Origin of the sequence: Laceyella sediminis, assembly GCF_003003125.1 — a bacterium.
Lineage (GTDB): Bacteria > Bacillota > Bacilli > Thermoactinomycetales > Thermoactinomycetaceae > Laceyella > Laceyella tengchongensis.
In genome coordinates this window covers 169,667-400,352 of sequence record NZ_PVTZ01000001.1, presented here as the reverse complement: position 1 = coordinate 400,352, position 230,686 = coordinate 169,667, and the positions used below count along the sequence as shown (strand labels likewise).

229 protein-coding genes, 2 other RNA genes, 9 pseudogenes, 4 riboswitches and 2 other annotated features (2 of these 246 cut by a window edge) are annotated in these 230,686 nt (G+C 49.3%); of the genes and pseudogenes, 182 read left to right on the top strand and 58 right to left on the bottom strand.

Annotation, left to right across the window (positions count from 1 at the left end; translation table 11 throughout):
- Positions 1-943, bottom strand: partial view of a hemolysin family protein gene (locus CLV36_RS02065; protein ID WP_106341677.1) — the 5' portion only. Its footprint begins 359 nt before the window's first position; the window shows 943 of its 1,302 coding nt (coding positions 1-943); the start codon lies at positions 941-943; its stop codon lies off the left edge, out of view.
- Between the two features lie 48 nt (positions 944-991).
- Entirely contained in the window at positions 992-2,350 is a 1,359-nt protein-coding gene (mgtE, locus tag CLV36_RS02060; protein ID WP_181352774.1) for a magnesium transporter, read from the bottom strand.
- 89 nt (positions 2,351-2,439) lie between these two features.
- On the opposite strand from mgtE, the gene CLV36_RS17130 reads away from it, so the two are divergent.
- Both CLV36_RS17130 and CLV36_RS17125 read left to right on the top strand, forming a co-directional pair.
- A complete protein-coding gene (locus CLV36_RS17130) occupies positions 2,440-2,802 on the top strand; it encodes a hypothetical protein (protein WP_181352773.1) in 363 nt (120 codons plus the stop codon).
- A 125-nt stretch (positions 2,803-2,927) separates the two neighbouring features.
- On the top strand, positions 2,928-3,065 hold the full coding sequence (locus CLV36_RS17125; RefSeq protein ID WP_022736828.1) for a hypothetical protein: 138 nt from the start codon (positions 2,928-2,930) through the stop codon (positions 3,063-3,065).
- Positions 3,066-3,111: 46 nt separating this feature from the next.
- On the opposite strand, the gene CLV36_RS02055 is transcribed toward CLV36_RS17125, so the two are convergent.
- Positions 3,112-3,453: a protease complex subunit PrcB family protein gene (locus CLV36_RS02055; RefSeq protein WP_181352772.1), complete on the bottom strand. Its 342-nt coding sequence runs from the start codon at positions 3,451-3,453 to the stop codon at positions 3,112-3,114.
- 238 nt (positions 3,454-3,691) lie between these two features.
- Between CLV36_RS02055 and CLV36_RS02050 the strand changes: the two genes are divergently transcribed.
- The 3 genes from CLV36_RS02050 (at position 3,692) to CLV36_RS02040 (ending at position 7,547) form a co-directional block, all read left to right on the top strand.
- Positions 3,692-5,179, top strand: a complete 1,488-nt coding sequence (locus CLV36_RS02050; RefSeq protein WP_106341574.1) for a DEAD/DEAH box helicase family protein — start codon at positions 3,692-3,694, stop codon at positions 5,177-5,179.
- The gene (locus CLV36_RS02045; RefSeq protein ID WP_106341573.1) at positions 5,163-7,025 is read left to right on the top strand and encodes a helicase-associated domain-containing protein; all 1,863 of its coding nucleotides are present in this window, start codon (positions 5,163-5,165) and stop codon (positions 7,023-7,025) included. The genes CLV36_RS02050 and CLV36_RS02045 overlap by 17 nt, the downstream gene beginning before the upstream one ends.
- A 99-nt stretch (positions 7,026-7,124) precedes the next feature.
- A complete protein-coding gene (locus CLV36_RS02040) occupies positions 7,125-7,547 on the top strand; it encodes a YlbF/YmcA family competence regulator (protein WP_106341572.1) in 423 nt (140 codons plus the stop codon).
- On the opposite strand, the gene CLV36_RS02035 is transcribed toward CLV36_RS02040, so the two are convergent.
- Positions 7,544-7,870 carry a hypothetical protein gene (locus tag CLV36_RS02035; RefSeq protein WP_106341571.1) on the bottom strand — a complete coding sequence of 109 codons (327 nt, stop codon included), beginning with the start codon at positions 7,868-7,870 and terminating at the stop codon, positions 7,544-7,546. The genes CLV36_RS02040 and CLV36_RS02035 overlap by 4 nt on opposite strands.
- 222 nt (positions 7,871-8,092) lie before the next feature.
- Here CLV36_RS02035 and CLV36_RS02030 point away from each other — a divergent pair, with 222 nt between their 5' ends.
- The 6 genes from CLV36_RS02030 to CLV36_RS02005 all read left to right on the top strand — a co-directional run bounded on the left by CLV36_RS02030 (position 8,093) and on the right by CLV36_RS02005 (position 12,243).
- Positions 8,093-8,347, top strand: coding sequence for a YlbG family protein (locus tag CLV36_RS02030; protein ID WP_022736822.1), 255 nt, complete (start codon positions 8,093-8,095; stop codon positions 8,345-8,347).
- A gap of 224 nt (positions 8,348-8,571) precedes the next feature.
- Positions 8,572-9,786: an MFS transporter gene (locus tag CLV36_RS02025; protein ID WP_106341570.1), complete on the top strand. Its 1,215-nt coding sequence runs from the start codon at positions 8,572-8,574 to the stop codon at positions 9,784-9,786.
- A gap of 235 nt (positions 9,787-10,021) precedes the next feature.
- Positions 10,022-10,531: a hypothetical protein gene (locus CLV36_RS02020; RefSeq protein WP_106341569.1), complete on the top strand. Its 510-nt coding sequence runs from the start codon at positions 10,022-10,024 to the stop codon at positions 10,529-10,531.
- A 56-nt stretch (positions 10,532-10,587) separates the two neighbouring features.
- A complete protein-coding gene (locus CLV36_RS02015; RefSeq protein ID WP_102993118.1) occupies positions 10,588-10,947 on the top strand; it encodes a YkvA family protein in 360 nt (119 codons plus the stop codon).
- Between the two features lie 212 nt (positions 10,948-11,159).
- On the top strand, positions 11,160-11,960 hold the full coding sequence (gene minD / locus CLV36_RS02010; protein ID WP_022736818.1) for a septum site-determining protein MinD: 801 nt from the start codon (positions 11,160-11,162) through the stop codon (positions 11,958-11,960).
- Positions 11,961-11,982: 22 nt separating this feature from the next.
- The gene (locus tag CLV36_RS02005) at positions 11,983-12,243 is read left to right on the top strand and encodes a hypothetical protein (RefSeq protein ID WP_054095945.1); all 261 of its coding nucleotides are present in this window, start codon (positions 11,983-11,985) and stop codon (positions 12,241-12,243) included.
- 53 nt (positions 12,244-12,296) lie between these two features.
- Here the strand turns inward: CLV36_RS02005 and CLV36_RS02000 are convergent, their stop codons facing one another.
- Positions 12,297-13,145: a hypothetical protein gene (locus tag CLV36_RS02000; protein WP_102993117.1), complete on the bottom strand. Its 849-nt coding sequence runs from the start codon at positions 13,143-13,145 to the stop codon at positions 12,297-12,299.
- Between the two features lie 301 nt (positions 13,146-13,446).
- On the opposite strand from CLV36_RS02000, the gene CLV36_RS01995 reads away from it, so the two are divergent.
- The gene (locus CLV36_RS01995) at positions 13,447-13,869 is read left to right on the top strand and encodes a hypothetical protein (protein ID WP_102993116.1); all 423 of its coding nucleotides are present in this window, start codon (positions 13,447-13,449) and stop codon (positions 13,867-13,869) included.
- Between the two features lie 37 nt (positions 13,870-13,906).
- Here the strand turns inward: CLV36_RS01995 and CLV36_RS01990 are convergent, their stop codons facing one another.
- Positions 13,907-14,125: a hypothetical protein gene (locus tag CLV36_RS01990; protein ID WP_022736814.1), complete on the bottom strand. Its 219-nt coding sequence runs from the start codon at positions 14,123-14,125 to the stop codon at positions 13,907-13,909.
- A gap of 425 nt (positions 14,126-14,550) precedes the next feature.
- Here CLV36_RS01990 and CLV36_RS17120 point away from each other — a divergent pair, with 425 nt between their 5' ends.
- Positions 14,551-14,718, top strand: a complete 168-nt coding sequence (locus tag CLV36_RS17120; RefSeq protein WP_022736812.1) for a hypothetical protein — start codon at positions 14,551-14,553, stop codon at positions 14,716-14,718.
- A gap of 278 nt (positions 14,719-14,996) precedes the next feature.
- On the top strand, positions 14,997-18,581 hold the full coding sequence (locus CLV36_RS01985) for a bifunctional 2',3'-cyclic-nucleotide 2'-phosphodiesterase/3'-nucleotidase (RefSeq protein ID WP_106341568.1): 3,585 nt from the start codon (positions 14,997-14,999) through the stop codon (positions 18,579-18,581).
- 75 nt (positions 18,582-18,656) lie between these two features.
- Here the strand turns inward: CLV36_RS01985 and CLV36_RS01980 are convergent, their stop codons facing one another.
- Positions 18,657-19,322 carry an SOS response-associated peptidase gene (locus tag CLV36_RS01980; RefSeq protein ID WP_106341567.1) on the bottom strand — a complete coding sequence of 222 codons (666 nt, stop codon included), beginning with the start codon at positions 19,320-19,322 and terminating at the stop codon, positions 18,657-18,659.
- A gap of 189 nt (positions 19,323-19,511) precedes the next feature.
- Between CLV36_RS01980 and CLV36_RS01975 the strand changes: the two genes are divergently transcribed.
- A complete protein-coding gene (locus tag CLV36_RS01975; RefSeq protein WP_106341566.1) occupies positions 19,512-19,841 on the top strand; it encodes a hypothetical protein in 330 nt (109 codons plus the stop codon).
- A 144-nt stretch (positions 19,842-19,985) separates the two neighbouring features.
- Here CLV36_RS01975 and CLV36_RS01970 read toward each other — a convergent pair.
- Positions 19,986-20,336 (bottom strand): annotated as a pseudogene (locus CLV36_RS01970) (manganese catalase family protein); the annotation flags it as partial.
- A 27-nt stretch (positions 20,337-20,363) separates the two neighbouring features.
- Positions 20,364-21,341 (bottom strand): 3'-5' exoribonuclease YhaM family protein, encoded by a 978-nt coding sequence (locus CLV36_RS01965; RefSeq protein WP_106341565.1) that lies wholly within the window; start codon positions 21,339-21,341, stop codon positions 20,364-20,366.
- Positions 21,342-21,625: 284 nt separating this feature from the next.
- On the opposite strand from CLV36_RS01965, the gene CLV36_RS01960 reads away from it, so the two are divergent.
- Positions 21,626-21,925 carry a hypothetical protein gene (locus tag CLV36_RS01960; RefSeq protein ID WP_146130573.1) on the top strand — a complete coding sequence of 100 codons (300 nt, stop codon included), beginning with the start codon at positions 21,626-21,628 and terminating at the stop codon, positions 21,923-21,925.
- 131 nt (positions 21,926-22,056) lie between these two features.
- Here CLV36_RS01960 and CLV36_RS01955 read toward each other — a convergent pair whose 3' ends face one another.
- Together CLV36_RS01955 and CLV36_RS01950 are read right to left on the bottom strand one after the other, a co-directional pair.
- Positions 22,057-23,610 carry a recombinase family protein gene (locus CLV36_RS01955; RefSeq protein WP_106341563.1) on the bottom strand — a complete coding sequence of 518 codons (1,554 nt, stop codon included), beginning with the start codon at positions 23,608-23,610 and terminating at the stop codon, positions 22,057-22,059.
- Between the two features lie 343 nt (positions 23,611-23,953).
- Positions 23,954-25,129 carry a C39 family peptidase gene (locus tag CLV36_RS01950; RefSeq protein WP_106341562.1) on the bottom strand — a complete coding sequence of 392 codons (1,176 nt, stop codon included), beginning with the start codon at positions 25,127-25,129 and terminating at the stop codon, positions 23,954-23,956.
- Between the two features lie 749 nt (positions 25,130-25,878).
- On the opposite strand from CLV36_RS01950, the gene CLV36_RS01940 reads away from it, so the two are divergent.
- Positions 25,879-26,244, top strand: a complete 366-nt coding sequence (locus tag CLV36_RS01940) for a hypothetical protein (RefSeq protein WP_106341560.1) — start codon at positions 25,879-25,881, stop codon at positions 26,242-26,244.
- Between the two features lie 55 nt (positions 26,245-26,299).
- Complete coding sequence (locus CLV36_RS17115) at positions 26,300-26,443, top strand: hypothetical protein (protein WP_154988071.1); 144 nt, start codon at positions 26,300-26,302, stop codon at positions 26,441-26,443.
- A 128-nt stretch (positions 26,444-26,571) separates the two neighbouring features.
- On the opposite strand, the pseudogene CLV36_RS01935 reads toward CLV36_RS17115, so the two are convergent.
- Positions 26,572-27,517: pseudogene (locus tag CLV36_RS01935) on the bottom strand (alpha/beta hydrolase).
- A 216-nt stretch (positions 27,518-27,733) separates the two neighbouring features.
- Between CLV36_RS01935 and CLV36_RS01930 the strand changes: the two are divergent.
- The 4 genes from CLV36_RS01930 to CLV36_RS01915 all read left to right on the top strand — a co-directional run bounded on the left by CLV36_RS01930 (position 27,734) and on the right by CLV36_RS01915 (position 30,840).
- Positions 27,734-28,159: an Rrf2 family transcriptional regulator gene (locus CLV36_RS01930; RefSeq protein ID WP_181352771.1), complete on the top strand. Its 426-nt coding sequence runs from the start codon at positions 27,734-27,736 to the stop codon at positions 28,157-28,159.
- A 558-nt stretch (positions 28,160-28,717) separates the two neighbouring features.
- Entirely contained in the window at positions 28,718-29,302 is a 585-nt protein-coding gene (locus CLV36_RS01925; protein WP_106341558.1) for a hypothetical protein, read from the top strand.
- Between the two features lie 16 nt (positions 29,303-29,318).
- Positions 29,319-30,197 carry a nucleotidyl transferase AbiEii/AbiGii toxin family protein gene (locus tag CLV36_RS01920; RefSeq protein ID WP_106341676.1) on the top strand — a complete coding sequence of 293 codons (879 nt, stop codon included), beginning with the start codon at positions 29,319-29,321 and terminating at the stop codon, positions 30,195-30,197.
- 28 nt (positions 30,198-30,225) lie between these two features.
- Positions 30,226-30,840 (top strand): CHAT domain-containing protein, encoded by a 615-nt coding sequence (locus CLV36_RS01915; protein ID WP_106341557.1) that lies wholly within the window; start codon positions 30,226-30,228, stop codon positions 30,838-30,840.
- Between the two features lie 146 nt (positions 30,841-30,986).
- On the opposite strand, the pseudogene CLV36_RS01910 reads toward CLV36_RS01915, so the two are convergent.
- From CLV36_RS01910 to CLV36_RS01900, 3 genes and pseudogenes are all read right to left on the bottom strand, one after another.
- A pseudogene (locus CLV36_RS01910) lies at positions 30,987-31,217 on the bottom strand (manganese catalase family protein); the annotation flags it as partial.
- A 12-nt stretch (positions 31,218-31,229) separates the two neighbouring features.
- Positions 31,230-31,484, bottom strand: a complete 255-nt coding sequence (locus CLV36_RS01905; protein ID WP_102993105.1) for a spore coat protein CotJB — start codon at positions 31,482-31,484, stop codon at positions 31,230-31,232.
- Entirely contained in the window at positions 31,484-31,741 is a 258-nt protein-coding gene (locus CLV36_RS01900; RefSeq protein ID WP_022736797.1) for a spore coat associated protein CotJA, read from the bottom strand. Before CLV36_RS01900 ends, CLV36_RS01905 begins: the two co-directional genes overlap by 1 nt.
- A gap of 384 nt (positions 31,742-32,125) precedes the next feature.
- On the opposite strand from CLV36_RS01900, the gene CLV36_RS01895 reads away from it, so the two are divergent.
- From CLV36_RS01895 to CLV36_RS01855, 9 genes are all read left to right on the top strand, one after another.
- The gene (locus tag CLV36_RS01895; protein ID WP_102993104.1) at positions 32,126-33,067 is read left to right on the top strand and encodes a DNA-binding transcriptional repressor DeoR; all 942 of its coding nucleotides are present in this window, start codon (positions 32,126-32,128) and stop codon (positions 33,065-33,067) included.
- A gap of 311 nt (positions 33,068-33,378) precedes the next feature.
- Positions 33,379-34,044 carry a deoxyribose-phosphate aldolase gene (deoC, locus tag CLV36_RS01890; RefSeq protein WP_106341556.1) on the top strand — a complete coding sequence of 222 codons (666 nt, stop codon included), beginning with the start codon at positions 33,379-33,381 and terminating at the stop codon, positions 34,042-34,044.
- A gap of 29 nt (positions 34,045-34,073) precedes the next feature.
- A complete protein-coding gene (locus CLV36_RS01885) occupies positions 34,074-34,469 on the top strand; it encodes a cytidine deaminase (protein ID WP_181352792.1) in 396 nt (131 codons plus the stop codon).
- 78 nt (positions 34,470-34,547) lie between these two features.
- Positions 34,548-35,726, top strand: coding sequence for a NupC/NupG family nucleoside CNT transporter (locus CLV36_RS01880; protein WP_106341554.1), 1,179 nt, complete (start codon positions 34,548-34,550; stop codon positions 35,724-35,726).
- Positions 35,727-35,888: 162 nt separating this feature from the next.
- Complete coding sequence (locus CLV36_RS01875; RefSeq protein ID WP_106341553.1) at positions 35,889-37,190, top strand: pyrimidine-nucleoside phosphorylase; 1,302 nt, start codon at positions 35,889-35,891, stop codon at positions 37,188-37,190.
- Positions 37,191-37,367: 177 nt separating this feature from the next.
- Positions 37,368-37,583 carry an alpha/beta-type small acid-soluble spore protein gene (locus CLV36_RS01870; protein WP_022736790.1) on the top strand — a complete coding sequence of 72 codons (216 nt, stop codon included), beginning with the start codon at positions 37,368-37,370 and terminating at the stop codon, positions 37,581-37,583.
- 136 nt (positions 37,584-37,719) lie between these two features.
- Entirely contained in the window at positions 37,720-39,285 is a 1,566-nt protein-coding gene (locus CLV36_RS01865; protein ID WP_106341552.1) for an acetate--CoA ligase, read from the top strand.
- A gap of 68 nt (positions 39,286-39,353) precedes the next feature.
- On the top strand, positions 39,354-39,890 hold the full coding sequence (locus CLV36_RS01860) for a hypothetical protein (RefSeq protein ID WP_106341551.1): 537 nt from the start codon (positions 39,354-39,356) through the stop codon (positions 39,888-39,890).
- 126 nt (positions 39,891-40,016) lie between these two features.
- The gene (locus tag CLV36_RS01855; RefSeq protein WP_102993097.1) at positions 40,017-40,343 is read left to right on the top strand and encodes a hypothetical protein; all 327 of its coding nucleotides are present in this window, start codon (positions 40,017-40,019) and stop codon (positions 40,341-40,343) included.
- Here the strand turns inward: CLV36_RS01855 and CLV36_RS01850 are convergent, their stop codons facing one another.
- Positions 40,344-40,718, bottom strand: a complete 375-nt coding sequence (locus CLV36_RS01850; protein ID WP_146130572.1) for a hypothetical protein — start codon at positions 40,716-40,718, stop codon at positions 40,344-40,346.
- A 77-nt stretch (positions 40,719-40,795) separates the two neighbouring features.
- On the opposite strand from CLV36_RS01850, the gene CLV36_RS01845 reads away from it, so the two are divergent.
- The 3 genes from CLV36_RS01845 (at position 40,796) to CLV36_RS01835 (ending at position 44,707) form a co-directional block, all read left to right on the top strand.
- On the top strand, positions 40,796-41,923 hold the full coding sequence (locus CLV36_RS01845; RefSeq protein ID WP_181352770.1) for a S8 family peptidase: 1,128 nt from the start codon (positions 40,796-40,798) through the stop codon (positions 41,921-41,923).
- Positions 41,924-42,122: 199 nt separating this feature from the next.
- Positions 42,123-44,096 carry a peptidoglycan D,D-transpeptidase FtsI family protein gene (locus CLV36_RS01840; RefSeq protein ID WP_106341548.1) on the top strand — a complete coding sequence of 658 codons (1,974 nt, stop codon included), beginning with the start codon at positions 42,123-42,125 and terminating at the stop codon, positions 44,094-44,096.
- A gap of 11 nt (positions 44,097-44,107) precedes the next feature.
- The gene (locus tag CLV36_RS01835) at positions 44,108-44,707 is read left to right on the top strand and encodes a DUF502 domain-containing protein (protein ID WP_022736783.1); all 600 of its coding nucleotides are present in this window, start codon (positions 44,108-44,110) and stop codon (positions 44,705-44,707) included.
- Positions 44,708-44,750: 43 nt separating this feature from the next.
- Here the strand turns inward: CLV36_RS01835 and CLV36_RS01830 are convergent, their stop codons facing one another.
- Positions 44,751-45,041, bottom strand: coding sequence for a gamma-type small acid-soluble spore protein (locus tag CLV36_RS01830; RefSeq protein ID WP_102993092.1), 291 nt, complete (start codon positions 45,039-45,041; stop codon positions 44,751-44,753).
- 82 nt (positions 45,042-45,123) lie between these two features.
- Here CLV36_RS01830 and asd point away from each other — a divergent pair, with 82 nt between their 5' ends.
- The 5 genes from asd to CLV36_RS01805 all read left to right on the top strand — a co-directional run bounded on the left by asd (position 45,124) and on the right by CLV36_RS01805 (position 49,982).
- Positions 45,124-46,002: an archaetidylserine decarboxylase gene (gene asd / locus CLV36_RS01825; protein WP_106341547.1), complete on the top strand. Its 879-nt coding sequence runs from the start codon at positions 45,124-45,126 to the stop codon at positions 46,000-46,002.
- Positions 45,984-46,598 (top strand): rhomboid family intramembrane serine protease, encoded by a 615-nt coding sequence (locus CLV36_RS01820; protein ID WP_106341546.1) that lies wholly within the window; start codon positions 45,984-45,986, stop codon positions 46,596-46,598. The genes asd and CLV36_RS01820 overlap by 19 nt, the downstream gene beginning before the upstream one ends.
- Positions 46,599-46,668: 70 nt before the next feature.
- Positions 46,669-47,928, top strand: coding sequence for an MFS transporter (locus CLV36_RS01815; protein WP_102993089.1), 1,260 nt, complete (start codon positions 46,669-46,671; stop codon positions 47,926-47,928).
- 133 nt (positions 47,929-48,061) lie between these two features.
- Positions 48,062-48,538: a gamma-glutamylcyclotransferase family protein gene (locus CLV36_RS01810; RefSeq protein ID WP_181352769.1), complete on the top strand. Its 477-nt coding sequence runs from the start codon at positions 48,062-48,064 to the stop codon at positions 48,536-48,538.
- A gap of 76 nt (positions 48,539-48,614) precedes the next feature.
- A complete protein-coding gene (locus tag CLV36_RS01805) occupies positions 48,615-49,982 on the top strand; it encodes an aldehyde dehydrogenase (protein WP_106341545.1) in 1,368 nt (455 codons plus the stop codon).
- Between the two features lie 47 nt (positions 49,983-50,029).
- Here the strand turns inward: CLV36_RS01805 and CLV36_RS01800 are convergent, their stop codons facing one another.
- From CLV36_RS01800 to CLV36_RS01785, 4 genes are all read right to left on the bottom strand, one after another.
- The gene (locus tag CLV36_RS01800) at positions 50,030-50,866 is read right to left on the bottom strand and encodes a sulfurtransferase (RefSeq protein WP_106341544.1); all 837 of its coding nucleotides are present in this window, start codon (positions 50,864-50,866) and stop codon (positions 50,030-50,032) included.
- A 161-nt stretch (positions 50,867-51,027) separates the two neighbouring features.
- Positions 51,028-51,900 (bottom strand): metal-dependent hydrolase, encoded by an 873-nt coding sequence (locus tag CLV36_RS01795; protein ID WP_106341543.1) that lies wholly within the window; start codon positions 51,898-51,900, stop codon positions 51,028-51,030.
- 162 nt (positions 51,901-52,062) lie between these two features.
- The gene (locus CLV36_RS01790; RefSeq protein WP_106341542.1) at positions 52,063-52,449 is read right to left on the bottom strand and encodes a DoxX family protein; all 387 of its coding nucleotides are present in this window, start codon (positions 52,447-52,449) and stop codon (positions 52,063-52,065) included.
- Between the two features lie 166 nt (positions 52,450-52,615).
- On the bottom strand, positions 52,616-53,659 hold the full coding sequence (locus CLV36_RS01785) for an oxidoreductase (RefSeq protein WP_219904884.1): 1,044 nt from the start codon (positions 53,657-53,659) through the stop codon (positions 52,616-52,618).
- Positions 53,660-54,089: 430 nt separating this feature from the next.
- On the opposite strand from CLV36_RS01785, the gene CLV36_RS01780 reads away from it, so the two are divergent.
- On the top strand, positions 54,090-55,043 hold the full coding sequence (locus CLV36_RS01780) for a 2-hydroxyacid dehydrogenase (protein WP_106341540.1): 954 nt from the start codon (positions 54,090-54,092) through the stop codon (positions 55,041-55,043).
- Between the two features lie 243 nt (positions 55,044-55,286).
- Entirely contained in the window at positions 55,287-55,763 is a 477-nt protein-coding gene (gene greA / locus CLV36_RS01775) for a transcription elongation factor GreA (RefSeq protein WP_022736771.1), read from the top strand.
- Between the two features lie 288 nt (positions 55,764-56,051).
- Here greA and CLV36_RS01770 read toward each other — a convergent pair whose 3' ends face one another.
- Together CLV36_RS01770 and CLV36_RS17110 are read right to left on the bottom strand one after the other, a co-directional pair.
- Positions 56,052-56,426, bottom strand: coding sequence for a group I truncated hemoglobin (locus tag CLV36_RS01770; protein WP_102993081.1), 375 nt, complete (start codon positions 56,424-56,426; stop codon positions 56,052-56,054).
- 367 nt (positions 56,427-56,793) lie between these two features.
- Positions 56,794-56,949, bottom strand: a complete 156-nt coding sequence (locus tag CLV36_RS17110) for a hypothetical protein (RefSeq protein WP_181352768.1) — start codon at positions 56,947-56,949, stop codon at positions 56,794-56,796.
- A gap of 179 nt (positions 56,950-57,128) precedes the next feature.
- Between CLV36_RS17110 and CLV36_RS01765 the strand changes: the two genes are divergently transcribed.
- From CLV36_RS01765 to CLV36_RS17105, 5 genes are all read left to right on the top strand, one after another.
- On the top strand, positions 57,129-57,485 hold the full coding sequence (locus CLV36_RS01765; RefSeq protein ID WP_106341539.1) for a hypothetical protein: 357 nt from the start codon (positions 57,129-57,131) through the stop codon (positions 57,483-57,485).
- A 169-nt stretch (positions 57,486-57,654) separates the two neighbouring features.
- Positions 57,655-59,811, top strand: coding sequence for a RelA/SpoT family protein (locus tag CLV36_RS01760; protein WP_106341538.1), 2,157 nt, complete (start codon positions 57,655-57,657; stop codon positions 59,809-59,811).
- Between the two features lie 12 nt (positions 59,812-59,823).
- Positions 59,824-60,267 (top strand): D-aminoacyl-tRNA deacylase, encoded by a 444-nt coding sequence (gene dtd, locus CLV36_RS01755; RefSeq protein WP_022736766.1) that lies wholly within the window; start codon positions 59,824-59,826, stop codon positions 60,265-60,267.
- Between the two features lie 68 nt (positions 60,268-60,335).
- The gene (tkt, locus tag CLV36_RS01750) at positions 60,336-62,342 is read left to right on the top strand and encodes a transketolase (RefSeq protein WP_106341537.1); all 2,007 of its coding nucleotides are present in this window, start codon (positions 60,336-60,338) and stop codon (positions 62,340-62,342) included.
- A gap of 106 nt (positions 62,343-62,448) precedes the next feature.
- Positions 62,449-62,613, top strand: a complete 165-nt coding sequence (locus CLV36_RS17105; protein WP_181352767.1) for a hypothetical protein — start codon at positions 62,449-62,451, stop codon at positions 62,611-62,613.
- A 43-nt stretch (positions 62,614-62,656) separates the two neighbouring features.
- On the opposite strand, the gene CLV36_RS01745 is transcribed toward CLV36_RS17105, so the two are convergent.
- Positions 62,657-63,031, bottom strand: a complete 375-nt coding sequence (locus CLV36_RS01745; RefSeq protein ID WP_106341536.1) for a DUF423 domain-containing protein — start codon at positions 63,029-63,031, stop codon at positions 62,657-62,659.
- 476 nt (positions 63,032-63,507) lie between these two features.
- On the opposite strand from CLV36_RS01745, the gene hisS reads away from it, so the two are divergent.
- The 4 genes from hisS (at position 63,508) to CLV36_RS01725 (ending at position 67,516) form a co-directional block, all read left to right on the top strand.
- Positions 63,508-64,821: a histidine--tRNA ligase gene (gene hisS, locus CLV36_RS01740; RefSeq protein ID WP_022736763.1), complete on the top strand. Its 1,314-nt coding sequence runs from the start codon at positions 63,508-63,510 to the stop codon at positions 64,819-64,821.
- A 13-nt stretch (positions 64,822-64,834) separates the two neighbouring features.
- Positions 64,835-66,607, top strand: coding sequence for an aspartate--tRNA ligase (gene aspS / locus CLV36_RS01735; RefSeq protein WP_102993076.1), 1,773 nt, complete (start codon positions 64,835-64,837; stop codon positions 66,605-66,607).
- Between the two features lie 71 nt (positions 66,608-66,678).
- Positions 66,679-66,859, top strand: a non-coding RNA gene (ssrS, locus tag CLV36_RS01730) — 6S RNA.
- A gap of 78 nt (positions 66,860-66,937) precedes the next feature.
- Positions 66,938-67,516: a 5' nucleotidase, NT5C type gene (locus CLV36_RS01725; protein WP_102993075.1), complete on the top strand. Its 579-nt coding sequence runs from the start codon at positions 66,938-66,940 to the stop codon at positions 67,514-67,516.
- A gap of 109 nt (positions 67,517-67,625) precedes the next feature.
- Here the strand turns inward: CLV36_RS01725 and CLV36_RS01720 are convergent, their stop codons facing one another.
- Positions 67,626-68,255: a spore coat protein gene (locus CLV36_RS01720; RefSeq protein WP_375163205.1), complete on the bottom strand. Its 630-nt coding sequence runs from the start codon at positions 68,253-68,255 to the stop codon at positions 67,626-67,628.
- A gap of 109 nt (positions 68,256-68,364) precedes the next feature.
- Positions 68,365-69,699 carry an AAA family ATPase gene (locus CLV36_RS01715; RefSeq protein ID WP_102993074.1) on the bottom strand — a complete coding sequence of 445 codons (1,335 nt, stop codon included), beginning with the start codon at positions 69,697-69,699 and terminating at the stop codon, positions 68,365-68,367.
- Between the two features lie 184 nt (positions 69,700-69,883).
- Between CLV36_RS01715 and CLV36_RS01710 the strand changes: the two genes are divergently transcribed.
- The 17 genes from CLV36_RS01710 to mltG (CLV36_RS01630) all read left to right on the top strand — a co-directional run bounded on the left by CLV36_RS01710 (position 69,884) and on the right by mltG (CLV36_RS01630) (position 84,392).
- Entirely contained in the window at positions 69,884-70,576 is a 693-nt protein-coding gene (locus tag CLV36_RS01710) for a YczE/YyaS/YitT family protein (protein WP_146130571.1), read from the top strand.
- Positions 70,518-70,937, top strand: a complete 420-nt coding sequence (gene cymR, locus CLV36_RS01705; protein ID WP_102993072.1) for a cysteine metabolism transcriptional regulator CymR — start codon at positions 70,518-70,520, stop codon at positions 70,935-70,937. The genes CLV36_RS01710 and cymR overlap by 59 nt, the downstream gene beginning before the upstream one ends.
- A gap of 10 nt (positions 70,938-70,947) precedes the next feature.
- Positions 70,948-72,102, top strand: coding sequence for a cysteine desulfurase family protein (locus tag CLV36_RS01700; protein ID WP_102993071.1), 1,155 nt, complete (start codon positions 70,948-70,950; stop codon positions 72,100-72,102).
- A gap of 13 nt (positions 72,103-72,115) precedes the next feature.
- Positions 72,116-72,622 carry a hypothetical protein gene (locus tag CLV36_RS01695; protein WP_102993070.1) on the top strand — a complete coding sequence of 169 codons (507 nt, stop codon included), beginning with the start codon at positions 72,116-72,118 and terminating at the stop codon, positions 72,620-72,622.
- A 398-nt stretch (positions 72,623-73,020) separates the two neighbouring features.
- Positions 73,021-75,279, top strand: a complete 2,259-nt coding sequence (gene recD2 / locus CLV36_RS01690) for an SF1B family DNA helicase RecD2 (protein WP_245888262.1) — start codon at positions 73,021-73,023, stop codon at positions 75,277-75,279.
- A gap of 132 nt (positions 75,280-75,411) precedes the next feature.
- On the top strand, positions 75,412-75,912 hold the full coding sequence (locus CLV36_RS01685; RefSeq protein ID WP_181352766.1) for a PRC-barrel domain-containing protein: 501 nt from the start codon (positions 75,412-75,414) through the stop codon (positions 75,910-75,912).
- A 20-nt stretch (positions 75,913-75,932) separates the two neighbouring features.
- Entirely contained in the window at positions 75,933-76,133 is a 201-nt protein-coding gene (locus CLV36_RS01680) for a hypothetical protein (RefSeq protein WP_022736753.1), read from the top strand.
- Between the two features lie 35 nt (positions 76,134-76,168).
- Entirely contained in the window at positions 76,169-76,351 is a 183-nt protein-coding gene (locus CLV36_RS01675; RefSeq protein ID WP_106341532.1) for a hypothetical protein, read from the top strand.
- Between the two features lie 143 nt (positions 76,352-76,494).
- Positions 76,495-77,568, top strand: a complete 1,074-nt coding sequence (locus CLV36_RS01670; RefSeq protein WP_106341531.1) for an AI-2E family transporter — start codon at positions 76,495-76,497, stop codon at positions 77,566-77,568.
- Positions 77,569-77,591: 23 nt separating this feature from the next.
- Complete coding sequence (locus CLV36_RS17100) at positions 77,592-77,768, top strand: hypothetical protein (RefSeq protein WP_181352765.1); 177 nt, start codon at positions 77,592-77,594, stop codon at positions 77,766-77,768.
- Between the two features lie 133 nt (positions 77,769-77,901).
- The gene (gene alaS / locus CLV36_RS01660; protein ID WP_106341529.1) at positions 77,902-80,526 is read left to right on the top strand and encodes an alanine--tRNA ligase; all 2,625 of its coding nucleotides are present in this window, start codon (positions 77,902-77,904) and stop codon (positions 80,524-80,526) included.
- Positions 80,527-80,604: 78 nt separating this feature from the next.
- The gene (locus tag CLV36_RS01655) at positions 80,605-80,856 is read left to right on the top strand and encodes an IreB family regulatory phosphoprotein (protein WP_022736749.1); all 252 of its coding nucleotides are present in this window, start codon (positions 80,605-80,607) and stop codon (positions 80,854-80,856) included.
- Between the two features lie 42 nt (positions 80,857-80,898).
- The gene (gene ruvX / locus CLV36_RS01650; protein WP_223247962.1) at positions 80,899-81,327 is read left to right on the top strand and encodes a Holliday junction resolvase RuvX; all 429 of its coding nucleotides are present in this window, start codon (positions 80,899-80,901) and stop codon (positions 81,325-81,327) included.
- 2 nt (positions 81,328-81,329) lie between these two features.
- On the top strand, positions 81,330-81,647 hold the full coding sequence (locus CLV36_RS01645) for a DUF1292 domain-containing protein (protein WP_022736747.1): 318 nt from the start codon (positions 81,330-81,332) through the stop codon (positions 81,645-81,647).
- 16 nt (positions 81,648-81,663) lie between these two features.
- Positions 81,664-81,936 carry a DUF1292 domain-containing protein gene (locus CLV36_RS01640; protein WP_102993063.1) on the top strand — a complete coding sequence of 91 codons (273 nt, stop codon included), beginning with the start codon at positions 81,664-81,666 and terminating at the stop codon, positions 81,934-81,936.
- Positions 81,937-82,047: 111 nt separating this feature from the next.
- Positions 82,048-83,124, top strand: a complete 1,077-nt coding sequence (mltG, locus tag CLV36_RS01635; protein ID WP_106341528.1) for an endolytic transglycosylase MltG — start codon at positions 82,048-82,050, stop codon at positions 83,122-83,124.
- A gap of 197 nt (positions 83,125-83,321) precedes the next feature.
- Positions 83,322-84,392 (top strand): endolytic transglycosylase MltG, encoded by a 1,071-nt coding sequence (gene mltG, locus CLV36_RS01630; RefSeq protein ID WP_106341527.1) that lies wholly within the window; start codon positions 83,322-83,324, stop codon positions 84,390-84,392.
- Between the two features lie 58 nt (positions 84,393-84,450).
- Here the strand turns inward: mltG (CLV36_RS01630) and CLV36_RS01625 are convergent, their stop codons facing one another.
- Both CLV36_RS01625 and CLV36_RS01620 read right to left on the bottom strand, forming a co-directional pair.
- Positions 84,451-85,008 (bottom strand): hypothetical protein, encoded by a 558-nt coding sequence (locus tag CLV36_RS01625; RefSeq protein WP_106341526.1) that lies wholly within the window; start codon positions 85,006-85,008, stop codon positions 84,451-84,453.
- A 53-nt stretch (positions 85,009-85,061) separates the two neighbouring features.
- A complete protein-coding gene (locus CLV36_RS01620; protein WP_102993059.1) occupies positions 85,062-85,568 on the bottom strand; it encodes a M57 family metalloprotease in 507 nt (168 codons plus the stop codon).
- A gap of 475 nt (positions 85,569-86,043) precedes the next feature.
- Between CLV36_RS01620 and CLV36_RS01615 the strand changes: the two genes are divergently transcribed.
- From CLV36_RS01615 to CLV36_RS01580, 7 genes are all read left to right on the top strand, one after another.
- The gene (locus tag CLV36_RS01615) at positions 86,044-87,630 is read left to right on the top strand and encodes a PhoX family protein (RefSeq protein ID WP_106341525.1); all 1,587 of its coding nucleotides are present in this window, start codon (positions 86,044-86,046) and stop codon (positions 87,628-87,630) included.
- A 99-nt stretch (positions 87,631-87,729) separates the two neighbouring features.
- On the top strand, positions 87,730-89,559 hold the full coding sequence (locus CLV36_RS01610) for a peptidoglycan D,D-transpeptidase FtsI family protein (protein WP_181352764.1): 1,830 nt from the start codon (positions 87,730-87,732) through the stop codon (positions 89,557-89,559).
- A 108-nt stretch (positions 89,560-89,667) separates the two neighbouring features.
- Positions 89,668-90,003: a hypothetical protein gene (locus CLV36_RS01605; protein WP_102993056.1), complete on the top strand. Its 336-nt coding sequence runs from the start codon at positions 89,668-89,670 to the stop codon at positions 90,001-90,003.
- A gap of 321 nt (positions 90,004-90,324) precedes the next feature.
- A complete protein-coding gene (locus CLV36_RS01600; protein ID WP_102993055.1) occupies positions 90,325-91,155 on the top strand; it encodes a hypothetical protein in 831 nt (276 codons plus the stop codon).
- 328 nt (positions 91,156-91,483) lie between these two features.
- Positions 91,484-92,305, top strand: a complete 822-nt coding sequence (locus CLV36_RS01590) for a MerR family transcriptional regulator (RefSeq protein WP_106341522.1) — start codon at positions 91,484-91,486, stop codon at positions 92,303-92,305.
- A 138-nt stretch (positions 92,306-92,443) separates the two neighbouring features.
- Positions 92,444-93,661 carry a CocE/NonD family hydrolase gene (locus CLV36_RS01585; protein WP_106341521.1) on the top strand — a complete coding sequence of 406 codons (1,218 nt, stop codon included), beginning with the start codon at positions 92,444-92,446 and terminating at the stop codon, positions 93,659-93,661.
- A 67-nt stretch (positions 93,662-93,728) separates the two neighbouring features.
- The gene (locus tag CLV36_RS01580) at positions 93,729-94,181 is read left to right on the top strand and encodes a hypothetical protein (RefSeq protein WP_106341520.1); all 453 of its coding nucleotides are present in this window, start codon (positions 93,729-93,731) and stop codon (positions 94,179-94,181) included.
- 109 nt (positions 94,182-94,290) lie between these two features.
- On the opposite strand, the gene CLV36_RS01575 is transcribed toward CLV36_RS01580, so the two are convergent.
- From CLV36_RS01575 to CLV36_RS01565, 3 genes are all read right to left on the bottom strand, one after another.
- Complete coding sequence (locus CLV36_RS01575; protein ID WP_102993051.1) at positions 94,291-94,584, bottom strand: YhjD family protein; 294 nt, start codon at positions 94,582-94,584, stop codon at positions 94,291-94,293.
- A 40-nt stretch (positions 94,585-94,624) separates the two neighbouring features.
- A complete protein-coding gene (locus tag CLV36_RS16915) occupies positions 94,625-94,954 on the bottom strand; it encodes a hypothetical protein (RefSeq protein WP_146130570.1) in 330 nt (109 codons plus the stop codon).
- A gap of 644 nt (positions 94,955-95,598) precedes the next feature.
- Complete coding sequence (locus CLV36_RS01565; RefSeq protein WP_106341518.1) at positions 95,599-96,216, bottom strand: TetR/AcrR family transcriptional regulator; 618 nt, start codon at positions 96,214-96,216, stop codon at positions 95,599-95,601.
- Positions 96,217-96,378: 162 nt separating this feature from the next.
- On the opposite strand from CLV36_RS01565, the gene CLV36_RS01560 reads away from it, so the two are divergent.
- Positions 96,379-96,774, top strand: coding sequence for a hypothetical protein (locus CLV36_RS01560; RefSeq protein WP_102993048.1), 396 nt, complete (start codon positions 96,379-96,381; stop codon positions 96,772-96,774).
- 260 nt (positions 96,775-97,034) lie between these two features.
- Here CLV36_RS01560 and CLV36_RS01555 read toward each other — a convergent pair whose 3' ends face one another.
- Positions 97,035-97,868 carry an ATP-dependent DNA ligase gene (locus CLV36_RS01555; protein ID WP_245888261.1) on the bottom strand — a complete coding sequence of 278 codons (834 nt, stop codon included), beginning with the start codon at positions 97,866-97,868 and terminating at the stop codon, positions 97,035-97,037.
- Positions 97,869-97,966: 98 nt separating this feature from the next.
- On the opposite strand from CLV36_RS01555, the gene CLV36_RS01550 reads away from it, so the two are divergent.
- Positions 97,967-98,281, top strand: coding sequence for a CocE/NonD family hydrolase (locus CLV36_RS01550; RefSeq protein WP_102993046.1), 315 nt, complete (start codon positions 97,967-97,969; stop codon positions 98,279-98,281).
- A 188-nt stretch (positions 98,282-98,469) separates the two neighbouring features.
- On the opposite strand, the gene CLV36_RS01545 is transcribed toward CLV36_RS01550, so the two are convergent.
- The gene (locus CLV36_RS01545; RefSeq protein WP_102993045.1) at positions 98,470-98,769 is read right to left on the bottom strand and encodes a MerR family transcriptional regulator; all 300 of its coding nucleotides are present in this window, start codon (positions 98,767-98,769) and stop codon (positions 98,470-98,472) included.
- A 249-nt stretch (positions 98,770-99,018) separates the two neighbouring features.
- Here CLV36_RS01545 and CLV36_RS01540 point away from each other — a divergent pair, with 249 nt between their 5' ends.
- From CLV36_RS01540 to sigK, 4 genes and pseudogenes are all read left to right on the top strand, one after another.
- Positions 99,019-99,327, top strand: coding sequence for an HPr family phosphocarrier protein (locus CLV36_RS01540; RefSeq protein ID WP_106341516.1), 309 nt, complete (start codon positions 99,019-99,021; stop codon positions 99,325-99,327).
- 100 nt (positions 99,328-99,427) lie between these two features.
- Positions 99,428-99,559, top strand: coding sequence for a hypothetical protein (locus CLV36_RS17795; protein ID WP_262983039.1), 132 nt, complete (start codon positions 99,428-99,430; stop codon positions 99,557-99,559).
- Positions 99,560-99,853: 294 nt separating this feature from the next.
- A complete protein-coding gene (locus CLV36_RS01535; protein ID WP_106341515.1) occupies positions 99,854-100,162 on the top strand; it encodes a hypothetical protein in 309 nt (102 codons plus the stop codon).
- A 353-nt stretch (positions 100,163-100,515) separates the two neighbouring features.
- Positions 100,516-100,950: pseudogene (gene sigK, locus CLV36_RS01530) on the top strand (RNA polymerase sporulation sigma factor SigK); the annotation flags it as partial.
- A 25-nt stretch (positions 100,951-100,975) separates the two neighbouring features.
- Here sigK and CLV36_RS01525 read toward each other — a convergent pair.
- Entirely contained in the window at positions 100,976-102,517 is a 1,542-nt protein-coding gene (locus CLV36_RS01525; protein WP_106341513.1) for a recombinase family protein, read from the bottom strand.
- A 69-nt stretch (positions 102,518-102,586) separates the two neighbouring features.
- Here CLV36_RS01525 and CLV36_RS17095 point away from each other — a divergent pair, with 69 nt between their 5' ends.
- Positions 102,587-102,751 (top strand): hypothetical protein, encoded by a 165-nt coding sequence (locus tag CLV36_RS17095; RefSeq protein ID WP_181352763.1) that lies wholly within the window; start codon positions 102,587-102,589, stop codon positions 102,749-102,751.
- A gap of 205 nt (positions 102,752-102,956) precedes the next feature.
- On the opposite strand, the gene CLV36_RS01520 is transcribed toward CLV36_RS17095, so the two are convergent.
- From CLV36_RS01520 to lepB, 4 genes are all read right to left on the bottom strand, one after another.
- Positions 102,957-103,406 carry an SMI1/KNR4 family protein gene (locus CLV36_RS01520; protein ID WP_106341512.1) on the bottom strand — a complete coding sequence of 150 codons (450 nt, stop codon included), beginning with the start codon at positions 103,404-103,406 and terminating at the stop codon, positions 102,957-102,959.
- Between the two features lie 354 nt (positions 103,407-103,760).
- The gene (locus CLV36_RS01515) at positions 103,761-105,212 is read right to left on the bottom strand and encodes a DUF4244 domain-containing protein (RefSeq protein WP_106341511.1); all 1,452 of its coding nucleotides are present in this window, start codon (positions 105,210-105,212) and stop codon (positions 103,761-103,763) included.
- Between the two features lie 13 nt (positions 105,213-105,225).
- On the bottom strand, positions 105,226-105,837 hold the full coding sequence (locus CLV36_RS01510; protein ID WP_181352762.1) for a YIP1 family protein: 612 nt from the start codon (positions 105,835-105,837) through the stop codon (positions 105,226-105,228).
- 28 nt (positions 105,838-105,865) lie between these two features.
- Positions 105,866-106,339, bottom strand: a complete 474-nt coding sequence (gene lepB / locus CLV36_RS01505; RefSeq protein ID WP_106341509.1) for a signal peptidase I — start codon at positions 106,337-106,339, stop codon at positions 105,866-105,868.
- 464 nt (positions 106,340-106,803) lie between these two features.
- Between lepB and CLV36_RS01500 the strand changes: the two are divergent.
- Positions 106,804-107,094: pseudogene (locus CLV36_RS01500) on the top strand (sigma-70 family RNA polymerase sigma factor); the annotation flags it as partial.
- A gap of 228 nt (positions 107,095-107,322) precedes the next feature.
- On the opposite strand, the gene CLV36_RS01495 reads toward CLV36_RS01500, so the two are convergent.
- Entirely contained in the window at positions 107,323-108,825 is a 1,503-nt protein-coding gene (locus CLV36_RS01495) for a malate:quinone oxidoreductase (RefSeq protein ID WP_106341507.1), read from the bottom strand.
- Between the two features lie 655 nt (positions 108,826-109,480).
- Here CLV36_RS01495 and CLV36_RS01490 point away from each other — a divergent pair.
- Together CLV36_RS01490 and CLV36_RS01485 are read left to right on the top strand one after the other, a co-directional pair.
- Positions 109,481-109,674: pseudogene (locus tag CLV36_RS01490) on the top strand (helix-turn-helix domain-containing protein).
- Between the two features lie 109 nt (positions 109,675-109,783).
- Positions 109,784-110,962 carry a NupC/NupG family nucleoside CNT transporter gene (locus CLV36_RS01485; protein WP_106341506.1) on the top strand — a complete coding sequence of 393 codons (1,179 nt, stop codon included), beginning with the start codon at positions 109,784-109,786 and terminating at the stop codon, positions 110,960-110,962.
- 222 nt (positions 110,963-111,184) lie between these two features.
- On the opposite strand, the gene CLV36_RS01480 is transcribed toward CLV36_RS01485, so the two are convergent.
- The 5 genes from CLV36_RS01480 to CLV36_RS01460 form a co-directional block, all read right to left on the bottom strand.
- On the bottom strand, positions 111,185-112,576 hold the full coding sequence (locus tag CLV36_RS01480) for a peptide MFS transporter (RefSeq protein WP_106341505.1): 1,392 nt from the start codon (positions 112,574-112,576) through the stop codon (positions 111,185-111,187).
- A 668-nt stretch (positions 112,577-113,244) separates the two neighbouring features.
- Positions 113,245-113,541, bottom strand: coding sequence for a hypothetical protein (locus CLV36_RS01475; protein ID WP_102993035.1), 297 nt, complete (start codon positions 113,539-113,541; stop codon positions 113,245-113,247).
- 89 nt (positions 113,542-113,630) lie between these two features.
- On the bottom strand, positions 113,631-115,124 hold the full coding sequence (locus tag CLV36_RS01470; protein ID WP_181352761.1) for a protein kinase domain-containing protein: 1,494 nt from the start codon (positions 115,122-115,124) through the stop codon (positions 113,631-113,633).
- Positions 115,125-115,460: 336 nt separating this feature from the next.
- The gene (locus tag CLV36_RS01465; protein WP_106341504.1) at positions 115,461-116,948 is read right to left on the bottom strand and encodes a hypothetical protein; all 1,488 of its coding nucleotides are present in this window, start codon (positions 116,946-116,948) and stop codon (positions 115,461-115,463) included.
- 113 nt (positions 116,949-117,061) lie between these two features.
- Complete coding sequence (locus tag CLV36_RS01460; protein WP_106341503.1) at positions 117,062-118,786, bottom strand: aromatic amino acid hydroxylase; 1,725 nt, start codon at positions 118,784-118,786, stop codon at positions 117,062-117,064.
- Between the two features lie 226 nt (positions 118,787-119,012).
- On the opposite strand from CLV36_RS01460, the gene CLV36_RS01455 reads away from it, so the two are divergent.
- A complete protein-coding gene (locus tag CLV36_RS01455) occupies positions 119,013-119,840 on the top strand; it encodes an aldo/keto reductase (RefSeq protein WP_106341502.1) in 828 nt (275 codons plus the stop codon).
- A gap of 87 nt (positions 119,841-119,927) precedes the next feature.
- Positions 119,928-120,698 carry a TatD family hydrolase gene (locus tag CLV36_RS01450; RefSeq protein WP_106341501.1) on the top strand — a complete coding sequence of 257 codons (771 nt, stop codon included), beginning with the start codon at positions 119,928-119,930 and terminating at the stop codon, positions 120,696-120,698.
- Between the two features lie 56 nt (positions 120,699-120,754).
- Here the strand turns inward: CLV36_RS01450 and mtnA are convergent, their stop codons facing one another.
- From mtnA to CLV36_RS01435, 3 genes are all read right to left on the bottom strand, one after another.
- Positions 120,755-121,801, bottom strand: a complete 1,047-nt coding sequence (gene mtnA / locus CLV36_RS01445) for an S-methyl-5-thioribose-1-phosphate isomerase (RefSeq protein WP_106341500.1) — start codon at positions 121,799-121,801, stop codon at positions 120,755-120,757.
- Entirely contained in the window at positions 121,794-123,014 is a 1,221-nt protein-coding gene (gene mtnK / locus CLV36_RS01440; protein WP_106341499.1) for an S-methyl-5-thioribose kinase, read from the bottom strand. Before mtnK ends, mtnA begins: the two co-directional genes overlap by 8 nt.
- A 69-nt stretch (positions 123,015-123,083) precedes the next feature.
- Positions 123,084-123,246: riboswitch (SAM riboswitch) on the bottom strand.
- Positions 123,247-123,402: 156 nt separating this feature from the next.
- Positions 123,403-124,185 (bottom strand): carbon-nitrogen family hydrolase, encoded by a 783-nt coding sequence (locus CLV36_RS01435; protein WP_106341498.1) that lies wholly within the window; start codon positions 124,183-124,185, stop codon positions 123,403-123,405.
- Positions 124,186-124,290: 105 nt separating this feature from the next.
- Between CLV36_RS01435 and CLV36_RS01430 the strand changes: the two genes are divergently transcribed.
- The 5 genes from CLV36_RS01430 to CLV36_RS01410 all read left to right on the top strand — a co-directional run bounded on the left by CLV36_RS01430 (position 124,291) and on the right by CLV36_RS01410 (position 128,811).
- Positions 124,291-125,478, top strand: a complete 1,188-nt coding sequence (locus CLV36_RS01430) for a pyridoxal phosphate-dependent aminotransferase (protein ID WP_106341497.1) — start codon at positions 124,291-124,293, stop codon at positions 125,476-125,478.
- A gap of 60 nt (positions 125,479-125,538) precedes the next feature.
- Positions 125,539-125,697, top strand: a riboswitch (SAM riboswitch).
- Between the two features lie 65 nt (positions 125,698-125,762).
- A complete protein-coding gene (locus tag CLV36_RS01425) occupies positions 125,763-126,980 on the top strand; it encodes a 2,3-diketo-5-methylthiopentyl-1-phosphate enolase (RefSeq protein ID WP_106341496.1) in 1,218 nt (405 codons plus the stop codon).
- Positions 126,977-127,639: a 2-hydroxy-3-keto-5-methylthiopentenyl-1-phosphate phosphatase gene (locus tag CLV36_RS01420; RefSeq protein WP_106341495.1), complete on the top strand. Its 663-nt coding sequence runs from the start codon at positions 126,977-126,979 to the stop codon at positions 127,637-127,639. Before CLV36_RS01425 ends, CLV36_RS01420 begins: the two co-directional genes overlap by 4 nt.
- On the top strand, positions 127,636-128,286 hold the full coding sequence (locus tag CLV36_RS01415; RefSeq protein WP_106341494.1) for a methylthioribulose 1-phosphate dehydratase: 651 nt from the start codon (positions 127,636-127,638) through the stop codon (positions 128,284-128,286). Before CLV36_RS01420 ends, CLV36_RS01415 begins: the two co-directional genes overlap by 4 nt.
- Positions 128,287-128,298: 12 nt before the next feature.
- A complete protein-coding gene (locus tag CLV36_RS01410) occupies positions 128,299-128,811 on the top strand; it encodes a 1,2-dihydroxy-3-keto-5-methylthiopentene dioxygenase (RefSeq protein WP_106341493.1) in 513 nt (170 codons plus the stop codon).
- A 47-nt stretch (positions 128,812-128,858) separates the two neighbouring features.
- Here CLV36_RS01410 and CLV36_RS01405 read toward each other — a convergent pair whose 3' ends face one another.
- Positions 128,859-129,047 carry a hypothetical protein gene (locus CLV36_RS01405; RefSeq protein ID WP_106341492.1) on the bottom strand — a complete coding sequence of 63 codons (189 nt, stop codon included), beginning with the start codon at positions 129,045-129,047 and terminating at the stop codon, positions 128,859-128,861.
- Positions 129,048-129,308: 261 nt separating this feature from the next.
- Here CLV36_RS01405 and CLV36_RS01400 point away from each other — a divergent pair, with 261 nt between their 5' ends.
- The 12 genes from CLV36_RS01400 to CLV36_RS01345 all read left to right on the top strand — a co-directional run bounded on the left by CLV36_RS01400 (position 129,309) and on the right by CLV36_RS01345 (position 140,254).
- Complete coding sequence (locus CLV36_RS01400; protein WP_106341675.1) at positions 129,309-130,409, top strand: M24 family metallopeptidase; 1,101 nt, start codon at positions 129,309-129,311, stop codon at positions 130,407-130,409.
- Positions 130,410-130,579: 170 nt separating this feature from the next.
- Positions 130,580-131,029, top strand: coding sequence for a riboflavin biosynthesis intermediates N-glycosidase (locus CLV36_RS01395; protein WP_106341491.1), 450 nt, complete (start codon positions 130,580-130,582; stop codon positions 131,027-131,029).
- A 374-nt stretch (positions 131,030-131,403) separates the two neighbouring features.
- On the top strand, positions 131,404-131,994 hold the full coding sequence (locus CLV36_RS01390) for a DedA family protein (RefSeq protein WP_106341490.1): 591 nt from the start codon (positions 131,404-131,406) through the stop codon (positions 131,992-131,994).
- A 212-nt stretch (positions 131,995-132,206) separates the two neighbouring features.
- Positions 132,207-132,407 (top strand): hypothetical protein, encoded by a 201-nt coding sequence (locus CLV36_RS01385; protein ID WP_146130568.1) that lies wholly within the window; start codon positions 132,207-132,209, stop codon positions 132,405-132,407.
- A 160-nt stretch (positions 132,408-132,567) separates the two neighbouring features.
- Complete coding sequence (locus CLV36_RS01380) at positions 132,568-133,092, top strand: YqeG family HAD IIIA-type phosphatase (protein ID WP_106341674.1); 525 nt, start codon at positions 132,568-132,570, stop codon at positions 133,090-133,092.
- A 29-nt stretch (positions 133,093-133,121) separates the two neighbouring features.
- A complete protein-coding gene (yqeH, locus tag CLV36_RS01375) occupies positions 133,122-134,222 on the top strand; it encodes a ribosome biogenesis GTPase YqeH (protein ID WP_181352791.1) in 1,101 nt (366 codons plus the stop codon).
- Positions 134,223-134,275: 53 nt separating this feature from the next.
- The gene (locus CLV36_RS01370) at positions 134,276-135,145 is read left to right on the top strand and encodes a shikimate dehydrogenase (protein ID WP_106341487.1); all 870 of its coding nucleotides are present in this window, start codon (positions 134,276-134,278) and stop codon (positions 135,143-135,145) included.
- Positions 135,146-135,151: 6 nt separating this feature from the next.
- Positions 135,152-135,736, top strand: coding sequence for a nicotinate-nucleotide adenylyltransferase (locus tag CLV36_RS01365; RefSeq protein WP_106341486.1), 585 nt, complete (start codon positions 135,152-135,154; stop codon positions 135,734-135,736).
- On the top strand, positions 135,726-136,295 hold the full coding sequence (gene yqeK, locus CLV36_RS01360) for a bis(5'-nucleosyl)-tetraphosphatase (symmetrical) YqeK (protein WP_106341485.1): 570 nt from the start codon (positions 135,726-135,728) through the stop codon (positions 136,293-136,295). The genes CLV36_RS01365 and yqeK overlap by 11 nt, the downstream gene beginning before the upstream one ends.
- A gap of 23 nt (positions 136,296-136,318) precedes the next feature.
- Positions 136,319-136,660 (top strand): ribosome silencing factor, encoded by a 342-nt coding sequence (gene rsfS, locus CLV36_RS01355; protein WP_022736699.1) that lies wholly within the window; start codon positions 136,319-136,321, stop codon positions 136,658-136,660.
- Between the two features lie 51 nt (positions 136,661-136,711).
- Positions 136,712-136,941, top strand: a binding site (T-box leader).
- Between the two features lie 52 nt (positions 136,942-136,993).
- The gene (gene leuS / locus CLV36_RS01350; protein ID WP_106341484.1) at positions 136,994-139,462 is read left to right on the top strand and encodes a leucine--tRNA ligase; all 2,469 of its coding nucleotides are present in this window, start codon (positions 136,994-136,996) and stop codon (positions 139,460-139,462) included.
- 159 nt (positions 139,463-139,621) lie between these two features.
- The gene (locus CLV36_RS01345; protein ID WP_146130567.1) at positions 139,622-140,254 is read left to right on the top strand and encodes a helix-hairpin-helix domain-containing protein; all 633 of its coding nucleotides are present in this window, start codon (positions 139,622-139,624) and stop codon (positions 140,252-140,254) included.
- Between the two features lie 48 nt (positions 140,255-140,302).
- Here CLV36_RS01345 and CLV36_RS01340 read toward each other — a convergent pair whose 3' ends face one another.
- Positions 140,303-141,496 carry an ornithine--oxo-acid transaminase gene (locus tag CLV36_RS01340; RefSeq protein ID WP_106341482.1) on the bottom strand — a complete coding sequence of 398 codons (1,194 nt, stop codon included), beginning with the start codon at positions 141,494-141,496 and terminating at the stop codon, positions 140,303-140,305.
- A gap of 184 nt (positions 141,497-141,680) precedes the next feature.
- Positions 141,681-141,793: riboswitch (SAM riboswitch) on the top strand.
- Positions 141,794-141,885: 92 nt separating this feature from the next.
- Here CLV36_RS01340 and CLV36_RS01335 point away from each other — a divergent pair.
- From CLV36_RS01335 to CLV36_RS01300, 8 genes are all read left to right on the top strand, one after another.
- The gene (locus tag CLV36_RS01335) at positions 141,886-143,019 is read left to right on the top strand and encodes a PLP-dependent transferase (RefSeq protein ID WP_106341481.1); all 1,134 of its coding nucleotides are present in this window, start codon (positions 141,886-141,888) and stop codon (positions 143,017-143,019) included.
- Positions 143,020-143,098: 79 nt separating this feature from the next.
- Positions 143,099-144,259 (top strand): aminotransferase class I/II-fold pyridoxal phosphate-dependent enzyme, encoded by a 1,161-nt coding sequence (locus CLV36_RS01330; protein WP_106341480.1) that lies wholly within the window; start codon positions 143,099-143,101, stop codon positions 144,257-144,259.
- Between the two features lie 185 nt (positions 144,260-144,444).
- On the top strand, positions 144,445-145,002 hold the full coding sequence (dcd, locus tag CLV36_RS01325) for a dCTP deaminase (RefSeq protein ID WP_022736693.1): 558 nt from the start codon (positions 144,445-144,447) through the stop codon (positions 145,000-145,002).
- Between the two features lie 151 nt (positions 145,003-145,153).
- On the top strand, positions 145,154-147,559 hold the full coding sequence (locus tag CLV36_RS01320; protein ID WP_181352760.1) for a DNA internalization-related competence protein ComEC/Rec2: 2,406 nt from the start codon (positions 145,154-145,156) through the stop codon (positions 147,557-147,559).
- A gap of 115 nt (positions 147,560-147,674) precedes the next feature.
- Positions 147,675-148,226, top strand: a complete 552-nt coding sequence (locus CLV36_RS01315; RefSeq protein ID WP_022736691.1) for an RNA polymerase sigma factor — start codon at positions 147,675-147,677, stop codon at positions 148,224-148,226.
- A complete protein-coding gene (locus tag CLV36_RS01310; protein WP_106341478.1) occupies positions 148,216-148,920 on the top strand; it encodes an anti-sigma factor family protein in 705 nt (234 codons plus the stop codon). Before CLV36_RS01315 ends, CLV36_RS01310 begins: the two co-directional genes overlap by 11 nt.
- Positions 148,921-148,938: 18 nt before the next feature.
- Positions 148,939-149,961: a DNA polymerase III subunit delta gene (gene holA / locus CLV36_RS01305; RefSeq protein WP_181352759.1), complete on the top strand. Its 1,023-nt coding sequence runs from the start codon at positions 148,939-148,941 to the stop codon at positions 149,959-149,961.
- A 15-nt stretch (positions 149,962-149,976) separates the two neighbouring features.
- Positions 149,977-150,549, top strand: a complete 573-nt coding sequence (locus CLV36_RS01300; RefSeq protein WP_106341476.1) for a hypothetical protein — start codon at positions 149,977-149,979, stop codon at positions 150,547-150,549.
- Between the two features lie 52 nt (positions 150,550-150,601).
- Here CLV36_RS01300 and CLV36_RS01295 read toward each other — a convergent pair whose 3' ends face one another.
- Positions 150,602-151,903 (bottom strand): phytoene desaturase family protein, encoded by a 1,302-nt coding sequence (locus tag CLV36_RS01295; RefSeq protein WP_106341475.1) that lies wholly within the window; start codon positions 151,901-151,903, stop codon positions 150,602-150,604.
- A 240-nt stretch (positions 151,904-152,143) separates the two neighbouring features.
- Here CLV36_RS01295 and CLV36_RS01290 point away from each other — a divergent pair, with 240 nt between their 5' ends.
- Positions 152,144-152,605, top strand: a complete 462-nt coding sequence (locus CLV36_RS01290) for a 2-thiouracil desulfurase family protein (RefSeq protein ID WP_102993886.1) — start codon at positions 152,144-152,146, stop codon at positions 152,603-152,605.
- An 83-nt stretch (positions 152,606-152,688) separates the two neighbouring features.
- Here CLV36_RS01290 and CLV36_RS01285 read toward each other — a convergent pair whose 3' ends face one another.
- Entirely contained in the window at positions 152,689-153,201 is a 513-nt protein-coding gene (locus CLV36_RS01285; protein ID WP_102993003.1) for a CcdC family protein, read from the bottom strand.
- Positions 153,202-153,341: 140 nt separating this feature from the next.
- Positions 153,342-153,586, top strand: a binding site (T-box leader).
- A 43-nt stretch (positions 153,587-153,629) separates the two neighbouring features.
- On the opposite strand from CLV36_RS01285, the gene trpS reads away from it, so the two are divergent.
- Entirely contained in the window at positions 153,630-154,607 is a 978-nt protein-coding gene (gene trpS, locus CLV36_RS01280; protein ID WP_102993002.1) for a tryptophan--tRNA ligase, read from the top strand.
- Between the two features lie 83 nt (positions 154,608-154,690).
- Here trpS and rpsT read toward each other — a convergent pair whose 3' ends face one another.
- A complete protein-coding gene (rpsT, locus tag CLV36_RS01275; RefSeq protein ID WP_022736683.1) occupies positions 154,691-154,957 on the bottom strand; it encodes a 30S ribosomal protein S20 in 267 nt (88 codons plus the stop codon).
- Positions 154,958-155,162: 205 nt separating this feature from the next.
- Here rpsT and gpr point away from each other — a divergent pair.
- The 5 genes and pseudogenes from gpr to CLV36_RS01250 form a co-directional block, all read left to right on the top strand.
- Positions 155,163-155,906, top strand: a pseudogene (gpr, locus tag CLV36_RS01270) (GPR endopeptidase); the annotation flags it as partial.
- Between the two features lie 446 nt (positions 155,907-156,352).
- Positions 156,353-162,076: a DNRLRE domain-containing protein gene (locus CLV36_RS01265; RefSeq protein WP_181352758.1), complete on the top strand. Its 5,724-nt coding sequence runs from the start codon at positions 156,353-156,355 to the stop codon at positions 162,074-162,076.
- A gap of 70 nt (positions 162,077-162,146) precedes the next feature.
- Positions 162,147-162,617 (top strand): tol-pal system YbgF family protein, encoded by a 471-nt coding sequence (locus tag CLV36_RS01260; RefSeq protein ID WP_102992999.1) that lies wholly within the window; start codon positions 162,147-162,149, stop codon positions 162,615-162,617.
- A gap of 460 nt (positions 162,618-163,077) precedes the next feature.
- Entirely contained in the window at positions 163,078-163,362 is a 285-nt protein-coding gene (locus tag CLV36_RS01255) for a hypothetical protein (RefSeq protein ID WP_106341472.1), read from the top strand.
- Positions 163,363-163,421: 59 nt separating this feature from the next.
- Entirely contained in the window at positions 163,422-163,739 is a 318-nt protein-coding gene (locus CLV36_RS01250) for a hypothetical protein (RefSeq protein ID WP_146130565.1), read from the top strand.
- Positions 163,740-164,447: 708 nt separating this feature from the next.
- On the opposite strand, the gene CLV36_RS01245 is transcribed toward CLV36_RS01250, so the two are convergent.
- On the bottom strand, positions 164,448-164,774 hold the full coding sequence (locus CLV36_RS01245) for a hypothetical protein (protein ID WP_022736676.1): 327 nt from the start codon (positions 164,772-164,774) through the stop codon (positions 164,448-164,450).
- A gap of 433 nt (positions 164,775-165,207) precedes the next feature.
- On the opposite strand from CLV36_RS01245, the gene CLV36_RS01240 reads away from it, so the two are divergent.
- The 16 genes and pseudogenes from CLV36_RS01240 to deoC (CLV36_RS01165) all read left to right on the top strand — a co-directional run bounded on the left by CLV36_RS01240 (position 165,208) and on the right by deoC (CLV36_RS01165) (position 183,110).
- The gene (locus CLV36_RS01240) at positions 165,208-166,983 is read left to right on the top strand and encodes a recombinase family protein (protein ID WP_106341470.1); all 1,776 of its coding nucleotides are present in this window, start codon (positions 165,208-165,210) and stop codon (positions 166,981-166,983) included.
- A pseudogene (locus tag CLV36_RS01235) lies at positions 166,952-167,344 on the top strand (GPR endopeptidase); the annotation flags it as partial. The gene CLV36_RS01240 and the pseudogene CLV36_RS01235, both read left to right, overlap by 32 nt.
- A 181-nt stretch (positions 167,345-167,525) precedes the next feature.
- On the top strand, positions 167,526-168,659 hold the full coding sequence (gene spoIIP / locus CLV36_RS01230) for a stage II sporulation protein P (protein WP_106341469.1): 1,134 nt from the start codon (positions 167,526-167,528) through the stop codon (positions 168,657-168,659).
- Positions 168,660-168,669: 10 nt separating this feature from the next.
- The gene (locus CLV36_RS01225) at positions 168,670-169,011 is read left to right on the top strand and encodes a DUF3679 domain-containing protein (RefSeq protein WP_106341468.1); all 342 of its coding nucleotides are present in this window, start codon (positions 168,670-168,672) and stop codon (positions 169,009-169,011) included.
- 130 nt (positions 169,012-169,141) lie between these two features.
- Positions 169,142-170,959 (top strand): translation elongation factor 4, encoded by a 1,818-nt coding sequence (gene lepA / locus CLV36_RS01220; protein ID WP_102992987.1) that lies wholly within the window; start codon positions 169,142-169,144, stop codon positions 170,957-170,959.
- 75 nt (positions 170,960-171,034) lie between these two features.
- A complete protein-coding gene (hemW, locus tag CLV36_RS01215; protein WP_106341467.1) occupies positions 171,035-172,186 on the top strand; it encodes a radical SAM family heme chaperone HemW in 1,152 nt (383 codons plus the stop codon).
- Between the two features lie 93 nt (positions 172,187-172,279).
- The gene (hrcA, locus tag CLV36_RS01210) at positions 172,280-173,311 is read left to right on the top strand and encodes a heat-inducible transcriptional repressor HrcA (protein WP_106341466.1); all 1,032 of its coding nucleotides are present in this window, start codon (positions 172,280-172,282) and stop codon (positions 173,309-173,311) included.
- An 86-nt stretch (positions 173,312-173,397) separates the two neighbouring features.
- Entirely contained in the window at positions 173,398-174,936 is a 1,539-nt protein-coding gene (locus CLV36_RS01205; protein WP_106341465.1) for a TCP-1/cpn60 chaperonin family protein, read from the top strand.
- A gap of 15 nt (positions 174,937-174,951) precedes the next feature.
- Positions 174,952-175,551 carry a nucleotide exchange factor GrpE gene (gene grpE, locus CLV36_RS01200; protein WP_022736666.1) on the top strand — a complete coding sequence of 200 codons (600 nt, stop codon included), beginning with the start codon at positions 174,952-174,954 and terminating at the stop codon, positions 175,549-175,551.
- 43 nt (positions 175,552-175,594) lie between these two features.
- Positions 175,595-177,430, top strand: a complete 1,836-nt coding sequence (gene dnaK, locus CLV36_RS01195) for a molecular chaperone DnaK (protein ID WP_106341464.1) — start codon at positions 175,595-175,597, stop codon at positions 177,428-177,430.
- Between the two features lie 124 nt (positions 177,431-177,554).
- Positions 177,555-178,685 carry a molecular chaperone DnaJ gene (gene dnaJ / locus CLV36_RS01190; RefSeq protein WP_106341463.1) on the top strand — a complete coding sequence of 377 codons (1,131 nt, stop codon included), beginning with the start codon at positions 177,555-177,557 and terminating at the stop codon, positions 178,683-178,685.
- Positions 178,686-178,739: 54 nt separating this feature from the next.
- The gene (gene prmA, locus CLV36_RS01185) at positions 178,740-179,684 is read left to right on the top strand and encodes a 50S ribosomal protein L11 methyltransferase (protein WP_106341462.1); all 945 of its coding nucleotides are present in this window, start codon (positions 178,740-178,742) and stop codon (positions 179,682-179,684) included.
- 17 nt (positions 179,685-179,701) lie between these two features.
- Positions 179,702-180,439, top strand: coding sequence for a 16S rRNA (uracil(1498)-N(3))-methyltransferase (locus CLV36_RS01180; protein ID WP_106341461.1), 738 nt, complete (start codon positions 179,702-179,704; stop codon positions 180,437-180,439).
- 1 nt (position 180,440) lies between these two features.
- The gene (gene mtaB, locus CLV36_RS01175; protein WP_022736661.1) at positions 180,441-181,790 is read left to right on the top strand and encodes a tRNA (N(6)-L-threonylcarbamoyladenosine(37)-C(2))-methylthiotransferase MtaB; all 1,350 of its coding nucleotides are present in this window, start codon (positions 180,441-180,443) and stop codon (positions 181,788-181,790) included.
- A gap of 208 nt (positions 181,791-181,998) precedes the next feature.
- Entirely contained in the window at positions 181,999-182,442 is a 444-nt protein-coding gene (locus CLV36_RS01170; protein WP_022736660.1) for an NUDIX hydrolase, read from the top strand.
- Positions 182,439-183,110, top strand: a complete 672-nt coding sequence (deoC, locus tag CLV36_RS01165; RefSeq protein WP_022736659.1) for a deoxyribose-phosphate aldolase — start codon at positions 182,439-182,441, stop codon at positions 183,108-183,110. Before CLV36_RS01170 ends, deoC (CLV36_RS01165) begins: the two co-directional genes overlap by 4 nt.
- On the opposite strand, the gene CLV36_RS01160 is transcribed toward deoC (CLV36_RS01165), so the two are convergent.
- Positions 183,104-184,084, bottom strand: a complete 981-nt coding sequence (locus CLV36_RS01160; RefSeq protein ID WP_022736658.1) for a Na/Pi cotransporter family protein — start codon at positions 184,082-184,084, stop codon at positions 183,104-183,106. The two genes, deoC (CLV36_RS01165) and CLV36_RS01160, sit on opposite strands and share 7 nt — an antisense overlap.
- Positions 184,085-184,425: 341 nt before the next feature.
- The gene (locus CLV36_RS01155) at positions 184,426-184,758 is read right to left on the bottom strand and encodes a hypothetical protein (protein WP_022736657.1); all 333 of its coding nucleotides are present in this window, start codon (positions 184,756-184,758) and stop codon (positions 184,426-184,428) included.
- Positions 184,759-184,854: 96 nt separating this feature from the next.
- Here CLV36_RS01155 and CLV36_RS01150 point away from each other — a divergent pair, with 96 nt between their 5' ends.
- The 22 genes and pseudogenes from CLV36_RS01150 (at position 184,855) to CLV36_RS01050 (ending at position 201,424) form a co-directional block, all read left to right on the top strand.
- The gene (locus tag CLV36_RS01150; RefSeq protein WP_022736656.1) at positions 184,855-185,199 is read left to right on the top strand and encodes a histidine triad nucleotide-binding protein; all 345 of its coding nucleotides are present in this window, start codon (positions 184,855-184,857) and stop codon (positions 185,197-185,199) included.
- Between the two features lie 240 nt (positions 185,200-185,439).
- A complete protein-coding gene (gene rpsU, locus CLV36_RS01145) occupies positions 185,440-185,625 on the top strand; it encodes a 30S ribosomal protein S21 (protein ID WP_102992974.1) in 186 nt (61 codons plus the stop codon).
- Positions 185,626-185,639: 14 nt separating this feature from the next.
- Complete coding sequence (locus CLV36_RS01140) at positions 185,640-186,086, top strand: GatB/YqeY domain-containing protein (RefSeq protein WP_022736654.1); 447 nt, start codon at positions 185,640-185,642, stop codon at positions 186,084-186,086.
- A gap of 56 nt (positions 186,087-186,142) precedes the next feature.
- Positions 186,143-186,784, top strand: a complete 642-nt coding sequence (locus CLV36_RS01135) for an NfeD family protein (RefSeq protein WP_022736653.1) — start codon at positions 186,143-186,145, stop codon at positions 186,782-186,784.
- 59 nt (positions 186,785-186,843) lie between these two features.
- Positions 186,844-187,827, top strand: a complete 984-nt coding sequence (floA, locus tag CLV36_RS01130) for a flotillin-like protein FloA (protein ID WP_022736652.1) — start codon at positions 186,844-186,846, stop codon at positions 187,825-187,827.
- Entirely contained in the window at positions 187,824-188,003 is a 180-nt protein-coding gene (locus CLV36_RS01125; protein ID WP_022736651.1) for a hypothetical protein, read from the top strand. The genes floA and CLV36_RS01125 overlap by 4 nt, the downstream gene beginning before the upstream one ends.
- 78 nt (positions 188,004-188,081) lie before the next feature.
- Complete coding sequence (locus tag CLV36_RS01120) at positions 188,082-188,273, top strand: alpha/beta-type small acid-soluble spore protein (RefSeq protein ID WP_022736650.1); 192 nt, start codon at positions 188,082-188,084, stop codon at positions 188,271-188,273.
- Between the two features lie 107 nt (positions 188,274-188,380).
- On the top strand, positions 188,381-188,638 hold the full coding sequence (gene yqfC, locus CLV36_RS01115; RefSeq protein ID WP_035951802.1) for a sporulation protein YqfC: 258 nt from the start codon (positions 188,381-188,383) through the stop codon (positions 188,636-188,638).
- Between the two features lie 13 nt (positions 188,639-188,651).
- Positions 188,652-189,845 (top strand): sporulation protein YqfD, encoded by a 1,194-nt coding sequence (gene yqfD / locus CLV36_RS01110; RefSeq protein WP_181352757.1) that lies wholly within the window; start codon positions 188,652-188,654, stop codon positions 189,843-189,845.
- Between the two features lie 4 nt (positions 189,846-189,849).
- A complete protein-coding gene (locus tag CLV36_RS01105) occupies positions 189,850-190,818 on the top strand; it encodes a PhoH family protein (RefSeq protein WP_106341459.1) in 969 nt (322 codons plus the stop codon).
- Positions 190,819-190,840: 22 nt separating this feature from the next.
- Positions 190,841-192,997, top strand: a complete 2,157-nt coding sequence (locus tag CLV36_RS01100) for an HD family phosphohydrolase (RefSeq protein WP_106341458.1) — start codon at positions 190,841-190,843, stop codon at positions 192,995-192,997.
- Complete coding sequence (gene ybeY, locus CLV36_RS01095) at positions 192,994-193,464, top strand: rRNA maturation RNase YbeY (RefSeq protein WP_106341457.1); 471 nt, start codon at positions 192,994-192,996, stop codon at positions 193,462-193,464. The genes CLV36_RS01100 and ybeY overlap by 4 nt, the downstream gene beginning before the upstream one ends.
- 11 nt (positions 193,465-193,475) lie before the next feature.
- A complete protein-coding gene (locus tag CLV36_RS01090) occupies positions 193,476-194,171 on the top strand; it encodes a diacylglycerol kinase (RefSeq protein WP_102992965.1) in 696 nt (231 codons plus the stop codon).
- Positions 194,172-194,240: 69 nt separating this feature from the next.
- Positions 194,241-194,648 (top strand): cytidine deaminase, encoded by a 408-nt coding sequence (locus CLV36_RS01085; protein ID WP_102992964.1) that lies wholly within the window; start codon positions 194,241-194,243, stop codon positions 194,646-194,648.
- Positions 194,638-195,540 carry a GTPase Era gene (gene era, locus CLV36_RS01080; RefSeq protein ID WP_054096030.1) on the top strand — a complete coding sequence of 301 codons (903 nt, stop codon included), beginning with the start codon at positions 194,638-194,640 and terminating at the stop codon, positions 195,538-195,540. The genes CLV36_RS01085 and era overlap by 11 nt, the downstream gene beginning before the upstream one ends.
- An 82-nt stretch (positions 195,541-195,622) precedes the next feature.
- Positions 195,623-195,754 (top strand): YqzL family protein, encoded by a 132-nt coding sequence (locus CLV36_RS01075; protein ID WP_022736641.1) that lies wholly within the window; start codon positions 195,623-195,625, stop codon positions 195,752-195,754.
- Positions 195,755-195,771: 17 nt separating this feature from the next.
- The gene (recO, locus tag CLV36_RS01070) at positions 195,772-196,524 is read left to right on the top strand and encodes a DNA repair protein RecO (RefSeq protein WP_181352756.1); all 753 of its coding nucleotides are present in this window, start codon (positions 195,772-195,774) and stop codon (positions 196,522-196,524) included.
- A 342-nt stretch (positions 196,525-196,866) separates the two neighbouring features.
- A complete protein-coding gene (glyQ, locus tag CLV36_RS01065; RefSeq protein ID WP_029071852.1) occupies positions 196,867-197,754 on the top strand; it encodes a glycine--tRNA ligase subunit alpha in 888 nt (295 codons plus the stop codon).
- Complete coding sequence (glyS, locus tag CLV36_RS01060) at positions 197,751-199,832, top strand: glycine--tRNA ligase subunit beta (RefSeq protein ID WP_106341455.1); 2,082 nt, start codon at positions 197,751-197,753, stop codon at positions 199,830-199,832. Before glyQ ends, glyS begins: the two co-directional genes overlap by 4 nt.
- An 88-nt stretch (positions 199,833-199,920) precedes the next feature.
- A complete protein-coding gene (locus CLV36_RS17580; protein WP_245888259.1) occupies positions 199,921-200,175 on the top strand; it encodes a GNAT family N-acetyltransferase in 255 nt (84 codons plus the stop codon).
- A 24-nt stretch (positions 200,176-200,199) separates the two neighbouring features.
- Positions 200,200-200,499 (top strand): annotated as a pseudogene (locus CLV36_RS17575) (GNAT family N-acetyltransferase); the annotation flags it as partial.
- 190 nt (positions 200,500-200,689) lie between these two features.
- The gene (locus tag CLV36_RS01050; protein ID WP_102992959.1) at positions 200,690-201,424 is read left to right on the top strand and encodes an Imm26 family immunity protein; all 735 of its coding nucleotides are present in this window, start codon (positions 200,690-200,692) and stop codon (positions 201,422-201,424) included.
- Positions 201,425-201,486: 62 nt separating this feature from the next.
- Here the strand turns inward: CLV36_RS01050 and CLV36_RS01045 are convergent, their stop codons facing one another.
- Positions 201,487-202,401 (bottom strand): apurinic/apyrimidinic endonuclease family protein, encoded by a 915-nt coding sequence (locus CLV36_RS01045; RefSeq protein WP_181352755.1) that lies wholly within the window; start codon positions 202,399-202,401, stop codon positions 201,487-201,489.
- 210 nt (positions 202,402-202,611) lie between these two features.
- On the opposite strand from CLV36_RS01045, the gene ccpN reads away from it, so the two are divergent.
- The 13 genes from ccpN (at position 202,612) to CLV36_RS00980 (ending at position 217,932) form a co-directional block, all read left to right on the top strand.
- Positions 202,612-203,235, top strand: coding sequence for a transcriptional regulator CcpN (gene ccpN / locus CLV36_RS01040; RefSeq protein ID WP_029071851.1), 624 nt, complete (start codon positions 202,612-202,614; stop codon positions 203,233-203,235).
- 27 nt (positions 203,236-203,262) lie between these two features.
- Complete coding sequence (locus CLV36_RS01035; protein ID WP_106341453.1) at positions 203,263-204,084, top strand: pyruvate, water dikinase regulatory protein; 822 nt, start codon at positions 203,263-203,265, stop codon at positions 204,082-204,084.
- The gene (ppdK, locus tag CLV36_RS01030) at positions 204,081-206,732 is read left to right on the top strand and encodes a pyruvate, phosphate dikinase (RefSeq protein ID WP_106341452.1); all 2,652 of its coding nucleotides are present in this window, start codon (positions 204,081-204,083) and stop codon (positions 206,730-206,732) included. Before CLV36_RS01035 ends, ppdK begins: the two co-directional genes overlap by 4 nt.
- Positions 206,733-207,136: 404 nt before the next feature.
- Complete coding sequence (gene dnaG, locus CLV36_RS01025) at positions 207,137-208,975, top strand: DNA primase (RefSeq protein WP_106341451.1); 1,839 nt, start codon at positions 207,137-207,139, stop codon at positions 208,973-208,975.
- Between the two features lie 58 nt (positions 208,976-209,033).
- Positions 209,034-210,128, top strand: a complete 1,095-nt coding sequence (gene rpoD / locus CLV36_RS01020) for an RNA polymerase sigma factor RpoD (protein ID WP_375163204.1) — start codon at positions 209,034-209,036, stop codon at positions 210,126-210,128.
- Positions 210,129-210,357: 229 nt separating this feature from the next.
- Positions 210,358-211,500, top strand: coding sequence for an acyl-CoA dehydrogenase (locus tag CLV36_RS01015; protein ID WP_106341450.1), 1,143 nt, complete (start codon positions 210,358-210,360; stop codon positions 211,498-211,500).
- 172 nt (positions 211,501-211,672) lie between these two features.
- Positions 211,673-212,278, top strand: a complete 606-nt coding sequence (locus CLV36_RS01010) for a GNAT family N-acetyltransferase (RefSeq protein WP_102993884.1) — start codon at positions 211,673-211,675, stop codon at positions 212,276-212,278.
- A 70-nt stretch (positions 212,279-212,348) separates the two neighbouring features.
- Positions 212,349-213,464 carry a 4-hydroxyphenylpyruvate dioxygenase gene (gene hppD / locus CLV36_RS01005; protein ID WP_106341449.1) on the top strand — a complete coding sequence of 372 codons (1,116 nt, stop codon included), beginning with the start codon at positions 212,349-212,351 and terminating at the stop codon, positions 213,462-213,464.
- 114 nt (positions 213,465-213,578) lie between these two features.
- On the top strand, positions 213,579-215,048 hold the full coding sequence (locus CLV36_RS01000; protein WP_106341448.1) for a M1 family metallopeptidase: 1,470 nt from the start codon (positions 213,579-213,581) through the stop codon (positions 215,046-215,048).
- A 100-nt stretch (positions 215,049-215,148) separates the two neighbouring features.
- Positions 215,149-215,892, top strand: coding sequence for a tRNA (adenine(22)-N(1))-methyltransferase (locus CLV36_RS00995; RefSeq protein ID WP_106341447.1), 744 nt, complete (start codon positions 215,149-215,151; stop codon positions 215,890-215,892).
- Positions 215,868-216,974 carry a Nif3-like dinuclear metal center hexameric protein gene (locus CLV36_RS00990; protein WP_106341446.1) on the top strand — a complete coding sequence of 369 codons (1,107 nt, stop codon included), beginning with the start codon at positions 215,868-215,870 and terminating at the stop codon, positions 216,972-216,974. The genes CLV36_RS00995 and CLV36_RS00990 overlap by 25 nt, the downstream gene beginning before the upstream one ends.
- Before the next feature lie 67 nt (positions 216,975-217,041).
- An RNA gene (gene rnpB / locus CLV36_RS00985) (RNase P RNA component class A) lies at positions 217,042-217,463 on the top strand.
- Between the two features lie 190 nt (positions 217,464-217,653).
- Positions 217,654-217,932 carry a hypothetical protein gene (locus CLV36_RS00980; protein ID WP_022736623.1) on the top strand — a complete coding sequence of 93 codons (279 nt, stop codon included), beginning with the start codon at positions 217,654-217,656 and terminating at the stop codon, positions 217,930-217,932.
- A 41-nt stretch (positions 217,933-217,973) separates the two neighbouring features.
- Here CLV36_RS00980 and CLV36_RS00975 read toward each other — a convergent pair whose 3' ends face one another.
- The gene (locus tag CLV36_RS00975) at positions 217,974-219,638 is read right to left on the bottom strand and encodes a hypothetical protein (protein ID WP_054095973.1); all 1,665 of its coding nucleotides are present in this window, start codon (positions 219,636-219,638) and stop codon (positions 217,974-217,976) included.
- Positions 219,639-219,792: 154 nt separating this feature from the next.
- Here CLV36_RS00975 and CLV36_RS00970 point away from each other — a divergent pair, with 154 nt between their 5' ends.
- The 9 genes from CLV36_RS00970 to CLV36_RS00930 all read left to right on the top strand — a co-directional run bounded on the left by CLV36_RS00970 (position 219,793) and on the right by CLV36_RS00930 (position 226,080).
- Positions 219,793-220,857, top strand: coding sequence for a M42 family metallopeptidase (locus CLV36_RS00970; RefSeq protein WP_106341445.1), 1,065 nt, complete (start codon positions 219,793-219,795; stop codon positions 220,855-220,857).
- Positions 220,858-220,932: 75 nt separating this feature from the next.
- On the top strand, positions 220,933-221,664 hold the full coding sequence (locus CLV36_RS00965) for an isochorismatase family protein (protein ID WP_022736620.1): 732 nt from the start codon (positions 220,933-220,935) through the stop codon (positions 221,662-221,664).
- An 86-nt stretch (positions 221,665-221,750) separates the two neighbouring features.
- Positions 221,751-222,368: a DedA family protein gene (locus tag CLV36_RS00960; protein ID WP_022736619.1), complete on the top strand. Its 618-nt coding sequence runs from the start codon at positions 221,751-221,753 to the stop codon at positions 222,366-222,368.
- A 63-nt stretch (positions 222,369-222,431) separates the two neighbouring features.
- Positions 222,432-222,716, top strand: a complete 285-nt coding sequence (locus tag CLV36_RS00955; RefSeq protein ID WP_022736618.1) for a 2Fe-2S iron-sulfur cluster-binding protein — start codon at positions 222,432-222,434, stop codon at positions 222,714-222,716.
- 15 nt (positions 222,717-222,731) lie between these two features.
- Positions 222,732-223,175 (top strand): GNAT family N-acetyltransferase, encoded by a 444-nt coding sequence (locus CLV36_RS00950; protein ID WP_022736617.1) that lies wholly within the window; start codon positions 222,732-222,734, stop codon positions 223,173-223,175.
- Between the two features lie 41 nt (positions 223,176-223,216).
- A riboswitch (TPP riboswitch) is annotated at positions 223,217-223,327 on the top strand.
- Between the two features lie 60 nt (positions 223,328-223,387).
- The gene (locus tag CLV36_RS00945) at positions 223,388-223,987 is read left to right on the top strand and encodes a thiamine phosphate synthase (RefSeq protein WP_245888268.1); all 600 of its coding nucleotides are present in this window, start codon (positions 223,388-223,390) and stop codon (positions 223,985-223,987) included.
- Positions 223,974-225,104 carry a glycine oxidase ThiO gene (gene thiO, locus CLV36_RS00940; protein ID WP_106341443.1) on the top strand — a complete coding sequence of 377 codons (1,131 nt, stop codon included), beginning with the start codon at positions 223,974-223,976 and terminating at the stop codon, positions 225,102-225,104. The genes CLV36_RS00945 and thiO overlap by 14 nt, the downstream gene beginning before the upstream one ends.
- A 2-nt stretch (positions 225,105-225,106) precedes the next feature.
- Positions 225,107-225,310 carry a sulfur carrier protein ThiS gene (thiS, locus tag CLV36_RS00935; RefSeq protein WP_146130564.1) on the top strand — a complete coding sequence of 68 codons (204 nt, stop codon included), beginning with the start codon at positions 225,107-225,109 and terminating at the stop codon, positions 225,308-225,310.
- A gap of 5 nt (positions 225,311-225,315) precedes the next feature.
- A complete protein-coding gene (locus CLV36_RS00930) occupies positions 225,316-226,080 on the top strand; it encodes a thiazole synthase (RefSeq protein WP_102992941.1) in 765 nt (254 codons plus the stop codon).
- 48 nt (positions 226,081-226,128) lie between these two features.
- Here CLV36_RS00930 and ftsW read toward each other — a convergent pair whose 3' ends face one another.
- A complete protein-coding gene (gene ftsW / locus CLV36_RS00925) occupies positions 226,129-227,265 on the bottom strand; it encodes a putative lipid II flippase FtsW (protein ID WP_106341442.1) in 1,137 nt (378 codons plus the stop codon).
- Between the two features lie 291 nt (positions 227,266-227,556).
- Here ftsW and rodA point away from each other — a divergent pair, with 291 nt between their 5' ends.
- The 4 genes from rodA to CLV36_RS00905 form a co-directional block, all read left to right on the top strand.
- A complete protein-coding gene (rodA, locus tag CLV36_RS00920) occupies positions 227,557-228,714 on the top strand; it encodes a rod shape-determining protein RodA (protein ID WP_106341441.1) in 1,158 nt (385 codons plus the stop codon).
- Between the two features lie 171 nt (positions 228,715-228,885).
- On the top strand, positions 228,886-229,578 hold the full coding sequence (locus CLV36_RS00915; protein ID WP_102992938.1) for a zinc metallopeptidase: 693 nt from the start codon (positions 228,886-228,888) through the stop codon (positions 229,576-229,578).
- A 149-nt stretch (positions 229,579-229,727) separates the two neighbouring features.
- Positions 229,728-230,285, top strand: coding sequence for a YhcN/YlaJ family sporulation lipoprotein (locus CLV36_RS00910; RefSeq protein WP_106341440.1), 558 nt, complete (start codon positions 229,728-229,730; stop codon positions 230,283-230,285).
- Between the two features lie 399 nt (positions 230,286-230,684).
- A protein-coding gene (locus tag CLV36_RS00905; protein ID WP_181352754.1) for a DivIVA domain-containing protein crosses the window boundary here: on the top strand, positions 230,685-230,686 show a 2-nt sliver of it. It continues 295 nt past the right edge of the window; a 2-nt sliver of its 297-nt coding sequence is all that appears in the window; its start codon straddles the right edge of the window (only 2 of its three bases are visible, at positions 230,685-230,686); the stop codon falls past the right edge of the window.

The following is a 230,686-nucleotide window of genomic DNA, read 5'->3' as shown; positions in this document are numbered from 1 at the left end:
CGCCGAATTCATCAATGATGATGGCGAGTTCAGTGTGATGTTTTTGCAGGGTGCGCAAGACATCTTTGATTTCCATCCCTTCTGGGACGTAAACGGGTGGACGCGCTACCTCAGTTAACACCGGAACCTTCTGGTTGACGATATCGTTGTACACATCGCGAATGTGAATGATACCCAGGATGTCGTCTTTGTCTTTGTGACACAGGGGATAACGGGTGAAGGGGCTTTTCTGGATGATGTCCAGGTTTTCTTCCAAAGAGCGATCCCGATACAGGCAAACCATGTTCACGCGGGGAACCATCACTTCCCTGGCGATCCGGTTGGTAAAATCAAAAATATTGTCAAACAGGGACAGCTCGGTTTGGTCGATGATTCCGCTTTTATGGCTTTGCTCTACTAACATCCGAATTTCTTCTTCTGTATGAGCTTGTTGCTGATCGGGCACCAATTCTACGCCAATCCATTTCAAAATAAGGTTGGCCGCACCGTTTAAGAGCCAGATGGTCGGTTTAAAAATGACGAAAAACCAGTGCAACGGCTTGGCCGTCCACAAGGCAGTGGCTTCTGCTCGGCGAATCGCCAATGACTTCGGTGCCATCTCCCCAAGGACGATATGTAGGAAAGTGATGATGGAAAAGGCGAGCACAAAGGAAACCACATGGATGAGCGGTTTGGTGATTCCCAGCCAAGCAAGCGCGGGAGTGAGTAAATGGGCCAAGTAAGGCTCACCAATCCAACCCAAACCGAGTGAAGCTAATGTGATTCCCAATTGGGTCGCGGACAGGTAGGCATCCAAATCAGCCAATATTTTTTGCGCCGTTTTCGCGCGGTGATGCCCTTCTTCGCTCAATTGTGCGATCCGGGTGTGTCTCACTTTGACAATGGCAAACTCGGATGCCACAAAAAAGCCGTTTAGCAAAACCAAAAATAGGATCATCGCCATTTGTGACAAAAACGTCAGAATATCGGTAGCCAAGGAAGATTCACCCCCTTACGGATGTGTAAGTTGATCGATGAATAGCGTGGCCAAGCCAAAGTAGATCAACAGAGACAAGATATCGTTTAACGTGGTGATCACTGGCCCGGAAGCAGCCGTGGGATCAATGTTCATACGGTTGAGCAACAACGGGATCAACGTCCCGATTAAGGTGCCCAATAACAGGGTGGCAAACATCGCGCCGCCGATGACCAGGCCCAGACGAGGTTGATGAAAGGCTAATGCAACCAAAAGAACGAACAGAAAACTGCAAACCATGCTTACGAGCAACCCCGCTAACCCTTCTTGCTTTAACATTTTTGCCACGAACGGAACACCAGTCCGTTCGTGAGGGAGTCGTTGGATTATCAAGGCCAAAGATTGCGTGGCAGCATTGCCGGTCATGCCCGCTACCATCGGCATGAAAGCGGTAAGCGCTGGTACCGCGGCGATTGTCGGCTGAAATAGATTGATTAAATTGGCGGTTGCCAAGCCGATGGCCAACAACAGCATCAGCCATGGAATTCGTTTTTGCGCCGAACGCCAAGAGGAGACGGCTTGTTCATCCAAGCCGGAAGTTAATCCCGACAGGTGCTGGATATCCTCCTCCGCTTCTTGAATCAGCACGTCGATGATGTCGTCGACCGTCACGATGCCGAGCAACCGCCGGGCCGGGTCAATTACTGGTAGAGCCAAGAAATGATAGCGGCTCATAATGCGGGCCACTTCTTCTTGATCCATGTTCACCGGAACAGATATCACCCGTTCCACCATGATTTCTTCAATGGACTGGTCTGGCTCAGCTAAAATCAATTCCCTCAGCGATAAAACCCCCACCAGCGTTCCATCTGCTTGCTGGACATAAAGATAATAAATCGTTTCCGACTCCTCTGCTTTGCGGCGCAACAAGCTGACTGCATCTTGTACACTCGCTTTGGGATGGATGCTGACGAATTCGTCTGTCATCAACCCGCCCGCACTGTCCTCCGGATAATCGAGCAAAGCGCGAACCTTGGCCGCTTCACGGTGTTCCATTTGCGTGAGCAAGTTTGTTCGCTCTGCGCTTTCCATGCTTCCCAACAGATCAACCACGTCATCCCGCGACATCAGTGCCAAAACGTCGGCGATTTGGTGTTTTCCAAGGCTGTTGATGATGTGGCGTTGCGTATGGAGATCGCATTCTTCCAACAGCGTGGCTACTTCTTCGGTTTCCAATAAGTACAAGAAACGGCGCCGTTCAAATTCGTTGAGGCGGAGAAAGAACTGTTCAAGGTCGTAGGGTTGCATTTCCTCCACCAGCAGACGGAAAGCGGCTTTGTCTTTGCGCCGCAGATGGTTGAGCAGGCGTTCCGATTCCTGGGCTCCCTTGTTCATTGACCTGCGCTCCTTCTCCGTTTGACATAAGACAAGCTTGATTCGGCATAGGGTGAACTGAGGAATGATTGGATAAAGGAGGATTTTTAATGCATAATCAAGCTGTTCCCCCCTATTTCCGGCCTTATTATGAGGGAGCGCATGTGCATGGCACGCCGCCTCATCATCACTACCATTATTCACCCATGCCGATGACGTCGGGGTGTTGCGGTGGCCCGATGGCCCATGTCGTCCCGCACCCGGTATCGCCAATGGTTCCCATGTGGCCATGGGGAATGCCATATGCGCCGAATCCGGTTTATCAACCGACTACTCCTATGATGCCACCAGGACAGGGAAGTTATAGGCCGCCGGGTTACTACTCTCCGGTGTGGGAATCTCCTGAATCTCCTGAATCTCCTTGGATTCGAGCCTACCGCAAGCAAGAGCAAAATCAGAAGGGGAAAGAATAGCGAAAATAATAGGAACGGTTATAGGTCGTCTTGCTTGCTGAGTAATTTGGAAAAAGATGCCTCGGTAAACGGCTTATGAGAGGGGAAACTACCGACAGAACTTTAAACGAGGAGGAGAACGCAACATGAGAATCCCCGATCTGACACCGCTTACCGAGCCGGAGATATATCAACCTCCGTTGCCGGAAATCATGACTCCCCAAGAGCCCGAGCCGCTCCGCCGCGAAGAACCTCACGCGCCAGAGCGGGTGAAGGAGGACTGAACACAAAAGGAACGGCCCTCGTGATGAGGGCCGTTCCTTTTGTGTGTCAGGATTTGCTCAGTCTGACTTCTACTTCGGCCGATCCGATGTTCTCCTGCAATTTGACTACTGCTTGCGGATAGCTGAAGGCTTGGGTAACCATCATGCCTTCTTTGGGCGGGATCTCTGTCGCGTTCACAATGATACGCGACCCTTGTTTGATGATACGATCCACCCGCACATTATAGCCGCCGGTCGGGCGCTCGCCGATGCTGACAATCACATGGTCACCAGAAACCACCTTGGCTGAGGCTTCTTGGGCGCGCCATTGTTCTCCTTCCCGTTTCACTTTCTCAGGGATTTGGTCTGGTTTCAACTGGGTGAAAGGCAACGATTTTTCTTTATCCATAGGTGATCCTCCTGAAGGTGGGGCATGGTTCGTGCAGCCAATGACAAACATCATGATAAGCAAGGGGAACCAAAACCAACGAAAAAAGGTTTTCAAGGGTATTCCTCCTTATATGCCAAGAGATTTATATATTATAAGACGGTTTTCCTGCATGGGATGTTGCGTAGTTCTCATGTCCACCCACCGCACATGGGTTTTAATGGAAACGGGCAAGCTATGAACGAGTGGAGGGAAGTAGATGAACCAAGAACAGCGACCATTTATCATCCATAGCGATGGAACGATCTTTGTGGAAAGGCGGCACCCGGACATCGTTCACCTGTGCCGCGAATTGCGGGCGCTGGCTTATCAGGTGAAAGAGACGGAGCAACTTCTCATGTTTCGACTGAGCATCGATCCGGCCAGGGTGCGCCATGCTGTAGAGGAACGGACAGCGGAAGCTTGGATTCATTGGCTCCGTCAACACAGCAAATTGCCTGTGCCATCGCAAATTGCGCAGCGGATCAAAGAGGGGTTCGCGTCAGCTCCATCGCAACCGTTGCCGGAGCCGAAGGAATTTCTCGATATAAACCTAGAGAGTTCGTCGCGCTTTGCCGAATTGCGCGATTATCAGCGACAGGCGGTGGAGTCTTACCTTGGATTGGCCCGTCAGGCGGGGGGGGGGATTATCCTGTTGCCTTGCGGTGCGGGCAAAACGGTGGTCGGCTTGGGAGTGATGGCCAAACTGCAAACGGAAACCCTGATTCTGGCCCCCAATGCAACTTCAGTCAAACAGTGGGAGCGGGAATTGCTGAACAAAACGACTTTGCGCGCGACTGAGGTGGGAACATATACCGCAGACCGGAAACAGATTCGCCCGGTCACCGTGACAACCTACCAGATGTTGACTCATCGTGACACGCAAGAAGACACTTATCCGCATTTACAGGCTTTGTGTCAACGAAATTGGGGGTTGGTGATATACGATGAAGTGCACATGTTACCCGCGCCCGTGTTTCGCCTGACTGCTGAATTACATGCGGCGCGCCGGTTGGGATTGACAGCAACACTGATTCGTGAAGATGGTAAGCAGAATGAAGTTTTTTCTTTGATCGGCCCTTTGGCCTACCAATGTTCGTGGAAAGACTTGGAGCGGCAAGGTTGGATTCGGGAGGCTGTATGCCGTGAGATGCGCATCCCCATGCCATCAGATGCCGAACGGGCTTACCGGATCGCAGATAAGAAACAACAGGTGCGGATCGCCGCCGAAAACCCAGCCAAACTGGAGGCCATCGCTCACTTGCTGGCGTTGCACGAAGGAGAGCAGATATTGATCATCGGCCATTACTTGCGGCAATTGGAAGAGATCGCCGGGAGGTTTGGCTTTCCGCTCATCACGGGGCGCATGCCGCAAGCGTTGCGGGAAGAATGGTATGAGAAGTTTCGTTCGCGGGAAATCCCCGTGCTGGTGGTGTCCAAAGTGGCAAATTTAGCGGTGGATCTTCCTTCTGCATCAGTCGGCATCCAAGTATCGGGCACGTATGGCTCTAGGCAGGAGGAAGCGCAACGGCTTGGTCGTGTTCTCCGAAGCTCGTCCCCTGGGGGCAAAGCCTATTTTTATCAACTTGTGACAGAGAATACGGTAGAGGAGGAATATGCATGGCGACGGCAGTGTTTTTTGGCGGAACAAGGATATCGCTATGAATTGGTTGAGTTGGAGGGATGGATGAATGGCACAGGAGCTTAGCCATTGTCTGAATCAGTTGTCAGATAGTGCGGTGGCCCAGATCGGTTCGCAATACGGGTGCCAAACGCGCAACGAGCTGTGCCGCGCGCTGCTCCAGGTGTCTCATTTTACTCAGGCGTGGGAGCAGTTGGACCAGGTGGAGCGGCAGGTGTTTCTCTCGTTTCTGTTTGCCGCACGTGCGGGCGCTGTTCCTGAAAGGGAAGGAGAAGTATGGGCACGGGAGCGACGCCTCTCCCACTCGGCATGGCAGAGAGCGGTGGCAGGTTTAGTACGCCGGGGCTGGATTTATGCCTTTCGGGACAAACATCGGCAACGCATCTATATGTGCCCTTTGGAAATCAGGCAATTGCTGAGTCGCGTTCTGTTTAAAAAGGATGTGGAGACATGGCATGGGCAAGGGGATGTGTCGGTTGAGGGAGAGCCCAGCTATGGATTGGGACAGGCGCTGTTTCATTTGTTAGCCCGATTGGAGCAGGAACCTTGGCGCCTGACGCGTACAGGAGGAATTCATAAGACAGATGCGCAAAAAATGGATGTGGAGCTGGGATTGGCTTCAGAAGCCCTGCGCCACACGCCTTGGTGGGGCACGGAGATGCCGCCCTGGGTAGCCTTTTTGCTCGATCTGGGTCGGCAGCTTGGATTGATCGCGGAGGACGGGCAGATCCTCACCGTTGACGCCAGTTGTTGGCAACAATGGACGGACCAAGATTGGGAAGAATGGATGAACGGATTGTATTGGGCTACACGAGAGTTGCTCTCGCGGCGGATTCCTGGCTTGGAGGCCGACTTTCTCCTAATGGAAGAGGTGGAGCCGCGCCAGTGGTTGCCATTGTCGCAATGGAAGGCGATAAAGCGGTGCTGGTACAGGGAAAAAGGGCGCAAGGCGCGGGAGTACGAAGAACGGTTGGACGCGTTTGTCGCCGTGATGACGGCCGCGGGATGGCTGGAGACGGGTTTGACGAAATCGGGGGAACGGTGTGTACGGCTGACGGAGATGCCGCCATGGCAACAAGCCCCGCTTCCGGAGATGCCAATTTATGTCCAACCGGATATGGAACTGATCGTACCCGGCCATTTTCCACCGTCACAGCGTAGGCAGTTGGAGCAATTGGCCGATTTTATGGGAGGCGAACAAGTGCTGTTTTACCTGATCACAGAAGAGTCTTTGCACAGGGCGCGACGGCGGGGCATGACCACCGAGCAGCAACTTGATTTTCTGACAGCCTGGAGCGGCCAACCGGTTCCCGACGGAGTGGCGAGAAAAATTCGGGACGAAGCCAAGCGATCCTCGCTTGTTTTTTGCGAAGTGTTGGTCCAGTATGCCTTACCCCTGTCTCTGCCGCATGAACGAATTACCCCGCATTTGTCCGCATGGCAAGCGGTGCTGATGGAGGACGGGCGGCTACTTGTTCCGCAAACGAAAAAAGAAGTGGTGGATCGTTGGCTGACTGAGGCCGGATTGGAAGTGGTTGAGCGGAAGCGGGAGAGCAGGAAGGCCCCCGAAAACGCCGCGCGTGTGACAGGGGGGCACGATCGCATGCATGATTGGCAAATGGAGGAGAACCTGCCTGATCCTGATGCCGTTTCCCGTGGGTTCGAACACCTACCTAAGCTCTGGTGGAGCGGGATGCGCGCCTACCGGTTGCCGATGAAGCGGGAATTATTGCAACACGGGATTCATAGCGGCTTGCGTGTCAAAGTGGAGTGTGGCGGAGAAAGACAAGTGTTATACCCGCTTCGCGTCGAGGAGCGTTCAGGAGATTGGTGGCTGACAGCGGAGCGTAGCGGGCGTGAAGTGCGGTTGCCGCTGGCACGGCTGGAGAAACTCCAACTCATCGACGAATGAGAGCGGGCGCAGAGGATGGGCGGTGCCATACGCTACCAGCTGGTTATAGATGCGAATGGGGCGCTGTTAAGGTAGAATGGGGAGAGGGAGGAAAGTGAAATGGAAACGTTAGATATGGCAGAAATACTCCTTGGCGCATATAAATTGGCCGATAAGATAAATGACTCAGAAGAAGTGGAAAGATATTTGGAGTGCAAACGGCGGTTGCAAGAAGATCCGGAAGCGCAACAGATCATTAAAGATTTTCAGCGGGTGAAAGAACGGTATGAGGAAGCGAAGCGGTTTGGCATTTTTCATCCGAATTACCATGAAGCGAAGGAAGAAGCCCTGCGCTTCCAAGAGAAGTTGCAAGCCCACCCCACCATTCAAGCCTTTCTGAAGGCTGAGGAAGAGTTGGACACGCTGTTGCACGATGTTTCGACGTTGATCGCCCAAGCGGTGTCGGATACGATCAAGGTGCCTTCTAACCATCGCAATCCAGTCGTCAAAGCGGGACGCCGACCATGCGGCGGAGGGGCTTAAAGGTTTCGGTATAGGATGCAGTGGGGGCATTGGTTTCCGCAACAAAAGCTTTTCTCATTGGGAACGGACAGCTGAAACCGGTAGATCAGTCCCCGCCGCTCTGAATGGCGTACAAACGAAAAGGACGCTTGCCAAGCAGTTCCTTCAGTGAAGCGGGCTGCTTCTTTTTCTATGAACGATTCCACTTGTTTTTGGTCAGATTGGTTTTCCACTTGAATGTAGAAAAAAGAGGCCCCAGCAAATGTCTTGTGCTCCAGCCGTTCAAACGGCAGGGAATCCAAGTGCATCAAATGCTCGACAAACAGATCCACAGGATGAATCATCGGCTCTCACTCCACAGATGGGATATGCATTCATTTTAACAAAGTCGTGTGCGGATGGAACAGCGCTGGAGCCAATCGGAAAACTGTGTAATGGTTTCCGTTGAATCTGGCCGGTTTCAATGGTACCATGAGATTAGACAGATTTGTTACAAATCGCACCGTGTATTGACAAGATGGCAGCGCCCTCCGGACATATGGTATTGGCAAAGGAGATAATCACATATGGATATTGTGGAACGGTTAGGTCTGGCTGTGTGGGTCAAAGACATTAAGGCAGCCCGTTCGTTGGGACGCATGGGAAATATCCATTACATTTCTAAACGGTTGAAATACGTTTACCTGTATGTGGACGGCAAAACCGCTGATCAGGTGATTCACCGGATTGAGCGTTTGCCCTATGTGCAACGAGTTGAAAGATCGCAACGCACGAATATATCGTTTGATTTTGCTAAAAACAAGAGAACACAACAAGCATGAGCTCGATCCTGCCACGATAGCGTGGCAGTTTTTTTGTGTTTGAAACGGAATGTCGGTCGCATGGACATAGTTTTTCGCGGCGCAAGGATGCAACAAAGTGCCATCTGTCTATGTTCCTGAGCCGACACACGGCATGACGGCCTTTTATCACGTGCAGGGAAAACGGATCCGGTTTGATGTTTCTGTATACGAAATTTAAAATGAACGTAAGGAGAGGATAACGAATGGAGCAGTGGAAAAGAAATTTATATATCTTGATGTTTTCCCAGTTTCTCGTGTTGGGGGCCATGTCCATGGTCATCCCGTTTCTGCCGTTGTATTTGAAAGAGATGGGCACCAAACCGTCCGACATCAACTTTTGGGCCGGGATTATTTTCGGCGCCAATTTTCTGTCGGCGTTTATCGTGGCACCCATCTGGGGTCGTCTAGCTGACCGGCATGGCAGGAAAATCATGATTTTGCGGTCGGGTTTTGGCATGGCTATCGTCATCTTTTTGACTGGCCTAGCCACATCGCCGTGGCAATTGTTGATCCTCCGCTTGTTGAACGGCACCATTTCCGGATTTATTCCCGCTTCGATTTCCCTTGTCGCTACCAACACCCCGAAAGAAAAGGCTGGTTACGCTTTAGGAATGTTGTCGTCGGGAGCTGTGGCTGGGTCGATCATGGGACCATTTGTCGGGGGAATGTTGGCTGAGGTCATCGGATACAGCGAAATCTTTTTCTGGACCTCCGCTTGCCTGATGACGGCCAGCTTCATCGTGTTGTTTGCGGTGAAAGAGGAATTTGTCCCAGTCAAACAGGAAAAGCGGGTGAGCTTTTGGTCGGAAGGGTCTATGATTTTGCACCAGCGCCCGTTGGTGATTATGTTTACCGTGGCCATCTTATTGCAGTTTGCGACGTTGGGCCCGGGGCCCCAAATGTCGTTGTTTGTGACGGAACTGGGCGTTCCGGGAGGGTATGTCGCTTTTTTTGCGGGGTTAGTCATTTCTATTACCAGTTTTTCAAACATGATTTTTGCCCCGATTCTGGGCAAATTGGGAGACCGATACGGTTCGGAGAAAGTTTTGTTCGGTTGTTTGATTGCCGCCGCGTTGTTTTTTATTCCGCATGTGTTTGTCCATTCTGTCTGGCAACTGCTGATTTGCCGATTTTTATTGGGGCTTTGCTTAGGGGGATTGATGCCTTCGGTAAGCACGCTGATTCGAAAGTTTGCGCCAGCCGGTAAGGAGAGCACGGTCTTCGGCTATCTGACGAGTGCCAACTGCATCGGAAATATGCTGGGGCCAGCCACGTATGGGGTGTTGTCTGGTCTCATCGGGATTCGCGGCATTTTCTTGATTACGTCAGTGATCCTCTTGGTGGCAGCCTTATGGTTAAAAGCAGGATTGAAAGGCGCTGGCAAGGAGTCGATGGCGACGATGAAAAGCTCAGCTTGACGATCTGCGAACTAATTTTGGATAAAACGGTGAAATCTCGTCCAATCGGATAGAAATGTCGAAAGAAGGGGTATATGATGAACGGAACCGCGTTTCTCCGGTGCGCTCCCGGGGAGATGAGAGGACGCGGCGTTTTTTGCGTGGCAGGGAACGATTCTGATCGAAATCATTCTTGTGCAAGGAAGAACGACTGGTTAATATTAATACCAGCAAGGTGCACTTAAGGAGCGATAGGATGAGTTTTTTACAAGAATTGAAACAGAAGCTGGAAAAAGGGGTAGAAACGGCGGGTCAAATGTCTCAACAGATGTTGGAAATCAGCCGTTTGACATTGCGGATAAAAGGAAAAAAAGATGATATCGATCGGCTCATCGCCAATTTGGGCCGGGAAGTTTATCAAACGTGGGAACAAAATCAGGATCTGTCTGAGTCGGAAGCGATCAATCAGCTCTTAAAAACGGTGCGTGATCAATATGAACAGTTGCATGCCTTGCAACAGGAATTGGAAGTGTTGAAGCGGTCTAACCAACAGGCCGATCACGCGGAAGAAGTCACTCCGACGCTGGTAGAGGATGATCTGGCCACCGTTGAAGCGCTCCCACAAGCGGAGGAGCACCAAGACGCGCCAGCCTCTATCGATATGGGCGGAACCCGCGTGGCTGTGTTATATCTTTGTCCTTTCTGCGCGCATCAGGTTGAGAGCGAAGCGACCAGTTGTTCGCATTGTCACAAGCGGTTTTATTGAGCTGAAGCCGCATTCGCCGTTTCATCCGCACGATCACGCTGGAGGAGGGTCTCTCGTTGGCTGAACATCCAGATCGACAACGCATTTGGAATAAGCTGATGGCATTTAAAAGTCGGGCCATGACCAAAGAAGGCTCGCAAACCATTGTTAATGAGTTTAACCACAAAGTGGAACGAGTCGGCGGGATCGATGCCATCATCGACAAATTGAAGATCATGTATCAATATTTTCGGGATCCAGAAGTACACGCAGCCAAAAAAGGGTTGATCGGGGCGGCGCTTCTGTACTTCATCATACCGACCGATGTTGTTCTGGACGTGTTGCCGGCGGTGGGGTATGTGGACGATATGACGGCCGTCCTCCTTGTTTGGCGCTTATTGTCGAGTGAACTGGAAACATATAAACGCACCCGCTGACAACCGGTCGCTCGGTTGCGGCGTGAAAGTCCGATGGGTAAGGAGTCGGCAAGCGAACCTGCAAGGGTTTGGGGCTGATTTCTTACTTTTTTTATTGTTGCGGGTTTGCTACAATAATGTTGAATCTTGTAGAAAAACGCGGGAAACAGCCAATGTGAAAAACGAGTGGCGCTTCAGATACATAAGAGGGTTAGGAAAGGGGTAATCGCGGAATGAACCACAGGTCAATGGCTATCACCGTGACAAGTGGCAAGGGCGGAGTGGGGAAGTCGACGACAGTCGCCTCGCTTGGTCTAGGCCTTGCCCAGCTTGGCTACAAAGTGTGCCTGGTGGATACCGATATCGGACTCCGCAAGTTGGATTTAATGCTGGGATTGGAAAACCGGATTGTGTATGACCTGGTTGACGTCATCGAAGGTGTGTGCCAATTGCGTCAGTCACTGGTCCGACACAAAGAGTTTCCGGAGCTGGCCCTATTGCCGGCAGCCCAGACGAGATACAAAGAAGAGGTCTCACCCGATCAACTAACGGCAGTCGTAGATGAACTGCGTAAGGAATTCGACTACATCTTGATTGATTCTCCTGCCGGAATCGAGGGTGGGTTTCGTAATGCCATAGCCCCTGCAGATCGTGCCATCCTCGTAGTGAACCCCGAGATCCCGTCGGTACGTGATTCAGACCGAGTAATCGGATTGTTGGAAGCGGCCAATGTCAAACATATTGATTTGGTGGTCAACCGGGTTCAACCCGGCATGGTGCGAGATGGGGACATGTTGAGTGTTGAGCGTGTGCAAAGCCATCTGGCGATCAGCCTGCTCGGGGTGGTGCCGGAAGACAAACGGATCATCCGTTCGTCCAATACGGGGGAACCGGTGATCTTGGATGCCAAATCCATGGCCGGCAAAGCTTTTTCCAATATCGCACGCAGAATTGCTGGTGAAGATGTGCCTTTTTTGGAATTGGAGGAAACCAACCTGATCACAAAAATCAAACGTCTATTCAGTATTGCTTGAGTAGGCCATTGGGGTGAGCATTGTGGCTTTTTTAAACATGTTCGGTCGCGATAAAGACGAGCCGACCGCAGTGACGGCTGATGACCGGTTGTCACTGGTGCTAAGCTTTCAACGTTCAGATATTGATGAGAAAAAAATCAAGATGTTTCGCACGCGCCTAATCGAGTTGTGCGATGAGTTCGGGTATGATGTGGTGGGGCATGTCGAAGTGATTCCACAGGCAAAAGAGAGAACCACCATCATCAACGCAAGCATCCCAGTCAGATTGAAAGAGCCGATTTAAAAGAGCACGGACCGTAATTGGTTCGTGCTTTTTTGTTGAATTCGTTTACTATTTCACAAAAACTTATGATTGCGTAACCGCCGCTCCAAGAACTCCAGAATGTAAACAGGAAAGGCTTTGTCTTCAGCAAGGGTGAAAATGGCGATGGAAACGCGGGTGCTGCCGTATGTACGCATCAGATCGATCATTTTGTTCCGCGATTCGGGATTGAGGTGTCCATAACGTTCCGTGAAGGCTTTGATTACCATTTCTTCCTCATTGGTCAAAGAGGTTGCTTGATCTTTGTTGTTAAACGCAATGGGTTTGAATAGGGATTTGTTGTATGTATGAAGGTGGTCGATAGCGGTGGCTAGCTGTTGCTCTGCAGTCGACGAGAAATGGTCAAAGCCCGATTGATTGCGTGCGCTGTATTCATCAAGTGAAGGAATCGAGGCATGTTGCGGTTCCCAATCATGCATTTTCCGCCGGCGTCGCGGTCGTCTTTCGGGGAGATGCGTAAATTTGTCGGGATGCTTCCGTCTGAGCGTATAAATGCGTTGATAGATGGCACCCTGGGTTCGGGAGAGCTGGCTTTCCAGTTCGGCAATGGCTTGGGACAACGGTTTTCCTTCCTCCAAGAATTGATTCACGGTCTTGATCACGAGCTCCTCTTCCTCTTCACTCCAGCTGTTCAAACGGTTTCCATCTCCTTGGTCATCATAAGAGTGGAAGCGGTCGGGATATTCCGATCTCAGCTTTCGAACATGGGACATGATGCCTGCATAGCCTCGTTTTAATTGTTGTGACAATTCCTTTAAAATCTCACGCTCCCGTTTTCCTTCTTTTAATCCTTGATTCATCGTATCAATGATAATTTGATTTTCCTCGTCAGTATATTTACCTTTTTTTGTATCAAAAATCATTGGGTTCGCCCCCTTTTGTCGATAATTATCGTCGAAATCTTTACTTATAAATATAACAGAAAAGACATAATCTTTTCTAGCACCCATTGTAAAAACTTTTTATACTCTGGTATTTTACAGTAAAACTGGAGGCGTCGCATATTATTTGGTAAGAAAATTTAAGTAAATGAACATGAAATTATATACATAGAAGATGTTTGAATGGACAGGTATATAATGGCGGACTTTTGACCATAACCCATATTAGGCGCTATAAATTGGTTTTTTTTGGTTTTGTTCACTGCGGAAAGGGGAGATTTCCATGAAACCGTTGTCAGTGAATGAGATGAGCGCATATTTGCGTTCGCGGCCTGTCCAGTCTGAACAGGAAGAAATGTATCCCCATCGGTTGTGGGAACCAACAAAAAGGGCGGCCCTTGTTATTTTATGGGGTTTATTGATTTATCCACAACTGGACCCGGATTTGCGCCAACAAAAGAGAACTTATTCCATCCATGTCAGCCAGCTGATCAACTTGTTTGGCGACGCGCTTGGGCCTGATGGCCAGGACGCGTGGCCGGCCACGTTACGACTGTTAGCGCGCCATGATTATATCCGCATCAAAGGAGAGACGATCACGCCGGGCACGGGCTTGTTTGTGGCTGTCGATGCGGCAAAAATGTATAAGATGTTCCGGTCTTCTGTCCTGTCGCGGGACATATTTCAGAGGCGGTTTGGTACATGACAAGCACCCCTACTTTCATTGTTGAAGGTAGGGGTGTTTAGTCGTGTTTGAGGGATTCGATGAAGAGTCTCAGGGTTTTGCGCTGCTCGGGTGATAATTCGAGGGCGATCTGAATAAGATGTTGAATATCTTCAGGGAGGTGATGGACGAATTGTTGCTGTTGTCCCAACTGATTAATCAGCTGCTCCAATAGATTACGCGATTCATTAATATGTTTGTAGGTTTGAATTAACAATTTTTCTGTCGGTTGAGTCATACGATTCATCCTACTCTTTTTCAGAATGAAGGAGTTCATCAATTTCCTTTTTGATTCGGATAAGCTCCTCATGGCTCAATTTGTGAAGATCGCGAATCATCATTTCCAGTTTCATTGTGCGAAATTCTTCCAGAAAAGAAGGCATATATTGTGGGTTTACGGACACGAGCCAATAACTCCTTTCATATAAACGCTAGTTTGCCAGAGTACTATTTTAACAGAGATTCGACGTGGGTCAATGTGAATATAGTGGGTTTTTTCCAGTTTTTTGTCGTGCTTTCGCCCTGTATTCAGTTTTTTCTCTCATTTAGGCGAAATTGTTTGAGAATGTGTCAAAAAATGTGGTTTAGCTTGTTTGCAATTGGGGTAAGTAAGCTTTAGTTCTGAAAAACTATCATTAAAAAGAATGAATCGAGGTGCTTGCGATGGTTGAACAATTGAAAGCACTGGAGGAGCGTCTCTTTTCCGTGAAGCAGGAGTACCTTCTGGCGAAAGAGCGCCATGAATTTTTGGCGCAATACGACTTATATGAAGAGTTGAAACAGTTGAAACAAAAACGGCGGGAACTGAAAACAAAATTGGGATTAATGTAATAGATAGACAACGCAAAAGGTTGGCTTTCCGAGTGGAAGCCAACCTTTTGTCATGTGCGGAACCAGCGGTTTTTTAGGTTTGAGAACGACCGAGCGCGGTCAAGCGCAAATGGGCAAAGCACCATTTGTAGTAAAAAGGGAATTTTAAGAAAATATTTTTTGTTTATGTATTAATTTATATTCATATTAATTGGTGTCGTTTATTTGCTATACTATTTATTGCGAGTTTTTAATATAGCATGTCAAAGTCTGCAAATTGTTAAAAGGGTGAATGATGGATGAAAATGCGAATGTCCAGCCATGCCAGAAAGGTTTTATCTGCTTCAATCGCCTTGAGCCTCATTGCGGCACCTTTGTTTTCAAATAAAGCTGAGGCTGCCAAATCGCCCAAATTTGACCAACACCATCTGCTGAAGTTGCGCATCATGGAAACAACTGATGTGCATACCAATCTCTTGAACTACGACTATTACAAAAACGCAGATTATGAGAAAGTGGGTTTGGCCAAAACGGCGACGCTGGTGAAAGAAGCGCGCAAAGAAGTGAAAAATACCGTACTCGTCGACAATGGGGATTTGATCCAAGGAACGCCGCTCGGAACGTACAAAGCGAAAATCAAGCCTTTGAAAAAAGGAGAAGTGCATCCCGTCTTCAAGGCCATGAACCTCATGGGTTATGATATCGCGACATTGGGCAACCATGAGTTCAACTACGGACTGGATTTCCTTGAGGAAGCTTATAACGACGCCAAATTTCCTTATGTGAACGCCAATGTTTATGTGGATGATCACGACAAGAATCCCAAGAATGACAAGAACCGGTTTAAACCGTATCAAATCATGAAAAAGAAAGTGGTCGATGTGCGGGGCAAAACCCACATGCTGAAAATCGGCTTCATCGGCTTTGTTCCGCCACAAATCAATGAATGGGACAAAACGAACCTGGAAGGGAAAGTCATCGCCAAAGATGTGGTGCAAACGGCCAGAAAATTCGTGCCCGAAATGAGGAAAAAAGGGGCCGATTTGGTCGTGGCCATGGCCCATTCCGGCTTCAGCGGCAACAAGAACAACACGGAAGATGTGATTTACTCTTTGAGCGAAGTGCCAGGCATCGACGCCATCACGTTCTCTCACACGCACAAGGTATTTCCAGCGAAAAGTGAGGCCGCTCTTGATGAATTGTTCCTCGGCCCCGACAAGAAGCCGTTACCTGGCGTCAACAACCAACGAGGCACCATTAACGGGGTTCCGGCGGTGCAAGCTGGCTACGGCGGAGGCTCTCTGGGCATCATTGACCTCGTCTTGACGAAGGAAAAAGGCAAATGGCGGGTGGTCACTTCCCAGTCATCGACACGCGAGACATGGAAAGATTTCAAGGACCCAACCACCGGAAAAACCAAAACCGTCAGCACGGTTCAGCCTGATCGAGCTGTGGTCAAAGCCATCAAAAAGGATCACGAAGCAACCGTCGCTTACGTGAATACCCCCATCGGCAAAACCACCGGCGACATTCACAGTTACTTTTCGCTGGTTCAGGACGACCCTTCGATCCAAGTGGTGACCAACGCGCAGAAGTGGTATGTGGAGAAAATGATCGCCACGTCGAAACCCGAATATAAAGATTTGCCCATTTTGTCTGTCGGCGCGCCATTTAAAGCCGGGCGCAACGGACCAGATGAATACACCGAGATTAAAAAAGGTGATCTCACGATTCGTAGCGCCGGGGATTTGTATTTGTACGACAACACATTGAAAGCGATCAAAGTCACCGGTTCCACGGTGAAAGAGTGGCTGGAAATGTCAGCAGGCAAATTTAATCAGATCATTCCCGGCAATGCCGAAGAGCAGCCGCTGTTAAATCCGTCGTTTGCAGTGTACAACTTTGACGTGATCGACGGCGTGCGTTATCAGATTGATGTCACGCAACCTGCGAAGTATGACACGAATGGCAACCTGATCAACGCCAAAGCGAACCGCATTGTCAATTTGACTTATAACGGTCAACCAGTCAATCCTGAACAGGAATTTATCGTGGTCACCAACAATTACCGCGCCAATGGAGGCGGCAACTTCCCTGGCGTCAAGGAAAGCGAATGGGTGTTGGACTCCACGGAAGAAAACCGCCAAGTTCTCATGGACTATATCGCTGAGCAAAAAGAGATCAATCCCGCGGCCGATGGCAACTGGTCAATTGCCCCGATCGCCGGTGAAGCGCATGTTACTTTCACCACATCACCGCGCGCGGAAGCTTATCTCGAAGAGGGAAGCAACATCAAGCCGACGAACCGAACCGATGACAAAGGGTTTGCCATTTTCTCCATCGATTTGGGACAAGCGCAGCAACCGGAAGACAAGGTGAAAGTACAGTTGCTAGGCTTAAATGATTTGCACGGCCAACTGGACACTGACACCAAAGTGAAGCTGGACGGGCAAGAGGTTCTAGCTGGTAGCATGGAATACACGGCGGCAGCCATGAAACAGCGTGAAGCTGAAAACAAGAACACCCTGTTGGTTCACGCTGGTGACATGATCGGTGGTAGCCCACTCATCTCGGCATTGTATCAAGATGAGCCGACGGTAGAAGTGATGGAAGCGATGGGTTTTGACGTGGGCACACTGGGAAATCACGAGTTTGATGAAGGAATTGCTGAGTTGCGCCGGATGATTAAAGGTGGTGAGCATCCCAAAGGGACGAAAGGCTACGATGGCATGAACTTCCCGATTGTTGCCGCCAATGCGTATGATACATCGACAGGGGAGTTGATCACTGAACCATACACGATCAAAGAAGTGGGTGGCCAAAAAATCGGTTTCATCGGCGTGGTGACCCAAGAGACGCCACACATAATCGTCAAAAAAGGGAATGAGACCCTGGAGATCCGCAGTGAGGTAGAAGCCATCAACAAATATGTAGGCGAATTGAAAAAACAGGGGATTAAAGCGATTGTCGTGCTTGCACACAACCCCGCGGTGCAAGGTGGCAAAGCTGACGCTTTTGACGCATCAGAGATCGCTGAGCAAGTGGATGATGAAGTTGATGTTATTTTTGCTGCCCACAACCATGTGCGCGTTAACCAAATGGTGGATAACAAGCTCATCGTGCAAGCGTATTCTTACGGTTCCGCATTTTCAGATGTGGATTTGGAAATTGACGCCGCGACGGGAGAAATCGTCAGCAAGAAAGCCGAAATCGTCACCGTATACCAAAAAGATTACACACCGGACGCCACTGTGGCCTCCATCATTAAAAAGTATGAAGATCTGATCGCTCCGATTAAAGCAGAAGTGGTTGGTGTCTCCGCAACGGATCTGCCCAAAGGCTATCCGAGCACGGCGGCGATTGGTGATCTCGGGTTGGGCAATTTGATCGCAGACGGCATGAAAGCGGCAATGGACGCTGATTTTGCCCTGATGAATGGCGGCGGTGTTCGGTCTCCGTTGGACGCCGGGGATGTCACTTTCGGCGAACTGTTTGCGGTCCAACCGTTTGGCAATGTGTTGAATAAAGTCAAATTGAGCGGAGCAGATCTGGAAGAGATTTTAAACAATCAGATTGGTGACAGCGGCCTGGATTTTCATATCGCAGGTTTCAGATACACTTGGGATGCCAATACCAAACGGGTAGTGGGCATCATCTTGCCGGATGGTAGCCGGATTGACAAAACCAAAGAGTACACGGTGGTGGTCAATAACTACATGTACGGCAATGAAAAATATGGAATTGCGGCTCGCGCCACCGATATGGAAGTGGGTCCGGAAGACCTGGAGGCAACAGTAGCATTCGTCAAAACGCTTCCCAAACCGTTTACGTATAAGCCGGAAGGGCGCATCCAGAAAGTTGGGAGCGCCTCGCTGGCCCAATAAGGCGACACCAGGGTATATGTATGGAAAAAGACAAGGCGACGTTAACGCCTTGTCTTTTTTATGTCAAAAGAAGCCTCAATGGGCGAGCGGTAACAAGATGGAGGGGTCATCGTTTTTTGGCGAATTGACGCGTGTGGATACGGGGTAAGCCTCCATTTCATCCGCAGGGTAGGGTTGCAACAAGGATTTCAGAAGTGCCAAGTCCTCCATATCAGGGTGCAACCAAGTTTCATAATCTTCGGATCGAAGGATGGCCGGCATGCGGTCGTGCACTTCTTTGGCGATGGCATTGGGGGCGGTGGTGATAATGGTACAAGAAACGAGGGTTTTGTCTTCATGGTTCCAATGATTCCAAAGCCCGGAAAAAGCAAACGGCTTGCCGTCAGCCATCTGAAAGCGGTACGGTTGCTTTTCATTCCCGGTTTTTTTCCATTCATAAAAGCCATCAGCCAAGATCAAGCAACGGCGTCTTTTCAGCAGACCTTTGAATGTCGGCTTCTCGTCAAGGGTTTCGGCTCTGGCGTTGATCATTTTGTAGCCGATCTTCACATCTTTGGCCCAACCAGGAACGAGCCCCCAGCGCATGTGTCGCCCCACCCGGGCTCCCTCTTCCAGCACCACCGACAGAATGGGTTGGGTGGGAGCGATATTGTAGCGGGGACTTACCTCATCGATCAACATCATCTCAAATTGCCTTTCCAATTGGTCAAGTTCAGCGGACAAGGAAAAACGGCCGCACATAGGATCACCTCCTTTCCATTGTAGCCCGGACACTAGCAGCTCAGACAGCAGAAAATGAACCCAAGGGCCACACCTTTCCAGTCAAAACAGGTACAAAGCGCCCCTAGCTGTGATTCGTGTTGCATCTATTGTATAATACATTTGATGAATAAAGAATTTTTTCAATAATCAGACGAGAAGGGGGCGTATATGAACGTAAAATATGTTATTTCCCTGCTCGCCACCATAGCGACAGAATGGTTATGCAGTTACTTATGTGCCAAGTTGCTTGATGTCGCACTGGTGGAGGTTGCTTGTTTTGTGGGATTAATGTTTCTCATCCTTTTTATTTATTTCAACACCAAGGGGGGCGTTCTGAGCAAGTGGATGGATGCGGAGATTCAAGCGACGACGGGGTTAAAAACGGAGAACGCCGCTATCAAGATTCGATTCACCCCTGTTTTGGCAGGGCTTGTCCTCTATTTCATCATCACCATGGTGTGGACGCTGGTCGTGTTTGGTCCAAATCTCATTGCGTAACTGGAAGGCCGTTTTGGACAGAAAAAGCCATGCTTATCCGTTAGCAAAAATGAAAAAAAGCCTGGAGACAATCTGCGCTCACCGCCCTGTGACCACAGGCAGTTCCAGGCTTTTCCCGTTTCACCGCAACCCATACAGATTAGCCTAAAAAAACTTCTTCTGATCCCGATACTCCTTGAGCAGCTCCACTGCTTCTCGGAAGCGTTGCGAGTGTACCACTTCCCGTTCGCGCAGGAATTTCAGCGCATCATTGATGTCTGGGTCATCAGAAATGTCGATCAGCCATTGGTAGGTGGCGCGTGCTTTCTCCTCAGCGGCAATGTCTTCATACAAATCGGCGATGGGATCACCCTTGGCTTGGATATAGGTGGCAGTGAATGGTACTCCCGCCGCATTGTGATAGAAGAGAGCGGAGTCGTGATCGACAAAATGTTCGCCCAGTCCGGCTTCCTTAAGTTGCTCCGGGGTGGCGTCTTTGGTTAATTTATATGCTATCGCATCATGGAGACGGAAAATGATTATTTAACTGAAATAATCTTCTGTTTCATTGAGTAGTGAATGTTTTAACATGTCATTCTCAAGGGATTTCGTCCGTTTCACCCATTCTCCAGGCTGGAGCGATTGCATTTCACTAAACATGCAGAACATCATCGCATCCAGCTTGTCAATCATATGCAGAACCACCGCTTCTGGAATTTTTGGCGTCACCGGTGATCCCCATTCCAACTTTCCATGGTGGGACAAAACCATGTGCTGGAGCAACTTGAACGCTTCCGTTTTTACCACACCTTGCTGTTGCCCGAAGCGTTGCAGCAGTGTGGCGGAAAAATGGATATGGCCGTGCAGTTTTCCCTCCAGCGTATAATCCCCACCATCGCGGAGATGGGTCAATTCGCCGATTTTTCCTAGATCATGATACAAGACACCGGCTAGGAGGAGGTCCCGATTTAAGAAAGGATATTGCTGCTGCACTTTATTGGCGCATTCCATCATGGAGACAATGTGATGTAGTAGCCCGTGAAGCGTAGCATGATGATTCGTTTTCGCGGCAGGGTAGGAATATAAGCGCTCAGAGATCTCACGATCAGAAAGAACGGCTTCAGCGAGCGCTCGCAAAATGGGGTGCTCCATGGTGCTAACCATGCCATGCAAACGTTGCTTGAGGCGGTCGGCCGATTGTTTGGGACGCGGTAATAATTGGTCAACCCAGGTGGCTTTGTCTTCGTCCCGCCATTCAAGGTGATCAACGCGGATTTGTATTTGTTTTTGATATTCGCTGGCTTCCCCTGTGATGTGAATAACATCGCCTTGCTGAATCTCGCGCTCATACGTTTTTATTTTTTCCTGCCAATCCCAAATACGCCCGGGAAAGCTTTCTCCAGATTGCGCAAACATGACTAGCTCTACATACTTTCGTTGCTCAGAATTTTTATAAGTACGCACTTGCACTGCTTTCACAAAGAAGGGTTGATTGACGGAATCACCGTGTGTAAATGTCAATGAGTATCACCTTTCTATGGTTGATGTAGAATTCTTATGTTAATTCGGCTAAACAAACAGATGTTCCTCTTTCTAGGTGAAAAGACAGGGGCATATTGTATATTGAAATATGGTATGAAACGAAAAAGGAAGAAACATAAATGAAGGATGAATTGCGTCATTTGATTGGCTGTGGAAAATATAGTGAAGCATATGAATGAATAAAAGATGTAGATCGAGAAGAACTTCTCGATTGGACGCTTGAGCTAGCATATAACACGGAGAGTATAGAATATTATGCATTTGTGAGTAGTTTAATCGTTAAGCATGAGGAAGCAACCTTCCATTGCATCGCTTCGCATCTCATGAGTTTACCTCTTTGCTCTATTGATGGAGCTTACAATGTTGGATTTTATCATGCAAAAAGAGCTGTAGAACTTTCTCCAGAAGATGCCTCTTTTAAAGAACATCTATTGTTTTATCATGCTATACCCGATAAGTTGCTGAGTGATGAAGAGGCTGAGAAAATAGCTAAATCTATTTTAGAGATGGAGCCTGATAATCAAACGGCTAAAAAACATTTAAGGTTGATCCGTAGGGACTGATACAATCGATAAAGAGTTAAATGAAGGGATTCTTATAATTAAAAGAATCCCTTTTTTATCATTGGATCAACAATGAGAAGGTTGCTAAGGTAAGGATGTTATTGTACAGGTTGGGGATGATAGGATGGATATCATTGCAGTGAATTTAGGCGCGGATACAACTGTAGCTCGAATTCATCATTCTTCTGATGTTTCTCTTTGAGATAAACGCATTTGTCTAGAATCAGCTTGAGCAATTGATTTTGTTGGTAAGTTTCCGCGGCGGGGTAGACATCCAGTACGTGTTCGATTTCGCTGACCTTAGATTGGAGGCATGCCGATGCACTTTGCTCCTGCCTTATGTTCGCTTCGACCCGTTTTAGCGCGGCCTCTGCTGCTTGCAGGCGGTTGGTAATGCTTTGTGACCGTTTCAGAAACGTGGTTTCGTCATAAATGCCTCTTTCCAATAAGTCATGGAGTTTTTCTTGCTGTGTTTGCAAGTGAGCGATTTCTTGGCGCAGGTTTTTTTTGAGCAACAAGTAAGTTTCCACTTTTTTTCCCTTTTCCGCGTCCGCGATCTCCGAAGGTTTGATAGTCATTTTGCAATGGGTTAGCCATTGGCGAAGCTGATTCAATATATGTTCTTCTACCAAGTCCAGGCGACTGCTTTTATTCGTACAACCAGCTCCATTGCGATCGCAGGTTAGATATTGGTGCCGATTTTTGGTTCTCCCGTATTTCATCACCATGGCCGACTCGCACTTACCGCAGATGATAAGTCCGGCCAAAGGGTTTTTCAAGGCTGTGCCGAGTTTCCAATGGGGATGAATTTTGTTTTTGCGGATGGCCTCGGCTCTAAAAAAAACGTCTTCAGGGATGAGCGGGGGGTGTTTGCCGTCAACAATGATGGCTTCCTCTTCATTTCTCCGTGTTGCGGTCACGTTTTTGCCTGGTTCTTTGGATTTTTTTCGTTCAATGTGCCTCCAGCGGATTTTGCCGATATAGACTGGATTTCGCAAGATTTGCAGGATGACATTATTCGTCCAATCCTTTCCATTTGCCGAGGGCACACCCATGTCGTTCAATTTTTTGGCGATCTTGAGTGAGCCCAACCCGTCGTGGATATACCAGTCAAAGATCATCCTCACAATAGTCGCCTGTTCCTCATTAATCGTTAATGTATGGTCTTTGCCTACTTTTGTTTTATTGTAACCATAGGGCGCGCGAGACCCGATGTAATTGCCATCCTTGACGGAACGTATGCGCCCTTGGTGCAGGCGCCGCTTGATGATTTTGAACTCTTTTCGGGCCATGAACGCCTCAAACTCCGAATACTCTTCATCAAATTCATCATCTAAGTTGTATGTTTTTCTTGGGGTGATAATGGCCGTTTTTGCCTGTTTAAAAGTTTCCAATATGATACCTTGATCTTGCATATTGCCCCGCCCCAAGCGGTCAATGTCCATGACCAAGACGGCATCGTAGTGACCGGATTCTACTTCTTGCAAAAGAGCCACCATCTCGGGGCGGTGTTGTATGCTTTCTCCTGAAGCGATTTCCTCCCTGACTTTGACCACATGGAGATTTCTTTCTCGAGCCACATCGAATAGCACTTTCCGGTGTTTGGCCAGTGTTTCCCCTTCTCCGCGCTCCTCTGCTTCTTGGTCGGCACGGGACTTCCTCAGATAGATGCACACCCGCTCCATCCGCTTCACTCCTTGCCTTTCTCTGGTGAATTTCCCATCTATCCAGATCTTTCTATGCCAATTCTATTCTGCGATTGGACACTTTATCGCTAAGACGTACCCAAAGCTGTTCAAGGGAAGTTACATTATTCAACCTGTCCCGAGTGGAACGACAAGGGGAAAATCAAGTTGTTGGGAAAAGGAAATATCACCAAGTGATCAGCTTGGGGAATAGGCGGAAACAAAGGGAAAACGTGTTGAAAGAGATCATCAAAACCTACCTCACCAGGTAGGCTTTATTTTGGGCAAAAAGTATGCTGAATATAAAAAGAGCCCAAGAATATACCTGAGCTCTTTCCTTAAATCAATAATAACTAAATCCATGCCATACCATATACATATCTTGATCATTGTTGGTCCATAAGAGCCAAACTTCATCAGGAGCATCAGTCGTCCCATCGCCATTTGTATCGATAACATTCCCAGGATTATTAAACACAAATTCAGAGTAACTAGACACATCATATCCTTTTCCCGCTACCCAATGATAGGTCCAGCTATACCCACCATCATCTACCAAATCAATATAGAATGCTACGGGTTCATTATGATCAATTCGTTCTTTATACCAAGTAAAATTCCCTTCTGCTGGAAATCCGTCATAGTAAGGCCATTGATTTGTATGCCCAAAATGATCAATCATGCCGTTATTATATTCAGTTGTAGAAGTCCCTAAAGCATCCGTACCCATATCTACTTTCAAATGATCAATAAACTTTTGATGAGAATTACCGTAGTTGGCCGTTCCGTAAATGTTATATCCTCTATTTTTATAATAGTTTGCAATCATTGCACCTGTTGTCGGACCACAAGCATTATTAGGATTAGAAGAAAGCTTCTGTCCAATTAAAGGGACATCGAGTTCTTTATAAGTAGCTTCGGCTGAAAAAGTAGAACGAGAAGAAGAGACTTTACTCTTATATTGTTTCCAAGCTGCTTTAAAGCTGTTTATATCCTTTTTTACAGGTGTAATTTTCTTGTCCTTTAGCTTGTTATATTGATCTGTTCCTTTTTTTCCTTCCTTTTCAAGTTGTATAAGTAAACGAGCTTTTTTATCATTTACTCTTTGTTCCAACTCATTTTTGTTTTTAGCATAGTTATATTGCATTGCTCCAAGATAATAAATTTTATTCCTTTTATTTATCTCAGGAAGCAAACGGTATGTTTGGGATCCATGATTGCCCGCTTCTAAAACGGGAGCAAGATCTTCTCGCGCACTTACAACAACATAGCCAACCTCTTTATCCCCTTCATAAACACTCACATAATAACCCAGCAAAGAGTCATCGTAATCATACAACTTGGTTAGTACTTTATATGTTGCATTTTCCCATTCAAACGACTTATTAGAAGCATAAACCTGTGCAATGTTTTCTGCCTCATTCGCACTAACGACAGAATCACTTTCCGTAGCAAAACCTACATTAGAAAATAAACTGAAGAGTAGAATGATTTGAACACAAATAAACCATTTCTTCATCAGGTTCTCCCCTTTACTTTTTAGAAAAGGTAAAATAAAATTAAGCGAGTTTTATTATTTTATTACTATATTAAAAATAAATGAATTTATGTTATTTTTCAATAATTAATTATCTATCTAATTTATCATATGATTCGCTAAAGAAAATTTGTGGAAGGGGATACTTTTTATGAGTTCTCGTCATTTAGGCTTCGGTTGGTTTGCATTGAGTATTTACCTAATCGGAATCCATTTCTTTGCAACTGCGATCATGTTTTTCACGCCTTCAAAAGAGAATGACGGCGGGACAATGTATTTTATGCTTCATACAAGTCCACCCAGAGAGTTTTGGTTATTACTGTGGTGTTTTATCCTCGTCTTTTTTATTACAGGACTGATTATGATCTTTAGAAAAAGTAAACCAATTTACAAATATACCCTTACTGGTTTTGCTACCTTATCTTGTTCCATTTATCTATATGGCCAATATTTCTTATTCGAATCACTAGGAGTTGGACTATATGGTTGGACTCATTCAAAAATGATTGCACAATACCTTCGATCCCATAGCTTTTATTACTTTAGCTTTGTTTGGCTAATGATCATTCTATTTATAATAGGATTAATATTATTATTCCTGTCGCTAAAGAACAAACGCCTCACTAATTATGACAAATAAAAGCGAAACGCCAGCCAGCCACTGGTTGGCCTTTTGATTTGGATCAAATTAGGTATATATGAATGGACAATTATTGAAAGAGAGTGAAGAGATGCAAACGATCTCGATAACAGAAGCATACATTACAGTCTTGGTTGGAGTGGTTGGTGCGGTATCGGCTTTGTTTGGAGCATGGATTGGGGGAAAAATGGCTGGAGTGGAGCAGAGAAAGACGGAGATTTACAAGGAAAAGAGAAAATTACTTACCGAACTATCTGTGTCTTATAAGAAATACATTAATTATTTGACTTCACTTCATGAGGAAGATCTCATTATTGGTGGCGGGACTACCGAGAATAAATGGAAGGATATTTCGAAATTAAGGAAACCTTTAATGGATCATTTCAATGAATGTATGACATCATATACGCTATGTGACCATTTGCTTGATGGCATGGGACAAGTTGCAGAGAAATAAATTGAACTAAGCGCTTTTGCCAAGCATTAATGTGATTGTGGGGGAGTGATGCGCGATGATCGAGAAGCAGATTGGCAAGACCAAGATCGTGATAATTCCGCCCAACATTTCAGACGAAGAGAATGATCAACGCTGGAGTGACGTAAGAAGCTTGGTGGTTTCCATTTTGCAATCAAACCTGAAAAAAGAAGCCGGCTAGTGATAAATATACTGGGCGGTGGAGAAGCCCAAATGGTAAAACGATAGATCCAAGATTTTGCTTGCACAAAGACAGGCTACCCCATATGAGAGGTAGCCTGTTCGTATTCATCTGTTTTGCTGTTCCTATCATTCGGAAGCTGGAGCGGGATGCAATGCTCTTTTTAACGCGTTCATATATTCCATTCCGGCTCGTTTGCTAACCTCTGCTTCCGGTGCAAATACTTCAAAGCCGTGGGAACAACCTGGATATAAATGGAATTCTACATCGACACCTGCTTCAACGAGTCGGGAAACATATTTGATGGTATCATCACGGAAGGGGTCTAATTGTCCTACACAGGTATAAGTTGGTGGGAGTCCTTCGAAATTATCGGCATGGATCGGTGCGGCATAAGGAGAAACTTCGCCAGAAGCATGTTCGCCCAAATACATTTTCCAGGCGGCGATGTTGTGGTCACGGTTCCAGACAGCTTTGGGTGATGTGATTTCCCGGCTGGAAGGAGAGGTGTTGCGGTTGTCAATCAAGGGATATAACGGCATTTGGAAACAAATCGCAGGGCCCCCTTTATCACGGGCCATCAGTGTAACAGCGGCAGTCAATCCTCCTCCTGCGCTCCCTCCGCCAACGGCAATGCGTTTCTTATCTATGTTCAATTCCGTTGCAGAGTCTGCCATCCATTCAAAGCGGCATAACAATCCTCAATCGCCGCAGGATAAGGATGTTCCGGAGCGAGACGATAATCGACGGACACAACGACACAATTGACTTCCAAAACCGTAATTTCGCAGTTGATATCATCTCGATCCGGATGACCGAGAACATAACCACCACCGTGAATGTACAATAACCCAGGCAAGGGGGTGTCTGGCCGGTTTGCTGGTTCGTAAACCTTCACCATTATCTCGCCAGCCGGCCCGGCGATCATGCGTGTAGTCGTAATGACATGAGGGGACTTTTCATATTCGGGAATAGGGGCGTTACGATCTTTTGGAGGTCCTCAGGCAACTTCATTTGCGGGAGAAGCGCTAAAACGGGTCTTAGTTCGGGCAAGACTCTGCTTTCGAAATCCATATGAATCATCCTCCATGGCCCTAATTTTTTAATTGTGACCGAATCAGTCACAATTAAATTATCAATCATCGGGGGAAAGTTGTCAAGACTTTTTCCTAATGTGATATAGTGAATGTAATTAGGGCTTGTCTAATTTAAGCAAGTATTGCTTTTGCCACTCGGCGTAACTGCTAGGCACGCCCTAAACGATCATCAACTGACATAGAGGTGGATAAGTTGCAGTTACTTATTCAATCTGGTGATCTGGGCCCGAGCTGGTTTCATGTGTCCCTTCGCGCGCTGGTCCTGCTATCCAAATCAGATTCGCTTATGAAAAGCCACGTCATTGCGGAAGCCTTGGGTGTGGATACTACATACATCAGGAAAATCTTGGCGTCGTTGTCCAAGGCCCAATTAGTGACGACAGTCAGCGGGCGGTACGGTGGATACACTTTGTCCAAGAAAGCTTCAGATATCACTGTGGGAGACGTGTACCGTGCTCCTGGCAAGGGACAAACTACCCCCTATTGGTCGGTTCCAAAAACCGGTACGGAAAAAATGATTTCCATGATTCTCGCAAAAGCGGAAGAGCAATTTCAATCTGTGTTAAACAGCTATACGATTGAGGATGTCGCCCAACAAGCGCACCTGTTTGGGCCCTGATGGGATAAGCTGTTTGTTGTGGTTTATGGATATTTCCCATGTGGAAAATGCTCATACAGGATAGATGAATGATGAACGGAGGTGGAAAGCGGGCAGTGAAGCGAGAGCGACAACGAATATGATGATTGCCCGCGCCGCCGTTCAGCGAAGAAGCAGTTTTCAAACAAGGCTGGTTATTTTATGGTGAGGAGAAGGTGATTTTTTGAAAGGGATATTTCACTTGAAAAATTTATTAGCACTTGTTTTATTTTTCTTCTCTTAATATGTTCTGTTTAACTTTTTGAAATTTTTAATAAATATATTCAACCTTAGTATGCAAGCTAGTAATGTCGCCTCTTTAATCGGCATACCTATCCTATTCTTTATTTCTCTATTTCTAGCTTTATTTGTTAGAGATCGGCTAGGTCATTAGCTTTTTATTTGCAGAAGAAGACGGCATGATATCAGAATTCATTTCAATATATGAAAAAGAATGCTAAAATGAAATAATAAACGAACATTCAGTGAGTTATGCACAATATCACTCACTGAATGACAGAAAGGCTTAGGAGTGGGAGAATGGAATTTGAATTTCACATCACCGTGAATGATTTAACACTTGCTGACAAGGACGCCTTTGTGGAGTTATGCAAATCAGAACAGGTGAAACCGCTCATGATTGTCCTGGATAAAGGAAATTACATCAATCAACCGATGTGCACGGGTGTTATCAAACGCGCTGATTTCCATGAAGCGAAAAAAGAAATTGACCGCATCGCAAACGTGTTTCAAGAACATGGATTTACAGTCATGAGAACGAAAGTGGAGACGTCTCCCAATGAAGAAACGTATTTTCACCAACCGCTGACCAAACACACCAAGCCTTATTTTGAGTGGCATGGCAAGGTGGAGGTGGAGGATGTTGCGATGGTGAAGCGTTTATGTGAGGGGCTGGGGGGACACATTTCCCGGAACTCTTTAAATGCCAATGGCAAAGTGAGGTTTATCACTATCAGAGAATATAAAAGTAAAGAAACATTTTATGATAGAGTACAGAAGATCCATGCTATTTTGCAAGCGAATGAGATTGCGTTATTGAAAGAGCAATACGAATTATGCATCTATGACAGTAGAGAAGAGTTAGATAGTGGATGGCTTTCATAAAATGGGGGGAATGGCCGTGATCAAGCGGGAAGATATAAAAAAGATGGATTATGATGAAAGAGAACTCGTTGTGTTAGAGGCGCTGTTGCGGAGAATTGCGCTGGTGGACGAGCCATTTGTGTTGAAAGGCAGCCTGTTGACGAGGCAATACCTGGAGAATCCGGACATTCGATATGTAGAAGATATCGACTTTTTGTATATGGGAAAAATCAAAGATACCAACCATGCGAATGAAACATTTACCAACTGGATGATTCAAGTGACGGAAATGGATTTGGATGACGGAATCAAGTTCACCAGCTTTCGGGAGAATGCGTTTTGGAGATACATAGATTATGCCATGGCTGATGACTTTCCGACGATCAATACCGATCTCACTTATGTGTTCACCGATGAGCCGGATGAGTATTATGAGTTGTACCTGGATATCTCGTTTAATTTAGAGATGGACTTAGAGCCCGTTCCGTTGGAGTATCGTCCCGTCTTCGGTGACTCTTTTATTGTTCCGTATTCTGTGCCGCTCTCTATCCAGGTCGCTTGGAAGTTGCATCAAACCATTGTAAGGCCGCGGTTCAAAGATCTTTATGATTTGAAATATTTGTTATCCCATCCATCCTATGACGACCAGGCGTTGCAAGTCACATTGCAAACGCTCGTCAACGAATGCAGTATGGATGACTCCACCACCAAAGCAGACATAAAAAAAGTCCTAGTGGATGATTTAAGCGGCTTGTACCCTTCGCTATCCAAGGATTATTTCCTGAGCAAATATGCCGCGGGTGAGAACCAAGAAGATTATTTCAAGGCATTTGTGGCTGAGTTGCGGAAAATCATGGACCTTGCCGGCATTAACCAGAAGGCGTTTGAGCAGTTGCCCGAACCGACATGTAAATAATGTGTGACGGCTTAAAGGAGAGCATGCTATGTGGAACCCTGTGGATACCCGCTTTTACGCCAAAAAGCTTCCCGTGGCCATCGCCGCCATCGATGATAGTTCGGAAGCCAATTTTATCCGCACATTGCTTGAACAGTTGAACATTGTCACGCTTTTGCATACGATTGGTACGCCGAACGACTTTTTGCAAGTGATCAGTCAGGAAGAAGAGGCGCCTCCGTTTCTGGTCATCAGTGCTCACGGTGATCAAGGGGGATTGATTTTTGGCGAATATATCGATGAGATTGACGTGTCCAGCCTACAGGACGGGGTCATGTATCCTTCGACCATCGCTGAGGCGATTTGCCTGCCAGGTACGGTAGTGATCAATACGGCTTGTTCGGCTGGCGTGAAAGAAGCTGGCGTAGCGTTTATGAAAGGGAAAATTCAGGCGTACATCGCGGCGGATGAGGATGTGACCGGGGAAACGACCGCACTGTTCCTTATGCATTTTTTCCATCAGTTAGTAAAGGGTCGCTCGGTAGAAGATGCGTGGGAACATGCCGCAGCATATGATGAGGAGAGTCGCTTATACCGGTTGTATCTGCGAGAGGGGATTTATAAAGTAGGCGATGACGGGAAAAAGATACGCATTGAAGGGTAATAAAGCCATGCCAATAAGTGATATCCATCACATATGAGCTAGAGGGTAAAACCTCTAGCTTTTTTATCTTTAGAACCACATATGACAAGGGTCAACAAGCGCATGCTTCGCTTTTTTGAGTGAAATCTCCATGATGCGACAATTGATTTGTAAACCATGGTGGCGATCATTTCCAAATGGGCAAGCTCCTCCGTGCCGATGTCGGTGAGGAGGCCTTTGACTTTGGCGGGTAGGGTGTACCGTTGGTTCAGGTAACGCAAGGCCGCGGCAAGTTCACCGTCGGCTCCGCCGTATTGTTCGATAAGGTATTTGGCCAAGGTGGGGTTGCATTTGCCCACTCTGACCGGATATTGTAGTTTTTTTTCATAAATCCACATCGCTTCACACCTCTATAGTTCCCAGGGCCAAGGACTTTCATCCCAGCCGCACGGGTATTGGTTGAGACTGTGACCAAAATTGGTCAGGGGGCCATATTGCTGCTCGTAGGCGGCGGCGAGTTTGGCCCTCTCTTGTGCATACCAATTGAACTGTTGCAAGGCGTTCATGTCGCCTGGGTGGGTGTCAAGATAAAGATTGAGCTCAACTAAGACGAAATCGATTTCTTGCAACTGTTTTAGCTGTTCAAATTGTTGTTTGCGGTCCATCACTGATCACCTTTATGGCGTTTGGATTTTTTGCGGTAAGGACTGTAGAAAATCGGCCACAACGTGCCCCGTTTTAAGGCTTCGTTGGGGGGGAATTGCGGCAGGTCGGGTGGCTGAAAGCCGAGAAATAGGTTGGGCGGCACAACATATGTTTTTTTGCACAGGGGCGGGCAAGGGTCAAACGGGCTGACATAGGGATACCATGTTCGCTCTTGGTTGACAAAAGGATTGGGGTGGTGCCTGTGTGAACGTTCCAAGTGGATCATCCTTTCGCAGTTGCAGAATTCGATGAAGCCTTGGTTTCACTATATGACTGGGCGGTGAGAATATGCTTGTTCAACAGAAAATATCAGGGAGACGTGATGGTTTTTTGTTTCCAGGACAAATGGATCTCCTTGAGAGTGGATGACGAACGGGTGCGGTATTCACTAGCTGTTAACGCACAGCGGCGCGGCTTCATCAATGGATGGCAATCGTGGTAAACTGTGATTGGCAAGCGACAGCAAGCTGGGGTGCGTGGCCGATTTGCCGGTTGCATGTTTACCGCTCACCGTTTTGGGTGGATTTTTTACGTATAGCCAGCGCACCGGACTGTGGGGAACAGGACAGAGACAGATCAAGTCGCAGGAGGGGATGAGCTGATGGATCGTGAAAAACAACAGCTAAGCATCGAGGCTGCGAGACTCTATTATTTGTCTGATTACAGCCAGCAGGAAATTGCGGCTAGGCTGGGGGTCTCCCGCCCGACGGTTTCCCGGTTGCTTCAGTATGCGAAAAGCCGGGGTTATGTGCGTATCGATATTGTTGATCCGCTGGAGGATCTGGCCTCCCTGGGAAAAGACCTGAAGCAAAAGTACAAGTTGGACGAGGTGTTCATCAGCTATTCGCCGGTGAATGAGTACAAGGAGATCCAGAAGCACATCAGCCGCAAGGCGGCGGAGTATCTCCATGAAACGGTGCAAGACGGGGATATTATCGGGGTGACATGGGGAACGACGATGTACTCCGTCGCGCGTAATCTGCAACCGAAGCCGGTTAAAGGAGTAGAGGTTGTCCAGTTAAAAGGGGGAGTTAGTCACTCCCACATCAATACGTATGCCGCGGAGACGGTTTATCTGTTTGCCGAGGCGTTTCACACGGTGGCCCGGTATCTTCCGTTGCCCGTCATTTTTGATAGCATTGAGTTAAAGCAATTGGTGGAAAAAGACCGGCACATCCAGCGGATTATCGAGCTGGGCAGACAAGCCAACATCGCTGTGTTCACGGTCGGTACGGTCAAGGAGGATGCGCTGTTGTTCCGCCTCGATTATTTTAGTAAAGAGGAACAAAAATTGTTGCAGCAGATCGGTGCCGGAGATATCTGTTCGCGGTTTTTCGATGCAGAAGGGAATATCTGCATTGAGGAAATGGACAACCGCACGGTGGGAGTCAATCTCTCTGATTTGCGCAAGAAAGAAAAAGCGATTTTGGTGGCTGGTGGGCAAAATAAGTTCGAAGCGATTCACGCTGCCCTCATCGGTAGATACGCCAACATATTGGTGACAGACCAGTTCACGGCCAAAGCCTTGTTGGAGCATGGATAAAAACCTATATGGGATCACAAAACCTGCCGCTAGTCTACGGCAGGTTTTTTATGTGTGTGCCATGTGTTTTTGTTTTACAGGTAAAGTGAACCAAATTTCATAAGGTGTTTCACATTTGTTCAAAACGTGCTATGATAGCCATGAACTTAAAAACCAACTAATAAAATCAGACAAAAATCAATTGGAATTAGAGCGTGCCGACTAAATATGACAGCGGATTCAAAAGAGTTTCTACACATTTGCCAACGGATGGAACCGTTTTTTTGCCGCCTGCGCTTAGCCGGATGCGCTCATATAAAGGAGAGATTTAGATGAATTTAGCCGGCATGATTGACCACACCTTGTTGAAAGCGGATGCGACCCAAGCAGAAATTGCCAAATTGATTGATGAAGCTAAGAAATACCAATTTGCATCGGTCTGTGTTAATCCGGCTTGGGTGTCTTATGCTGCGGAACAGCTGGCTGGCACACCGGTAAAAGTGTGCACAGTAATTGGGTTTCCGCTTGGAGCGACCACTTCGGAAACCAAAGCGTTTGAAGCCAAAGACGCGGTTGCCAAAGGGGCTACCGAGGTGGACATGGTGATTAACATCGGCGCTTTGAAAGACGGGGATGACAACCGGGTGATGCAAGATATCAAAGCGGTGGTTGACGCTGTCTCGGGCAAAGCGTTGGTGAAAGTGATCATCGAGACGTGTCTTTTGACCGATGAGGAAAAAGTGCGCGCTTGTGAACTGGTAGCTAAAGCGGGCGCAGACTTCGTAAAAACGTCGTCCGGATTTTCCACGGGTGGTGCGACGGTAGAAGATGTTGCGTTGATGCGCAAAACGGTTGGTGAGCAGTTGGGCGTAAAAGCTTCTGGTGGCGTGCGTAGCTTAGACGACATGAAGAAAATGATGGAGGCTGGCGCTACCCGGATCGGAACGAGCTCTGGTGCTAAGATTTTGGAAGGCGGTCAAGCCACTTCTTCTTATTAAACCTTCGTGCCAAGGAGGAACCGACCATGTTGAAACAGCAGCTGATCAAAGAGGCGATTGAGGCTCGCAAGCAGGCCTACACCCCATATTCACATTTTCCGGTGGGCGCCGCGGTGTTGGCTGGCGGCAAGATTTTTCGGGGATGCAATATCGAAAACGCTTCTTTTGGTTTGACCAATTGCGCGGAACGCACAGCCTTGTTTAAAGCGATTTCAGATGGCGAGCGCATCATCGAAGCGATCGCTATCGTGGCCGACACTGATGGCCCGGTGTCTCCGTGCGGAGCTTGCCGGCAAGTGTTAGCCGAGTTTTGCGATAAAAACACCAAAATCTATTTAACTAACCTTCACGGCGACACCGAGGAATGGACCATATCTCAGCTGCTTCCGGGCGCCTTTCAGGCCGGAGACATGGAGAGGGATTAATCCGCTGAGCGGTTCCTTCTCTGAAGGAGTTGAAAGCGCTTCAGACTCGGTTGCCCAATCATAGGAGAGGATTTAGTCATGAAATATATCATTGCCATTTTGGGCGTGCTTGTTGTGTTCATCTTGACATACGCGGTAAGTAACAATAGAAAAGAGATCCGTTATAAGCCGCTCTTTATCATGATTGCTTTGCAGATGTTATTCGCTTTTGCCTTGTTGAACACCGGCGCCGGCGAATTCCTCATCAGAGGGTTTGCGTCGGTATTTGAGAAGTTGTTGGCTTATGCGGCTGAAGGGGTTAATTTCGTATTCGGTGGCATGGCCAATGAAGGGCAAATGCCGTTTTTCTTGTCCGTCTTGTTGCCAATCGTATTCATTTCGGCACTGATTGGGATATTGCAGTATACTAAAATTTTGCCGTTTGTTATCAAGTATATCGGCTTGGTGTTAAGCAAAGTGAACGGAATGGGCAAACTGGAGTCATATAACGCAGTTGCTTCCGCGATTTTGGGGCAGTCTGAAGTGTTCATTTCCGTCAAAAAACAAATCGGGATGTTGCCGAAGCACCGCTTGTATACCATGTGCGCCTCGGCTATGTCGACGGTATCTATGTCGATTGTCGGCGCCTACATGCAAATCATCGATCCCAAGTATGTTGTCACGGCGCTCATTCTAAACCTATTCGGCGGTTTCATCATCGCTTCCATCCTCAATCCATATGCAGTTGCCAAGGAAGAGGATATCCTCGAAGTACTAGATGAAGAAAGACAATCGTTTTTTGAAATGCTCGGGGAATATATTATGGACGGGTTCAAGGTGGCTTTCACTGTTGCGGCGATGCTGATCGGGTTTGTGGCGATCATTGCCATGGTCAATGGGATCTTCATGGGCATCGTTGGGATTTCGTTCCAAGAATTGCTGGGTTATGTGTTCGCGCCGGTTGCGTTCCTGATGGGCGTGCCATGGCATGAAGCGGTGACTGCGGGGAGCATCATGGCGACGAAGCTGGTGTCCAATGAGTTTGTAGCGATGCTTGACCTTAGTAAACAGACGGCGCTATCTGCGCGGACGGTCGGCATTGTGTCCGTGTTCTTGGTTTCATTTGCCAATTTCTCGTCGATTGGCATTATTGCCGGCGCCGTAAAAGGGCTGCATGAAAAGCAAGGGAACGTGGTCGCCCGCTTCGGCCTGAAATTGCTGTACGGAGCGACGATGGTTAGTGTCTTGTCTGCGACGGTGGCCGGGTTGTTCCTGTGATTTTCGACTGAGGTAAGACGTCTGATTTGGTGATGGCTCATCACCTACGGGGGTGTGTCCGGCAAGCTTTAGGTTGTTTGTCCGGACATACCCCAGTTTCCGTGATTCGGCGATATTGGCTTACAGCGGTTTAAATTTTCTAAAGCGAGGAGAGAAATAAAGATGAGAATGGTCGATTTGATTGAGAAAAAACGCGATGGCGGAGAGTTGACCACCGAAGAGATCAATTTCTTTATCCAGGGGTACACCCGAGGCGAAATACCTGATTATCAAGTTAGTGCCTTAGCTATGGCTATCTATTTTAGAGACATGACAGATCGGGAACGGGCCGATTTGACCATGGCTATGGTACAGTCGGGTGAAACCATCGATCTGTCGGCGATTGAAGGGGTCAAGGTGGACAAACATTCCACCGGCGGTGTAGGTGACACAACCACGCTGGTTTTGGCTCCGCTTGTTGCCGCGCTGGACATTCCAGTGGCGAAGATGTCTGGTCGGGGACTGGGTCATACCGGTGGCACGATTGATAAGTTGGAAGCAGTGGAAGGGTTCCATGTTGAGATTAGCAAGGAGCAATTCGTGGAGCTGGTGAACAAGCACAAAATCGCGGTGATTGGGCAAACCGGTGATTTGACTCCGGCAGACAAGAAGTTATACGCCCTGCGCGATGTGACAGGCACGGTGAGTTCCATTCCCCTTATCGCCAGTTCGATCATGAGCAAAAAAATTGCGGCGGGTGCCGATGCTATTGTGCTTGATGTGAAGACGGGGGCCGGGGCGTTCATGAAGACGGTGGAGGACGCCAAAAAATTGGCTCAAGCGATGGTGCGGATCGGCAACAATGTGGGTCGCAAGACGATGGCTGTGATTTCTGACATGAGCCAGCCACTGGGTCGGGCTATCGGTAATGCGCTGGAAGTGAAGGAAGCGATTGATACGTTGCGGGGGAATGGGCCTAAGGATTTGGAAGAACTATGCCTAGCGCTCGGGCGGCAAATGGTATTTTTAGCTGGTAAAGCCGAATCGCTGGAGAAGGCAGAAAAGATGATCCGGGGTGTCATCCAAAACGGCAAGGCCTTAGAGAAATTCAAAGAGTTCCTTGCCAATCAGGGGGGCGACCCTTCCGTGGTGGATCATCCGGAAAAATTGCCACAAGCGGCTTATCAAATTGAAGTGCCGGCCAAAACAGACGGCGTAGTCGCGGAGATGATTGCGGATGAGATCGGTACAGCCGCAATGTGGCTTGGCGCGGGCAGGGCAACCAAAGAATCTGAAATCGATTTGGCGGTCGGCCTGGTAATGAACAAAAAAATCGGCGATCCAGTTAAGGCCGGAGAGTCCCTAGTGACCATCCATGCTAACCGGGAGAATGTGGATGATGTGATCGAGAAGCTTTATGCCAGCATCCGCATCGATAAGCAAGCGAAAGCGCCGGTATTGATTTATGACATTGTGACAGAATAACACGCGCTACAAAGGGCGACCAAATCATATGGATGAAAGGGTTGCGGATGACCGCAACCCCTTTTCTAATGCCTAAGAAACAAGCCTTTTCAGTCTAGTTTATCCATAATTTCCTAGCATGCATTCGGCGCAAACGACGCAATATAAGACCAACAAGACATAAGGAGGTGAAAACACATGGCACAACAAGGACGCAATCGTAGCTCCAACCAACTGCTGGTTGCTGGTGCAGCCCAAGCGATTGATCAAATGAAATTTGAGATCGCACAAGAATTTGGTGTAACCCTGGGTGCTGATACCACTTCCCGCGCTAACGGTTCGGTTGGGGGAGAAATCACCAAACGTCTGGTTTCTTTGGCTCAGCAACAACTGGGTGGCGGCACGAGCTTCTAATAATTGAATAACTGGTTCCCAGTAGCGACCCGCAAGGGTCGCTACTTATTGTGCATTAAAAAGGATTTAACACTCATTTGAAAGAATATTTCTATAGATACCTTTTCTTTGAGCTGATCTTTGGGGAGGGAATGGGATGACAACGCGTTATAATATTGCTCAGGATATCGACCGACATGCTACTGTAACTGGAAAGGTCGCGATTCATTGGCGAAATGAGGCGGGGGAAGAAAAACAAATTACATATGCCGAATTGAAGGAAAAATCCGATTCCTTAGCTCGGGGATTGGTAGCTTTGGGGCTCGCCAAAGGAGAGCGGGTGATGATCTTGCTGCCACGCGTGCCGGAAGCGTATGTTGCTTATCTGGCTTGCTTAAAAGCGGGATTAGTGCTGTTGCCGGGGTCAGAAATGTTGCGAGCTGGTGACATCGCCTACCGTATCCGGCATGCTGAGGCCAAAGCGGTGATCGCTGACGCAACCTTGACGGCAGGCGTAGATGAGGCCTTGCGCGAAATTGGAAGCGCTGCCATCCGTATCGTCCGCGGCCAAGCGCAGGGAGGATGGTTGGCGCTGGATGAATGCACAGGAGATGCCAGCATTGCCTTGCCGGAAACAACAGCGGATGACCCCGCGTTTATCTCATACACTTCAGGTACTACAGGGGGACCCAAAGGAGTCGTTCACCATCACAGCTGGGCAGTTGCCCACCAACAGACGGCTACACAAGCGTGGCTTGGCATTCAAAATGGGGACAAAGTATGGGCCACGGCGGGACCGGGTTGGGCCAAATGGATTTGGAGCCCGTTTGTTTCCACGCTGGGGGCAGGTGCGACGGCATTTGTTTACCAAGGTTCGTTTCATCCGGAAACATATCTTCGCTTGCTAGAAGAACAAAAAATCAATGTCTTGTGCTGTACGCCGACGGAATACCGTTTGATGGCCAAGTGCGAGAAGCTCTTGGAGTATCGTCTCCCGGCTCTGCGTAGCGCGGTCAGCGCCGGAGAACCGCTGAACAGGGAAGTGATCGATACTTTTCTCAACGCGTTTGGAGTGCAAGTGCGTGATGGCTATGGGCAGACCGAGAACACTCTCCTGATTGCCAACTTGACTGGAATGCCAGTGAAACTGGGTTCGATGGGCAAACCGACTCCCGGCAATCGGATCGCGGTGGTTGATGACGAGGGACAAGAAGTGAAGCAAGGGGAGGTAGGTCATATCGCTGTCCACCGCTCTTCTCCCGCCCTATTTAAAGGATATTATCAAGATCCGGAGCGGACCCAAGCGGCGTTTCGCGGGGATTGGTATCTCACCGGAGACCGAGCCAGAGTGGATGAAGAGGGTTACTTTTGGTTTGAGGGGCGGGCTGATGACATGATTATCAGCTCAGGTTATACGATCGGCCCCTTTGAAGTGGAGGACGCCCTCGTCAAACATCCGGTGGTGAAAGAATGTGCGGTAGTGGCCAGCCCTGACCCCATCAGGGGAACCATTGTCAAAGCATTTGTCGTGTTAAAGGAGAGCGTCATACCTACAGCAGAACTCATTCCCGAATTGCAAGACCATGTCAAGGCGTTGACTGCTCCGTATAAGTATCCGCGCGAGGTGGAATTCGTCACTTCTCTACCGAAAACGGCCAGTGGGAAGATTCGGCGAGTGGAATTGCGGGAATTGGAAAGAAAACGAAAAGGAACGGCTTCTTGAAAAGCGTTTTTTCTCTTCGATATAATAGATGCGATGTGCACGGTTGTTGATCAAAGGAGCTAATGTTGATGAAATCATTTACTCATGGGATGTTGTTCAACTTTCAAGAAGCGGCCAGGGAGATGTTTGCCCGGGACATCAATCGCAAAGTGAACGACTATCTGGCCGAATATCCCCAAAGTTTGTTTGGTACGATTGACTTGGACAGTGAATCGATCTATGTGTACGGCCATCTACGCCAAGCTTCGTTTGATGAGGAGGCGGACCGCTGCGAGTTTGATTATGTAGCGGCCGAGGGGGAGCAGGGAGTGGAAACCCGCCCTTACGAAGAATTACTCATCACCCACGAGGCCGGTTTTGATATTATCGAAGAGGAAGATGGGTCTCCACTTTATTACGACGTGCTGTATGTGACGTTTATGGATGACGCGACCGGGAAAGAAACAACTTATTTCATCGCCGACGAAAAACGGGTGAACCAACCCTTGGCATATGTGGGCGAGTATTGGCGGCAAGTCTCAGAAGTGGGACGCGACATCGATTTTCAGATGTCTGGATGCGGCAAAGTCGATCTCGGCAAGAGTCCGTGCGGCGGTGGAAAGTAAATGGAAAGGCAGAAGCCAACAGGCTTCTGCCTTTTTTGTGGCCCATGGGTGTTTATCGTGCGAAAGTGCAGGCGAATTTCATATTACTAAGATAAACGCTGGCGGCTGGTTAGGGGGGAGTGCGGAATGCAGCATACGCAAGCGCTGAAAGCCTTTGCCGATTGGATGAATCAATTAGTGGGAAAGCCGTTCATGGATGAAAGTCAATTGGAGCAGTTCATGTTCAAAGGGATGGAGCGTTATCAGAAGCATGGAATACCCGGCTTTATTGAATATATAAGCCAAGTCGTCCATTTGCCCATATCGCAAGAAGCGATGATGGGGTTGATGAAACAAATGATGACACCAGAAGGCATGAGTGAGATATTGAGCCAATTGAACATGACGCCACCGGCACAGGTCAATGAGCTTATGTTGAAACGAAAACAGAAGCAACCCCGCCGAGACCGATAATCACCAATGACGCTTTCTCTGTTTAAACACCGTCTGCACGATGTCGCGCATCGCCGGTGAGTTGAATATGTCCATCAAGCTGTTGCCAGATTGGATCGGTTCCTGTGCGGCTTTGGAGTCGTCCGCTTTCGTTTTCTTTTGCGCCTGGATTTTGTTTAGTTTGGCCAAAGAAGTGATGATTTCTTTCAAGGTTTCTTTGTCCTTGGCGGCAAGATGCAGGGATTGCAGCGCATGGGCAAGATCATCAAGGTGGTTGGTTGTCTTTGAGAGCCGGTTGGTCCATTTTTGGATTGTCGACCAATGGTCCACCGTGTTGTCGTCGCTGAGGGACAGTCGCAATGAATCGTCGGATCGGGGTGGTTTCGCTTTGCTCATTCGTTATCACCCGCTTTGTTTTTTGTATGTACCATATTCATGGTTTGGGCATTGAGTGCAGATGGGAGTGTGAGATCATGAATGATTCTGATTGGAGGCTCCCTTTCCCATGCAACCAAGCGTCAAGCAAGAAGCGGATACGCAAGATCTATTATTTACGAGATGGCATCCAGTTGGAGCGTTGTTTGAATAATCTGCGCCGTTTGGGTGTGCGGCCGATCCGCTATTTGTCCCATTTGGGCATGGTTATCGGGGAATATCAAGCTCCCGTAGTCCCCACAGAGTCGGTGCCTGACGTTGCTTACACGGAGCCGGATATTCGGCTGACAATCACGGAACCATATGTAGGCACCATGTTGTCAGTCAAGGAGCAAAATTTGCCGTGGGGCGTGCAGATGATTGAAGCGCCCAAAGTTTGGTCTATCAGCCAGGGGCGCGGGGTGAAAGTAGCGGTCATCGACACTGGGATTTCAGCGGATCATCCTGCGATAAAAGACAATTATCGGGGCGGGGTGAACATTTTGTCCCCTTATTTTGCCCCTCAGGATTACAATGGGCACGGCACCCATGTGGCGGGGATCATCGCTGGCAACGGGGCGGGCTTGGGCATCATCGGGACGGCGCCAAAAACGGAAGTATATGCGGTGAAAGCATTCAACCGCAAGGGTAGCGCCAATTTGTCCGATTTATTGAGCGCCATCAATTGGTGCATTGAAAACGGTATGCAAGTGATCAACATGAGTTTCGGCATGGAAAAATTGAGCGAATCGTTGCGTCAAGCGATTCAGATCGCCCACCGCCGAGGTATTGTGATGGTGGCGGCCACAGGGAACCGGGGCCTCCCGTCAAGCATTGATTTTCCAGCTCGTTACCCAGAGACGATCGCCGTGGCTTCTGTTTCGCGTGAAGGTGTCTTATCCCGCTTTAGCAATATGGGCAAAGACGTGGATCTCGCCGCACCGGGGGAGAGGATTCCGTCGGCGTGGTTAAACGGGGCCAAGCGGGAAATGAGTGGCACTTCCATGGCCGTGCCGCATGTATCTGGCACGATCGCCCTCTTGCTCCAACTAAACCCTTATCTAAATCCTGAGCAAATTCGTTACATTTTGTTGCAGTCAGCGCTGAAGACATCGCGGTTGGAACGGGTGAGTGTGTTGAATTCATACCAAGCGGTGGAGTTTTATCGCAGGTTTTGGAAACGTTAAAAAATGAAAGGGCGGGGCTTACTCTTGACGGGAGGAGCTCTGCCTGCTCTCCAACTCGCTTATTCGGACAAGCCCGTACACTCCACACAAAATTGTCGCTGGTGGGATGTGGGAATCCCCTCCCTCTTTTTCCTTGTGATGTGATACACTAATAACGAGTTGGAAATGCACTATATGTTGCAAAGGATTGAGTGGTGGCATGTTTCAAGGCAGACGCAAAACTAGCTCAGCCGGGCTACTCTCCGGACGGTTACACGGATTGTGGCTCATTGTCATCCTGTTGTTCGTCGTGTTAATTCTACGCCTTAGTTCGATTCAGCTGGGGGCTGGAGCTGAATACAACCAGTTGGCGGTGGAAAATAATTTTAAGCAGGTGCCGCTGGTTGCATCGCGGGGGAAGATCTATGATCGGAACGGCAACATATTGGTTGAGAACCGTTCTCTGTTCACCGCGATTTACCTCGAACCGGACAGCGATAAAAAGAAAAAACTAGCAACGGCTAAGGAATTGGCCAATGTGTTAAAGATGCCGCTGAAAGATGTGCTGGAAGCGATGGATATCGGTTTGGATGCCAAGGGGAAACCCACCATGCGAAAACAGCCGCCTTACTTTCCTAAAAAACTGAAGGACCGCTTGTCCGATGAAGAGATCGTGAAGATTTCGGAAAATCCGGATCGGTTTCCGGGCGTCAACATCTTTTCCGAACCGTTGCGCCAATATCGGACGGACAGCATCGCCGTCCAAACGATCGGTTATGTGCGCCCGTACGCCGGGGCAAAAACCTCGATGAAGAAGTACAAAGCCGTGGCAGCGCAACCGAATCAAGCGGGTTACTTGGATTGGGAACAAGTGGGGATAGACGGCATCGAATACAGTTATCAAGATGAATTACGAGGAAAAAATGGTTACCGCTTAGTGAGGGTGAACTCGCAAGGGAAATTGGTTGAGGTATTGAAAGAAGTGTCCCCTAAACCGGGCAATGACCTGATAACAACCCTTGACCAGGATATGCAGTTAGAAGCGGAGGCGTTTGTGGAGCAACACCTGGCCCGCCTGCGCACGCAAGCGGGGAACAAACGTGCACCATATGCCCGCAACGCCTATGCGGTGGCAATGGAAGTAAAAACGGGGAAAATCAGGTCGATGGTCAGCTATCCTGATTACGACCCCAACATCTGGAACGGAAAAGTGGGAAGCGGGGATTATCGGAACCTTAGCTTTGTCATCAATAACGGCACGATCCGAGAGGCGCCTTACGATGCCCGGGGATCTGCCTCTCCGCAATCGGAAGTGAAGCGCCACCCATTTTCCGTCTTACCGTCAGGCTCCACCTTTAAACCCTTGACGGTGCTGATGGGCATGATGGAAGGAGTTATTAAACCGAACACCTATTGGCGCGATCCAGGCGCTTTTTATTACGCCAAAGCGACCCCACCGGTGCGTAACTCAGGTCGCCACAATTACGGCCTGCTTGATCCCGTCAAAGCGATTCAAAAATCGTCCAACACGTTTATGGCTTGGTTGGCAACCAAGTGGTACCGCAGAGACAAGTTGGAAGCCGTCGAGAAGTTTGAGCGGTTGGCCCATGCCTTTGGATTGGGTGTCAAGACCGGCGTTCCCTTGCCGCGCGAACAAGATGGTTTGGAAGACTACAAGATCATCGCTAAGCGGAATTCGGGTATGGGTGCCATGGCGCTGGCTTCGTTTGGGCAAGCGCAGCGGTATACGGCATTGCAGTTAGCGCAGTATATGCAAACGTTGGGAAACAAAGGAACGCGCTTACGTCCGCAATTGGTTGAAAAAGTGGTGAATCCCACCACCGGGAAGACGAAAGAAATCAAACCGGAAGTGATGCAACGCACCCCGATTAAAGAGAACTACTACCAAACGGTAGTTCGCGGCATGGTACAAGTGACCAAGCCGGGGGGGACCGCGGCGGAACTGTTCAACCATTTGCCGTTTGATGTAGCGGCCAAAACGGGAACATCAGAACAGGACATTCCAGGTCGCGGACGAGTGGAAAATTCGGTGTTCGTCGCTTTCGCCCCTGCGAATGATCCGCAAATCGCCGTGGCCGTGATTGTGCCCGAAGGGGGTTATGGTGCGGTGGCGGCAGGTCCCATCGCCGACCACTTGATTACTTCTTACTATGAGAAGTTCATGAAGAAATGAGGTGGTTGTTTTTGCGGCGAAATGGTTTGATCAAACGCCTCAGCATCTATTTCCTAAATGGGTTGCTTGTGTTTTTGCCGATTGCCCTCACCGTTTACCTCGTTCGTTACATTTACCAGCTTCTTAACAACTTAGGCATGAATTGGGCAGAAAAGGTGCTACCTTGGTCCTTTCCAGGGATGGGGTTGCTCTTTGTCATCGCTTTAATTTTGGTTATCGGTTTTTTGACCAAATTGTGGCTAACCAAAAAACTGTTTGATATGATTGAGGCGATATTAGATAAAATCCCCCTGGTCAGAGATTTGTACGGAACGCTCAAAGATACCATCCATTCGTTTATCGGTGAAAAGAAATCGTTTGACACCGTCGTGTTTGTTCACCTGGGCGGTTCGCGCAAACTCGGTTTTTTGACGGTGAAAGCGCCGGTATTTCGTACGGCGGACGGCAAAGAGTACGTGGGGGTTTATTTCCCGCAAAGCTATCAATTTTCAGGGGATTTACATTGGTATGAGCGGGAACAAGTGGAAGAATTGGATATGTCGGTGGATGACGCCCTGCGGCTCATCATTTCCGGCGGCGTCACACACAACCATAAATCCCATCTGCCATAACGGCGGATGGGATTTATGGATGAAGCATGTACCACAAGCTTGATTATTGTTGGTTGTTACGCTTTTTAGCCTCGGATTGTTGGTTTTGTTGGCGGACCTGTTGTACGTTGGTTTCGCTAGCGAACTCCGTGTTGAAGCCTCCTGCGGTCGCACCAGACATGCGGCTAGCTTGAGCGGATTGTTGGTTTTGTTGGCGGACTTGTTGCGCGTTGGTTTCGCTGGCGAACTCAGTTGCAAAACCGCTGGAAGTACCTTGAGCGGATTGCTGGTTTTGTTGGCGAACTTGCTGTGCATTGGTTCTCGATTGTTGTGGAGTAAAGTTTTTGGTGTTCATCTTTTCACCTCCTTGTCGCTTATTATGGTGTCCGGTTGAGGTGAAGATATTACTGCCGAAATTTTCCTGTGAGGAGGATCATATGAAGCAAAGCATAACCAAAGCGTTTTGGCGGGGGTTGCCCAAAAAAGGGCTCTCGCGCCTGATGGGAAAGGTGGCGCGGCATCCGTTCAGTCGTCACCTGATTCCCTTGTACATACGTCATTTTGACATTGACCTGGCTCCTGTAAAGAAGCCACTTGACCAATTTGAGCATCTGCTCGACTTTTTTGTTCGCGAGCTTCATCCCGAAGCACGCCCGATCTGCGGTGGGAAAGCCCAAGTGGTGAGCCCAGTGGACGGCACTGTGTCGGAGGGTGGGACGATCACGGAGGGGCGGTTGATCCAAGCCAAGGGGATTTCTTACTCATTGTCCCAATTGTTGGGTGGGAATGAGGCCGCGGTGAAACGCTTTGATGGCGGGCAATTTGTAACCATCTATTTAAGCCCGCGGGATTACCACCGCATTCACATGCCGATTGCCGGGAGAGTTGTCTCATCCACCTACATACCGGGTGAGTTGTATCCCGTCAATGAAATGGGCATCCGGCTGGTGCCGGGACTATTTGCAGTGAATGAGCGGGTCATCACTTATATTGAAGGAGAGAGTGGTCTCACGGCGCTCATTAAAGTGGGGGCCACCAATGTCGGTAGCATCAAAGTGACCTACGATCAAGCGATCGCCACCAATCCCAAACCGAGCCGACCTTTCGCGCACAAGGATTATGCTACTCCAGAACGCTTGGCCAAAGGAGCGGAGGTGGGGCGGTTTGAGTTCGGTTCCACTGTGATTCTTCTGTTTGAACCGGGACAAATCGAGTGGAGCATTCCTCTGGCCAAAGGAACGAGCGTGCGGATGGGGCAAGAGATCGCCCGATTGGTCAGATTGGAGGAGGAAGCTTCTTGTTCAGACACACATTGATTCCGGTTCGGCGTTTTCCACAGCTATTTCCTGTTGTGACAGGCATCATCTTGGTTCAAATTGTCGTCTTCCTCATGTATACTTTAAGCGGCAAAGGCTTTGGTCCGGCTACTTGGGTCCAATTTGGGGCATTTGTGCAATGGCGCATTCAGGATGGTGAGTATTGGCGGTTGGTCTCTTCCCTATTTTTGCACGTCCATCTACTTCAATTGTTGATGATGGGAGTTTCCTTGTATTTGTTTGCGCCCCAATTGGAATGGCTGTTCGGCAAGCTCTCATTTTTATTCATTTATTTGTGCGCGGGAATCGCTGGATATTGGGGCATTTATTTGACTGACGTCGACGGGGTGATTACCGGAGCCAATGAAGCGATTTATGGCCTGTTAGGCGTATATCTGTTTTTGGCGTTGCGGGGGATGATCCACCCCGTCATGGGCCGGATGGTTCTCGTTTTCGTGGTATTCAATTTAGCATTTGGTTGGAGTCTGCTGTTTGGGCATATTGTCGCCCTGACTACGGGCTTCGTCTTGGCGATGATTTTCATTCAGTTCAAAAGTATGCAGTCTGATCAAGATGAAGAGGATGATTGGCAGTAGGGGTGGAGCATTCCACCCCTTTTTCATATTCGAGGGGCAGTTGGTTAAGCTAAGACTGGTGAGCTAACCTATGCGACGAATAAACACATGGAGTAAACTGGATCGTTCAGCATGGCTATTGTTGCTGGAAAACGGCTTGTTTGCCGTAGCTACTGCTTTGTCTGGAACATTTGTCAATGTCTTTCTGTGGAAGATCAAAAAAGATTGGAGCATGATCAGCTGGTTTAATCTCATCCATTTCGTGGTGGCGGCTCTTACTTTTGTCGTGGCCGGATGGATGGTGAAAAAGGTTGACCGCGTGGTGTCGATTCGCTTGGGAGTGGCCATCTTGTCCTTGTTTTATTTGGTGGTTTGGCTGCTTGGCAAAAACGCGGCTTCTTATGTCTACTTGCTCGGCGCGCTGCTGGGGTTGGGAGCGGGGTTTTTCTGGCTGGCCTACAATGTGCTTTATTTTGAAATCACTGAGCGGGACAACCGTGACATTTTCAATGGAGCGAATGGACTGATCACCTCCATCACGGGGATCGTTGCCCCGTTTATTTCCGGTTTGTTGATCCGCAACATGGGACAGGTCCGCGGCTACCATTTCATTTTCGGACTGTCGCTATCGATCTTCCTAGCGGCGGTAGTGGTCAGCTTTTTATTTAAGGCTCGATTGGCCCGGGGAGAATTCCAATTAGCCCGGGTGGTGCGTCTATTGGGGAAGCGTGATGCCCATTGGCGTTATGTCGGTCTGGCTATGGCCGCGCAAGGGTTGCGTGAAGGGGTGTTCTCCTTTCTCATCGGTTTGTTGGTGTATGTCACAACCAAAGATGAATTCACTGTGGGTAGTTTTTATACGGTGGGCTCCCTTGTGTCTATGCTGTCGTACTTTGTGGTCGGCAAAATGATGAAACCGAAATCACGCAATATGTTTATCTTGGTTGGGGCCTTGATGATGGGTTTGGTCATTTTGCCGTTTGCGTTTCACATGAGTGAATGGACCATGTGGGTGATGGGTGTGGGTGGCGCGCTATTTTATCCGTTTTACCTGGCACCTCTCACTTCTACTGTGTTCGATGTGATCGGCGAGACCAAACAATCGGCGGCCTTACGGGTGGAGTATGTGGTTTCGCGGGAGTTGATGTTAAATGTGGGACGTGTCACGGGTATTTTGCTCTTTATTTTGTGGGTCGCCCAAATCAAGGATCCCACCGAGTTGCGGTGGTTTGTGCTGGTTATCGGTTTTACTCAATTGCTGACATGGTTGGCGATTCGCAAGGTGCCGCTGGTTGGACGGGCGAAGAAACGGTTGCCCGCGAACCCGGCACATCAGGGAACGGGGCGTTAACGCCCCTTTTTTGTGTATTTTACTAGATGAACGGGTAAAGAAGATGGACGGTTGCACATATGATGGTTAGAGCGCGTTCGGCCATTCGAGTTGACCGGTAGGCAGAAGTCTCCGGATGAAGGGAGAGGAGAGCGTGTTATATTATTTTGCATACGGTTCATGCATGGATGAAGAGAGCTTCAAAGGGACGGTGGGCGAAGGGCGCTATCAGGTGCTTGGCGCGGCGACGCTTCCCGACCACCGGCTCGCGTTTACCATGTACAGCGAATATCGGCAAGGGGGGGTGGCAGACATTGTGCCGGCGCCAGGAGAAGAGGTAGAAGGTGTGCTTTATCGCCTCGATCCAGAAGCCTTGCCGGATTTGGATAAGCGGGAAGGCGTGGATGTCGGCCATTATCGGCGCATTTGCGTGAAGGTGCGGCATAGGGAAAGTTGGATCGAAGCGGAAACATATACGGTGGTTAACAAATCGGAGGAAGAAATCCGGCCTAGCCTCGCTTATTTGCGTTTGATTCATCAAGGGGCCGTTCAGCAACTGAGCGAATCATACCGTCTCCGTTTGGTGGAACACTGGCGCGAACGGTTTGGGGTGCATTCGGTTTTTAAATGAATTGCTTTTCTTGAGAAAGTCAGGCTCATTTTCTATACTGAAGCTGAAAACATCTGAGTGGGGGCGTGGTGAATGGATGCGACATAAAGAGATTTTTGAGAAACAGAAGGAGTTTTACCTGACGGGGAAAACCAAGGAGATCGCCTTTCGCTTGGAGAGCTTGCGCAAATTGCAATCTGCCATCAAACGATATGAGCCTGACATTACCACCGCATTGAAAAAGGATTTGCACCGTTCGGAGTTTGATGCGTATTTGTCGGAAATCGGACCGACGCTGGATGAGATCAAATATGTTAGCAAGCGTTTGAAAACATGGGCCAAACCGAGAAAAGTTCCAACACCGCAAGTGCTGATGGGATCGAAGAGTTATGTGTATCCTGAGCCGTATGGGCTCACCCTGATCATTTCACCTTGGAATTATCCATTCAATCTTGCGGTGATGCCGCTGATTGGAGCGATTGCAGCAGGGAATTGCGTCACGCTCAAGCCATCGGAATGGGCACCGCATACGTCCCAAGTGATCATGCAAATGATTAAGGGGATTTTCGAGGAGGAATACATTGCGGTGATCGAAGGAGATGTGGAGACGAGCAAAGCGCTATTGGATCTGCCGTTTGATCACATCTTCTTCACCGGAAGTGCGCAGGTAGGCAAAACGATTATGGAAAAGGCGGCCCAAACGTTGACTCCGGTGACGCTGGAGCTGGGGGGCAAAAGTCCGGTGATCATCGATAAAGATGCCAATATTGAGCTGGCTGCCCGCAGAATTGTGTGGGGCAAATGGCTGAATGCGGGCCAGACGTGCGTCGCGCCGGATTATGTGTTGATCCATGAGGAACGCAAAGATGTGTGGTTGGCGCAGTTGAAACAAGAAATCGCGCGGTTTTACGGGACAGATCCGCTGACAAGCGAGAATTATGGGCATATTGTGAATGAACGCCATTTTTCGCGATTGGAGGCGTTCTTGGCTGATGGGGAGATCGTCATTGGTGGCAAAACGGATGCGCAACGGCGTGTCATTGAGCCGACGGTGTTGACGGGAGTGAGCTGGGAGGCACCGGTGATGCAGGAAGAGATTTTTGGGCCGATTTTGCCGGTGTTTACTTATACCGATCTGGATGAAGCGATCGCGGAAATCCGCAAGAAGGAAAAGCCGTTGGCGTTGTACTTTTTTTCGGAGAATGAGCAAAACCAAGAAAAAGTGATTCGTTCTTTGCCATTCGGTGGCGGTTGCATCAATGACACCATCGTTCACATCGGCAATCCACATCTGCCGTTCGGTGGTGTTGGCACGAGCGGTTTGGGTAATTACCATGGAAAGTACAGCTTTGATTGCTTCAGCCATGAAAAAGCGATTGTTAAGCAGACGACGCAGTTTGACATGCCTTTGCGATATTCTTTCACTAAGAATGCGCTCAACTGGCTGAAAAAATTTTACGGCTGATAAGATGGGAAAGGGATTCGCCAGTACTAGGCGAATCCCTTTTTTGTTTATTCATCTCCAGTGGCGACCGGATTGTTTTGGTGTGAAATCCAATCACTCCAACTGCCGGCGTAAAGCTTAACCTGTTGGTAACCGGCCTCCATGAGGGCGATGACATTGGGGGTCGCTGTCACCCCAGAACCACAATAGACGATCACTTCATGTTCTTTGGAAATGCCGGCGAAGTGTTCAGCAAGCGCTTCTTTCGATTTGAAACGCCCGTCAGCGAGCTGGGTTTCTTTGAAGAAATAGTGTTTCGCGCCCGGTATATGCCCGGCCACGGGATCGATTGGTTCCTGTTCGCCGCGGTAACGTGCGCCTTCGCGGGAATCGATGATCATCGTGTGTGGGTCGTTAAGCTTAGCCTTCACCTCTTCCATGGAGGCCATCCAGCGGTGGTTGATCTGTGGATGAAAGGTGCGGGGCTGTGCTGTTGGCCGTTCGGCGGTAATTGGCAATCCTTGTTTTTTCCACAAGGAGTAAGAGCCGTTCAACACTTTTGCCCGATGGTGCCCGAAATAATGAAGCAACCACCACAAGCGTCCAGCCATGGCTCCCCCTTGGTCGTCATAAGCGACGACAGTGACGTTTTCTCCGATGCCGATGGCCCCTGCCTTGGCGGCGAACACATGGGGGTCAGGCAGGGGATGACGTCCGCCGTGGACGGATGGGGGAGCGGACAAGTCTTGGTCAAGATCCAGATAAAAGGCGCCTGGGATGTGATCACGGAGATAAGCCTCCTTCCCGGCGGTAGGTTGTCCAAGCTGGAAACGGCAATCCACGATAATCAATTGCGGATCGTTCAGGTGGTTGTGTAGCCATTCAAGAGAAACGAGCTGAGTCATGAGCCGTGTCCCCCTTTCGAGATATGAACTGGTCAAGCGGGTAATGCGCGATAATGCCTGACATGGCTGTTAGCGAAAATGGAGTGTCCAAAGGACGTTTGATCACTTTCTCCGTTATGTTTCAGCGATTTGTAAAACAGGGGATTGATGGCGCTTTCGCTTCACCGTTTTTCGATGTATTCACTAACGAAAGATTCCCCGTCACGGTAAAAACGCGGATCAAAAATGCCCAAGCGTTTGCTGTCGTTGACGACGACGACAAACGGCGACCATTCGTAGAGAACCTTCGCTTTGGGATTCTGATTGAACAAGGGGGACAAATCGGTTTCTTCATGCGATTTGAGCGCAGCCAATGGTCGGCTGGTCGACCATACGGTGGCATCCGTCAATTCCACTTGGTTTCCGGTTTTGCCGATCACCCGAAAATGCCAAGGAACAAAGCTGGCCGCCAGTTCGACGCGGTCATAACGCAGCTCGGCCCGTTGTTCTACAATCAACCCTTGTGCCGTTTGGATGCTGAAATGAAGGAGCATTCCCAAAGCCACCCATTGGAAAATTCGCTGTTTTGGGATGTGTTTTTTCATATAAGAGAACAAAAAACCGGCTAGGAAGAGACCCCAAAAAACGAAGTCGACAATGGGAAGGGTTCCCAAGGTGATGCGAGCGGAGGAAAACGGCTCAAATAAGCCGGTGCCCCAGGCGTTGAAACAATCGACAAAATCATGCAGAGCGACTCCGAACAAAGACAGGTGGAAGAAGCGCCAGTCTGTCACTTTGAACATCAGCCGCACCAAAACGTAGATCAGCAAAGCCCAAATGGGAATGAACAACAAGGAATGGGTTAGCCCGCGATGCCACATCTGTTCCATGATGCGGCCCGTTTCAGTTACGCGGACAACCACGTCGATATCGGGGATTTGGTTACTGACCAATGACACAAACAACAGGGATTTCCCCTCTTCGGCGGGAATGTCCTCTTTTTTTAAGCACCGATACATCGTATAGCCAAATAGGCCGTGTGTGATTGTATCCATTGTGTCGCCTCACTCTGTTTGTTGGAAGTTCATCATTTATTATAAAGGATATAAAAAAATCGTCATATGACGATGGAATGGAAACAATATCAGACGAGAGTGAGTTTTTAAAGCGGTGGTTGTTTCTGGCAAGCGAATGGTAAAGACGAAAAGCCAAAAGCGCTAGGGATGATTAGAGATATGGGAGATGCTGTATTCGCCAGGCCCAGTGAACATGAGGGAAATGGCGTTCACTATGATCAAGGCATCAAATTCGTACCCATCAATGAAGCCTTTGGCCCCTTTGACAGTGATGATGGTGCCGCACATCAGCAGAATGGTGCACAATCCGGCTAACCGGATGTGAATCCCCAGGTAAAACGCGATGCCACACAAAGTTTCCAGCGTGGCGATGCCATAGGCGGACAAGGAGGGAAAAAGAACGCCAATCAGCTCGAAAAATTCCATGGTTCGGCTGATGAACAAGAGTTTTTGCAGTCCGTGGGCGAAAAGGATGCTCCCAAGGCCGATGCGAAGCAACAAGGGAGCAAGTGCGTTGGGTTGTACCATGATTTTCTCCTTTCTGTGTCTGTCATGCACCAGTGTGACCACATTCTACCTGCCGATTGTTGAAGAATGATGAAGAGATTTTTAAAAGCTAACAAAAAATGCGGCTCCGCCTTTCGGCTGAACCGCGTTTCAATGAGATGAAGAAGTAAATGTTGAATGGATTTATTTATATTTTTACAACTCTTCCTTCGTGTGCGCTAGCGATTGCTGCCGAGATGACTTGCATAGTTATCCGCGCTTCTTGAGCTGAGACGGGTACATCGGCTTGTCCCCTGATCGCTTGGGCCAATTGTTGATAGTACGTTTCATATCCTCCGGTCAGGGTAGGAACGGTGCCTTGCATCTCCACCCCTTGCACGGTGGTGGAGAGGGTGGCTTGGAATTCCGGAGATTCCTGGCCCCACCCGGGATCACCTGGTTTCATCCCTTGTTTCAACATTTCTTCTTGCGGGTCCATCCCGTATTTGGTCAATGTGCCAAGGCTGCCGTGCACCTGATATCGCGGCCCTGGTGCTTTAACCAGACAGCTAGCACGCAAGATGGCACGCAACCCGTTTTCGTATCCGAGGATGAGATGGAAGCAATCGGTTACTTGGGCTTGCGGGCGTTGCATCAAGAGGTCAGCCCACACTGTCTGAGGTGGCCCGAACAATTGGATGGCCTGATCGATCAGATGAGGCCCGAGATCGTACAACACTCCGGCTCCTGGCACATCTTGTTCACGCCAACGAATGCGCACCTCCGGACGGTACCGGTCAAAATGCGCTTCATATGTATGAACCGTACCGAGCAAACCTTGCTCAACTACCTGTTTGACCGTGAGGAAATCGCTGTCGTAGCGGCGGTTGTGGTATACGCTTAGGATGCGGTTTTGCTCGGCGGCTAGTTTGATCAATTCATCGGCTTCAGCGACATCGATTACGAAGGGCTTTTCGATCACCACGTGTTTCCCGCTCAGCAAGGCTTCTTTGGCGTAAGGGAAATGCGTGTCGTTAGGCGTGGTGATCACGACCAACTCGATGTCGGGATGATCCCACAACGCACGGGGGTCGGCCAGTACCTCTACTTGGGGGAGCCGACGATGCACTTTGCTGGGATCAGAAGAGACGACATGAGTCAGGTTGAGTCCAGGCACCTGTGTGATGACGGGGGCGTGAAAGGTGGACCCCGAGAAGCCAAAGCCGATTAGTCCAACTTGTATTGGTTGCAATGGTATCACTCCTTGCATCAAACATGAGGTTGATAGAGATGGACAGTGAGCAGAAAGTCTTGCCAGTAAAGCGGCTGAGAGCCGATGTTTTATCCACAAACACCGGTAGCGGGCAACGCGTTGGCTCGCTTTTCCCACTTGAGCGATGATGCTCGTGGGGATTGCCTTTTATCATAGTGACGATTTGTTGATTAACCTCTTGCCAGCACTGCCATATTTGTTATTATAGCATTACGGGTTAACCAAGCAGTAAACGCCGGGAATATATCCCTGAATGGTTGGTTTATCATGACCAACAAGAAAAATGATTATCATTTGATGATTATATAGGTTTTTTAGCAGGATATATAGGTCATTTTGTGGAATATTATAATAATTGCCAAAATAGTTCTTGGATGTTGAACAGGTGAGGTCGAGGAGGAACGAAGGATTGAGACCGCGAGTCGTAGTGACCAAAGACATAGGGAAAGAACCGTTGGCCCGGTTGGCTAAGCATGCTGAAGTGGTGCTGTTGCCGCCGGGATGGACGGCTGTGGAGCTGATCCATCATTTGCAAACGAGCGAGGCCTTGCTCTGCAACGTGACTGACACCATCGACAAGGCTCTGCTTCGCGCTTGCCCTGGTTTGCGGATGATCAGCAATTACGGAGTGGGATTCAATCATATCGACATCGCTTGCGCCCGCGAACAACAGATTATCGTGACCAACACGCCCGGGGTGTTGACGGAAGCCACGGCTGATTTGACATGGGCGTTGCTTTTGGATGTTTCGCGGAGGGTGAGTGAAGGCGACCGATTGGTGCGCGAAGGGAAATGGGCCGGTTGGGAGCCTTTGTTCATGTTGGGAAGGGAAGTGTCCGGCAAATGCCTAGGCATCATAGGCATGGGGCGCATCGGGCAAGCGGTGGCACAGAGGGCCAAAGGTTTTCGGATGCCAGTCATTTATCATTCGAGACGCCGCTTGCCAGAAGAACGAGAAAAGGAGCTAGGGGCTCAATATGTCGATTTGGAGCAGTGTTTGAGCGAGGCTGATTATGTTTCCATCCATTGTCCTTACACGCCCGAGACCCATCATCTGATCGGTGCGGCCGAATTGGAACGGATGAAGCCCACGGCGTTTTTGGTCAACACGGCCCGCGGCCCGATTGTGGATGAGACCGCCCTGATCAAGGCATTAAAGGCTGGGCGCATCGCTGGAGCCGCGCTGGATGTATATGAAGATGAGCCTTATGTGCCTATGGAATTGCGGCAATTGGAACAAGTGGTGCTGGCTCCCCATCTGGGTAGTGCCACAGAGGAAACCCGCTTAGCGATGGCTGATATGGCGGTGAACCATTTGATCGCCTATTTCCAAGGAGAGACTCCGCCCAACGTTGTCTGTTGACCAAAAAACTTTAAGTGATCACTTGGAGTATTGATATAAATGTGCTAATATATTGTCCAGCTTGGCTTTTTAGTGAGGATTGCTGATGCAACATCACTAAATGGATGTGAAATCGTTACCAATGAATCTTTTGATCTGCGTAAAGTGACTAGGAAGTATGCATAATACTGGCTGGTTTGGCATATGCATTTGACGGGGATCTATCACATTTGCAAGCTTATGTGATTAAGGAGGAAACGTTTGATGTCTCAAAATAAAAAAGAAGTTTTATTAACTGAAGAAGGCCTAGAAAAAGTAAAACAAGAACTAGAACTCCTAAAAACGCAGAAGCGCCACGAAGTAGCTGAACGCTTGAAAGAAGCGATCGCGCAGGGAGACCTCAGCGAGAATTCGGAATACGATGCGGCGAAGGAAGAGCAAGCCTTTATCGAATCACGGATCATTACATTAGAGAACATGATTCGCAATGCGAAAATCATCGCTTCCAATCAAAACACGGGAGTGGTGAGTGTCGGTTCCAAAGTGACGATTGAGGAAATTCCGGATGGGGACAAGGAAACGTATACTATCGTGGGCAGTGCGGAATCGGATCCCTCTTCATTTAAGATTTCCAATGAATCTCCGATCGGCGCAGAACTGATCGGCAAAAAAGTGGGCGAAGTGATCAACGTATCCACTCCGGGTGGGACGATTCAATTTAAAATCATCGAGATCGAGTAAAGTAAACCCCCGTTAGCGCGGGGGTTTTTTTACGCATGTCCAGAAGCGGAGCATAAGTCTAAAGAGATTGTAAACTTCAAATGTTTTATTTTTGCGAATCCATTGTAAAAAAGTTTGAAGCTGGATCAACGAGAAGGAGGAAGCGGCTCCCCAAGAGTGGGCAGGACTTGGACCTGCACTTGGCGGAGGGGTGCCTTCGTGCATGAGCGAAAACAGGGTGCGCAGACGATACAGATCCGTTTGTCGGCGCAAGCGGTGTGAGATGTCCGCCGGGGAAAACGGGTCCTCTCACTTATTGATGATGTGCGGCTTAACGCTACGCAAGAAGGCTTCAATCCGCGCAATGTCTTCCAACGCGATTTGGTTTTTCCGCAATGCGCTGTTGAGGTGTTTAATGGCGATTTCATACTCCTCCGACGTGATGTTCAAACCGCTATGTGCTTTGCGCAAGGTATTTCCTTCATAGTGCATTGGCCCGCCCAACGCGTAACTCATGAAATAGGTGACTTGGCGGCGCTTTAGCACATCCATGTTCACGCCGATGAAGTGATGGTTGACACGGTCGTCTTCAAGCATGCGATCATAAAATTCATTGATCACGATGGTGATCAATTCTTCCCCACCCAGTCTCTCGTACAAGGTGCTTCGCGTGCTTCTCAGCATGATGGGTCCCCCATTCCCAAGTGGAATAGACTAAAAATTTAATCAAATGAATGCGGATCAAGTTCTCTAAATCATTTATGTAAGTTCTAGAACATCATTTGAAACTTAAAAGGAAGCAATTCATTCATTTTCCAAAAACGCCCATTTTACCGATGATTGGTTTGTCAGAGCATCATTGATCAAAACGTGCGCAGTTATAAAACCTCAACGGGGTCTTTTCATATTTTCAAGTGCAAATAGAATGTTGCGTCAATGTTTGATAAATTTCGTATATCATCATATGATATTTTTTACATTTGCGCAATGGTATTTCTATTTCATTAGAGCGAATTAAGTCCCATGTTAACCATGGGACTTAATTAAATTCTTACTCATTATCATGATTTCCTGCTTGGCTATACATTTGTTGAATGGCGTTTTGCACGTGGCGGATGCCCTCATCCAGACTGGAGTCCACCGAAAAGGAGGATTCCCCTGGCTGGGGGGAGAAATGGAGTTCCGTCTCTTGGCGGGGGTTGTGCATTGAAAGTCACCTCCTGAAGCGGGTGTGGTGTTGACAATGGTTAACCTATCACCGCGCCTAATCGAATATGCGTGTCAGCCAACTGTATAATTATTGTAAATTGCCAGCAGGAAAAGGTTTGTCTTATGATGGAATGGGTATGATCATCTGAAAAACATCTGTTAAGGAGAGTATGGAAAGTGGAAGCGTTGCAAGAGGGATTTTCCGCATTTATTTCAGGATTCGCCCGTGTTTTTTTGGTTTCGATTGTAATCTGGATGATTGGCTTGGTAGTGATTCTGTTTAAAGAAATGTTCCAATCGAGAGAGCTCAATCTACGCGATTACTTGCAAAAAGTGTGGAAAATGTTACTTGCGTCCTTTGAGTTTACCGCCTATGGGGCCGTGGTTGTCGGGCCCATTTTGTTCCTGCGGGCTGAAGAAGAAGAACGGTTGACTTATGGGATGTTGACGGTGGCGGCGGTGATCCTGTCCATTATCTATTTGTATATCCGCAAACAGACAGACGGGTTCAAGAAAGCCAAGCAAAGTGAATAGCCGCCACGTTTGCCGGTCGGTGTCAGCGCCGACCGGTTTTTTGTGCACCGCGGGTGGGGGCATTGTTTTCTGAATTCCCGATACAGCAGTCTTTTCCAACACTTTACTTTCCTATTGGTCTGAGTAATAATAATAGGAAAATTTCATTCTAGGTACGGATGTGAGCGAAATGCCGGTAGAACAATTACTAAGCTTAGCCGCCACTTATTTGACAGAGGACGACCTTGTGCAGCTGAGACGGGCTTATGAGTTTGCGGATGAAGCGCACAAAGGGCAATTCCGTAAGTCAGGGGAACCTTATATTTTGCATCCTATCGCGGTGGCGGAAATTCTTGCCGATCTGCGCATGGATGTTCCCACGCTGATCGCCGCTTTGTTGCATGACGTGGTGGAAGACACGGGAGTGACGTTGGAAGAGATCGGAGAGCGCTTTGGGTCTGCGGTGCGCCATTTGGTCGATGGTGTGACGAAACTGAAGAAACGGATGAAATTCAAATCGAACGAGGAGCATCAGGCGGAAAACCATCGCAAAATGTTTGTGGCCATGGCACAAGATGTGCGCGTGATATTGATTAAATTGGCTGACCGCTTGCATAACATGCGGACACTCAAATACATGCCAGAACACAAACAACGGCAGAAATCAACGGAGACATTGGAGATATTCGCCCCGTTGGCTCACCGCTTGGGGATTTCAAAAATCAAATGGGAGCTGGAAGACATCTCGCTCCGCTATTTGAAGCCCCAGCAGTATTACCGAATCGTTCATTTAATGAAGAAAAAGCGAGCGGAGCGGGAAAAATATCTCGACGAAATTATCAATACCTTGAAGTCGCGCCTGGAGGAAATGGATGTCAAGGTGATGGACATCTCTGGCCGACCCAAACATATTTATAGCATTTATAAAAAAATGGTTACGCAAAACAAGGAGTTTAATGAGATATACGATTTGATGGCCGTGCGGGTCATCGTCGATACCGTCCGCGACTGCTATGCCGTCCTAGGTATCATTCATACGGTGTGGAAGCCGATGCCGGGCCGTTTTAAGGATTATATCGCCATGCCCAAGACGAATATGTATCAATCCCTGCACACCACGGTCATCGGGCCGAAAGGGGAGCCGATCGAGGTGCAGATCCGCACATTGGATATGCACCGAACGGCTGAGTACGGGATTGCGGCCCACTGGGCTTACAAAGAGGGTTCGGCGGTAGAGAAATCCAAATTTGACGAGAAATTGAAATGGTTCCGTGAAATGATGGAGCTGCAACAGGAAGCGTCCGATGCGAAGGAATTTGTAGAAAACCTTAAGATGGATTGGTTTTCTGATTCTGTCTTCGTCTTCACCCCGAAAGGCGATGTGATCGAATTGCCGATGGGTTCGGTTCCGCTGGATTTTGCTTACCGAATTCACACGGATATCGGTAACATGTGCATCGGGGCGAAGGTGAACGGCAAGATTGTCCCTCTGGATTATCCACTAAAAACGGGCGACATCGTCGAGATTTTGACGTCGAAGCACAGCTATGGGCCAAGCCAAGATTGGCTCAGCCTAGTTAAATCTTCCCATGCCCGGAGCAAAATCCGCAATTGGTTTAAAAAACAGCGCCGCGAAGAGAGTGTGGCCAAGGGCCGGGAGATGGTTGAGGCCTTGTTGAAAAAACATGATTTCACAGTAAGCGATGTGTTGACGTCGGATCGGATCGAAGATGTCACCAAAAAGTTTAATTTCAATGAGGAAGAAGATTTGTTCGCCGCTGTGGGATACGGAGGCATTTCTACCGCCCAGGTGGTTCATCGCTTAACGGATGGGTTGAAAGAAGAGCAGCAACCCGTTGTCCTACCGGAAGTCAAGGCGTTGCCGATTCGCAAGCACAAGCTGGATCAAGGGGTTCGCGTAAAGGGCGTAGACAACTTATTGATCCGTTTGTCACGTTGTTGCAATCCTGTGCCGGGGGACGAGATTGCTGGCTATGTGACGCATGGGCGGGGCGTAACGGTCCATCGGATTGATTGCCCCAATCTCAGCACCGTTCCGGATGAGCGCCGCATCGATGTCGAGTGGGACAGCCATGCAACCAAACATTATTATCAGGTGGACATCGAAGTGTCTGGGTTTGACCGCCAGGGATTGTTAAATGAGGTATTGCAGGCACTGACTGATTCCAAGACGGAATTGGCGGCCATCAGTGCTCGCGGTGACCGCAGGGGCATCGCTTCGATTCATGTCCGCATCAGCATTCAAAATATCAACCACCTCAAGTCAGTGGTGGAACGGGTTAAGCGCGTTCGTGACATTTACAGCGTGAGAAGAATCATTCAGTAAGGGGGCCACCGGATGAAAATCGTGTTGCAGCGCGTGCGGGAAGCCAGTGTCACCGTGGAGGGCCAGACGACGGGAGCAATTGGGCCAGGCGTGATGTTGCTCGTCGGCGTGGCTGAAGGGGACACTGAAGAAGATGTGCGCTATTTAGCGGAAAAAGTAGTTCATCTGCGCATTTTTGAAGATGAGACGGGCAAGATGAACCGCTCTCTGTTAGATGTGGGCGGGAGCGTCCTGTCCGTTTCCCAATTCACTTTATACGGGGACTGCCGCAAAGGACGGCGCCCCAATTTCATGAACGCGGCGAAACCGGAACTCGCCCGACCGTTGTATGAACAGTTCAACGCATGCCTAGCCCAATACGGCGTCACCGTGGAAACGGGCGTGTTTGGGGCGATGATGCAGGTTTCATTGGTTAATGACGGCCCAGTCACACTTATTTTAGAGAGTAAAGCGTGAGTGGGTTAAAGTGGGTTGTGCTATAATAACCAAGAACATGTTGATGTGAGTATAGTTAAGGGGGATACATAGTGACAAAAGTAGAACAACAAGCGATCAATACCATCCGGATGTTGTCCATCGATCAAATTGAAGCTGCGAATTCAGGGCATCCGGGGTTGCCAATGGGTGCGGCTCCCATGGCTTACACTTTGTGGGCACATCATATGAACCATAATCCGGCCAATCCGGAATGGATAAACCGTGACCGCTTTGTTCTCTCGGCAGGGCATGGATCAGCCCTTTTATATAGCATGTTGCATTTGTTTGGATATGGATTGCCGCTGGAAGAGTTGAAGCAGTTCCGGCAATGGGGAAGCTTGACGCCGGGGCATCCGGAAGTGAAGCATACCCCGGGGGTGGAAGCGACGACTGGCCCGCTGGGACAAGGTATCGCTAACGGTGTCGGTATGGCCATGGCCGAAGCACATCTCGCTGCTACCTTCAACCGGGATGGGTTGGACATCATCGACCATTTCACCTATGTGTTGTGTGGCGATGGTGACCTGATGGAAGGGGTGGCTGCAGAAGCTGCATCGCTGGCTGGTCATCTCAAGCTGGGCAAGCTGATCGCCCTGTACGATTCCAATGACATTTCCTTGGACGGGGAACTGGCGCATTCGTTCACCGAAAGTGTGCAAAAACGGTTTGAGTCATACGGGTGGCAAGTATTGCGCGTCGAAGATGGCAATGATGTGGAAGCGATTGGCCGCGCAATTGTTGAAGCGCAACAAGAAACCAGCCGTCCCACATTGATTGAAGTGCGTACGGTGATCGGGTACGGAAGCCCCAATCGCGCTGGTACTTCCGAAGCACATGGAAAACCCTTGGGCCAGGAAGAAGTAGCGGAAGTTCGGAAGTCTTACAACTGGGCTTATGAAGAGCCGTTTACGGTTCCGGCGGAAGTGAGAGCGCATTTTGAAGCGATCCAATCCCGCCTTGCGGAAAAAGAAGCGGCTTGGAATGACCTGATGAAGCAATATGAGACAAAGTATCCTGAATTGGCACGTGCCTTGCGTCAAGCGATGAATGGGGAGCTGCCGGAAGGATGGGACGCTGAACTGCCCAAATTCCAAGTAGGCGATAAGGCGATTGCAACTCGCGCAGCTTCTGGTGCAGCGCTTCAAGCTTTGGCCAAAGGCGTGCCGTCGTTGATCGGTGGATCGGCCGACTTGGCTTCTTCCAACAACACCATGATGAAGAGCGAGGGTATTTTCCATGCCGAAGATTACAGCGGCCGCAACATTTGGTTTGGTGTGCGCGAACACGCTATGGCGGCGGCGATGAATGGAATGATGCTCCACGGGGGCGTGCGGGTTTATGGCGGTACGTTCTTGGTGTTTTCTGATTACTTGCGCCCGTCTGTTCGCCTGTCTGCACTGTCCAAGCTACCCGTTGTCTATGTGTTGACGCATGACAGCATTGCAGTCGGCGAAGATGGGCCAACTCATGAACCGGTGGAACATGTGCCGTCTCTGCGCCTGATTCCGGGCTTAAAGGTGATACGCCCCGCGGATGCCAACGAAACGGTAGCCGCTTGGCAGTATGCGCTCAACCAAAATGAATATCCGGTCGCGCTGATCCTGTCCCGGCAAAATCTGCCCATCCTGCCGGGCACTGTGGACAAAGACCAAGAAATCATCGCTAAGGGTGCGTACATTGTATCCGAGGCGGATGGTGACCACTTGGATGGCATCATCATCGCGACGGGCTCTGAGGTGAGCTTGGCTGTGGATGCGCAAGCGAAACTGAAAGAAAAAGGTTTGCACGTGCGCGTGGTCAGCATGCCGTGCCGTGAGAACTTCGACGCGCTCCCAGAAAGCGAACGCGAAGCGATTCTGCCTAAAGCCGTTCGTGCGCGCTTGGCTGTGGAAGCGGCTCATCCGATGGGTTGGGATCGCTATGTTGGCGAACAAGGTGCCGTGATTGGAATCGAACAGTTTGGGGCTTCTGCACCGGGCGATTTGCTCATGAAAGAGTACGGTTTCAGTGTGGAGAATGTGGTAGCGAAAATGGAAGCCATTTGCAAAAAATAATAACGGGATAGAAAGTTAAACGGCCGCTGTAAGAACAGCGGCCGTTTGATTTGTCTTTGCGGGGGCAACACTAAGATCGATAAATGAAATGGAAGAGGTGAACGAGATGCGGCGTTCCCCCCGCGAGATTGATATGCAATCGCACATGGTGCTTCAAGGCTGGGCCGATCGGTTGCAACCGATGCCGCTTACAGACTTCCGCACTGTGGGCGGCGACAGGCACACGCAAATGAATGAAAAGCAGGCAAGCACATTGCAGGCGTTAAGGTGAAGGGATGGCCTAAGACCGATCAACCGGCTTCATGAAGCGTGAATCACAGGTGTTTGGCTGCAGTGACGGCGACCAGAATCCAGCCGGCGATAAACGCTACACCGCCAATCGGGGTGATGGCTCCCCACGTTTTGACTCCAGTGAGCACCATTGCGTACAAGCTCCCAGAAAAGAACAGAATCCCGGCGACAATCAACCATCCGCCGATATTCAGCAGGGAAGAGGATCCGTTTGTTTTGGACATCAACAGGCCAATTGCCAAGAGGGCTAAGGCGTGAATGATGTGGTAATGGGCTCCCGTATTCCAGTTTTGCAGCATTTTTTCAGTCACTTTGCCAGCCAACCCATGGGCGCCGAATGCTCCAATGGCCACGGCGAGCGCCATGTTGATGCTACCGAGCATGATGAACAGTTTCATCCGTTTGGTCACTCCTCATTTCAACATTGGTTCTTCCCATACTATACCACATCCCCTGCTGTGAAAGCCGTGATCCCTACTACGTCATGGTGAAGGGTGGCTAGCAGTGCAAAAAAACTTTTTTTCATTTCTTGACAAACCGATAACACCTGTTTAAAATGAGTTAACAAATCCGCATGAATCAACTACATACTTGACTCCTATGAAGGGAAAAGTAACCGTTTGACGGGCAACCAGAGAGGAGAACCCATCGGCTGCAAGGTTCTCTATGTTACGAAGCGGCGAAAGACACCTGGAGGATCTAACCGAACGCCGCATGCCGCGGTTAGTAGACTTAGACGTCATCCTGGCGATAACAGGATTTGAAGCGGGAAACTCCGGCAGATCGGGGTTTTCAATTAGGGTGGTACCACGGGAAACGTTAAACCAATCTCTCGTCCCTGACAATGAGGTCAGTGGCGGGAGATTTTTTATTTATGAGCCAAGTTGATCGAGGGGGGTACGCGGCAGTGAAGTTTCAAACTTCAACCAAATTGCAAATTCCTCGCGGCACGGATGATATCATGCCGGGGGAAGTTGAGCAGTGGCAGTGGATAGAGCAAAAAGCGCGAGAAATTTGCAGCTTATATGATTATCATGAGATTCGGACGCCGATGTTTGAACACACCGAGTTATTCCAACGCGGCGTAGGGGAAGCGACCGACATTGTTGAGAAAGAGATGTACACGTTCACCGATCGCGGCAATCGGCAGATTTCCTTGCGTCCTGAAGGCACCGCCGGTGTGGTGCGTTCGTTTGTGGAGAAGAAAGTGTTTGGTCAGCCTCAACCGACCAAATGGTACTATATGGGGCCGATGTTCCGGTATGAGAATCCACAGGCGGGGCGGCGCCGCCAATTTCACCAGTTTGGCGTAGAAGCTTTCGGTAGCCCGGACCCGTTGTTGGATGCGGAAGTGATTGCGCTCGGGATGCATTATTTCCAAGCGCTGGGGCTGAAAGATGTGCGGGTGGAAGTGAACACATTGGGAGATGTGGAAAGCCGATTGCAATATCGGGAGAAATTGATCGCTTATTTCGAGAAGCATATCGATGAGTTGTCTGCCGAGGCCAAATCACGGCTTTACAAAAATCCGCTCCGCATTTTGGATAGCAAGGATGAACGGACCAAAGAGATTGCGGCAGGGGCGCCGTCCTTACACGATCATTTGAATGACGACAGCCGCAAACACTTTGACACGGTGTTGCGTGCACTTGACTTGCTTGGCGTGCCCTATGTGGTTAATCACCGTCTGGTGCGCGGCTTGGATTATTACACGCACACCGCGTTTGAATACACGGTGGACATCCCAGGGGCGCAGGCCGGGAGCATCGGTGGCGGCGGCCGATACAACGGCTTGATCGAACAATTTGGCGGGCCAAGCATGCCGGGAGTCGGCTTCGGCATCGGATTAGAACGGGTGCTCTTGGCACTAGGGGTGCAACAAGTGGAAACACCGTCGAAAGCTGGGCTGGATTGTTATCTTATCACCATGGGAGAAGAAGCCAAGCTGGTCGGTATGAAAGTGTTGCAAACGATGCGCCAAGCAGGGTTGCGTGCAGAGCGCGATTATCTGGACCGCAAGATGAAAGCGCAATTTAAGGCCGCTGACCGTTTGCAAGCGAAGACGGTGGCCATTTTGGGCGAAGATGAATTGAAGCAAAATCAAATCAATGTAAAACAGCTCGCGACCGGGGAGCAGGTGACTATTGCACTGGATGAACTGGTCGCTTACATCAAGCAATTGCCTTAAGGGGGAGAACGTGATGGAAGGTGTCCATCGTACACATTTTGCAACAGAATGCACAAAAGAATTAGTTGGGAAAAGAGTCACCTTAAACGGGTGGGTGCATAAGCGCCGTGATCTGGGGGGACTGATTTTCTTGGACTTGCGCGACCGTTCGGGGCGGGTGCAAGTGGTGTTTAATCCGGAAATCTCCCCTGAAGCCGTCCGCATCGCCGAACAGGTGCGTTCGGAATATGTTTTGGCGATCACGGGGAAAGTGGTGGAGCGTGAACCAGGCACCGTCAACCCTAACATGAAGACGGGTGAAATCGAAATTCAAGGCGAGCAGGTGCATGTGTTCAATGCCGCTAAAACTCCGCCGTTCATGATTCAGGATGATCTGGATGTGGATGAATCGATTCGATTGAAGTACCGTTATTTGGATTTGCGCCGTAGCAAAATGCAGAAGACGATGCTGATTCGGCACCGGGCGATGCAAATCGTGCGCCAATTCTTGGACCAGCACGGATTTGTCGAAATGGAAACGCCGATGTTGACCCGTAGCACACCGGAAGGTGCGAGGGATTACTTGGTGCCGAGCCGGGTGCATGAAGGTTCGTTCTATGCATTGCCACAATCCCCGCAGTTGTTCAAGCAATTGTTTATGGTGGCGGGAATGGAGCGGTACTTCCAGTTTGCGCGTTGTTTCCGCGATGAGGATTTGCGGGCCGACCGGCAACCGGAATTCACCCAGATCGACATTGAAGCCTCTTTCTTGCCGACGGAGACGTTTTTGTCGATGATGGAAGAGATGGTGGCAAAGCTATTCAAAGAGACAATCGGTGTGGAGGTGCCTCGCCCGTTCCCGCGGTTGACGTATCAAGAGGCGATGGAACGGTATGGCTCAGACAAGCCGGATTTGCGCTTTGGCATGGAGTTGGTCGACTTGTCCGACATTCTACGCGACTCTTCATTCAAAGTGTTTAGTGGAGCGATCGCTTCGGGTGGTCAGGTCAAGGCGATCACGGTGAAAGGTTGCGCTGATTGGAGCCGCAAAGAAGTGGACAACTGGGGTCAAGTCGCCCAGGCCTTCGGAGCCAAAGGGCTGGCATGGATGGCTTTGAAAGAGGGCGGATTGAAAGGATCGGTCGCCAAATTCCTCAGTGAGGAAGAAGTGGCAGCGATCCAAAAAGCAACCGGGGCAGAGACGGGTGACATGCTGTTCTTCGTGGCCGACAACAAAAAAGTGGTTGCCGATGTGCTGGGAGAATTGCGCGTCCGCTTGGCAAAAGCACTCAACCTGATCGATCCCGACCGCTACGCCTTCGCGTGGGTGACCGAGTTCCCGCTGTTGGAGTACTCGGAAGAAGACAACCGCTATTATGCGATGCATCATCCATTCACCATGCCCATGGAAGAGGATGTGCCGTTGTTGGAGACTGATCCTGGCCGGGTGCGCGCCAAAGCTTACGATATGGTCTTAAACGGTTTTGAAATCGGCGGCGGTAGCCAGCGGATTTACCAACGTGACATCCAAGAGAAGATGTTTCAAGCGTTGGGCCTTTCCATGGAAGACGCCAAAGAGAAATTTGGCTTCCTGCTTGAAGCGTTTGAGTATGGTGCACCGCCGCACGGTGGGATTGCCTTTGGCTTCGACCGCATTGTCATGTTGCTTGCTGGCCGTACCAACTTGCGTGAGTGCATCGCCTTCCCCAAAACGACAAGCGGCACTTGCTTGCTGACAGAAGCTCCGGCGCCGGTGGATGAACAACAGTTGAACGACTTGCACATCCAAATAGCGACACAAAAATAGGCTTTCCTGTAATTGTAACAGCTGACAGCTTGATCTTGGCGCTGTGATCTGTTAACATAAAATCAACAGAACGAGTCCTGCGATGTTCGTGACACCCGAAAGTTTTGAGCCAACACGATGACAAAGGGAGCTTGAAGTCACCCGAGGAAGTGGAAGCCACCGCCGAGTGGACCCATGAACTGCGGGTTCAGGGCACCCACCTGCTGATGAGGCAGGTTCAAAACTGACGGAGCACGGCATAATGGGGCTCTTTTTTTGCGCATATCTCGCTGGTTTTGGGGAAAATGTTATATGAAATGACTGATCTTGAGCGAAGGCAGGCGAGATGGCATGATCTTAGGTGTAGATATCGACGGCACGATCAAGGATACACAACGGGCCGCAGTCGAAGTACATAACCGGGTCTTGAAGCGTAATGTTAAATTGGAAGATATCAGCGATTTATATCTTGATAAAGCATACGGAATTACTCCTAAGGAAGCGTCGCGCTTGTGGCGGAAGCTAGAGGAAGAGATTTATTCGCTTGGCGTTCCACTTCAGCATGCGGCTGAGGTGTTGAATGAACTGGTCAAGCAAGGGCATCGCGTTTATTTCATCACGGCCCGGCCTGGCTTTCCCAACGTCACGCAAGTGACAAAAGAGTGGTTGAAGAAACATGGGTTTCCCTACACTGGAGATAACTTGGTCATGAATGCGCAAGATAAAGCACGCAAAGCCAAAGAGCTCGGTGTGGAATTGTTTTTTGAGGATGCCCCTAGCCATATAGAAAATCTTGTTAAAAACAACGTACCCACGGTGATTGTCGATGCCGTGTACAACCGCAAAATGCCAAAGGAGATCAAACGAATTACCGATTGGCGGCAGGTGTATGCCCTAGTAGAAGAACATATGAATCAGAATGAAGCGTAACGGAATGAGTCCGCGTTGTTGTCAGAACGCGGGCTTTTTTACTTAGCCGGAAACTAGCCCAAACTAAAACAGCCTAGCGGAAATGCTAGGCTGTTTTGCGCACTTATTGTCACTGCAGGGGAAGTTGGGGAGGAGTGGCCGGGCCGAAGGATGTGGTGAGTTGTTGCATTTCTTGTTGGGAGAATTGAGGCACTTGGTAGTAGCCCCGCTTGTTCTGATAAAGGAAGACTTCATACGCCATTTCAATGCAGTTGGGAATGCTGTCTGCCAATACGCGGCGCACAACGGGGTTGGTTGTTTCCGTGGCGGCCACGGCTTTATGGCTGGCTCCAGTCTTCAGCATGCCCAGTATTTGCGACGAAATCCGTTGGTCGTTGATTTCGGACGGGTTGGTCATGGGCTTGTGCGGTTGCCCTTGCTGCTTCATCCCGTAGATCACATTGTTGCCTTGTTTCATTTGATAGCGTGAAGTTGGTGTGGCGGGATCACGTCCCGTCGAGAAGCAGTCGACCAAGGTGTTGTATTCGTTCACCATGTATTGGTGTTGGCGTTGCATGATATCCGCCAACTCGGGATCTTGCACATGAGGCCGCAACATGACATAAGTGTTCATCGTGTTAACCGCATGCGATAAAATCTCATGCACGTCCAATACTTCATGTCCTGCATGGTTCATGACCGGTGGCACCGGATTCACCGTTTGGTTTTCCATCTGATTGTTCGCGTTCATCGGTTGCATGTGCATGTCAGAACTCCTCCTTCCTGAATGTGACATTAAGTAATATGTCCAAGTGAGGGGGTTCTACACATCGTTGCCGATGGGAAGGAGAGGAAATCGGCGGACTGTCTCATTCCGGTCGGCCGTGATCCTCCCCTTTCATCCAGCGCAGGAACGTTTGTAATTTGTGCTCATATCCATGCGGGCTGGGATGGTACAGGCGCTTGTCGCGGTGTTCGTCCGGCAGGTATTGCTGGGCGACATAGCCCCGAGGATAATCATGCGGATAGCGGTAACCTTTGCCCCTGCCCTGGGCTTTAGCCCCCGCTCCATGGGCGTCGCGCAGATGTGGGGGAACATCCCCGCGATGTTCTTGTTTAACCAAGGTGTTCGCTTCATTGATCCCTCGCACGGCTGAATTGCTTTTGGGAGCCGTGGCGATGTAGATGACCGCTTGCGCCAAAGGGATTTGCGCTTCGGGCAAGCCGATGAAATCGACGGCATGTGCGGCGGCCGAAGCGATTAAGAGGGCGCGGGGGTCGGCCATGCCCACGTCTTCTGCGGCATGGATGAAGATGCGCCGGGCGATAAAACGGGGATCTTCGCCGGCTTGCAACATTTTGGCCAAGTAATAGAGTGCGGCGTCGGCGTCTGATCCGCGCATGCTTTTGACGAAAGCGGAAATGGTGTCATAATGCTGGTCGCCGCTCTTGTCATAGCGGATGACTTTGCGTTGGATTGACTCTTCCGCCACTTCCAAAGTGATGCGGCGAATGCCCGATTCGTCAGGTGGTGTGGTGACGACGGCCAATTCCAATGCATTTAAGGCTGTGCGGCTGTCTCCTCCTGCACAGCGGATGAGGTGTGCTTTGGCCTCCGGTTCCAACTCAACCCGATACGCGCCCAGTCCGCGTTCGGAATCGGCCAGGGCGCGGTCCAATACGAGACCCAGTTCCTCTTCGGATAGTGGCTTTAACGTAAAGAGCCGCGAACGCGACAGCAACGCGGCATTCACTTCGTATGAGGGATTTTCGGTGGTCGCGCCAATTAAGATGACGGTTCCGTCCTCGACATGGGGAAGCAAAGCGTCCTGCTGAGAACGGTTGAAGCGATGGATTTCGTCGATGAACAACACGGTTCGTTGCTCGTACATGTTGATTCGTTGCTTCGCCTCTTCTATGATCCGGCGGATGTCGCTGACACCGGCCGTAACCGCATTGATGCGTTCGAAGTAGGCACTGGTCTGATTGGCGATCACATGGGCGAGCGTGGTTTTACCTGTTCCGGGCGGGCCGTAAAAGATGATTGACGACAGCTGATCGGCTTCAATCATTCGTCTCAGCAATTTTCCTTTGCCAATGATATGGGTTTGCCCCGCAACTTCATCCAAGCAGCGGGGACGCATGCGGGCGGCAAGCGGCTCGCTTCGCCGCGATTGCTCCCGGCTGTATTCAAATAAATCCACCGTTATTTTTCCGCCTTTCTGTCCATCCTGATTCTCCTATTTATGATAGTGTGTATTCCACACATTGGCTAGAGCGGGATGGATGGATTTTTTGTATGCGGGAAAAAATCATGTCGAAACGTAATAATCCTATGATAAACTTGACAAGTGTGGCCGTAAAATAACAGCTGAAGGATCGATGAGGATGCATAAGATAAAGCGTATGGCTTGGGTTTGGCAGTGGATGTTTTTCTTCAGCGGATTGTGGACCATTTCTTTCGGCACGGTCTTTGCCATAAAATCAGATCTGGGTGTGGCGCCTTGGGATGTGCTACACATCGGATTGGCTCGGGTTTCATCGTTATCCATCGGCACATGGGTGACCGTCTTGGGAATCGTGATTGTGGCTGTTACGTGTTGGTTGAAACGTTCACATCCACAATGGGGAACGTTTCTTAATATGTTGCTCTTGGGTCCGTTTATTGATTTGATTATGTTTTTGGACCTGATTCCCGATGTAAGTGGGTGGGTGTTGCACTTGGCTTACTTGACGGTCGGGGTGGCCTTGGTCGCCTTCGGGGTAGGGTTGTACATTGCGCCGCGCACCGGGGCGGGACCCCGCGACGGGTTGACTCTGGAGTTGGCAAAACGGACTGGCTGGTCGATTCGCGCCGTTCGTACTATAATGGAGGTAATCGTTGGAGGGACCGGCTGGCTTCTGGGTGGACCTGTACATATTGGAACACTCTTTTTTTGTTTTTTGACGGGGCCGTTAATGCAATGGTCCATTTCTTACTGTGAGCGGTTGTTAGAAAGAATAACGAAAAGGGGTGCCATTCTTGAAAATCTCAACCAAAGGAAGGTACGGACTTACCATCATGATGGATTTGGCTGCTAGGTACGGCAAGGGACCGGTACCATTGAAAAGTGTGGCCGAGCGTCACGCTTTGTCTGAGCATTATCTGGAACAGTTGATCGCTCCGCTTCGCAATGCCGGATTGGTACGGAGTGTGCGGGGGGCTTACGGTGGTTACAAGCTGGCGAAGGCTCCAGAGGAGATTTCGGCGGGAGATATCATCCGCGTGTTGGAAGGGCCGATCAGTCCAGTCGAGTTCAATGAAGAGGAAGATCCTGCCCGTCGTGACCTGTGGAAGCGGATTCGTGATGCGATCGCTAAAGAATTGGATACGACGACGCTTGCTTCTTTGATCAATTTCACGCATGATGGACAAAATGACAACTATATGTTTTATATTTAGCAGGTGAAACATGATGGCAATTTATTTGGATCATGCCGCAACGACGCCGATCCATCCATTGGTGAAAGAAGCCATGCTCCCCTATTTGGGGGAGGCGTTCGGCAATCCGTCCAGCATGCATCAATATGGCCGCGACGTGCGCGTGGCCATCGACCAAGCACGCGACCAAGTGGCGCGCGCGTTGGGGGCGGACGCTGGGCAACTGGTGTTCACTAGCGGTGGGACAGAAGCGGACAATATGGCTTTGCTTGGCGTGGCTGCGGCATATGCAGAGACAGGAAAAAAACATCTCATTACCACTCAAATCGAGCATCATGCGGTGTTGGATGCCTGCCGGTATTTGGAGCGGATCGGCTTTGAAGTTACCTATCTGCCGGTCGATCACACTGGTTTGATTGATCTCGAGCAACTGCGGCAAGCGATCCGCGACGACACGACGCTGATTTCGATTATGATGGCCAACAATGAGATCGGTACGGTGCAACCCATTGAACAAATCGGCGAATTGGCGCGCGAGCGGGGTGTGCTGTTCCATACGGATGCGGTGCAGGCTTTCGGTTCTCTTGAGATCGATGTTAAGCGCCTGCCGGTGGATTTAATCTCGGTATCAGGTCATAAGATCAACGGGCCGAAAGGGATTGGAGCGCTTTATCTGGGGAAGAATGTGAAGTTTATCCCGAGGACTTTCGGTGGCTCCCAAGAACGACGCCGTCGACCTGGCACAGAGAACGTTATGGGGATCATCGGCTTCGCCAAAGCGGTTGAGCTGTCGCAAGCCTCCCGGGAACAACATATGGCGGACATGCGCGTCCTGCGCCAAGCGTTTGTGGAAGAGTTAAATAGACAACCGATTGAGTTTGTCGTCAACGGCCATCCCACAAAGAGTTTGCCCCATATTTTGAACGTCAGCTTCCCGGGAACCGATTCCGAGACCCTGCTCATGAATTTCGACCTGGCGGGAATCGCATGCGCAAGCGGCTCAGCTTGCACTTCTGGTACGCTGGAAGTATCCCATGTGCTTCAAAGCATGCATTTATCTGAAGAAAGAACCCGGTCAGCCATTCGCTTCAGTTTTGGGCGCGGCAACACCGTTGATGAAATCAAACGCGCCGCTGAAATGGTAGCCAGCATTGTTCACAGATTACAACGACATGAAGAGATTTGAGGGGAGAGGGACTGTGAATTTCAAAGAGCTAGATCAAATGGTGGGCTGGGAACAGGAAGTGGATAACATCGATTGGAAGTCGATGTTGGAGGATATTGATCGCGCTTTAATGGACAACTTGGCCGCGGAACTGGGCTTTCGCACATATGAACAACTGGAACACGCATCAGAGCGGATTGTCCAGGATTATTACATCGTTTACCTCTCCGACGGAAGATACGCATGGTGGAACCCGTTGAAGTATGCTACGGAAGATCCGCTGTACTTTGCCGACAAAGAGGAAATTGAACAATACATCACGGGTTTGCTGAGACTGGATAATGAACAGCGCGCCCAATTGCGGAGCGGACTGGCCCGCATTCCGCAGATGCATCGTTGCATCGTGTGCGAATATGAGTTCAATCCCAAAGATCCTGAGCGGCGTAAGTGGGACAGCTCAGAAGAACGCCATGAATTCTGCTCTGCGGAATGTGCGATGGAACATGTGATGACAGAAATGAAAGAAGACTTCACCGGATGACGTGACCTCTAGCAACTAGAGGTCGTTTTTGTAAGTCCTTCTTACCGAGCGTTTTTTGCGAGGTTAGAAGGACTACACTCCGCTGAGGCGGAGTAACCGCTATTCTTCTTACCGAGCGTTTTTTGCGAGGTTAGAAGGACTACACTCCGCTGAGGCGGAGTAACCGCTATTCTTCTTACCGAGCGTTTTTTGCGAGGTTAGAAGGACTACACTCCGCTGAGGCGGAGTAACCGCTATTCTTCTTACCGAGCGTTTTTTGCGAGGTTAGAAGGACTACACTCCGCCGAGCGGAGTAACCGCTACACTTCTTACCGAGCGTTTTTTGCGAGGTGAGAAGGAGGACGCTTTCGCATGGGGGCGATGATAAAGCGCATGATGAGAATAAGGTGTGCATGGAAATGAAGCAAGCGGAATTGGAATTGTATAAGGACAATTTCATCAAAGGCTCATTTATTCAAGAGATTTTTTACAACGAGGACAATGGATACGGCGTTTTTTTGATGCGCGTCAGCGAAGCGTCCGACGATAGGGTGGATGAAGAAGTGACAGTGGTGGGCCATATGTTGCGCCCGCATGAGGATGAGGTGTACACCTGTCATGGCGAATGGCGGGAACATCCCAAGTTCGGGCGGCAATATTATGCGCATCAAGTGAAGAAAGAAGTGCCGCGCTCAAAAGAGGCGATCGTGAAATATTTGGCGAGCGGCCTGTTTGATGGCGTTGGCAAAAAAACAGCGGAAAAAATCGTTGAGCACCTGGGTTCTGACGCGTTGGACAAAATCGCTCAAAATCCCGAGGTCTTGACGGAGATCCGGGGTATCTCCAGTTCCAAAGCGCAGCGGATCGCCGAGCATCTGTATGAGCATCAGGCGTTGGAACAGGCGATGGTTTATCTGTATCAGTTCGGCATCGGTGCGACCATGGCTCTGAAAATCGTCCAGGCATACAAGCACCAGACGATCCCCATCCTGAAGGAAAATCCTTATCGGTTGATTGATGATATCGATGGGATCGGTTTTCGCCGCGCCGATGAGATCGCCCAAGTTCAAGGACTGGATGAATCGGCCACGGAACGGTTTCAGGCTGCTGTTTTGTACGCCATCAAAGAGGCATCTATGTCACAAGGGCATGTGTACCTCACTTGGGAGCAACTAAACGCGCAAGTGAATGATCTGTTGGGCGAGCGGGCCGATGAGTTGTTTCCAGAAGATGCGCGTAAGCAAGGGTTGGAAAAGCTACTGGACGACGAACGTCTGTTGTGCGAGGAAGACAGGTATTATATGCCGTCCCTGTATTATGCGGAATACGGTTGCGCGCTTCGGGTGAAACAATTGCTGGAGCAAGAACTGGATCTCGAATTTAGTGTGGCTGATCTCTACCGAGCGATCGGGGAGATTGAAGAGGAGTTGGGCGTCAGCTATGCCGACAAACAGCGCGATGCGATGATGACGGCGCTGACGTCGCCGTTTATGATCTTGACGGGGGGGCCGGGCACAGGAAAAACGACCGTCATCCAGGGGATTTGCCAACTATATGCCCGATTGCGGGAAATTTCCATTGACCCCGCAGATTATGAAGGGACGGAGAAGCCATACCCCATCCGCCTTGTGGCGCCGACAGGCAGAGCGGCGAAACGGATGTCCGAAACCACCGGTTTGCCGGCTATGACCATCCATCGCTGTTTGGGTTGGAAAGGCGAATTTTTTGAACATGACGCCGAACACCCGATTAGCGGATCACTCCTGATTGTGGATGAGACGTCCATGTTGGACATCTGGTTGGCCAACCAATTGTTGCGTGCCTTGCCAAAAGGGATGCAAGTCATTTTTGTCGGAGACCAAGACCAATTGCCGTCAGTCGGTCCGGGGCAGGTGTTGCACCATCTCCTGCAAGTACAAGCGATCCCTCGGGTTGAATTAAATGAAATATTTCGCCTGGCAGAAGGATCGTCCATCATTCGGTTGGCTCACTCCCTCAAACGGGGAGAGGTGCCGGACGATCTGATGGAGCGATGGGCAGATCGGCGCTTCTTTCCCTGCAAGAAAGAACAAGCTTTGCCGATCATCGTGAAAACGGTGGAAAATGCCATCAAAAAGGGTTATACCTTATTTGACGTGCAAGTGTTGGCTCCCATCTATAAGGGACCGGTAGGGGTGGATCGCATCAATCAAGAGATTCAAGCTACCCTCAATCCCAAATCCCCTGACAAAAAAGAGGTGACATGGGGTGAAACGGTATTCCGATTCGGTGATAAAGTGCTCCAACTGGTCAATCATCCCGAACATCCTGTTTACAACGGGGACATGGGGATTATTTCGGCCATCGATGAGGATGCCGGCGGGGACCAGCCCGTGCTGTGGGTGCGGTACGATCAGCTAGAAGTTCCCTACAAACGGACGCAATTGAATCAGATCGCTTTGGCTTATGCTTGTTCAGTCCATAAATCACAAGGGTCTGAATTCGCGATTGTGGTGTTTCCCCTGTTGCACGCATACCGTCGGATGTTGGAACGCAATTTGATTTATACTGGCATCACGCGCAGCAAGTCTTATTTGATCATGTGCGGCGAGCAAGAGGCGTTTGCGGAAGGGGTTAAGCGTCAGCGGGTCGATGGGCGAAATAGTTGTTTGAAAGATTTAATTGAAGAGGATTGGTAAACAGGGCTTCCCATGCACTGGGTGTGCGGGAAGCCTTTTTTGGTTTGTCGGGAATTCGGCTTCCAACATCTCCCCCACATGCTTCAGCCCGCCTTACCCATACTATTCATTAGGCGGAGGAGGCGATCATCCTTGCGCAAATCCCAGGAAGTGATTGGGCTATCCATCATCCACCGCTACACAGGCAAACAGTTGGGGACGGTTTCCGATGTGCTCTTCGATTCCGCCAATGTCTGGCAAGGGATTTTATTGGAGCAGGGGGGCTTGTTCAAACGGCGCAAGTTCATCCCGGCCAAGCGGTTGTGTTCGGTCGGGATGGATGCCGTCGTCGTCGAGAGCGAAGCGGACATACAAGATCTTCCCAAAGAAGCGGAGTCCTGGATAGGTCTTCGTTCCGGAGAGAAAAAGCTGAAAGGGCGCACCATTATGCTCAGCAACGGTCGAGAATTGGGGATGGTAGAAAATGTCTATTTTCAAGAGGAAGTGGGAACGCTGGTAGGGTACGAAGTATCCGAAGGGCTCCTGGCCGATCTCAGACAGGGGCGCAAAGTGCTGAGATGCGCCCAACCCCTTGTGTGGGGGGAAGATGTGCTGATCGCGCCTTTGGACGGGATCCGGATCAAAGAAAGTTAGCTTGAAGGAAGGGAAGAAGTATGCTTCGCTGCCCCAACTGCAATTCGCACGACCTGGGAAAAGTAGGAACCAACCAGTTGTATTGCTGGCAATGTTTTGTAGAGATGACAACAGACGATAAAGGGATTTCCTCCATCTACCAAGTGGAGGAAGACGGAAGTTTGACGTCCCTCAACGACCTGTTTTTTGAAGAGGATAGCCGAACGGTTTATTTGGATTAACTCATCTTTCAACCGTGCCAAAAGGAGGGAACCACATGAATCGCCCGATGGTGATCACCCTAATGCTGGGCAGCTTGCTGGCGATCGGAGCCAACGCTTTGATGAATGCGAGACGGCGGAAAAACAAATGGTTCCGTTATGTGTATCCCATGTTGAAGCAAGTCAATGGGAACCGCATGATGAAACGGATGATGAGAAATCTCCCGCTGGCTAGGTAAACACCGCACTCCTGGGCCGTATGGCGCGGCCCAGGTTTTTTCCGTTTGCAAATGAAATGGCGGATTGGGAGATGCGATCATAAACTTTCTTTTTTTCTCGTATCTTAAGGGTAGCAAGTCTTGTCCGATTGGAGGGGGAGCTGTTGGAAAGGTGGAACCTCAGTAAAGCGCTACAAGTTTCCTTGCTGATATTGGTGCTACTGGGGATATTGTTCATGCTGTATCAGATCAACCCGTGGCTGCAAGTGGTGTTTCAGTTTTTGCGTGCCGTGTTGGGGCCCTTCTTTATTGCGATGGTCATCTCTTACCTCCTCCATCCGATCGTCAATTTGTTGAGCCATAAAGGCTTGTCCCGCTCATTGTCCGTATTGTTGATTTACACGCTGTTCATCGCCTCGTTGGTGATCCTCACGATGAAGACCGTGCCGATCCTCGAAGAGCAAATACAGGAACTGTCGGAGCATTTGCCGCAGTGGAGCCAAAAGTTCCAACAGATGATGAAAGAATACAATGATCACAGTAGTGAATTACTTCCTTATGGGGTAAAGCAGGGGATCGAAAATTCGCTGGGCCGGTTGGAAACGAAATTGACAGAACATGTTGAGAAGATGATGAGCGGGTTGGGGGCCACATTAAACCAGCTGTTTTTGTTATTCATCACTCCTTTCTTAGCTTTCTACATGCTAAAAGATATTCACTCCATCGAACGCTCCTTTTTTTCGCTGTTTCCCAAACAGCGGCGTCGCGAACTGGTTCGGCTGATAAGGGACATGGATCAAGCGTTGGGAAACTATGTGCGAGGACAGTTTCTCGTGTGCATGGTGATCGGGGTATTGGCGTATATCGGATACCTGATCGTGGGAGTGCCGTATGCGCTGTTGTTGGCGGCGATGGTGGCCGTATTTAACATCATTCCGTATCTGGGGCCGATTTTTGGAGCGATTCCCGCTTTATTCGTCGCTTTGTTCCATTCACCACGCATGCTCGTGGGGGTGGTGCTGGTCAACTTGGCGGTGCAGGTGCTTGAGGGAAATGTGATTTCGCCGCAGATCGTGGGCCGCAGTCTTCACCTTCATCCGCTCGCCATCATTTTTGCGCTGTTGGTGGGTGGAGAATTGGGGGGAGTGTGGGGATTGATTCTGGCTGTACCCGTTTTCGCCATGGGCAAAGTGATGTTGGAACACATCGTGGATCATTTGACGAAAGTTAGGGTTTGAAACTTTCCATGCAAGCTTGTATAATGGGAAAAGACAATGCAAAAGCGAACAAGATGGTGATGAAACCGAGCGATCCTATCCCCGTCAGAGAGAAAAGCCCTTGGCTGAAAGGCTTTTTCGGTTCAGGTTGGTTCGCGGCCAGTTTCGGAATGCAGCTAATCCCTGCCGGCATCGACCATGCCGTTATCCAAATGAAGTGACCGTGTTACATAGTCGGCTGTTGGCCGCTTGCATAAATGCGGTAAATAGGGTGGTACCGCGGAAACCTTTCCGTCCCTTACTGACAGGGAATGGAAAGGTTTTTTCTTTGCAAAGAAAAGGAGGCATACACACATGAAAGCAAGTGAGATTCGTCGCAAATACCTGGAGTTTTTCAAACAAAAAGGGCACGCTATCGAACCGAGCGCGTCGTTGGTTCCGGTCGATGATCCCACCTTGCTGTGGATCAACAGTGGAGTGGCAACACTTAAAAAGTATTTCGATGGCCGGGTCACACCTGAAAATCCACGCATTGTCAATTCACAGAAATCCATTCGTACCAACGATATAGAAAATGTGGGCTACACCGCACGCCACCATACATTTTTTGAGATGTTGGGTAACTTCTCCATCGGTGATTACTTTAAAGAAGAAGCGATCACCTGGGCTTGGGAATTCCTTACCTCGCCCGAATGGATGGGTCTGGACCCCGACCGGCTTTCGGTGACTGTCCATCCGGAAGATGAGGAAGCGTACCGTTATTGGCATGAGAAGATCGGCATCCCCAAAGAGCGTATTGTCAAGCTGGAAGGCAACTTCTGGGATATTGGCGAAGGGCCGAGCGGACCCAATACGGAGATCTTTTATGACCGCGGTGCGCATATCGGCGATCCCAATGATCCCGAGATGTATCCCGGCGGTGAAAATGAGCGCTATCTGGAAATCTGGAACTTGGTGTTTTCTCAGTACAACCACAACCCAGATGGCACATACACCCCCTTGCCGAAAAAGAACATCGATACGGGGATGGGCTTGGAGAGGATGGCTTCAGTGATGCAAGATGTGCCGACCAACTATGACACCGATCTGTTCTTGCCGATCATCGAAGAAACCTGCCGCATCACCGGAGCGACTTACCGGCAGAACGAAGAGACCGACATCGCGTTGAAGGTGATCGCCGACCATATCCGCACCATTGTGTTTGCCGTGGGCGATGGCGTTTTGCCGTCAAACGAAGGCCGTGGGTATGTCCTGCGCCGCTTGTTGCGTCGCGCCGTCAGATACGGACGGAAGCTTGGCATGGAACGTCCATTCCTGCACGAGCTGACTCCGTTGGTGGCGGAAATCATGCGTGACTACTATCCAGAGCCAAGTGAGAAGAAAGCATTCATCGAACGGGTTATCAAAAGCGAAGAAGAACGCTTCTTGGAAACCTTGAGCGAAGGTCTGCATATCTTGGAAAACGTAGTGGCTGAGGCGAAACGAGAAGGGCGCACCGTGATTGGTGGAGTTGACGCGTTCAAACTGTATGATACCTATGGGTTCCCCGTCGACCTGACCGAAGATTTCGCGAGGGAGCATGGGTTGGAAGTGGATCGCGCTGGCTTTGACCGGGAAATGGAATCGCAACGGGAGCGTGCCCGCGCTGCTCGCCAAGAAGTGGACAGCAAGCAAGTGCAAGGGGGCGCTTTGAGTGAGCTTGAAGTCGCTTCGCAATTTGTTGGTTACACCGAACGTGTGCGGCAAACCCGAGTGAGTGCGATCATCATCGACGATCAGCTGGCCGAGTCGATCCAAGCGGGCCAAAAAGGGCTCATCATCTTAGATGAGACTCCCTTCTACGCAGAAAGCGGTGGCCAAGTAGCCGATACGGGCTGGATTGCGTCCGCTGGCGGCAAGCTTCGGGTTGAAGAAGTGAAAAAAGGTCCGCGTGGCGAACATGTGCACACCGTTGTAGCCGAGGAAGGAACGGTTCGGCAAGGGGACGAGGTTCGTGCTGCTATCGATGAAACCTTGCGCCAGGACATCGTCAGAAACCACACTGCTACGCACTTGTTGCACAAAGCGCTCAAAGAAGTACTGGGTGAGCATGTGAACCAAGCTGGTTCCTTGGTGGCGCCGGATCGGCTTCGCTTCGACTTCTCGCATATCGGTGCGATGACGGATGACGAGGTTCGTGAAGTGGAACGACGTGTAAATGAACAAATTTGGGTGAATACTAAGGTCAACATCATGCAAAAATCTCTGTCCGAAGCGAAAGCGATGGGTGCAATGGCCTTGTTTGGAGAGAAATACGGTGATGTTGTGCGCGTGGTTCAAGTCGGCGACTACAGCTTAGAACTCTGCGGAGGCACCCACGTTGAAAGCACAGGGGAGATCGGTCTATTCAAAATTCTGAGCGAAAGTGGTATCGGCTCAGGTACACGACGCATTGAAGCGGTGACGGGCCGCCGGGCTTACGCTTATTTGGAAGAACAGATGGCGCTGTTGGGCAAAGCGGCAGCCTTGCTCAAAACCAAGCCGGCTGATGTGGCGGAACGCATTGAGCAATTGCAAGAACGGAATAAAGAATTGGCACGGGAAAACGAGTCGCTCCAAGCGAAGCTCAACCAAGCGGCAGCCGGTGAACTGATCAACCGGGTGCATGAAGTGAAGGGCGTGCCGGTGCTGTGGGCGCAAGTTGATGCCAACAGCATGGATCAATTGCGTTCGATGGTGGACGATCTGCGCCAAAAGATGGGGCAGGGTGTCATTGTACTCGGTTCCAATGCCGATGGCAAAGTGCAGATTGTAGCTTCCGTATCGCAAGATTATGTGAAAGCTGGCTTGCACGCAGGCAAATTGGTAAAAGAAGTGGCTACCCTTTGCGGTGGTGGCGGTGGTGGCCGCCCCGACATGGCGCAAGCGGGAGGCAAACAGCCTGAGCGGTTGCCAGATGCGTTGAATCGGGTCGATGAATTCGTCGAAGCGCAAATATAGAATTTGACAGGAGAATGTCCGGGCAAGGGAGAAGAAAGTAAACGCTGGTCATCCAAACAGAGAGGTGTGAAATCATCCATGGATGAAACAATGAAGTTTAATTTTCGGGGTGATCAAGACCTTGACCCTAAGGATGTCTTGTTTCAAGTGTATGGGGCGCTACAGGAAAAAGGGTATAACCCGGTCAACCAAATCGTTGGCTATCTCATTTCTGGAGACCCAGCATACATTCCCCGCCACAAGAACGCCCGGACATTGATCCGCCGGCTTGAACGCGATGAAATCATCGAGGAATTGGTCAAATTCTACATCGAACAGAACAGTCAATAATAGTGAGGAAACCAACATATGGGGTTTGAGGAGTTCTCTTCATTGGATATAGATGCACCTCGCATCCTCGGCTTGGATGTGGGGGAGCGGAGAATCGGTGTCGCGGTGAGTGATTCCTTGGGTTGGACGGCTCAGGGAGTCACCGTGATCGACCGCAAAGCGGGTGATTGGTGGCAGGCATTGGATCGCTTGGTTCAGGAATACCGCGTCAAAGAGATCGTGGTCGGCCTGCCCCGCAATATGAATGGGACACTCGGTTCGCGCGGGGAAGCGTGCCAAGCGTTGGCCGAGCAAATCCGTGCCCGTTATTCCCTGCCCGTCCACATGTGGGATGAGCGCTTATCCACCGCCGCGGCGGAGCGAACGCTGATTGACGCAGACATGTCCCGGAAGAAACGAAAACAAGTGGTTGACCAATTGGCAGCTACTTGGATTTTGCAAGGATATATTGATGCAAACAGGAGGATTTAAACATGGCAGAACAACAAGAATTTCTTATGATTCCCAACGAAGACGGCACTGAAGAAAAATTTGAGATCCTGTATACATTTGAAAGTGATGAAACGGGCAAAAAATACATGTTCGTCGCGCCGGCGGATGAGTTGGAAAACGAACGGAACAACGAAGACGAAGAAGGCGTGGAAGTGCTTGCTTTCCGTTACACCGAAGAGGGCGACGATATTACGCTGGAGATGATTGAAGAAGACAACGAGCAGGAATGGGATCTCGTTGAGGAAATGTTTAACACCCTATTTTCTGGCATCGAACTAGAAGACGAAGAACATCAGTAAGTGAGGTTTTGGCACGATGGATGGACTGGGAGCGCGCGAGGTGCAGATCTTGCGGCAACAATTGGCCGATAGGCCGATGATTCATCAAGAAACCCCATATCATTTGGTGAGTGAAGTGGACGTGGGGGGGCAACATTACGCCCTGTTGCGCAAAGAGGGCGACCCTGCGGATGACGCTTATCTTTTTCGTGTCAACCAAGGAAGGTTGGAAGAGATAGAAGATGACAATGAATGGGAGAATATTGCCGAAGCTGTAGATGAAATGTTATATTTTCATGAATTTCAGTAAAAACGGGGAAATTTCCCCGTTTTTTTTTATGCCATGTGTGATATCCTATAAAAGAGTTTTTTGACAAAAGAAGATCCTATTTTCACTGAAGTAGAAGGGGTACAAAGACATATGACATGGTTTTGGCGTATCTTCTTTACCTTTGTTCTCCTTGCCGGGTGGGGGGTATTAGGTTACTTCTATGTTGATTTTACGCTGGGATCACCAAAACGAACCAAACCAGTGGAAGTTGAAATCCCAAGCGAGTCCACCTTGCAAGAGATTGGGGAGATTCTTGAACAGAAGCGATTGTTGCGAGAGTCAACTTTTTTCCGTTATTATGCGAAATGGAAGAATCAGACCAATTTGCGTGCGGGGACATTTGAAATCCTGCCGAATGAAACATTGGACCAAATATTAGTAAAGATTGCCGAAGGAAAAGAAAACAAAGTCAAAATCGTCGTTCCTCCAGGCTGGACGGTATATGAGATCGCTGATCGATTGGAAGCTAAAGGCTTTGACAAAAAGGCGTTTTTGGAAGCGTTAAATAATAAAAAACCTAGGTATGCGTTTGAACATAAAATCGCCAAAAGCCCGGATCGCAAATATAAGCTGGAAGGTTATTTATATCCAGATACATATTATTTTAAGCCAAGTGAAAAACCCGAAGAGATCATCAACACGATGCTGGGGCAATTTAATGCCCATTATGAGAAACTCAATCTCGAACAGAAACTGCAAAGCAATCCGCGTCTCAAGAACATGACGCTTGATAAGGTGGTCACCGTGGCATCGCTCATTCAGCGTGAGGGGCAAGACAAACAAGAATTGCCACGCATCGCCGGCGTTATTTATAACCGGTTGGATATTCGAATGCCGTTGCAAGTGGACGCATCGATTGTTTTCATGTACAGGGAGCAGGGGAAAAAAGTTACCCGGGTGTATCAAAAGATGTACAAAGGCGTCAATCATCCATATAATACGTACATCAATTACGGCTTGCCCCCCGGACCGATCTCCAATACCACAGTGGAGGCGTTGGCGGCGGCTGTAAACCCGGAGAAACATAAATTCCTGTACTACGTGACAAGGGAAGATGGTACAAAATGCCACTTCTTCGCCACAAACTTTCAACAGCACCAACAGTATAACGCCATCAGCAAAAGAAATAGGGAAAAAGGCCAAGCTATTCCGACAAACGGAGAGTGAATGGCCAGACGAAAATCACCTTCTCCCTCGGAAGGTGATTTTTACATTGGAGCGGATGGTCGAGATGAGGAGGGATATCACGGCTACCAGTTCATTGGATGACTTTTCTTTGTGTGGAAGTGGGGTCAGTTATGTTAATATGAAATAAAGTTTCGTAAAGACGATTGACTCTATATTAATAAAAGGAGTACTAGATAATGAAATGGTTTTTACGTATTTTCTTTACCTTGGTGCTCTTGGCGGGATGGGTTGGATTGGGCTTGCTCTATGTGGATTTCACATTAGGATCGCCCAAGCGGACTGAACCAGTGCAATTGAAAATTCCGCCGCAAACCTCCTTGGAGGGCATTGGCCGGATTTTGGAAGAAAAAGGCTTGATTCGGAAATCCACCTTTTTCCGATATTATGTTATATGGAAAAACAAAACCAATCTGCGCGCGGGCAACTATGAAATCGCCCCAGGAGAAACACTGGATCAAATGCTGACCCGGTTTGCTGAGGGAAAGGAAAATACCGTTCGCATAAATGTTATTCCTGGTTTTACTGCTTATGACATAGCGGATCGCTTAACGAAAAATGGATTGGATGGACAGGGCTTTCTCAAAGCGTTAAACAACAAGCCGCCCAAGTTCGCCTTTGAAAAATCGATTCCTAAGCATCCGCAGCGCCCTTACAAGCTGGAGGGGTATCTGTATCCGGATACGTATTATTTTCCCAAAAAGGAAAAACCGGAAAATATCGTTAATGCAATGTTAGAGCGCTTCAACGAGCAATTGGTTGAATTAGATATCGAGAGGGAATTGAGGGAAAAGTCTCCGCTTTCTGGCAAAGAGATGACATTGGATCAATTGGTGACGGTCGCTTCCCTTATCCAGCGCGAAGGCCAAGTGGCAAGTGAAAAGCCGATTATCGCTGGTGTGATTTATAACCGGTTGAATAAGAACAAAAAATTGCAAGTGGATGCGACCATCGTGTTTATGTACCGGATGAAAGGGCAAAAAATCAAGACGGTGCTGGAACGGATGTATTATGAGAAGCATCCCTACAGTACGTATGCGATCACAGGATTGCCGCCAGGTCCGATTTCCACGCCGACCAAGGTGGAATTGGAAGCGGCATTGTATCCGCAGAAACATCGGTATTTGTTTTATGTGACCAGAGACGATGGTTCCAACCTGCATTATTTCGCAGAGACGGATCAGGGCCATCGGGCCAATCTCCAGAAGCGGGAGCGCAACCGCAAAAGCGCCCAGGCGAACAGCCAATAGGTGCATGAACCGCTGCATGCTAATAAAAAGGTGCCGAATGAGATCGGCACCTTTTTTATTATTGGTCTTGGATGTCTTTGATCAGGGCTTGCTTTGTTTCCAGCTTTGCGATAGCGGGGGCGACTTTATGGGCGGGGGAGATGTCGTTGCCATCGACGGCGAATTTCCCTTGGTATGCGCCGATGATCACATAAGCATCTTGGTTGGTGACAGAGCCTTGATATTTTTGCAAGAACAGGACATAAGATTGGTTCTTATCCATAATCTTATTCCCTTCAACGGTTAAGTAGTTTTTACCGTCAAACCCGCCCGTTTCCAATATGCGAATCGTTTTTTTGTCTGCATGGCCTTTAATTGTCTTGTTGATGTGAAAGTCCGTTACTGTGAAAAGCATGTTTTGATAGCGGATGCCTTGCTGCTTGGTCGATGCCGTACCTTCGACAATCAATTGGGCTTCTTGTTTCATTTCATCCACGCTACTGTATTGCTTGTCCAAGGAGACGCCGACTTCCACCTCTTTTGGAGCGACGAAGGAAAAGTATATTCCACCCACCAGCAAAAGCCCGAGAGCAGTCATCATCAGGGTGTAAGCATTGCGCTTGATGCGTTTAACCATGGGATGGTTCCTCCTTTATGATTAGGATTGGGTTTGGGAAGAAAGGGGATAGATCAATAGATTGCATTTACCCCGTTGATATCGTCTTGCGTGGGGGAGTAAACAGTTCTGCCGTCATTGTCATACATGACAGAACCCCCTGGTCCCAAACGGTTTTCGTGGCTCAGGCCCAGAGCGTGCCCCAATTCGTGGGTGATTACCCCTTTGCGTTTTTGGGAGGAATAACTATCTGTATAGTATGTGTTGATGGAGATATCCATGCGGTAAACCGTGCTTCCCGAGCTGGAGCCGACTGAGCATAATCCACTCCAAGAAACGTTGCCGTAGTTGCCTGCCGTAGTAGTGATGCCGGGATTGGAGCTGTAGGACAAATTGACATCGGTCCAGTTGCTCCATTCCGTTTTGCCGTTGTTGCACTGTGTGGTGTAATCGCCGTGCATGTCGCACTCGTACGTGATATTGGGACTCGCCCACTTGTAACCCCATAATACATAAGCGAATGTAGGAGACCAAGCACCTAAGACCAGTAAAAACGCGAAAATAGCCAACCCTTTTTTCATGTTGTGAACCTCCTGTGGCCAATAGGTTGATTGTGTTAATAATTTAATAATTAGATATTGAATTAAAATTACCTTTATTAAAATAAAAAATTATTATAATAGTATAATTGTTATAATAAAATTTAATTATCTATCTAAATGGGTGGTTAACGTGTGTTCGTTGCATAGGATCGTGGCTTCCAATGCGTTTTCCCACTCATCTCAACGGTAAAAGGCCTCCTCGCTGCTTTGATACCCGAGCGAGATTTTCAAGACACGCCCTGGATGAAATGTATCAGGTATTGATATTTCTGAAGAGAGAGATGATGTTTCACCGATGATCGCGTGCGTTTGTGATAGAACTAATTATCGAAATGGCATAAATATCTGATTTAAAACGGGATCTTTATCGTTCGTTTACGTGTTATTAACATCTTTCCATTAATTTAGAACATGATAGATGATTGACATTTCCGGATGGAGAGTGAGTGTCAGCATGGCAGAAAATCATATTACGCGACGCGAATTCATGAAGTTTGTTGGTGTGGGGACGGCGGCATTGGTCGGAGCGACCACTGGACTGGAACAAGTCGCGCAAGCAGCGGAGAAGGGCGCGACTGATGCGTTTAAAAAGATGGCCCACCACCCCCCATTTCGCCCCATTTCCCCATCGGATCAGGATAAGCTCGTTTTGCCCAAGGGATTTCGGCAGGATCTCATTGCCGCTTGGGGTGACGACATCGGCAATGGTGAAAAGTTCGGCTACAATTGTGACCTGACCGTTTACTTTCCGATTAATGGATCGTCAAAACACGGACTGTTGTGGGTGAATCATGAGTATATTGGCACTGGGGCGCTCTTCATGTATGACGCTGACACGCCGGAAGCCGAGAAACATGCGATTGAACAATACAATGTCGGTGGAAGTGTCATTGAGATCAAGCTATCTGACGGCAAGTGGCGGTTGGTGAAAGGCAGTCGGTATGCGCGCCGGATTACAGCAAACACCATGATGGAACTGACCGGTCCCGCGCGCGGGGATGCGGTGGTTGGCGGAGTCCACAAAGTGAAAGGGACATTTGCCAATTGCAGTGGAGGTCGCACGCTGTGGGATACGGTTCTCACTTGCGAAGAAAATTTTGAAGAAGATGCAAAGCGCTGGGGCCGCAACGACACCCATTATGGCTGGGTGGTGGAGGTGGACCCGTTTGATCCGTCTTCCACTCCGCAGAAGCATACGGCATTGGGACGGTTTTCCCATGAAAACGCGGCGATGACGTTGTCAAAGGATGGTCGGCTGGTCGTCTACATGGGCGATGATTCCAATGACCAGTATTTTTACAAGTATGTGAGCAAGAAGAAGTATCAGCCGTCCCGGGGTAAAGACAATCGGTACCTGCTCAGCGAAGGCACGCTCTATGTGGCCAACTTGGCTGATGGCAAATGGATGTCCTTGGATTTAGAACAAAGCCCTGCTTTAAAAGCCAAGTTCAAGACGCAAGGGGAAGTATTGGTGCATACACGGGATGCGGCCAAGCTGGTGGGAGCGACTCCGCTTGACCGGCCGGAGGATGTGGAAATAAATCCGCGTGACGGCAGCGTGTACCTCGCGTTGACTAACAACACCAATCATGGCAACTTTCATGGGCAAATCCTGCGCCTGATTGAAGATGGGGATGATGCCGCCGCGAAACGCTTCGTTTTTGAGGTATTTGCTGTAGGGGGACGGCAAAGCGGGTTTTCTTGCCCCGACAATTTGCTGTTTGACAAACAAGGCAATCTATGGGTATGCACGGATATTTCTTCTGGCAAGATGAACAAGGACAATACCTATGAGTTGTTTAAGAACAATGGCCTTTTCTTTATCGCGACCCAAGGGCGGCAAGCGGGAGAAGCTTTCCAATTCGCTTCTGGCCCCCGTGAAGCGGAAATGACTGGACCCGATTTCACCCCGGATCAGCGTACGTTGTTTATCGCTGTTCAGCACCCAGGTGAAGAGACCAAAGACCCAAAAAATCCAACTAGCCATTGGCCGTATGGTGATATTCCCCGTCCGGCTGTTGTAGCGATTCGTGGATTCTGACACAAGCCGGTTTTGAAACAACTTTGACAACAGGACTTATGCGTATACCCCGCTCATTTCCTGTCCAAGATGGAGAGAGAAGAGCGGGGTGTTCATGTTATGAGGAAGTGGCGTACTTGGCTTATCAGCTTCGTTATGATCGCCGCGTTTAGTTTGATTGTGTGGCGGCTTTATTATATTCAAATTGAAGCGACGCGCTCATTTACCATGCGTAATCAGCAGGTTGATCTCATTCGTCTAGCGGAAGAGCGCCAACGGGAGGAGATGCTACTTAATAGCGGTCGCGGCGCGATCTTGGATCGCCATGGGGAGCGGTTGGCCGGAGGGGATGATTATCACCTCCTTGTGTTTCCGCAAACACGCCACCTGATGAAAGCGAAGCGACAACAGTTTGCCCAATTGGCCTCGTTTATCCATATGCCACTAACCCAACTGGAGAGTCAATTGGCGCAAATCCGGTTTCCGGGGCTGTTGTCCGGGCCAGCGGGGGAAGAGATTGTTTTGTCGCAGGCCGACAAGGAACAGATTCACCGCTTGCAATTGCCCGGCGTGATGGTGGTGCGTTCCGACTACCGGATGTCCATCAATCATCCAGCGCAACAGGTGTTGGGGCGCTTGGTGCAAAATCCAGGCTTGATGAAATCGTGGTATCCAGAGCAGGTGGCGAGTGGCAAGTGGACCCCCGATTCTCACTTAGGTGTGACTGGCATTGAGGCCGCGTTCGAGCCTTTCTTGCATGGCAATCAAGAAGAGCGGTTGGCTTACACGACCATGGGTAGTGGACTGCCGTTAATCGGCGGAGAGATGAAACGGACAACGAGCAGAGCAGGCAACGATGAACATCCTTACACGGTGGTTACCACGTTGGACAAAGAGCTACAATTGCGAGTCGAACAGATTCTGCGCCAGGAAAATGTGCAAGATGGCGCCGTTGTTGTGCAAGATGTTGCCAGCGGGGATGTGTTGGCGATGGCCAGCCGCCCCGCTGTTCGTAAAGGTGTGCATGAGAACCAGCCTTGGGACAACCGGGCGTTGCTGGAGACCGTACCTGGGTCCATCTTCAAGACGGTCGTCGCGGTGGCTGCATTGGAACAAGGGATTGTGAAGCCGGATACCGTTTTCCATTGCGACGGAGAATTGGAACAAGCCCAGTTAACTGACGACAAGCATGGAGGGCATGGTCGTCAAACATTTGCCGAGGCTTACGCCGACTCTTGCAATGTGGTGATGGGGATGGTGGCCCAGAAGTTGGGAGCCGAGCGCCTTGAAGCTTATGCCAAACGGCTGGGGTTGGCGCAAGAAGTGCTCTGGTCAGGAAAAGTGTTCCATGATGAGCATTTCACCCAATTGCCCCAAGAACAGAAAGGCATGGTTTTTGCCAAGACGACGCCGAAGAACGATCCCGGAGTCATGGCGCAAACAGGCATCGGACAGCGGGACGTGCGGGTGACCCCGCTTCAGGCCGTCAATATGATGACGGCCCTGTTTCACCAGGGAAAGCCTTTAAAACCGAGAGTGGTTAAGGAAATTCGAGATGAAACGGGGCGGGTGGTATACCAGTTTAAGCCACAAGTATTGCCTGGGGCCAAGCCGTTAAGGCCGGAGACGATTCAGGCGATGAAACAAATGATGCGGTTGGTGGTGGTTAAGGGGACTGCCAGATCAGTAGCCGGTACGACATGGTCACTGGCCGCAAAAACGGGGACGGCGCAAATCGGATTGGATAAAAAACGCTATAACAAGTGGATGATCGGCTTCGGCCCCTTCGAGAGGCCGCGAGTGGCAATCTCCGTTGTGTTAAGAGACATCTCGGATTCTGAAGATCCACGGGCCAAGCGTGTATTTAGAGCGGTGATGGAAGAGATAGCTAAACAGAAACCTACCGATGAAAAAGAGCATGTAGCGAAGAAACAATCTGCCCAGAAATAGAAGATTATATGAATATAAAAGCAACCAGCTTGTGTTCTGGTTGTTTTGTTATGTTGTTATGATTATCATATAGGTAGGTTAAAAGGATAAGTCAAAGGAGTAGACACAATGAAGATCACCGTGAATCTGACAAAGGCTGAACTAGATTTGATTGAAGAGGCGCTCTTGCAATATCAAAATCTTTTGCTGAAATCGAAAGATCAGGATGAGATGGTATCGGATGAGCTAAAATTAGTTCAACGCGTATTAGAAGAATTTGGCATGGAAGGATTGGAAAGTGAAGAGATGGATCAGGCGCACGCTCAACCTCAATCGCAAAAAGCGCTACCAATTCCGCCTGCCAACAATCAATACCCAACTCAACCCAATCAGTTTCCAGGGCCCAACCAATATCATGGCCCAGGGACGTTTGTCACGCCAAACCAATACCCATTTTCCCGATAAGGTTAACCACTTCATCGGGAGGTTAGGGAACGTTTCGTTCTGTGAAAGGATGAAACGGCTAGCTATGACAGGGTAAAGGAGTTGCACTCACCAGAGGCAACTCCTTTTTATGTTTGTCGCTCTAAGTGAAAGTTCAAATATGCGAAAAGAAAAATCTGCTATGTTAATGTATAATCATTTTATATAAAAGTGTGTTGATTACCCATTGAATGGAAAAGGTGATTGGAATTGGGTGGCCGAATATATATGAAATAGCGCCTCTCCAGTTTTCCAGAGGCCAGACTCACCATACGGGAAGACATGATGCTTCGGGAGGCGTTTATGCAAGTCATACGAACGGGTGTGCTAGTCCTCGCACTGGTCATGGTACTATCAGCGTGTACCATGTCTTGGCAAGAAGTGCAAACGGGATGGGGAAAAATAACCCCTACTTTGCGCAAGCCGACATTGGCGGAAATATTGGAATTGACCCGGACGACACTCAAAAAAGAAGCCGGTTGGACTTACAAGGTCAAACGTCAGGAGAAGTTGACCAGGAACCAACAGCAAGCGGCGTCACAGTATGAAGCCAAGATCAGTGTGACCAGTGACCCTTATGCGATTCGAAGTCAGGGCACTATTACATCCAAAGGAAAAAGCGAATCCGAACAATTAGTGATGATCGGAGATAAAGGATATCTAAAGATCGGGAATGCACCATGGGAAACGGGCACGCGTGCGGAATTGCGGACAAGTGTTGAAGATCCGACACAAGCACTCATTGAATTAGCGGCAGCTGTCAAACAAAAAAGCGCCACATTTCGCATGGCTGAAACGAATGGATTTTTCCGCGTCACAGCGGAGTTACCTCCCGGACGGGCGGCGGGGATATTAGGAAACAATGCCCGGGCCGAATTGGAGCCTTCCTTGGCGCAGCTACGGGGATTGGGTATCCGGGTGAATCCAGCGAATATACGTTTGAAATCTTATAAGAGAGAAGTGCATATTGATTCGAAAACCCACGTGTTGCATGCCGTGTTGACCCAGTTTTCATTTGAGATACCGACCCCGACTGGGACGGTGACGTATCAACAAACGCAAACGGCAGAAGTGGGTGGTGTGTTCAAAGAGAAAATCACGCTACCGGTTGAGTTGCGACCAAAAGCGAAGTGAGGCGCGGCGGTCGTTCATGTGGGGGCGCCAATTGGCCGGAAAGGTTCCTTGTGTGAGGAACCTTCTTTTTGTTTTACCGCCATCATTGATATGGTATGGTGTTCACGTGGCATCATAAGCCAGCGGATCTTGCCGATGCGATGGGCGTCGTGTCCGGGAATCACCAAGGATTCCCTATGGATTCTTTGTGGATTCCCCTTATTTGGGTGGCTGTAGCGAAAGCCAATTGTTGCAAACTGACGATTGTGGTCGGTTTGCAACATTTTTTTACTTGACTTTCTACTTATATGGAAGGTTTATACTTCGAGTACAGAAAGGAGCGAATCTCATGTTTAAGATCAGCGAGTTCTCAAAGTTGAGCCAAGTGCCCGCTAAAACATTACGCTTTTATGATCAAATTGAACTTTTAAAACCTGCCTACACGGATCAACAGAGCGGTTACCGTTACTACAAGAGCGAACAGTTGCTCGATCTGCATCGGATTCTGGCGTTTAAGGAGCTTGGTTTTACCCTTGAACAAATCAAACAGCTCTTGAAAGACAACGTATCTACAGTAGAAATGCGAGGCATGCTTCGTCTTAAGCAAGCAGAACTTCACTCGCTGATTCAGTCGAAAATGGAGCGTTTAAGGCAGATTGAGGTGAGACTGGAACAAATTGAACGGCAAAGTGACGGTCTTTCTCAGTATGAGGTTGTGGTGAAGAAGGTGGAGCCCTTATTGGTTGCGACACTTAAAGAGACCACAAGCAGAGCAAGCATTCCCGGGCTGTTTGAAGAAATCGATGAATATCTAAAATGGGATAACATACCGCTTCCTGTCACCCATATGGTGATGAGGCATGGTTGTCCGGAATGTGAAAGCAACATCGATTTAGAAATCGCTTGCCCCATTCCGCGCAAGCTTCAGGACACCGCACGTTTTCGGACAGTAGAGTTGCCGGGATTGACTGTTGCGGCGGTGACCCATATCAGCCGACCGGATGTGGATACGCCAGTGAGCATCGATCTAGGATCATGGATTGAGGAGAACGGCTACCAGATCAGCCCGGAAATGCCAAGCAGAGAAGTATATTTATCAACTAAAGAGGGTGACAAGCTGCGGTATGTAACCGAGAGTCAGATGCCCATTTTGGGAGTCGGGTGTATGTAATGAACCAGTATGCCGATTGCTCTTTGGCGTTTTCTTACCTCATTAAACTGACAAGTGCACTGACCTTGGTTGCCGGTTTAATCTTGTTTTGGTAACTGTTAAAGGCGTTTTATTACTTTAGAAAAAGGAGTGTGTTATATGACTGATTATTCGGCGAATCAGATGATTTCGGAATTTGATGTGCCCGTTAAGATGAGAGATGGGGTCGTGTTGCGTGCAAATATTTATCGGCCCAATCAGGAAGGAAAATGGCCGGTTCTACTCCATCGCCATCCGTATAATAAAGATAACCCTCCTGTTTCTTTTGGGTTATACGATATTTCTCGTGCCGTTCGGCAGGGATATGTGGTCATCGTTCAAGATACAAGGGGAAGATTTGCTTCTGAAGGAGATTGGGAGCTTTTTTCGACCAGTCAACAAGAAGCTTCTGATACCGTTGAGACCATCCGCTGGGCAAGTACGCTTCCCTTTAGTAATGGTAAAGTCGGTTCGTTTGGTGAATCTTATTCCGCATTTGTACAGTGGGCAGGCATGTTACAGCATCCACATGAACTCAAAGCAGCAGCGCCTTCTTTTTCTTGGAGCGATCCCTTTGATGGATTAATATACCGGGGAGGAGCGCTGGAACTCGGTTTTTTGTCCTATTGGCAATTAGGAATGTATCTGGACACGCTCTCAAGAATTTATGCCGATGAGCAAGAACGGGCCATTGCTTTAGCGCAGTTAATTTCAGACATTGATCAACTAAAAACGGAGATAAAAGCACTGCCATTGAATAATTTTGCGCCTTTTGCCCGAAATAAGGTAGCTCCGGCCATTCTTCAACATTTTGAGCGCGGCATGGCTCAAGATGATGTAGATGCATTATCGTTGAAGGGGAAATATGACAAATTTACGGTTCCTACACTTAACATGGCAGGTTGGTACGATATCTTCTTGAAAGGAACCATTGAAAACTTTTTGCACATGCGTACCAAAGGCGGTAGTCCAGAAGCTCGGCAGAGCAAATTAGTCATCGGGCCATGGGTACATTTGGATCATAGTCATCAAGCTGGTGAAGTGAATTTTGGATTGGCTGCTGACTCTGCTGTTGTGGATTTGGTCGGGCTCCAGTTGCGATGGTTTGATCATTTCTTAAAAGGAAAGGATACGGGTATCCTCAATGAAGCACCTGTCAAGTTATTTGTGATGGGCGAGAATGTTTGGCGCGATGAATACGAGTGGCCGCTTGCTCGGACTATTTATACTCCGTATTACTTGCACAGCCAAGGACATGCGAATACGCTTCTAGGCGATGGCGTGCTTAGTACAATCGCACCCGATCATTATACGTATGATCCAGGGAGGGGGCTGTGATATTGGAAAACATCCCCTTGCCATATACTGAAAAATCCGATATGTTGGAGATAATGAGGTGAGATGAATGAGCGAAACGCACTGGGAAGAGCGGCTGAAACGGATTGAAGAGAAGATAGAGCAGCTTCCTACCAAAGAGGATTTAGAAAGTGTTATTCATGTTCAAGAGGTTGCGGCGGCATCTCTGCAAGAGAAAACCTATCAAGTAGGCGACCAAGCAGAGAGTGGCTATGTGGTCTTGGAGTCGTTATTTAAAGGCTTAGAAGATCGTGTAGCAACCATGATTCAAGAAAGTGAACAACGGATTATTACCCAGATGGAACAGATGGGCAAGGTGTTGGAGATGGTGGCCACCCTCAATCAAAAACAGGACGAGCGGCTTTCACGATTGGATGAGAGTATATCAAGGATGGAAGAAAGTATATCCGGGTTAACGGACATCACACGCGCCTGGATTTATAAAGGGAACCTAATTGAAAAGGAAGTGCAGGAGTTAAAGAAACGGATGGGGGACGAGTAGTCGTCCTTTTTTTATTGCGTCCAAAAAGTGATGGGTGACTCTCTAATAGTCACCCCTTTTCAACTTCATGTATTCTTTTAATATCTCCCCACACTCCACACGCATGAACTCATTGAGAAACTTCATATTGAGCCGATACCCCTGATATACATACTCCACCATGCGTTCCCCCCGCCAATTGAACCGTTTGGATGATTTCTCCCTGGGATTGACGGAAGTAACGGCGAAGGTCAGCCATTTCCTTTAAGATGAGGTTGGTGATGTGGTCGAGTTGATATTGATACACATGTGCCATTTTGAGATGATCCATGTGCTTTTTATCTCGGTCTAAGGCTTCGAGTAGAAATTCGTAGGTGGGTGTAGCGTTTGAGTTTGATTTCAAGATCGAAGTGTTCGTCATCATAAAGCATCTTCCATCACCTAAATCCATGATAGCACGTGGATCAAGGTTCAGAAGGATTCTCGGGCTTTAAAGGACCGATTTCCATATATTTAAGCACGATCTTCTCTTCTTGCTTCTCTGCTTGGTTTAACTCATTGGTGTCTTTGACCACTATGACAGGTGGATCTTTGTCGTCTTTGTGCATGGGGATGAGTTCGAATTCTGGTTTAAAGGTTTTCCGCTTGATATTGACAGGGGCAGTAATGTAATAGTCTTTGTATGTATCAAGAACAACTTTCGTTTCTTTATTTTGTTCAATTACATAGTGCCAGGAAGTCTTTGTAACTGTATATCCGGAAAACATTATTGCCAAAGGGACAACCATCAGCAAACTAACCACTCCTGATGTAAAATATATACGAAACCAAAAGAGTCTAGGGTCTACATCTTCTTTTACAAACATTAACTGAAACTTTGTGTAATGCTTCGCAATAATAAAGGAGAAAGAAGCAAGTATAATAGTATTTAGTAATGTATAAAACTTTGTATCTGGATTTGCATTGATTGGAGAAGTAAAATATATCGAATTAATAAAGCATAATGAAAAAGGAACCATTATATTAATGAACCTAGTCCGAGTACTAGCACCATTCATTATCGATGCAATGACAATCATGATAAATTGGAACATATATTTTCCTGGTTCAATCAAAGAATTAAAGGAAGAGTCTATATAATCATAGGGATATTTAGTTGCTTAAACTTAGTCTCATAATAAATTTGAACGCAATAGTACCATAGCAGTGCTAACAATAATATTAACAACTCCACACCAATCAACTGCTGCCACCAGGTTCAATTTTGAGTCATTTCCTCTTTCTTTTCTCCAATTAAAGCAGACAAAGCCTCTTCACTTTTCTTTGTATCCTTTTTTTTCTTTTTTTTGACCATTATTATTCCTTCCCCCTCAATAAATCAATTTTTCTCACTCATTCTCTCCTTTTCTCCATATTTGAAGAACGAGAAATAGGATATTTATTCATCTTTAGAGGATGGGTCATTAACAAACATCCAATCATGAATATGATAGACCTCGCTAACATCAATTTGGGGTTTAACCATGAAAAGAATGTCATAACCTACCACAATTCCCATCAACATATTGGTGATGGTTTGCGTATCCACATCCGTTCGGATTTGACCTAACTCCTGACCTCTTTTCACGATGATGTTTAAAAAGGTTGACCACTGATCAGCATTAGCTTCCAACCATACGCGAACAAATTCATCCTTACGGGAATGGATTAAGAGATGATAATAAGCAAATGCCCAAGTCAAGCGATCGTTTCCTAAGATTGCATGGATTTCAGCTATCACTTTTTCCAGAATGGCTCGAACATTGCATTTGTCTTTAGTCAATTCCTTTGGAATCTCTTCTGTCATCCGATCATGACCCCGATCCAAGCGTGTACGCATCACTTCATACAGCAGTTCTTCCTTGCTTTTAAAGTGAACATAAAAGGACCCTTTGGTTCTCCCAATGCTGGTCATGATGTCATCAATACTTAACGCGTCGAATCCTTTATCGGCCATGAGTTGAAATGTAGCATCAAGGATTTTTCGTTTGGTTTCAATGCCAGTCGAAGATTTCATAAGCAACTACCCCTCTTGCTAAATTTATCATAATTTACTAAAAAATTGTTGATTCATTCGGGTGTGTATATTATAATTAGATCGTACCAAACGTTCGGTTTGATTTCAACATCAAAGAAGTGAAGCGTCTTGCAAGGAAATAACTTTAGGGAGGCTAAATAAGTGGTGAAAAAAGTATTATCATTGTTTTTTGCTTTGTCAATGCTTTTGACTGCTTTTGTAAATTCGGTTTATGCGGAGGTGAGTGCAAAAGGATATGATAGTGCAACGGCAGAGCTCACAAGAGGATATGGGGAAGCAAGGGCAAGATTATATGTTAGCAGCAGTAGTGATTTAGAAGCGTTTTGGCAAGTTAGTAGGTATAGTAACCATTCGGTTATTTTTAAAGTAATAGACCCAGCCGGTCATGTGGTTGCACAAACTGTAAAAGGCCCTGGTACTGCCGGCAGATTCCTAAACGATTGGACACCGAGTACGGGAACTTATCGCATAACAGTGGATTGTTATGGTTCAGCAAAAGATTGTATAGCTGAAGGAACTCTTCAAGAACGTTGGTAGTATATAATATTTATAAGTCAATTTAAGCGTAATCTCTACAATACTACTATGAAATATAGTTACAACCCGATTGAAGGATACCGATTATCTCAAGTACTTAGATTACATTGTTTCAACTGAATAAAAGGGCCCGGTCGATGATTCTAATCTTCGAGTCAAATTATGTAGACGGGGCGGTTCTCCTTGTACTGTGCAAAAACGGTTCAATGGAACTTACGCATACTTCACTGGTCTGAACAGCGGTGATTATGAAATCATAATTACCGATTCGAGCAGTACGTACCATTATAGAGGCAATGGTGCTTACCAGGTATATTAATATTGAAACTGCACTTTGCTATTGTGAGTGTAAGGAGTAAATCTAAACAGAACAGAGCGGACATGATCCGCTCTGTTTTATGATCAGATAATAAACTCCTGAAACACGGTATTCGTATCAATCCTCGCTTGGTTAGCCTTCTCGACTTCACCTTCATGCGGATTGCCGGCATCAGATAAATAAACTCCTTATCCTCATCAACCTTCGCTCGATCCAGCATCAACCAAACGGCCTTGCGTGCATCAGGCGGAGCCGGAAAATCGATGATTCCCGCCGGCCGCACGTTCCCCTTTTCCTCCAGACCGATAAGCCAACCAAACTCGCCTTTGCGAACTCCAGTTAACCGCACCTCATGGTAGTGATAGTTGATTACCTTGAGCCAATCATGCGATCTGTTCCCCACTTGGTAGGACGAATCCTTTTTCTTCATAACGATGCCCTCTAGGTTATGCTGGCTGACGAGATCAAAGAAGCCCTTTGCCTGTTTACCTGGTACGCTTCGCACTAAGGAGAGATGGGGTTGCTCGTTGATTCGATCTTGTAAAATGGCCTTTCGTTCATGAAGAGGCAGCATAGTCATGTCCTGACCGCCGATCATCAGTACATCAAACACACAGAACTGGACAGGATGGGTTTTCATCAGCGCGTTGATCTTAATTGGATTCGTTGTCTGGAAACGGGTCATCACAGCTTCAAAGTCAGGGTGTGCCCGCTCATCCGTGACAACCACTTCCCCATCCAGTACAGTATCAGGCGGGAGGTCAAGCCTGGCCAACTCCGGGAACCGATCCGTACACGGAGTTCCGTGCCGTGTCCAACAGCGAATGGTTCCACTGACGGTTGAGAGGATTCATCACGAAAGGTGGATCAATCATGATGCCTCCTGATTTTCCTAGCGGTGCAATGGATCAGCGAGAGATCGAATCACGCCATGACGTATTGGTTTATACCACTCCCGTATTAGAAGAAGACATAGAAGTGACAGGGCCGGTTAAAGTAAAACTGTGGGCAAGCTCAAGTGCCTTAGACACCGACTTTGTCGCGCGATTAGTTGATGTTCATCCCGATGGGTATGCACAAAATCTAACCGATGGCATTATTCGAGCCCGTTATCGGAATGCTGCTAAGGGGGAGGCTCCTAGCTTAATCGAGTTGGACGTATCTCCGATTAAAAGAAATTACCGCTGAAAATGAAAAAAGAGGAATCTTGGTAGCATTCCTCAAACGTCTTTATTTATCCTTTGGCTTTCTATAAACCAAATTATGATTTTTGAATATTTGTTTATTTGTGTTTAGGAAATCCCCAAAGAAGCAGCTGGAGCATGGCATCCGGCTGCTTCTTTTAGGTCGCGTGTGCTGATAAGTTGGGTTGCGCTTCATTTTCGCATGCCAAATGCGGCGTTGATTTGGCCCCGGATCATTTGATTCCGTAGCTGGCGGTGCTTCCGTTGGCTTTCCATTCGTTTGATCTCCACTGTCTGCAATCCGTCTTCTATGTGGTTGGCGATATCCATCAACTTCTCAATATCCGAAAAGGAAAACTTTCGCGTCCCGCCTTTCGTCCGCTCAGGAAAGATTAATTGTCGCTCTTCATAATAGCGGATCTGTCTGACGGACAGCCCGGTCATCTCGCTAACCGTTCCGATATTGATGACTTTGCGATCTTTGTAAGACATAAGCCGCTCACCTCATATTCACTTTAACATAAAACCAGGCGGCTTCAGGTTGTTTTTGTTAGATTATCTCACATAAATAAAAGTTGAAATGTATTTTGTGTAATATAATATGACATGATTATAGAGTGGATTGAAACCATTGTGACATAATGAAGTGACAGGAAAAAACACGAGGTTAGAGAATATTTCAACAATTGGAAATAGATGTTAGATGACAGAGCGATGTAGGAACAGGGAGGAGGCGGCCGAATGGCGGAATATGCGACAGCTTGTCAAATCCCGTCAAAAATCAGCCTACTGGAAGTGATCCGCTTTGTGGAAAAGGCAGATCAATATGATTGCTATATAGTAATTGAAGCGAATCAAATTTCTATCAACGCCAAAAGCTTACTCAGCATGTGCGTGTTGGTGTCTGGCATCATTAAAGGTCCCGTCACGATCCGAACTTCTGGCGTGGATGCAAAAAAAGCGCTAGTGGCAATGGAGCGGCTGTTTTCGCTTCCCCTTGGTAGCGAGCGAATCGACGCCGCGGCTGGTGTCGATGTGCCCAGCGCCTAGACAAGCGCGGAACGGTTTTCGGCATCGTCGGATCAATAGGATGAGCGTGGCGTAAACTTTTGTCCGCAGTGTAGTGCTCTTAGAAAGGGGTAGCCTGGTTATGCCTAAAGTGTCGTTGATAGCTGACATTGAGTTATTGCTGTTTAATAAGATATCGATGCGGTTGATTCTGTGGTTTACCGCGACGCTGGAGGGATTTGTACCAAAGGAGTCCGTTCTGGTGACCCGCTGATTATGGCACGTCATTGCTGAACGGATTGGTTGCATAGGCACGGTGGGTGTTTGGTTTGTAGCAAACTTAATTAGAAGATACCAAATAGGAATGATGGCTATAACCCGAGCGATCTAAGACCTAACAAATAGAAGCATATTGATTTACGAAAGTTAGGTTTCGTAAACTAAAATGAAAAAGCCAGTGTTTATAAGGGTTTTGAGGCGGTTTGATTTGATTGTATTTGACGATTGGCATTGTCATTTTCTGTTTATTTCTCATTACATTAAGTTATCTTAAAGATGGAGAAAAGAGATGAAAACGTTTGATGAACTGGCACAAGAATTAAAACCAGCCGATCCGGATGTTTCCGCTGCTTGGGAGTTAGTTTTGATTGGTTTGCAAATAAGAATGATATCAGAAAGAGAATTACAGGATACGCTAGATGGTTTAAAACAAAATGTCGGAAAAGGGTTTAATGAAATTGATTTTGACCCACATTTTCCCGATGGTGAACTTCGTGTTTCTTTATTGGATTATGAAGAAGTATTTTGTTCTAAGAAACGGTTTATTGAACATTTACAAATGGTACTGGAACGATATAAAGAGTATAGTGGCCAGTAAGAGACTTATTCGTTAATGAAGTATGTGTAAAGCTCGTTTTCTATGCTTAGAAGAACAACCAACCATAATGAGCCCCACTCTTTTCACTCATCGGCGGTGGAAAAACAGGATTTTCGATGAGGAGGGAGTGGGGCTTTTAGTTTGTATCGGTATCTGACGATGTGTAGAAAGGATTTATTCGATTAGAACGCCATGCCATCGTTTTCACCCGTCAAGGGCGCGCCATCCTGGGGAGATAGGACAATAACCGGCAAACATATACATAACAGTGGTGAATGGAACAGGAACCCAAAAGCCCAATTTGTCATAAGGTAGTATGGTCTGCGCTTACGATCGGGTGGAGGTGGAGTGGATTGTTTGGACTTTTCACAGCCGTGGCGATGGTGATCAAAGAAATGATCGCCTTTGTTTCGTATATTAAAAACAATGCCTTTCCGCAGCCCTTATCAGAAAAAGAAGAAGCAGAATGCTTGCAGCGCTTGGCCCAGGGAGATCAGGAGGCAAGAAACAAGCTGATTGAACACAATCTGCGTTTGGTGGCGCATATTGTGAAGAAGTTTGAAAACACCGGTGAAGACAATGAAGATTTGATTTCCATCGGCACCATCGGTTTGATCAAAGCGATCGAGTCTTACCAATCAGGCAAGGGCACCAAGTTGGCCACCTATGCAGCCCGGTGTGTCGAAAATGAAATTTTGATGTTTTTGCGGTCCCTGAAGAAATCGCGCAAGGATGTGTCATTGCATGATCCAATTGGCACAGACAAGGAAGGGAATGAGTTAACACTTAGAGGTTATCTGTTTTAAGGCATAATTAGAGTTTTGGGTGTAAAGTGAGTTCGAATTCTTCTCCACGCTGGTGTTTTTCTTTACGGTATATGCAAAATTCAAGAACACTCTTGAGCAGAGTGTTTTTTTGTTTGGGGTCATCTAACTGGGGATATAATTCCAAGACGTGCTTGACCCGGGGAATGATTTCGATTTGGGCTTTGGACTTTAATTTTTCCTCTTCCAGCTCTACGACAGATTGTTTAATGGCTTCGCGTACATCTTTTAATCGCATTGCCAAGTTTTTTGACCGCTCCAAATAGGTATCTTCATCATAAATTTGCCGTTCCAATAAGTCGTGTAATCGTTCCTTTTGTGCTTCCAGGTTTTTTAGTTCTGTTTGCAAATTTTTGATTGTAACCTCAATTAAATCTACCTTATGGTTAGATTCTTTTGGCATATCATCTTGGCTCCATTGGAGTTCATATGCTTCCAGCCAAATGTTTAAACTGTTAATCACCCGGCTCTCCACCAAGTCGAATCTGGTGCTCTTATTGTCACAGTAACTGTTTTTGCATATTAAGTGAGGCTTTTGATTAATATAGGGTCTTAACACCATCGATGAATTGCACTTTACACAGCGAATTAGACCTGCCAAGGGATTGGTTATTCCTTTCGATAAATGATATGGTAGATGGTATTTTTTCTTCAAAATTTCTTGTGCTTTTTGGAACTGTTCTTCTGATATCAAGGGCTCATGTTTTCCTTTAACATCAATCCATTCGGATTGCGGACGCATTTTTGTTTCTCGTATTTTAGTTGGATTGATTGACTTTTTGTAAGATCTCTTCTTCCATTGAATGCGACCGATATAAACCGCGTTTTTAATGATGGTTAAAATGCTAGAACTGGTCCAGAGTTTGTTGGTATAAGTACGTAAGCCCAGTTCATTTAGACGATTGGCGATTTGATTGCAGCCTAGTCGTTCATTGGGATTTTCGTTAGTGTACCAATCAAAGATCATTTTCACTACGGGTGCTTGCTCGGGATCGGGTACCAAGTATCTGCCACTTCGGTCCTCCACAATTTGATAACCATAGGGTGGACGGGTAGCGATATAATTCCCTTCCTCTATAGACCGTACACGACCACTTTGCAGGCGCCGGGTGATGATTTTTAACTCCTTACGCGCCATAAATGCTTCAAATTCTGTATACTCTTCATCGAACTCGTCACGCAGGTCATATGTTTTGCGTGGTGTAATAATCTTCGTGCCGGACTTTTTAAAGGTATCCAAAATAATACCTTGCTCCTGCATGTTACCGCGTCCTAATCGGTCCATATCCATTACAAGAACTCCATCGTAAAAACCTGCATCCACTTCTTTCAAAAGCTCCATCATTTCCGGCCGGTGGATCAAACTTTCCCCTGAAGCAACCTCTTGCCGAATACGCACGATGTTTAGATTCATTGCCTTTGCTAGTTTTAGTAGAGCTTTTTTGTGTTTTGACAGTGTTTCCCCTTCACCGCGGGCTTCGGCTTCTAAATCGGCACGAGATTTACGTAAGTAGATCGCGACTCGTTCCATAACGACCTCCTAAAATTAGTTGGGTTGTCCTTGTTTTGCTTTTGCATACCTATTAGCGAGGTGGTCAGGATGAAGGCAGACAAGGATTTTCCTGTGACTTATCAATTAGGCAAATCTGTAATTCATATTGTTCCTCCGCAAATCACGGAGGAAGAAAGGCAACGGCGACTTAGTGAAGTAAAAAAGGTTATTATCTCGCTTCTATCAATTCGAGGAGAGAACAAATGTTCTTAACGCATTATAACACTTATTGGAAGACGACAGGAAAAGGTTTGTTCTTTTATATTTATTCGGTTGATTGTTGGTTAAGTATATATTGTTATCGAAAATGGGGTTAAAAGCGGAAGCCTATGCATAGAGAAGAAGTAGATAATGGAGTATTAATGAATGTTGTATACAGAAGAGGGAGCAGAAAATTCCGCTCCCTCTTCCTTTAGTATTACTCTTCCTCATAAAGATCACTTAAAAAGTTAGTAAAGGTATCTCTGACTTTGATTATCCCACTAAGTTGAGATCCTTCTAATACAAGTTGTTCTGAATTCATCCAGATAATATTTGGAGTCGAGGTACCATTTTCAAAATGAAAACAGAACCAATTTAAAGCTGAATCATAGCCAAACGGAATAACGACACCCTGTTGATTGGGGTTTAATCCGTGTTGTAGCAATTGCTCAACCTTTTCAATCATGTATTCAACCGGAAATAAGTCGTCAAATTGAAGAGGTTCATTATCAACGTCAATAAAAAGGTCTCCTTCAGTACTCTCTATTGCTGAATGATTGCAATAGAATTCAACAAAGTCGTTTGGCATTTTTACTCCAGTTAATTTTTCTAAATCAGAGAATACATCAGGATTTAATTTATCTTCTTTTGGAATGAAGTTAATCATTGTTTACCTCCCTCAATCGCTCTCAAACAGCAACTGCTGTTTGAGTGTTGTTTCATCAAGGACTTGATCCAAAAAAGCAATTGGCTAAATCCCATTTGGGATTGTATGAATGCAATGGCCTTACCTAATTCAATACCACGAAAGTCTACAGCCCCTGCAAAGTGCTTGTATTTAGCGAGTCTGCATCTACAATTAAAATCGAATCTTTAATTGCTCAATTTTTACGATTTTACGTATACTTCATTTTGGATACCTCCTCAGCTATTTTAAAGTCTATCTGAGACACCTCGTATGTTAGCGAGAGGTACTTTTCTTTTTCAAACATTCCCCTATCTGATTACAGGAATAGCTCCTCTAATCTGTTGGTTGGGAACCCCAGTACAAATGGCCACCTGTGTGTGGGAATTTATTATTCAAATCGAACGGTACTAGAATCATTTTACCCGACTCTTTGTCATGATGCCATGTAAGCTTTTCTTTACGCGCATCCATACTCCAACCTTTCGGACCAATACTCCCCCTATTTTTTTCCAAAGCTTTTATTTGTTCCTCTGTGAGACCTAGATCAGTTTTCCAATTTGGGTATTTTTCCTTTAAGAGAATAGAGGCAAATTTTGTTTGTGATGCAGAAGGTCCAACAATAGCATCAGTTGGTAAGTCTATTTCAATTACATTACCATAAATATCCTTCTTTGCGTGCTTTCTAAAATTAGGGAAGGCATGTTCATCATATTTTACTTCATATTCATTTCCTTCTGCTGTTTTCATGGTGACTTCTTTACCAGCATATTGACTACCGACAACTTTTTCGATTGTTCTACCATCATCAAATGTTGCTTGTAAGTAATCTGGGTTATCCGGATTTGTTGTGAATGTAACATTTTTTTCAACAGAAAAGTTCGGGTTCGCTGGTGCTTTTAAATTTTTCGGTTTCTTTGGATGGTTGTTTCTGGAGTAATTTGGATTGATTACAGGTTTGGGTTTATCTGTTTTAGATTTACATTCTGATTTATTAAGACCATGGTTATTTTTTTTACCACAACCTATTTCAAGAACAATTTCAGGTAATTCTTTGACTGCTTTTTTTGGGGAAATTGGAATGATATCCATTAACCCTATTAAACGCTCAGGAATGGTTAGCTTATCTTTTGTTTCAGGGTCTTCTCCATACCAAAATCCTTTAAGCGAGTTTTTGACATTTTTGACATAGCCGTCCCATGCATTGGATAAATAGCTCTTGGGATTTTTGGTGAATTGATCCCATTCATCGGAGAGCTTTTCAGTTGCGTTATTGAAGAAATTGGTTAAATAACCTTTTGGATCAGCCAGAAACTTATTGGATTCGCCTTTTAGTGCATCGTATTGCTTTTTTAGTTCATCCCAATTAACCGTTTCTTTTAAATAATCGACTGGATCATTGATTAACTGATCAAGGTCTTTTCCGAGACTATCAAAGAAGCCCGTTACCTCCGAAAGGAGTCCTTCTTTCTCTTTCTTTTTTTGTGGAGGTAAGGGATTGACCTTGTTATTCAATTCCAAAGGGATGTGTTTAGGCGTTGGAGAAATCTGAATTACAGGCAACTGAGATTTTTTTTTCTCATGTTCCTCAGATGAATTATGTGTTGTTCCATTGAGTGCATTTTCAACGGCTACTTTCAAAGATGATTGAACTTCATTTGTTTGAAATACTTGATATAAAAGGCCAGCAAATATGGCTCCAACAGCAATGATAATAATATACTCCATTGTTGAGCTGCCGCGACGCTTTCTTCCCACTCTCTGAATCCATTTCTTTTTCTGATTCATGTGCTTGCCTCCCTTAACCCATGCTACTCACAACAACTAGAAGGACAAACAGTAGAATTGGAAGGGAGAAAACAGAAGCAAACCCTTTCCACCCGGAAAAATCTTGTACTTCAGCGATACATTTGCAAAGAACAACATAAAACCAAATAAGAAGAACAAACTCAATCAATTCAAATATGAAAAATAAAATGAGAAGAAACAGGTTGCTTGAAAGGATCGGTGTTTCCTCAGTGAATAACTCGCTTCCAAAGAAAAGGAGTTGCGGGAACCAGAAGAGTAGTTTGGTGAGATAAGGGATGGTAGCCCAAGCTACAGCATTGCGTGTATCTTTCCAATCACCTACACCACCAAATATTTTTGTGGTCAAATATATACTTCCGCTGGTAACCATCCAACCGATAAAACCAATAATGGGTCCAATGATAAAGGAAAGTAAGAAAAGGACATTAATAGGTGTGTTATCACCATAATTGCGATTTGAAGTAAAATCTAAGAATAACCCAATACCAAAAAACATAATGAGAATAAAAGGTATTTTTGTTTCATTTTGCAAAGCTCTTTGGATCGTTTGACGTGGCTGTGTCCAAATCGTTTTACATAGATCCCAAAATTCTTGAAAGGTCATCAGCTTATACACCTCGACTTGTATCATGTTAATAACCAATGATTTTTCCTTTTATAAATACAATAGGAATCGTTCCCATCACTCGACTGTCCTCACTTATAGCTCGGTTGTCTCCTAAAACAAAAACTTGATATGGGGATATCTTTATAGGACCGAAATCAGGAATGTCCTTATTTCTTACAACATAACTCTCTTTTAACTGTTGGCCATTGATATATACCTGATTGTTTTTGATTTCAATTGTTTCTCCCGGTAGTCCCACAATGCGTTTGACATAATTAAGTTCATCTTTAGAAGAATAAAATGCGATAATATCTTGCCGTTTCAGATCTGACCTCCCTTTTTGAAGTATGTAAATTTCCCCGTCTTTTAGAGTGGGTGACATGCTATTGCCAATTACTTGGAAGAACTTGAAGTATTGAAAAAAAAAGCAAAAAAGAAGCACTGCCAAAAGGACGGCGCTACCTAGAATAATGAGAAATTTTCTTCGGCTAAAAGTCACTTATATTACCCCTTTCATCAAGGTATTAGGTCTTTTTAGAAAAAAACTATATTTCTTAGAAGATTTATCTTTAATTATAAATATATTATATCATGTCAAGTGGGAATTGGAGGGGATGGTACAGTCGTGTAGAAAAGATTAAAAAGAATATGTTCTTGCTTAGGGATTTTTAATTAATCTTGTTTATCCATTTGAAAATAAATCTAAACCCGATGTCGATACATTTAAGTTGTCCATTATTAGATATCTTTGGAAAAGGCTTTGGAGATAAAGTTTGAATGCGATCTTTATGAGAACTCAGTGGTACCTATTGCATTAGCACACAGGACGATTAGCATGAAACCAGAAGTAAGAGTTTTAAATTTTATAACTAAAAAATCGTTAATTAATAACAAATAGCCTGCCTAAACAGTGGAAACGTGGTTCTGATTTTGAGTTTGGTATAACACAGATAACCTCCCTGTGGCAACGAAATCACATTCGTTGACATTTTGGGGTCAGATAAGGATGAAGTGGTGGATTCCGTGGAGTTGAAGATTGAACGGGATAATATTTATTCGCATCTTCACATCTTAGACAAACGGGAGCAAGAAGTGATCTGCTGCCGGTTTGGCTTAAATGGTGAGGAAGAGAAAACGCAACGGGAGATCGCTAAAGCGTTGGGGATCTCGCGCTCATATGTGTCACGGATCGAAAAGCGGGCGTTGATCAAGTTGTTGCATGAGTATTATCGGTCGGGAAAGAAACGGGAGTGAGGGTGTTTGCCCAGGAAGTGTTGGAACATCATTTATAAACGGCATAGGTTTTATGGCTCATCCACGTTGGAGCGGACCAACTAGAAAAGCGCCTTACCAGAGGTAGGGCGCTTAACTTTATTTTACTGCTTATGAAAAACATTTCATGAGGACTGACTAGTCAGATAGGTATTGCCTGTGACTAAAAAATGACGATGTCCATAGGACAATTGTTCTGCGGCCGATGGGCTAACTAAAGACCGGTATTTTTTTGCTCAGGCCAAGTGTTTGCGATGTTTCAGTTCGAATTTCTTGGAGAAGTTTTGGGTTGTCAACGAGCGATATGCCATAAGAGGGAATCATTTCTTTGATCTTGGGTTCCCATTCTTTCATTTGTTGCGGGAAGCATTTTTGCAATACCTCCAGCATGGCATGAACGGCTGTCGAAGCGCCAGGAGAAGCGCCGAGTAAGGCGGCGATCGAACCATCGGCAGAACTTACGACTTCCGTGCCAAATTGAAGAGTGCCTTTGCCTCCAGTCTCGGTATCTTTGATCACTTGCACGCGTTGGCCGGCCACGATAATGTTCCAATCCTCACTTCTAGCGTTAGGAATGAACTCGCGCAGTTCTTGCATGCGTTGTTCGTTTGATAACAGCAATTGCTGGATCAGGTATTTCGTCAAGGCCATCTCTTTTACGCCAGCCGCCAGCATGGTTAAGATGTTGTTCGGCTTGATGGAGCCAATCAAGTCAAAATAGGAACCCGTTTTTAAGAACTTGGGTGAGAAGCCGGCAAACGGTCCAAACAACAAGGTTTTTTTGTTGTCGATATATCTTGTGTCAAGATGCGGAACCGACATGGGGGGAGCGCCAACTTTTGCTTTGCCATACACTTTTGCATGATGCTGTTCAACCACTTCTTGATTGTTGCATACCATGAACAGCCCGCTTACCGGGAACCCCCCGATACGTTTTGACTCAGGGATGCCGGTTTTCTGTAGCAGTGGCAGGCTTCCGCCCCCGCCTCCGATAAAGACAAATCTTGCGGTATGGCGTTCGACTTTGCCGCTTTCCAGATTACGTACTTTCACTTCCCACAAACGGTCGCCGGCGCGTTTGATATTCTCTACCCGATGCTTGTAGTTAACTTCGACGTTTTTGTTCTTTAAATGCTCAAACAACATGCGTGTCAAAGCGCCAAAGTTGACATCCGTGCCAGAGTCGATTCTCGTCGCCGCGATGGGTTCTTTCGATTGGCGGCCTTCCATGACAAGCGGAATCCATTCTTTTAATTGTTTGGGGTCATCGGAAAATTCCATCCCTTGAAATTGATGATAGGTTGTAAGCGCTTCAAACCGTTTTTTCAAAAAGGCGACATTCTTTTCCCCTTGCACTAAGCTCATGTGAGGGATGGGCATAATAAAGTCCTTTGGATTGCGAATAAGATTGCTTTTTACCAGATAAGACCAAAATTGCAGGGAGAGCTGAAACTGCTCATTGATTTTGATCGCTTTACTAACATCAATCGAACCGTCAGGCTTTTGAGAGGTATAGTTGAGCTCACACAATGCAGCATGGCCCGTACCCGCATTGTTCCATTCATTGGAACTCTCTTCTCCAGCCTTTGCGAGTTTCTCAAACACTTTGATTTCCCATTCAGGTGCTAACGCTTTCAGCAATGCTCCCAGCGTCGCGCTCATGATTCCGGCACCAATCAAGATAACGTCTGTTTTTTTCGGCATGTTGCTCATTGCGATCTTCCCCTAAAAGTAGTTTCGTTCCAAGGCAGATAAATGTGAAGCGATGGACAAAGAATAAAACACGAATGAATCGAAAGAGGTCAAATAATATATTCATTATACAGTAGAAAACGACAAAAATGTGAAATAAGAAACTTTCTACCTTGAAAAGAGAGTCTGAAAACACAATAAAAAAAGGACGGTGACTCGCCCCCCATCTGTGTTCTCAACTCTTGGGCTTCCTTTTCATCACATTCTCATCAATCCAAGTACGGGTAATATCGTTAGACTGTAAACACTTTCCTCCCGCCGGGAAGCGTTCATCCTGTTTCCGCTTGCTTGCCGACAAGACTGGTCAGTGCTTGAAGTGAAGGGGTTCACAACCTCTTGAACATCGATCACACCAATGGGTAGCTGTGCAACCGAACGTCACGCCTGCTACTCCCAACATATCGAATTTTTCGGTATATGGCAAGGGATGATTTTCGGGTGCCAGCCAGAATGGCACCAATCGTAGCAGACAGTTTACAGTGTGCGGCACGATTTTTTAGACATGCAGTGGTGCCTTTGCGATGGAAGTAGCATCATACAGAGGCCACCAGCTAGAGATATTATGATGTTCCTCTTTAAAAGAGCACCTTAATAACGATAATAATATCTATCGTTAATATCGATAATTATTTATTTTAAAACGAGTGTCACGGAACTGTCGGAGAGGGTAGGAATCACGATGGCCAATCTGTCTATATTGAAAAATGGAAAGGCAAAAGCGATTCGATTATCAACGTTGGATGCGATTTGTAAAGCTTTGGACTGCCACCCTGGGATATTTTAGAATACAAAAGTGATGAAGCTGATTGAAAAGAGGTGATCTGATTTGGATCACCTTCTTTTTTAGAATCTGAGAGGGTTTCTTTGGTGAAAATAACCCCGACGATAAAATGGCGCCAAGTTATTGGAGGAATGAGCAGTGTCGATTCTGTTTTCGTTTACGGGGTTGTTGTTGGTGTACGTACTGGGATGGTTGATCAGTTTTAACCGCAGGGGGATAAAATACAGGCCGATTCTCACCATGTTGGTTGTGCAAGTGGCTCTCGCATTTATCTTGTTGAACACCAAAATCGGGATCTCCTTGATATCCGCCATCTCACGGGGATTTGAACGCTTGATGAGCATCGGGGTGAGCGGGGTAGATTTTGTGTTTGGTGGATTGGAAAACAAAGGCATATCCACTTTCTTTTTGGATGTGTTGCTCCCCATCGTGTTCATCTCTGTTTTGATTGGTATCTTAAATTATTACCGCATCCTCCCATTGATCATCAAATATGTTGGGCTAGGATTAAACAAAATCAATGGCATGGGCAAACTGGAAAATTATATCGCCGTGTCTTCCGCGATCTTGGGGCAGTCGGAGGTTTTTTTGACGACCAAGAACCAGATCGGTTCTGTCTCCGAGCGGCGGTTGTATACGCTGTGTACTTCGGCGATGAGCGCGGTCAGCATAGCGATCGTTGGTGCCTACATGACGATGATTGAACCACGGTTCGTGGTGACGGCTATCGTGATCAATATTTTTTCGGCACTGATTGTTGCGAACATCATCAACCCGTATGACTTGGAGAATGAAGAGGATTTGGCTATTGAGCATGAACGAGAGTCAAATCTGTTTGAGAACATCAGTGAAAGCGTTATGGATGGGTTTAAAGTGGCTATTATCGTCGCTGCTATGCTGATTGGGTACATCGGGTTGATCCAGTTAATCAATGCGCTGTTTTTAACCGTGTTCACTATATCATTTCAAACGGTGCTGGGATACATTTTCGCTCCGATCGCCATGTTGATGGGAGTGCCGTGGTCGGAGGCAATCCAAGCGGGAAGCATCATGGCCACTAAGCTGGTTACAAATGAATTTGTGGCTATGCTTGACTTCAAGAAGATTGCAGGGCAGTTCTCCCCGCGCACGGCGGGCATCGTATCCGTTTTCTTAGTTAGCTTTGCCAACTTCAGCTCGATTGGCATTATTACTGGCGCTGTCAAAGCACTTCATGAGAAGCAGGGGGATGTCGTTGCGAAATTCGGTTTGAAATTGTTGTACGGTTCCACACTGGCGTCAATCTTATCAGCGACGATCGCCGGATTGTTCATCTGAATGGAAGGTTGAAAAGGAGCGCGTTGGCGCCTCTTTTTTTATGCAAAAAAAATCATCCCCGCAATAGCAGGGATGTTGAGGGCATGTCTGGCAAATCAAGTTGGTAGGGGAGAAGCGGCGGAAAAACCTTTTCGCGAGGAGTGCCGATGCACAAGTGAAGCGAATGAGAAAATAGTTTTGGAGCCGCTGACCTATTCATCAGACACGCCCTAGTGCGATGGATTAAGCCATCATGCGGGTCAGCTTTTTGGATACCAACGTGAGAACAAGGCCGAAGAAGATTGCCAGGCCACCGATCACGCTGAAGATTTCCAAATAACCGAGCGTTGCGGTGAGTGCCGCTACTTGGCCCGCGACGATATTGGCGATACCGGTGCTTGCCAGCCATACACCCATCAGCAAGGATGCCAATTTGACAGGGGCGATGCGGCTGACCATCGACAAGCCGATCGGCGATAGGAATAGTTCGCCCAAGGTGTGGAACAAATAAGTCATCACGATAAACAGCAGATTTGCTTTGGCTACGATGTTGGTCTCATCGCTACCGGTTTGTAGCACAGCGATAGCCAAGATGATAAATCCGGTACCCAACAGGATCATGCCTAAGCCCATTTTGATCGGTACGGGCAAATCGCCGCGTTTGGATCGTGCCAGCTTGATCCAGAGCATCGAAACCAGCGGCGCCAACAAGATAATGAACAATGGGTTCACCGATTGGAACCAAGATACGGGGATGGTCCAACCAAACACTTCTCTGTCCACGAATTTTTCCGTGTACAAGGACAGGGACGTGCCAGCTTGTTCAAACCCGGCCCAGAAAAATACAACAAAACAGGTAATGATGATGATGGCCCAAGTTCGATTCTTTTCTTGTTTGGTCAGCGGTGCGTTGCTCACTTGCTTCTTGTCCACGGTTGCCGCTTTCACGTTTGGCTTTTTGCCCAAGTCGCCAAGATAACGGTTGCCTAGCATGTTAAAGATGATTTGTCCAATAATCATACCGATGGCGGCCGCCAGGAATCCATATTTGAAGCCGAATACTTCGACGCCGTTCACGGTTGTTTTGAAGAAGTCTTCAGCCAAAAATCCGCAAACGAGCGGAGCGAAAAATGCGCCTAAGTTAATCCCCATGTAGAAGATCGTAAAGGCGGCGTCACGGCGCTCATCTTTTTCATCATACAATTCCCCAACCAAGGTGGAGATGTTTGGCTTGAAAAAGCCGTTTCCGATTATGAGCAAGCCCAAGCCCAGAAACAGGGCGGCTTTTGTTTGTGATGCGAACAAAGCCAGGTTACCCAACGCCATCGTAACCCCGCCGATGGTGATGGCCAAGCGTTTGCCGATGAAACGGTCGGTCAGCCAGCCGCCGATGAGCGGAGTGAAGTACACCGCGCCGGTGAAGAATCCGTAGATGCTAGCGGCGACCGCTTCACTAAATCCCAGTCCACCGCTGATAAATGTTTTTGTCAAATAAAGGATTAATAGGCCGCGCATGCCATAATAACTGAATCGCTCCCACATCTCTGTGAAAAAGAGCAGGTATAGTCCAGGTGGGTGTTTCTTACGAGCCGCTTGCGGCGAGCCAGATGAATCCAGCTTCGTAGTTGTGTTCATTAGTAGTCCTCCTTCAACTATCGATGCATGATAAGATTAGTATGATCTTTAATGTAAAAAGAATTTATCTAATCACACAGAATAATGTGTGATAGACTCGCGAATTAAAGCAAATAATGGAAACGAAATATCTAAAAAAAACAAGGATACTTGCAGTTTTAAATGTTTGTTTCATCTCCAATCATCAATCAATGCATCTGATCTGCGGCTCTAGGTGTTTATATTCCGTGAATTGATTGAATTTAGGTACAAAAAAAGAAAGAATGTTTCATTTTCCAGAGTTGTTTGCTACTGCACTCGGGAAAAGAATTTTAAAAAATTTTATACAAAAACATAATCTTTTCTCATCACAGATTTTAAATGATTATCTACCGGTTAGTCAACAGAAGGATATGGAAGTATATTCACGAAGCATGGATAAATCTGCATGAAACCGCTTTTATCCCCGATTTTTTTAAACAAAAAAATAATCGAACCGTGAGAGAACGGTTCGATTTAGGTTTGCAGATGTTCCGTTATACCCTGGTTCTGGGAGAAGGTGAGCGCATGTCTGGCGAAACAAGTTGGCCGGTAGAAGAGGCGGCATCCCTTTCCCAATGAGCGTCTCAATATGTGTGAAGCGAATGGGAAACAAGGGTACAGTCGCGGGCCTATGTATCTGACACACCCTAGTAGTTGTAGGTGATTTGGTACATAGTGAACACGCTACCACTGTTCATGCTACGGATATAGAACCGGTAATCACCAGCGATCATGTTGGTGAATGTGACGGCATTTGCTGTCTTGGTCAGCGTTTTGGTGATTTTTCCACCGCCGACCCTTTCAACGGTGACATCATAGACATAGTTGATGCAGGGCGCCACGCCTGGGATCCAAACCTTGATTGCTTTGCCAGCTTCGACCTGGCCGTTGAACACCAATGCGTCTCCTTCGCTGATATTGGACCAATTTTGGATAACGTTCATCTTACCTTCCCCTTATACAGAGATGTTAAATGAAAAGTAGTCAGGGTTATTATATAATATTATTCATTTTATGAATAGTATAGGAAATATTAACTCCTCTTGGTTACTTTCGTGTTGGGGTATCCAGCGTTTCTTACATCTTCTGCGCGGGCGTTAGCCAGTTCCTCATCGTCAAATTCGCCGGCCGAGACCACATAGACGGTGCCCGCATCGCCGTTCTTTTCGTAATAATGGGCCGGAATACCCTTGCTATTCAACGATTTGACGCATTCATCGGCTTGAGCCTGATCCGCGAACCGATCGACAATGACCTCGTATGTAACTGGCGCCGGCTCTTGTGGCAGTTGTGGCTTCTCTTGGCCGGGCTCTTGACCGTGAGGGCCTTCGTTTGCGGGTTCTTCTTTCACAGGGTCGTTATCGGGGTTCTGCTGGACAGGTGCAGGCTCGTCGACCTCTGTTTGCTTATTTTGCTCCTTGCGGCCACTGGTTTTTTCCTTCCATGTCGTCGCTTCGGGCTTGACGTTTTGCAATGCCTGCTCTTTGGGTTCAGGAGGAGTCACCTGCCCAGTTTGCGGCTTTTGGAGCGCTTTTTCGCCGCTTACGTTGAAATAGACAAAGCCTAAGATGAGGAAAAGGGGGATGATTCCCATCATAGCAAACCGGAAAAATTTGCTCGGTTTGGCTCCGACCACCGTCACCGAAACCGGCGGTTGGGCTTCAGCGCTTTCTCCCCTGTTGATCGGAAGCGCCAGCGCGCGTGTCGGGGCGGACAAGGCTTGTTGCAGGGCTTGCTTGAATTCTTCCGCTGATTGGTAGCGGTCTTCCGGTTTTTTCGCCAGTGCTTTGTAGATGATATCGCATAACGCCGCCGGCAAGGCTTGGTTTTTGCCGCGCGGGTCGGGTACGGGATGTTGCAGGTGTTTCAGGGCGATGGCCACCGATTGGTCTGCATCAAAGGGAACGTCACCTGTGACCAACTCATACAGGACGATCCCTAGCGAGTACAAGTCTGAGGAGTAGTTGAGCTCTTGCCCGCAAGCCTGCTCCGGCGAGAAATAATGCACCGAACCCATCACGGTGCCCGTTTTTGTGTATTGCGTTGCCGCACTTAGCAAACGAGAAATCCCAAAGTCGGTGATCTTGTAGGTTCCGTCGGCCGTCGCCATGATGTTGTGCGGCTTGATGTCCCGGTGGATAATCCCATGCTTGTGGGCGTGAGCCAAGCCGTCGCAAATTTGCATCACGATGGAAATCGCTTCCTTGGCGGGCAGGGGGCCTCGTTCTTCAATCAGATCGCCGAGGGTGGGTCCTTCGATCAGCTCCATGACCATGTAGTATAAGTCGTCTTCGTTGCCGATGTCGAATACATTGACGATGTTCGGATGGGAAAACTTCCCTGCTGTTTGAGCTTCGCGAATAAATCGCTTAATCGCGGGTTCGCCTTCGTGAAGCTTTTGATTCATGATTTTAATTGCCACATCGCGGTTGAGGTGATGATCCTTGGCCTTGTATACGACAGCCATCCCGCCTTCGCCCAAGAGATGGAGAATCTCATACCTCCCGCCGAGCTGTTTTCCTTCCACTGCTATCACCTTTCTGGGATGAAATCGTGCCGTCCCTTTTTTGTGAATGAGTTGCAAACATTCCTGGAAAAGGTATTGTAATAAATAGCAAAATAAGACCACTTTATTATACATAATAGATAAAGAAAAGATCGAATTGTGAAAGTTTATTCAACAAATAGTCAAGTAGTATTTGTTGGGGACGGGATAAGGACTATACTTGAGTCAGAAATGAATCTGATACAGAATTAGATATTTTATTTTCGCGCATATGGAAATATTTCCTGCCAACCATTTGTGAAATTTGGGAAAGATTGAGAAGGGTGGCATTTATAAGTCAAAAGCAAACGAACCCGCTCAGGTTCGCTTGCTTTTTTTCATCAGTCGTACCAAAAACCACGCGACAAAGCCCAAGGCGGTGGCGGGAATGAGGAGGAACAGGACGCAAAACCAGACAAACTCTGCGCTACCGACGGTGGGCAGGCCGGAGCCAGCAAATTTCTCAAAGATGCTCAAACCGTCAGCGATGGTTGAAACGAGGACAAAGGCGAAGGATAGCACAACCACCCATGTGTTGAAACGCGTTTTCAAGTCTTCTTCACGCTCTTTTTCTTGCTTGGCCGCTTCCTCTTGCAATTGGCTTCGCTTTTGTTCCTTCAATTGAACCATCTGCGACAGAGAATCCAGTTCAAAATGCAGTTCGCCCAGCAACTGGTCAATGTGTAGATTGGTCTGAAAAAGGTTATACACGGCCGTGTGGTGGGAGGTATTAGACACTTGCTTGAAGACCGATCGCAATTTGAACAGGATGATTTTTTCTTTCAACTCGGTGATGAGCCGGGCGTCTTGCAGATACTGTTCCATCCGTTGGTGTAATGACAAGTTGTGATCGGTTGTACCGGTACCGCTGAGCAGCGATTCGGAAGCCAGCATGGAGAAGTGCAATAAGGCGTAACGTTGGTGCAGGCTTAGCAGATAGAGATAAAAGTAAGTAGATTTCACATGGGGCAGGTAATTCATCTTGAAATATTTTTCGTTCTGAGGATGGTTGCCGATAAAGGCCAGATTGGCGCAACCCTCCAACGAGATGCCCCAGTAGCTGTTGGCGTACAATTGCAAAACTTCGGGATTGCCATGAGGATGCTCATCCTGCTTGTTCGGGCTGTAACTGTCGGTATAGGTGCGACGCATCCAAAACAGAAGCGGTCCAACTTCCTCTTCCGACAATGGTTCATCCAACAAATAGGATTGGAAGACCAGTGCTTGAAACGGGGCATTCAAGTGGCTCGCTTCAAAAAAGGTGGTCACTTTCAGGGGAGCGAGCAGTTGTTGGGTCAGTTCGCGCAGGTGAAGTTCCACTTGTTTCCCCTTCAGCAGATAGGTGAGGCGCATTTTGCTGTTGTACAACTTTTTTAATTGGTGGTTGGCTTCGATCAGCCGGCGGATGTCGGTCTGTTTGGGGTAATGGATGTCCAAAGTCAAAAAACCGACATTGCTCTCAAACAAGGTGCATTCCACCTGGTTAATGGTGAGTCGGATGTCTGGCATGAATCCACCGGCGAACGTCAATTGATGATTCGTTCCGGGCGGCAGTCCATGCGTTTGGCGCCCCTCTTTCGTGAGGTGGTAACGCTTGCCGATTACGAATGGATATGATTCAGTAGATACCAATTTTTCAATATGGGTGAACAGACGATTCATATGTAAATCTTTCGGCTCCCACCATTTGCTGTGCCCTAGGGCCAGCGTTTCTTCGGCGGCTTCATAAGCAAAAGGAATAATCAGGCGGGAGAGTTGTTTCATCACATGTGCCATAATCCATTGCCACTCCCATCGCGTTGTCATGCTTTTTCTCCTAGCTAACCACAAAAGCAGGACGGGGGCAATCTCGAATGAGACCAGACAAAAAAGAACCCGCCCAGATGACCGATGGGCGGGTTAAGAAAGAGAGGTTATCGCTATGACAACACCTGACAATCGATCAGGGTGATGCCATTTTGAATCAGCGAATCCAGGGCGGGATTGGCTTCCTGCAAGGCGTCCAGTTGTCCCCGCAAGCGGGTGACCCAAGGTTTGATCTGGTGCTCGGAGACGATCTCCAATATCTCCAGACGCAACAACCAATCTTTGGGATAGTGGTGATCCAGCATCTCCATGATGTTGTTTAAGGAATGGATGTCCCGCTGTCCTTCGCGAACTTCGCGCACCGCTTGATAGAGGTGGTCCAAAGTAGACAAGGCGGGGGCAGGATTGTCTTCTACTTCGATGGCAGTGCTCACTTCATCGGCAAAATAGGTTTCTGGATCAGCCGCGCCAGCGTATACGGACGTGATGCGGCTACCGATAGCCAAATCGTAAGTTCCCCAATCGGGATGGAATAAGAGATAGTCGCCGCGCATGACGGAACATTGCTCAAATGACAGCAGAATCAGGCGGCCGTTGCGGAAGACGGCGTCTTTTAGGATGCCTTTGAGCTTAATACCGCTGGTGTAATGAAGCTCCAGCTCAGTGCCAGGCAACCACCCGTCGTCGGCCCAGCGGTCAGAAGTCATCTCTTCCAACGGACAGGGCAGATCGCGCACGTGGCCAATCGGTGCGCCGAAGCCGTCGGAGTGCGTCGCTTTTCCATGGCCGGGCAAGGTGCGCCCTTCAAAGGAAAGTGCGGTTGGTCCGGCAGTGCGCAAGTAGATCGCTTCTCCCTGTTCGTCGTAGATCAGTTCAGTAAAGACGCCGCTTACTTGCAGGCCTGAATTAAATTCGGCGGTGGCTAGATGGGCGGAGCGCACTGCTTTTTGCAAGCTGGCTGTGCCCCCAACTCGAAAGGCCATCCGATCAGCGAAACGCTCGACGGCTTCGCTTAGTTCATCGAAATCCCGACAGACAAACAGCTGCGGTTGTGGTTTGGTGACATCGTAATCCGTTTGGATACATGCCTCTAGAGAAAAAGGCAGCTTGGTCACTTCCGGGGAGAGGCAGGACTGGCCTTCGCCGATGGAGGACAACAGTCCGGCGCCGTAGATTTTGGGATTTTTTAAGTCGCCGATCAAGCCGTATTCCACTGTCCACCAGTACAGGCGACCGATTTGGGTCGCTTCGGAAACCTCTGTCGCCGCGGCGATCTTCTCTTGCAATGCCTGTTCCGCGTCAGCGATCATGTCAGGGGTGGAGTGAGGATCTTCCATCACGATTGTCAAGTGCCGCGTCGCTTCAAACACCTCATGTTCTTCTCGGTTCGCCAATGCCTTGGCCCCGATTCGCCCAAACCGTTTGACGTAGTCGGCATATTTTTCATCGGACAGGATCGGCGCATGACCCGCCGATTCGTGAATGATATCAGGAGCCGGTGTGTACTGAATGTGTTCTAGCGTGCGGATCTCTGTTGCGATCGGCAACAGGCCACGAGCTTGGAAGTCAAAAAAGGCCACACCGGGAATCAAGCCGTTGATGGGAACAGCTCCCCAACCAAATGGTTTCAAACAGGCATTCATTTTCTCAACGCTGGGGATTTGTTCTATATCAATGCCGGTTTTTTGTAAGCCACTCACATAGGCTTGGTGGGCGGTATGCTGAAAAAAGTGGCGGTTTTGTCTCATCACATATCGCCAAACAGCCTGGTTGACCGGAGTGTAACGTTGGTATTGCTGCTTGGCAACATAAGGTTGTAAATGAGCGGGTATGTTCATAATCTTTCCTCTCCCAAAATACTTTAGCGCTAAAAAGCGTATAAGCTAAAAAGTGTTAAAGCAATTATAGGAGAGAAAAAGGGGGACTGTCAATGCAAGGATGAACAAAATGTATTAACAATTAGAATGTGTTTTTGGGAACTTTCTTTTTTCCAGTACCTTATGTTTAAATGGTATTAGAGGGGTTCTCCCTTCGCAGAGGAATCTAAAACGGAGGGTTTTGCTGATGAAACATTTGTCTGATGCGACCGTGTTACATAATGGAGTGAAAATGCCTTGGTTCGGCCTTGGCGTATGGAAAGCAAAAGAGGGAGAAGAAGTAGAAAATGCGGTTAAGTCCGCAATCGCGGCGGGTTACCGCAGCATCGATACCGCTGCGGTGTACCAAAATGAAGCCGGTGTCGGTGCGGCGATCAAAGCGGCAGGGGTTCCCCGTGAAGAGTTGTTTATCACCACGAAGGTGTGGAATGCCGACCAAGGGTATGAGTCCACGCTGCAAGCGTTTGAAGAGAGCCGGGCCAAGTTGGGGCTGGAATATGTTGACTTGTATTTGATTCATTGGCCAGTAAAAGGAAAGTACAAAGAGACATGGAAAGCGTTGGAGAAATTGTACAAGGACGGGAAAGTGCGGGCGATTGGAGTGAGCAACTTCCAAGTTCACCATCTGGAAGATTTGATGGCTGATTGCGAAGTGAAGCCGATGGTAAACCAAGTTGAGTTTCATCCGTACTTGGTACAAACGGACTTGCGGGCTTTCTGCAAACAGGCAGGCATCCAGTTGGAGGCGTGGAGTCCGTTGATGCAAGGGGAGGTGTTCCGTGTCCCGCTTCTGCAAGAATTGGCGGAGAAATATGGCAAAACCCCCGCTCAAATCGTGTTGCGCTGGGATTTGCAACATGGCGTGGTCACCATTCCTAAATCGGTTAACCCCGAACGGATTAAAGCAAACGCCGATGTGTTTGACTTTGAATTGAGCGCGGAGGACATGGCGCGCATCGATGCCTTGGACAAACACCATCGCTTCGGTCCCGACCCAGACAACTTCGATTTTTAAGCGCACGGCAAAACATCCCTTGGTTTCCCGCCAAGGGGTGTTTTCGCGATGCGGCCTTGACAGAGACAACCCAAAGGAGCCAAAGCAATGTTGTTTGACGCTCATATCCACCTTGAAAAGTATGATGACGATGAAATTGCTACATTGTGCGCCGACCCCTCCCTTGTGGGTATGATCGCCGTGTCCATGGATCATGCCTCCTCACGCCGAACCTTGGCTTTGAAAAAGCGATGTCCAGAAAAAGTATATGCCGCCTGCGGTTTCCACCCTGAGCAACCTATGAAGGAGCAGGAAGCTTTCATGGCTTGGATTGAAGCGAAACAGCAGGAGATCGACGCCATTGGGGAAATCGGCCTGCCTTATTATCTGCGGCGGGAACGACTTGCCCAGGGGAAGGACTGGAATGAGGCTCCATATCTGGCGGCGCTAGACCAATGGCTTCGCTTGGCTGAACGCTTGCACAAACCAGTTGTTTTGCACGGGGTGAGGGAAGATGTGCGGACGATTTTGTCTTATCTTGACCGCTATTCGCTTCCCCGCGTTCAGTTTCACTGGCTGAAGACCGACGAAAACACTTTGTGCCAACTGGCGGAGCGGGGAATCTACGTTTCTTTCACACCGGATCTATTGTATAAGGAAGAAACGCGGAAAATCGCGGCTGCCTATCCACGCCACCTCATATTGCTTGAAACGGATGGGCCTTGGCCGCATGACGGGCCTTGGGCGGGAATGCTCACCCATCCTCGCATGCTGGAACGGGTATTGGACGAACTGGCCATCCTCCGCGGTGAGGAGCGCGAACCGTTGCGAAGGGCGCTCATTGAGAATGCGCGTAGGTTCATCGGGTCAAAGGGATGAGTTCACTACACCGCCGACAAAAACGTAAATCCCCCCGAGGGTGCCGGGGGGATTGGTTATTTCAAGGCGGGTTCAGATTGTTTTAACCCGGCCAAAGCTTCCTGATAGTTGTCGCGCACGATCCCTTTTTCTGTGATGATGGCGCTGATGTAGCGGTGCGGTGTTACATCAAAAGCCGGATTGAACACGTTGGTGCCGCTGGGAGCGACCGGATGGCCGTGAAAATGGGTGATCTCTTCAGGTGCGCGTTCCTCAATCGGGATGGCGTCCCCTGTTGCTGTCTCGAGGTCGATTGTGGACAAGGGAGCGGCGACATAAAATGGAATGCCGAATTCTTTGGCCAAAATCGCCAGCCCCAGTGTGCCGATTTTGTTGGCGGTATCCCCATTGGCCGCCACTCGGTCGCAACCGACGATGACAGCGGAGATCGGTTTGGTGGCTAGCGTGTGGGCGGCCATGCTGTCGCTGATCAGGGTGACATCTACTCCCGCTTGCTGCAATTCCCACACGGTCAGGCGGCTGCCTTGCAACAGGGGACGCGTTTCACAGGCGTAAGCAGACATGTGGATACCGCGTTCTTTAGCTAGATAAAGTGGGGCTAGGGCCGTGCCGTAACGGGCGGTGGCAATCGCCCCCGCATTGCAGATGGTGAGAATGGTATCTCCATCGTTCATAAGCGACAAAGCGTGTTCGCCGATGCGTCTGCACACATCCTCGTCCTCTTTTTGAATGGCGAGCGCTTCGTTTTCTATCAGTTGCCGGGCTTCGGTCACATCGGTAGCCGTTGCCGCTCTGGCGACGACCCGATCCAGCGCCCAGAACAGATTGACCGCCGTGGGGCGGGATGAAGCCAGATAATCGCGCTCCCGCCGCAACGATGCCAAGAAATCAGTCAAATTGGTTGTTGATGTGCGATTGGCCCATACAGCGAGAGCGAAAGCGGCGGCCATGCCGATGGCCGGTGCCCCCCGCACTTTTAACGCCTTGATGCATTCCCATACCTCCGCGGTCGTCGTGCAATGAACATACACAGTATCATGGGGAAGGCGCTGCTGATCCAATATCCGCACATGATCGCCGTGGTACGCAATCGATCTAAGCATGGGCAACCCCCCTGATCGTCTCGGACAAGTGCGTGATCCGCGTCAGTTGCCGGCGTTGCTTGATCAAAACGCTTCCCAAAATGAGCGCTTTGTCTTTTAGGCGTAATTGTGTTTCCTCGTCGGAGATGGAGTCAAGATCAGCCACATGAGCCAACCCGATGGTGCGGCGGATCACTTCACAACCCGCAAAGCCGATGGTATCTTCCAACAAGCGCTCGAAGAAATCATCTTCTACGCCGGCCACCCGCATATAGACATCTTGCCCTTTGGTTTGCCAGAGCTGGGTGAATTGCTCCTTGAACTGCGCCCAAGTTTCTTCGATCACTTCCAGCAGATACTTTTGGAACGTCCGCCGTTGTTGCGGATCCGGGCTGTGGTGGAAGTGCGAGAGATAATTGAGCGCAAGATTGGCAAAGAATTGCCCGATGTCAAAAGCGATGGGACCATAATAGGCGAATTCGGGATCGATCACCTTGGTCGAATCAGTGGTGACAAAGATGCTGCCGGTGTGCAAATCCCCATGCACCAGTGCTTCAGCTCGGGTTAGGAAAGCATGTTTCAACTTCGCGGTTTCCCGTTTCAGTTCCAGATCGTTCCACAGCGCATCGACAGAAGATTGCAATGCTTCTGGGAAATCGTTGGTTTCGTGATTGAAGAAAGGATCGGTGAACACCAAGTCTTCGGTGATTTTGCACAATTCCGGATTGATAAACGCCCGCACCTGTTCCTTTTTGTCCATGGGACTAAGGAAGAAATCGCTGGTGTGAAACAGCGTTTGCGCCAAGAAAGTAGCGATGTGCTCAGCCAGCTTGGGGTAGACCTGCCCTTGTATCAAGCCTTTGCGGAGAATCACATGATCGGAGAGGTCCTCCATGACTGTGCAAGCCAAGCGCTCGTCGGTATGGTGCACTTTGGGGACAAGCGCCGGCACGTACTCTGCCGCTCTGCGCAGCGCCTCGCTCTCAATCCGGGCACGGTCTAAGGTCAGCGGCCAGCTTTCGCCGACGACTTTGGCGTAGGGCAAGGCTTGCTTGACGATCAAAGACTTGCCTGTAGCTGGTTCTACCACATGAAAGACGTAGTTTAAGTTCCCATCACCGATTTCTTTGATCTCCAATTGATTCACATCAGCAAAATGGTTTAACGGCGCGACGACTTGAACCACTGTTTCCGTTGTCAAGGGATGGTATCCTGCATTGGCGTGCCCGCCCATTGGAAATCCTCCTTTGGGCATATAAAAAGAGCCTCTTCCTATCAGAGGCTCGGATCATTCGTTCCAAGCCTCTTATCTCGCAAAACGGGATGTTTTGCTGGAATTAGCACCGTGCCTTGCGTGGTTTGTACCACGGCTCCCTCCTGTTGACGGGCGCCCCATCTCACGATGGTATTACGGTCGGTTGCTGGGCTTCATCGGGCCATTTCCCTCCACCTGCTCTGGATAAGAGACTACTTCCATATGCCGTTGTCTTTAGATTGATAAGGGAATGATACACCCTCACGCAGATCATTGTCAATCATATTCATTCATTTCGGATGCGATTAGTTTTATTTGGCGATTCTTTAGATTTTTTTCACAAAGGCCATTCCTTAGCCAAGGTGTTTTAATATAATTCCGGGCGCCGGTCACTGAAAATGGGGATGCGCTTACGGATTTGTGGGACCTGCGCAAGATCGATCTCCGCCAGCAGGGTTTCTTCCTCAGGGCCTGCTTCGGCCACGATCTCTCCCCAGGGGTCGATGATGAGTGAATGGCCGGCAAAAGTATTGTCGGGATCACTCCCCACACGGTTGCACGCGATGACGTAGCATTGATTTTCGATTGCCCGGGTGATGAGCAGATGACGCCAATGGGCGAGCCGTGGCATTGGCCATTCAGCGACGACGAACAGCACCTGTGCGCCAGCAACGACATGCTTTCTGATCCACTCGGGAAAGCGAATGTCATAACAGATGACCCCGGCGCATGGAATGCCATCTAGCGCGAAGGAACCCATTTGCTCGCCGGGCTGAAGGTATTTCTCTTCGTTCATCAGGCGAAAGAGGTGCACCTTGCGGTATTCACCCACTTGTTCACCACGGCGGTCAAAGGCGATGAGTGTGTTCCAGGTGCCTTCTCCTTGTCGTTCGGCGACTGAACCGGCAATGATGTGCACGCCGTGTTGCCGAGCGAGCTGGGACATGAACGCTTTGGTCTTCATAGCCATCGGATCGGCGATCTCATCCAAACGGGTCAAATCATAACCGGTGGTCCACAATTCCGGCAAGATGATCACATCCGGTTTGTCGGCGGCCGCGGCGGCAATATTTTGTTCAGCCACGGCCATGTTTCGTTCCGGTTGCCCGAAGGCGATATCCATTTGGATCACAGCACATTTCCATTTCATAGGAGATGCATCCTCCCAAAAAAGACTTTGACAGATTCCCCACAACGATATAACATAACTGATTAGAATTTCAAGAACATTTCCCAGAGAGTGGATGTGAGAATCTTGAGCAAATTTCAACGTGCGGAAGCGTTGGATCGCTTGCCGGAGCAATTTTTCGCCCGCTTGGTTGGTCAAGTCGGCCGTCTGCAGGCGCAAGGGCATGACGTGATCAATCTGGGTCAAGGCAATCCTGATTTGCCGACTCCCCCGCATATCGTGGATGCGTTGAAGCGGGCTGCCGATAATCCGCAACATCACAAATATCCGCCGTTTCGAGGCCACGCGTTCCTCAAGGAGGCGGTTGCGCAATTTTACTTACGGGAGTACGGGGTGAAGCTAAATCCCGAAACGGAAGTGGCGGTGCTGTTTGGTGGCAAAGCAGGGTTGGTGGAGATCTCGCAATGTTATCTCAACCCTGGTGATGTCGCATTGGTGCCCGATCCGGGCTATCCCGATTATTGGTCGGGGATTGCCATGGCTGGTGCTGAGATGGCGCTGATGCCGTTGTTGGCTGAAAATCGGTTTTTGCCTGATTTTGCTGCTATTGATGAGAAAGTGTGGGACAAGGCGAAGCTGATGTTCCTCAATTATCCCAACAACCCGACAGGCGCCGTCGCCAACGCCGAATTTTTCGCCGAAGTGGTGAACCGGGCCGAGCGGCACGATGTGCTGGTCGTTCATGATTTCGCGTACGCCGCGATCGGTTTTGACGGATTGAAGCCAATGAGCTTTTTAGAGACGCCGGGTGCCAAAGAGGTAGGCATTGAGATTTACACGATGAGCAAAACCTACAACATGGCCGGTTGGCGCATCGGATTTGCGGTGGGGAATGAGCAGGTGATTGAGAGCATTCAGTTGCTACAAGACCATTTTTATGTCAGCTTGTTCGGTGCCATCCAGCAGGCAGCGGCGACCGCGCTGACGGGTTCGCAGGATTGTGTGCGGGAATTGGTGACCACATACGAAAGACGCCGCGATGCTTTTATCGACCGGTTGCGTGAGCACGGATGGCAGGTGGAAAAGCCGGCTGGCTCCTTCTTCTGTTGGCTTCCGGTGCCGGAGGGGCATACCTCACTCTCGTTTGCTAACTTGCTGTTGGAACGCGCCCATGTCGCCGTCGCTCCTGGGCTGGGCTTCGGACAGGCGGGGGATGGCTATGTGCGGGTGGGCATGCTGGACAGTGAGAAGCGCTTGATTGAGGCTGCTGACCGGATGGCGGCGTGTTGCCCTGCGAAAAACGGATTGACATAGGCGCATGGTTATGTGATAATGACGGGGAAAATTGAAAATTGAAACGGAATTATGTTATTTCTCTCATCAAGAGCCGGCGGAGGGACGAGCCCGATGAAGCCCAGCAACCGACCGTAATGCCATCGCGAGATGGGGCGCCCGATAAGATCAGGGAGCCGTGGTCCATAACCACGAAGGCACGGTGCTAATTCTTGCAGCAAATCAGCTGAGAGATGGGAGGAAGTGGAGTCTGTGGATCATCCCTTCCTCGCGAAGGGTTTTTTTATTTGTGAGGAGTGAGTGGTATGGGTCATGTGGTGGCGACATATCTTGTGCATGAGCAAAAAGCCGACTTGCACAAAAAAGCGGAGAGCATCGCACTGGGGCTTACGGTCGGTTCGTGGACCAATCTGCCGACGATTGAGCAGGCTCAATTGGAGCGACATAAGGGAGAAGTGGTGGAAGTGGCCCCGCTCCCGACTGACGGCGAGGGCACAAAAGGGCTGATTCGAATCAAATATCCTGCGGCCAATTTCTCCTTAGACCTGCCAGCGATCTTGACCACGGTATTTGGCAAGCTCTCGCTTGACGGTGAAATCAAATTGGTGGATCTCACCTTCTCCCCGGAGGTGGCAAGTGCCTTTCCGGGACCGCGATATGGCATTGACGGCATCCGGGAGACGCTCGGCGTGACGGGCAGACCGTTGGTGATGAGCATCTTCAAGGCCATGTTGGGCCGGGATCTGTCCTATTTCCAACAGCAGTTGCGCGAGCAAGCCCTGGGAGGCATTGACTTAGTCAAAGATGATGAGATATTGTTCGACAACCCCCTGACCCCTTTTAAAGAGAGGATTCGCGCGGCCAAGGAAGTGCTTGGCGCCACAGAGGCGGAAACAGGGCACAAGACCTTGTACGCGGTGAATCTGACCGGACGCACATCCGAATTGAAGGAAAAAGCGAAGCGGGCGGTTGAATGGGGGGCTGATGCCCTGTTGTTTAACGTGTTTGCCTATGGGCTGGATGTGCTCACCGAATTGGCGGAAGACGAGGAAATCACTGTGCCGATCATGGCTCATCCCGCCGTTTCTGGCGCGTTTACCGCTTCATCCCGTTATGGTCTAGACCGGGCGCTTTTGTTGGGCAAGCTCTTGCGTATGGCCGGGGCCGACTTGGTCTTGTTCCCATCCCCTTACGGAAGCGTTGCTATCCCACAGCAGGATGCGTTGGCGATTAAAGAGCACTTGTTGGCGGAATCGGATATTCACCGCCGGGCGTTTCCTGTTCCTTCTGCCGGGATTCATCCGGGATTGGTACCTGCACTGGTGCGGGATTTCGGCATAGATTGTGTCATCAACGCGGGAGGAGGCGTACATGGTCACCCTGACGGAGCAGTGGGCGGCGGTCGCGCGTTTCGGCAAGCGATTGAAGTGGTGTTGGCTGGTGGAGAGCTGAGTGAGGTAGACGATGCCCGGCCGGAGCTGGCCAAGGCGCTATCTTTGTGGGGAGGAGCGGGGCGGTCATGAGCAAGCAACCGATCTTGTTTTGCGATTTCGATGGCACAGTGACAGAGACAGACAATATCATCGCCATCATGAAAAAGTTTAATCCGCCCGGTTGGGAGGCGATCAAGGAGGATGTGTTGGCCCAGCGCCGGTCGATTCGTTCAGGCGTAGGGGAAATGTTTGCCATGTTGTCCTCCTCCTTGAAAGAGGACATCGTGCGGTTCGTGCTGGAACATGCCCGCCTGCGCAGTGGATTTCCCGAGTTTGTCCGTTTTGCCCAAGACAATGGTATTCCGTTGTACATTGTCAGCGGAGGCATTGATTTCTTTGTCCATCCCATGCTGGAAGGGCTTGTAGATCAGGCCAACATTTACTGCAATGGCAGTGACTTCAGCGGGGAGACGATCCGCATCTTGTGGCCCCACGCCTGTGATGAAAGTTGCCAAAATGATTGCGGCTTGTGCAAACCGGCCATTCTGAAACAGTATCCCAAAGAGCGGTACCATCGCATCGTCATCGGCGATTCCATCACTGATCTAGCCGCGGCCAAACAGGCAGATGAGGTGTTTGCACGCGATTTCCTAGTAAAGAAATGTGAAGAGTTGGCCATCGCCCACACACCCTTTAACACGTTTTACGATATCATCTCATCCCTTGAGCAAAAGGGGGTTGTCGCATGAGTGTAGTGGCCCGAAAATGGCAGGAGTTGGCTGAAATCAAAGATGAGTTGGCCGGCCGGGACTGGTTTCCCGGAACCAGCGGTAATTTGTCGATCAAGGTGAACGACGATCCTCTGCAATTTCTAGTCAGCGCCAGTGGCAAGGACAAGCGCAAACGGACGATGGAAGATTTCCTGCTAGTCGATGGCGAGGGAAGGGCGGTGGAAGACACCGGATTAAAGGCGTCCGCGGAAACCTGTATCCATCTGGAGGTGTACCGCAACACAACCGCGGGATGTTGTTTGCATGTGCATACGGTGGACAACAATGTCGTGTCTGAACTGTATGCAGAGCAAGGGTTTGTCACTTTTCGCAATCAGGAACTGATCAAGGCGTTTGGTATCTGGGAAGAGGATGGCGAGATCACCGTACCGATTGTGGAGAATTTCGCCGATCTGCCCACGTTGGCCAAAGAAGTGGCCAGGGTGATCGAAACCAACACCAAAGCGGTGTTGATTCGCAACCATGGTGTCACCGTATGGGGCAAAGACGGATTTGAAGCGAAGAAACATTTGGAAGCATTGGAATTTCTGTTTTCTTACCATTTAAAAATGTTGATGTTGCAACCGCGGTGGACGGCTTCCCCCGCGACTGCGGCTCACGCATAGGAGGAATGGATCATGGCAGAATTGCGTTTTCATGACAACGATCAGAGAGTGAGCCACCCCGATGAGGTGAGCACATATTTAAACAGCCAAGGCATCATTTATGAAAAATGGGATATTACGAAGCTACCCGCGCGGCTCAGTGAAAAATACAATTTGGACGAGGAAGAGAAAGCGGAGATCATCCAAACGTTCCGGAAAGAGATCGATGATTTGTCGGCACGGCGGGGCTATGTGACTGAGGATGTGATTTCTTTGTCCGACGCCACCCCCAACTTGGATCAGCTATTGGAAAACTTCAAAGCCGAACATCACCATACCGATGATGAAGTGCGGTTTATTGTGAGCGGCCACGGCATTTTTGCGATTAAGGGGCAGGATGGCCGGTATTTCGATGTAGAGCTGGAACCAGGTGATCTGATTTCGGTGCCGGAAAACACCCGCCATTATTTTACGTTGATGGCAGATCGGAAAGTGGTGGCGGTGCGCATCTTTAAAACCAAAGAAGGTTGGACACCGATCTATTAACCAAAAAGCAGCTTCCCTCATAGGAGAGAAGCTGCTTTTTCGTAGATTCAAAATTGAAACGAAGATTCCCCGTCTTGGTGATCCAAGTCAAGCGGATGGCTTAATGTATCTGGTTCGTCATTCAGCTTTTTCAAACAAGATTGGCAAACCAAGACGTTTTTACCTTCCTTCGTCAAACGCGCTTCGTATTTGGCGGCCACTTTTCCGCAGCTTTCACACAGATACGTTTTTTTCATCAGTGATCCCCCCGTAAATACTCATCAGTTTACATGCCATGCAAATGGGAGTGAGCCCGAACGGTCAGCTGGGAAAGCATCCGAGTATAATAAGAATTATTTTCCCGGAACATTTTCTGTTTAAACCAAATTGTATTGATCACATTTGAAAAATTTTTATGCGTGTGTAAATGATTCGTTTCGTTATAATAAAAGTTAGTGATATCTTATGACTACATAAATTCATTGGCAGTTCGGCCATGGTATAGGAGTGTTTTGATGATGGAACGCAAATGGGAAAACATCTCGCAATGGTTGAAACAGGAAGGGGTAGAGATGGCGTTTGTCCATTCCACGCCGAATGTTTTCTATCTCACCCGCTTCTTGTGCGATCCCCATGAACGGTTGATGGGCGTCTTTCTGTTTCCGGAAGCGGATCCGTTCCTCGTTTGCCCAAAGATGGAGCAAGCACGGGCGCGGGCGGCTGGCTGGACTGAACAGATCATCGGTTACGATGATGCGGAAGATCCGTGGTTGATGATTGGCGAGGCGCTAAGCAAGCGGGGAATCGAGCGCAATGCCACTATTGCGGTCGAAAAAGAGTCGTTGCCCTACGCTCGTGCAGAAGCGCTACTCGGCGTCGTGCCTGGGGCGTCTTTCACGGCAGTGGACGCACTGATCAACCAAATGCGTTTGGTGAAAAGTGCGGATGAGCTGGGCATTTTGAGGCAGGCGGCTTTGATTGCCGATGAGGCAGTGCAAGTGGGCTTGGATGCGCTTCGGCTGGGCCGCACCGAGTTGGAAGTCGTGGCTGAGATCGAATTGGCGATGAAGAAAAAAGGAATCCGGGAAATGTCCTTTCCCACCACCATCCTGTTTGGAGCCAACTCTGCTTTGCCCCACGGCACACCTGGTGACCGGCCGCTGAAAAAAGGCGACTTTGTCCTGTTTGACTTGGGCGTCGTATTGGATGGTTATTGCTCTGATATAACGCGCACGTTTGTATACCAGGAAGCCAGCGAGGAACAACGCACCATCTATGACGCCGTTCTGACTGCGCAAGAGGCGGCGATCAATGTGTGCCGCCCTGGTGTGCGGATGGGTGATGTGGACTTGGTAGCCCGCAACCTCATCAGCGAACGCGGTTACGGCGAGTATTTTAACCACCGCCTCGGCCATGGCCTGGGGATTGGTGTGCATGAATTTCCTTCTATCCATGAACGGAACGACGATCCGTTGTTGACCGGCATGGTGTTTACCATTGAGCCGGGCATTTATGTTCCGGAAGTGGGCGGCGTCCGGATTGAAGATGATGTTCACATCACGGCGGATGGAGTGGAGTTGTTGACCCGGTTCCCGAAAACGTTCCAAATCATCGATTAACGATAGGTAAACCATATCACGAATTGCCAGCGGCGCACTACCATTTTGTCAGATGATGTGACAAGCGCGTTGCAAATGGCGCCAAGAGGAGGCGAGCATGGCACAATAGAATGTCCTGTTCGCCACCTCTTTTTGGTTTGCAAAACACCAAGTTGTAAGGGGGCGCGGCTGTGGTGATCTCATTTTATCGCGTGAACGATCCATATGGCTGTTTTTCTAATTTTTCCGCACATCCGATTGTGCTAGATGGGAAGGAATGGCCAACAACCGAGCACTATTTTCAGGCGCAAAAGTTTGTGACGACCGCGCCAGATTATGCAGAAAAGATCCGGTTGGCGCCGTCCCCCATGAAGGCGGCGCAATGGGGGCGTTCCCGAAAAGCGCCTTTACGACCAGATTGGGAGTCGGTGAAAGACGATGTGATGCGGCGTGCGGTTTATGCCAAGTTTAAGAGCCATCCGGAGATTCGTGACGTTTTGTTGGCGACAGGTGAAGAGAAGATCGTGGAGTTGACGACTACGGATATGTATTGGGGCATTGGCAGTGATGGTACGGGAAAAAATCGATTGGGTGTCATTTTGATGGAGGTGCGTGAGCGTCTGCGTCAAGAGTTGACGTAGCCCACATGGCCAAAGACAACGGTTGGCTTGCTCGCTATTACTTGTCGAAACGTGTCATGGGTTGTTCACTATCACCTGCTCTTGTGACCTGCTAAAATAAAATGGTGAGATCATGAAATGGGTTGTGCGGTGAAAAACAATCATGCGCGTTGGTATCAACACACATGATTGTGAAAGAATAGACAGAACGGAAGATGTGGGGATGATTCTAGAAGTGTGCGGGCACGCCAATTGTTGGGAGATGCACCGGAAGGTGCCTGATGTGATATACTGATTCTAGAATCCCTAAAAAATGAAATCTTGTGCAATCATGAATATAAATGCGCGTGTAAACGTTTTGTAGGTAGGCTAACAAGACAGCAGGGAGTGGACTTATGCTACAAATTGCTTTGGATTTTTTGGCTAAATGTGGAATGTGGGGGCTATTTGTGGCCACGGCGATTGAAGCGTCGTCGTTGCCCTTTCCAGGAGCTCTTTTCGTTCTGATCTACGGTTACCTGATGGATGTTAGCCCATGGACCCTCGTCCTGATCTCCGCTATCAATAGTTTTGTATACGTTGCGTTCAGTTTAATTCCTTTTTATCTTGGCACCCGGATTGAGAAGTTTTCCAAAAAGAAATTTGACCAGAAAAAAATTGAAAAAGCGCAAATGTGGTTCCAAAAATACGGGGAATGGAGCATCACCCTGTCCCGCCCAACCGGGTTTGGTAACTATATTTCTTATATTTCGGGTATGAGCCGCATTTCACTGTGGCGCTTTATCGCGTTTAGTTATCTGGGGGTTTTTCCGTGGAACACCGTTTTGCTGTTTGTCGGGCGAAAGGGGAATTTGGACACGGTTCAGCATTTTCTTGATCTCATGCAGAAATTTGGTTACATTTTGGCAGGCGTGGTCGCCTTGGCGTTTGGCGTCTGGTATCTCTTCAAAAAAAATAAGCAGAGTACGCAATGTGAAAAAGGCTGAACTGGCAAAGGGGCCAACGGAGCGTGTAAAACCAGCGAACATGTTGTTTGCTGGTTTTTTAGTTGGCAGGATGGCATTTGTCTTGCCCATGATCCAGCATGCAACTGGAGCGAGGAAAAAGGTGATGACTTCGAGTTTATGTAATGTTTGATGAGAACGGGAAGAACAGCTTGCATCCTGCGTTCATAAACAGCAAAATAAGAGGGAGACAATTGAGTTGGAGGAATGGATTTATGGCTACATACCGATTGGAACGAGTTGGAGAAATGCTTGAAGATAAAGGATACAATGTGATAGAGACGGAAGCGGAAGAAGTGATCGCTTGGTTCCAGTACTTGTCCGACGCGGACTTGTTTCTGGCGGTTCTCGCCGAAAAAGAGCGGATGGATGCGGAGAAGGGACAATCTTCGTAACAGTGAACCTGATGAATCACCACCGCGTCGGCACGTGTGGATGCTTCTAGTCAGATCGGCGAATGTCCGGTCTTTTTGTTTTTTGCAACCCTTGGTTGCGCTGTGATATATTTATTGCCGACAAGTCTCAAGGTGGACGGTGTGAGATGTGCTAAAATTCATGGTACCTGATCAGTTTGCACAGTCGATATACGTCATTGATTATGAGGAATTGAAACGGAGAGGTGTCAAGGGAATCATTGTCGATTTGGACAACACGTTGGTCGAATCGACGCGACCTGACGCCACCCCGCGGTTAGTCGCTTGGCTAGATGAGTTGCGGGATATGGGTTTTAATGTGATGATTGTGTCCAACAACAACCGGACACGTGTGGCCCATTTCGCTGATCCGTTGGGGCTTCCGTACATCCATGCGGCAAAGAAGCCTTTGTTGTCCGCTTTCCGAAAAGCGCTGGAGCGGATGGGCACCAAACGGGAGGAGACGGTGGTGATCGGGGACCAGTTGTTAACCGATGTATTCGGGGGCAACCGCATGGGTTTGTATACCATCCTCGTTGCGCCAGTTTCAAACATCGATGGGTTCTTCACGAGAATTAATCGCCGTGTGGAGCGCTTCGTGTTTAGCTTGCTGAAGCGGAAAGGCCATGTGCGGTGGGAGCGTTCCAATAAAGGTGAATCAACGTAGAAAGCAAGGTGGAAAGACGATTGAACGACATGCATGAGTTTCGTTGTGAAGGATGCGGGGTCGCTATTCAGAGCGAAGACCCCAAACGGGTTGGTTATGCCCCGGCTCAGGCGCTCAATCGGGAGTCGGTGTTGTGCCAACGGTGTTTCCGCATCCGGCATTATGGTCAGATTGAAGCGGTGGAGCAAGATCCCGATGCGTATTATCGGTTGTTGGATGCGATTGCATCGACGGATAGCTTGGTGGTGTTGGTGGTCGACTTGTTTGACTTCGCCGGGAGTTGGATTCCGGGATTGCATCGCCGCATTGGGAATAACCCGTTATTGCTGGTTGCTAACAAGGTGGACTTGTTCCCCCCTTCGACCAAATGGGGGCGTTTGCGGGAATGGGTGTACCAGTCCGCGCGGGACATGGGGGTTCATCCCGTAGAAGTTATCATGTGCAGTGCTGCCAAGGGTATGAAAATGCGCGATGCTGTTCAAGCGATTGAGTATCATCGCCGTGGGCGGGATGTGTACATAGTTGGTACAACCAACGTAGGAAAATCTACGTTTATTAACGGTCTGATCAAAGAGGTTACCGAAGAGGGCGAGGATGTGATTACCACCTCACCTTACCCCGGCACGACATTGGACGCCATTCGCATTCCGCTGGATGACGGGAAAGAAATTATCGACACGCCGGGGATCGTCCGCAAAGACCGCGTGAGCGAGTGGGTTGAGCCCAAAGAGCTGAAGTTGGTCGTGCCTCAATCCACACTCAAACCAAAAGTTTATCAGCTGAACGAAGAGCAAACGCTGTTCTTCGGGGGATTTGCCCGGTTTGACTTTGTGCGCGGGCCAAAGCAACCGTTTGTCTGTTATTTATCCAACCGGCTGTACGTTCATCGGACAAAATTGGCGCAAGCCGATGACATCTGGCGGAAGCATCGCGGTGGCTTGCTGACGCCGCCCCGCAATCCGGAGGCGTTGCCAAGATGGAAGAAACATACGATCCATTTAAATGGCCGCCAAAAGCAGGATATCGTGATTTCCGGATTGGGTTGGGTCGCGTGCGGCAAGGAAAAAGCTACGCTGGAAGTGTGGGCGCCGGAAGGGATACAGGTGACGACACGTCCGGCATTGATCTGACGCGGGCTGTCGGGCAAGCATGAAGAGATCGCATCTCTCAAGGGGGAAGAGGAATGGGGTTCATTGACAGCCATACAGGGTTGCTCGGTTTACTCGGTGATCCGGTGAGTCATTCCAAATCGCCGGTTATGATGAATGCGGCATTGGCCGAACTGAAGGCTCCGTACGCATACTTGGCGTTCCGGGTTTCCCCATCCGCGCTGGAGGAGGCAGTGAGGGGATTACGGGCGCTAGATGTGAAGGGATGGAATGTTACCATCCCGCACAAAGTGGCGATCATGGAACATTTGGACGGATTGGATGAAACAGCTCGGGAGATCGGTGCTGTCAATACCGTGGTGAAGCGGGAAGGCAAGTGGATTGGTTATAACACCGACGGAGCTGGCTATCTTCGCTCCTTGCAGGAACAGGTTTCGTTTGAACCGGCGGAGCAACGGGTGGTTCTCTTGGGAGCGGGCGGAGCGGCGCGGGCTGTCGGTTATGCACTCGCGGCGGCTGGCGTTTCTTCGATCACCGTCGCCAATCGGACAGTGGCTAAGGCGGAGGAGCTGGCACACCACTTGTCCCGCTATACCCAGACAAAAGCCGTAGCCGTAAATGATTGCCGGCAAGAGATTGAAGCTGCCACGTTGATCGTTAACACCACGTCGGTGGGGATGGTGCCGCAGACGGAGGAGATGCCAATTCCGAGTGAATGGCTCAATGCCCATCATTTGGTGAGCGATCTTGTCTACCATCCGCGCATGACGGCCCTGTTGCAAGCGGCCAAGGCCAAAGGCGCAACCATTCACACCGGTGAAGGCATGCTCCTGCATCAAGCGGCCTTGGCGCTGGAGTTGTGGCTTGGGAAAAAGGCGCCAGTCGAAGTCATGCGCAAGGTGTTGGAAGCCTCTTTGGCGGGAAAAAGGGAACAGAAAGAGTGAATCATCATGAGAGTAGGGATATTTGGCGGAACCTTCGACCCAATTCATCTGGGTCATCTCATCTTGGCGGAACAGGCGCGCGAGGTTGCCGCATTGGATCAGGTTTGGTTTATCCCCGCGGCGGAACCGCCGCACAAATTGGACAAACGGATCTCGGCCAGTAACCACAGGGTCAACATGGTTCGTTTGGCGATCCAACACCATCCTTGCTTTCAACTATCCACGATGGAACTGGAGCGGGAAGGCCCTTCCTATACGCATGACACGGTGCGGATGTTGTCGGAAGCGCATCCAGATGCCCAGTTTTACCTCTTGGTCGGGGCGGACATGGTGAAAGATTTGCCCAATTGGTATAAAATAAAGGAAATCCTGCAATCTGTCCAAGTCATCGGTTTGGGAAGGCCGGGCGTGGAGGTGGAAAGCTTGCCGGTTTACGTGAAAAATCGCCTTCATTGGATACCGGACCCGACGCTGACGAACATTTCCTCCACCATGATCCGCCAGCGTCTCAGTCAAGGGAAATCAGCGCGTTACCTTGTTCCGGATGCCGTTTACCAGTATATGAAGGAGCATGGGTTGTATGGATCTTGAGATTTTATTGCAAGCTACAAAAGAACAGATGCCGATCTCGCGGTGGGAACACACCCTCAGGGTGAGAGATACCGCTTTGCAACTGGCAGACCGGCTGGGCATGGACCCCCATCCCGTGACCGTCGCAAGCATTCTGCATGATTATTGTAAGTTTTGGCCCGACACCGAGCTGGCCGCACGGATTCGGCAATCGGATTTGCCGAAGGACCTGCTCCAATACAACAAAGAATTGTGGCATGGTCCAGTCGCTGCCATCGTGGCCCGCGATCAATTTGGCATAACCGATCCCGATGTGCTTCATGCAATTCAGTACCATACGTCGGGGCGCGAGGGCATGTCCCAGCTCGAAAAAGTGATTTGGCTAGCCGACTATATTGAACCGGCGCGCCAATTTCCGGGATTGGACGAAGTGCGGTTGCTGGCGGAAACGAACTTGGATCAAGCGTTGCTAAAAGCGCTGGAAAATACGATCCAATTCTTGATTCAAAGGAAGCAAAAAGTGTACCCACCGACGCTGTTGGCCCGCAACTGGATGTTGGACCAAGTGGTGCAAACGTAAACGGAATCAAGGGAGGAATTTTTTTGAACGTAGTGGAAATCGCACAATTGGCGGCCACCGCTGCCGAGGAGAAAAAAGCTCAAGATGTGACGGTTCTAGACATTCGCGGAATATCGGGATTTGCCGATTATTTTGTCATCTGCCACGGGAATTCCCAAACGCAGGTGCAAGCGATTGTGACCGGCATCAAAGAGAAAATCGTCGAACTCAACCTACCACTCAAAGGAATCGAAGGATATCAGGATGCTCGCTGGGTTCTTATTGACCTCGGGGATGTGGTTGTGCATGTTTTCCACAAAGATGAGCGTGAATTTTACGGTTTGGAACGACTGTGGGGCGACGCTCAGCAAGTGAAAGTGCAATAAAGCGTTGACACTGATTTTCCCCTTTGCATATAATGATGAAAAACATATGATTTCACAGCTATGATAAGGAGTAGTACTCCGCTTGGCTCAGCACAGAGAGTTGACGGTTGGTGCAAGTCAATCTGAGACAGTGGACGAACTCGCCTTATCGCCCTGGAGGGGAACGGACTTTTAGTACCCTTCAGCGATTCATCCCCGTTACCGGATTTGAGTGAGTACTTGATTTGGTGCTAATTAGGGTGGTACCGCGGGAATTGGTTATCCAACCTCTCGTCCCTAGCTGAGACTAGGGGCGGGAGGTTTTTAATTTTTTAGGACAGGAGCGTACAGGTCATGAGAGAGTATACGCCAAAAGAAATTGAGCGCAAATGGCAACAGGCGTGGCAGGAAGCGCGCCTGCATCATACGGATGAAGATGAGAGCAAACCCAAGTATTACGCACTGGAGCAATTTCCTTACCCTTCCGGCGAAGGGTTGCATATGGGGCATATGCGGGTTTATTCCATCGGTGACGTGGTGGCTCGGTTTCGGCGCATGAACGGCTACCGCGTCTTGCATCCGATGGGGGCGGACGCGTTCGGCTTGCCTGCGGAAAACGCGGCGATCAATCGCGGCATCAATCCTGGAGAGTGGACCTTGTCCAACATGGAGCGCATTCGCAAAGAGCAAGCGCTGATCGGTGCTTCCTATGACTGGGACCGTTATTTGGGCACTTGTCTGCCTGAGTATTATAAGTTTACCCAATGGCTGTTTTTGCTGTTCTATGAGCGGGGATTGGCTTACCGCAAGAAGGCCTTCGTCAATTGGTGCCCCGATTGCAACACGGTACTGGCCAATGAACAGGTGGAAGACGGCAAGTGCTGGCGTTGTGATTCAGAAGTAACCAAAAAAGAGTTGGAACAGTGGTTCTTGCGCATCACCGACTATGCGGAACGCCTGCTGGAAGGGTTGGACCGTCTGCCGGACTGGCCTGACAAGGTGCGAGCGATGCAACGAAATTGGATCGGCAAGAGCGAAGGGGCGCATGTCACATTTACGGTGCCCGAATGTGACGATGAGCCGGTGACCGTCTTCACCACCCGGCCTGACACCCTGTTTGGGGTGACCTACATGGTGGTGGCGCCTGAACATCCCTTGGTGCCTCGTTTGGTGAAAGGCAAAGAAACGGAAGCAGATGTGCTCGCTTTCATCGAACAGATGAAAAAACAATCTGAGATCGAGCGCACTTCCACCGAGGCAGAAAAAGTGGGCTTGTTTACTGGGGCATACGCCAAGCATCCGCTTACGGGAGAAAAAGTACCCATCTGGGTGGCCAATTATGTCCTGATGGATTACGGCACGGGCGCCGTGATGGGAGTGCCTGCGCATGATGAGCGCGATTTCCAATTTGCGTCCAAATACGGATTGCCCATCAAAGTGGTGATTCAACCAGCGGCAGGGGAGCCGTTGCCAGAGCCGTTGACGGAAGCGTATACCGAAGACGGGGTGTTGACCGGTTCAGGAGACTTTGACGGGATGCCTAACCGCCAAGCGGTGAAAGAGATCGCCAAGTTTCTGGAAGAGCGGAAGCAAGGCGGTTGGACGACGACATACCGCTTGCGTGATTGGCTCATCTCCCGTCAACGGTATTGGGGCACGCCCATTCCGATGATTTACTGTGACTCGTGCGGAGCGGTGCCGGTGCCCAAGGAGCAATTGCCGGTCATGTTGCCGGAAGATGTGGTGTTTGATGGAAAGCGCAACCCGCTGACCACTTCGGACACTTTTGTGCAGACGACGTGCCCGCGTTGCGGCAACAAAGCGCGCCGTGAAACAGATACGATGGACACGTTTATCGACTCTTCTTGGTATTTCATGCGTTACACGGACGCGCAAAATGAAAACGAGCCATTTACGCCGGAAAGCGCGGCCAAATGGTTGCCGGTGGATGAATACATCGGTGGTATCGAACATGCGGTGTTGCACTTGCTCTATTCCCGCTTCTTCACCAAGGTTCTCTATGATGCGGGCTTGGTGCCTGTGGACGAACCGTTCAAAAGCTTGTTGACGCAAGGCATGGTGTTGAAAGATGGATTCAAAATGTCGAAATCCAAAGGCAACGTGGTGAGCCCGCTGGAAATCATCGAGAAATATGGTGCGGACACGGCTCGGCTCTTCATCCTGTTCGCGGCTCCGCCTGACCGCGATTTGGAATGGAGCGATTCCGGTGTGGAAGGCAGCTATCGGTTTATCAACCGCGTGTGGCGGCTGATCGCTCAGCATGAAGCGCTGTTTGTGCAAGATATCCCTGTGCAGGGCGAACCGCAAAGCGGCGAGGCGAAAGAACTGCGCCGCCTGATGCATCAAACCATCAAAAAAGTGACTAGCGAGATCGGAGAGCGCAGCCATTTCAACACCGCGATCAGTGCGATTATGGAATTGGTCAATGGGCTGTATGCATATCCCGAGCATGCTGATCGCGCAGTGTTGAAGGAAGCGCTGGAAACGCTGGTGGTCTTGCTAGCCCCGTTCGTGCCGCACGTGACGGAAGAGCTGTGGCAATCGATGGGGAAAGAGGGCAGTGTGCATCGCGTTGACTGGCCCACCTACGATGAACGGGCGTTGGTGCTGGACGAGGTGGAAATCGCTGTGCAGATCAATGGCAAGGTGCGGGACAAATTAGTCGTCGCTACCGGTGCCAGCCGTGAAGAAGTAGAAAAGCAGGCGTTGGAAACCGAGCGCATCCAAGCGTTGATCGAGGGGAAAACAGTGCGCAAAGTCATTGTGGTGCCAGGTAAACTGGTGAATATCGTAGCGAATTAAGGCGGATTCAGCCTAGCAAGAGGCTCCGTTCCCGGTATAAGGGGGCGGAGCCTCTTGTCGTTCTGGAAGCATGCAAGGGGGACGTCAGCCCTATTGTGCAAATGGAGAGAAACGGGTATAGTGTGGGTAATTGGAAAAAAATGTCGGAGCGTGAAGGCGATGGTTTACTGGGGTTGGACACCAAGGGAGAAGGGCTTGGCGATTTCGTTGGCGGGGGTGGTGTTGACGGTGGGGGCAGTCTGGCTGTTTGGACAGGAAGAGAGTCCTGACAGGCAGGAGTGGATGGAATACCCGGTGCAGGCCAATCCGCCCGTGACCGAAAGACCTGAGGCAAACACGAGCAAACAGGCGAGTGAGAAAGCGATTATCATCGATGTCAAAGGAGCGGTGCATAAGCCAGGCATTTATCATTTTAGTACGGAGGCGAGAGTGTATGAGGCGCTGGAGCGCGCTGGTGGGGCGCGGGAAGGGGCTGATCTGGGACGGGTGAATTTAGCTGAGCCGCTCCGGGATGGGATGGTGCTATACATTCCCAAACAAGGGGAGCAGGTGACACCGTTTATGGAAACGGCGAAGGCTGACTCGGCGGATGCCGGCGGGAAGATCAATGTGAACACCGCGACGGTAGAAGAGTTGGACAAGCTGAACGGAATCGGTCCCAGCAAAGCGGAGGCCATCGTCCGATACCGCGAAGAACACGGGCCGTTCCAATCGGTGGAGGACATCGCGCAGGTGCCTGGCATCGGCGCGAAGACAGTGGAGAAATTTCGCGAACAGATCACAGTGCATTAAAGGAAAAAGCGATCCAAGCAAACTGGATCGCTTAAATGTGTAGCACGCTTATTTGGACATGATTTTACGCACTTTTTCCAGCGCGAGATCCAACTCTTCTTGAGTGATGGTGAGCGGAGGCGCAAATCGGATGGTGTTGTCGTGGGTTTCTTTGCAGAGCAACCCTTCTTTCATCAGTGCTTCACAGTATGGACGTGCTTTCTCATACAGTTCCATGCCGATGAAGAGGCCTTTACCGCGTACTTCTTTAATGATCGGGTTTTCGATTTTCTTCAATTCGGTGATGAAGTATTCACCCAACTCGCGAGAACGGGTGGTGAGATCATCTTCCACCAGAACATCGAGTGCGGCGATGGACACAGCACAAGCGAGAGGATTACCGCCAAAAGTAGAGCCGTGCGAACCCGGATCGAAGACGCCCAAGATTTCTTTGTCGGCAGCGACTGCGGAGATCGGCATGACTCCGCCGCCCAATGCTTTACCCATAATGTACATATCTGGCTTCACGCCTTCCCAATCGCAGGCGAAGAGCTGACCTGTCCGCCCGAAGCCAGTTTGTACCTCATCGGCGATGAAGAGGACATTGTGTTCTTTACAGATTTCCAAGGCTTGGCGCAGGAAGCCCTCCGGTGGAACGATGACTCCCGCTTCCCCTTGGATCGGCTCCAACATAAAGGCAGCCGTGTTTGGGGTGATAGCCGCTTTAAGCGCTTCCAAATCGCCATAAGGGATCACTTTAAAGCCGGGTGTGAGCGGACCGAATCCACGTTGGTATTCTTCGTTGGAAGACAGCGAAACAGCGGTGATGGTGCGGCCATGGAAGTTATCTTCACAGACGATAATTTCTGCTTGGTTGTCGGCTACCTTTTTCACATCGTAAGCCCAGCGCCGAGCCGCTTTGATAGCCGTCTCAACTGCTTCCGCACCCGTGTTCATGGGCAGAACCATTTCTTTGCCGGTCAGCTCAGCGACTTTCTCATAAAACGTGCCCAATTGGTCGTTGTGGAAGGCGCGGGAAGTAAGCGTCACTTTGTCTGCTTGATCCTTGAGGGCTTGGATGAGTCGCGGATGACGGTGACCATGGTTGAGCGCAGAGTAAGCACTTAACATATCCATGTAACGATTGCCGTCGGCGTCTTCCACCCACACGCCTTCTGCTTTGGAGATGACGATCGGCAGGGGATGGTAGTTTTTCGCTCCGTATTTATCCGTGAGTTCAATCACTGCTTGGTTTTTGGACATGGATGATGAACCTCCCTTGTAATTTACCCAATTAACCTCATTTTAGGTAATAAAGTGCGCGAAATCAATGAAATGTATACTATTTCACTGTTGCGCATAAATAACAGACTTGACGGATAAAAAAGGAGTGGGTATAATCACCTTATCATTAAAAATGCAAACGTAATAAACATTCATATTGTTTCTCTTATCAAGAGCGGCGGAGGGACTGGCCCGATGAAGCCCGGCAACCTCGGTGAGATGGTATCACCGGAAGGTGCCAAATCCTGCAGAACAAAAAGTTCTGAGAGATAAGAGGAGACGGTCCGTCCGCGCGCGCAAACCTCTTCTCTTGTCGGGAAGGGGTTTTTTGTTTGCCAAATTTCCGCATCAAAGGAGAGGAAACACCGATGAGAATGGAAACAGCGTTGGCGCAAATCGGGAACAGACAAGAACGGAATACAGGAGCAGTGAACTATCCGGTCTATTTTTCAACTGCATATGAGCATGTTGACGGGGTGAGCACTGGGTATGATTATTCACGCGCTTCCAATCCGACGCGAGACGTGCTAGAGGAAAGTATCGCCCGATTGGAAGGGGGGGACGGCGGATTCGCGTGCAGTTCGGGAATGGCGGCGATCCACACGCTGATGGGTTTGTTCAGCCAAGGGGATCACTTGATCGTATCGTTGGATCTGTACGGCGGAACGTACCGGCTATTTGAGAAGGTGATGACACGGTACGGTTGTTCCTTTTCTTATGTGGATATGCGGAACTTGGCGGACATTGAACGGTTCATTCAGCCTAACACCAAAGCGATCTTCATCGAGTCGCCCACCAATCCGCTGATGTGTGTGACAGATGTTGTTGCGGTCTGCCGGTTGGCTAAGGAACGAGGACTGATCACCATCGTGGACAATACGTTTATGACGCCTTTTCTACATCGTCCCCTCACGTTGGGAGCGGATATCGTTATTCACAGCGCCACCAAATACCTGGGTGGGCACAATGACGTGTTGGCCGGGTTGATCGTGACCAAGGGCGCAGAACTGACGGAGCGGGTCGCCTTTTTGCAGAAAGCGATTGGCGCGGTGTTAGCCCCATTGGACTGTTGGTTGTTGATCAGGGGGATGAAAACCTTGGCGCTCCGTATGAGGCAGCATGAGGCCAACGCCCAAGCGATTGCTGCTTATTTAGAGCGCCATCCGGCCGTTGACGCAGTATATTACCCCGCGCTGGACTCTCGGAGCAAAACCTTGCTCACTGAGCAGGCGGACGGGTTCGGCGGGATGCTGTCATTCCGCTTGAAGCGTAAAGAGTGGGTGCGTCCAGTTCTCAACAATTTGAAGATTATTACTTTTGCGGAAAGCCTGGGAGGCGTGGAGAGCTTGATTACCTATCCGGCCACGCAAACCCATGCCGACATTCCGGTGGAAATCAGGGAGCAAACAGGTGTCTGTGACCGCTTGTTGCGCTTGTCAGTGGGGATTGAACACCAAGAGGACTTGATTGCCGACTTGGCACAGGCCTTGCCGCAAGAGTAAGCAAAATCTGGTTCCGCTGCGGGAGCTTTTACACACCGCCAAACGAGCGCGGTAAGTTAAAGAAAGGGATGAGGATGAGATGAGGTTTGACACAAAGTTGTTGCACAATGGGAATGAGATCTGTTCAGTTACGGGAGCATCGAGCATTCCGATCTACCAAGCTTCTACGTTTCACCAATTTTCGATTGACCAACCAGGGGAATTTGATTACGCCCGTTCGGGTAACCCGACCCGCCAGGCGTTGGAAGCGACGATCGCCCAACTGGAAGGTGGGTGTAGGGGCTTTGCGTTTGCATCCGGGATGGCGGCGATTTCCACCGTGTTTCTCCTCTTCTCACGCGGAGATCATCTGGTGGTTTCCCAAGATGTGTATGGTGGCACCTATCGCGTGTTGACCAACGTGTTTGAGCGGATGGGGATTGAGACGAGTTTCGTAGATACGACGGATTTGGAACAAGTGATGCAAGCGATCAAGCCTAACACCAGAGCGCTGTATATTGAGACACCATCCAACCCGCTGTTGAAAGTGACTGATCTTCGGGGAGTCGTCAACATCGCCCAAGCGCATGGTCTCCTCACGATTGTGGACAATACCTTCCTCACCCCGTATTATCAGCGCCCATTGGAATTGGGGGCCGATATCGTCATCCACAGCGCAACCAAATTCATCGGAGGCCACAGCGATGTGATCGCTGGATTGGTCGCAGTCAAAGACCGAGAATTGGCGGAGTCATTAGCGCAATTGCAAAACGCATTTGGCGCAGTGCTAGGCGCTCATGATGCTTGGCTGGTGATGAGAGGGATCAAAACGTTGAAGGCGAGAATGGAACTGTCGACAAGAAGTGCGGAAAAAGTGGCCTTGTGGCTGCAACAGCATCCCGATGTGGAACGGGTTTATTATACCGGCCTGCCGTCGCATGAAGGCCACTATGTACAGGACGCGCAAGCTAGCGGGCACGGGGCTGTTCTCTCCTTTGATCTTGGTGATGGAGATAAGGTGCGCCAATTTTTACAACGCGTCAAATTGCCGATCGTGGCGGTCAGCCTAGGTGCGGTAGAATCGATTTTGTCTTATCCGGCGCTGATGTCCCATGCCTCCATGCCGCCGGAAGTTCGGTTAAAACATGGGATCACGGATGGACTGTTGCGGTTGTCGGTCGGTCTGGAAAGCGCCGACGATCTGATTGAAGACCTAGCACAAGCGATGTCGTTTAGCGTGTCGGTAGCCATGGGGAGATAGCGCCTTCAGGAGCTGAATTTCCCACGCGTGACAAGACGCTCCTCGGGAAAGGGGTTTTTCACCGTTTCTATCTACACACGCCCTCGTCCGCAGTCTAATGCCTCCTAACACAGGGGGCGCTTTTCTTTTCGCCTAATTTATGTACAATAATAAAGAACGATCCAGCAGAGAAGGAGTTATCCAAGATGACAATCAAATCGGATAAATGGATACGGATGATGGCGAGAGAACGGAAGATGATCGAACCATTTATCGATCGCAATGTGGGAAAAGGGGAGGCCGTCAGCTTTGGCTTGTCCAGTTACGGATATGACCTCAGGGTGGCGGATGAGTACAAGATTTTTCACAATGCGTTAAATTCGGTGATTGATCCCAAAGAAATCAGTTCCGATTCCTTTGTGGACTTTCAAGGAGAGGTATGTATTATTCCGCCGAACTCCTTTGCTTTGGCCCGGTCGGTGGAGTATTTCCGCATTCCTGAAAACGTGCTGGCGATTTGCGTTGGCAAATCCACCTACGCGCGTTGCGGCATCATCACCAACGTCACCCCGTTGGAACCGGGCTGGGAGGGATATGTGACATTGGAGATCTCCAACACGACCCCTCTGCCGGCGAAAATATATTCCAATGAAGGATTGTGCCAAATCCTGTTCTTGGAAAGCGATGAAGCGTGCGAAGTTTCTTATGGACATAAACAAGGGAAATACCAAGGCCAAACGGGCATCACGTTGCCGAAAGTGTAAAGCTTCAGATAGTGCGAATGAAAAAGCCGTATTGCTGGCAAGACTGAACACTCATGTGCGACATGGGTGTTTTTTTGTTGAAATCTGTTGGAAAAAGAAGGAAAAAGACATGAGGCGGGAAGAAAGAACGGTACGAAAAGGAGGTGGGAGAATGAAACGGCCTTTGGTAGTGTTAAGTTTGGCGTGGGTGCTCGGCTACTTCGTACATGGATGGTGTCGGCTCCCCGCCACAGCCTACCTGCTCGCCGCGCTGGCCGCACTGGTGGGTGGCGGATGGGCGTATTACCAATGGCGGAAAGGAGTTGTCATCACCTTGCTGCTGGTAGGCGTGTGCTTGTCAGGCGGGCGGATCTCATGGGTGGAGGGGCATTCGCCGTCAGCACTTTCGCCACTGATCGGGGCATCCGCCGAGTCCTCCCGATCCCTGCCGGTGGTAGGCAAGGTCACCTCCCTGCCTGAGCGTGACGGGGATCGCCTCCTGTTTGTGCTTGATGTGGAGCGGTTGCGCATGGGTGGGAAGTGGCGGCATTTGCCGCAACGGGAGCCGGTGCAAGTCACGGTAGCTTTGTCCGACCCCAGCCAGTGGCGGCGAACCGCGCAGATCAAACCCCAGCAGACGGTAGCGATGCCGCTCACTTTTCAACGTCCGCCTCTGCCGCGCAATCCGGGGGCCTTTGATTATAGGGAGTATTTGGCACGGCGCGGCATTCACTGGTTGGCTGAAGGAAAGTCGCTGTCCGAATTCCGTCTGTTGGCTGTTGCCAGATACCATCCCCTGTATTGGATGGGCGGAGTGCGGAACTGGGCAAGTGAAACCGTGAAACAGATTTATCCGGAGCAGACAAACGGTGTGATGCGGGGCATTTTGCTGGGTGAGAGAAAAGCGGTTCCCGAACGGATTGAACAGAATTACTCTACCCTTGGCATCATCCATGTCCTCTCCATTTCAGGTTTGCATGTCAGTGTGTTGCTCGCAGTCGGGTATTGGGGATTGAAGCGGCTCGGCATGACCCGGGAAAAAGCGGCGGGCTTAGTTATGGCTCTTCTTCCGTTATACGTCATCCTGACCGGCATGGGCGCCCCTGTGATTCGGGCGGCCTTGACGGCCGGAATGGTTTTGCTCGCCACCCTTTTGCGCCGCCAGCAGGATGTGCTATCTTTCTTGGCCCTTTCATTTTTGCTCCAATGTGGCTGGAATCCGCATGTATTGGAAGAAGCTGGTTTTCAACTTACATATGCCATAACCGCCGCATTGGTCATTGGGACAGGGAGTTTGGGTGATGCCCTTCCTCTTCCCTGGGCTTGGGCGCGACAAGCATTAGCGGGAATGCTGATTGCTCAAGGGGTTTCGTTGCCGTTTGCACTGGTTCATTTTCATGAATATTCGCTTTTGTCTGGTGTCGCCAATCTATTGTTTGTGCCCATTGTCAGCTTAGTGGTGACGCCCTTGGGGATGGGTTCGGTGTTGTTGGCGGCAGTCTGGGAAACGGGCGCCCGTGCGGTGGCCGAGATGGTTACGCTTTGCCTGTATATCGTGGATGGGGGTGTCGGTGTGCTGGCGCAGATGACCCCGTTGCATCGCTTGTGGCAAACCCCACCGGGTTGGTGGCTGGTGGCGTACGCATTGGCAAGCTGGTATCTTTTTGCTGCATGGTGCGGGGCATTTCGCTTTCACAGCGGCGCGCATCGCGTCTATGGGTGGATTTGCTGGATCGGCTTACTCTTTATCGCCGCAAGCATGAAAATAGGGAGCGATGCGACGCGCATCACATTTCTAGATGTGGGCCAAGGAGATTGTGCGGTGGTTGAAGCGAAATCGGGGCAGGTGATTGTGATTGACGGCGGCGGGCGCGATGTGCGGGATGGGGAGGCTTCCTTTGATGCCGGCAAGCAAGTGGTGGTTCCTTTTCTTAAATTCCGTGGCATCAACCAGATTGATACGTTGGTGATGACCCACGGCGACTTAGATCACATCGGCGGGGTTAAGGCCATAGTGGAGCGCATACCGGTCAAGCGGGTGGTGCGCAATTCCTCCCCCATCCAATCTCCCATGGAGCGCGAAGTGATGACAGCGATCCGTCGCAGGGGCATTCTTGTGCAGGTACCGCGTTTGCATCGGTGGGAAAGGCTTGGGGAAGGCGTGAATTGGCAATTTTACCATCCGGGGATCAGCACGCGTCACGAAAGAAATGAAGATTCGCTCGTTTTTCTGTTGACGGTAGATGGCGTGCGGTTTCTTTTCACCGGAGATGCGGGAAGTCCGACGGAAGACCAGTTGCTGCGCCAACTGCGCCTGCCGGATATCCATCTGTTGAAAGTGGCTCACCATGGCAGTCGATCAGGCACGCAATCCAAGTGGTTGGAAGTGCTTAAGCCGGAGCATGCGGTCATCTCGGCCGGTAAGCGAAACCGCTACGGGCATCCCGCTCCAGAAGTGATCCGCCGCTTGCAGAAAGAACGGATACATATTTGGCGAACAGACCTTCAGGGAGCGATACAAGTGGAAGTGCAAACGGGTCGGCTACGGATTGCTTCCGTTTTAAAAGATGGCGGTTGACGCGTTGGAAAGACAAAAAAGGCAAACTTTTTTCAAAAGGGATCTGGCAAATTTATGGTACACTGGTTGCAACATCGATCTGAACGAGAAAGTCTAAATGGTAGGAGGGGTATTGTTGCTCGACTCTGATTTGATCCGGCGCGCGCAACAGGGAGACAGGCAAGCTGTCGTCCAAGTGTTGAAGCAACTGGAAGTCGCGATGTACCGCACAGCGTATTATTTGTTAAACAATGAGCAAGATGCTCTGGATGCAACGCAGGAAGCCTTATTAAAGGTGTATAAGCATTTGCCGACATACAAAGGGGATGCCATGATCCACACTTGGGCGCAACGGATTGTGACCAATGTATGTATGGATATGTTTCGCAAAAGGAAGAAGGTGGTGTTAATGCGGGAAGATTTTTGGCGAGAAGATGTTAAGGCCGTCCGCGAAGTGGAAGGCGGCGCGATGATGACTGATCTGAAGCAGGCCATTTCCCGCCTGCCAGAAACGCAACAAACGGCGGTCGTGTTGCGGTATATTCAGGAGTACAATTACCAGGAGATCGCTGAGGCGATGGGGATGCCGATCAATACAGTCAAATCGCACTTGTTTCGGGCACGCAAGCAGTTGAAACAATGGCTGGCGGCTTATAAGGAAGGAGGGGCCACCACCCATGGATCGTGAAAAATGGATTGAATGGATGCAACGCGACCTTGATGGTGATTTGACGCAAGTGGAAAAGGAGATGTTGGAGAAGCATCTGGCCCGCTCGCCTGAAGATGCACGCATTTATGAAGGGTTTCGCTCCTTGTCCGATGAGCTGTCCCGTTTGCCGCAAGTGATGCCGCCGACTAGCATGGTTGATTCGCTCTTGGCGGAAATGGAAGACAAACCGTCCGAGTCCCGCCCGAATCCATCCGGCTGGATGGCGCGCTGGCGTCCGTCTCGACGAGTGGCTGTCGGCATGGCGGCTCTGTTTGTCGTGGGATTTGTGAGCGGTGCGTGGGTGAATGGATGGTTGATGAGCGATCCGCCAAAACAAACGATGACTTCGCGAGGCGACGGCAGTCCCTTCGATGGGAAAAATGCTAGCAAAGTTCCGCCTGATGTGCTCATCTCCATGAGCAGCGAAAAAGACGGACAGTCCCACATTGCGTTTTCCCCGGATCGTGAATATCAAGCGATCTGGACCGACAATCACCTTTTGGTCAAAACCAAGGATGCGAAAACCACCTATTCGCAAAAGCTGTCCGTCGGCGGGCAAAAGCCGCGCATGCAATGGGTTTCCGCTCGACGCGTCAAAGTCTCTTACCAGGATGAAAAAGGGGCTTCCAAGCAGCTCACTATTGATGTCGAGCGGGGCGAAAAGGTAAACTAGGGTGAAGAGGTGAAGTCAGTGAACCAGGAGCTTTTACGGGAGCTGAAGCAGAACAAGATTCACCCAGTTTACTTTCTTTACGGCACCGAGCGCTTTTTGATTGAAGAAGCGCTGTCGGGGTTGCGTGCGCATGTGATGCCCGAGGAAGATGAGTTTGGCAACGCGGTTACATTGGATTTGGAAGAAACGCCGATTCAGATGTTGGTTCAGGAGGCGGAGACGCTTCCTTTTTTTGGTGAACGCCGCTTTATCGTGGGCAAAAACGCGCAGTTTTTAACAGCCAGCAAAGGAAAAAGCGGTGTCTCCCATGATCCGGACGCACTGATCCATTATTTAAAAAACCCGTTGGAAACAAGCGTGGTGGTGCTCACCCTGCACGGTGACCATTTGGACAAGCGCAAGAAGGTAGTGAAGGAATTGTTGGCCGGCGCCCGCACGGCGCAATTTGACTCGCTCAAAGGCAAAGAAGCTGCGGAATGGGTAGTGCGCCGGTTGCGCGAGCGACTGGTGCGGATCGATGCCGATGCGCTGAAAGAACTGCTTGTCTTAGTGGGAAACGATTTGCACCTCTTGCATCAAGAATGCGAGAAATTGGCCACGTTTGTGGGTGAGAATGGAGTCGTCACCCCAAAGATCGTATCGGAATTGGTTCCGCGCACGTTGGAGCAGGATGTGTTCAAACTGACAGAGAAAATCGCGGAACGAAAGTTGGAAGACGCCTTTCATATCTGGCATGATTTGCTGTTCCAGAAAGAAGAACCCGTGCGGATCTTGGCGCTGGTCATTCGTCAATTCCGCCTGATGTTTCAAGTGAAGACGTTGGCAGGAAAAGGAATGAGTGAACGCGAGATGGCGCAACAGCTCAAAGTGCACCCCTATCCGGTGAAATTGGCGTTGCGCCAAGCGAGGGCTTTCAGTGAAAAGCAGTTGCGTTCTTTGTTGGCGATGGCCATTGCGGCCGACCAGGAGATCAAATCGGGAAAAGTGGACAAAGAATTGGCTGTCGAACGATTGCTGTTCCGATTGCATATGTCCGCTTGAAAGGAGCAATCAATGATGCAAGACCAACAACGACAAGCTTTGCGCAAACGGCAATGGCTGTATCTCAACGGGCTGTTTGTTGCCGTGTTACTTTTGTTGGGCCTGTTGCTGGCGATCAATGTCACCGCCCCGCAGTTTTTCTTAGCGCTGGGGTTGCTCTTTTTGGTGACGCCCGTCAGCATCTGGGTGTTTAAGGAAAGCAACCCCTTGTTGCGGGTGCTCCCCGGCATGGGAGAATTATCGCAATATGAACATGAGAAGCTGGGGGAAAGTTGGGGGAAATATCAGTTCTCCACCGCTTTATTGCAAACGGCCTGTAGCTTGTTCTTCTTTGTGCAGGCCGCGATTCGTGAGGGAGGGGCTCCATTTCGCGAAGGGATACCGATTTGGTATTTCATTGTCGTTCCGGTGATCGTGCTATTGATTATCAACTTAAACCATCGTTCGCACATTAAGCGGATGGATGGGAAGACGCCGGAACAACTGCATACTTACGCTGAAGAGAAAAGGTTATTTTCCATTGTGTTTGCATCCGTGACCTTGGGGATGACGTTGATCGGCACCTGTGTGGTCATGTTGATGAGTTGATGACAAATGCAAAAAGCCCGGCTTGCGAATAGCGAGCCGGGCTTTTTACGAATCAATCCTGTTCCTCTTCAACAGGGTGCTTCATGATGCGGCGGGTGGCTTCATAAGCGGAGGTGAAGGAAAGCTCCGACAGTTGCCCTTTTCCTTGACACCAGTCACCTGCGAAATAAGCGTTGGCCAGGCTGTGGAATTTGACCGGCATCAGCCGTTGGTCATCAATGCATTTGATTTCCTGTACCGTCGCTTTTTTGGACACACGTTTAGCTACAAGCCGGTCGCGCCAGCCGGGGAAGTGCTTGTCATAAATGGATTCGATGATGGCTACTTTCTCATCGGCTTTGTTTTGGGCGATCTCCTCTTCATTTAGATAGGCGACGGCTTGCATCAATTGTCCGCCCTCAGGTACACAGGTCATGTCATAGTATGAAATGTCTGTGATGAATACCTTTTGCGCCTTTTGATAAATGTAAGTAAACGGGCTGGAAATCCGTTCGGAAAGGCCGACGTCGTACACGACCACACTGGTGGGGGAGTAACGAACATATTCTTCGAAATACTTTTGCAAAGGCGTTTCCGCAAACAATTGGCTACATTCCTTGGGCGGAATGCAGAATAGATAATGATCTGCGGTGTACACCGTGTCTTCTTTGCCGTAGATGGCTGTGATTTCCTTGCCGTCCAGGTCGATCCGACTTACTTTTTCTTTGGTGATGATGCGTCCGCCGTTTTTTTCGATGATGTCGGCGAAAGCCTGCACGATGGCTTGCCAACCGCCGCCGATGTAAGAAACGGCCCGTTGGGTCGCGAACAGGCGTCGGTAGTAATCGAAAAACAACGTCGAAGGAATGCGTTCTGGTTCATTGGTGAAAAAGTTGGATGAAGCGATGGTCAAAAGCAAATCGCGGACTTGTGGCGTTTCCTTTTGTAAATACTCACCAATAGGGATGCCTTCTTCCCCGCGATTGATGGAGGACATTGTTTTGAACACTTCATAAGCAAATCGCAATTTGTTTTGCGAATCCAGCACTTTGGTACGGTAAAGCCCTTCCAATGTTGCCGGCATCGGCGTTGTATACGATCCCATGTCATAAAAGGCTTTGGATGGGGAAAAATCTTTCCAATCGACGTTCAAGCCAATTTCATGTTCGAATTTGCGCAAAATGGACTTGTCGCGGGCGTAAATGGCATGCGCCCCAAAGTTGAAATTAAATCCTTTCAACGGAATGGTAATCGCCCGACCACCCAATTTGGGCGCTTTTTCCAACAAAGTCACATCGTATCCATTGTGTGCGAGCCGAGCGGCGGCGCTCAAACCGGCCAAACCTCCACCCACCACAATCGCTTTTTCAGACACGTAGAAACACTCTCCTCCAGTAAACGGTTACAAAGCGGAAAAAAATGAGATATCTATCACTTTCCTATTTTATCAAGTTTAAAACACTTAGAGTAGGTTTTTATTTGAGTTCGGAAATTTCTTGCTAGTGCGTTCGATTTCCGGTCCGAAAGGGATGTTGATCAGGGCGTGGAGAAGGGGTACATTAGGGCGTGACGGATAATCAAATGGAGTAATATGGAAGACAAGGGAAGGGATACGATGAAGAAAAAATTGGTGAGTGCTTGTTTTGCCGGTATCCATTGCCGGTATGATGGCAAGCACAATCGGGTGGAGCAGATTCAAGAACTCATTAAGCGGGGGGAGGCGGTGCCCGTCTGTCCGGAGCAGCTTGGCGGGTTGTCCACTCCACGCAAACCAGCGGAAATCGTTGGCGGCGATGGGCATGATGTGTTGGATGGAAAGGCAAAAGTGGTCACCGTGGACGGAGAAGATGTGACCGAAGCGTTTGTGCGGGGAGCTTATGAGGCGTTACGCGTAGCCCAAATGCTGGGGGTGGAGGAGGCAATCTTGAAAGAGAAAAGCCCCTCATGCGGCAATTGCATCGTATATGACGGCACCTTTCAAGGCGTGAAGAAAGCAGGACAAGGAGTGACAGCGGCATTGCTTAAGCGCCACGGGATTAACGTCGTGTCTGAGGAGGAGTGGAAGCAGGAGTCATGAGCAAGCCCTAATGGAAAACGCGTCCCGCAACTTTATGGCGCCTGGAAAAAAATGGGCCCTCCGAAGAAGGAGGGTTTACCTTGTTAGGCTGTGGGCGAGGGGACGTTTTTCTGCCCAAGCTGTTCTTTGATCTTTTTATATTGGAACAGCATGGCGACGCGCCACGGCAACAACATGCCAAAGGCGAGGATGAAGAAAACGCCGCCTGTCTGGAAGATGCTGATATGATGTTCGATGTAGTTGTGCAAGGCGAGGCGCACCACAAACAATCCGCTCAAAATGACAACGAAGGCGCGGGACTGCTTCAGGTAAATGTCGTCCCCTTTAATTTCAAACGCGGATGTTTTGATGAGTGGCAACGAGAAGAACAAGGCTCCCACCAAAAAAGACAGGATCGCCCAAGAGAGGGGGATGCGGCATTCTGGAAACACGAACATCAGGAAACCGGTGCTCATCCCCAGGGGTGGTATGATAATTTTTTTTGCTGAAGTCGGCTTTTTGGAAGCTCTCAACCGCATGATAAAAAAAGTCGAAGCCATGGCGACCCCGATGATCGGCGCGATGGTTGTGAGATGAATCGGTAAAGTTTGTCCCATATCCGTCCCTCCTGATTCTAGAAAAAAACTAGCACATTCCCGGCCCTTTGTAAATAAGGGCTCGCTTGACTTTTTGGCAATATTGGAGCAAAATGAATATCATTAAGTATCATATGTGAATGGGAAAATTTTCATACGGCACAACGGCGATGATAAAGGGGAGTAGTATAGGAGCGGCCGCTTAAGAGAGTTGGCGGGTGGTGCGAGCCAACCGGCCCCCAATACGAATGGGCTTTGGAGCCGTTTTCCTGAACGCGGGGGCATGCGATAGATTCCGTCAGTAAGGAAATCCGGGTTATTCCGTTATGAATGAATGAAGTGTGCCCGAAGTGTGTGTTTTTCGGGCAAATAAGGGTGGTACCGCGAGTTCAGGCTCGTCCCTTACGGGGGCGGGCTTTTTTATTTTCTCTTAAAAGGAGTGTGTCAAGATGGAACGCGTATTGTCTGGCATCCAACCGACTGGCGCCGTGACCCTAGGGAATTATATCGGGGCGATGCAACGGTTTGTTCAAATGCAGGAGGAGGCCGACTGTTATTTCTGTGTTGTGAATATGCACGCCCTCACCATTCCGCAAGACCCCGAATTGCTGAAGCAAAGAACCATTGATTTGGTGGCTATTTATCTGGCGACCGGGCTTGATCCGGCCAAGTCCACCATATTTGTCCAATCTCAGGTTCCAGCCCATGCAGAAGCGGCTTGGTTGTTACAATGCGTGGCCCGCGTCGGCGAACTGAATCGGATGGTGCAATTCAAAGAGAAGGGCAAAGGGTCCGAATCCGTCTTGGCTGGACTTTACACCTATCCCGTTCTGATGGCGGCTGACATTTTGCTTTACAACCCCAAGCGGGTGCCGGTCGGTGAAGACCAAAAGCAACACTTGGAATTAACGCGTGAAATCGCGGAGCGTTTCAACCGCGATTATGCCGAGATTTTCACGTTGCCCGAACCGTACATCGGCGAAGTGGGCGCCCGGATCATGGGTCTGGACAATCCGACCAAAAAGATGAGCAAAAGCGCCGATAGCGAGTTCAACTACATCACACTGCTGGATGAACCCAAGAAGATTGAGAAAAAGCTGAAGCGCGCCGTAACCGATTCAGAGAATGTCATCCGCTTCGATCCGGTTGCGAAGCCAGGGATCAGCAACTTGCTCAACATCTACAGCAGCCTGTCAGGCAAGTCGATCAAAGAATTAGAGAAACAGTATGAAGGTTTGGGGTATGGTCAGTTTAAGAAGGATCTGATTGAGGTAACGATCGATCATCTCGCGCCGATCCAGTCGCGTTTCTATGAAATCCGCAACTCCGGCGAAGTGGAGCAAGTGCTAAAACAAGGCCGGGAGAAGGCGGCTGCGGTGGCTGATGAAACATTGAAACGCATCAAAGATGCCATGGGCATTATCTAAATGAAAAGATCTCGTCCCAAAACTTGGGGCGAGATCTTTTTAAATAAAAGCGACCCAACAAAGCGGGTCGTTCATAAGCTGCATTACGCTTGCAATGCTTGCAGTTTTTTTACGAGGCGGGATTTTTTGCGAGCTGCAGCGTTCTTATGGATCAGGCCTTTGGTTACGGCTTTGTCCAAAGTGCGAGCAGCCTCTTTGTACAGAACGGTTGCTTTTTCGTTGTCTTGTTGTTCAACGGCAACCAAGAACTTTTTCACAGCCGTACGCATAGCAGACTTTTGGGAAGCGTTGCGCTGACGGCGAATTTCGTTGGTTTTAGCGCGTTTGATTGCGGACTTAATGTTAGCCAATACATTCACCTCCTGTGGGATTCTGATCTCCGCATCCCATTTATGCAACATGCAATATTCTAGCATGAGCTATGGCAAAAAGCAATAACACAAGCCAGAGGAATAAATAAATCAGCAAAAAGCAAACTATTAGCGGATTGTCGGGGAGGTGTCCCGAACAAAGGTGGCATCCACCCATGGATGCAACGGGGAGGAAGATTCATTCATGAACGCAGAGCGCACTGAACACCAAATCGATTTGTCTGGCTACTCCATCCGCACAGACCTTGCACGGGAAGCGCATCAGATGGCGGTAGAAGAGCGGGGGGGCACAAGCGACATCCCCGGCGTACGGATTGAAGAGAACACCGAAGAAGGCATTACCACCAGCTGGATCTGGATCGATGACCAAGCGGGCAGTGAAGCGATCGGCAAAGTGCCTGGCACCTATCTGACGTTGGAAGTGCCGGCACTGAGAAGCAGAGATTCCATGCTGGAAAAGCGTGTAAGTGAACACTTTGCCCAGCAATTCAGCCGTTTTTTGGATGAGGTTGGCATTGGCCTTGACGACTCCGGCCTGATCGTCGGCCTCGGCAACTGGAATGTCACGGCCGACGCCCTCGGGCCGCTTGTCGTCAAACACACCCTCGTCACCCGCCACCTGTTTGAGCTGGCGCCCGAGTCCGTCGCTGAAGGGTATCGGCCGATCAGCGCACTGTCACCGGGCGTGCTGGGCATCACGGGGATCGAGACGAGCGAGATCGTGCGCGGCGTGGTGGAAAAGACGAAACCAGACTTCGTCATCGCCTTTGATTCATTAGCGTCAAGAGCGCTCAGCCGTGTGAACACCACCATCCAAGTAGCTGACACCGGTATTCATCCTGGCTCAGGGGTGGGCAACAAGCGCAAAGCCCTTACCAAAGAAACATTGGGTGTACCGGTGATTGCGATTGGAGTTCCGACAGTTATAATATTGCTGGCATGGAAACGATCCATTTGTTCAAAAGGATTGCTAGGACGTTCCCTGTTCCCATCAAAAAACAGGTGTTAATTAAAGTTGGTTGAGTTGTTCACAGTCAGAGGGATGTTTAAAAATAAGTGAAAGTTTACTTCGACATCATATAAGCGCATTATATCAAGATGAAAAACTTAAAACTGATAAGTCTTTTATTGATTATGAGCCTGGCAAGGGAGTGCTGGGCTTTATTTTTTCAAATCGTTTTGAAGGGGCTTTTACAGAATAGAGCGCGAATTACTTAAAATGGGATAAAATATATAATCTGTTTATAAACAAAAAAATATTTAAAAACTAGATAAAAAATAATTGATTTATTATTTATGAGTAATTAAATTATATAATGTAGTTGTGACTATTTTGTGTCGCATTTAATTAGCATGATGAAAGAAGGGATAAGTTTGCAATTTTTTTATGCTGAACGATACGCGCGAATTCGCAGTGTCGTATCGATTACCATTGTACTGGCATTGATCTTCACTCTCTGGCCACAAGCAACATTTGATGTCTTGGCAGCTCCCGCACCCAAGCAAGTTGAATTGGAACACATGCGGACTGCCACTTCGAAAACCTATATTTCTCCAGACAAAAAGACATATACTTTGGAAGAATATTTGGAACCTATTCACTATAAAAAGGGAGATAAATGGGTAGAAATTGATAACGAGATAAAAGAGATAAAAGAAGTCAAATTCAAAAAAGCGGCCGCCGCAGATGATGCTGAACTTTCCCTCGCAAATGGAGGAAACCAATTTCAAGTGGGGTTTGCTCCACGTAGCCGGGGAAAGAAAGTCGTTCGTTTGCAATTGGGACAAGCCCACATCGATTTTGGATTGGTTGACGGTGCCAATGTAGCCGCGAAAAAAGATAAGAACAAAGTGACTTATCCCTCGGTTTATCCAAATACGGATCTGAGCTATTATGTCACCAATACAGGTTTTAAAGAAGCCTGGATTTTGCAAAAATACACGGGTCAGTCTACTTATACATTATCTTTAAAAACGAAAAATGTGGATGTCAAACAAGAGAAAGACGGTTCCCTTTCATTTTTGGACAACAAGGGTAACACGGTGTTTGCCATCCCTCGACCTTTTATGGTGGATGCCAATGATGAGCAATCCTTTGGTGCCAGATATGAATTGCGTGAGGAGAAAAACCAAACGTTTATTGATTTGAAAGTGGATACCGCTTGGTTAAAGGATGAAAAGCGGGCATATCCAGTGGTGATCGATCCATCTGTTTCGGTGCAAGGTGCACTTAAGACATACGATGCCACAGTCACAAATTCCACTAATGGTAAAAATGTTAACTTTGGCACTTCTTCATATTTGCTCACAGGGACCTATACTGATCCGACTTATGGTACGGGAGAATATCGTTCGTATCTCAAGTTCGCACTATCTCCATTGTTGAGTGGAGCGAACATTTCGTCAGCGACGCTTACATTGCATCAATACGCAACCACTCATACAGAGCAAGTCAATGTTTATCCAGTCACCTCGGATTGGAACTCTACTGATATCAAGGGAAGCAACCAACCATCATCTGGTACAACACCTATCTCCACGAAGTCGGTTGGAGCTGTGGGAGCTTATGATTTTGATATCACTTCACTAACAAAACAATGGTATGCAGGCACCAGCTCTAACTATGGGGTGATGTTGCGCCTGAATTCGGAAAGCAATAACCGAAAAGGATTCCGATCCAGTGACTATCTCGATCCTGATCCAAACAACTCGCAAAAGCCCAAGTTGACCATTACTTATACCATCGACCCGATAGGAGTAGAAAGTTTCTGGACGACAGTAGCTTCTAATGTGAATACTTATAACGGTAACTATTATTTGCAGGATACGGATGTCAGTATCAGTGGCCGCGGTCCAGGTTTGTCGGTGGAACGGGCTTATAACAGCCGTTCAAACAAAAGTGGTATTTTTGGCTATGGTTGGATCTCCAATCTAGAACAAAGTCTATCCATGGACTCCAGCGGGCCGGTCGCTTACACTGATGCCGATGGTACCACACATACGTTTACACCGGAATATGGATCGGGCGGAGTATCAACGGGTACCTATAAAGCACCTGGTGGAGTTAATTTGGAATTAGTGAAAAACAGTAACGGTACCTTTACCCTGATCACATCGGATCAGACAAAATATAATTTTAACTCAGCCAAAAAACTGGTCTCCATTGTTGATAGTAACAATAACACAACAACCATTGCTTATACCGACAACCTGCCCACGTCCATTACCGATGCGTCGGGTAGACAAATTACGCTGGCTTATGACACCAACAACCGAGTCAGCAAAGTGACTGATCCCGCTAATCGTTCAGTGGAATACACCTATGACGCGAACGGCAATTTGACTGGTATCACACACAAGGATGCAATGGGTGCGGTGGTGTCAACAGAGTCATATGGCTATGACGATAACCACAACCTTACATCGATTACTGATCCAAACAACCATACGAAAACAATCAGTTATGACACGGACAGTGACCGGGTGAATACTGTATCTTATCCCATCACAGTAAATGGTGCGAAACAAACGGCGAAAACAACATTTAGTTATGATGCAGTCAATAACACCACCACCGTCATTGATCCAAAAGGAACGAAAACGATTTATACCCATAACACGTATGGAAATGTGATCCAAACAACGCAAGATCCGACTGGTTTCAATATTAAGAACACGTTTGATTATGACGACAAAAACCAATTGATCAGCCACAAAGACGGCAACGCCAACGCAACTGACAGCACGGGTACTTACAATTATACGTATGATGAGAAAGGAAATCTGACTAGCACCAGTACGCCACTCAACAACACGAGTAGCACCACTTATGACAGCAAGAACAATCCGGTGACGGAAACAGATGCCAACGGCAACACCACAACCAACGAATATGATGATAAAAACAATTTGACGGCCTCTACTGATCCAGTCGAAAAATCAACTGCGACCAAATACAATGCCTATGGCAACGTCTTGTCGGAAACATCGGCGATGAGCCCTGGCAATAACTTGGCTATCAATGGGAGTTTTGAGCTGGATCGCAACAGTGACAATTGGCCGGACAATTGGAGCAAAGTGCCGAGTGGATCAGTTGATATCTCTTGGGATAGTACAGGCCTTACAACAGATGGCATCACCTTGGGGAATAAAAGCATCAAAATTTCCAATGTCTCTGGGGCTACGGCCATTGCCAGTGATAAAGTTGCTTACGATCCCAATAAAACCTATGTACTGAGCGGATATGTAAAAACGAGTGGCGCACAGGGACGAGGTAGCATCTATGCGTTTGCGTTCAACTCCAAAACTGGAGCGTCCACAGCCATCGCCGGTGCTGGCATTACAGGCACGCAAGAAGCGACCCGCATCCACTTGTCTCTCGATCCGGGAACATTGACAGGATATGACCAGTTGCAAATACGCGGGTATATCAGCGGAATCAATGGCCAATATGGAGGAACGTATTGGTTTGATGGCTTGCAAATCGAAGAAGGGCATTACGGAGCATATAACGTATTGGAAAACAGCGACTTTGAACGAGATATCGATCCCGCTGGCGACAAAATTCCAGATCGTTGGTATTTGCAAGGAGACACAGCGGCAGGGGACGGCCTAGATGCCACAGAAACATATAGTGGTGTACGTTCAGTCAAATTGGTTGGGGATTCAGCAAAATACAAAACGGTGTACCAAGATGTCAACTTAAAGGGTGGAGCGGGTTCGATCTTAACTGTATCTGGCTTTTCCAAAACGGAAAATCCGAACCCAAATGGCATTTACGGATACATTATCAATACCTATGATTCCAGTGTGGGAACTGATGTAGTGGAGAAGTTTACATTTAACTTTGATCGCTCAAAGTCTCACGATTGGCAACATATTGCCAGCGAAATAAAAACAACCAAACCCTTTGATCGAATCAGGGTGTACTATGAGTACAGCAATCAAACGGGAACAGCTTGGTTTGACACGGCTAAAGTGGTGCCGGATGCCATTACCACCTACCATGGCTATGACAGCAACAACAACTATGAAACGTCAACTACCGATCCTGAGCAACGGGTCACACAACGCACTTATGATACGGTTGGCAACACGACCAGTGAAAAGGTTGGATTGGACACGACGAAGTTCACTTACGATGCGCTGGATCGCCTGACCAAGGTGACTGATGCGAAAAATCACACCACCGAATACCAATACGATGCGGCGGGCAACAAAACCAAGGTCATCAACGCCAAAAACAAGGAAACGACCTATACCTACAACGAATTAAATCAAATAAAAAGTGTTACCGACGCTAATAACAAAACGACAACGTATGACTACGATCTGAATGGAAACCAAACCAAGATCACATACCCGAACGGTAACAGTGTTTCGTATGGCTACGACAGTGTTAACCGACAAGACGTTATTTCCTACAATGGTACGCAAACATACACTTTTAACTATGATGCCAACAATAACCTCACCAAGGAAACCGATGTAGTTAGCGGCAAATCGACTGAATATGCCTATGATGCTGACAACCGCCTGAAACAAGTGAAAGAGCCAAATGGCAATCAAACGGATTATACCTATGACGCCAATGGAAACGTAACCCAACAAAAGCTGACCGCTGGATCTACAGTGATTACACAAGACTATGGGTATAATGGGAACAATCAACTAACCAAAATCACATCCAATGGTACCAACCAAGCATGGTTCAACTACAACGAGCAAGACCAAGTTGCTCGCCGTAAAACGGCTGACGGCAACATGACCTTCAACCGGTATAATGGCGCGGGAGATTTGATAGCACGCGACATTTTTGACAAAAACGGAAACCAGATTGACAGCTTTGTCTATACTTACAATAATAAAGGCAATATTACATCAGTCACATCCAAAGCGGGCACGACCTCGTATGTGTACGATGAACTTGATCAATTGACCAAAGAAACCCGTCCCGATGGCACGACTTATGAATACACCTATGATGCTGTGGGTAATCGTCTAACCAAAAAGGTAACGTCTCCAAGCGGAACGGTGACGACAACCACTTATACTTATGATGATGCAGATCAGCTTACTTCCGTCAACGGTACGACCTACACCTACGACACCAACGGCAACCTGCTAAGTGATGGCAACAAGACGTACGTCTATGACGTGGATAACCGATTGACCACTGTTAAAGACAGCGCAGGAAATACGATCGCTTCGTTCACCTATCGTGCGGATGGCATGCGGAAGACGATGACGACGGCATCGGGTACCATTACGTTCCATTATGATCAAAACAACAATGTGGCGTATGAAACAGATCAAAGTGGAGCGGTTGTAGCGAGCTACACCTATGGTTCAGAAAATGAACCTGTTAGCATGTTTCGTGGTGGAAAGACGTATTTCTATCAGTTGAACGGGCATGGGGATGTGGTAGCACTCACGGATCAAACAGGTGCTGTTGTAAACACTTATACCTATGATGCATTTGGAAACCTCGTCAACCAAACGGGTACGGTTGAAAATCCCTATACCTATGCCGGTTATCGGTATGATAAGGAAACGGGATTGTATTACTTGCAAAGCAGGTACTATAATCCAGAGACGGGAAGATTTTTGACGAGGGATACATTTGAGGGATTTGAAAAAGAACCACTGAGTCTGAATAAGTATACGTATGCAGAAAATAATCCTGTAAATAGCATAGATCCTACTGGACGATGGTCTTTTAAAAGATCATTAAAAAAGTTATTACATCGAGTTGTTTCTGCACTATTTAGTGATATGAGACAAAATACCCTTACAAACATTGCATTCTTATTTTTAGGAGGATTTGGTGCAGGGTTTAAGACATATAGAAAGTTAAGGTCTGAATTTCATCTGTTTGAAAAATATATTTTGCGAAGATCTTTCAAATCATTTCTTCGTGGAGCACTCGGAGGATATTTGCTTGGAAATGTAATAGGTACTGCCAGTAGAATAGCTTCTGCAGGAAACAAGCTATTTAATTACGAGGGCTGGTTTGATCGTACTCATGTAGGTAGATCGATTGATAAAGGTTTAACACGAGTAGAGCGGTATCTTCATAATCGAATTAACCGTTGGTAATATTGTAAGTTAATAATAAAGAGCTAGAAATAAATCTTTTTCTAGCTCTTTTCAAATGGAGGTTATATCATTGGGCTGGATCCGTTTATTTATCGGTGTTTTAGTAATTACTTGGCTTATTTATCAATGTTTTTTCAAAAAAATCCGTACCTTCAATGATATCTTAGAACGATCCCATAATTATGAGTTTCTTCTGCGAAATAAGAAATTAGCCATTCAAACATTGCAGGTGGGATTGAAACGAGATTTAAATGAGTTGGAACGAGCAGTATTAAATTACAATATAGGAAGGCTTTATTATGATACGGGGGAAATAGATCAGGCCATCGTTTATTTTGATAAAGCCTATCCTATTTTGATTCAAGCGGAAGGGATAAAGGTGAAAGATCAATTTATCAAAATCATAATAGCATATTTGGAAAAAGGTATGAATGACAAAGCAAATGAGGTTTATCAATATTGTATGAAACATTCTTTATCTAAACGAAGATATCAAAGACTGAGAAAGAAATATACGCAGTTATTTGAAGACCAAGGATGAAAAATGTGTAATGGGTGTCTTGTTGAACATCCCATGATTGTGCAGCTCAATCGGGCGTCAAAGTTAAATTGAACTCCTTTTTAATAAGGTGGTATGGTACAGTACTTGCCACCTTATTAAACAAAGGGGATTTAAGACGATGATCAATGAACTGAAATAGAAGTTTAATGATAACTATCGAAAGGTAATTCTGTTTCTTTTTTATTAATTATATTTTCATGTCATTTGTTTTGTTGTGTATATATTTTAATAGTATCGAATATGCGTTACTTTTATGCTTGATTAATGGGATAAATATTGTTTGGATTGAACATAAGTGGAAGGTAAACGTTAAACTAAAAGGGACGATCTATAGAAGGTTTGTAGATTATCCTTTATGTTTTAATTATATAATTATTTTCGTATTTTTAACTACAGAGTAACTACTATTTGGAGTCAACAACTAAGGGAGAAAAAGAAATTGAGTAGAAAAGAAAAAATAGAAGTAAATGTAAGTGCAATAGGATGTGTGCTAGTAGCAGGATTATTATTTATTTTAACGGATTATGTTCATGATGAGCTAAAGTCGTTATTACAAGTAGGGTTTGTTTGGGTGGTTCCATGGGTACCGTTTCTGGTTAAATTTTTATTTGCACAGAATAAAAAGGATTATTTATCGCGGAACAAAAAGTTGTTTTTAGGTTTTTTTATATTCGACTGTGTGCTTAGTGTTTTGGCGTATAAATATATGCCTATTTCATATTGATGCTCATGCAAAAAGGGATATGCTCTTTGAGTATATTCCTTTTCATTATAGGAAGGGGAATGAAGAGCGGGATATTCCCTATAGACGTAAATAAAGGTGATCAAGGGCTTAAGCCCGATTTCATGCAGCTTTGTTTAGAGATTCCGATTTTTACATCGATGTTAGTTGATATGTTTATGGACATGATGAAAACGATCTCCGAACATCGTTATGCTATTGCTATGCTTTATTTATTTTTATTTGTGGGAGGAATTTTGTTAAGTTCCATGGTTATTATTTGCGAAATAGTAGGTGTATCTAGATTGAAAAAAATCATTCATTCGTTTATTAACACTAAACAAGGGGATGAGACAAATGGGAGAAAGCCGTATACTTGAAGCTTTAAAGCGTTCGCTTTATAAAGGGATGATTGTTTCTGTTTATTCCGATCGGAATCAGCCGGGAAATTTCTCTGCTGGATTTATAGATGCGATCTCCGATGAGCAGTTTGTTATGAAACATGTAACTCCTGAGGGCACAAATGATGGTTATATCATAAGAAATCGAAGATGTCTTCAGAGTAGATGTTCATGGAGAGTATGAACAAAGGCTGAGACTACTGTACACGCTTCAAAAGCAGAGGCATGAGGATTTCTTAAACGGTGCCGTAACGGAACAATCTAATCTATTTGTAGAATCTCTCACCATTGCTCAAGCAAGAAATTTAATCGTAACCATTTGCATTGATGAAACTGAGAGCCAAGATGACATCACTGGATTTGTTAAAGAGATCAATACGGAAGAGGTTACGATTGCTCGCATTTCGTCAAATGGATCAAATGATGGAGAGTCCATTTTTTTAATTGAAGATATAACCAAAATGAATTGTGATACTACAGCGGAAAGATTGATTAAGCAATTGTACAATCATCAACATAAGTGCTGAAAATCAGTCAGGCTTAATGAACCCCTTACAAATCTTATAATGTGGATGTCATGTACAAAAGGGCACAATCAGATGGATTGTGCCCTTTGAAATAGAGTGGATATGGTGGATTATATTTTTGACAAAACATTTAGGGAATTAATCGGCTTTGGGAAGCCGTCTATTTCTCTTCAATGATCAATTTGTAAGGGTGATATTCGATTTTATATGTGTTTGCTAGTTCCTCGCTTAATTTTTTGGCTAATTTTTTCCCATCTGCATTTAACGATTCCGCAAAAGATGGTGTGATCCCATTGTAATGATGGGAGGCAAGATGGTTATCAAACGTAGTATTCCATTCATGTAATTCTGCTTTTAGCTCTTCTGATATGGGTAGTTCATCAAGATCTAAGTTTGCATTACATGTGTTACACCAAATCGGATCAGCAGACACTTCCGCTTCAACAAGAATGTGAAAGGTCTCATCGCAGAAACATACATTTTTCATTTTAATTGCCTCCAGTGAGTAGATATAATAATCCATTAGATTTTACTGGAGCGTTGATAAATAGGCCAGTAGCTTCAAATCCGTTTTCAGCTTTGCTTCACATGTCTATCAGCCCTATGGAATGGCTACCGTCTGGATAGGAAATAATGTTGATCAGAAGTGGAAAGGGCTGACATGACCATGACTGATTACAACATTAGAATAGTCCATGCAAAGAACAAGTTGTCATCTGCTGAGATTGAGCGCAGGGTGGATGATTTCCAAAAAGTTTTTATCCAGGTCGCTTCCAGGTATTACAGCCAGAAGGCGAAAAATCAGCTGGAAAGGGGAGAAGATTAAATCTCTCCTTTTTTCTTTGTTTGCGCCCGTGTTCTCAATCGATGTATAATACCAGCAATAATATGACAGTAGGATAGAAAAGGAGATAGACAGAATGGGGGAAAAGCTACGAGTTGCTTTGTTTATGAGGGCGAGTACGAACAAGCAAACAAGCCAGGGGAAAAAGAAAGCAGCTTCCAGGGCAGGGAAAATGTCCGCCAGACCCATTTCAGATGAGAATGATCTGCCCCTGCAAAAAGAGAAATGCATGGAATATATCGCGAATAAGCCGGATTGGATATTTACAGGGCTGGAGTATGTGGAGGCGGGTGTTTCTGGGTTTCACACGCATGTCAGCAAGAGAACGGGTTTAAATCGGGCGTTTGAGGATGCCAAAAAGGGTTTGTATGACATTTTGTTGGTGTATAAGCTGGACCGAATCGGCAGACGATCTACCGAAAGTTTGAACCATGCTATCCGGTTTCTGCGGCATTGCCGCATATGGGTCGTGGACAAGGACAGGGAGTTTACCAATAACGGAGATGCAGATGAGATCTTAAACTTCATTGAGTTTTGGTCAGCCAAGAAAGCGTCCATGGACACCAAAGTGCGTGTTACTGACATGATGAAATTGATTCATAAGGAAGGGTTTTGGACTGGGGGCAACCCACCCTATGGATATATCAATCATCCTGAAATGTCCAATATGTTGCAGATCAATCCCAAAGAGGCGGAAGTGGTGAAAGAAATATACCGGCTTTATACCTCTGAGGGGTATGGCATGTTAAAAATCGCGGGCATTTTAAACGAAAAAGGGTTAAAAACGAGAACCGGCAGAGAGTGGAAAGCAGAAGGGATTCGTAAAATTCTCCGCAACACCATTTACAAGGGGTATTTATCCTATGGAAAAACCAAAAAAGTAGAAGGAGAGTTTGGTTCCTATCAAAAGTACACCAAAGAAGGAGAGGAGCTTGTATCTGAGCGGTACTGGGCTGAGTATGAGATTGTTCCTGCCGAGGTGTGGGAGCGAGCTCAGAAAATGAAAAAAGCCAGAGTAGATGTCGCGTCACATTTTGGTGGCAACACCCCCGTCAGAAAAGGAACGGGGAAAGGCCTGCTCGTGGGTGTGCTAACTTGTGAATGTGGGAGCAGCATGACTTATGGTAGCCGAAGGGACTGGCTTGACCATAAGAGAACCAAAAGAGGCGAATTGTATGGCATTTACAGGTGCCTGAAAAGGCTTAAAGCAGGGGTTCAGGCATGCGGAGCAAAGAAAGGTTCACACAGGGCGGAGAAGATCGAGTCTGCGGTGATTGAGAAAGTAAAAGAATATCTGAAGGAAATGGTAAACTCCAATGTGTTGGTGGAGATTCAAAAACAGACCTTAAACGCCTCCAAGGAGATTGAAGAGAAGCTAGCACAGGCGAAGCAAGACATGGAGCAATGGCAAAGGGCAAAAGAAAACGCCAATAACCATCTGTTGAAGATTTTGATGGGTGAGGAGTCCCCTTTTTCTGAAGCCCAGCTTAAGGAGTTGTATGAGAAAGCAGTAAAAGAGTTGGAAAACGCGCAAAGGCTGTATGAAGAGATGAAGGCGCTGAAAGATGCCAATGGGCTTTCAGAGATTGATGTGCTCAAGTTGCAAGATCTGTTGTTGGATTGGGGAGCGCTGTTTGACCAAGCCACCACGGAGGAAAAAAGACAAATGTTGGGAAGCATTGTGGATCATGTTACGGTCCGCGAGGAGACGATTGAGGTAGCGATTCACTTTGATGTGGTCAAGTTTTTTGAGGCGGTGAGTTGCGCGCGAGAAACGGTTGCGGCCTTTGATCATGCCGGCACAGATTCATACCGGCAAAATAATAACAGTAGGAGTTCCTACAGTAGTTGATGCAGTGACAATCGCCCATGACACGATCGATTATGTGTTGTCCCATCTGGGACGGGAAATGCACGGGGTGCGCGGCAATCCGCTGGATCCGCATAATCGGCCCAGTGTGCGGGACTTGCAAAATTACCAAGTGCCGCCGGAAACGCAGACGCGCATGATGGGGATGTTTGGGTCGCTCGATCCCGAAGAGAAGCGGCAACTGATCCACGAAGTGTTGTCGCCGCTCGGGCAAAATCTGATCGTCACCCCCAAAGAAGTGGATTCTTTCATTGGTAACATGGCCAAGCTGTTGGCTAACGGATTGAACTGCGCCTTGCACGGGGCGGTGACCATGGATAACGTGGCTTCGCATGTGGGTTGAGCGGGGCATTGTGGAAGATGGGTCATGAACGGCTGTTTTGCGCCGGCAGGGCCCTTTTTCTTTTGCCGAAGGATAAGGTGCTCTCTTTTCTATCAGCCTTTGAAATGAAGCGTGCTAGGTTCTACTTCGATTTCGTCTCTCATAAGTTGTGGAAGAGATGAATTGATAGAAGGTGGACCTGGTGAAAAAACGGTATCACAGCTTTATCACCGTCAACATGTCGCAACCTAGGACGAGACAGACGTTCGTCCTGCTCTGTTTTGCTGTCGCCTTCACTTTCGCTTTGGCGGGGGCGCTCGCCATGGGACAAGCCAAAAGCCGATTGGCTTCTGCAGAATTTAGCCGCATCACCTCCCATATCTCGTCCAAAACGCTGTTGATGGCGATGAGTGAAAATATCCCGTATCTGCAAGAAAAGATGCAGGAAGCCGGAATGGAAGAGATCGCGTCTCGAATGGCTCTGGAATTAGCCACTAGCATTGATCTGAGAGACCCGCGGACGTATTTAGGAAAGGAACTTCCCATGTATGACTTGTTTGACAGTGAAATCGATGTGGCGAGTAGCGATTTTGATTACACATCGATTCCGATTGAATCCCCGCCGCCTCCGGAATTGGAGCAAGAGATCATCAAAGCGATGGAAGACCCCGATGAAGATGTAAATGAACGTCCCACCGGTTCGATCAAAAATAAACAAGTGTTGATTTACAATACGCATTTTTGGGAGTCTTATCTGCCGGAGTTAGGAAAGAAAGATCCCCGCTTGGCTTCCGACGTACGCAAAAATATTACCACTGTATCCAAGCATATGGCCAACCAACTGGAGAAGATGGGCGTAGGGGCGGTGACCGTCAAACGAAAATACACATGGAATTCCGGTTCGTATGTCCAATCGCGAAAAATGGTAAAGGCCGCCATGGCGCAATATGAGGATGTCACCTATTTGATTGACTTACATCGCGATGCCCAACGGCGCCCCAAGACGACCAAAGTAGTGAATGGCAAAACCTATGCCCGGCTCGCTTTTGTGGTGGGTAGGGAAAGCAAGAACTATGAGGAAAATCTGCGGCTGGCGCGTGAGTTGTACAAACGGCTGAACGAGGTGGTTCCCGGAATTTGCAGCACGGTGATTATTAAAAAGCGCGAAAAGGGGAACAACGGAGAGTATAACCAATCGTTGTCACCCAACAGCCTGCTCGTTGAGGTTGGGGGGGTGGATAATACGTTTGAAGAAGCGAACCGTTCGGTAGAGGTGTTGGCCCGCGTCATCGCGGAACGAATCGGTAAGGCCAAACCTGTCTCGAACGGGCGGTGAGGTGAGTGAAGTGCGCGTCATACTGCAATGTTGTTGTCTCATCATTATGCTCATGGTTGGCATCGGCATCGGCATTAGCCATGCGGAAAAAAATATGCAGGCGATGCAAGGGACAGAGGGAGCGCCGCGTGCGATACAGATCACCCCGACAGCGCAGGGACGGATAGAAATCGCTGTCCTGGGGCAAACAGTAGAGACCGAACACCCCGCATCGGTGGCCAATCAGGAGAAAATGGTTGCGCAGGTGCGGCAGGGCACCAATCTCATGGCCACCATGGGCAATGAAGTAGGCGCGGGCATTAGGCAATTTACACGCGAATTGGCTGCGTGGATGTTTCGTTGGGCTGATTGACAGCCTTATTTTTTTTGCCCGTTTATGGTTAACTGGTAGGTGAACAGGAAATGCATTGAAGAGCGGGGGGCAGATTGTTATAATTAAGCAATGCAGTCTTGCTATGCACGCAGGAGGGAAATGAACGGGAATGGATAAGAGAGAACGACAAGCAATCATCCGCAATTTTTCGATTATCGCTCATATCGACCATGGCAAGTCCACCTTGGCCGACCGGATCCTCGAGAAGACCGGAGCGCTTAGCGAGCGGGAAATGCAAGATCAGTTCTTGGACAAAATGGATTTGGAACGTGAACGCGGCATCACCATCAAATTGCAATCCGTGCGCCTGCCGTATAAGGCCAAAGACGGGAAAGAATACATTTTGAACCTGATTGACACACCGGGGCACGTGGATTTCACGTATGAAGTGTCCCGCAGTTTGCAGGCGTGCGAAGGGGCGCTCTTGGTGGTGGACGCGTCCCAAGGCGTGGAAGCGCAAACGCTGGCCAACGTTTACCTGGCGTTGGAGAACGATCTGGAGATCATTCCCGTCATCAATAAAATCGACCTGCCCAGCGCGGACCCCGAACGGGTGAAGAAAGAAGTGGAAGACGTCATCGGTCTTGATGCCAGCGACGCGGTGCTCGCTTCGGCCAAAGCGGGGATCGGGATTGAGGAGATTTTGGAGCAGGTGGTGGAAAAGGTGCCCGCGCCAGAAGGCGATCCAGACGCTCCGCTCAGAGCTTTGATTTTTGACTCCGTTTACGATCCCTACAAAGGGGTTATCATCTACATGCGGGTGGTGGACGGTACGATCAAAAAAGGCATGCGCATGCGGATGATGGCCACGGAAAAGGAATACGACATCACCGAAGTGGGCGCGTTTGCTCCTCATCCGGTGATCATGAATGAGCTATCGGCGGGCGAGGTTGGCTTTGTGGTGGCTAACATCAAAAACGTGCGCGACACCCGTGTCGGCGATACGATTACAGATGCCAACAATCCTGCCGATGAGCCGTTGCCTGGATACCGGCGGATCAATCCGATGGTATTTTGCGGGCTGTATCCAGTGGAGTCCTCAGAATACGATGATCTGCGGGAGGCGTTAGAAAAGCTGGAGCTAAACGATGCTTCGCTCACCTATGAACCAGAGACGTCAACAGCGCTCGGCTTCGGTTTCCGTTGCGGATTTTTGGGGCTGTTGCACATGGAGATCATCCAGGAGCGGATCGAGCGGGAGTTTGGCATTCCATTGATTACGACTGCGCCGAGCGTAGTGTACAAAGTATATCAAACGGACGGCAAGGTTTTAGAGATTGAGAATCCGACTCTGATGCCGGAAATGCAGAAGATCGAACGCGTCGAAGAGCCTTATGTGAAAGCATCGATCATGGTGCCTAACGACTATGTCGGCACGGTGATGGAGATTTGCCAGAACAAGCGTGGCAACTACCTCGACATGAATTATCTTGATACCAACCGGGTGACGCTAACCTATGAATTGCCGTTGGCTGAAATCGTCTACGACTTCTTCGATCAATTGAAATCAAGTACCAAGGGATATGCCTCCTTCGATTATGAATTGATCGGTTACAAGGCATCCAACTTGGTGAAGATGGATATTCTCTTAAACGGGGAAGTGGTGGATGCGCTGTCTTTCATCGTCCATCGCGATCGCGCATACCAACGCGGACGCGCGCTGACCGAGAAATTGCGCAAACTGATTCCACGCCAGATGTTCGAAGTGCCGATCCAAGCGGCGATTGGCAACAAAGTCATCGCCAGGGAGACGATCAGCGCGATGCGCAAAAACGTGTTGGCTAAATGTTACGGTGGGGACATCAGCCGAAAACGGAAACTGCTGGAGAAGCAGAAGGAAGGGAAAAAGCGCATGAAAGCGGTGGGAAGTGTGGAAGTCCCACAAGAAGCGTTCATGGCGGTTCTCAAGATCGACGACAGCAAGTGAGGTTAAGCCGCAGGCGGTAAATGAGTCCGCTTGCGGCTTTTTTGAGCAATCATTTCAATAAGGAGGAGAAACTTTATGGCTCCCCAAGCCGTCTATATACATGTCCCGTTTTGCACGCACAAGTGCCATTACTGCGATTTCACAGCCTATACTGTGGGGGGACAACCTGTGGACGATTATGTGTCCGCACTGGATAAAGAGATGGCCCTGACAGTGGCCGACACCCCTCCGGGAATCATCCGATCCATCTTCATCGGCGGAGGGACGCCAACGGTGTTGACGCCCAAACAGATGGAGCGCCTTTTGGCAAGTGTGCGGCGCCATTTTCCTAACTGGGATGAAAACATCGAATTCACCATTGAAGCCAATCCGGGAACAACCAGTCCTGAATTGCTTCGGGTGATGAGAGAAGGCGGGATCAACCGGATCAGCTTTGGTGCGCAAACGTTCCGTCCGGATTTGCTGGAACGGATCGGCCGGGTCCATGGGGTGGAAGAGATCAAACGCGGCGTGGAGTTGGCGCGGCAGGCCGGCTTTGCTAATCTGTCGCTTGATTTGATGTTCGGTTTGCCAACGCAGACCGTCGATGACATGGAAACAACACTCAAAGAGGCGGTCGCGTTGGCGCCGGAACACTTTTCCTGCTACAGCTTAAAAGTGGAAGAAGGAACATTATTTTATCACTTGCAGGAGCGCAAAGAGTTGCCGTTGCCATCGGAGGAAGCGGAGTTGGCCATGTACCAATTAACCCGCTCCTATTTGGCCGAACAAGGGTATGCGCAGTATGAAGTGAGCAACTTTGCCAAACCCGGCCGGGAAAGCCGCCACAATCGGACTTATTGGCTGAATGAAGAGTATTACGGCCTGGGAACAGGCGCGCACGGCTATGTGCGTAAACGGCGCCACGCCAATATCAAAGGTGTCAAAGAATATATTCAACGGTTGCAGGACAACCAACTTCCCATCCAAGAGAGTTATCAAGTGACTCACGAGGAAGAAATGGAGAATTTCATGATCTTGGGCTTGCGGTTGATGGAAGGAGTGAGCCGGGAGAAGTTTTCGTGCTTGTACGGGATGGAGTTGGAGCAGGCGTTTGGCCAGGTTCTGACACCGCTGATGAACAAAGGGTTGCTTGAACGGAGCGGAGATCGCTACCGTTTAACGGAAAAAGGATTGATTTTTGGCAATGAAGTGTTTGCCGACTTTATAGGTGGGATTGAATTATAAACGGATAGATTGACATCATTTCGCCCCTTTGGTAATTTAAAATTAGTATTTTAGCACTCGACCATAAGGAGTGCTAACAAAGGGGGGAGGCAGATGTTATCCGAGCGCCAAAAACGGATTCTCTGGGCTATTATCGATGACTACATTATCTCAGCAGAACCTGTCGGCTCACGTACCGTTTCCAAAAAGAAAGGGGTCAATGTGAGTGCGGCGACCATCCGCAATGAGATGGCCGATTTGGAAGAGATGGGTTTTTTGGAGCAACCACATACATCTGCCGGTCGCATACCTTCGCAGAAAGGGTATCGTTTCTATGTCGATCATCTGTTGAAACCATATATGTGGTCGAAAGATGATCTGATGGCATTGCATGATTTTTATGCTTATAAAGTAGATCATGTGGAGCAAGCCATTAAGCACATGAATTCCATTCTCGCTTACTTGACCAATTGCATGACATTTATCCTGGGCCCCAACTTGTCAGAGAGTCGGCTTAAGCACCTGCACATCATTCCGCTGTACGACAGGCTGGCTGTGTCCATCTTGGTGACCGATACGGGCCATGTGTATCAACAACGGCTCTTGTTGCCAGAGGACATTCCGTGGTCGACGCTGGAGAAGTTGGTCAATCTACTGAATCACCGCTTAAGCGGTGCCTTGATCTCTCGTTTGGATCAGATCGTGGCGCAAGAGTTGACGGATGAGTTGCAACGGCATGTCGACCACTTTGAAAAGTTGTCCGACCTCACCAATCAACTATTGCACACGGAACAGGAAGACCGGGTTTACACGAGTGGGACGACGCGCATCTTGGAACAGCCAGAGTTTCGCGATGTGGATAAAATGAAGTCGATCTTGGATCTCGTGGAAGCCAACGATGGGCTGGTTCAACTGCTGAAGCATAAGACGGACGGGGTGCAAGTGCGAATTGGTTATGAGAATGATTTGAAAGCTGTGCAAGATTGTAGCGTTATCTCCGCTTCTTATATGATAAACGGCAAACCGGTTGGAACCATCGGGGTGCTCGGCCCGACTCGGATGGATTACGGGCGCGTCATTGGAATTCTTGATTTTTTGGCAAAAGATTTCTCCAGACGGTTGAGCACGCTCTATGAAAAAGAATAAACTAAGCATATTAGGATGCATCACGCGTATAAGGGGTTGCCAAAAGTGACGCCCCCTGCGCCAAAGTGAAAGGAAGGAGAAATCCGGTGCCGGATAAAGTCCACTTACACCAAGACGAAGAAAAACCGTTCCTGTCAGCGCTTCAAGCTAATGCCCAAGCTGTAAAATCTGTCGCGCAAGCGGTTGCGCCCACGCTGGGCCCCAAAGGTCTTGACACGATGCTTGTCAATTCCAAAAATGAAGTGATTGTGACCAATGACGGGGTGACCATCTTAGATCGGATGGCGATTAATCATCCAGCCGCCAAAATGATCGTCAATGTGGCCAAAGCGCAACAGGCCGAAGTGGGTGACGGAACCACAACCGCCACCCTGCTTGCGTCCGCGCTTGTTGATGAAGGGCTGAAGCAGGTATTGCGGGGCGTCCCTGTGACTAAAGTGATTACCGGGATCCAGCGCGGAACCCGCTTCGCCCTGATTAAGATGCAGGAACGAGCCCGCATGATTTATGAGATGGATGACGAATGGTTGCAACGGATCGCGTTCACCGCTAGCCGCGAAAATGAGGACATCACTTTGGCCGTCATGGAAGCGGCGCATTTGATGGGACGCGAGAAGTTGTTGGAAAAAGGATTTAAGCTATCTAGTTGCGTGGTCGCCCATCCACGCATTGAAAGTAAGGTGTTCGCTGGGATCGTCGTCAGCAAACCGCGGATGAATTCCCAGATGCCGAGGACACGACAAAACGCGCGGGTGTTGGTGCTGGCCGACGCATTGGAGCCGGAGGCATTCTCTGACGATGTGCGGACAGATGAAGCGTTCAGCCGCAAGGAACGCCTGCGGGAAGAATTTTATGTCATGCTGGAGCACTTGATTCATTTAAATGTAGGCCTTATCGTTACGGAAGGGGCCGTCGATCCCCATGCGGAAGAAGTTCTTGCAGACGCGGGAGTGATTGTGGCGGCCGAGGTGGCGAAAGAAGAGCTAAACAAAGTGTCTGAATATACTGGAGCACGCCAAATCAAACGGAGCGGCCTGAAGAAAAGCCCGGAAGAGATTGAAGCCCTGCTCGGTCTATGCGCCGAAGTGGAAGATGATGAAGCGTTGTCCAGAATCCGGATCAGCGGCGGACAAGGTATTCCGTTCGCCACGATATTGGTCGGGGCAGCGACAGATGAAGTGGTCGAAGAGCGCGAACGGATTTGCAAAGATGCAGCTTCCGCGGTGCAAGCGGCCATTCATGGTGGATTTGTCCCGGGTGGCGGCGCCGTGGAATTGGCGATTGCCCGGGATGTTGAGCATTTCCGTAACACCGTGCAGGGGATGGAACGGTTTGGCGTGTCGGCGGTGTCCGAAGCGTTGCAACGCCCGATGAGCCAGGTCGTCGCCAACGCTGGGTTTAACCCCTTGGAAAAAATCGAGGCGGTCAAAGCGTTGCAATTAAAACGCCAGTCTGATTCCTTGGGAATCGATTGCGATCGGGGGATCGTTGCGGATATGATTGAGATGGGGGTAGTCGATCCTCTTCCGGTCAAAGCGCATGCGCTCAAAACGGCTGGTGAAGTGGCCGTCGCGATTTTGCGCATCCACACGATCGTGCAAATGAAAGAAGACCCTGTTTTCTAACATAGGAGGACCTGAATGATGAAGCATGAAAATGAAGAGCTTCAGCATCCAACTGGAAGCCAGGAACCTTCGAATGAAGGTCCATTCGAGGAGCAGGAAAGTATACATACCGGCGCCGAGGCATCCTCGCCCGAACAATCCCTAGAGCAAGAGCTGGAAGAGGCCAAGTTGCTGGCGGAGAAATGGAAGAGCCAAGCGGAACAACACCGCGAGCTTTATCTTCGCGCTCTTGCCGACTTGGAGAATTTCCGCCGCCGCGCCCGCAAGGATAAGGAAGACGCCGTGAAATATGCGGTGGTTCCTTTCCTAGAAAGTATCTTGCCTGTACTTGACAACTTTGAGCGCGCCTTGGATGCGGCCGATCAAAGTAAAGACGCGAAAATGTTGCAAGAAGGAATTGAGATGGTATATCGTCAATTCTTAAATGTTCTGTCCGAAGCAGGTTTGACGATGATCGAAACCGAAGGAAAGCCTTTCAACCCGCACGAACATAACGCGGTCATGCAAGTCGAGGCGGAGCATTTGGCGCCGGGTATGATTGTAGAGGAGCTGCAAGCGGGTTACCGTTATAAAGACCGTGTGATCCGCCCATCAATGGTTAAAGTGAGCCAATAAAAATACTACTTACGCAAAGGTTGAAGTAGGAGGTTAACAGTCAATGGGTAAAGTGATTGGAATTGACTTAGGGACAACCAACTCATGTGTAGCATTCATGGACGGCAATGAGGCTGTCGTCATCCCGAACGCAGAAGGCGGACGCACCACCCCTTCAGTGGTTGGGTTTTCCAAAACGGGTGAACGGTTGGTAGGGGAAGCCGCCAAGCGCCAAGCTATTACCAATCCAGAGAAAACCATCATTTCTATCAAGCGCTATATCGGTACAAACCACAAAGTGGAAATTGATGATAAATCATACAGCCCACAAGAGATTTCCGCGATGATTTTGCAAAAGCTGAAAGCTGATGCGGAAGCTTACCTGGGCGAACCGGTGACGCAAGCGGTAATCACCGTTCCAGCTTACTTCAACGACAGTCAGCGCCAGGCGACCAAAGATGCAGGTCGGATCGCTGGTTTGGAAGTACTGCGTATCATCAACGAGCCGACCGCGGCGGCGTTGGCATACGGTATGGAAAAAACGGAAGACCAAAAAATTCTTGTCTTCGACTTGGGTGGCGGAACCTTCGACGTATCGATCTTGGAACTGGGCGATGGCGTGTTTGAAGTGTTGTCGACCAGCGGGGACAACCAATTGGGTGGTGACGACTTTGACCAAGTCATCATCGACTACCTCGTTCAAGAGTTTAAAAAGGAAAACGGCATTGACATCAGCCATGACAAAATGGCAATGCAACGCTTGAAAGACGCAGCGGAAAAAGCGAAAAAAGACTTGTCCGGTGTGTTGACTACAACCATCTCCCTGCCGTTTTTGACCGCTGACGCGACCGGTCCGAAACACTTGGAAGTTTCACTGACTCGCGCTAAATTCGAAGAATTGAGCGCTGACCTGATTGAACGCACCATGGTTCCAACCCGTCAAGCATTGAGCGATGCCGGACTCACGCCAAACGACATCGACAGAGTCATTCTGGTCGGTGGATCGACTCGGATCCCTGCCGTGCAAGAAGCGATCAAACGCCTGATCGGTAAAGAGCCGAGCAAAGGGGTAAACCCGGATGAGGTCGTAGCGATGGGTGCAGCGATCCAAGGTGGTGTCTTGTCCGGTGACGTGAAAGACATCGTTCTGTTGGACGTAACCCCGCTGTCACTCGGGATCGAAACCTTGGGCGGCGTCTTCACCAAATTGATCGAGCGCAACACGACGATCCCGACCGAGAAATCGCAAATTTTCTCCACCGCGGCTGATAACCAAACTTCCGTGGACATTCACGTTCTGCAAGGTGAACGTCCAATGGCAGCTGACAACAAGCCGCTTGGCCGGTTCCAACTGACTGACATTCCGCCGGCACCACGCGGTGTTCCGCAAATCGAAGTGACCTTCAAAATCGACGCCAACGGGATTGTGCACGTTTCGGCTAAAGACAAAGCAACGGGTAAAAGCCAAGCGATCACGATCCAATCTTCGGGCGGTTTGAGCGATGAAGAGATCGAACGCATGGTGAAAGAAGCGGAAATGCACGCTGAAGAAGACAAAAAGCGCCAAGAAGCAGTCGAGCTTCGCAACAAAGCGGATCAACTGATCTTCACCACCGAAAAAACGATCAAAGATCTCGGCGACAAAGTGGGAGCAGCTGAACTGGAGCAAGCGAACAAAGCGAAAGATGAGCTGAAAAAAGCTCTTGAAGACAATAATCAGGAAGAAATCAAAAAAGGTATTGAAGTCTTGGAGCAAGCTGTGCAACAATTATCTGTAAAACTGTATGAAAAAATGCAACAAGAAGCAAACCAAGCACAGGGAGCAGAAGCTTCTGCAAGCAAAAAAGACGACAATGTCGTTGACGCCGAGTATGAAGAAGTGAAAGACGAAGAGAAATAAAGAGGAGAAGGGAAGAGTTCTCCTCGACTGGAAAGTCAATGTCGAGGCTCTGCCTTGGCTTGGCTTTCCATTTTTTGTGGATATCGTAGCTTAGATGGGTTGAGATAGAAGAGGAGGTGACCCGGTGAGCAAACGTGACTTTTATGAAGTTCTGGGTGTCGGCCGCAATGCCTCTGATGATGAGATACGCAAGGCATACCGAAAATTGGCACGCAAGTATCACCCAGACGTGAACAAAGATACGGATGCAGAACAAAAGTTTAAAGAAGTGAAAGAAGCATATGAAGTATTGAGCGATCCGCAGAAAAAAGCAAATTACGATCGCTACGGTCATGCTGATCCCACCGGTGGTTTCGGCGGCGGTGGCGGTGCGGGTGCCGGATTTGACGCTGATTTTGGATTTGGGGACATTTTTGATATGTTTTTTGGCGGAGGAAGACGCAATAATCCCAATGCCCCACGTCAAGGCGCAGATCTGGAATACCGCCTGCAGATCGAATTCAAAGATGCCGTTTACGGTAAAACGGTGGATGTCGTCATTCCGCGTACCGAAACATGCGATCAGTGCCACGGTTCGGGAGCCAAGCCGGGAACCAAGCCGGAAACCTGTTCCGTCTGTCAAGGGAGCGGACAAACCGAAGTGGTGCAAAACACGCCATTCGGCCGCGTAGTTAATCGCCGAATCTGCCACGCTTGTAATGGGACGGGCCAATTGATCAGGGAGAAGTGCACCAATTGTTCCGGCCAAGGGCAAGTGAAGAAGAAGAAAAAGATCAACGTCAAAATTCCAGCCGGTATCCATGAAGGGGCGCAATTGCGGGTAAGCGGTGAAGGCGAACCGGGAGTGAACGGTGGACCGCCGGGGGACCTCTACATCACGATTTATGTCAAACCGCATGAGTTTTTCAAGCGGGATGGCGATGATCTGACATGCGAACTGCCAATCACCTTCGGCCAAGCAGCTTTGGGCGACGAGGTGATTGTGCCGACCTTGAACGGGCGCGCACGCTTGAAGGTTCCGGCGGGCACGCAGACCGGTACGGAGTTCCGCCTGCAAGGAAAAGGGGTGCCGCGCCTACGCGGATATGGCGAAGGCGATCTGCGTGTCAAAGTGCGCGTAGTCACACCAACCAAGCTGACCGAAGAGCAGAAAGAGGCCCTGCGCAAGTTCAGCCGGCTTTGCGGTGAATACATTAACCAAGAGCAGTCCAACAACTTCTTCGATAAGATGAAACAAGCGTTTCGCGGCGAATAATGAAGGTAAACGGGCATCTTTGCCCGTTTTTCTTTATCATGTGGAGGGATTGAGTTGAATTGGATCGAGATATGTGTCCATACCAGCCAAGAGGCGACGGAGGCGGTTAGCTACATTTTGCAAGACCTCGGCGGCGATGGGGTTTCCATCGAAGACCCTGAAGTGCTTCACCGCGAGTGGGACAATTGGTACGGGGAGATCATTGAATTGTCTCCAGACGATTATCCGCAGGAGGGCGTGCGCGTGAAAGCCTATCTCTCATCGTTGGCGTGCCCGGATGCGGACGCATTTGTCGCGCAGGTGAAACAACGGTTAGAGGATTTGCGCTCTGCTGGATTCGACGTGGGGCCAGCCTCTGTCACGACACAAGAAGTGAATGAATCCGCGTGGGCGGATGAATGGAAAAAATATTACAAGCCAATCCGGGTGACCGACCGCATTGTGATCAAGCCTCATTGGGAAACCCATGAACCGGCATCAGCGGATGAGCGCGTCATCGAGCTGGATCCCGGCATGGCTTTCGGCACCGGCACCCACCCGACCACCGTTCTGTCCATCCGTTTGCTGGAGAAATACCTTCAGCCGCAACAGCGAGTTATAGACGTGGGATGTGGAAGTGGTGTGTTGAGCATTGTTGCGGGCAAATTGGGAGCTGAACCGGTTTTGGCCTTGGATTTGGATCCGGTGGCGGTGGAAAAAGCACAGGAGAACATCGCCATCAACGGATTGTCGGCGCAAGTGACGGCCAAAGAGGGAGATTTGCTCAAGGGTGTGGCTGATACGGCCGAAGTGGTAGTAGCCAACATCCTGGCGGAAATCATATTGAAGTTCGTTCATGATTTACCGCGGGTTTTGGTTCCTGGCGGAGTGTTCATCGCTTCCGGTATTATTGAGGAGAAACGGGAACTCGTGGAAGAAGCGCTTACCATGATGGGACTTGAAGTAATGGAAACCATTCACCAAGACGGCTGGGTAGCCATTGCGGCAAAAAAATGGTAGACTGGTAGGAGTGTCAAATGCAAAGATATTTCATTGCTCAAGAACAAATCGTGGAGACATCCATTCGACTGGTCGGAGATGATGTCCATCACATAAAAAACGTGATGCGCAACAAACCGGGTGACCGAATCATCTGTTGCGCTGGACAGGGCTTAGACTATCTGGCGGAGATTGAATCCATCGATGGCGACCAGATCATAGCCCGCATCGTTGAGCGGACGCCTTCGCGGGGAGAGCCCCGGACGAAAGTCCTGATTGCACAATCCTTGCCCAAGGGTGACAAATTGGAGTGGATTTTGCAAAAAGGAACGGAGTTGGGTGCTTCCGCCTTTTTGCCGTTTTCGTCGGAGCGGAGTATTGTGAAAATCGATGCTCGCAAAATCGGCAAGAAACGGGAGCGGTGGGAGCGGATCGTGAAAGAGGCTGCTGAACAAGCTCATCGGGGCAAGCTACCGACAGTGGCCACCCCAATGTCCTGGAAAGCGCTCTTGCAAGAAATCGGGAAACGGGAATGCGCATGGATTGCGTATGAAAAAGGAGGTCTCCCCTTGGCCGAAGCGATGGCCTCAGCCAAGGATGAGATCTTGTTGATCGTGGGCCCGGAAGGTGGGTTCACGGAGTCGGAGATCGAGGAAGCGAAAGAGGCCGGCGCGGTGCCGATCTCGCTTGGTTCACGTATATTGCGAACAGAGACAGCGCCGCTGATGGCGCTCTCGTGCATCTTGTTCGCAAGGCAAGATTTAGGGGGTGAATAACATGAGAACAGTTGCGTTTCACACGTTGGGATGCAAGGTGAACGCATATGAGACGGAAGCGATCTGGCAACTGTTTATGAAAGCGGGTTATACCCGGGTGGATTTTGAAGACAAGGCGGATGTGTATCTCATCAACACATGCACGGTGACCAACACGGGCGACAAAAAGAGCCGGCAAGTGATTCGCCGTGCGATTCGACGTAACCCAGACGCCGTGATCGCTGTGACCGGTTGTTACGCGCAAACGTCGCCTGCGGAAGTGGCGGCGATCCCAGGGGTGGACATCGTGGTTGGCACCCAGGGACGCGACAAGCTGACGGAGTATGTAGAGCAGTATTTGGCTCAGCGCCAGCCGATCAATGCGGTTGGCAACATCATGAAACAGCGCGAGTATGAAGAGCTGGATGTGCCGGACTTTGCTGACCGGACCCGCGCATCGCTGAAGATCCAAGAAGGGTGCAACAACTTCTGCACATTCTGCATCATCCCGTGGGCGAAAGGTCTTTCCCGTAGCCGCAAACCGGAAAACGTCTTGAACCAAGCCCGCCAGCTTGTGGCTGCCGGATATAAGGAAATTGTTTTGACCGGGATTCACACGGGCGGATATGGCGAGGACTTTGAAAACTACAAGTTGGCCGACCTGCTCTGGGATTTGGACAAAATCGAGGGGCTTAAGCGGGTGCGGATCAGTTCGATTGAAGCGAGCCAGATCGATGAGCGTGTGATCGAAGTGTTGAATGCGTCTGAAAAAATGTGCCGCCACTTGCACATTCCTCTCCAAGCTGGGGATGACGAAGTGTTGAAGCGGATGAGACGCAAATACACGACAGCGGAATTCAAAGAGAAGATCATGCAATTGCATGAGGCGATGCCCAATTTGGCCATCACCACTGACATGATTGTAGGTTTCCCTGGCGAGACCGAAGAGCAGTTTAATAATGGCTATCGTTTCGTCGAAGAGCTGAAACTGTATCAAATGCACGTATTCCCTTACTCCAAACGGACAGGGACGCCTGCCGCGCGCATGCCGGATCAAGTGCCGGAAGAAGTAAAACATGAGCGCGTTCGCAAATTGATCGAGCTTTCGGAACGCTTGACGGTGACATACGCGCAAAAATTTGTCGGCGATGTGTTGGAAGTGATTCCGGAGCGTCCATACAAAGAAGACCCGACGAGTGGATTGTATATGGGGTATTCCGACAATTATCTGCAAGTGGCGTTCCCGGCGACGGAAGAGATGGTGGGGAAAGTATGCCGCGTGCGGATCGATAAGGTTGCATCGCCTGAATATTGCCTGGGCACATTTGTCCGCGTAGTTGATGATGTGCCACGGCCAGCGCGTGTCGGTTAATGCCAGTCAAGAGGAACAGCCGTGAGGCTCCTAAGTTTGGGAGTCCGGCTGTTTTTTTTTGCATCCGGCAAGTCGGCATACCCAAAGACAACAACGCGTGGCGCTGAATCTTGTGCCGGTTCCTTGACTATGCTATGATCGCTGATGCATGGTGGCGTCAGCAACATTGAGTGACACGCCTTCAACCAGAAGGAAAGGGAGGACGCAAATGAAAGAGATTTCGGCAGGCGGCGTGGTTTATCGCGAACGGCCCCACGGGTTGGAAGTCCTGATGATTGAAGACCGGTTTGGCCGTTGGACTCTGCCCAAAGGCAAAAAAGAAGCCGGAGAGACGGATGAAGAGACTGCTTTGCGGGAAATTCTTGAAGAGACGGGCATCAAAGGGAAGATCGTTTCTTTCTTGCAAACGATTACATATGCTTACACGCATGAAGAGCATGGCACCGTGGAGAAAACGGTTCATTACTATCTCGTCCGAGCCATTTCGGGCGAAGAAACCCCGCAATTGGCGGAAATTAACGGCGTTGTTTGGTGCTCGCTCGCTGAGGCATGGGAGAAACAAACGACAATGGGTTACGATAACAATGATGAAGTACTCAAATCGGCTCTGGACAAATTGGAGTCAATGAGAAAGGATGGAGAGCAAGGATGAACGCTAAAGCGTTGGCAGCGATGATTGACCATACGTTGCTGAAGGCAGATGCGACCAAAGAGCAAGTGATCCGGTTGTGCCAAGAGGCAAAAGAGCACGGTTTCGCTTCGGTATGTGTCAATCCATATTGGGTCAAAGAAGCGGCGTCCCACTTGGCGGGCAGTGATGTGGCTGTTTGCACGGTGGTAGGCTTTCCACTGGGAGCGACGACGCCTGAAACCAAAGCGTTTGAAACCAAAAACGCCGTGCAAAATGGGGCGAGCGAAATTGATATGGTCATCAATATAGGCGCACTCAAATCGGGCGATGTGAAAGCGGTAAAGGAGGATATCCGTGCCGTGGTTGAGGCGGCCGATGGTGCATTGGTTAAAGTGATTCTGGAAACAGGGCTTTTGACAGAGGAAGAGATTGTGGCCGCGTGTGAGCAAGCCAAAGCGGCGGGGGCCCACTTTGTGAAAACGTCCACCGGTTTTGGCAAAGGAGGCGCCACAGTTGAAGCGGTTCGCCTGATGCGGCAAACGGTGGGTTCGGATTTGGGAGTGAAAGCTTCCGGAGGCGTGCGTGATAAAGAAACGGCATGGCAAATGATTCAGGCCGGCGCCAACCGCATCGGCGCCAGCGCCAGTGTCGCTATTGTCAGTGGCGGTAAAGGCACGGATGCTTATTGACGCCGTGTAGCGGGGACAGCAGTTGCCTTTTTCCACGCCGTCGATTCATCGGGTACCAAGCGGGAAATGAATGACGCGAACTCACGGCAAAACGGCATCACGGCAATGGAGCAGATGATGTTGAACAGGGTTTGAATGTGTGCCACTTGTGTTGCCGGATCTGAGGACAGATAGGGACTGATTTCGCTGATGAACGGAATCAGAGGGGTGAAAATAGCTGCTCCGGCTACATTGAGCAATAAATGGGCGAGCGCGACTTGCTTGGATGCGATATTCGCTCCCACCGATGCGATCATCGCCGTGACGCAAGTCCCGACATTGCTACCGAACACCACCGCGATCGCAAAGGGTAGGGTGATAACCCCCGTGGCGTAAAAGCCCATTGCGATCGCGATGCATGCGCTACTGCTATGGATCAGCGCGGTCAAGAGCATTCCGACAAGCAATCCGCTGACGATGGGATTGCCGCTGTGTTGGATGAACCACTCCACCCAGCCCATTTCTCTCAAGGGATCGTTAATTGTTTGCATCAAGTGGATGCCCCAGAAGATCGCCCCAAAACCGATCAGGACTTTTCCTATGAGACGCAAGGTGTCATGCTGAAACACGCGCAGGATGAGGCCGATGATCATAAGCGGAACCGCGAAATCCTCAATTTTTAGTGTCAACAGCTGTGTGGTAACGGTCGTGCCGATGTTGCTGCCCAGAATGATGCCGATGGAGTGGGCAAAAGAAAGAATGCCTGCATTCACAAACCCGATCGTAAGCACAGTGACTGCGGTGCTGCTTTGCAGGCAGGCGGTGGTGGCGATCCCGGTAGCAAAGCCGCGCATCGGGGTGCGGGTGAAACGGAGCAAGATGTGGTGCAATCGTTCGCGGGCGAGGGCTTCCAACCCCGTCCGCATCCACCCCAAACCATATAGAAAAATGGTTAAGCCGATAAAAAACGGCAGGATAATCGCAGTCCAAATCATGGCGCACCTCCTTGTCCTTTTCACATGTATATGGTGGACAGGGAGGGGGAATGACCAGTAAAATGAAAATAAGCCCTTAGCCAAGGGCAACCAAGCTGTGGACAATTCCCGATGAGTGAGATTTTTGAAAACTCCAGTGACTGGAAGGATTTGATCAAGTTGTCGCCGTAGAGCAGTCATTCTGGTGATGGCAAGGACTTTGCCCGTTGCCAGCGTTTGGCGGCCAAGTCACTGACCGCGTGATTAGACTCAAAAATCGGCTCTGGGCCACATTGTCTGCCAGCTTCAAACCCTTGAACCAGGTCATCATCCCATGTTGCAACGTGTGCAGGAAGGGAGATTCACCGCTTCGGGAATTTTGGAAGATAGGGTGGGCTTTCAAGCTCACTGAAATCAGGACGGTACAACTCTGGAAATCCGGGCAGGGCGCGAGCTTGTTCAGGACGATTAGAGGAGCGGGGCTCTGTCGCGCCGAAAATGTTCCAAGTTCCAGTGTCCAAATCTTCTGCCAACCGTGGCGCGGTGAATTGGGCGAACAAATCGTCATCATGGTCGGTCTCTTGATTATTGAGCGGGTTTTCTTTTTTTTTGTACATGGAGTCGAGTTCTTCTTTGACGATTTTGCGAATCATCCGCGTCAGGTGCGATGCGCGAGTGGAAGATGGTTGTGACATGGCCTGCGTCTCCTTCCTGTGCAAGAGTGTTATATCATATGTTCTTGGGAAAAATGGGTGAATGATCAGGTGTGTTTTTCCAGTGGAGGTTAACAGATGGAACAGTGCATTTTTTGTCAAATCGTCGAAGGGAAAATCCCATCCAAAAAAGTGTATGAGGATGAGCATGTGCTGGCGTTTCACGATATTTCGCCAGTCGCACCAACGCATGTGTTAGTTATTCCTAAGCGCCACATCGCCTCGCTGATGGAAATTGCGCCGGAGGACCATGTCCTGCTGGGGAAAATTTTCTCAGCTATTCAGACGGTTTCCCGTGAATTGGGGCTTGCTGAGAAGGGCTTCCGTGTAGTAAATAATATAGGGGAAGATGGTGGGCAAACCGTCCATCACATTCATTTTCATGTGATTGGTGGCAGAACTTTGACTTGGCCGCCAGGCTGATTTTGACAGAAGCCGGCATGCTAAGTTATAATAAAAGTTGACTGCTTACATTCCAACGGTTTTGTCAGGGTTTCTGCTCTGAAGTTGGGCATCGTTGGCAATTTCACATTTGCAGGTGTTGTTGGTGCTGATCCTCCTGAGGGGATGAGGCCGCTAACTGCGTGGAAATGTGTGGGTCTTTTCCTTGAGTTAGGTTGCCCGCCCAAGCGGCCTAACGGACCCGTGGAGGGAGGGAATAGCATGGTTGAAACCCGAGTGCGTAAAAATGAATCGCTGGATGCCGCTTTGCGTCGTTTTAAGCGTGATGTCGCAAGAGCAGGCGTTTTAAGAGATGTGAGAGATCGCGAACGCTATGAAAAGCCCAGCGTGCGCCGTAAGAAAAAAGCGGAAGCCAACGCTCGCAAAAACAGAAAGCGTAGCAGGTAGTGAGGTGTCAACAGTTGAGTCTTTCAACCCAATTGGATCAAGATATGAAGTTGGCTCTCAAAAATAAAGACAAAGGCAAGCTCTCCACCATCCGCATGCTCAAAGCGGCGTTGAAAAAAGTGGAGATCGACAAACGCCGTCCGCTCACCGATGATGAAATCCTTGACGTCATCACGAAACAAGTGAAACAACGGCGGGATTCCATCGCGGAATATGAAAAGGCCGGGCGTGACGAGTTAGCCGCAAAAGAAAAAGAAGAGATGGTTATCCTGGAATCGTACTTACCTGAACAATTGAGTGAAGAGGAAGTTCGCGCAATTGTGGCTGAGGCCGTGAAGCAAGTCGGCGCTTCATCCAAAGCGGATATGGGTAAAGTGATGGGTGCCATCATGCCTAAAGTGAAAGGACGCGCGGATGGCCGTTTGGTCAACCGTTTGGTGTCGGAGGCTTTGGGTTCGTAACAGCGTGTCCATGACACGCTGTTTTTTTATAACAAGCGAAGGGAGTAAGAACACAGATGGCAGAATTCGCTCAGATGTTGACTCATCCCGTCGTCATGACGTTGCTCTTATCGGTTGGTTTGATCGGCTTGACCGTCGAATTGCTGTCCCCCGGCTTGATTTTCCCCGGACTTGTTGGTGGCATCATGTTCTTTGCCTATTTTGGGGCTATATGGATGGCGGAGCCCATGGGCTGGCAGCCACCAAGCCTATTCGTGCTCGGGATCGTGCTGTTGATCCTGGAGATGCTGTTGCCCACGCTCGGGATTATCGGGGCTTTGGGGAGCATTGCCCTCATCGCCTCCTTAGTGATGACTGCCTCCAGCTTGTGGGTGGTGGTATGGGGCTTTTTGTTGGCCTTGGTTGTGATTTGGATCCTGTTTAAATTCTTTGGTCTGAAGATCGGTTGGAATAAGTTGGTGCTGCGAGACGAGCAGACAAATGAGGCGGGCTATGTATCCGCGGAAGACCGAAAGTGGCTCTTAGGGCAGGAGGGAATTGCTATCACCCCGCTTCGTCCATCCGGATACGCCCAGTTTGGCGAACGCAAAGAAGATGTTGTGAGTGAAGGCGATATCATTCCTAAGGGAGCCAAAGTGAAAGTGATTGCGGTTGATGGCATGCGAGTAGTCGTCCGAAAAGAGGTTGCAGATGAATAAAAATCGGGTATGAATAAAGTGTTGCATCTCCGTGTTTGAAAGCTAAAAGGAGTGATTATATGGAAACAAGCATCATTGGGTTTGGATTTATTGTCATCCTCGTGATTATTGGATTGTCTATCCTCTTTTCTTTTGTGCCGGTCATGTTGTGGATCAGCGCAATGGCATCCGGCGTATATGTGGGGCTTACCACATTGATCGCGATGCGGTTACGCCGTATTGTCCCTGCCCGCATTGTTAATCCGCTCATTAAAGCGCGCAAGGCGGGGTTGACCGTTGATTTGTCACAATTGGAAACGCACTATCTGGCAGGGGGGAATGTGGATCGTGTGGTTGATGCCTTGATTGCGGCGCAGCGGGCCAACATTGACCTCGTGTTCGAACGGGCTGCGGCAATTGACCTCGCCGGACGGGATGTGTTGGAAGCAGTACAAATGAGCGTGAATCCCAAGGTGATTGAAACCCCGGTTGTTTCGGCGGTGTGTAAAGACGGTATTGAGGTAAAAGTGATTGCGCGGGTTACAGTTCGCGCCAATATTGACCGCCTGGTCGGGGGCGCGGGGGAAGAAACGATCATCGCGCGCGTCGGCGAAGGGATCGTTACCACCAACGGTTCGGCAAACAGTCACAAAGAAGTGCTTGAAAATCCTGACATGATTTCCAATATGGTCTTGTCCAAAGGGTTGGATGCAGGGACTGCTTTTGAAATTTTGTCCATTGATATCGCTGATGTTGATATCGGGGAAAATATCGGGGCGAAGTTGCAGATCGACCAAGCGGAAGCCGATAAGAAGATTGCGCAGGCCAAAGCCGAGGAGCGCCGTGCCATGGCCGTTGCTCTTGAACAGGAGATGAAAGCCAAGGTGCAAGAGATGCAAGCCAAAGTGATCGAGGCGGAAGCGCAAGTGCCACTGGCGCTGTCAGAGTCGCTCCGGTCGGGCAAAATGGGTTTCATGGATTATTATGCGTTGCAAAACATTGAAGCCGACACTAAAATGCGCCGTTCCATCAGTCAAGATCAAGCACAGGATGGCGAATCATGAGAGATAGGGAGCGCAACGGGTTGAAAGTGGATGGAGCGCGGCAATCGGTAACGGCCTCGCCGACGAAGTTGCCTTCATTGGGAGCCCGGTCGTTAAAACAGGCGTTTGTCATCAAAGAAATCCTCGATCGGCCGCGTGCCCTGCGTCCACATCGGCGATTTGGGTTGTTTCGGTAAGCTTGGAAACAATTATCCCTGTTAGTCCCATCTTCTTCTTTTCATACTAAGTGTACCAACATGAAGGAGGTGGGGAGGATGGCCCGATCCAATCGTAACCGCTTATTGGTGCCGGGTGCGGCTCAGGTGCTCAATCAATTTAAAGAAGAGATTGCGGCTGAGTTTGGGGTGAATCTAGGGTCAGACACGACGTCCCGTGCAAACGGCTCAGTCGGTGGAGAGATCACTAAGCGCTTGATATCTCAAGCACAACAAGATATGAAAATCTAATACGTTGGTGCAAGCGGCACAACTTTGGTTGTGCCGCTTTTACTTTTCATAAACGAAGCCAACCAGGCATAAGAGTTAGCAAGAAGAAGAAAAGGGTGCAAACACATATGCGCAAATGGGCATCTGATTTTTTCGACTTGCCGGCGGATGTGACGCAAGAACTGCCGCGTGTAGAAATGTTGGGTAGCTCCCAATGCCTGGTGGAGAACATTCGCGATGTGGAGCGGTTTGAGCCCCAGCAATTGACGTTGAAGCTCACACAAGGTCGGCTGTCAATCCGCGGTCAAAGTCTGAACATTAAAACGATAACGCCTGGCATGATATTGATCGAAGGCCAGATACATTCATTGAGTTATGAGGAGTAAGGGGCGAGCACATGTGCAATCCATCTACGGAAAAGTGGAATTGGTCTGCAAAGGGGAACGGTTACTCGATTGGATAAACCAAGCTGTGCAAGCGCAAATCCCATTGGAACACATACGCTGGGAAGACAGTGGAACCATCCGCCTCACTGTCCCCCTGCCGCATTTTTTTCGCCTGTACGCCTTGGGTCGGCAATCGGGGGTTCGGATGCGCATGGTGCGGAAAGAAGGGGCGCCGTTTCTATGGAAGCAGGCGAAGCGCAGGAAATTCTTCTTCATCGGCATTCCTCTTTTTTTCTTGATGCTGGTGACATTGAGTTCATTCGTCTGGAATGTTCAGATTGAGGGCACTGAACGCATTCAAGCGCAACATGTACAAGCACTCTTGAAACGGGAAGGTGTATATCGTGGCCAGTGGAAAGGAAACCTTCCAGACCGTGAACAGGTGCAACACCAATTGCTCATGCAGTTGCCGCAGGCAGCTTGGATTGGCATGCGCGTAGAAGGGACACGCGTGGTAGTTACTGTGGTCGAAAAAAAAGAAGTGGGTCGGCCGGGGGGAGACGAAGTCGGGGCGGGTCCCGTTCATTTGGTATCAACCAAAAATGCGCTCATATACGATATGCAGGTCATCCGTGGAAATCCCCAAGTAGAAGTGAATGATGTGGTCAAAAAGGGGCAAATTTTGGTATCCGGCATCTATGGTAATCAAAGTGATCCCAAATCGGGAAAAATAGTGGGAGCCCAAGGTAAAGTATTGGGGGAAGTGTGGTACGAATCAGATGTGTCCTTGCCGCTTGAGCGCAAGCGCAAAGTGTATACGGGCGCCAAGGTGAAACGGAAGCGCCCCTACCTGTTTGGCTGGGTGATTCCAAATCCATGGGGGGAACCGGTGGGTTTCGCCAAACACGAGACAAAGGAGCGCGCTTACGCCATGTACGTCGGGAAATGGCCCTTGCCGCTTGGATATATAGAAGAAGAAATCATGGAAGTCGAATGGGTGGAGGAAAAGTGGGAACCGAAGCAAGCGATTCAGCTTGGACGCGCGAGGGCCAGCGACGAAATGCGGCAAAAATTGGGGCGGGACGGACGGATTCTTGGGGAAAAAGTTTTGCACACTCGCGTGGAGAATGGTAAAGTTTATTTGAAAGTACACTTTGATGTGATTGAGGATATCGTTAAAAAACAACCGATTCTGCAAGGAGAATGAGCCATTGCAAAATCATGAAACCACAGTGAAAATCAGAGTGCGGGATACCGCGGAAGCGCTTAGCCTGTTTGGGCCACAAGATGCGCATTTGAAGCAGATTGAAGCTAACACCAACGCAAAGATCCATTCACGCGGCGAAGAGATTGTGATCCAAGGGCCGAAGGAAGAAACGGACGTCTTGGAACCGTTGTTCAACGTTTTGTTGAAGCTGATCCGCAAAGGAATGACTTTGACTGACCGGGATGTCATTTATGCCCACCGCTTGGCCAAGCAAGGCAGGGTTGACGACTTGTTGGATCTGTTTCAAGAAGAAGTCGGCGTCACGCAAAAAGGGAAAGCGGTGCGTGTCAAATCCATCGGACAGCGCCATTATGTTTCCGCGATCAAAAAGTCAGACATCGTGTTTGGTGTCGGACCTGCGGGGACAGGTAAAACCTTTTTGGCTGTCGTGATGGCGGTGTCGGCATTAAAGTCACATATGGTGAAGAAAATCGTCCTCACCCGCCCGGCGGTGGAAGCAGGTGAAAACTTAGGTTTTTTGCCCGGTGATTTGCAAGAGAAAGTGGATCCGTACCTCCGTCCGCTTTATGATAGCTTATACACCATGTTGGGTACCGAACAAGTGAGCAAGATGATGGAACGGGGTCTGATCGAGGTTGCTCCGTTGGCGTATATGCGGGGAAGAACCCTTGAGGATTCGTTTGTCATTCTGGATGAAGCGCAGAACACCACGCCGGAACAGATGAAGATGTTCTTGACCCGGCTGGGCTTCGGGTCCAAAATGGTGGTGACGGGGGATGTGACCCAAGTGGATCTGCCCAGAGGAAAGCAGTCGGGCCTGAAAGAAGCCGAGCGCATTTTGGCTAGGGTGCCCGAAATTAAGTTCATCCATCTGGGGCAGGAAGATGTTGTGCGCCACACGTTGGTGCAGAAGATCATTGACGCTTACGAGCTTGATGAAAATCAGGAATAAGAGATAAGGAGCCGGTTCAACGATGAAAGAGAAAAAGGAACCGTCATCCACAGGCGCGCTGTCATGGTTCACTGACAGATGGAAAACCAGCATACGCATGCATTTGTTGTTATACGCGATCTTTGGGATCGCGTTCTATTTATTGCTCATAAAACATATTTTACCTGAGCGGGTAGAGATTCAAACGGGCATGGTGAGTCCGGAAACCATCGTCTCTCCAGTGACTAAGATTGACCTGACGGCTACCGAAGAAGCCAAGAAACAGGCGGCAGAGAAGGTGGACCGGGTTTATGCCAAGGATGATCGGTTAACCAATCAACAGATAGACAAGATTGACCGTTTTTTCGCGGATATCCGCAAAATTCTTTCCGATGACGGCCTGTCCCAAGCCGAAAAGGAAAAGCAAGTGAAGACGGTGTTGAATGAAACGATCTCGGATGATTTTCCGGAGTCCTTTTACCATACGCTGTCCACCTTGTCTCCTGAAGCGTTGACGGATGTACGTTTGAAAGCGCGTGAAATCGTTCATGACATTTTGGAAAAAGGCGTTCGCCAATCTGAATTGAAGGAGAAGCGCGAATCCGTCGACGACAAGATTTTGGCTACGATGATTGAAAATTCATTGGACTCCAAGGCGCGGGTCGTCCTTAGGGAGATTGCCAAAAAAAGCATTGTGGCCAACGAATTTTACGATGAGAAGCAGACGGAACAACTGCGCGATGCGGCCAGAGAGGCTGTTCGACCGATCCCGATCAACAAGGGACAAATTATCGTCGCGTTGGGCGAAGTGGTCACAGAAGACCAATACCGCAAGCTAGAGGAGTTGGGGTTGCTACGCAAGGACAGCAATTTCTTGCCCCACCTGGGCTTAGGCTTGCTGGTGATTTCCATGTTAAGTGCACTGTTCTTCTATATTCGCCGTTTTCACCGCTCCGTATTCCGCAACAACGCTAGGCTACTCCTGTTGTTCAGTGTATTGTTGTTAACCCTAGTGGGGATGAAGTTTATCGCCTTTGGGCAAAATTTGGAATGGAGTATGATCGGTTATTTGGCTCCGGTCGGTTTAGGGACCATGCTGATCACCCTGCTTTTGAATATGGAGTTGGCCATCGTCTGCGCCATGTTGTTGGCCGTGGCCGCAAGCATGTTATTTAATGGGGAGAACCATTTGCTGTTCGATTTCCGATATGGATTGGTCTCTTTGATCAGCGGTACCGCCGCGGCGTTCGCTTTAACCGATGTGCGCAAGCGTGGCGCCATATTGCAGGCCGGGGCGGTTGCAGCGGTGGCGAGCATGTTTCCGATTACCGCTTTGCATTTCATGTTGCCTTCAGAAGGGACCTGGACGGTGTTACTCCAATCGCTGGCGTTCGGCGCGCTCTCTGGGTTGTTTTCTGCGGTGTTGACAATGGGCTTTTTGCCCTACTTTGAAACGATGTTCGGCATCTTGTCCCCTATGCGCTTGATCGAGCTCAGCAATCCGAACCATCCGTTGCTGCGGCAGTTGTTGATCAAAACGCCGGGTACCTATCATCATTCGATCATGGTTGGTAATTTGTCTGAGGCGGCGGCGGAAGCGATCGGCGCGGATGGGTTGTTGGCACGTGTGGGTTCGTATTACCATGACATCGGGAAAACGAAGCGGCCGCAGTTTTTCATTGAAAACCAACTGAAACGCTTGAATCCCCATGACAAGATTTCACCTAACTTGTCCAAAACGATCATCATTTCCCATGCGCGGGATGGTGTAGAGATTTTGAAGCAACATAAAATCCCCAAGCAGATCCAGGATATCGCGGCACAGCACCATGGGACGACCTTGATCAAATACTTCTACTACAAAGCATTGCAACAGGAGAGAGACGGCGATCAGGTACGCCAAGAAGATTACCGCTATCCAGGCCCGAAAGCACAGTTTAAAGAAGCGGCGATCGTGGGGATTTGCGATTGCGTCGAAGCGGCGGTTCGTTCGTTGTCGCGGCCGACGCCGTCGCGTATTCAAAACATGGTTAACAAGATCATCCGGGATCGCTTGGAAGATGGACAATTCAACGAATGTGATTTAACCTTGAAAGAGTTAGAAATCATTGCCAACTCGATTTGTGAGACCCTGCAAGGCATTTTCCATTCACGAATCGAATATCCGGAAGAACCCGTCAAAGGAGCAAAACAAGGATGAAGTGTAAGATCGAGCTAAATGTGGAAATAACATTGACACCAGATGAACAACATGCGATCAACTGGGTGGAAGCCGCGCTCAATCGGGCGGCAGAGGTGGAAGAACTGCCGCCCGTCGAAGTCTCGGTAACCATTGTGGATAATGAACGGATTCATCAATTAAACAAAGAATATCGCGATGTGGACAGACCGACAGATGTCCTCTCCTTTCCGTTGTGGGAGCCGGATGAGGAATGGGTGATCGATGAAGAGGAAGAGAGGGTGGCGCTCGGCGATATCGTGATCTCCCTTCCCAAAGCCAAGGAACAGGCTGAAGCGTATGGCCACTCCCTTGACCGTGAAGTAGGTTTTTTGGCTGTCCATGGCTTTTTACATCTGCTTGGCTATGACCATGAGACCAAAGAAGAAGAGGAAGAAATGTTTGCGAAACAGGAGGAGATTTTAAGCCTGGTTGGTCTCCATAGATAGGAGGCAAGCTTGTGTGGGTGACAAAACTGATTAAAAGCTTCATTTTTGCGTTGGAGGGATTAAAATATACGATCGGTACCCAGCGCAACATGCGGATTCATTATGTCGCGGCTTTAATCGTCTTATTACTCGCCATGTACCTCCCGATGAGCAAAGTGGAAGTCTTGGTTTTGTTTGTTACGATCATCTTGGTGCTGTTCGCCGAATTGATCAATACGGCGATTGAAGCGTTGGTTGATCTGGTGACCGAAGAGTACCACCCCTTGGCTAAAGTGGCCAAGGATGTGGCGGCCGGCGCTGTTTTGCTAACGGCGGGCCTGGCTGTGATCGTGGGCTTTAGCGTGTTTTATCCCTATCTTCAGTCATTGTTTTTTTCACTCAAGACGTCGGAAACGGCGTCCTATCCCGCCAATATGGGATTAGCAGTTATCATTGTGTTTAATTTCTTTTTGACGATGTTTCTCAAAGGGTGGTTGCACCGTGTGGATCTGGCTGGTTGGGAACCCAGCATGATCACGTCGCTCTCTTTTTGCGTGGCCGCTTTGATTATTGCGGTAACAGGGAACCTCTACATCGGGTTGTTGGCCCTGTTGCTTTTGGGTATGGTCATGGGCGTCCGTTTGCGGGATCAAGTGAACCGCAAGCCCATCCTGCTCGGCGCGGCCCTGGGAACCATCGTGGCCGGAATCGGGGTGCAATTCTTGTAATGCCCCCCTTTTTTTTTCTATAATAATGGAACCCTGTTAAGCATGTGATTGTCGTTTAAGGAGAAGAGTATGGAAATGGAAAAGTTGATCGAAGCTGCAAAATCGGCAAGGCAGCGGGCGTATGTGCCCTATTCCCAGTTTCCCGTCGGTGCGGCTTTACTGACGGCGGATGGGAAGATCATCGCCGGCTGCAACATAGAAAATGCGTCTTACGGATTGAGTAACTGCGCGGAGCGGACAGCGCTGTTCAAGGCCGTGTCGGAGGGACACCGGGCGTTGGAGGGGATTGCGATTGTCGCCGACACCCCGGGGCCGGTTTCCCCTTGTGGAGCTTGTCGCCAAGTCATGGCGGAGCTGTGCCCGCCTGATATGAAAGTGTGGCTTGCCAACATGAAGGGAGAAACCACGGTGACGACAGTGGGTGAGTTGTTGCCGGGAGCGTTTGGAAAGGAAGATTTAGATGGCCATGGACAATAATTACCGCTCGGGATTTGTAGCATTGATCGGTCGCCCAAATGTGGGTAAATCTACTCTTATGAACCATGTGGTGGGGCAAAAGATCGCTATCATGTCAGATAAACCGCAGACGACCCGCAACAAAATTCGTGGGGTGTATACCGATGAGAGAGGGCAGGTCGTCTTTTTAGACACGCCAGGGATTCACAAGCCGCATTCCAAGTTAGGGGAGTTTTTGGTCAAGACAGCCCGGGATGCCCTCGATGAAGTCGATTTGGTGCTGTTTTTGATTGATGCCGCGGAAGGGTATGGGCCAGGGGATCGCTATATCATGGAAAATCTGCGCAATGTGAAAACCCCTGTGTTCTTGGTTGTCAACAAGATTGACCAAGTCCATCCCGACGAGTTGTTGCCACTGATCGACCGTTATCGTAAGGAATATCCGTTCAACGAGGTAGTGCCGATTTCGGCGTTGCAGGGTAACAATACCTCCACGCTGATGGATTTGCTGATAAGCCATTTGCCGGAGGGCCCGCAATATTATCCCGCCGACCAGGTGACGGATCACCCAGAGCGGTTCATTGTCGGGGAATTGATTCGTGAAAAAGTGTTGGAGATGACCCGCGAGGAAATCCCTCATTCGGTGGCGGTTGTGATTGAGGAGATGAAGCGGCGTGAAGACAAAGACATCGTCGACGTCCGCGCGGTCATTTATACCGAGCGCCCCTCCCAAAAGGGGATTTTGATCGGAAAGAAAGGCTCATTGCTCAAGGAAGTGGGGAAGCGGGCCCGCGAAGAGATGGAGCGGTTGCTTGGAACCCGTATCTTCCTCGATCTGTGGGTGAAAGTGAAGAAGGATTGGCGCAATGAGGAGATGATGTTGCGGCAATTCGGATACCGCGAAGAAGAGTAATACCAATTTTTCCATCTAATACTCCTCGCCTTTCTAGTTCATCCTAAGTTTGTGTATCGCACAGCCGAAAGGATGATGCTAGATGCAAAATCTGGCCTGGAATATCTTTCAGCGAACGGGGAGCGTTGACGCTTACCTGTTGTACAGAGATTTGGCAGTGCCCCAGCAAACGGATGGGAATGAACGCCCGGAAGAGGACGAGGAGGACGGTTAGGAGAAAGGGCGATTCGCTTGTTGAACAAATTTGAAGGGATTGTCCTGAAGGCTCGGGATTATGGGGAAAGCCATCAGATTGTGACGGTGTTCACTGAGTTTTTGGGCAAAGTGGCCTTGATGGCCCGCGGGTCCAAAAAAACGAAGAGCCGTTTCAGCGCCGTGACCGAGCCTTTCACCGTCGCCCATTTCGTCAGCTTCGGCGGCGGTGGCATCGTTTCCTTGTCTCAAGCGGATCTGTTGGATTCGCATCATGGGATCCGTTCTGATTTATTGCTTACTTCATACGGAGCATATTGGTTTGAATTGATTGATAAAAGCTTGGCGGAGAAAGAACCGCATCCCGCTTTTTACCGCCTTCTGAAAACATTGCTGTCCCGGCTGGAACAAGGGACTGACCCCGAAATTTTGACCAGGGTGATCGAGTTGAGAATACTTTCTCTAGCCGGAAGCGCACCCGTGTTGGATCATTGTGCGCATTGCCGTCAAGATTCGCGCCCGGTTCGGTTTAGTGTGACCCAGGGTGGCTTTTTGTGCGAAGCATGTGCCCACCTTGATCCACGCGGGCTTTCGGTATCGCCAGCGGTAGCCCGCATCTTACCGCTGTTGGGCCGCCTTGCCCCTGAGCGGATGGGCGAAGTGACGGTTAAAGCAGAAACCAATGAACAGCTGGAGACGTTGCTCCGCGCGTTTATGCAAGAGCATCTGCCTTGGGAGTGCAAATCGCACGCTTTGCTTGACAGCATACGCAAAACTTGGGCTGGCGGATGATTGACAACGGCTTTTGGTTTTGTTATATTTTTTGCCATGAAACGCTTGCTTGTGATATAGGAGCAAGCCGTAGGCTAGATCAATGCGAGCGTGCGCGAAGAAGGAAAAGGAGTAGCCAAGACGGCCGTGCAAAGCGAACCGGGGAGGGTGGAAGCCTGGTGACGGTGCTTGGTGAAGGGCAGTTCCGGAGCGCACCATACTGAGAGCGGGCTGGCGATACGTTGTCAGCCAAATAGGGTGGAACCGCGGGAAATAACCTCTCGTCCCTATGGCAAACACTTCTTTTGTCATGGGACGAGAGGTTTTTTAGTGTTTAAAAAGACGTGGGGGGTTGTGTATTTCATGAATATGCAACAAATGATCAAACAGTTGCAGGAATTCTGGTCGTCGCAAGGTTGCGTCCTCGTGCAACCATACGACACGGAAAAAGGGGCTGGCACGCTGAATCCGATGACGTTTTTGCGCGCGCTCGGCCCGGAGCCATGGAAAGCGGCGTATGTGGAGCCTTCGCGCCGTCCAGCTGACGGGCGCTATGGCGAAAATCCCAACCGGTTGTATCAACACCATCAATTTCAAGTCATTTTAAAGCCGGTGCCTGAGAATATCCAAGAAATTTATTTAGACAGCTTGAAGGCGCTGGGACTTGATCCGCTTCAGCATGACATCCGCTTTGTGGAAGATAACTGGGAAAATCCCACTTTTGGCGCTGCGGGATTGGGCTGGGAAGTATGGGTTGATGGAATGGAAGCGACCCAGTTCACCTATTTCCAACAAGTGGGGAGCATGGATGTAGAGCCGGTGTCGGTGGAGTTGACCTACGGGCTGGAGCGACTGGCACTCTACATACAAGACAAAGAGAATGTGTATGAGCTTGAATGGGTGGATGGCGTAAAGTATGGCGATGTTTTCCAGCAACCCGAATACGAGCATTCCAAATACACATTTGAAATCTCGGATAAAGAATGGCTGTTCCAATTGTTTGACCAGTATGAGCGTGAGGCGAAGAGAGCGTTGGAAGAGAATTTGGTTTTCCCGGCATATGATTATGCGCTGAAATGTTCCCATACCTTTAACCTGCTCGATGCACGGGGAGCGATCAGTGTGACCGAACGTACCGGTTACATTGGCCGGGTACGCAACCTATCACGCCGCATCGCCCGCGCGTACATTGAAGAACGTGAAAAATTGGGCTTCCCATTATTGAAAGACAAGGGAGGGGAATCGAAATGAGCGAACGGGATTTGCTATTGGAAATTGGTTGCGAAGAGGTGCCGGCGCGGTTTATTGACGGGGCGGTACAGCAATTAGGGGATAAGTTGTCCGCTTGGTTGACAGAAAATCGCATTCAGCATGGAGCAGTGAAAACCTATGCGACACCGCGGCGCTTGACGGTGCTTATCCACGCTGTGGCTGAGAAGCAAGCCGACAAGGAAGAGGAAGTGAGAGGCCCAGCGGCGCGGATCGCTAAGACTCCGGACGGAGGCTGGAGCAAAGCAGCCGAAGGATTTGCGCGCAAAAACGGGCTGACCGTCGACCAGCTCACTTTGAAAGAAGTGAAGGGTGAGACCTATGTGTTCGCCCAGTTGCATCAGCCAGGTGAAGAGACGGTTGCCCAGCTGTTGAAGGGACTGCCGGAAGTGATCTCCAGTTTGCACTTCCCCAAAACCATGCGGTGGAATGACCGCACCCGATTCATCCGCCCGGTGCGCTGGTTGGTGTGCTTGTTCGGAGAAGAAGTGGTGCCAGTGGAATGGGCGGGGTTGAAGGCTGGCAATCTCACTCGAGGCCATCGCTTCTTAGGACAGGAAATCGCGCTGACAACGCCAGAACGCTATGTAGAGGACTTGCGCGGCCAATATGTGCTCGCCGACGTCGAAGAACGCCGCAACTTGATTTTGAGCCAATTGCGGCAACTGGAGGAGACGCACAACTGGAAAATCCCCGTTGATAAGGGGCTGTTGGACGAAGTGACGCATCTGGTGGAATACCCGACTGCGTTTTACGGCACATTCTCCGCAGAGTACTTAGCAGTGCCCCGCGAAGTGCTGATCACCACCATGCGCGAACATCAGCGGTATTTCCCAGTGGAAGACCGATCCGGCCAATTGCTTCCTTTCTTCGTGGCTGTTCGCAACGGTGACAGCAACGGGTTGGAGAATGTGGCCAAAGGGAATGAAAAAGTGTTGCGCGCGCGGCTGGCCGACGCCCGTTTCTTCTATGATGAAGATTTGAAATTGCCGATTGAAGAGGCCAATGCGAAGCTGGCCAACATCGTCTACCAAGAAGAGTTGGGGAGCGTTGGTGACCGGATCGGACGGATTGGAGAGGTGGCTCGGATTTTAGCCGAACAAGGGGGCTTGCCCGTCGACCGATCCAAACTGGACCGCGCTGCCGCGATTTGCAAATTTGACCTAGCCACGCAAATGGTCGGGGAATTCCCGGAATTGGAAGGCATCATGGGTAGTCATTATGCGTTGGCGCATGGAGAAGACGCGGAAGTGGCAAAAGCGATTCATGAACACTACCTGCCCCGTTTCGCAGGAGATGACGTGCCGCAACATCTGCTCGGCGGATTGATCGGTTTGGCAGACAAAATGGATGCCATCGCCGCTAGCTTTGGTATCGGCATCCAGCCGACAGGTTCGCAAGACCCCTATGGTCTGCGTAGAAAAGCGGCCGGCATCGTGCAGATTCTGCTGAGCCCCTCCTTCCAGTCGCTCTCGCTCACTGCGTTGATCGAAGCGGCGGTGGATCAGTTGGCGCAGGCTGGTCTTCTCAAAGTGGAACGCCTTGAGGTCGAACGGGACTTGCTTCAATTCTTCGCTTTGCGCCTGAAAGCCGTCATGCAAGAGATGGAGATTCGCTATGATGTGATCGAGGCGGTGTTAGGAGGAGAACTGTCGTACCCAGCGTTTATCATCCGCAAAGCGCAAGTACTGATGGATCAGTTGGATCGAGATGCGTTCAAATTGGAAGTGGAAGGCTTCACCCGCGTGGCCAATTTGGCAGCCAAAGCAGACGATACAGCTGTGACGGCCGATTTGTTCGCTGATCCGGCTGAACACAGCCTATATGAAGCCCTTAACCGCGCCAAAACGGAGTGGGAGCGGGCAAAAGAGAACGATGATCCCGGCGCTCTCTATCACGCCCTGATGATCATGGTGCCGGAAATCCATCAATATTTCGATCAGGTCATGGTCATGGTTGATGATGAAACGGTGAGAAAAAACCGCTTGGCCCTGTTACGGGAAATCACGTCGTTGACAAGCGCATTTGCCGCGTTTGAACATGTGGTTTTCCCTTCCTGATTTGTATGCAAAACGCAAGCTTTCACTCGCTTGCGTTTTCTTTACAATGTCGGATTCTCATCACTCGCTGTGAAGGAGGAAGAGGCCGGTGTTTTATTTTCCGGTGAATGAACAGCTTTCATTAAAGTTGCCCACGCAAGCAGATCGGGAAGAGTTATACGCGGTCGTCGATCAAAATCGTTGCCATTTGCGTCCTTGGTTGCCTTGGGTGGATGATATGAAATCACCCGACGACTATAAATCCATCATAAAAAATTGGTTGAACCAGTACGCTGACAATCAAGGATTCCAAGCGGCGATGGTGCTGGAAGGTAACATTGTCGGCATGATTGGTTTCCATTAGTTAAACTGGCTCAACCGCCAGGGAGAGATTGGCTACTGGCTTGCTGCCGATCAGCAAGGTAAAGGGCTGGCGAGCGCTGCGGTCCGCTCGCTTCTTGCTATCGGCTTTGAGCATTACGGCCTCAATCGCATCGAGATTCGGGTGGCAGCCCCCAACCATCGAAGCAGAGCGATCCCAGAACGATTGGGATTTCGGAAGGAAGGGATACTGAAGGAAGCCGTCCATCTGTATGGGCGATTTGAGGACATCGTCGTATACGGGATGAAGGCGACGGAGTATCATCAGGGGGTTGGAAGGGAAGGCGCAGGTTGTAACATAAAATAAAAGATTTAAAATAAGATGTGGAACCCTTATGTATGCTGATCAGCCATAGAATGGGAGGCAGTGATGGAAGCGGACGGAAAGGGATTTGCGTGCTATCCGCTTCCGCCTGCATCGATGAAAGGCGACAATCGGCATCGTTTTTGAAATCATTAGATACATGCCAAACGCTGGGAGAGTGTGATACCCGATCATGCCAAGAAAAAAAGAGACAACACCAAAGAAACCGCATCCGCATGAGCAGCAGTTGAGCCAAATGCTAAGTGAGACTTGGGTTAATCTCGCCCGCACCAGTGTCGAGCAAATTGGACGCACACCGACATTGGAAGAATGGCAGGGCATCATGCAAGCCTCCCTCGCCATCGCGGGAGAACGCGCCAGTGACGAACTGGCTGGTAAGCAAGTGACCGATTGCAAAATTAAAGTGAAAAAAGCGCCCAAATCGGCCAAATCCGACCAAATACAACCGGGTGATATCGTGGCTATACCGCTGTTGGACGGTAAGCTGACCGGATACGCCATGATTGTCCGCGGTGGGAAGCCGGATGAGCCTTGGTACCTCGAATATTATGACCTGTTCAGCAAAAGAGCGATGACCTTGGCCACCTTCAAGAAGAAAGAGAAAAAACAAATATTTACTTTGTGTACGGAGGCGGCGCCGATTCTGACTGGCGCTTGGAAACGGATCGGCAAGATGCCGTTTGATGAGGCAGCCTATCAACTGCCTGATTTTTATGGGTACGATATCACGTTCTTTGGGAACAGCCGTTTATATTATATCAGCCGTGGGGCGGCCAATTCGCCGGATGCCAGGGAATACGGCGTCTCCAAAGAGGAGGCAGAAGCAGTGCGTAATCCAGACGGCATCCATTCACGACAGCAAGTGGAAACCTGGTTGTATGAGGTATTCGTAAGCGCCAATCAATGAAGCGACCAAGGCCATGGGGAAAACGATCTTTCCCAATGGCCTTGGTGTGAAGATCATACCTATTATGTCCGTTTTAATTCATGAAGTGTGGCCAACGATTGCTGTAGCGCCTCTTTTCCGCCGACTGCCAGCACAATGGGGAGAGAGGGGTCGACTTGTTCAGCGAAGTCGATCAATTCATCGTAGGCAGATTCGGGAAACGGGATGTGACGGGTGGACGGGGTGTCCCCCCAACTGAGGGCATAACCCAACCGTACCAGTCCGATGCGTTCTTTGCACAGTTCGTGGAAACGAAGCCAATGGTTTGGAGCGTGCAAAATCTCTTGCTCTGTGGCTCCGGCAAATAGGCTCCGAGAACGGTGCATATAAGTGAGCGCATTGGACGTAATCCGGGCATGAGCCGTGTCAAAACAGATCTGCACGGGGGCTTGCTCGGTTAATTGCAAGAGATGGCGGGGGGTTCGCAGAACTGGATAAAGCATGGAATGGCCCGGTTCGAAATAAGTATCTCCGCCCATCGGCGCATTTTCGATGAATAGCTCAATATTGGCCGCTTTGCCGAGTTCGTGCAGTTGGTTGAGTTGTGCGGCGATGCGCTTTACCAACTCGCTTTTCATCTCTTGCAAGGAATGGAAATCGGTGGGGTGGTCATCCATGTATTCAAAGATCGCACCGAGTGGCACCGGAGCGGCGTGGCATACCAAACGGGGTCTTTCCAAGTTTAGCTGGGCGATGAGCGCAAGCCAATGTTTCCATTCTTCCAATGGAAAAGGGGATGTGCCCAACCCCAGGGAAACAGGGGCTCGGAAGGCGACCGGTGTGAGCTTTGACAGTTGCAGTAGCTCCGATAGCTCGGTGGCCGAATAGGGATCGTTAGGGAATTGCAATTCAATCTGCGGGCAGCCGGCGTCCGCCGTTTGGCGCAACGCGTGAAAGTGAATGGGACAATATGCGGCAATCGGATTGGTGAACAGCATGTTATTCATCTCCTATGATTAATTAGAATCCATGTCCAATACTTAATCAGATTTTTGAAATCTAGTTGCTTATAGCGTAACCTATGAGCCAAAAAATTGCAGTGGTAAAAACAGAATGATTTAGTATATACTATATCTAGATTATCATAAAATAGTATGTCATATTAAAATGAGATATTTTGCTCCACCAGGGGGTGTAAGCGTATCGAACTGACGAAACGCCAAGAAAAAATCCTTGAGATCGTGAAGGCGGAAGGCCCGATCACAGGTGAACAAATCGCGGAAAAGCTGAAGTTGACTCGAGCGACACTAAGGCCTGACCTGGCCATCCTAACCATGGCTGGTCTGTTGGACGCCCGGCCTCGCGTTGGCTATTTCTATTCCGGAAAAACGACGAACCAACTGCTGGGTGAACATATCCGCAATTTATCTGTGCGAGATTACAAGTCTCTGCCTGTCGTGGTTCGGGAGGAAACATCCATTTACGACGCGATTTGCACGATGTTTTTGGAGGATGTGGGTTCCCTGATTGTGACCAAAAATGAGGGGCAATTGGTTGGCGTCGTTTCCCGCAAAGACCTGTTGCAGGCTGCAATGGGTAAACAAGAACTGCGTTCGATGCCAGTTGGCGTCATCATGACGCGCATGCCGAATATCGTCACGTGCACGCCCGATGACACGCTCTATTATGCGGCGGTGCAAATGATGCGGCATGAGGTTGATTCACTTCCTGTCGTGCGCCCGTTCCAAGATCGTCCCCAAGAGATGGAAGTGGTCGGTCGGATCAGTAAAACTACCTTAGTGAAAGCATTTGTCGAACTAGGACAACCGTAACCCGGTTGAAGGAGGGAAGCCCAATTCATGATTGAACATCAACCTGTCGTTTATGTGGTGTCTGACTCTGTAGGTGAGACGGCGGAGTTTGTGGTGCGGGCGGCATCCATCCAATTCAATGGAGCGTCCCTGGACATCCGTCGCATCCCTTACGTCACCGATAAAGAGACCATCAAAGAAACGGTGCAAGCCGCCAAAGAGGAAAATGCTCTGATCGCGTTTACATTAGTGTTGCCAGAATTGCAACAGCTATTGATTGAGGAGGCTGAACAGAAAGATGTGCCGTATGTGGACATCATGGGGCCGATGATCCGCGGCATGTCTCGCCTGTACCAAATGCAACCGCGCCAGGAGCCGGGCTTGATCCACAAGCTGGATGAAGATTATTTCCGCAAAGTGGAAGCGATCGAATTCGCCGTCAAATATGATGACGGCAAAGACCCGCGCGGCGTGCTGGGGGCGGATGTGGTGCTAATCGGTGTGTCGCGCACTTCCAAAACCCCATTATCCATGTACTTGGCGCACAAGCGGTTGAAAGTGGCCAATGTGCCCCTTGTGCCTGAAGTAGAACCGCCTGAAGAATTGTTTGAGATCCCGGTGAACCGATGCATCGGTTTGACGATTGATCCACAACAATTGAATAATATCCGCCAAGAACGATTGAAGTCACTGGGCTTGGCCACAGGCGCCAACTATGCGAGCATGGAACGGATCATCTATGAGCTGGAATACGCGGATCGCGTGATTCGGCGACTCGGATGCCCAGTGATCGACGTTTCCAACAAAGCGGTAGAAGAAACAGCGAACATGATTTTGGATATGCTCAAAAAGGGGGGCACTCCGGCATGACTGTGAAAACCATCTATTCATTTGCAGAAGGGAAGGCCGAGTGGAAAGAGCTACTAGGGGGAAAGGGAGCCAATCTTGCGGAGATGACGCGGGTGGGGCTCCCTGTGCCACCCGGATTCACGATCACCACAGAAGCTTGCCGCCGTTTTTTTGCTGAAGGCGAACGGTTGCCGGAGCAGGTTGCGCGTGAACTGCGGGAAGCCTTGGACGCTTTGCAAGGACAGACAGGAAAGGTGTTGGGTAACCCCGACGCCCCTCTGCTGTTATCCGTACGGTCGGGCGCGGTGCATTCGATGCCAGGCATGATGGACACGATCTTGAATCTGGGCTTGAATGACGATACGGTGGAAGGATTGGCCAAGCAGACTGGCAATCCCCGTTTTGCGTATGATTGTTACCGCCGTTTGATCCAGATGTTCGGCAACGTGGTGTTGGGGCTTGATCACTTCCACTTTGAACAGATCATGGAGCGGCACAAGCAGGCGGCGGGTTTGCGCTTGGATACCGAGCTTTCCGCCAAGCATCTGCAAGCGATCATCGAAGAGTATCAAGGGTTTATCTTGGAAAAGTCAAAACGGCCATTTCCGCAAAATCCGCTGGAACAATTGCGGCAGGCGGTGGAAGCCGTATTCCTCTCTTGGAACAACGCTCGCGCCCGCGTTTATCGCAAGATTCACCGCATCCCGGATGATTTGGGCACGGCGGTCAATGTGCAGGCGATGGTGTTCGGCAATCGCGGCAACGATTCCGGAACTGGGGTGGCCTTTACGCGCAATCCCGCGACGGGAGAACAAAAATTGTATGGGGAGTTTCTCTTGAACGCCCAAGGCGAAGATGTGGTGGCGGGTATCCGTACGCCGAGGCCGATTGGGGAGCTGGCTGAGAGCATGACGGAAGTGTATGAGGAACTCATGATGTTTGCAAAACGGTTGGAACTGCATTATAAAGACATGCAGGACATCGAGTTCACGGTTGAACAAGGCAAGCTGTACATCTTGCAAACGAGAAACGGCAAACGAACCGCCCAAGCCGCGGTCAAAATCGCTGTCGACTTGGTAAATGAAAACGTTATCACCCGGGAAGAGGCCTTGACGCGTATTGAACCGGAAATGATTGAACGGTTGCTTCATCGCCAATTTGCGGAACTGGGAGAACGCAAACCCTGGGTTAAAGGTTTGCCGGCTTCGCCTGGAGCGGCGACGGGCCGCATTGTTTTCAGCGCTGACGATGCCGAGCGTTGGGCGAAAGCGGGTGAAGCGGTGATTCTGGTGCGGCCGGAAACGACACCGGACGACATCCACGGCATTCTAGCCGCCAAAGGCATTCTCACCAGCCGGGGCGGCATGACCAGCCATGCCGCCGTTGTCGCTAGGGGCATGGGCAAGGCGTGCATCTGCGGATGTGAGGAGTTGCGCATCGATGGTAAGCGAAAACAGGTAAGCGCAGCTGGACAAACCTTGCATGAAGGGGATCGCATCTCCATCGACGGTGGCACGGGGATGGTCTACCTGGGTGAGTTGCCGCTGATCGAACCGATGTTGTCAGCCGAATGCGAGGAATTGCTCGCATGGGCGGATGAAGTGAGACGCTTGCAGGTACGCACCAATGCTGATACACCTGAAGATGCCAAGAAAGCACGTGCGTTTGGTGCTGAAGGCATTGGCTTGTGCCGTACCGAACATATGTTCATGGATGCAGGCCGTTTGCCCGTTATGCAAAAGATGATTATGGCTGAGACGCTTGCGGAGCGCAAGGAGGCCCTAGAAGAGCTTTTACCGATGCAGAAGGAAGATTTCGTCGGGTTGTTCCGCGCGATGGAAGGATTGCCCGTCACCATCCGATTGTTGGACCCTCCGTTGCATGAGTTTGTGCCAGACCTGGAAGAGCTAGTGGTATCGCAGGCCAAGCGTGAAAGCATGGGTGACATGGACCCGCAACAGCGGAAACAACAGGAGCAGTGGATCAAAAAAGTGCGGGCATTAAGTGAAGCCAATCCGATGCTGGGACACCGCGGTTGCCGTTTGGCTTTGACTTACCCGGAAATCGCTGAGATGCAGGTGGAAGCGATTGGTCTGGCAGCAGCTGAATGCCTGTCCCAAGGCATTCGGGTGCAGGTGGAGATCATGGTTCCGTTGGTCGGCCATGTGAATGAGCTGAAGCGATTGCGCCAGATCATTGAAGGGGTGCTGGCACGGTATGAGGCGCCAAATGGTTCATCCATCGCTTTTCGGGTGGGAACGATGATCGAGGTGCCGCGGGCGGCGTTGACTGCTGATGAGATTGCCGCTGAAGCCGACTTTTTCTCCTTCGGTACCAACGATTTAACCCAGATGACTTTCGGTTACAGCCGTGATGACGCGGAAGGGAAATTCCTGCATGCTTATGTGGAAGAAAAAATCCTGCCAGAGAATCCATTTATGGTGCTGGATCGCGACGGGGTAGGCAAGCTGATCCGTTGGGCAGCCGAGCAAGGGCGGAAAACCAATCCGCAATTGAAGTTGGGTATTTGTGGAGAGCATGGTGGCGAACAAAAGTCGATTCAGTTTTGCCATGAGGTGGGGCTCGACTATGTGAGTTGTTCTCCTTACCGCGTTCCTTTGGCTCGTCTCGCCGCCGCGCAAGCAGAGATTGCACGACGCAGCCAGTAGGGGATCGTCGGCTTTAAGGACAGATAGATTGGGACAAGGCATCGGCAACGCCAGGCATTTTGCGATGTCCAAGATTTACCCGGAAAATTCCGGGTATTTTTTGTTGAAATGGTTCTATGATAGAAGTAAGATAAAAAGTTAAGGGGTAGGAAATGACATAACTCGACAACAAATTACAAAATCCGTCAATTGTAAAAAAAGGTTAACAGAAGGAGAACCTATATTTATGTAGAATAGGAGGATAGGATAAGTAAGTGCCAAGGATTGATCAGTAAATATTACCAATTGAATTTGAGGATGACTGAGAAGGACTTTGACGAATGTTGGCGAATAGATAACATTCGTTCCGCACATCACACTCCTATTTACATCTATCGGAAATGTACAGAAAGCAGTGATTCTGTATGGGGGGACGAATCCCTGACGAAGTGATTGACCAAGTACGGCGGCATTTTGATATAGTAGACATTGTTCAACAGTATGTATCTCTTAAGAAAAGTGGCCGCAATTATTTCGGATTATGTCCATTTCACTCTGAGAAATCGCCCTCATTTTCTGTAGCGCCCGATAAACAGATTTATTATTGTTTTGGTTGCGGCGCCGGCGGAGACGCAATTAAGTTTGTCATGGATGTCGAACAGCTCACCTTCGCAGAAGCGATACGCCATTTGGCTGACCAGGCGGGCATCCACGTTCCCGAAACGGGACCATCCCAGACGGACCCCGCTGAAATCGAGCGGATGGAGATGCGCAAGGCCATGGACTTGGCAGCGAAGCTATACCATCATGTGCTGATGAAGACGCGTTATGGTGCAGAGGCGCGCAATTATTTGGCAAAGCGCGGCGTTTCGCAGGAAGCGATGGAAGAGTTCCAGCTTGGTTATGCGCCCGCGTCGTTTGATTTTCTCCTGTCGTTTTTGAAGGGAAGGGGTTTCAACGAAGCGCTGTTAGAAAAAGCGGGGCTTTTATCCTTGCGTGAAGACAAAGGTATGAAGAGGTACTTTGACCGCTTTCGCGACCGCATCATGTTTCCGATCATGGATTCACAAGGCCGGGTCATCGCGTTTGGCGGGCGGCTGTTGGGCGAAGGGCGCCCCAAGTACATGAATAGCCCAGAGACGCCTATCTATTCAAAAGGGAATCATTTATTTAACCTCCATCGCGCACGTTCGCACATTCGCAAGGAACAACAAGCGATCTTGTTTGAAGGTTACATGGATGTGATATCCGCTTGGCAAGCGGGTTTTCCAGGTTGCGTGGCCACGTTGGGTACTTCGCTCACTGATGATCAAGCGCGGATTTTGAAACGCAATACTGAAACAGTCATTCTTTGCTACGACTCCGATCAAGCGGGTCAGAATGCGGCGGCCCGGGGGATGGAGCTATTGAGGAAGCAGGAGTGCACAGTCAAAATTGCACAAATGCCCCACGGTATGGATCCCGATGATTACATTCTCCGTTTTGGGGGAACAGCATTTAAGGAAGAAGTCCTGTCAGCGGCTTTGACATTAACCGCATTTAAACTGGAAAACCTAAAGAGAAACCACAATCTTCATGATGAAGACGACCGGATGAAATATTTGGCGGAAGCGATTGGCACGATTGCGGAATTGCCGCTAGTCGTTGAACAGGATCATTACCTGCGGCGATTGGCCGAAGAGTTTGGGCTTTCGCTTGACGCGCTGAAGGAAGACCTCAGGCGCGCAAAAAAACGGAAAAAGGGCGAAACCAGAAGGGATAAAGAGGGCTTCAGGTGGAATAATGGGTATCGAGAGCCTAGCAAACATTTGCTCGCTGGTACGCAAGTTCATTCCGTTGCGGAAAAATCGGAAATGTACCTCGTCGCCCACATGATGAGGAGCCGCACGGTTACGGAATGGGTGAAAGAAAAGATCGGCGCAGATTTTAATACGGAGATATACGCAGCGCTTGCTGCCTATCTATATGTCTATTATGATCAGGGGAATCCCGAAGACATGGGTCGATTCATCAGTTCTCTCCCCGATCAGGCGCTTATTTCCAAAGCAAGTGAATGTGCGATGCTTGATGTACCTGAATATTTACCGGAAGAAGCGCTGTTGGATTATGTCCGGCATATAAAGAACGTCCCCATATTGAGAGATATTGAAGAAAAAGAAAAAATGGTTGAACGATTATCGCGTGCTGATGAACCCGTCAAGGCCGCGCAGTTGATGCAAGAGATCGCGCAGCTGAGGAAACAGCTTCAAACACGGATGAAGTAGGAGTTCATCAGAAAGGAGGAAATCGATCTTGGCGAAAGAACAAAATGTGGATACTGAGATGGAATTGACGCTCGACCAAGTGAAGGAGCAGCTTGTTGAGGGCGGTAAAAAGCAGGGTGTGGTCACCTATAAGACGATTATGGAGAGATTGGCTCCGTTTGACCAAGATTCCCAGCAGATCGATGACTTCTTTGAGCAATTGAGTGAGCAGGGAATTGAAGTGATCAACGAAGAGAATGATGATGAGTTTGAAAGTCCAGACGACGTGGAAATGGAAGAGGACGACTCTTATCTTGACGAAGATTTGAGTGTGCCTCCAGGGGTGAAAATCAACGATCCGGTGCGCATGTATCTAAAGGAGATTGGACGCGTGCCCCTGTTGACCGCTGAAGAGGAAGTGGAATTGGCAAAACGGATCGAGCATGGAGATGAAGAGGCCAAGCGCAGGCTTGCCGAAGCGAACTTGCGTCTGGTGGTTAGCATTGCCAAACGGTATGTTGGGCGCGGTATGCTCTTTCTCGATTTGATCCAAGAAGGAAACATGGGTTTAATCAAAGCCGTAGAAAAGTTTGATTTCCGCAAAGGATTTAAGTTCAGTACTTATGCCACTTGGTGGATTCGCCAAGCGATCACCCGGGCGATTGCCGACCAAGCGCGCACGATCCGGATTCCCGTGCATATGGTGGAAACGATTAACAAACTGATTCGGGTGTCAAGACAATTGTTACAAGAGTTAGGGCGCGAACCCTCCCCTGAAGAGATTGCTAAAGAAATGGGCCTAAGTCCGGAAAAAGTACGTGAAATCATGAAAATCGCCCAAGAACCCGTATCGCTGGAGACACCGATCGGTGAAGAGGACGATTCCCATTTGGGTGACTTCATTCCAGATGATGATGCGCAAGCGCCCGCGGATGCTGCGGCCTACGAATTGTTAAAAGAACAATTGAAAGAAGTTCTTGATACGCTGTCCGAACGGGAAGAGAATGTTCTGCGACTGCGTTTTGGTTTGGATGATGGACGCACCCGCACCTTGGAGGAAGTGGGCAAAGTGTTTGGTGTTACCCGTGAGCGCATTCGCCAGATTGAAGCGAAAGCGTTGCGCAAGTTGCGCCATCCCAGCCGCAGCAAACGCTTGAAGGACTTCTTGGAATAAAACCAAAACCCATCCATTCTGCTTCTTTTCACACCCTGCCTACAGGGTGTGTTTTTGTTTCGTTTGTTGATTCAATTTTAATCCTTTTCCCAGTCCAATGCAAATAAGTTTCGGACAATTCTCGGCTGAGTGTTGTTGCATTTTTAAAAATTATTGAAGTACTCCAACAAATGAACCTATAATAGAAATGGAAACGCTTGCAACAAGTCAGCGAAGAGGAGTGGGGTTCATGAATTATGATTTAACAGCAGAGCAAAAAATGATTCGCAAACTGTTACGTGATTTTGCAGAAGGAGAAGTGGCCCCGGGAGCGGATGAGCGAGATCGAAGCAAACGCTTTCCGATTGAAATATTTGGAAAAATGGCCGACCTCAATTTGATGGGTCTGCCTTTTCCGGAAGAAGTGGGCGGTGCTGGAGCGGATACGGTGAGTTTTGCGATCGCAGTGGAAGAGTTGAGTCGCGTGTGTGCTTCCACTGGCATCACCTATTCAGCACACATTTCGTTGGGTTGCGCCCCCATTTACCTGTTTGGAACGGAAGAGCAAAAGCAACGCTACCTCGTTCCGTTGTGTCAAGGAAAAACGCTGGGGGCGTTCGGCCTGACGGAACCAGGGGCGGGTTCAGATGCAGGAGGCACGAGAACCCGAGCGGTCAAAGATGAAAATGGCTGGGTTATCAACGGGAGCAAGTGCTTTATCACCAATGCGAGTTATGCCAAGTTTCTGGCGCTGACGGCGGTGACAGGCCAGTCGGACGAGGGTCGGCGGGAAATCACCGCATTTATCGTGCCCACAGATGCACCTGGTTTTCAGGTGTTGGATAATCTGAATAAGCTGGGCCTGCACAGTTCCAACACCACCGAGCTGGTGTTGGAGGGCGTTCGTGTCCCTGAAGACAGCGTGCTGGGGGAAATTGGGGAAGGTTTCAAGCAATTCTTGATTACGCTTGACGGAGGGAGAATCGGCATTGGGGCGATGGCAGTGGGAATCGCTCAGGGCGCTTATGAATTGGCGTTAAATTATGCGCGGCAACGCACGCAATTCGGGCAATCCCTGTCCAAATTCCAAGCGATTCAACATAAGCTTGCAGACATGCACATGTTGATCGAATTGGCCCGCACGTATGTGTACAAAGCGGCTTGGCTGAAGGATCAAGGGCGCAAATTTACCAAAGAGGCTTCGATGTGCAAGTTGTTTGCCTCAGAAATCGCGATGAAAGTGTGCAACCAAGCGGTACAAATCCATGGCGGCTGGGGGTACATTCATGATTATAAAGTGGAACGATTCTTCCGTGATGTCAAATTGACAGAGATTGGTGAGGGAACATCTGAAATTCAGCGAAACATCATTGCGAGGGAAATCGGTTGTTAATGTAAAGATGGTTGTTTGAAGAAAATGCGAACTTATTTTTGCAAAAAGAGTAAAATGCCGAAATGTTTAGCCGAATCCTGCGCGGATTCGGTTTTTTTAAAAAAAACGATTCTGTAAAATTTGGTTAGAGTCATATCAATGGAAATGGGGGGAGTCTGTTGCGATGAAGCCGATGCCACCGATACTCAAAGATTTTCCCCATTCGTTTGAGACGGAACGGTTGCTGATCCGCCTTCCCCTTCCCGGTGATGGAAAGTTGGTGTATGAAGCGGCGATGGAGTCGCTGGATAGCTTGCGGCAATGGATGATTTGGGCCAACAAACCTCTGTCGGAAGCGGAGATGGAAGCGAATGCAAGACAAGCGCATTGCCACTTTTTGGAGCGGGTCGACCTACGGTTTCATTTGTTTGACAAAGAAAATCAGATGTTCGTGGGGAGCAGTGGATTGCATCGGATTGACTGGAGCATTCCCAAATTTGAGATCGGGTATTGGTGCCGCACCCAATGTCAAGGGAAAGGCTATATTTCCGAAGCGGTTCGCGGGCTGACCGTGTTTGCGTTTGAGATTTTGGGAGCGAATCGGGTTGAGATTCGCATCGACCAGCGCAATGTACGCTCGCGTAAAGTAGCCGAACGATTGGGGTACACGCTGGAAGGGGTGTTGCGCAATCATCAGTCCGCGGTTGATGGACGCTTGGAAAATACATGTGTCTACGCGATGGTGCCCGAAGAATTTCGGAGCCTTTCATTGCGTAAAAGCGCAGGCGCATCGCTGTGAATGCTTGCGCCTTTTTTTTGTGCGCGTTAATCTGAATATAAAGAAATATTTTTCATCGGGAGGGGTTAGCATGAGTAAGGAACAGATGATGCCGGAACTAAAAAATGAATTCTTCCCCATTCAGGATATTGATTATTTGGAATTATACACGGGCAATGCCAAACAAGCGGCTTATTATTTTTGTCAAACCTATGGCTTCCGGTTAACCGCTTATTCCGGACTGGAAACAGGGCAAAGAGAAAAAGCCTCTTATCTGCTGGAACAAGGAAATTTCCGGTTGGTAGTCAGCGGCGCCTACTCCCCAGAACATGAAATTACCGCATTCGTCAACTTACACGGTGATGGGATTAAAGATATTGCCCTCCGTGTGGACGATGTGGAGCGCGCATTTTCGGAAGCGGTTTCAAGAGGGGCCAAAGTGGTGAAAGAGCCACATGTCGTCAAAGATGAGCAGGGCGAATTGAAAAAAGCCGTCATCGGAACATACGGCGATACGGTACACACATTGGTGGAGCGGAAACAATATCAAGGTGTGTTCCATCCGGGGTTTGTCGCCGTGGATAGCCACATCCCCTCCCAGTCGACTGGCGTATTGGGCATCGACCATGTGGTAGGCAACGTGGAGCGAATGGAAGAATGGGTGGAATATTATGAGCGGGTGATGGGCTTTAAGCAGCTGATTCATTTTGACGACGAGGACATTAGCACAGAATATTCCGCACTCATGTCCAAGGTGATGCAAAACGGAACCGGACGCATCAAATTCCCGATCAATGAGCCGGCCGAAGGCAAACGCAAATCGCAGATTGAGGAGTATTTGGATTTTTACCGCGGTCCAGGGGTGCAACACGTAGCGCTGATCACCGAAGACATCGTGGCAACGGTGGAAGCGATGCGCAAGAACGGTGTAGAATTTTTGGACACCCCAGACACGTATTACGATGAGCTGACCGAACGCGTAGGCAAAATCGACGAGAGCATAGAGGACCTCAAGCGGCTTAAAATATTGGTTGACCGCGACGATGAGGGGTATTTGCTCCAGATCTTCACCAAGCCGATTGTGGACCGCCCCACCCTGTTTTTCGAGATTATCCAGCGCAAAGGTGCGAGAGGCTTCGGTGAAGGCAATTTCAAAGCGCTGTTCGAAGCGATTGAACGGGAACAGGCGCGCCGTGGCAACCTGTAAACACTAAATACGGCTGTGCCGTGAGCGAAGTTAAAAAATGCAAATGGGTCATACTTTAACCAAGAGTGGGCATCCTGATAAGAGCCCACTTTTTTGGTTTGAGGTGACTTGTTAATGAAGCATCGATTATTTTCTTTCGGCATAAGCTTGGTGATGGTTGCGATGGCGTTTGCCTCAACTTACAACCATATTGAGCAAGAGAAGCCAGCCACTTCGGCTCCTGCGATACATAAAGCAAAAGCAACCGAAACACCCGAATCGGGGAGCCGTCCCTCCTACCGAATCGACGCCACCTATCACCCCGAAAGGGACGAAGTGACGGCCAAGATGGAAGTGACGGTTCCAAACAAGCAACGCGAAGCATGGCGAGAAATCTATTTTCATCTTTATCCCAACGTGTTTCGCAAATGGAAGTATGGAGAAGAAAGCAAACCGAGTAAGCCAGGTCATATCCAGGTGCATCAAGTCAAAGTGAACGGACAACCGGTGAAGGAGAAGCTGGTGCGCGATGAAATCATGAAGGTTCCTTTGCGCGAACCGCTCACTCAAGGCCGCACGGCACGGATCACCATGGATTTTACCCTGCGATTGCCGCACGGGGGAACGCGATTAAACACGTTCAAACAGACCGCCTTTTTGGCACAGTGGTATCCTATGATGGCCGTTAAGGATCGGGGCGGGTGGCAAGTCGAGCCGTATACGACAGTGGGTGATCCGTTTTATTCCGAGATATCCGACTTCACCGTTACGTTTCACATGCCCAAGGGGTACCGCTTGATTTCGACAGGCAGAAACGCAGATACTACCAATTCCGTTGTGACCGTGAAGCAAGACCGGGTGCGGGACTTCGTCGCCGTCTTGACCAAAGATTATCGCAAGCGGAGCGCCAAATCGGGCCGAACCGACGTCAATCTTTGGTATTTGCCGGACATGGAGCGATCAGTAAAACCCCTTCTTGAAGCAGCGGTGCAAAGTATGGATTTCTTTGGGGAGATCTATGGCGCCTATCCGTATGACGAAGTGGATGTGGTTTTGGGAGAAACCGGGTTTGGCATTGCGGGCATGGAATATCCCGGCTTGATCACTTCCATTCCGACCATGGCGACAGAAAAAGGCATTCAACCGGCGGTCAGCGTGGTCGCGCATGAATTGGCTCACCAATGGTGGTATGGGGTGGTGGGCAATAACCAGGCTAAAGAACCGTGGCTGGATGAAGGATTGACCACGTTCTCTGAATTCCTGTTCATGAAGGAGAAGATGAAATCCAATGAGCAAGAATTCTTGCGCCGAGCCACCCAGAAAACAAACGAGATTCACCAGGCGGCGGGCATCACTTGCGTGGACACCCTTTATTCTTATCCCGACATGGTTTATGGACTCATGGTGTATATTCGGCCGGCAGCCATGATGTTTGAGTTGATGGATGAAATTGGGCGGGAGAATGTGTTGAAAATCATGCGCACATATTATGAGCAATATCAATTTAAAACCGCGACGACGCAAGACTTTATTCGAGTGGCCAATCGCACCGCGGGCAAAGATTTGACTCCGTTTTTCCACAAATGGTTGTATTTCGGTAAATAAATGTGGGAAAAGCCGGGATTGTCCCGGCTTTTTCTTGTGGATGGAGATGATGTTATAATGAGAGAGGTGAAGGACTGTTAAAAAGGAGAGACATGAGCGGATGGAATCGAGTATCAAGCTATGGCAATTGTCGGAGCGCTTAAAGACGATTGCTTCTTTTATTCCCGATCACAAGCGGGTCGCCGACATCGGAGGGGACCATGCTTTGCTCCTCACACAAGTGGCTAAAGAGAACCGCTTGCAAAAAGGCGTCGTCGGGGAAGTAAACCGCGGCCCCCATCAAAACGCCAGTGAACGGGTGAAGCTGGCGGGCCTGGCCGATTTGATCGATGTGCGTTTGGGAGATGGGCTCGCCGTTGTTCAACCAAGGGAAGTGGATGTCGTGGTTATTGCTGGTATGGGCGGGGCACTGATCGCTTCCATCCTGGAGCAAGGTAAGGACAAACTGGCAGGGGTTGAGCGCCTGATCCTGCAACCCAATATCGGGGAAAGTCGGGTACGATTGTGGTTGGAGGAAAACGGGTTTCGCTTAGTGGAGGAAACGATTGTGGAAGAAGCGGGGATATATTATGAAATCCTAGTGGCCGAACCAGGAAAGCCGGGCTATGCGGCAGATCAAATATTGGGCCGGGACATGGCCAGAGAAGTGGGGCCGCTCTTGTGGGAGAGGCGACATCCGCTGTTACATAAAAAATTGCAGGAGGTTGTGGCTGGCAAACGGAAGATCCATCGCCAGCTGAACTTGGGGAAAACAGAGCAAGCCATCGCGCGCAAACGGGAACTGGAGCGGGAGATCGAAGTTTGGGAGAGGGTGATTCAATGCCTATCAAAGGAAAACAATTGATACAAGTGCTGGAGGCGTTTGCACCGCCGAGCCTTGCTGTGGAAAAAGACCGTATCGGCCTACAGGTGGGAAATCCGGACAGCGAGGTTACCGGTGTGCTCGTTACATTAGATGTGAATGAAGAAGTGGTCGAAGAAGCGATCCGTCAAAAAGCCAACTGGATCGTTGCCCACCATGCAGTGATTTTTCAGCCACTGAAGGCATTGCGCTCAGATCAGCCAGCGGGGCGGTTGTTTCACAAATTGTTGAAGCATGACATGAATGTCTACATCGCTCACACTAATTTGGATGCGGCCGCTGGCGGAGTCAATGATGTGATGGCAGAGAAGTTGGGTCTGGGTGCGGTAAACGTGCTGATCGGCTACCGTGAAGACAAACTAAAGAAACTGGTCGTATTCGTGCCGGAATCGCATCATGAGGCGGTGCTTGACGCGATATGCGAAGCAGGGGCGGGTTGGATCGGCAACTACAGCCATTGCAGTTTTCAGGTGGAAGGCACAGGTACATTTATGCCCCGTGAAGGCACGAATCCTTATATTGGCCAGCGGGGCACGCTGGAGCGGATCAATGAGAGCCGGATCGAGACCGTTGTGCCGGAAAGTAAGCTGGCCCAAGTTCTTGCGGCCATGCTGGACGCCCATCCATATGAAGAGGTTGCTTACGATGTTTACCCGCTTGAGCTCCAAGGTAAGAAACGGGGGTATGGACGGATCGGAGAGTTGCCTGCTGCGCTGACCCTTCGCGACTTTGCCGCGCAAGTGAAGCAGGCGTATGGCGTGGAAGGATTGCGTGTGGTTGGGGATCTTGACCACAAGGTGAAGCGGGTGGCGCTGGTAGGCGGTTCGGGAAGTCGCCACATCGAAGACGCCAAACGCGCGGGCGCGGATGTTTATATCACCGGAGACGTCGATTTTCACACGGCGCAGGATGCTTTGGCAATGGGCTTGAGCATCATTGATCCGGGTCATCATGTCGAGCATCATGTGGTTCCGCGCGTATGCGATGTCCTGAAGCGGGGACTGGGAGAACAAGTGCCGATCATGGCTTCAACCGTCAATACGAATCCCTTTCGCTTCCTCTAATGTTTCCAGTGTCCACCAGTTGCTTTGCCTGTGAGTATTTGATACAATGAACTTTGCTTGAGACGGGAAAGTAAACAAGGCAATCGCCGGTGGAGTGCCGCAAGGCCCCACGGGAGGAAAGTCCGAGCTCCATAGGGCAGGGTGCCGGCTAACGGCCGGTGGGGGCAACCCTAAGGCTAGTGCCACAGAAATGTAGACCGCCGATGGAGGTGTCTCACCTCACAGGCAAGGATGCAACGGTGCGGTAAGAGCGCACCAGCAGCATGGAGACATGCTGGCTAGGTAAACCCCACCTGGAGCAAGACCTGATAGGAGATCGGCGCGCGCAAGCGTGCAACTGTGGCCCGCAGTGATCTCGGGTTGGTCGCTTGAGCCTTGCAGCAATGCATGGCCTAGATAGATGATTGCCACTCCAATGGGTGGAAGACGTCCACAAGCCGTCGTTATACCACTCGGAGAACAGAACTCGGCTTATTGTTTGCTTTCCACAGGTAGCTTGTGACACCAAGACGCTAAGGCGTCTTTTTTATTTTCTTTTTTTGACAGAATATTCCATTGATTGGAGTCTGTAGCGGATCAGCCATACTGGGGATGGGCGACCCCAACCCGCCTGATTTGCATAGGGTGGCTTCCATAATGACATGCTAAAGACAAATCCCTTAGTGAAGGTTGGTCGTCTATGCATGATGATTTCGCTTCTTATGAAGCTTATCTAGAACGGTACAAGATGTTTTATGACGAGGAGGGGGATGGCCGCCCTCCCATCGTGTCGCGCGAGCAGTTTGCGGAGACTTTCCGTTTGCTCAAGGAAAGCTACCAAGCGTATGAGGATATGATCCGCATGGGGCATGTGGATCAAGCGGCCAATTATTACACCCAAGTGATCAATAAATTGGAGAACACCTTGGCTATCGCTGACGCTTCGGACAATTTCCACAAACAAATCCTCAATGATTAAGCCGTGTCTCAGTTGGACACGGCTTTTTTGCGTTGCCTAGCTTACTCTTCATCCAGCAGATGATGTAATTGATGGGCGTCGCGAATCAACGCTTCTTTGCGGTGATAAGGAATATGCCGGTCAAACAGAACCAGACTGGGTAACTCCTCTAACAAATGGAGAGCGAAAGGAAGACGATCTAATAAGATGCATGTGAGCAAGCGGTCTGCTTTGCGGATTAACAGGGGGTGTTCGGCCCACTGCGTCAAATCTTCATGCAGGCGAAATGTTCGGTACATCCGGCGCACCGCTTGAAATGTTCGGAAACGGCGGCTCGGGTCGTAGCGCAAGACTTCTCCCATCAAGTTTCGAGTGCTGGAAATCAGTTCCCATTCATTTCGCTGATATTCAAAATCGCCGTTTTGCAATGAAATACCTGAAGCAGATAAACAGTCAAAACCGCTGTAAGTCCAAGGGGCTGGCCCTTTTTTCATTTTGGTGAGGCGAAGGGACAAGACGGCTTGCCTTTTGCCCCGCAATACCCGCGTCAAGTCCAATGTGACGGGCACCCACGATTCCGAAGCATGACGGGTGATGCTGCTTTGCCAAACGACGCGATTGTCGATCAGCACTTGTTTTGTATACGTTCCTGCACCGGTGTTGGGGGGATAAACGCTCATATGCCAAAAAGAGAGTTTGGCCTGTGTGCGTGGGTCCAGATAAATCCGTTGACGCCATTCCACATAGTGGCCAGGTGCATCATCATCGTGGGTCGAAACGGCTGGCGCGAAAAGATTGGCATAACTAACTCCTGATTTGGCAACCGCATCGCCCTCTTCCTGAAGAAACTCTTTGTGTAGCACATAGGTGACCACCCCATCCAACCGCCGCAGTTTCAACCGACCCAAGGCTAGTTTCAGAGCGTTAGCCACATATTGCGCACTCGGATTGGCCGGGGTAGCAGAAAGGCGGCTGGCGTAAATCATCAGGATGAAGGGGAGACGGGTTCGCTCCAGGCGAGCTTGCACTTCGTCCAATTGTTCAATCATGCGATCCGTTTTTTGCGTGTTGCGGTAATGATCATCACGAAAGGACATGACCACCCCATCAAAGAGATGCCGATAGTGTGTGAGCAAGGCGGTGTCGAGGGCTGGGTAATAAATTTGCGGATAAAACAGAAACCCGGGATTTTCTTTACGCCCTGCTCCCTTCGCTTTGGCTAAATAAGCCGGGGTGAAAAAGGTCAAATTATCGTTGAAATCATCCATCACGATGCCTTTGAGATTGGGGAAATGCCGTCCAAGGCGGCCGACGGCGCGAAACCAAGCGACATAATCCGTGCCAAATGGCTCCGACCGTTTCAATTGTGCTTCGGAAGGGGGCACCAGATAGACCCATACATTGATACCGGCTTGGCGGGCGGCCGGCAAAAACTCTTTGCGCAAATCATCCCAATCCGACTTTTCATGCCAGATCAGGTAGAAGTACGTATTGGCATGCAACTCTTTCAACCGCTGAATGGTTCGGGGGGTGTCCACGTGAACCATTCCATCGGCCCGCGGCTTTTTTTCCCTGATTTCGCCGCCGTAATCCCCAAGGATGGGATAAGGGGAAGGGGGAGCGGCTGTGACGGAGACAGGCTGAATGAGAGTGAAGATCAATGCACAACACAAGCTGACGAGCCAACATCGACACTTCCAGTTTCGTTTGAACAGCCAACTCACCATAGTTACTTTCTCCTAAAGTAAGGACATTCTTCTGCTTAGTGTGAAAGCATCACCGTAAGAATATGTATGAACATAGAAAGAGGATCGAAAGGAAACACTGAAAAACAACTAGGAGTTTCCCATGAGAAGATTTTTATGAGGAAGAGGTGTGCCAATGCGTTTGCTGCAAGAGTTGACGGAAGCCAAAGGCGTTCCGGGATATGAACAGGAAGTGCGCGCCATCATGGAGCGGGAATTAAAAAAGCAAGATGTAAACCTGATCACGGATGGATTGGGTGGCATTTTCGGCGAAAAAAAGGGGACAAGCGACCAACCTCGGATATTGTTGGCCGGGCACTTGGATGAAGTCGGGTTTATGGTGACAGAGGTGACCAAAAGCGGTTATTTGCGGTTTGCGCCATTGGGTGGATGGTGGAGTCAAGTGTTATTGTCGCAACGGGTGTCGATCGTTACAGAGAAACGGGTGTTTACTGGGGTGATCGGTTCTCGCCCGCCGCATGTATTGACATTAGAGGAACGGAACAAATTGGTGCCTATCCGCGAGATGTTTATCGATGTGGGGGCCCACAGTGACGAACAAGTAAAGGAATGGGGAATCCGGGTGGGTGACCCGATTGTGCCCATTTGTCCGTTTGAAATCATGCCCGATCACGACACCATCTTAGCCAAGGCGTTGGACAACCGGATCGGTTGCTATTTGTCTATCAAAGTGTTGAAACGCTTGCAAATGGAGAGCCATCCCAATACAGTGATTGCCGGTGCAACCGTACAAGAGGAAGTCGGGTTGCGGGGGGCGGCCACCGCACCGTATGTAGTGGAACCGGATATCGCGTTCGCTTTAGATGTGGGCGTGGCAGAGGATTCCCCGGGCAATGAGGGGAGCGGCAAGGCCAAGCTGGGCAAAGGGCCATTGATCACGTTTTTGGATGCTTCGATGATTCCCAACATCCAATTGCGCAATCTGGTGATCGATATCGCTGAACAGAAGCAGATCCCCTACCAAGTGGATACAATGACGGGAGGGGGCACTGACGCCGGCAAGTTCCATCTGCACAAAAAAGGGGTTCCCTCTTTGGTGATCGGGGTGGCAGCCCGTTATATCCACAGTCATGTTTCCATGATCAGCAAGTCCGATTTGGAACACGCTGCCGAATTGTTGGTGGAAGTAATCAAAATACTGGACGCTGCCAAAATGAAGGAGATAACCCGTTTTATCTGACCCATTCCTTCTTTTAATACAAGCTTGTCTTTGTTAAGATGAGAGCGAATCATCTTAAAAGCGGAGGCGATCCAGTTGCAACATCATGTTGAAGCCATCGGTCATATGGAGCGGGTCGTGGCTGAAGCCCCCGTCTGGTCCATCGCTCAGATTAAAGACCAATTGGGGGCCTGGGAACGGGTGTATCTTGTTTTTGTCGATGTGTTGAAAGGGTTTTGCGATGTGGGTCCTTTAGCCAGTCCGCGCGTGCGTGAAATGGTGAAGCCAGTGTCAGAGTTGGCTCAAATGCTTATAGCGCAAGGCTTGCCGACGGAAAATATCATTTTCCTCAATGACGACCATCCGGCTGATGCAGTTGAATTCACTGCATTTGCGCCCCATTGCGTGCAAGGCACAGTGGAGGCGGAAGTGGTGGATGAATTGAAGTCGGTCTTTGACGCGCCGGGTGTCCAACTGTTTCGCAAAAACGCCACCAACGGGTTGTTTGGAGTCAATGGGGAAGGCGTCCGATTTTGCGACTGGTTGGAACGGGTATTCGCCGCTGGCCCCAGTTCTTTTATCGTGGTAGGAGATTGCACCGATTTATGCATTTACCAAAACGCAATGGGCATCCGGTTGCTGGCCAATCAAGTTAACGCCCAAACGCAAGTGATTGTCCCTGTTTCCCATGTGCGGACATACGATTTGCCGGTGGAGACAGCCGAACAAATCGGGGCGATGGCCCATCATGCGGATCTGATGGACACCGTGTTTCTTTATCACATGCAGTTAAACGGAATTAAGCTGATCTCTGGCATCACCGACTGACCATAGGCGGGATCGCATCTTTTGCTGGACGGGAAAGTATGATATTCTTAAGTTGTTTGTACGTATTGGGTAAACGGGGTTAGACCATGGAACAAACATTACTGGAGCTGTTACAACAATACGGGTATATCGGGATTTTTTTCTTTTTAGTGTTGGGGATCGCGGGATTGCCGTTGCCGGATGAGATCATGATGACGTTTCTCGGTTATCTCACCTCAACGGGTCAACTTAATCTCTACCTCGCTTTCCTCAGTTCGTTCTTGGGATCGGCTTGCGGAATCAGCATCAGCTATTATTTGGGGGTGCGCTTGGGGTATCCGTTCCTCAAGAAATATGGTGGCAAGATATTTATTACGCGCCGCCGCTTGCGTATCACGCAACTCTTGTTCCGCAAGTATGGAAACTGGTTGCTATTTGCTGGATATTTCATTCCTGGCGTACGCCATGTCACCGCTTACCTCGCCGGTATTTCCAAGATATCGTTAGCCCGGTTTTCCCTGTTCGCCTATACGGGGGCGTTTTTTTGGTGCGCTACCTTTATCGGTCTGGGGCATGTGCTTGGCGCGAATTGGGAAATGGTTTTCGGTGTGATGCACAAATACGGCGCCCGATTGTTATGGATTGTGCTTCCCGTTGTGGTGATCTGGTTGGGTTGGTACCTATGGAACCAAAACAACAACAACTCCTATCACACGAAGCAATAAATAGCAAAGCAACACACCATCACATGTAGACGTGATGGTTTTTTCATGGGGGAGGGCTGAACAATGGCTAAAGTGAGTATTCACATCGCCGGACAGACGAAAGAAATGGAAGTGGCTGAAGGAGCCAACCTTTTGCTGGAAGCGGCGTCACGGTCGATTCCGATTCCGTTCAAGTGCACGACGGGTCGGTGTGGAACGTGCCGCGTACATGTGATCGAGGGGAGCAGCCAATGCAGTGATTACACAGAGCCGGAATTGCACCATTTGAGTGAAACGGATTTGGCTTCCGGCCGGCGTCTGGCATGCCAAACGTTTATTTATGGCGATGTCACCATAGAAATCCCTTAATGGAGCGAGTAGCCGATGATGCGCATACTGGACATGAAAGATCCGGTTACATTAAGCCGGATTGTGGAGATCCAACAACGAGCCTACCGTATTGAGGCCGAGATCATCGGTTGTGATCAATTGCCGCCGCTTAACGATACAGAAGATTCGCTGAAATGCTCGCCGGAAACCTTTATTGGTTATCATGAGCAGGATGTGCTGGTTGGCGTTCTTTCATATGAACAGAAAGGGCAGCTGGTAGAGATTTGCCGGTTGGCGATTCACCCGGCGTACTTTCGGCGGGGAATTGCTTCGCGCTTGCTGTCGCATGTGTTGGAACTGGATGATGCCACCATCTGGGAGGTGCAAACAGGGCAAGCCAACCGTCCTGCAATCAGCTGTTACTTAAAGCATGGATTTACGGTCGTGGAATCATTTGCTACGCAAGAAGGGATACAATTAGTGAAGTTGAGAAAATAATTGTTTTGATTTAAAATGAGATTGGACAAATGAATAAGTTGTCGTACCACTAGGGGTGCACAGGTTGTGCTGTGCTGAGAGGAACAAGTCGGTTCCAACCCTTTGAACTTGAACTGGGTAATGCCAGCGAAAGGAAGTGGGGAAGATCGTGAACCCTTTTTTGATTAGTAGCCCGATATCCCCATGGATATCGGGTTTTTTATGTTGTGGTGATGAAATTGGAATTGCACGTGATTTCAAGTCCTAAGCAGACCGTGCAGGAGTTGGCGCGATGTTGGCTTCGACTGGTGCCGGAGGTGGATTGGTTTCATTTGCGGTACAAGCAGTTGGCGGATGACGAGTTGATGCAAAGAGCCAAAGCGCTGTTGTCTGCAGGCATTCCGGCGAAATCGTTGATCGTCAACAGTTCCGTGGCTGTGGCGGAAGCGCTGGGACTGGGGGGGATTCATCTCCCTGAGCGGATGCCGTTTCCCGCTATGTCCCCGGTGATGCGGGTGGGAAAGTCGATTCATTCATTGGCAGCGGCAGAGCGGGCCGCAGCCGAAGGGGCCGACTATCTGATGGTTGGCCATATCTTTCCTTCCGCTTCCAAACCGGGATTGCCGCCGTTGGGAAGCGACCGGCTTCGGGTGTGGGTGGAACAGGTTCAGATTCCGATGATTGCCGTCGGAGGCATCGACGCAGGCAACGTGGCAGAGATCAAGCGTGCAGGTTGCCATGGCATTGCTGTCATCTCTGCGGTGGCCAATCATGAACAACCGGAGCGTGTGGCCAGAGAGCTGAGAAGAAGGTGGGAAAATGCAGACTGCTGAGGTGTTGATTATTGGGGGAGGCGTGATGGGATGCTCCATCGCCTTTCATTTGGCCCGGCGGGGGATCAAAAGCGTGGTCGTCGAGCGAGATGCTATTGGGAGCCATGCTTCATCCGCGGCGGCGGGCATGCTGGGGGCGCAGGTGGAGATGGATGAACCTGGGCCTTTGACCGATTTCTGTTTACAGAGCCGCTCGATGTTCCCGGCGTTGCAAGCGGAGTTGCTGGAACGGACCGGGGTGGACATTGAGCTGAACCGGGCTGGGTTGCTGAAGGTAGCCCGATTTGATGAAGATGTGAAGCGCTTGCGGGAGCGTCAGGCATGGCAGACTGCTTATGGGCAGACTGCGCGTTGGCTGGAGCCGGAAGAATGTTTGGCGCTTGAACCGAGTCTTCACCCGGAAGTGAGGGGCGGATTGTACTTACCAGAGGATTGGCAGGTATCCGCTCCCAAGTTGACGCAGGCATTGGCGGCAGCGGCGCAACGGTTGGGAGCCAACCTGGTGGAAGGCACCGAGGTGCGGGCGATTGAGCGTAGCCCCAACGGAACGTGGCACGTTGATACCGCGCAGAGACATTGGATTGCGGACTGGATTGTGATCACCGCGGGAGTATGGAGCCAGTCCATCGCCGAGAAATTGGGTTGGCATTTGCCGATGACGCCGGTCAAGGGGGAGTCGTTGGCATTGCGACCAAAAGAGCCGCTGTTTAGCCGGACGCTGTTTGGCCCGGAGTGTTATCTTGTGCCCAAGGCCAATGGTGAAATCATTGTAGGTGCGACGGAACGGGATGGGGCATGGGACGAAGAGGTGACCGCCGAAGCTGTGCAGAGATTGTTGCAATCCGCTTTTAATTTGGTGCCTAGATTGCGGGATAGTCTGCACACCCGTAGTTGGGCCGGATTGCGGCCCGGTACGCCAAATCGAGTTCCCTATGTCGGACAGTTGGGCGATGAAAACCGGGCAGTGATTGCGACCGGTCATTACCGAAACGGCATTTTGCTCAGCGCTGCCACAGGCGATGCCGTTGCTCGACTGCTACTGGGAGAGCCAGCGCCTGAATTGGCCGCGTTTGCCCCGATGAGCCAGGCGGATGTACAGAAGTGGGAGGAGGGATAAACGTGATCATTCAGTTGAATGGAGAGCCATTCACTGTGGCTGAAGGCACCGAGACGGTGGCTGATTTGGTCGCCGCCTTAAATTTGGCGTCGCGCATTATCGTCGTGGAACACAATCGGACGGTATTGACGCGGGACGATTATCCGCATGTGGGATTGCAAGATGGAGATCAAGTAGAGATTGTTCAATTTGTAGGGGGAGGATGAGCCACATGCTCAAAATAGGAAATCATACATTTCATTCTCGTCTGTTTTTGGGAACTGGCAAATTCCCATCGTTTGAGGTGCAAAAAAAGGCGGTGGACGCATCAGGAACGGAGGTGCTGACATTTGCGGTGCGTCGCATGAACATTTATCAACAAGATCAGCCTAATTTTTTGGAGATGCTGGATTTGACGAGATATAAGCTCTTGCCGAACACAGCGGGCGCCCAGACGGTGGACGAGGCGGTGCGGATCGCGCATTTGGCCCGGGCTTCCGGTTTGTGCGACATGATCAAGGTTGAAGTGATCGCTGACACGAAGACGCTGCTGCCTGATCCCATCGCCACGCTGGAAGCGACGAAGATTTTGGTCGAAGAGGGGTTCACGGTACTTCCGTATACTTCTGATGATCCGATCTTGGCACGCAAATTGTGGGAAGCAGGTGCCCACGCGATTATGCCGGGGGGATCTCCTATCGGGTCGGGGCAAGGCTTGTTAAATCCGTTGTACCTCCGTTATATCATTGAAGATTCCCCTGTGCCTGTCATCATCGATGCGGGCATCGGTTCTCCGGCCGATGTGGCACAAGCGATGGAATTGGGGGCCGACGGGGTGTTGTTAAACACGGCTGTGTCGGGAGCGAAAGATCCGGTCAAAATGGCACAGGCGATGAAATGGGCCGTTGAAGCTGGACGGCTGGGCTGGGAGGCTGGCCGTATTCCCAAAAAGGTTGTGGCCACGGCCAGCAGTCCAAAAGAGGGCATGTTGGACTGAGCTTATGAAAAAGGCCAAATCGGATCACGCATCCGATTTGGCCTTGTTTCACATATGGACAGGTCGAGCGACGGTGGGGCGCTTGCCTGTCTTTTCTTTTTTGGTGCGATAGCGAGAGATGTTAAGCAACATGCCTAAGCCGATCATTTTGATGATCAGAGCCGTCCCCCCATAGCTGATCAGTGGCAGAGGAACGCCGGTCACGGGGAGCAGAGCGGTGACAACACCTAAGTTAAAGATCGATTCGATGGCCATCAGGGTGACAATCCCGATCCCAAGCAGTGTGCCGAATTGGTCGGGCGCCTGTAATGCGATCAACACCCCGCGCACGATGAATAGGATGAACAACAAAATCACAAACGATCCCCCGACAAACCCCAATTCTTCCGAGATGATGGAAAAGATGAAGTCGGTGTGGGCCTCAGGCAGATAAGCGAGCTTTTGGATGCTTTCTCCCAATCCAACTCCTGTCAAGCCACCGGGGCCGATGGCGATAAGCGATTGAATGATCTGATACCCTTCATCATTGGGGTTGCTAAGCGGGTTTAATAACGTGTGCAAGCGCTCGATCCGGTAATCGCTAGTCAGCATGATCAATATCATGGCCGGGATGCCGGACAAGAGCAACAAGGCTAGGTGCTTGATGCGCGCGCCGGAGCAAAAAATGATCACAAAGCAGGTGGCGACGATGATAACAGTCGCGCTGAAGTGGGGCTCCAATACCAACAAGGAAGAAACCAAGCCAATAACGATCAGCGGCGGTAGCAAGGCCCGCTTGAAATTATCCAACAGGGGTTGCTTTTTTACCATGATCGAAGCGGTATAGATGATCATGCCGAGCTTCACGAGTTCCGACGGCTGGAAATCGATGAAGCCCAAATCGATCCAGCGTCGCGCGCCGTTGCGCACTTCGCCGAACAAAAGCACGGACAATAGGAAGAAGAGTGAAAGGAACAAGATGATCCCTACGTATTTGCGGTAAAATTGGTAGGGGATGTTGGAGACCACAAAAAACAGCACCAGTCCCAACAATCCGTAGACCAATTGCTTTTTGAAAAAATAGTATGAGTCCTGCAAATCCACATAGCCTTTAAAATAACTGGCGCTAAACACCATGATCAGGCCGATACCTAATAGGGTAAAAGTGATCAAAATCAGCCAAAAGTCAGGTTTGCCGCGTTTCATAACTACAATCTCCTTTTAGCGAAGAGTTATCCTTTATCATTAATTGCGTGATGGTAAACGGCTCCGCCTACTGCGATGGCGGGGACAACAGGAAAATAGGTTTACCAGCGCATGTTCGTTTGTTAAGCTGTGATTAGTTGTGGCGGGACTGAAGACAAGCGTGTCCGCGGACGCAGGGGTCGTGCCTGCCAAGCCGCGCACGGGGCGAATCGGCGCATTCCCGCGCGCTGTCGTCAGAAAGTGTCACATGTGATGGTCAGACTCTGATTGCAAAAAAAGGGGCAGGGGATCATGAGAACAGTCCAAAAAAAGAGGTTCTTAATTCTTAACATTGATCCATTTATCATCATGATGGTATTGGTGTTGGCAACTATCAGCATTGTTGCCATATCGAGCGCAACTTACACCGATGACCCCACTTATGTAAATAAGCAGATTGTATGGTATGTAGTGGGTTTTCTATGTATGTCTATTTTTCTCCTGTTGGATTATAAAATTTTGTCACAAGGGAGATTTCTGTACATTTTGTTTGGTTTCAGCGTGTTGCTGAACTTGTTGGTGATGGTGCCTGGTTTGGGGGTCGAGGTGAACGGCGCCCAGCTGTGGTTTCGCATCGGTGGTTTTCAGTTTCAACCTTCGGAAATGATGAAGCTAATCCTGATTTTGATTTTAGCGAAAGTGTTGGCGGAGAAAAAGGGTCACCCTTGGTCTGACCTATCTTCTCTTGGACGCATTTGCTTGTTGTTTGGGGTGCCGTTTCTCATTATTTTAGCACAGCCTGACTTGGGGACGGCACTTATCCTCTTTGGTATTCTGCTCAGCATGTTGCTGGTGAGCGGACTGGATTGGAAATGGTTTGTGAGCGGGCTTTTGGTCATTGGTTCAATCGCGGGCAGCGTTCTTCTTCTGTATGTTACAGACTCTCCGCTGTTGCACGTCATTCTTCAGCCGCACCAGGTCAAACGGATTCAAATTTTCATCGATCCGGCTTCTGATCCGTCGGGAGCGGGCTACCAATCAACACAGGCAAAGATCGCGATTGGCTCCGGTATGTTACATGGCAAGGGCTTCCATCAAGGGACGCAGGCGCAAGGGAATTGGATACCGGAACCGCACAATGACTTTATTTTCGCCGTCTACGCCGAGGAATTCGGGTTTATCGGCGCCAGCATCCTCATTTGCGCCTATCTACTATTGATATACCGCATGTTGGTGGTCGCCTTGCGCTCGGATCACCTATTTGGAACCTATATTGTGGCGGGAGTCATGGGGATGTTTGTGTTTCAAATCTACCAAAATATCGGGATGACGATCGGCTTGATGCCCATCACGGGGATTCCCCTGCCATTGATCAGCTATGGCGGCAGTTCGCTTTTGACGCAAATGCTGGCGATTGGATTTGTGGTCAATGTGGGCATGCGTACCCAGACGGATGCACTGTCCTTTTGAGATCCTATATCACTTTCACGGCACCTGCGGCTTGGAAGCCCGGGTGTGATTTATTTTGTTTTGGAATTGGAAAAACAAGCCTATATTTTTACAAATTCTTGATTTCTATCAAATCGCTGTCATGTTTTTGGATGAAATGGGGTAAGGTTATGATAGGGGGGAAGGACAGAGATGATCAATGCATTGTTCGGTTTCACATTTGTTGTCGGTTTGGCGTTGACCTTATGGGCTCAGTGGAGAGTGAAAGGCAATTTCAACCGCTGGTCGCAGGTCGCAGCCAGATCGGGAATGACCGGGGCTGAAGTCGCCCGGCGCATTCTTGACGACAATGGATTACACCATGTACCTGTTCAAGTGGTGCCAGGACGTTTGTCGGACCATTATGACCCGACCGCGCCTGCTGTCCGCTTGTCCGAAGATGTCTATTATTCAAACTCGATCGCGGCCATTTCAGTGGCGGCGCATGAGTGCGGCCATGCCTTGCAACATAAAGAGTCCTACGGGGCATTGGTATTTCGCCACCGCATGGTTCCGGTACTGAACTTCACATCCGGCGCAGCGCCGTTCCTGCTGTTTGCTGGCGTGGCTTTCCGCATGACCGGCCTTCTGGTGTTGGGTCTCATTTTCTTTTCCACAGTGGTTCTTTTCCACTTGGTGACTCTGCCAGTGGAGTTTAACGCCAGCGCCAGAGCCAAACAAATCATGGCGCGGCAAGGGTTCATCAACGGTGTTGAGGAAGAGCGGGGAGTGAACCGGGTGTTGGGTTCAGCTGCATTCACCTATGTTGCCGGAGCGTTGGTCGCTTTGATGGAGTTGTTACGATATATTGTGCTTTTGTTTTTACAAAATAGCAGTGATGATTGATTCGGGAAAGCAAATGGGCTTTCCCGTTTTTTTTTGCCATTAACCTCCTTGGTTTCCTGATTCTCGGCTAGCGATTAGACACATAATCACCGGGGCGAAATCCATACTAACCCTGAGCGGAACCAGTTGAACCAAGGGAGGCAGATCGCGTGAACAGTAAAAAATGGATGACGGGCGCAGTCGCCGCCGGACTGTTGGTAGCGACATTGACCGGATGCGCTACCAATAACAAAGAAGCGGTAGAAAAACGGCAGGATCTGGGCATGCGGACAACGAGAGTGACCGACCGGACTTACAGACAAATTAATCGTCCGGAGTATCCCAATGTGGCCAGAGACCGCTATGATACCTTGGATGACAACATGGCGCGGGGGGTTCGGTTGGCAGACAATGTGGCACACGAAGTGGCCCGCATGCCTCAAGTGGACACCGCCTCGGCGATCATCATGGGCCGAACCGCTTACCTTGGCGTGATGCTGAAAAAAAGGGTTGGGGACGGGCAAATGTCCCAAGACCTGAACCGACAGATTTCCGCTCGGGTGCGGGCCGTTGATCCTAGCATCCGCCGCGTGTATGTGTCGCAAAACCCCGATTTCGTCAAGCAAATGAACAACTATGCCCAGGATTTGCGGCAAGGTCGCCCAGTGCAAGGTTTTTTCAAAAACTTGATGGATATCATTCGGCGGACTTTTCCAGAAGCCAGATAATGGATTTTAGGGCGGGAGAATTTCAACCGCCCTTTTATTGTTTCTATAAAAAACACTGTGTCTTTCGCCATTTTTTCGTTGTTTGGAACAGCTGGCGTTTGCGCGGCCGAGGCGGAAGCCGGATTGGTTCGCTGCGGGCATGATGAAAGGGATGCATTGGTGTGACGGGTTTTGTAGGGGGTTATTATTGAAAAGATGGCCAGAACCGTGTCATTCCAAAAGGAAATATGAACTTTTAATAAATTTCACTCTTCCTTAGAAACGGAATCTTGGTTATTCTATAAAATAAGATGGGATATATTCATCAATGCATCTGAATCTTCATACAAAGAAGATGTTTCATCGAAAATGTTTTTATATAATGAATGTAAATGGAATGCGAAGGGGAGCGTGTTGTCGAT

Coding starts and splice junctions, on each gene's coding strand:
- lepA (WP_102992987.1), top strand. CDS start 169,142: ATGGATAAGAGAGAACGACAAGCAATCATCCGCAATTTTTCGATTATC.
- CLV36_RS01525 (WP_106341513.1), bottom strand. CDS start 102,517: ATGGAACGAGTCGCGATCTACTTACGTAAATCTCGTGCCGATTTAGAA.
- CLV36_RS00995 (WP_106341447.1), top strand. CDS start 215,149: ATGGAATCGAGTATCAAGCTATGGCAATTGTCGGAGCGCTTAAAGACG.
- CLV36_RS01180 (WP_106341461.1), top strand. CDS start 179,702: ATGCAAAGATATTTCATTGCTCAAGAACAAATCGTGGAGACATCCATT.
- CLV36_RS01645 (WP_022736747.1), top strand. CDS start 81,330: ATGGCAGAACAACAAGAATTTCTTATGATTCCCAACGAAGACGGCACT.
- mtaB (WP_022736661.1), top strand. CDS start 180,441: ATGAGAACAGTTGCGTTTCACACGTTGGGATGCAAGGTGAACGCATAT.
- CLV36_RS02045 (WP_106341573.1), top strand. CDS start 5,163: ATGGCACAGGAGCTTAGCCATTGTCTGAATCAGTTGTCAGATAGTGCG.
- mltG (WP_106341528.1), top strand. CDS start 82,048: ATGACATGGTTTTGGCGTATCTTCTTTACCTTTGTTCTCCTTGCCGGG.
- CLV36_RS01700 (WP_102993071.1), top strand. CDS start 70,948: ATGATGGCAATTTATTTGGATCATGCCGCAACGACGCCGATCCATCCA.
- CLV36_RS01390 (WP_106341490.1), top strand. CDS start 131,404: ATGCTACAAATTGCTTTGGATTTTTTGGCTAAATGTGGAATGTGGGGG.
- rpoD (WP_375163204.1), top strand. CDS start 209,034: ATGGAATTGACGCTCGACCAAGTGAAGGAGCAGCTTGTTGAGGGCGGT.
- dtd (WP_022736766.1), top strand. CDS start 59,824: ATGAAAATCGTGTTGCAGCGCGTGCGGGAAGCCAGTGTCACCGTGGAG.
- CLV36_RS01760 (WP_106341538.1), top strand. CDS start 57,655: ATGCCGGTAGAACAATTACTAAGCTTAGCCGCCACTTATTTGACAGAG.
- CLV36_RS01680 (WP_022736753.1), top strand. CDS start 75,933: ATGCTTCGCTGCCCCAACTGCAATTCGCACGACCTGGGAAAAGTAGGA.
- CLV36_RS01990 (WP_022736814.1), bottom strand. CDS start 14,125: ATGACTCAACCGACAGAAAAATTGTTAATTCAAACCTACAAACATATT.
- CLV36_RS02055 (WP_181352772.1), bottom strand. CDS start 3,453: ATGGATAAAGAAAAATCGTTGCCTTTCACCCAGTTGAAACCAGACCAA.
- CLV36_RS01985 (WP_106341568.1), top strand. CDS start 14,997: ATGAAAATGCGAATGTCCAGCCATGCCAGAAAGGTTTTATCTGCTTCA.
- yqfC (WP_035951802.1), top strand. CDS start 188,381: ATGCGCAAATGGGCATCTGATTTTTTCGACTTGCCGGCGGATGTGACG.
- CLV36_RS01905 (WP_102993105.1), bottom strand. CDS start 31,484: ATGGACCGCAAACAACAATTTGAACAGCTAAAACAGTTGCAAGAAATC.
- CLV36_RS01050 (WP_102992959.1), top strand. CDS start 200,690: ATGCCAAGAAAAAAAGAGACAACACCAAAGAAACCGCATCCGCATGAG.
- CLV36_RS01320 (WP_181352760.1), top strand. CDS start 145,154: ATGAAACGGCCTTTGGTAGTGTTAAGTTTGGCGTGGGTGCTCGGCTAC.
- CLV36_RS17110 (WP_181352768.1), bottom strand. CDS start 56,949: ATGCACAACCCCCGCCAAGAGACGGAACTCCATTTCTCCCCCCAGCCA.
- CLV36_RS01815 (WP_102993089.1), top strand. CDS start 46,669: ATGCGACGAATAAACACATGGAGTAAACTGGATCGTTCAGCATGGCTA.
- CLV36_RS01010 (WP_102993884.1), top strand. CDS start 211,673: ATGCCACCGATACTCAAAGATTTTCCCCATTCGTTTGAGACGGAACGG.
- CLV36_RS01160 (WP_022736658.1), bottom strand. CDS start 184,084: ATGATTTGGACTGCGATTATCCTGCCGTTTTTTATCGGCTTAACCATT.
- CLV36_RS00945 (WP_245888268.1), top strand. CDS start 223,388: ATGAAATTGGAATTGCACGTGATTTCAAGTCCTAAGCAGACCGTGCAG.
- hrcA (WP_106341466.1), top strand. CDS start 172,280: ATGTTATCCGAGCGCCAAAAACGGATTCTCTGGGCTATTATCGATGAC.
- CLV36_RS01285 (WP_102993003.1), bottom strand. CDS start 153,201: ATGGGACAAACTTTACCGATTCATCTCACAACCATCGCGCCGATCATC.
- CLV36_RS01405 (WP_106341492.1), bottom strand. CDS start 129,047: ATGAAAAAAACGTATCTGTGTGAAAGCTGCGGAAAAGTGGCCGCCAAA.
- CLV36_RS01675 (WP_106341532.1), top strand. CDS start 76,169: ATGAATCGCCCGATGGTGATCACCCTAATGCTGGGCAGCTTGCTGGCG.
- CLV36_RS01075 (WP_022736641.1), top strand. CDS start 195,623: ATGCAAAATCTGGCCTGGAATATCTTTCAGCGAACGGGGAGCGTTGAC.
- CLV36_RS02040 (WP_106341572.1), top strand. CDS start 7,125: ATGGAAACGTTAGATATGGCAGAAATACTCCTTGGCGCATATAAATTG.
- CLV36_RS01625 (WP_106341526.1), bottom strand. CDS start 85,008: ATGGTTAAACGCATCAAGCGCAATGCTTACACCCTGATGATGACTGCT.
- CLV36_RS00975 (WP_054095973.1), bottom strand. CDS start 219,638: ATGGTGAGTTGGCTGTTCAAACGAAACTGGAAGTGTCGATGTTGGCTC.
- CLV36_RS17105 (WP_181352767.1), top strand. CDS start 62,449: ATGCGGCGTTCCCCCCGCGAGATTGATATGCAATCGCACATGGTGCTT.
- deoC (WP_022736659.1), top strand. CDS start 182,439: ATGAACGCTAAAGCGTTGGCAGCGATGATTGACCATACGTTGCTGAAG.
- CLV36_RS01745 (WP_106341536.1), bottom strand. CDS start 63,031: ATGAAACTGTTCATCATGCTCGGTAGCATCAACATGGCGCTCGCCGTG.
- CLV36_RS01590 (WP_106341522.1), top strand. CDS start 91,484: ATGTTTAAGATCAGCGAGTTCTCAAAGTTGAGCCAAGTGCCCGCTAAA.
- dnaK (WP_106341464.1), top strand. CDS start 175,595: ATGGGTAAAGTGATTGGAATTGACTTAGGGACAACCAACTCATGTGTA.
- hemW (WP_106341467.1), top strand. CDS start 171,035: ATGGCTCCCCAAGCCGTCTATATACATGTCCCGTTTTGCACGCACAAG.
- CLV36_RS01520 (WP_106341512.1), bottom strand. CDS start 103,406: ATGATTAACTTCATTCCAAAAGAAGATAAATTAAATCCTGATGTATTC.
- minD (WP_022736818.1), top strand. CDS start 11,160: ATGAACCACAGGTCAATGGCTATCACCGTGACAAGTGGCAAGGGCGGA.
- CLV36_RS01300 (WP_106341476.1), top strand. CDS start 149,977: ATGCAAGACCAACAACGACAAGCTTTGCGCAAACGGCAATGGCTGTAT.
- CLV36_RS01855 (WP_102993097.1), top strand. CDS start 40,017: ATGCAGCATACGCAAGCGCTGAAAGCCTTTGCCGATTGGATGAATCAA.
- CLV36_RS17120 (WP_022736812.1), top strand. CDS start 14,551: ATGGTTGAACAATTGAAAGCACTGGAGGAGCGTCTCTTTTCCGTGAAG.
- CLV36_RS01085 (WP_102992964.1), top strand. CDS start 194,241: ATGGAAATGGAAAAGTTGATCGAAGCTGCAAAATCGGCAAGGCAGCGG.
- CLV36_RS00980 (WP_022736623.1), top strand. CDS start 217,654: ATGCATGATGATTTCGCTTCTTATGAAGCTTATCTAGAACGGTACAAG.
- CLV36_RS01995 (WP_102993116.1), top strand. CDS start 13,447: ATGAAACCGTTGTCAGTGAATGAGATGAGCGCATATTTGCGTTCGCGG.
- CLV36_RS00930 (WP_102992941.1), top strand. CDS start 225,316: ATGCTCAAAATAGGAAATCATACATTTCATTCTCGTCTGTTTTTGGGA.
- CLV36_RS01000 (WP_106341448.1), top strand. CDS start 213,579: ATGAAGCATCGATTATTTTCTTTCGGCATAAGCTTGGTGATGGTTGCG.
- ybeY (WP_106341457.1), top strand. CDS start 192,994: ATGAAGTGTAAGATCGAGCTAAATGTGGAAATAACATTGACACCAGAT.
- CLV36_RS17115 (WP_154988071.1), top strand. CDS start 26,300: ATGATCGAGAAGCAGATTGGCAAGACCAAGATCGTGATAATTCCGCCC.
- CLV36_RS01250 (WP_146130565.1), top strand. CDS start 163,422: ATGAAGAGCGGGATATTCCCTATAGACGTAAATAAAGGTGATCAAGGG.
- CLV36_RS01725 (WP_102993075.1), top strand. CDS start 66,938: ATGATCTTAGGTGTAGATATCGACGGCACGATCAAGGATACACAACGG.
- CLV36_RS01330 (WP_106341480.1), top strand. CDS start 143,099: ATGAGGTTTGACACAAAGTTGTTGCACAATGGGAATGAGATCTGTTCA.
- CLV36_RS17095 (WP_181352763.1), top strand. CDS start 102,587: ATGAAGGCAGACAAGGATTTTCCTGTGACTTATCAATTAGGCAAATCT.
- CLV36_RS01015 (WP_106341450.1), top strand. CDS start 210,358: ATGAATTATGATTTAACAGCAGAGCAAAAAATGATTCGCAAACTGTTA.
- CLV36_RS01460 (WP_106341503.1), bottom strand. CDS start 118,786: ATGAACATACCCGCTCATTTACAACCTTATGTTGCCAAGCAGCAATAC.
- CLV36_RS00990 (WP_106341446.1), top strand. CDS start 215,868: ATGCCTATCAAAGGAAAACAATTGATACAAGTGCTGGAGGCGTTTGCA.
- grpE (WP_022736666.1), top strand. CDS start 174,952: ATGATGAAGCATGAAAATGAAGAGCTTCAGCATCCAACTGGAAGCCAG.
- CLV36_RS00950 (WP_022736617.1), top strand. CDS start 222,732: ATGATGCGCATACTGGACATGAAAGATCCGGTTACATTAAGCCGGATT.
- CLV36_RS01790 (WP_106341542.1), bottom strand. CDS start 52,449: ATGGTACAACCCAACGCACTTGCTCCCTTGTTGCTTCGCATCGGCCTT.
- CLV36_RS01125 (WP_022736651.1), top strand. CDS start 187,824: ATGAGAGATAGGGAGCGCAACGGGTTGAAAGTGGATGGAGCGCGGCAA.
- deoC (WP_106341556.1), top strand. CDS start 33,379: ATGAATTTAGCCGGCATGATTGACCACACCTTGTTGAAAGCGGATGCG.
- CLV36_RS01455 (WP_106341502.1), top strand. CDS start 119,013: ATGAAACATTTGTCTGATGCGACCGTGTTACATAATGGAGTGAAAATG.
- CLV36_RS01655 (WP_022736749.1), top strand. CDS start 80,605: ATGGATGAAACAATGAAGTTTAATTTTCGGGGTGATCAAGACCTTGAC.
- mtnA (WP_106341500.1), bottom strand. CDS start 121,801: ATGCTTAGATCGATTGCGTACCACGGCGATCATGTGCGGATATTGGAT.
- yqeH (WP_181352791.1), top strand. CDS start 133,122: ATGCATGAGTTTCGTTGTGAAGGATGCGGGGTCGCTATTCAGAGCGAA.
- CLV36_RS01335 (WP_106341481.1), top strand. CDS start 141,886: ATGAGAATGGAAACAGCGTTGGCGCAAATCGGGAACAGACAAGAACGG.
- CLV36_RS01435 (WP_106341498.1), bottom strand. CDS start 124,185: ATGAAATGGAAATGTGCTGTGATCCAAATGGATATCGCCTTCGGGCAA.
- CLV36_RS01915 (WP_106341557.1), top strand. CDS start 30,226: ATGTGGAACCCTGTGGATACCCGCTTTTACGCCAAAAAGCTTCCCGTG.
- CLV36_RS01450 (WP_106341501.1), top strand. CDS start 119,928: ATGTTGTTTGACGCTCATATCCACCTTGAAAAGTATGATGACGATGAA.
- CLV36_RS01545 (WP_102993045.1), bottom strand. CDS start 98,769: ATGTCTTACAAAGATCGCAAAGTCATCAATATCGGAACGGTTAGCGAG.
- alaS (WP_106341529.1), top strand. CDS start 77,902: ATGAAAGCAAGTGAGATTCGTCGCAAATACCTGGAGTTTTTCAAACAA.
- CLV36_RS01420 (WP_106341495.1), top strand. CDS start 126,977: ATGAGCAAGCAACCGATCTTGTTTTGCGATTTCGATGGCACAGTGACA.
- CLV36_RS01640 (WP_102993063.1), top strand. CDS start 81,664: ATGGATGGACTGGGAGCGCGCGAGGTGCAGATCTTGCGGCAACAATTG.
- CLV36_RS01310 (WP_106341478.1), top strand. CDS start 148,216: ATGGATCGTGAAAAATGGATTGAATGGATGCAACGCGACCTTGATGGT.
- CLV36_RS01155 (WP_022736657.1), bottom strand. CDS start 184,758: ATGTCACAACCATCTTCCACTCGCGCATCGCACCTGACGCGGATGATT.
- CLV36_RS01840 (WP_106341548.1), top strand. CDS start 42,123: ATGTTTCAAGGCAGACGCAAAACTAGCTCAGCCGGGCTACTCTCCGGA.
- CLV36_RS01585 (WP_106341521.1), top strand. CDS start 92,444: ATGACTGATTATTCGGCGAATCAGATGATTTCGGAATTTGATGTGCCC.
- glyQ (WP_029071852.1), top strand. CDS start 196,867: ATGAATATGCAACAAATGATCAAACAGTTGCAGGAATTCTGGTCGTCG.
- CLV36_RS01805 (WP_106341545.1), top strand. CDS start 48,615: ATGCGACATAAAGAGATTTTTGAGAAACAGAAGGAGTTTTACCTGACG.
- CLV36_RS01535 (WP_106341515.1), top strand. CDS start 99,854: ATGAAAACGTTTGATGAACTGGCACAAGAATTAAAACCAGCCGATCCG.
- glyS (WP_106341455.1), top strand. CDS start 197,751: ATGAGCGAACGGGATTTGCTATTGGAAATTGGTTGCGAAGAGGTGCCG.
- era (WP_054096030.1), top strand. CDS start 194,638: ATGGACAATAATTACCGCTCGGGATTTGTAGCATTGATCGGTCGCCCA.
- CLV36_RS01860 (WP_106341551.1), top strand. CDS start 39,354: ATGAAATCATTTACTCATGGGATGTTGTTCAACTTTCAAGAAGCGGCC.
- CLV36_RS01950 (WP_106341562.1), bottom strand. CDS start 25,129: ATGAAGAAATGGTTTATTTGTGTTCAAATCATTCTACTCTTCAGTTTA.
- CLV36_RS17125 (WP_022736828.1), top strand. CDS start 2,928: ATGAGAATCCCCGATCTGACACCGCTTACCGAGCCGGAGATATATCAA.
- CLV36_RS01880 (WP_106341554.1), top strand. CDS start 34,548: ATGAAATATATCATTGCCATTTTGGGCGTGCTTGTTGTGTTCATCTTG.
- CLV36_RS01770 (WP_102993081.1), bottom strand. CDS start 56,426: ATGCTGAGAAGCACGCGAAGCACCTTGTACGAGAGACTGGGTGGGGAA.
- floA (WP_022736652.1), top strand. CDS start 186,844: ATGGAAACAAGCATCATTGGGTTTGGATTTATTGTCATCCTCGTGATT.
- CLV36_RS01870 (WP_022736790.1), top strand. CDS start 37,368: ATGGCACAACAAGGACGCAATCGTAGCTCCAACCAACTGCTGGTTGCT.
- thiO (WP_106341443.1), top strand. CDS start 223,974: ATGCAGACTGCTGAGGTGTTGATTATTGGGGGAGGCGTGATGGGATGC.
- CLV36_RS01045 (WP_181352755.1), bottom strand. CDS start 202,401: ATGCTGTTCACCAATCCGATTGCCGCATATTGTCCCATTCACTTTCAC.
- CLV36_RS01410 (WP_106341493.1), top strand. CDS start 128,299: ATGGCAGAATTGCGTTTTCATGACAACGATCAGAGAGTGAGCCACCCC.
- CLV36_RS02000 (WP_102993117.1), bottom strand. CDS start 13,145: ATGATTTTTGATACAAAAAAAGGTAAATATACTGACGAGGAAAATCAA.
- mtnK (WP_106341499.1), bottom strand. CDS start 123,014: ATGGGCGGGCACGCCAATGCAGGATACCATCCCTTGACAACGGAAACA.
- aspS (WP_102993076.1), top strand. CDS start 64,835: ATGGAAGGTGTCCATCGTACACATTTTGCAACAGAATGCACAAAAGAA.
- trpS (WP_102993002.1), top strand. CDS start 153,630: ATGGAACGCGTATTGTCTGGCATCCAACCGACTGGCGCCGTGACCCTA.
- CLV36_RS01845 (WP_181352770.1), top strand. CDS start 40,796: ATGAATGATTCTGATTGGAGGCTCCCTTTCCCATGCAACCAAGCGTCA.
- CLV36_RS01515 (WP_106341511.1), bottom strand. CDS start 105,212: ATGAATCAGAAAAAGAAATGGATTCAGAGAGTGGGAAGAAAGCGTCGC.
- CLV36_RS00915 (WP_102992938.1), top strand. CDS start 228,886: ATGATCAATGCATTGTTCGGTTTCACATTTGTTGTCGGTTTGGCGTTG.
- CLV36_RS01720 (WP_375163205.1), bottom strand. CDS start 68,255: ATGCAACCGATGAACGCGAACAATCAGATGGAAAACCAAACGGTGAAT.
- CLV36_RS01240 (WP_106341470.1), top strand. CDS start 165,208: ATGGGGGAAAAGCTACGAGTTGCTTTGTTTATGAGGGCGAGTACGAAC.
- CLV36_RS00955 (WP_022736618.1), top strand. CDS start 222,432: ATGGCTAAAGTGAGTATTCACATCGCCGGACAGACGAAAGAAATGGAA.
- CLV36_RS01480 (WP_106341505.1), bottom strand. CDS start 112,576: ATGAACACAACTACGAAGCTGGATTCATCTGGCTCGCCGCAAGCGGCT.
- hppD (WP_106341449.1), top strand. CDS start 212,349: ATGAGTAAGGAACAGATGATGCCGGAACTAAAAAATGAATTCTTCCCC.
- CLV36_RS01580 (WP_106341520.1), top strand. CDS start 93,729: ATGAGCGAAACGCACTGGGAAGAGCGGCTGAAACGGATTGAAGAGAAG.
- CLV36_RS01380 (WP_106341674.1), top strand. CDS start 132,568: ATGGTACCTGATCAGTTTGCACAGTCGATATACGTCATTGATTATGAG.
- CLV36_RS01895 (WP_102993104.1), top strand. CDS start 32,126: ATGGATCGTGAAAAACAACAGCTAAGCATCGAGGCTGCGAGACTCTAT.
- CLV36_RS01100 (WP_106341458.1), top strand. CDS start 190,841: ATGAAAGAGAAAAAGGAACCGTCATCCACAGGCGCGCTGTCATGGTTC.
- CLV36_RS01150 (WP_022736656.1), top strand. CDS start 184,855: ATGGAACAGTGCATTTTTTGTCAAATCGTCGAAGGGAAAATCCCATCC.
- CLV36_RS01400 (WP_106341675.1), top strand. CDS start 129,309: ATGGAACGCAAATGGGAAAACATCTCGCAATGGTTGAAACAGGAAGGG.
- CLV36_RS01610 (WP_181352764.1), top strand. CDS start 87,730: ATGAGGAAGTGGCGTACTTGGCTTATCAGCTTCGTTATGATCGCCGCG.
- CLV36_RS01135 (WP_022736653.1), top strand. CDS start 186,143: ATGGCAGAATTCGCTCAGATGTTGACTCATCCCGTCGTCATGACGTTG.
- CLV36_RS01550 (WP_102993046.1), top strand. CDS start 97,967: ATGATGCCTCCTGATTTTCCTAGCGGTGCAATGGATCAGCGAGAGATC.
- CLV36_RS01800 (WP_106341544.1), bottom strand. CDS start 50,866: ATGACTCAGCTCGTTTCTCTTGAATGGCTACACAACCACCTGAACGAT.
- CLV36_RS01795 (WP_106341543.1), bottom strand. CDS start 51,900: ATGGATACAATCACACACGGCCTATTTGGCTATACGATGTATCGGTGC.
- CLV36_RS01605 (WP_102993056.1), top strand. CDS start 89,668: ATGAAGATCACCGTGAATCTGACAAAGGCTGAACTAGATTTGATTGAA.
- CLV36_RS01955 (WP_106341563.1), bottom strand. CDS start 23,610: ATGGAGCGGGTGTGCATCTATCTGAGGAAGTCCCGTGCCGACCAAGAA.
- CLV36_RS02035 (WP_106341571.1), bottom strand. CDS start 7,870: ATGATTCATCCTGTGGATCTGTTTGTCGAGCATTTGATGCACTTGGAT.
- CLV36_RS02050 (WP_106341574.1), top strand. CDS start 3,692: ATGAACCAAGAACAGCGACCATTTATCATCCATAGCGATGGAACGATC.
- recD2 (WP_245888262.1), top strand. CDS start 73,021: ATGAAGCAAGCGGAATTGGAATTGTATAAGGACAATTTCATCAAAGGC.
- CLV36_RS01415 (WP_106341494.1), top strand. CDS start 127,636: ATGAGTGTAGTGGCCCGAAAATGGCAGGAGTTGGCTGAAATCAAAGAT.
- CLV36_RS01495 (WP_106341507.1), bottom strand. CDS start 108,825: ATGAGCAACATGCCGAAAAAAACAGACGTTATCTTGATTGGTGCCGGA.
- CLV36_RS01565 (WP_106341518.1), bottom strand. CDS start 96,216: ATGAAATCTTCGACTGGCATTGAAACCAAACGAAAAATCCTTGATGCT.
- CLV36_RS17130 (WP_181352773.1), top strand. CDS start 2,440: ATGCATAATCAAGCTGTTCCCCCCTATTTCCGGCCTTATTATGAGGGA.
- CLV36_RS17100 (WP_181352765.1), top strand. CDS start 77,592: ATGGGAAAAGACAATGCAAAAGCGAACAAGATGGTGATGAAACCGAGC.
- CLV36_RS01365 (WP_106341486.1), top strand. CDS start 135,152: ATGAGAGTAGGGATATTTGGCGGAACCTTCGACCCAATTCATCTGGGT.
- asd (WP_106341547.1), top strand. CDS start 45,124: ATGAAGCAAAGCATAACCAAAGCGTTTTGGCGGGGGTTGCCCAAAAAA.
- mgtE (WP_181352774.1), bottom strand. CDS start 2,350: ATGAACAAGGGAGCCCAGGAATCGGAACGCCTGCTCAACCATCTGCGG.
- leuS (WP_106341484.1), top strand. CDS start 136,994: ATGAGAGAGTATACGCCAAAAGAAATTGAGCGCAAATGGCAACAGGCG.
- CLV36_RS02030 (WP_022736822.1), top strand. CDS start 8,093: ATGGATATTGTGGAACGGTTAGGTCTGGCTGTGTGGGTCAAAGACATT.
- dnaG (WP_106341451.1), top strand. CDS start 207,137: ATGGGGGGACGAATCCCTGACGAAGTGATTGACCAAGTACGGCGGCAT.
- CLV36_RS01850 (WP_146130572.1), bottom strand. CDS start 40,718: ATGAGCAAAGCGAAACCACCCCGATCCGACGATTCATTGCGACTGTCC.
- greA (WP_022736771.1), top strand. CDS start 55,287: ATGTCTCAAAATAAAAAAGAAGTTTTATTAACTGAAGAAGGCCTAGAA.
- CLV36_RS01425 (WP_106341496.1), top strand. CDS start 125,763: ATGGGTCATGTGGTGGCGACATATCTTGTGCATGAGCAAAAAGCCGAC.
- CLV36_RS01465 (WP_106341504.1), bottom strand. CDS start 116,948: ATGACAACGCGATGGGAGTGGCAATGGATTATGGCACATGTGATGAAA.
- CLV36_RS01340 (WP_106341482.1), bottom strand. CDS start 141,496: ATGTCCAAAAACCAAGCAGTGATTGAACTCACGGATAAATACGGAGCG.
- CLV36_RS01475 (WP_102993035.1), bottom strand. CDS start 113,541: ATGAACGTTATCCAAAATTGGTCCAATATCAGCGAAGGAGACGCATTG.
- CLV36_RS01035 (WP_106341453.1), top strand. CDS start 203,263: ATGATTGAACATCAACCTGTCGTTTATGTGGTGTCTGACTCTGTAGGT.
- mltG (WP_106341527.1), top strand. CDS start 83,322: ATGAAATGGTTTTTACGTATTTTCTTTACCTTGGTGCTCTTGGCGGGA.
- CLV36_RS01875 (WP_106341553.1), top strand. CDS start 35,889: ATGAGAATGGTCGATTTGATTGAGAAAAAACGCGATGGCGGAGAGTTG.
- CLV36_RS01975 (WP_106341566.1), top strand. CDS start 19,512: ATGAACGTAAAATATGTTATTTCCCTGCTCGCCACCATAGCGACAGAA.
- CLV36_RS17795 (WP_262983039.1), top strand. CDS start 99,428: ATGCCTAAAGTGTCGTTGATAGCTGACATTGAGTTATTGCTGTTTAAT.
- CLV36_RS00970 (WP_106341445.1), top strand. CDS start 219,793: ATGCGTTTGCTGCAAGAGTTGACGGAAGCCAAAGGCGTTCCGGGATAT.
- CLV36_RS01245 (WP_022736676.1), bottom strand. CDS start 164,774: ATGAAAAATGTATGTTTCTGCGATGAGACCTTTCACATTCTTGTTGAA.
- CLV36_RS01980 (WP_106341567.1), bottom strand. CDS start 19,322: ATGTGCGGCCGTTTTTCCTTGTCCGCTGAACTTGACCAATTGGAAAGG.
- CLV36_RS01575 (WP_102993051.1), bottom strand. CDS start 94,584: ATGATGACGAACACTTCGATCTTGAAATCAAACTCAAACGCTACACCC.
- hisS (WP_022736763.1), top strand. CDS start 63,508: ATGAGCCAAGTTGATCGAGGGGGGTACGCGGCAGTGAAGTTTCAAACT.
- CLV36_RS00960 (WP_022736619.1), top strand. CDS start 221,751: ATGGAACAAACATTACTGGAGCTGTTACAACAATACGGGTATATCGGG.
- CLV36_RS01600 (WP_102993055.1), top strand. CDS start 90,325: ATGCAAGTCATACGAACGGGTGTGCTAGTCCTCGCACTGGTCATGGTA.
- CLV36_RS01620 (WP_102993059.1), bottom strand. CDS start 85,568: ATGAAAAAAGGGTTGGCTATTTTCGCGTTTTTACTGGTCTTAGGTGCT.
- CLV36_RS01710 (WP_146130571.1), top strand. CDS start 69,884: ATGCATAAGATAAAGCGTATGGCTTGGGTTTGGCAGTGGATGTTTTTC.
- ppdK (WP_106341452.1), top strand. CDS start 204,081: ATGACTGTGAAAACCATCTATTCATTTGCAGAAGGGAAGGCCGAGTGG.
- CLV36_RS02020 (WP_106341569.1), top strand. CDS start 10,022: ATGAGTTTTTTACAAGAATTGAAACAGAAGCTGGAAAAAGGGGTAGAA.
- dcd (WP_022736693.1), top strand. CDS start 144,445: ATGACAATCAAATCGGATAAATGGATACGGATGATGGCGAGAGAACGG.
- CLV36_RS02025 (WP_106341570.1), top strand. CDS start 8,572: ATGGAGCAGTGGAAAAGAAATTTATATATCTTGATGTTTTCCCAGTTT.
- rpsU (WP_102992974.1), top strand. CDS start 185,440: ATGGTTGAAACCCGAGTGCGTAAAAATGAATCGCTGGATGCCGCTTTG.
- CLV36_RS01615 (WP_106341525.1), top strand. CDS start 86,044: ATGGCAGAAAATCATATTACGCGACGCGAATTCATGAAGTTTGTTGGT.
- CLV36_RS01830 (WP_102993092.1), bottom strand. CDS start 45,041: ATGAACACCAAAAACTTTACTCCACAACAATCGAGAACCAATGCACAG.
- CLV36_RS01120 (WP_022736650.1), top strand. CDS start 188,082: ATGGCCCGATCCAATCGTAACCGCTTATTGGTGCCGGGTGCGGCTCAG.
- CLV36_RS01925 (WP_106341558.1), top strand. CDS start 28,718: ATGGAATTTGAATTTCACATCACCGTGAATGATTTAACACTTGCTGAC.
- CLV36_RS01540 (WP_106341516.1), top strand. CDS start 99,019: ATGGCGGAATATGCGACAGCTTGTCAAATCCCGTCAAAAATCAGCCTA.
- yqeK (WP_106341485.1), top strand. CDS start 135,726: ATGGATCTTGAGATTTTATTGCAAGCTACAAAAGAACAGATGCCGATC.
- CLV36_RS01290 (WP_102993886.1), top strand. CDS start 152,144: ATGAAGAAAAAATTGGTGAGTGCTTGTTTTGCCGGTATCCATTGCCGG.
- CLV36_RS01345 (WP_146130567.1), top strand. CDS start 139,622: ATGGTTTACTGGGGTTGGACACCAAGGGAGAAGGGCTTGGCGATTTCG.
- ftsW (WP_106341442.1), bottom strand. CDS start 227,265: ATGAAACGCGGCAAACCTGACTTTTGGCTGATTTTGATCACTTTTACC.
- CLV36_RS01510 (WP_181352762.1), bottom strand. CDS start 105,837: ATGACCTTTCAAGAATTTTGGGATCTATGTAAAACGATTTGGACACAG.
- CLV36_RS01370 (WP_106341487.1), top strand. CDS start 134,276: ATGGGGTTCATTGACAGCCATACAGGGTTGCTCGGTTTACTCGGTGAT.
- rodA (WP_106341441.1), top strand. CDS start 227,557: ATGAGAACAGTCCAAAAAAAGAGGTTCTTAATTCTTAACATTGATCCA.
- CLV36_RS01170 (WP_022736660.1), top strand. CDS start 181,999: ATGAAAGAGATTTCGGCAGGCGGCGTGGTTTATCGCGAACGGCCCCAC.
- CLV36_RS01865 (WP_106341552.1), top strand. CDS start 37,720: ATGACAACGCGTTATAATATTGCTCAGGATATCGACCGACATGCTACT.
- CLV36_RS01940 (WP_106341560.1), top strand. CDS start 25,879: ATGCAAACGATCTCGATAACAGAAGCATACATTACAGTCTTGGTTGGA.